The sequence below is a fragment of the Stenotrophomonas sp. BIGb0135 genome, assembly GCF_024810105.1.
GTDB classification, from domain to species: Bacteria; Pseudomonadota; Gammaproteobacteria; order Xanthomonadales; family Xanthomonadaceae; genus Stenotrophomonas; species Stenotrophomonas maltophilia_AB.
On sequence record NZ_JANUDX010000002.1, the window covers coordinates 1 to 222,215 of the forward strand.

At 68.4% G+C, this 222,215-nt stretch carries 211 protein-coding genes and 1 tRNA gene (1 of these 212 running past the window's edge); 101 read left to right on the forward strand and 111 right to left on the reverse strand.

Annotated features, from left to right (window positions below; genetic code table 11):
* The first annotated feature begins 268 nt into the window (after positions 1-268).
* The 20 genes from fabD (at position 269) to M2421_RS04470 (ending at position 16,529) form a co-directional block, all read left to right on the forward strand.
* The gene (gene fabD, locus M2421_RS04375) at positions 269-1,213 is read left to right on the forward strand and encodes an ACP S-malonyltransferase (RefSeq protein ID WP_259203562.1); all 945 of its coding nucleotides are present in this window, start codon (positions 269-271) and stop codon (positions 1,211-1,213) included.
* A 70-nt stretch (positions 1,214-1,283) separates the two neighbouring features.
* Entirely contained in the window at positions 1,284-2,027 is a 744-nt protein-coding gene (gene fabG, locus M2421_RS04380) for a 3-oxoacyl-ACP reductase FabG (RefSeq protein ID WP_259203563.1), read from the forward strand.
* A gap of 153 nt (positions 2,028-2,180) precedes the next feature.
* The gene (gene acpP / locus M2421_RS04385) at positions 2,181-2,420 is read left to right on the forward strand and encodes an acyl carrier protein (protein WP_017357544.1); all 240 of its coding nucleotides are present in this window, start codon (positions 2,181-2,183) and stop codon (positions 2,418-2,420) included.
* 136 nt (positions 2,421-2,556) lie between these two features.
* A complete protein-coding gene (fabF, locus tag M2421_RS04390; protein ID WP_259203566.1) occupies positions 2,557-3,819 on the forward strand; it encodes a beta-ketoacyl-ACP synthase II in 1,263 nt (420 codons plus the stop codon).
* Between the two features lie 85 nt (positions 3,820-3,904).
* On the forward strand, positions 3,905-5,260 hold the full coding sequence (locus M2421_RS04395; protein WP_259203568.1) for an aminodeoxychorismate synthase component I: 1,356 nt from the start codon (positions 3,905-3,907) through the stop codon (positions 5,258-5,260).
* A gap of 66 nt (positions 5,261-5,326) precedes the next feature.
* Positions 5,327-6,385: an endolytic transglycosylase MltG gene (gene mltG, locus M2421_RS04400; RefSeq protein WP_259203570.1), complete on the forward strand. Its 1,059-nt coding sequence runs from the start codon at positions 5,327-5,329 to the stop codon at positions 6,383-6,385.
* Positions 6,382-7,041, forward strand: a complete 660-nt coding sequence (tmk, locus tag M2421_RS04405) for a dTMP kinase (protein WP_259203572.1) — start codon at positions 6,382-6,384, stop codon at positions 7,039-7,041. Before mltG ends, tmk begins: the two co-directional genes overlap by 4 nt.
* Before the next feature lies 1 nt (position 7,042).
* Positions 7,043-8,002: a DNA polymerase III subunit delta' gene (locus M2421_RS04410; RefSeq protein ID WP_259203573.1), complete on the forward strand. Its 960-nt coding sequence runs from the start codon at positions 7,043-7,045 to the stop codon at positions 8,000-8,002.
* The gene (locus tag M2421_RS04415; RefSeq protein WP_259203574.1) at positions 7,999-8,352 is read left to right on the forward strand and encodes a PilZ domain-containing protein; all 354 of its coding nucleotides are present in this window, start codon (positions 7,999-8,001) and stop codon (positions 8,350-8,352) included. The genes M2421_RS04410 and M2421_RS04415 overlap by 4 nt, the downstream gene beginning before the upstream one ends.
* A gap of 65 nt (positions 8,353-8,417) precedes the next feature.
* Positions 8,418-8,492: transfer RNA gene (locus tag M2421_RS04420), tRNA-Val, on the forward strand.
* Positions 8,493-8,879: 387 nt separating this feature from the next.
* Positions 8,880-9,788, forward strand: a complete 909-nt coding sequence (locus M2421_RS04425; RefSeq protein WP_259203577.1) for a hypothetical protein — start codon at positions 8,880-8,882, stop codon at positions 9,786-9,788.
* Positions 9,769-10,095: an STAS-like domain-containing protein gene (locus M2421_RS04430; protein ID WP_259203579.1), complete on the forward strand. Its 327-nt coding sequence runs from the start codon at positions 9,769-9,771 to the stop codon at positions 10,093-10,095. Before M2421_RS04425 ends, M2421_RS04430 begins: the two co-directional genes overlap by 20 nt.
* Positions 10,095-10,613 (forward strand): hypothetical protein, encoded by a 519-nt coding sequence (locus M2421_RS04435; RefSeq protein WP_259203580.1) that lies wholly within the window; start codon positions 10,095-10,097, stop codon positions 10,611-10,613. The genes M2421_RS04430 and M2421_RS04435 overlap by 1 nt, the downstream gene beginning before the upstream one ends.
* 815 nt (positions 10,614-11,428) lie before the next feature.
* Complete coding sequence (locus M2421_RS04440; protein ID WP_259203582.1) at positions 11,429-11,908, forward strand: hypothetical protein; 480 nt, start codon at positions 11,429-11,431, stop codon at positions 11,906-11,908.
* Between the two features lie 123 nt (positions 11,909-12,031).
* Positions 12,032-12,328: a hypothetical protein gene (locus tag M2421_RS04445; RefSeq protein WP_259203583.1), complete on the forward strand. Its 297-nt coding sequence runs from the start codon at positions 12,032-12,034 to the stop codon at positions 12,326-12,328.
* Positions 12,329-12,407: 79 nt separating this feature from the next.
* Positions 12,408-12,770 carry a hypothetical protein gene (locus tag M2421_RS04450; protein WP_259203584.1) on the forward strand — a complete coding sequence of 121 codons (363 nt, stop codon included), beginning with the start codon at positions 12,408-12,410 and terminating at the stop codon, positions 12,768-12,770.
* Between the two features lie 14 nt (positions 12,771-12,784).
* Positions 12,785-13,168 carry a YbjQ family protein gene (locus M2421_RS04455; protein WP_259203585.1) on the forward strand — a complete coding sequence of 128 codons (384 nt, stop codon included), beginning with the start codon at positions 12,785-12,787 and terminating at the stop codon, positions 13,166-13,168.
* Entirely contained in the window at positions 13,131-14,630 is a 1,500-nt protein-coding gene (locus tag M2421_RS04460; protein WP_259203586.1) for a serine hydrolase domain-containing protein, read from the forward strand. The genes M2421_RS04455 and M2421_RS04460 overlap by 38 nt, the downstream gene beginning before the upstream one ends.
* 89 nt (positions 14,631-14,719) lie before the next feature.
* On the forward strand, positions 14,720-15,598 hold the full coding sequence (locus tag M2421_RS04465; protein WP_259203587.1) for an SDR family NAD(P)-dependent oxidoreductase: 879 nt from the start codon (positions 14,720-14,722) through the stop codon (positions 15,596-15,598).
* Between the two features lie 46 nt (positions 15,599-15,644).
* Positions 15,645-16,529, forward strand: a complete 885-nt coding sequence (locus M2421_RS04470) for a LysR family transcriptional regulator (protein WP_259203588.1) — start codon at positions 15,645-15,647, stop codon at positions 16,527-16,529.
* Between the two features lie 96 nt (positions 16,530-16,625).
* Here M2421_RS04470 and M2421_RS04475 read toward each other — a convergent pair whose 3' ends face one another.
* The 4 genes from M2421_RS04475 to M2421_RS04490 all read right to left on the reverse strand — a co-directional run bounded on the left by M2421_RS04475 (position 16,626) and on the right by M2421_RS04490 (position 19,849).
* Positions 16,626-17,447, reverse strand: a complete 822-nt coding sequence (locus M2421_RS04475; RefSeq protein ID WP_259203589.1) for a sugar phosphate isomerase/epimerase family protein — start codon at positions 17,445-17,447, stop codon at positions 16,626-16,628.
* Positions 17,448-17,557: 110 nt separating this feature from the next.
* Entirely contained in the window at positions 17,558-17,734 is a 177-nt protein-coding gene (locus tag M2421_RS04480; protein ID WP_259203590.1) for a hypothetical protein, read from the reverse strand.
* On the reverse strand, positions 17,731-18,867 hold the full coding sequence (locus M2421_RS04485) for a PepSY-associated TM helix domain-containing protein (RefSeq protein ID WP_259203591.1): 1,137 nt from the start codon (positions 18,865-18,867) through the stop codon (positions 17,731-17,733). Before M2421_RS04485 ends, M2421_RS04480 begins: the two co-directional genes overlap by 4 nt.
* Positions 18,868-18,925: 58 nt before the next feature.
* Positions 18,926-19,849 carry a LysR family transcriptional regulator gene (locus tag M2421_RS04490; protein ID WP_259203594.1) on the reverse strand — a complete coding sequence of 308 codons (924 nt, stop codon included), beginning with the start codon at positions 19,847-19,849 and terminating at the stop codon, positions 18,926-18,928.
* A 106-nt stretch (positions 19,850-19,955) separates the two neighbouring features.
* Between M2421_RS04490 and M2421_RS04495 the strand changes: the two genes are divergently transcribed.
* Positions 19,956-21,479, forward strand: a complete 1,524-nt coding sequence (locus tag M2421_RS04495) for an MFS transporter (protein WP_259203595.1) — start codon at positions 19,956-19,958, stop codon at positions 21,477-21,479.
* Between the two features lie 3 nt (positions 21,480-21,482).
* On the opposite strand, the gene M2421_RS04500 is transcribed toward M2421_RS04495, so the two are convergent.
* Positions 21,483-22,853 carry an ATP-binding protein gene (locus M2421_RS04500; protein ID WP_259203596.1) on the reverse strand — a complete coding sequence of 457 codons (1,371 nt, stop codon included), beginning with the start codon at positions 22,851-22,853 and terminating at the stop codon, positions 21,483-21,485.
* Complete coding sequence (locus M2421_RS04505; RefSeq protein ID WP_259203597.1) at positions 22,846-23,529, reverse strand: response regulator transcription factor; 684 nt, start codon at positions 23,527-23,529, stop codon at positions 22,846-22,848. The genes M2421_RS04500 and M2421_RS04505 overlap by 8 nt, the downstream gene beginning before the upstream one ends.
* Positions 23,530-23,681: 152 nt before the next feature.
* On the opposite strand from M2421_RS04505, the gene M2421_RS04510 reads away from it, so the two are divergent.
* Positions 23,682-24,863, forward strand: coding sequence for an efflux RND transporter periplasmic adaptor subunit (locus tag M2421_RS04510; protein WP_259203598.1), 1,182 nt, complete (start codon positions 23,682-23,684; stop codon positions 24,861-24,863).
* A gap of 4 nt (positions 24,864-24,867) precedes the next feature.
* Positions 24,868-27,969, forward strand: coding sequence for an efflux RND transporter permease subunit (locus M2421_RS04515; RefSeq protein ID WP_259203599.1), 3,102 nt, complete (start codon positions 24,868-24,870; stop codon positions 27,967-27,969).
* A 266-nt stretch (positions 27,970-28,235) separates the two neighbouring features.
* Here the strand turns inward: M2421_RS04515 and M2421_RS04520 are convergent, their stop codons facing one another.
* The gene (locus tag M2421_RS04520; RefSeq protein WP_259203601.1) at positions 28,236-28,649 is read right to left on the reverse strand and encodes a GFA family protein; all 414 of its coding nucleotides are present in this window, start codon (positions 28,647-28,649) and stop codon (positions 28,236-28,238) included.
* 161 nt (positions 28,650-28,810) lie between these two features.
* Between M2421_RS04520 and M2421_RS04525 the strand changes: the two genes are divergently transcribed.
* Both M2421_RS04525 and M2421_RS04530 read left to right on the forward strand, forming a co-directional pair.
* Positions 28,811-29,788 (forward strand): DUF4105 domain-containing protein, encoded by a 978-nt coding sequence (locus M2421_RS04525; protein WP_259204866.1) that lies wholly within the window; start codon positions 28,811-28,813, stop codon positions 29,786-29,788.
* A complete protein-coding gene (locus tag M2421_RS04530; protein ID WP_259203602.1) occupies positions 29,785-31,737 on the forward strand; it encodes an alpha/beta fold hydrolase in 1,953 nt (650 codons plus the stop codon). Before M2421_RS04525 ends, M2421_RS04530 begins: the two co-directional genes overlap by 4 nt.
* Before the next feature lie 23 nt (positions 31,738-31,760).
* Here the strand turns inward: M2421_RS04530 and M2421_RS04535 are convergent, their stop codons facing one another.
* Positions 31,761-33,134: an MFS transporter gene (locus tag M2421_RS04535; RefSeq protein ID WP_259203603.1), complete on the reverse strand. Its 1,374-nt coding sequence runs from the start codon at positions 33,132-33,134 to the stop codon at positions 31,761-31,763.
* A 96-nt stretch (positions 33,135-33,230) separates the two neighbouring features.
* On the opposite strand from M2421_RS04535, the gene soxR reads away from it, so the two are divergent.
* The gene (gene soxR, locus M2421_RS04540) at positions 33,231-33,665 is read left to right on the forward strand and encodes a redox-sensitive transcriptional activator SoxR (protein WP_259203606.1); all 435 of its coding nucleotides are present in this window, start codon (positions 33,231-33,233) and stop codon (positions 33,663-33,665) included.
* Between the two features lie 46 nt (positions 33,666-33,711).
* On the opposite strand, the gene M2421_RS04545 is transcribed toward soxR, so the two are convergent.
* Complete coding sequence (locus tag M2421_RS04545; RefSeq protein ID WP_259203607.1) at positions 33,712-34,314, reverse strand: short chain dehydrogenase; 603 nt, start codon at positions 34,312-34,314, stop codon at positions 33,712-33,714.
* Positions 34,315-34,412: 98 nt separating this feature from the next.
* Between M2421_RS04545 and M2421_RS04550 the strand changes: the two genes are divergently transcribed.
* Complete coding sequence (locus M2421_RS04550; protein ID WP_259203608.1) at positions 34,413-35,294, forward strand: LysR substrate-binding domain-containing protein; 882 nt, start codon at positions 34,413-34,415, stop codon at positions 35,292-35,294.
* Positions 35,295-36,201: 907 nt separating this feature from the next.
* On the opposite strand, the gene proC is transcribed toward M2421_RS04550, so the two are convergent.
* Both proC and M2421_RS04560 read right to left on the reverse strand, forming a co-directional pair.
* Positions 36,202-37,023 carry a pyrroline-5-carboxylate reductase gene (gene proC / locus M2421_RS04555; protein ID WP_259203610.1) on the reverse strand — a complete coding sequence of 274 codons (822 nt, stop codon included), beginning with the start codon at positions 37,021-37,023 and terminating at the stop codon, positions 36,202-36,204.
* A gap of 30 nt (positions 37,024-37,053) precedes the next feature.
* Positions 37,054-37,734, reverse strand: a complete 681-nt coding sequence (locus tag M2421_RS04560) for a YggS family pyridoxal phosphate-dependent enzyme (RefSeq protein ID WP_259203612.1) — start codon at positions 37,732-37,734, stop codon at positions 37,054-37,056.
* Between the two features lie 86 nt (positions 37,735-37,820).
* Here M2421_RS04560 and M2421_RS04565 point away from each other — a divergent pair, with 86 nt between their 5' ends.
* From M2421_RS04565 to M2421_RS04585, 5 genes are all read left to right on the forward strand, one after another.
* Positions 37,821-38,858, forward strand: a complete 1,038-nt coding sequence (locus M2421_RS04565; protein ID WP_256775698.1) for a type IV pilus twitching motility protein PilT — start codon at positions 37,821-37,823, stop codon at positions 38,856-38,858.
* Between the two features lie 93 nt (positions 38,859-38,951).
* Entirely contained in the window at positions 38,952-40,088 is a 1,137-nt protein-coding gene (locus M2421_RS04570) for a PilT/PilU family type 4a pilus ATPase (RefSeq protein WP_228886758.1), read from the forward strand.
* Between the two features lie 175 nt (positions 40,089-40,263).
* Positions 40,264-40,884, forward strand: a complete 621-nt coding sequence (locus M2421_RS04575; protein WP_259203618.1) for a hypothetical protein — start codon at positions 40,264-40,266, stop codon at positions 40,882-40,884.
* A gap of 114 nt (positions 40,885-40,998) precedes the next feature.
* Entirely contained in the window at positions 40,999-41,982 is a 984-nt protein-coding gene (locus M2421_RS04580; protein WP_259203621.1) for an aldo/keto reductase, read from the forward strand.
* A 562-nt stretch (positions 41,983-42,544) separates the two neighbouring features.
* Positions 42,545-43,345 carry a hypothetical protein gene (locus M2421_RS04585; protein ID WP_259203624.1) on the forward strand — a complete coding sequence of 267 codons (801 nt, stop codon included), beginning with the start codon at positions 42,545-42,547 and terminating at the stop codon, positions 43,343-43,345.
* Positions 43,346-43,390: 45 nt separating this feature from the next.
* Here M2421_RS04585 and M2421_RS04590 read toward each other — a convergent pair whose 3' ends face one another.
* Positions 43,391-44,212, reverse strand: coding sequence for an alpha/beta hydrolase (locus M2421_RS04590; RefSeq protein WP_259203626.1), 822 nt, complete (start codon positions 44,210-44,212; stop codon positions 43,391-43,393).
* Between the two features lie 167 nt (positions 44,213-44,379).
* On the opposite strand from M2421_RS04590, the gene M2421_RS04595 reads away from it, so the two are divergent.
* The 3 genes from M2421_RS04595 (at position 44,380) to M2421_RS04605 (ending at position 46,161) form a co-directional block, all read left to right on the forward strand.
* Positions 44,380-44,598, forward strand: a complete 219-nt coding sequence (locus M2421_RS04595) for a DUF4287 domain-containing protein (RefSeq protein WP_259203627.1) — start codon at positions 44,380-44,382, stop codon at positions 44,596-44,598.
* An 84-nt stretch (positions 44,599-44,682) separates the two neighbouring features.
* A complete protein-coding gene (locus M2421_RS04600; protein ID WP_259203630.1) occupies positions 44,683-45,384 on the forward strand; it encodes a hypothetical protein in 702 nt (233 codons plus the stop codon).
* 69 nt (positions 45,385-45,453) lie between these two features.
* Positions 45,454-46,161 (forward strand): YitT family protein, encoded by a 708-nt coding sequence (locus tag M2421_RS04605; RefSeq protein ID WP_259203633.1) that lies wholly within the window; start codon positions 45,454-45,456, stop codon positions 46,159-46,161.
* Positions 46,162-46,169: 8 nt separating this feature from the next.
* Here M2421_RS04605 and M2421_RS04610 read toward each other — a convergent pair whose 3' ends face one another.
* A complete protein-coding gene (locus M2421_RS04610; protein ID WP_259203635.1) occupies positions 46,170-46,703 on the reverse strand; it encodes a DNA-3-methyladenine glycosylase I in 534 nt (177 codons plus the stop codon).
* Positions 46,700-48,496, reverse strand: coding sequence for a DUF4153 domain-containing protein (locus M2421_RS04615; protein WP_259203637.1), 1,797 nt, complete (start codon positions 48,494-48,496; stop codon positions 46,700-46,702). The genes M2421_RS04610 and M2421_RS04615 overlap by 4 nt, the downstream gene beginning before the upstream one ends.
* A gap of 83 nt (positions 48,497-48,579) precedes the next feature.
* On the opposite strand from M2421_RS04615, the gene M2421_RS04620 reads away from it, so the two are divergent.
* The 3 genes from M2421_RS04620 to M2421_RS04630 are packed head-to-tail and all read left to right on the forward strand — an operon-like array spanning position 48,580 to position 50,604.
* Complete coding sequence (locus M2421_RS04620; RefSeq protein ID WP_259203640.1) at positions 48,580-49,146, forward strand: YqgE/AlgH family protein; 567 nt, start codon at positions 48,580-48,582, stop codon at positions 49,144-49,146.
* Positions 49,139-49,636 carry a Holliday junction resolvase RuvX gene (gene ruvX, locus M2421_RS04625; RefSeq protein ID WP_259203642.1) on the forward strand — a complete coding sequence of 166 codons (498 nt, stop codon included), beginning with the start codon at positions 49,139-49,141 and terminating at the stop codon, positions 49,634-49,636. Before M2421_RS04620 ends, ruvX begins: the two co-directional genes overlap by 8 nt.
* A gap of 17 nt (positions 49,637-49,653) precedes the next feature.
* Positions 49,654-50,604 carry an aspartate carbamoyltransferase catalytic subunit gene (locus M2421_RS04630; RefSeq protein ID WP_259203644.1) on the forward strand — a complete coding sequence of 317 codons (951 nt, stop codon included), beginning with the start codon at positions 49,654-49,656 and terminating at the stop codon, positions 50,602-50,604.
* Between the two features lie 475 nt (positions 50,605-51,079).
* On the opposite strand, the gene M2421_RS04635 is transcribed toward M2421_RS04630, so the two are convergent.
* The 17 genes from M2421_RS04635 to M2421_RS04715 all read right to left on the reverse strand — a co-directional run bounded on the left by M2421_RS04635 (position 51,080) and on the right by M2421_RS04715 (position 64,915).
* Positions 51,080-51,817, reverse strand: a complete 738-nt coding sequence (locus tag M2421_RS04635; RefSeq protein WP_259203646.1) for a hypothetical protein — start codon at positions 51,815-51,817, stop codon at positions 51,080-51,082.
* A 60-nt stretch (positions 51,818-51,877) separates the two neighbouring features.
* Positions 51,878-52,690 carry a prolyl oligopeptidase family serine peptidase gene (locus M2421_RS04640; RefSeq protein WP_259203648.1) on the reverse strand — a complete coding sequence of 271 codons (813 nt, stop codon included), beginning with the start codon at positions 52,688-52,690 and terminating at the stop codon, positions 51,878-51,880.
* A gap of 67 nt (positions 52,691-52,757) precedes the next feature.
* Complete coding sequence (locus tag M2421_RS04645; RefSeq protein WP_259203650.1) at positions 52,758-53,024, reverse strand: hypothetical protein; 267 nt, start codon at positions 53,022-53,024, stop codon at positions 52,758-52,760.
* A 14-nt stretch (positions 53,025-53,038) separates the two neighbouring features.
* Positions 53,039-54,400, reverse strand: a complete 1,362-nt coding sequence (gene mgtE, locus M2421_RS04650) for a magnesium transporter (RefSeq protein WP_259203652.1) — start codon at positions 54,398-54,400, stop codon at positions 53,039-53,041.
* Between the two features lie 225 nt (positions 54,401-54,625).
* Positions 54,626-56,404: a phosphoenolpyruvate--protein phosphotransferase gene (gene ptsP / locus M2421_RS04655; RefSeq protein WP_259203654.1), complete on the reverse strand. Its 1,779-nt coding sequence runs from the start codon at positions 56,402-56,404 to the stop codon at positions 54,626-54,628.
* Positions 56,405-56,406: 2 nt separating this feature from the next.
* A complete protein-coding gene (locus M2421_RS04660; protein ID WP_259203658.1) occupies positions 56,407-56,676 on the reverse strand; it encodes an HPr family phosphocarrier protein in 270 nt (89 codons plus the stop codon).
* On the reverse strand, positions 56,669-57,061 hold the full coding sequence (locus tag M2421_RS04665) for a PTS fructose IIA subunit family protein (protein ID WP_256775714.1): 393 nt from the start codon (positions 57,059-57,061) through the stop codon (positions 56,669-56,671). Before M2421_RS04665 ends, M2421_RS04660 begins: the two co-directional genes overlap by 8 nt.
* 117 nt (positions 57,062-57,178) lie before the next feature.
* Entirely contained in the window at positions 57,179-58,069 is an 891-nt protein-coding gene (rapZ, locus tag M2421_RS04670) for an RNase adapter RapZ (RefSeq protein WP_259203662.1), read from the reverse strand.
* Positions 58,066-59,016 carry an HPr(Ser) kinase/phosphatase gene (gene hprK / locus M2421_RS04675; protein ID WP_259203663.1) on the reverse strand — a complete coding sequence of 317 codons (951 nt, stop codon included), beginning with the start codon at positions 59,014-59,016 and terminating at the stop codon, positions 58,066-58,068. Before hprK ends, rapZ begins: the two co-directional genes overlap by 4 nt.
* Positions 59,013-59,465 (reverse strand): PTS sugar transporter subunit IIA, encoded by a 453-nt coding sequence (locus M2421_RS04680; protein WP_259203665.1) that lies wholly within the window; start codon positions 59,463-59,465, stop codon positions 59,013-59,015. Before M2421_RS04680 ends, hprK begins: the two co-directional genes overlap by 4 nt.
* A 21-nt stretch (positions 59,466-59,486) precedes the next feature.
* Complete coding sequence (raiA, locus tag M2421_RS04685; RefSeq protein ID WP_259203666.1) at positions 59,487-59,804, reverse strand: ribosome-associated translation inhibitor RaiA; 318 nt, start codon at positions 59,802-59,804, stop codon at positions 59,487-59,489.
* Positions 59,805-59,862: 58 nt separating this feature from the next.
* A complete protein-coding gene (locus M2421_RS04690; RefSeq protein WP_259203669.1) occupies positions 59,863-61,302 on the reverse strand; it encodes an RNA polymerase factor sigma-54 in 1,440 nt (479 codons plus the stop codon).
* A 41-nt stretch (positions 61,303-61,343) separates the two neighbouring features.
* Positions 61,344-62,063 carry an LPS export ABC transporter ATP-binding protein gene (gene lptB, locus M2421_RS04695; protein WP_259203671.1) on the reverse strand — a complete coding sequence of 240 codons (720 nt, stop codon included), beginning with the start codon at positions 62,061-62,063 and terminating at the stop codon, positions 61,344-61,346.
* Positions 62,063-62,617 carry a lipopolysaccharide transport periplasmic protein LptA gene (gene lptA, locus M2421_RS04700; protein ID WP_259203674.1) on the reverse strand — a complete coding sequence of 185 codons (555 nt, stop codon included), beginning with the start codon at positions 62,615-62,617 and terminating at the stop codon, positions 62,063-62,065. The genes lptB and lptA overlap by 1 nt, the downstream gene beginning before the upstream one ends.
* A 149-nt stretch (positions 62,618-62,766) precedes the next feature.
* Entirely contained in the window at positions 62,767-63,327 is a 561-nt protein-coding gene (lptC, locus tag M2421_RS04705) for an LPS export ABC transporter periplasmic protein LptC (RefSeq protein ID WP_259203675.1), read from the reverse strand.
* Positions 63,324-63,872: an HAD hydrolase family protein gene (locus tag M2421_RS04710; protein WP_259203680.1), complete on the reverse strand. Its 549-nt coding sequence runs from the start codon at positions 63,870-63,872 to the stop codon at positions 63,324-63,326. The genes lptC and M2421_RS04710 overlap by 4 nt, the downstream gene beginning before the upstream one ends.
* Positions 63,873-63,913: 41 nt before the next feature.
* The gene (locus M2421_RS04715) at positions 63,914-64,915 is read right to left on the reverse strand and encodes a KpsF/GutQ family sugar-phosphate isomerase (RefSeq protein WP_259203682.1); all 1,002 of its coding nucleotides are present in this window, start codon (positions 64,913-64,915) and stop codon (positions 63,914-63,916) included.
* 53 nt (positions 64,916-64,968) lie between these two features.
* On the opposite strand from M2421_RS04715, the gene M2421_RS04720 reads away from it, so the two are divergent.
* The 3 genes from M2421_RS04720 to M2421_RS04730 all read left to right on the forward strand — a co-directional run bounded on the left by M2421_RS04720 (position 64,969) and on the right by M2421_RS04730 (position 66,903).
* A complete protein-coding gene (locus tag M2421_RS04720; protein WP_259203684.1) occupies positions 64,969-65,202 on the forward strand; it encodes a BolA family protein in 234 nt (77 codons plus the stop codon).
* A 118-nt stretch (positions 65,203-65,320) separates the two neighbouring features.
* Positions 65,321-66,595: a UDP-N-acetylglucosamine 1-carboxyvinyltransferase gene (gene murA, locus M2421_RS04725; RefSeq protein ID WP_259203687.1), complete on the forward strand. Its 1,275-nt coding sequence runs from the start codon at positions 65,321-65,323 to the stop codon at positions 66,593-66,595.
* Complete coding sequence (locus M2421_RS04730; RefSeq protein ID WP_259203688.1) at positions 66,592-66,903, forward strand: EF-hand domain-containing protein; 312 nt, start codon at positions 66,592-66,594, stop codon at positions 66,901-66,903. The genes murA and M2421_RS04730 overlap by 4 nt, the downstream gene beginning before the upstream one ends.
* A gap of 66 nt (positions 66,904-66,969) precedes the next feature.
* Here M2421_RS04730 and M2421_RS04735 read toward each other — a convergent pair whose 3' ends face one another.
* The 6 genes from M2421_RS04735 to purM all read right to left on the reverse strand — a co-directional run bounded on the left by M2421_RS04735 (position 66,970) and on the right by purM (position 71,391).
* Entirely contained in the window at positions 66,970-67,653 is a 684-nt protein-coding gene (locus tag M2421_RS04735; RefSeq protein WP_259203690.1) for a DUF3108 domain-containing protein, read from the reverse strand.
* 2 nt (positions 67,654-67,655) lie between these two features.
* Positions 67,656-68,444 carry a DUF3108 domain-containing protein gene (locus tag M2421_RS04740; RefSeq protein WP_259203693.1) on the reverse strand — a complete coding sequence of 263 codons (789 nt, stop codon included), beginning with the start codon at positions 68,442-68,444 and terminating at the stop codon, positions 67,656-67,658.
* 67 nt (positions 68,445-68,511) lie between these two features.
* Positions 68,512-69,171, reverse strand: coding sequence for a phosphoribosylglycinamide formyltransferase (purN, locus tag M2421_RS04745; RefSeq protein ID WP_259203695.1), 660 nt, complete (start codon positions 69,169-69,171; stop codon positions 68,512-68,514).
* Positions 69,168-69,809: a DUF2238 domain-containing protein gene (locus M2421_RS04750; RefSeq protein ID WP_259203698.1), complete on the reverse strand. Its 642-nt coding sequence runs from the start codon at positions 69,807-69,809 to the stop codon at positions 69,168-69,170. Before M2421_RS04750 ends, purN begins: the two co-directional genes overlap by 4 nt.
* 17 nt (positions 69,810-69,826) lie before the next feature.
* Entirely contained in the window at positions 69,827-70,315 is a 489-nt protein-coding gene (locus M2421_RS04755) for a hypothetical protein (RefSeq protein WP_259203700.1), read from the reverse strand.
* Between the two features lie 20 nt (positions 70,316-70,335).
* The gene (purM, locus tag M2421_RS04760) at positions 70,336-71,391 is read right to left on the reverse strand and encodes a phosphoribosylformylglycinamidine cyclo-ligase (protein ID WP_259203701.1); all 1,056 of its coding nucleotides are present in this window, start codon (positions 71,389-71,391) and stop codon (positions 70,336-70,338) included.
* Positions 71,392-71,499: 108 nt separating this feature from the next.
* Between purM and M2421_RS04765 the strand changes: the two genes are divergently transcribed.
* The 3 genes from M2421_RS04765 to hda are packed head-to-tail and all read left to right on the forward strand — an operon-like array spanning position 71,500 to position 74,497.
* Positions 71,500-72,621 (forward strand): DUF2066 domain-containing protein, encoded by a 1,122-nt coding sequence (locus M2421_RS04765; protein ID WP_259203702.1) that lies wholly within the window; start codon positions 71,500-71,502, stop codon positions 72,619-72,621.
* Positions 72,618-73,790 (forward strand): AI-2E family transporter, encoded by a 1,173-nt coding sequence (locus M2421_RS04770; RefSeq protein ID WP_259203705.1) that lies wholly within the window; start codon positions 72,618-72,620, stop codon positions 73,788-73,790. Before M2421_RS04765 ends, M2421_RS04770 begins: the two co-directional genes overlap by 4 nt.
* The gene (hda, locus tag M2421_RS04775; RefSeq protein ID WP_259203707.1) at positions 73,787-74,497 is read left to right on the forward strand and encodes a DnaA regulatory inactivator Hda; all 711 of its coding nucleotides are present in this window, start codon (positions 73,787-73,789) and stop codon (positions 74,495-74,497) included. The genes M2421_RS04770 and hda overlap by 4 nt, the downstream gene beginning before the upstream one ends.
* A 553-nt stretch (positions 74,498-75,050) precedes the next feature.
* On the opposite strand, the gene murU is transcribed toward hda, so the two are convergent.
* From murU to M2421_RS04795, 4 genes are all read right to left on the reverse strand, one after another.
* On the reverse strand, positions 75,051-75,752 hold the full coding sequence (murU, locus tag M2421_RS04780) for an N-acetylmuramate alpha-1-phosphate uridylyltransferase MurU (RefSeq protein WP_259203708.1): 702 nt from the start codon (positions 75,750-75,752) through the stop codon (positions 75,051-75,053).
* Positions 75,749-76,774 (reverse strand): phosphotransferase, encoded by a 1,026-nt coding sequence (locus tag M2421_RS04785; RefSeq protein ID WP_259203709.1) that lies wholly within the window; start codon positions 76,772-76,774, stop codon positions 75,749-75,751. Before M2421_RS04785 ends, murU begins: the two co-directional genes overlap by 4 nt.
* Before the next feature lie 61 nt (positions 76,775-76,835).
* Positions 76,836-77,105 (reverse strand): GlsB/YeaQ/YmgE family stress response membrane protein, encoded by a 270-nt coding sequence (locus M2421_RS04790; protein ID WP_259203711.1) that lies wholly within the window; start codon positions 77,103-77,105, stop codon positions 76,836-76,838.
* A gap of 69 nt (positions 77,106-77,174) precedes the next feature.
* Positions 77,175-78,668 carry a M20 family metallopeptidase gene (locus M2421_RS04795; protein ID WP_259203713.1) on the reverse strand — a complete coding sequence of 498 codons (1,494 nt, stop codon included), beginning with the start codon at positions 78,666-78,668 and terminating at the stop codon, positions 77,175-77,177.
* Between the two features lie 199 nt (positions 78,669-78,867).
* On the opposite strand from M2421_RS04795, the gene M2421_RS04800 reads away from it, so the two are divergent.
* The 4 genes from M2421_RS04800 to M2421_RS04815 all read left to right on the forward strand — a co-directional run bounded on the left by M2421_RS04800 (position 78,868) and on the right by M2421_RS04815 (position 82,068).
* Positions 78,868-79,197 carry a helix-hairpin-helix domain-containing protein gene (locus M2421_RS04800; RefSeq protein WP_259204878.1) on the forward strand — a complete coding sequence of 110 codons (330 nt, stop codon included), beginning with the start codon at positions 78,868-78,870 and terminating at the stop codon, positions 79,195-79,197.
* Between the two features lie 390 nt (positions 79,198-79,587).
* On the forward strand, positions 79,588-80,655 hold the full coding sequence (locus M2421_RS04805) for a L,D-transpeptidase (RefSeq protein WP_259203715.1): 1,068 nt from the start codon (positions 79,588-79,590) through the stop codon (positions 80,653-80,655).
* Between the two features lie 182 nt (positions 80,656-80,837).
* Positions 80,838-81,443 carry a murein L,D-transpeptidase catalytic domain family protein gene (locus M2421_RS04810; protein ID WP_259204879.1) on the forward strand — a complete coding sequence of 202 codons (606 nt, stop codon included), beginning with the start codon at positions 80,838-80,840 and terminating at the stop codon, positions 81,441-81,443.
* Positions 81,444-81,468: 25 nt separating this feature from the next.
* Positions 81,469-82,068 carry a HutD family protein gene (locus M2421_RS04815; protein ID WP_259203716.1) on the forward strand — a complete coding sequence of 200 codons (600 nt, stop codon included), beginning with the start codon at positions 81,469-81,471 and terminating at the stop codon, positions 82,066-82,068.
* Positions 82,069-82,171: 103 nt separating this feature from the next.
* Here M2421_RS04815 and M2421_RS04820 read toward each other — a convergent pair whose 3' ends face one another.
* The 12 genes from M2421_RS04820 to M2421_RS04875 all read right to left on the reverse strand — a co-directional run bounded on the left by M2421_RS04820 (position 82,172) and on the right by M2421_RS04875 (position 96,520).
* Entirely contained in the window at positions 82,172-83,779 is a 1,608-nt protein-coding gene (locus tag M2421_RS04820) for a sulfite reductase subunit alpha (protein ID WP_259203717.1), read from the reverse strand.
* On the reverse strand, positions 83,776-84,756 hold the full coding sequence (locus M2421_RS04825; RefSeq protein ID WP_259203718.1) for an FAD:protein FMN transferase: 981 nt from the start codon (positions 84,754-84,756) through the stop codon (positions 83,776-83,778). Before M2421_RS04825 ends, M2421_RS04820 begins: the two co-directional genes overlap by 4 nt.
* Positions 84,757-84,885: 129 nt before the next feature.
* Positions 84,886-85,692, reverse strand: coding sequence for a DUF4198 domain-containing protein (locus M2421_RS04830; protein WP_259203719.1), 807 nt, complete (start codon positions 85,690-85,692; stop codon positions 84,886-84,888).
* 82 nt (positions 85,693-85,774) lie between these two features.
* Entirely contained in the window at positions 85,775-86,293 is a 519-nt protein-coding gene (locus tag M2421_RS04835; RefSeq protein WP_259203721.1) for a DUF2271 domain-containing protein, read from the reverse strand.
* Between the two features lie 38 nt (positions 86,294-86,331).
* Entirely contained in the window at positions 86,332-87,930 is a 1,599-nt protein-coding gene (locus M2421_RS04840; RefSeq protein ID WP_310439348.1) for a PepSY-associated TM helix domain-containing protein, read from the reverse strand.
* 30 nt (positions 87,931-87,960) lie between these two features.
* Entirely contained in the window at positions 87,961-90,381 is a 2,421-nt protein-coding gene (locus M2421_RS04845) for a TonB-dependent receptor (protein WP_259203724.1), read from the reverse strand.
* A gap of 136 nt (positions 90,382-90,517) precedes the next feature.
* The gene (locus M2421_RS04850; RefSeq protein WP_259203726.1) at positions 90,518-90,949 is read right to left on the reverse strand and encodes a hypothetical protein; all 432 of its coding nucleotides are present in this window, start codon (positions 90,947-90,949) and stop codon (positions 90,518-90,520) included.
* Between the two features lie 134 nt (positions 90,950-91,083).
* Positions 91,084-91,770 (reverse strand): Fe2+-dependent dioxygenase, encoded by a 687-nt coding sequence (locus tag M2421_RS04855; protein WP_259203729.1) that lies wholly within the window; start codon positions 91,768-91,770, stop codon positions 91,084-91,086.
* A gap of 47 nt (positions 91,771-91,817) precedes the next feature.
* On the reverse strand, positions 91,818-94,142 hold the full coding sequence (locus M2421_RS04860) for a catecholate siderophore receptor Fiu (protein ID WP_259203730.1): 2,325 nt from the start codon (positions 94,140-94,142) through the stop codon (positions 91,818-91,820).
* A gap of 630 nt (positions 94,143-94,772) precedes the next feature.
* Positions 94,773-95,105 (reverse strand): non-heme iron oxygenase ferredoxin subunit, encoded by a 333-nt coding sequence (locus M2421_RS04865; protein ID WP_259203732.1) that lies wholly within the window; start codon positions 95,103-95,105, stop codon positions 94,773-94,775.
* The gene (locus M2421_RS04870) at positions 95,102-95,638 is read right to left on the reverse strand and encodes a GNAT family N-acetyltransferase (RefSeq protein WP_259203733.1); all 537 of its coding nucleotides are present in this window, start codon (positions 95,636-95,638) and stop codon (positions 95,102-95,104) included. Before M2421_RS04870 ends, M2421_RS04865 begins: the two co-directional genes overlap by 4 nt.
* Positions 95,639-95,758: 120 nt before the next feature.
* A complete protein-coding gene (locus M2421_RS04875; protein WP_259203734.1) occupies positions 95,759-96,520 on the reverse strand; it encodes an energy transducer TonB in 762 nt (253 codons plus the stop codon).
* Positions 96,521-96,629: 109 nt separating this feature from the next.
* Between M2421_RS04875 and M2421_RS04880 the strand changes: the two genes are divergently transcribed.
* Entirely contained in the window at positions 96,630-97,046 is a 417-nt protein-coding gene (locus tag M2421_RS04880) for a hypothetical protein (RefSeq protein ID WP_259203735.1), read from the forward strand.
* Positions 97,047-97,119: 73 nt separating this feature from the next.
* Here M2421_RS04880 and M2421_RS04885 read toward each other — a convergent pair whose 3' ends face one another.
* From M2421_RS04885 to M2421_RS04905, 5 genes are all read right to left on the reverse strand, one after another.
* The gene (locus M2421_RS04885) at positions 97,120-98,376 is read right to left on the reverse strand and encodes a cysteine desulfurase (RefSeq protein ID WP_259203736.1); all 1,257 of its coding nucleotides are present in this window, start codon (positions 98,374-98,376) and stop codon (positions 97,120-97,122) included.
* The gene (gene sufD, locus M2421_RS04890) at positions 98,373-99,635 is read right to left on the reverse strand and encodes a Fe-S cluster assembly protein SufD (protein WP_259203737.1); all 1,263 of its coding nucleotides are present in this window, start codon (positions 99,633-99,635) and stop codon (positions 98,373-98,375) included. Before sufD ends, M2421_RS04885 begins: the two co-directional genes overlap by 4 nt.
* A complete protein-coding gene (gene sufC, locus M2421_RS04895; RefSeq protein ID WP_259203738.1) occupies positions 99,635-100,399 on the reverse strand; it encodes a Fe-S cluster assembly ATPase SufC in 765 nt (254 codons plus the stop codon). The genes sufD and sufC overlap by 1 nt, the downstream gene beginning before the upstream one ends.
* Before the next feature lie 66 nt (positions 100,400-100,465).
* Positions 100,466-101,941, reverse strand: a complete 1,476-nt coding sequence (gene sufB, locus M2421_RS04900) for a Fe-S cluster assembly protein SufB (protein WP_259203740.1) — start codon at positions 101,939-101,941, stop codon at positions 100,466-100,468.
* Between the two features lie 16 nt (positions 101,942-101,957).
* Positions 101,958-102,410, reverse strand: coding sequence for an SUF system Fe-S cluster assembly regulator (locus M2421_RS04905; RefSeq protein WP_259203742.1), 453 nt, complete (start codon positions 102,408-102,410; stop codon positions 101,958-101,960).
* 175 nt (positions 102,411-102,585) lie between these two features.
* Between M2421_RS04905 and M2421_RS04910 the strand changes: the two genes are divergently transcribed.
* Positions 102,586-103,053 carry an SET domain-containing protein-lysine N-methyltransferase gene (locus tag M2421_RS04910; protein ID WP_259203744.1) on the forward strand — a complete coding sequence of 156 codons (468 nt, stop codon included), beginning with the start codon at positions 102,586-102,588 and terminating at the stop codon, positions 103,051-103,053.
* Positions 103,054-103,189: 136 nt separating this feature from the next.
* Positions 103,190-103,732 carry a type 1 glutamine amidotransferase domain-containing protein gene (locus M2421_RS04915; RefSeq protein ID WP_259203745.1) on the forward strand — a complete coding sequence of 181 codons (543 nt, stop codon included), beginning with the start codon at positions 103,190-103,192 and terminating at the stop codon, positions 103,730-103,732.
* A gap of 73 nt (positions 103,733-103,805) precedes the next feature.
* Here the strand turns inward: M2421_RS04915 and M2421_RS04920 are convergent, their stop codons facing one another.
* The 4 genes from M2421_RS04920 to M2421_RS04935 form a co-directional block, all read right to left on the reverse strand.
* Positions 103,806-104,402, reverse strand: coding sequence for a DUF1439 domain-containing protein (locus M2421_RS04920; RefSeq protein WP_259203746.1), 597 nt, complete (start codon positions 104,400-104,402; stop codon positions 103,806-103,808).
* A 102-nt stretch (positions 104,403-104,504) separates the two neighbouring features.
* On the reverse strand, positions 104,505-105,005 hold the full coding sequence (locus M2421_RS04925; protein WP_259203747.1) for a hypothetical protein: 501 nt from the start codon (positions 105,003-105,005) through the stop codon (positions 104,505-104,507).
* A gap of 61 nt (positions 105,006-105,066) precedes the next feature.
* On the reverse strand, positions 105,067-105,375 hold the full coding sequence (locus M2421_RS04930; RefSeq protein ID WP_259203748.1) for a DUF3861 domain-containing protein: 309 nt from the start codon (positions 105,373-105,375) through the stop codon (positions 105,067-105,069).
* Between the two features lie 373 nt (positions 105,376-105,748).
* Positions 105,749-106,147 (reverse strand): HU family DNA-binding protein, encoded by a 399-nt coding sequence (locus tag M2421_RS04935; RefSeq protein WP_228886225.1) that lies wholly within the window; start codon positions 106,145-106,147, stop codon positions 105,749-105,751.
* A gap of 376 nt (positions 106,148-106,523) precedes the next feature.
* Here M2421_RS04935 and M2421_RS04940 point away from each other — a divergent pair, with 376 nt between their 5' ends.
* Together M2421_RS04940 and M2421_RS04945 are read left to right on the forward strand one after the other, a co-directional pair.
* Positions 106,524-106,958, forward strand: a complete 435-nt coding sequence (locus M2421_RS04940) for an OsmC family protein (RefSeq protein ID WP_259203749.1) — start codon at positions 106,524-106,526, stop codon at positions 106,956-106,958.
* Between the two features lie 75 nt (positions 106,959-107,033).
* Positions 107,034-108,707 carry an amidohydrolase gene (locus tag M2421_RS04945; RefSeq protein WP_259203751.1) on the forward strand — a complete coding sequence of 558 codons (1,674 nt, stop codon included), beginning with the start codon at positions 107,034-107,036 and terminating at the stop codon, positions 108,705-108,707.
* A 15-nt stretch (positions 108,708-108,722) separates the two neighbouring features.
* Here the strand turns inward: M2421_RS04945 and M2421_RS04950 are convergent, their stop codons facing one another.
* Positions 108,723-109,598: a PhzF family phenazine biosynthesis protein gene (locus tag M2421_RS04950; RefSeq protein WP_259203753.1), complete on the reverse strand. Its 876-nt coding sequence runs from the start codon at positions 109,596-109,598 to the stop codon at positions 108,723-108,725.
* 169 nt (positions 109,599-109,767) lie between these two features.
* Between M2421_RS04950 and M2421_RS04955 the strand changes: the two genes are divergently transcribed.
* The 3 genes from M2421_RS04955 (at position 109,768) to murD (ending at position 115,184) form a co-directional block, all read left to right on the forward strand.
* Positions 109,768-112,371, forward strand: coding sequence for a bifunctional aspartate kinase/diaminopimelate decarboxylase (locus M2421_RS04955; protein ID WP_259203756.1), 2,604 nt, complete (start codon positions 109,768-109,770; stop codon positions 112,369-112,371).
* Between the two features lie 70 nt (positions 112,372-112,441).
* Positions 112,442-113,794, forward strand: a complete 1,353-nt coding sequence (gene murL, locus M2421_RS04960) for a UDP-N-acetyl-alpha-D-muramoyl-L-alanyl-L-glutamate epimerase (protein ID WP_259203758.1) — start codon at positions 112,442-112,444, stop codon at positions 113,792-113,794.
* Complete coding sequence (murD, locus tag M2421_RS04965) at positions 113,775-115,184, forward strand: UDP-N-acetylmuramoyl-L-alanine--D-glutamate ligase (protein WP_259203759.1); 1,410 nt, start codon at positions 113,775-113,777, stop codon at positions 115,182-115,184. Before murL ends, murD begins: the two co-directional genes overlap by 20 nt.
* A 423-nt stretch (positions 115,185-115,607) precedes the next feature.
* Here the strand turns inward: murD and M2421_RS04970 are convergent, their stop codons facing one another.
* Positions 115,608-116,204 carry an SMI1/KNR4 family protein gene (locus M2421_RS04970; protein ID WP_259203760.1) on the reverse strand — a complete coding sequence of 199 codons (597 nt, stop codon included), beginning with the start codon at positions 116,202-116,204 and terminating at the stop codon, positions 115,608-115,610.
* A 225-nt stretch (positions 116,205-116,429) separates the two neighbouring features.
* Here M2421_RS04970 and M2421_RS04975 point away from each other — a divergent pair, with 225 nt between their 5' ends.
* Positions 116,430-117,230 carry a dienelactone hydrolase family protein gene (locus tag M2421_RS04975; RefSeq protein WP_259203761.1) on the forward strand — a complete coding sequence of 267 codons (801 nt, stop codon included), beginning with the start codon at positions 116,430-116,432 and terminating at the stop codon, positions 117,228-117,230.
* 959 nt (positions 117,231-118,189) lie between these two features.
* On the opposite strand, the gene M2421_RS04980 is transcribed toward M2421_RS04975, so the two are convergent.
* A complete protein-coding gene (locus M2421_RS04980; RefSeq protein ID WP_259203762.1) occupies positions 118,190-119,188 on the reverse strand; it encodes a polyprenyl synthetase family protein in 999 nt (332 codons plus the stop codon).
* Positions 119,189-119,390: 202 nt separating this feature from the next.
* Between M2421_RS04980 and M2421_RS04985 the strand changes: the two genes are divergently transcribed.
* The gene (locus tag M2421_RS04985; RefSeq protein WP_259203763.1) at positions 119,391-121,004 is read left to right on the forward strand and encodes an alpha-glucosidase; all 1,614 of its coding nucleotides are present in this window, start codon (positions 119,391-119,393) and stop codon (positions 121,002-121,004) included.
* A 477-nt stretch (positions 121,005-121,481) separates the two neighbouring features.
* Here the strand turns inward: M2421_RS04985 and M2421_RS04990 are convergent, their stop codons facing one another.
* Positions 121,482-124,232: a TonB-dependent receptor gene (locus M2421_RS04990; RefSeq protein ID WP_259203764.1), complete on the reverse strand. Its 2,751-nt coding sequence runs from the start codon at positions 124,230-124,232 to the stop codon at positions 121,482-121,484.
* Between the two features lie 333 nt (positions 124,233-124,565).
* A complete protein-coding gene (locus tag M2421_RS04995) occupies positions 124,566-126,632 on the reverse strand; it encodes a glycoside hydrolase family 97 protein (protein ID WP_259203765.1) in 2,067 nt (688 codons plus the stop codon).
* A 244-nt stretch (positions 126,633-126,876) separates the two neighbouring features.
* On the opposite strand from M2421_RS04995, the gene M2421_RS05000 reads away from it, so the two are divergent.
* The 6 genes from M2421_RS05000 (at position 126,877) to M2421_RS05025 (ending at position 136,492) form a co-directional block, all read left to right on the forward strand.
* Entirely contained in the window at positions 126,877-129,117 is a 2,241-nt protein-coding gene (locus tag M2421_RS05000; protein ID WP_259203767.1) for a Six-hairpin glycosidase-like protein, read from the forward strand.
* A complete protein-coding gene (locus M2421_RS05005; RefSeq protein ID WP_259203768.1) occupies positions 129,114-130,601 on the forward strand; it encodes an MFS transporter in 1,488 nt (495 codons plus the stop codon). Before M2421_RS05000 ends, M2421_RS05005 begins: the two co-directional genes overlap by 4 nt.
* A complete protein-coding gene (locus M2421_RS05010) occupies positions 130,601-132,322 on the forward strand; it encodes an alpha-amylase family glycosyl hydrolase (RefSeq protein ID WP_259203770.1) in 1,722 nt (573 codons plus the stop codon). Before M2421_RS05005 ends, M2421_RS05010 begins: the two co-directional genes overlap by 1 nt.
* A 107-nt stretch (positions 132,323-132,429) precedes the next feature.
* Positions 132,430-132,810, forward strand: a complete 381-nt coding sequence (locus M2421_RS05015) for an SseB family protein (protein WP_259203772.1) — start codon at positions 132,430-132,432, stop codon at positions 132,808-132,810.
* Between the two features lie 126 nt (positions 132,811-132,936).
* On the forward strand, positions 132,937-134,436 hold the full coding sequence (locus M2421_RS05020; protein ID WP_259203774.1) for an ATPase domain-containing protein: 1,500 nt from the start codon (positions 132,937-132,939) through the stop codon (positions 134,434-134,436).
* On the forward strand, positions 134,426-136,492 hold the full coding sequence (locus M2421_RS05025; RefSeq protein WP_259203775.1) for a PAS domain-containing sensor histidine kinase: 2,067 nt from the start codon (positions 134,426-134,428) through the stop codon (positions 136,490-136,492). Before M2421_RS05020 ends, M2421_RS05025 begins: the two co-directional genes overlap by 11 nt.
* Positions 136,493-136,571: 79 nt before the next feature.
* Here M2421_RS05025 and M2421_RS05030 read toward each other — a convergent pair whose 3' ends face one another.
* The 3 genes from M2421_RS05030 to M2421_RS05040 all read right to left on the reverse strand — a co-directional run bounded on the left by M2421_RS05030 (position 136,572) and on the right by M2421_RS05040 (position 142,159).
* Positions 136,572-137,591 carry an HNH endonuclease gene (locus tag M2421_RS05030; protein WP_259203777.1) on the reverse strand — a complete coding sequence of 340 codons (1,020 nt, stop codon included), beginning with the start codon at positions 137,589-137,591 and terminating at the stop codon, positions 136,572-136,574.
* Positions 137,592-137,673: 82 nt separating this feature from the next.
* Positions 137,674-141,252, reverse strand: coding sequence for a M1 family aminopeptidase (locus tag M2421_RS05035; protein ID WP_259203778.1), 3,579 nt, complete (start codon positions 141,250-141,252; stop codon positions 137,674-137,676).
* Positions 141,253-141,265: 13 nt separating this feature from the next.
* A complete protein-coding gene (locus M2421_RS05040; RefSeq protein WP_259203779.1) occupies positions 141,266-142,159 on the reverse strand; it encodes an ABC transporter ATP-binding protein in 894 nt (297 codons plus the stop codon).
* A 164-nt stretch (positions 142,160-142,323) separates the two neighbouring features.
* Between M2421_RS05040 and M2421_RS05045 the strand changes: the two genes are divergently transcribed.
* Positions 142,324-142,644 carry a hypothetical protein gene (locus M2421_RS05045; protein ID WP_259203780.1) on the forward strand — a complete coding sequence of 107 codons (321 nt, stop codon included), beginning with the start codon at positions 142,324-142,326 and terminating at the stop codon, positions 142,642-142,644.
* A 6-nt stretch (positions 142,645-142,650) separates the two neighbouring features.
* Here the strand turns inward: M2421_RS05045 and M2421_RS05050 are convergent, their stop codons facing one another.
* Entirely contained in the window at positions 142,651-143,682 is a 1,032-nt protein-coding gene (locus M2421_RS05050) for a LacI family DNA-binding transcriptional regulator (RefSeq protein WP_259203781.1), read from the reverse strand.
* Between the two features lie 414 nt (positions 143,683-144,096).
* Here M2421_RS05050 and M2421_RS05055 point away from each other — a divergent pair, with 414 nt between their 5' ends.
* From M2421_RS05055 to M2421_RS05080, 6 genes are all read left to right on the forward strand, one after another.
* Positions 144,097-144,495, forward strand: coding sequence for a hypothetical protein (locus M2421_RS05055; RefSeq protein ID WP_259203782.1), 399 nt, complete (start codon positions 144,097-144,099; stop codon positions 144,493-144,495).
* Positions 144,496-144,802: 307 nt separating this feature from the next.
* Entirely contained in the window at positions 144,803-145,357 is a 555-nt protein-coding gene (locus tag M2421_RS05060; RefSeq protein WP_259203783.1) for a single-stranded DNA-binding protein, read from the forward strand.
* A 235-nt stretch (positions 145,358-145,592) separates the two neighbouring features.
* Complete coding sequence (locus M2421_RS05065; protein WP_259203784.1) at positions 145,593-146,489, forward strand: TIM barrel protein; 897 nt, start codon at positions 145,593-145,595, stop codon at positions 146,487-146,489.
* Positions 146,490-146,519: 30 nt separating this feature from the next.
* Positions 146,520-148,205 (forward strand): GMC family oxidoreductase, encoded by a 1,686-nt coding sequence (locus M2421_RS05070; RefSeq protein WP_259203785.1) that lies wholly within the window; start codon positions 146,520-146,522, stop codon positions 148,203-148,205.
* On the forward strand, positions 148,205-148,780 hold the full coding sequence (locus tag M2421_RS05075; RefSeq protein ID WP_259203786.1) for a gluconate 2-dehydrogenase subunit 3 family protein: 576 nt from the start codon (positions 148,205-148,207) through the stop codon (positions 148,778-148,780). The genes M2421_RS05070 and M2421_RS05075 overlap by 1 nt, the downstream gene beginning before the upstream one ends.
* Positions 148,780-149,538 (forward strand): DUF1080 domain-containing protein, encoded by a 759-nt coding sequence (locus tag M2421_RS05080; RefSeq protein WP_259203787.1) that lies wholly within the window; start codon positions 148,780-148,782, stop codon positions 149,536-149,538. The genes M2421_RS05075 and M2421_RS05080 overlap by 1 nt, the downstream gene beginning before the upstream one ends.
* Before the next feature lie 30 nt (positions 149,539-149,568).
* Here the strand turns inward: M2421_RS05080 and M2421_RS05085 are convergent, their stop codons facing one another.
* From M2421_RS05085 to M2421_RS05105, 5 genes are read right to left on the reverse strand one after another with little or no spacing between them, the layout of a single operon-like run.
* Entirely contained in the window at positions 149,569-149,865 is a 297-nt protein-coding gene (locus M2421_RS05085; RefSeq protein ID WP_259204882.1) for a cytochrome c, read from the reverse strand.
* 30 nt (positions 149,866-149,895) lie between these two features.
* The gene (locus M2421_RS05090; RefSeq protein ID WP_259203788.1) at positions 149,896-150,762 is read right to left on the reverse strand and encodes a sugar phosphate isomerase/epimerase; all 867 of its coding nucleotides are present in this window, start codon (positions 150,760-150,762) and stop codon (positions 149,896-149,898) included.
* An 18-nt stretch (positions 150,763-150,780) separates the two neighbouring features.
* A complete protein-coding gene (locus M2421_RS05095) occupies positions 150,781-151,905 on the reverse strand; it encodes a Gfo/Idh/MocA family oxidoreductase (RefSeq protein ID WP_259203789.1) in 1,125 nt (374 codons plus the stop codon).
* Positions 151,906-151,918: 13 nt separating this feature from the next.
* Positions 151,919-153,136 (reverse strand): nucleoside permease, encoded by a 1,218-nt coding sequence (locus tag M2421_RS05100; RefSeq protein ID WP_259203790.1) that lies wholly within the window; start codon positions 153,134-153,136, stop codon positions 151,919-151,921.
* A gap of 26 nt (positions 153,137-153,162) precedes the next feature.
* Positions 153,163-154,215, reverse strand: a complete 1,053-nt coding sequence (locus M2421_RS05105; protein ID WP_259203791.1) for a sugar phosphate isomerase/epimerase family protein — start codon at positions 154,213-154,215, stop codon at positions 153,163-153,165.
* A 96-nt stretch (positions 154,216-154,311) separates the two neighbouring features.
* Between M2421_RS05105 and M2421_RS05110 the strand changes: the two genes are divergently transcribed.
* The 4 genes from M2421_RS05110 (at position 154,312) to M2421_RS05125 (ending at position 158,080) form a co-directional block, all read left to right on the forward strand.
* A complete protein-coding gene (locus tag M2421_RS05110) occupies positions 154,312-155,316 on the forward strand; it encodes a LacI family DNA-binding transcriptional regulator (protein WP_259203792.1) in 1,005 nt (334 codons plus the stop codon).
* A gap of 158 nt (positions 155,317-155,474) precedes the next feature.
* Positions 155,475-156,365, forward strand: coding sequence for a trypsin-like serine protease (locus M2421_RS05115; protein ID WP_259203793.1), 891 nt, complete (start codon positions 155,475-155,477; stop codon positions 156,363-156,365).
* Between the two features lie 58 nt (positions 156,366-156,423).
* On the forward strand, positions 156,424-156,825 hold the full coding sequence (locus M2421_RS05120) for a hypothetical protein (protein ID WP_259203794.1): 402 nt from the start codon (positions 156,424-156,426) through the stop codon (positions 156,823-156,825).
* A 229-nt stretch (positions 156,826-157,054) separates the two neighbouring features.
* The gene (locus tag M2421_RS05125) at positions 157,055-158,080 is read left to right on the forward strand and encodes an AI-2E family transporter (protein ID WP_259203795.1); all 1,026 of its coding nucleotides are present in this window, start codon (positions 157,055-157,057) and stop codon (positions 158,078-158,080) included.
* A gap of 75 nt (positions 158,081-158,155) precedes the next feature.
* On the opposite strand, the gene M2421_RS05130 is transcribed toward M2421_RS05125, so the two are convergent.
* From M2421_RS05130 to M2421_RS05145, 4 genes are all read right to left on the reverse strand, one after another.
* Positions 158,156-160,159: a hypothetical protein gene (locus tag M2421_RS05130; protein WP_259203796.1), complete on the reverse strand. Its 2,004-nt coding sequence runs from the start codon at positions 160,157-160,159 to the stop codon at positions 158,156-158,158.
* A 54-nt stretch (positions 160,160-160,213) separates the two neighbouring features.
* The gene (locus M2421_RS05135; RefSeq protein WP_259203798.1) at positions 160,214-160,627 is read right to left on the reverse strand and encodes a hypothetical protein; all 414 of its coding nucleotides are present in this window, start codon (positions 160,625-160,627) and stop codon (positions 160,214-160,216) included.
* A gap of 181 nt (positions 160,628-160,808) precedes the next feature.
* Positions 160,809-161,870 carry an MBL fold metallo-hydrolase gene (locus M2421_RS05140; protein WP_259204884.1) on the reverse strand — a complete coding sequence of 354 codons (1,062 nt, stop codon included), beginning with the start codon at positions 161,868-161,870 and terminating at the stop codon, positions 160,809-160,811.
* 112 nt (positions 161,871-161,982) lie between these two features.
* Positions 161,983-162,552, reverse strand: coding sequence for a TetR/AcrR family transcriptional regulator (locus tag M2421_RS05145; protein ID WP_259203800.1), 570 nt, complete (start codon positions 162,550-162,552; stop codon positions 161,983-161,985).
* Between the two features lie 205 nt (positions 162,553-162,757).
* Here M2421_RS05145 and M2421_RS05150 point away from each other — a divergent pair, with 205 nt between their 5' ends.
* The 7 genes from M2421_RS05150 to M2421_RS05180 all read left to right on the forward strand — a co-directional run bounded on the left by M2421_RS05150 (position 162,758) and on the right by M2421_RS05180 (position 170,687).
* Positions 162,758-163,201: a DUF1801 domain-containing protein gene (locus M2421_RS05150; protein WP_259203802.1), complete on the forward strand. Its 444-nt coding sequence runs from the start codon at positions 162,758-162,760 to the stop codon at positions 163,199-163,201.
* Between the two features lie 23 nt (positions 163,202-163,224).
* The gene (locus M2421_RS05155; RefSeq protein ID WP_259203803.1) at positions 163,225-163,707 is read left to right on the forward strand and encodes a DUF1801 domain-containing protein; all 483 of its coding nucleotides are present in this window, start codon (positions 163,225-163,227) and stop codon (positions 163,705-163,707) included.
* 51 nt (positions 163,708-163,758) lie between these two features.
* On the forward strand, positions 163,759-164,346 hold the full coding sequence (locus M2421_RS05160) for a hypothetical protein (RefSeq protein ID WP_259203804.1): 588 nt from the start codon (positions 163,759-163,761) through the stop codon (positions 164,344-164,346).
* A gap of 139 nt (positions 164,347-164,485) precedes the next feature.
* Positions 164,486-165,628 carry a metallophosphoesterase gene (locus M2421_RS05165; protein WP_259203805.1) on the forward strand — a complete coding sequence of 381 codons (1,143 nt, stop codon included), beginning with the start codon at positions 164,486-164,488 and terminating at the stop codon, positions 165,626-165,628.
* A 265-nt stretch (positions 165,629-165,893) separates the two neighbouring features.
* Positions 165,894-168,209, forward strand: a complete 2,316-nt coding sequence (locus tag M2421_RS05170; protein ID WP_259203806.1) for a TonB-dependent receptor — start codon at positions 165,894-165,896, stop codon at positions 168,207-168,209.
* Entirely contained in the window at positions 168,196-169,674 is a 1,479-nt protein-coding gene (locus M2421_RS05175) for an esterase-like activity of phytase family protein (protein WP_259203807.1), read from the forward strand. The genes M2421_RS05170 and M2421_RS05175 overlap by 14 nt, the downstream gene beginning before the upstream one ends.
* An 80-nt stretch (positions 169,675-169,754) precedes the next feature.
* On the forward strand, positions 169,755-170,687 hold the full coding sequence (locus M2421_RS05180) for an alpha/beta hydrolase-fold protein (protein WP_259203808.1): 933 nt from the start codon (positions 169,755-169,757) through the stop codon (positions 170,685-170,687).
* Positions 170,688-170,703: 16 nt separating this feature from the next.
* On the opposite strand, the gene M2421_RS05185 is transcribed toward M2421_RS05180, so the two are convergent.
* Positions 170,704-172,116 carry a DUF2867 domain-containing protein gene (locus M2421_RS05185; protein ID WP_259203809.1) on the reverse strand — a complete coding sequence of 471 codons (1,413 nt, stop codon included), beginning with the start codon at positions 172,114-172,116 and terminating at the stop codon, positions 170,704-170,706.
* A gap of 30 nt (positions 172,117-172,146) precedes the next feature.
* Positions 172,147-172,461: a metalloregulator ArsR/SmtB family transcription factor gene (locus M2421_RS05190; protein WP_259203811.1), complete on the reverse strand. Its 315-nt coding sequence runs from the start codon at positions 172,459-172,461 to the stop codon at positions 172,147-172,149.
* A gap of 145 nt (positions 172,462-172,606) precedes the next feature.
* On the opposite strand from M2421_RS05190, the gene M2421_RS05195 reads away from it, so the two are divergent.
* The 6 genes from M2421_RS05195 (at position 172,607) to M2421_RS05220 (ending at position 177,375) form a co-directional block, all read left to right on the forward strand.
* The gene (locus tag M2421_RS05195; protein WP_259203813.1) at positions 172,607-173,047 is read left to right on the forward strand and encodes a hypothetical protein; all 441 of its coding nucleotides are present in this window, start codon (positions 172,607-172,609) and stop codon (positions 173,045-173,047) included.
* A 150-nt stretch (positions 173,048-173,197) separates the two neighbouring features.
* Positions 173,198-173,632: a pyridoxamine 5'-phosphate oxidase family protein gene (locus M2421_RS05200; RefSeq protein ID WP_259203815.1), complete on the forward strand. Its 435-nt coding sequence runs from the start codon at positions 173,198-173,200 to the stop codon at positions 173,630-173,632.
* An 11-nt stretch (positions 173,633-173,643) separates the two neighbouring features.
* Complete coding sequence (locus M2421_RS05205) at positions 173,644-174,384, forward strand: DUF72 domain-containing protein (RefSeq protein WP_259203816.1); 741 nt, start codon at positions 173,644-173,646, stop codon at positions 174,382-174,384.
* The gene (locus tag M2421_RS05210; RefSeq protein ID WP_259203817.1) at positions 174,377-175,105 is read left to right on the forward strand and encodes a DNA-formamidopyrimidine glycosylase family protein; all 729 of its coding nucleotides are present in this window, start codon (positions 174,377-174,379) and stop codon (positions 175,103-175,105) included. The genes M2421_RS05205 and M2421_RS05210 overlap by 8 nt, the downstream gene beginning before the upstream one ends.
* A 170-nt stretch (positions 175,106-175,275) precedes the next feature.
* Positions 175,276-175,950 (forward strand): protein N-lysine methyltransferase family protein, encoded by a 675-nt coding sequence (locus M2421_RS05215; protein ID WP_259203818.1) that lies wholly within the window; start codon positions 175,276-175,278, stop codon positions 175,948-175,950.
* Positions 175,951-176,103: 153 nt separating this feature from the next.
* Entirely contained in the window at positions 176,104-177,375 is a 1,272-nt protein-coding gene (locus M2421_RS05220; RefSeq protein ID WP_259203819.1) for an MFS transporter, read from the forward strand.
* A 47-nt stretch (positions 177,376-177,422) separates the two neighbouring features.
* Here M2421_RS05220 and M2421_RS05225 read toward each other — a convergent pair whose 3' ends face one another.
* From M2421_RS05225 to mdcA, 9 genes are all read right to left on the reverse strand, one after another.
* Positions 177,423-178,142, reverse strand: coding sequence for a GntR family transcriptional regulator (locus M2421_RS05225; RefSeq protein WP_259203820.1), 720 nt, complete (start codon positions 178,140-178,142; stop codon positions 177,423-177,425).
* 69 nt (positions 178,143-178,211) lie between these two features.
* Positions 178,212-179,579, reverse strand: coding sequence for an SLC13 family permease (locus M2421_RS05230; RefSeq protein WP_259203821.1), 1,368 nt, complete (start codon positions 179,577-179,579; stop codon positions 178,212-178,214).
* Between the two features lie 87 nt (positions 179,580-179,666).
* A complete protein-coding gene (mdcH, locus tag M2421_RS05235) occupies positions 179,667-180,587 on the reverse strand; it encodes a malonate decarboxylase subunit epsilon (protein ID WP_259203822.1) in 921 nt (306 codons plus the stop codon).
* Positions 180,584-181,435, reverse strand: a complete 852-nt coding sequence (mdcB, locus tag M2421_RS05240; RefSeq protein ID WP_259204894.1) for a triphosphoribosyl-dephospho-CoA synthase MdcB — start codon at positions 181,433-181,435, stop codon at positions 180,584-180,586. Before mdcB ends, mdcH begins: the two co-directional genes overlap by 4 nt.
* A gap of 2 nt (positions 181,436-181,437) precedes the next feature.
* The gene (mdcG, locus tag M2421_RS05245; RefSeq protein ID WP_259203823.1) at positions 181,438-182,088 is read right to left on the reverse strand and encodes a malonate decarboxylase holo-[acyl-carrier-protein] synthase; all 651 of its coding nucleotides are present in this window, start codon (positions 182,086-182,088) and stop codon (positions 181,438-181,440) included.
* Positions 182,081-182,809: a biotin-independent malonate decarboxylase subunit gamma gene (gene mdcE, locus M2421_RS05250; RefSeq protein ID WP_259203824.1), complete on the reverse strand. Its 729-nt coding sequence runs from the start codon at positions 182,807-182,809 to the stop codon at positions 182,081-182,083. The genes mdcG and mdcE overlap by 8 nt, the downstream gene beginning before the upstream one ends.
* Positions 182,806-183,714, reverse strand: coding sequence for a biotin-independent malonate decarboxylase subunit beta (locus M2421_RS05255; protein WP_259203826.1), 909 nt, complete (start codon positions 183,712-183,714; stop codon positions 182,806-182,808). The genes mdcE and M2421_RS05255 overlap by 4 nt, the downstream gene beginning before the upstream one ends.
* The gene (gene mdcC, locus M2421_RS05260; RefSeq protein WP_259203828.1) at positions 183,711-184,031 is read right to left on the reverse strand and encodes a malonate decarboxylase acyl carrier protein; all 321 of its coding nucleotides are present in this window, start codon (positions 184,029-184,031) and stop codon (positions 183,711-183,713) included. Before mdcC ends, M2421_RS05255 begins: the two co-directional genes overlap by 4 nt.
* Before the next feature lie 10 nt (positions 184,032-184,041).
* Positions 184,042-185,685, reverse strand: a complete 1,644-nt coding sequence (gene mdcA / locus M2421_RS05265) for a malonate decarboxylase subunit alpha (RefSeq protein WP_259203829.1) — start codon at positions 185,683-185,685, stop codon at positions 184,042-184,044.
* Positions 185,686-185,894: 209 nt separating this feature from the next.
* On the opposite strand from mdcA, the gene M2421_RS05270 reads away from it, so the two are divergent.
* A complete protein-coding gene (locus M2421_RS05270; RefSeq protein WP_259203831.1) occupies positions 185,895-186,386 on the forward strand; it encodes a hypothetical protein in 492 nt (163 codons plus the stop codon).
* Between the two features lie 150 nt (positions 186,387-186,536).
* Here M2421_RS05270 and M2421_RS05275 read toward each other — a convergent pair whose 3' ends face one another.
* From M2421_RS05275 to M2421_RS05290, 4 genes are all read right to left on the reverse strand, one after another.
* Complete coding sequence (locus tag M2421_RS05275; protein WP_259203832.1) at positions 186,537-188,738, reverse strand: TonB-dependent siderophore receptor; 2,202 nt, start codon at positions 188,736-188,738, stop codon at positions 186,537-186,539.
* Positions 188,739-189,408: 670 nt separating this feature from the next.
* Positions 189,409-191,106, reverse strand: coding sequence for a malate dehydrogenase (quinone) (gene mqo / locus M2421_RS05280; protein WP_259203834.1), 1,698 nt, complete (start codon positions 191,104-191,106; stop codon positions 189,409-189,411).
* 150 nt (positions 191,107-191,256) lie between these two features.
* Positions 191,257-191,841 carry a hypothetical protein gene (locus M2421_RS05285; RefSeq protein WP_259203836.1) on the reverse strand — a complete coding sequence of 195 codons (585 nt, stop codon included), beginning with the start codon at positions 191,839-191,841 and terminating at the stop codon, positions 191,257-191,259.
* Between the two features lie 108 nt (positions 191,842-191,949).
* A complete protein-coding gene (locus M2421_RS05290) occupies positions 191,950-192,855 on the reverse strand; it encodes a LysR family transcriptional regulator ArgP (RefSeq protein WP_259203837.1) in 906 nt (301 codons plus the stop codon).
* Between the two features lie 135 nt (positions 192,856-192,990).
* Here M2421_RS05290 and M2421_RS05295 point away from each other — a divergent pair, with 135 nt between their 5' ends.
* The 3 genes from M2421_RS05295 (at position 192,991) to M2421_RS05305 (ending at position 197,866) form a co-directional block, all read left to right on the forward strand.
* Positions 192,991-193,626, forward strand: a complete 636-nt coding sequence (locus M2421_RS05295; RefSeq protein WP_259203838.1) for a LysE family transporter — start codon at positions 192,991-192,993, stop codon at positions 193,624-193,626.
* Between the two features lie 172 nt (positions 193,627-193,798).
* Positions 193,799-195,772 (forward strand): S9 family peptidase, encoded by a 1,974-nt coding sequence (locus M2421_RS05300; RefSeq protein ID WP_259203839.1) that lies wholly within the window; start codon positions 193,799-193,801, stop codon positions 195,770-195,772.
* A gap of 105 nt (positions 195,773-195,877) precedes the next feature.
* Positions 195,878-197,866 (forward strand): prolyl oligopeptidase family serine peptidase, encoded by a 1,989-nt coding sequence (locus M2421_RS05305; protein ID WP_259203840.1) that lies wholly within the window; start codon positions 195,878-195,880, stop codon positions 197,864-197,866.
* Positions 197,867-197,910: 44 nt separating this feature from the next.
* Here the strand turns inward: M2421_RS05305 and M2421_RS05310 are convergent, their stop codons facing one another.
* Positions 197,911-199,683 (reverse strand): oligopeptide:H+ symporter, encoded by a 1,773-nt coding sequence (locus M2421_RS05310; RefSeq protein ID WP_259203841.1) that lies wholly within the window; start codon positions 199,681-199,683, stop codon positions 197,911-197,913.
* A gap of 99 nt (positions 199,684-199,782) precedes the next feature.
* Entirely contained in the window at positions 199,783-200,931 is a 1,149-nt protein-coding gene (locus M2421_RS05315) for a heparan-alpha-glucosaminide N-acetyltransferase domain-containing protein (protein WP_259203842.1), read from the reverse strand.
* A 198-nt stretch (positions 200,932-201,129) separates the two neighbouring features.
* Between M2421_RS05315 and M2421_RS05320 the strand changes: the two genes are divergently transcribed.
* From M2421_RS05320 to M2421_RS05330, 3 genes are all read left to right on the forward strand, one after another.
* Entirely contained in the window at positions 201,130-203,100 is a 1,971-nt protein-coding gene (locus tag M2421_RS05320; RefSeq protein ID WP_259203843.1) for an oligopeptide transporter, OPT family, read from the forward strand.
* Positions 203,101-203,248: 148 nt separating this feature from the next.
* Positions 203,249-205,312, forward strand: a complete 2,064-nt coding sequence (locus tag M2421_RS05325) for a S9 family peptidase (RefSeq protein ID WP_259203844.1) — start codon at positions 203,249-203,251, stop codon at positions 205,310-205,312.
* Between the two features lie 562 nt (positions 205,313-205,874).
* Positions 205,875-207,116 (forward strand): DUF819 family protein, encoded by a 1,242-nt coding sequence (locus tag M2421_RS05330; RefSeq protein WP_259203845.1) that lies wholly within the window; start codon positions 205,875-205,877, stop codon positions 207,114-207,116.
* Positions 207,117-208,028: 912 nt separating this feature from the next.
* Here M2421_RS05330 and M2421_RS05335 read toward each other — a convergent pair.
* From M2421_RS05335 to M2421_RS05355, 5 genes are read right to left on the reverse strand one after another with little or no spacing between them, the layout of a single operon-like run.
* The gene (locus M2421_RS05335) at positions 208,029-208,514 is read right to left on the reverse strand and encodes a hypothetical protein (RefSeq protein ID WP_259203846.1); all 486 of its coding nucleotides are present in this window, start codon (positions 208,512-208,514) and stop codon (positions 208,029-208,031) included.
* A gap of 46 nt (positions 208,515-208,560) precedes the next feature.
* Complete coding sequence (minE, locus tag M2421_RS05340) at positions 208,561-208,821, reverse strand: cell division topological specificity factor MinE (protein ID WP_017355894.1); 261 nt, start codon at positions 208,819-208,821, stop codon at positions 208,561-208,563.
* Positions 208,822-208,823: 2 nt separating this feature from the next.
* Positions 208,824-209,633 carry a septum site-determining protein MinD gene (minD, locus tag M2421_RS05345; RefSeq protein WP_256776357.1) on the reverse strand — a complete coding sequence of 270 codons (810 nt, stop codon included), beginning with the start codon at positions 209,631-209,633 and terminating at the stop codon, positions 208,824-208,826.
* Between the two features lie 35 nt (positions 209,634-209,668).
* Positions 209,669-210,445 (reverse strand): septum site-determining protein MinC, encoded by a 777-nt coding sequence (minC, locus tag M2421_RS05350; protein WP_259203848.1) that lies wholly within the window; start codon positions 210,443-210,445, stop codon positions 209,669-209,671.
* Between the two features lie 13 nt (positions 210,446-210,458).
* Complete coding sequence (locus M2421_RS05355; RefSeq protein ID WP_259203849.1) at positions 210,459-211,055, reverse strand: GNAT family N-acetyltransferase; 597 nt, start codon at positions 211,053-211,055, stop codon at positions 210,459-210,461.
* Between the two features lie 137 nt (positions 211,056-211,192).
* On the opposite strand from M2421_RS05355, the gene M2421_RS05360 reads away from it, so the two are divergent.
* The 5 genes from M2421_RS05360 (at position 211,193) to M2421_RS05380 (ending at position 215,547) form a co-directional block, all read left to right on the forward strand.
* On the forward strand, positions 211,193-212,383 hold the full coding sequence (locus M2421_RS05360; RefSeq protein WP_259203850.1) for a histidine kinase: 1,191 nt from the start codon (positions 211,193-211,195) through the stop codon (positions 212,381-212,383).
* A 10-nt stretch (positions 212,384-212,393) separates the two neighbouring features.
* Positions 212,394-213,035, forward strand: a complete 642-nt coding sequence (locus M2421_RS05365; protein WP_259203851.1) for a response regulator transcription factor — start codon at positions 212,394-212,396, stop codon at positions 213,033-213,035.
* A gap of 282 nt (positions 213,036-213,317) precedes the next feature.
* Positions 213,318-214,397, forward strand: coding sequence for an SRPBCC family protein (locus M2421_RS05370; RefSeq protein ID WP_259203852.1), 1,080 nt, complete (start codon positions 213,318-213,320; stop codon positions 214,395-214,397).
* Between the two features lie 102 nt (positions 214,398-214,499).
* A complete protein-coding gene (locus M2421_RS05375) occupies positions 214,500-214,871 on the forward strand; it encodes a DUF423 domain-containing protein (RefSeq protein ID WP_259203853.1) in 372 nt (123 codons plus the stop codon).
* Between the two features lies 1 nt (position 214,872).
* On the forward strand, positions 214,873-215,547 hold the full coding sequence (locus M2421_RS05380; protein WP_259203854.1) for a DNA-3-methyladenine glycosylase: 675 nt from the start codon (positions 214,873-214,875) through the stop codon (positions 215,545-215,547).
* Here the strand turns inward: M2421_RS05380 and M2421_RS05385 are convergent.
* From M2421_RS05385 to M2421_RS05420, 8 genes are read right to left on the reverse strand one after another with little or no spacing between them, the layout of a single operon-like run.
* Positions 215,536-215,997 (reverse strand): hypothetical protein, encoded by a 462-nt coding sequence (locus M2421_RS05385; RefSeq protein WP_259203855.1) that lies wholly within the window; start codon positions 215,995-215,997, stop codon positions 215,536-215,538. The two genes, M2421_RS05380 and M2421_RS05385, sit on opposite strands and share 12 nt — an antisense overlap.
* Positions 215,998-216,005: 8 nt before the next feature.
* Entirely contained in the window at positions 216,006-216,542 is a 537-nt protein-coding gene (locus M2421_RS05390) for a hypothetical protein (protein ID WP_259203856.1), read from the reverse strand.
* A 28-nt stretch (positions 216,543-216,570) separates the two neighbouring features.
* Positions 216,571-217,380: a M15 family metallopeptidase gene (locus M2421_RS05395; RefSeq protein ID WP_259203857.1), complete on the reverse strand. Its 810-nt coding sequence runs from the start codon at positions 217,378-217,380 to the stop codon at positions 216,571-216,573.
* A 10-nt stretch (positions 217,381-217,390) separates the two neighbouring features.
* A complete protein-coding gene (locus M2421_RS05400) occupies positions 217,391-217,945 on the reverse strand; it encodes a PH domain-containing protein (protein ID WP_259203859.1) in 555 nt (184 codons plus the stop codon).
* The gene (locus M2421_RS05405) at positions 217,942-219,240 is read right to left on the reverse strand and encodes an alpha/beta fold hydrolase (protein WP_259203861.1); all 1,299 of its coding nucleotides are present in this window, start codon (positions 219,238-219,240) and stop codon (positions 217,942-217,944) included. The genes M2421_RS05400 and M2421_RS05405 overlap by 4 nt, the downstream gene beginning before the upstream one ends.
* A gap of 1 nt (position 219,241) precedes the next feature.
* Complete coding sequence (locus tag M2421_RS05410) at positions 219,242-219,418, reverse strand: DUF4177 domain-containing protein (RefSeq protein WP_259203863.1); 177 nt, start codon at positions 219,416-219,418, stop codon at positions 219,242-219,244.
* A complete protein-coding gene (locus tag M2421_RS05415) occupies positions 219,415-219,594 on the reverse strand; it encodes an Arc family DNA binding domain-containing protein (protein WP_259203864.1) in 180 nt (59 codons plus the stop codon). The genes M2421_RS05410 and M2421_RS05415 overlap by 4 nt, the downstream gene beginning before the upstream one ends.
* A gap of 3 nt (positions 219,595-219,597) precedes the next feature.
* A complete protein-coding gene (locus tag M2421_RS05420; RefSeq protein WP_259203865.1) occupies positions 219,598-220,467 on the reverse strand; it encodes an SPFH domain-containing protein in 870 nt (289 codons plus the stop codon).
* A 125-nt stretch (positions 220,468-220,592) separates the two neighbouring features.
* On the opposite strand from M2421_RS05420, the gene purT reads away from it, so the two are divergent.
* A complete protein-coding gene (gene purT / locus M2421_RS05425; RefSeq protein ID WP_259203866.1) occupies positions 220,593-221,780 on the forward strand; it encodes a formate-dependent phosphoribosylglycinamide formyltransferase in 1,188 nt (395 codons plus the stop codon).
* A gap of 87 nt (positions 221,781-221,867) precedes the next feature.
* Here the strand turns inward: purT and M2421_RS05430 are convergent, their stop codons facing one another.
* Positions 221,868-222,215 carry the final stretch of an endonuclease/exonuclease/phosphatase family protein gene (locus M2421_RS05430; RefSeq protein ID WP_259203867.1) on the reverse strand. The gene runs 858 nt beyond the window's last position, so only the last 348 of its 1,206 coding nucleotides appear in the window; its start codon lies beyond the right edge, outside the window; the stop codon is at positions 221,868-221,870.

The following is a 222,215-nucleotide window of genomic DNA, read 5'->3' on the forward strand; positions in this document are numbered from 1 at the left end:
GCGGGGCGCTGCTCCCCGCCGCGCGGCCCGTGGCCCCCCCCCCGCCCCCCCCCCCCCCCCCCCCCCCCCCCCCCGCCGCGGCGCCCCCCCCCCCCCCCCCCCCCCCCCCCCCCACCCCAGCTCTCTCCCCGACAGTACGGGCGCGCTTCTGGCCTTTGCTCCCGCTAGAACGCGGCCATAACTCCCTCCTCACATACGCGCCAGTACAGACGAAGGGCGCTGTTCGGCCTTATCATTCGCCGTTCGATTTTTGCAGGCGGATGACCGCGTGACCGATTCCAATCTCGCATTCGTGTTCCCCGGCCAAGGCTCGCAGTCGCTGGGCATGCTGGCCGAACTGGCCGAGCTGCACCCGCAGGTCCGCGAGGCCTTCACCGAGGCGTCCGATGGCGCCGGCGTCGACCTGTGGGCCCTCTCCCAGGGCGGCCCCGAGGAAATGCTCAACCGCACCGAATACACCCAGCCGGCCCTGCTCGCTGCCAGCATCGGCGTGTGGCGCGCCTGGAACGCCCTCGGCGGCGCCAAGCCGGCCGTGCTGGCCGGGCACAGCCTGGGCGAGTACACCGCCCTGGTCGCTGCCGGCGCGCTGACCCTGCACGATGGCGCCCACCTGGTGCGCCTGCGTGGCCAGCTGATGCAGGACGCCGCGCCCGCAGGCGTGGGCGCCATGGCCGCCGTGCTCGGCGCCGAAGACGCCCTGGTCCAGGAGGTCTGCGAACAGGCCGCCGGCAGCCAGGTCGTGGTGCCCGCCAATTTCAACTCACCCGGCCAGATCGTCATCGGTGGCGACGCCGCCGCCGTCGACCGCGCCCTGGCCCTGCTCGCCGAAAAGGGCGTGCGCAAGGCGGTCAAGCTGGCCGTCAGCGTGCCCTCGCACACCCCGCTGATGCGCGAAGCCGCCAACCGCCTGGCCGAGACCATGGCCGGCCTGGATTGGCGCGCCCCCGCCCTGCCGGTCGTGCAGAACGTGGACGCCCGCGTCCACGACGGCATCGACGCCATCCGCCAGGCCCTGGTCCAGCAGCTCTACCTGCCCGTCCAGTGGACCGGCTGCGTGCAGGCGCTGGCCGCCCGCGGCGTCACCCGCGTGGCCGAGTGCGGTCCGGGCAAGGTACTGAGCGGATTGATCAAGCGCATCGACAAATCGCTGGACGCGCGCACACTGTCCACGCCCGCCGATTTCGAAGCCGCCCGCGAGACCTGGGCTGCCTGATCCTTCGACTGGTCCTGCGTCGCCCGGCCCCGGCCTGGCGCGCGGGCCGGTCCCGTACGAGGAAACACAGATGAGCAAGCCCCTTCAGGGTGAAATCGCACTGGTGACCGGCGCCAGCCGTGGCATCGGCGCCGCCATCGCCGATGCACTGGCCGCGCAGGGCGCGACCGTGATCGGTACCGCCACCACCGACGCCGGTGCCGCCGCCATCGGCGAGCGCCTGGCGGCCGTCGGTGGCCATGGCCGCGCGTTGAACGTCACCGATGCCGCTGCGCTGGACGCCGTGCTGGACGGGATCGCCAAGGAATTCGGCGCCATCACCATCCTGGTCAACAATGCCGGCATCACCCGCGACAACCTGCTGCTGCGCATGAAGGACGAGGACTGGCAGGCCATCCTGGACACCAACCTGACCAGCGTGTTCCGCACCTCCAAGGCCGTCATCCGCGGCATGATGAAGGCCCGCAAGGGTCGCATCATCAACATCGCCTCGGTGATCGGCGTGACCGGCAATGCCGGCCAGGCCAACTATGCCGCCGCCAAGGCCGGCATCATTGCCTTCTCCAAGTCGCTGGCCAAGGAAATCGGCTCGCGCGGCATCACCGTCAACGTGGTCGCCCCGGGCTTCATCGACACCGACATGACCAAGGCGTTGCCGGAAGAGCAGCGCACCGGCCTGGTCAAGTCGATCGCCCTGGAGCGCCTCGGCGAACCGGGCGATATCGCCAACGCGGTGGCGTTCCTGGCCGGTCCCTCGGCCAGCTACATCACCGGCGAAACCCTCCATGTGAACGGCGGCATGTACATGCCGTAAGCATGTGGCGCATGGATTGCGCCGCAAGTGGTTGATCTGAATGATGTTTTGCAGCGATGCAAGGCGTCGCCGGTTTCCACTACACTATCCCACGGTCATCCATCTTCGGATGACGTCATTTTTGAACCACTACTCCATCTGGAGCGATATCCAATGAGCACCATCGAAGAACGCGTCAAGAAAATCGTCGTCGAACAGCTTGGCGTCAAGGAAGAAGAAGTCACCAACAGCGCATCGTTCGTCGATGACCTGGGCGCTGACTCGCTGGACACCGTTGAACTGGTGATGGCGCTGGAAGAAGAGTTCGAGTGCGAAATCCCGGACGAAGAAGCCGAGAAGATCAGCACCGTCCAGGCTGCGATCGACTACATCAACGCCCACGTCAAGGCTTGATGTCAGGCGGCTTGCGCGCGGTTGTGGCCTACGCCGCCACCGCGTGCGGCAAACCCATGGGGCCGCGCTTGCGGCCCCGTGCATTTGAGCGTTACACCGCGTCATACCCGCAACACCCGGGTCAGGAGAATCTGCAATGAAGCGTCGCGTCGTCGTTACCGGCATGGGCATGGTCTCGCCGTTGGGCAATGATATGGCCACCAGTTGGAAGGGCATCACCGAAGGCCGTTCCGGCATCGGTCCGCTGACCAACGTTTCGCAATCCTACCTGGACCGTTTCACCACCAAGATCGCAGGTGAGGTCAAGGACTTCGACATCACCGCCGACAACGAGCAGTTCGGCAAATTCAGGGTCACGGGCAAGGACGCCAAGAAGATGGACCCGTTCATCCATTACGGCCTCGGTGCCGCCTTCATGGCCTTGAATGATTCGGGCCTGGAGATCACCGATGGCAACGCCGAGCGCGTGGGTGCCATCGTCGGCGCCGGCATCGGCGGCCTGCTGGGCATCGAGGAACAGACCATCGAGTTCCACGAGGGCAAGAAGATCTCGCCCTTCTACGTGCCCAAGACCATCATCAACATGCTCCCGGGCCAGTTGAGCATCATCACCGGCTTGAAGGGCCCGTCGTTCTCGGCGGTGTCCGCCTGTGCCACCTCCAACCATTCCATCGGCACCGCCATGCGCATGATCCAGTACGGCGATGCGGACGTGATGGTGGTGGGCGGTGCCGAGCGCGGCTCCTCGCCGACCGCACTTGGCGGCTTCTGCGCCATGAAGGCCATGTCCACCCGCAACGACGCACCGGCGGAAGCCTCTCGCCCGTGGGACAAGGACCGCGACGGCTTCGTGCTGGGCGACGGCGCCGGCATCCTGATCCTCGAAGAATACGAGCACGCCAAGGCGCGTGGCGCGAAGATCTACTGCGAGCTGGCCGGCTTCGGCGCCAGTTCCGATGCGTACCACATGACCGCGCCCAGCGAGAACGGCGAAGGCGCTGCCCGCTGCATGACCATGGCGTTGAAGGACGCCGGCGTCACGCCGGACCAGGTCGGTTACCTCAACGCGCATGGCACCTCGACCCCGCTGGGCGACCTCGGCGAGACCATGGCGATGAAGACCGCCTTCGGCGAACACGCCTACACGATGATGGTCAGCTCGACCAAGTCGATGACCGGCCACCTGCTCGGCGCGGCCGGCGGCGTGGAAGCCATCTTCTCGGTGCTGGCGCTGCGTGACAACGTGATCCCGCCGACCATCAACCTGCACCAGCCGGGCGAAGGCTGCGACCTGGACTACGTGCCCAACGAAGCCCGCCAGGCCAAGGTAGACGTGGTGATGTCCAACGGCTTCGGCTTTGGCGGCACCAACGGCACGCTGGTGTTCAAGCGCATCTGATTCCACCGCTGCCGCAACCGCGCCCGGGCCGCCATCATGGCGGCCTTGGTGTATCTGGCCCCCGCGCACTCCCTGGTGTCCTGCCATGCTCCTGATCCATCCGTTGCCCGCCACCACCGACCTGCTCGCCCTGCAGCGGGTGGATCCCGCGCGTTATCCGCTGCTGATGGAGTCCACCGCCTCGGGCACCGCCCAGGGCCGCTGGGACCTGCTGCTGATGGGCAATGGCCAGGCGCTGGCGCTGCACGCCGATGGCGTGGTCCGCGATGCCGACGGCCACGCGCACGCCGGGCGTTTCCTGGACGTGCTGGACGCGCACTGGGCCGCGCTGCGCCTGCCGCGCGAAGAGACCCAGCTGCCGTTCCGTGGCGGCTGGGCGCTGATGCTGGACTACGAACTGGCCGGACAGATCGAGACCGTGTTGCAGCTGCCGCCGCGTGCCGATGGCCTGCCGTCCGCGCTGGCGCTGCGCTGCCCGGCGGCCGTGCTGCACGACCGCGTGCTCGGCCAGTACCACGCCGTGTGCGAGACCGACCACGCCGGGCTGCTGCCGGTGCTGCTGGCCGACCTGGACGCAGCCAGCGCGCTGCCGCCGCTGCCGGCCTGGCAGGCGCCGGTGGCGGTGGGCGAGGACGCACCGACGCGCTTCACCGATGGCGTCGGCAAGGTGATCGACTACCTGCGCGCCGGCGATGTGTTCCAGGTGAACCTGTCGCGGCGCTGGAACGCGCAGTTCGCTGCCACGCTGGCGCCGCAGGCGCTGTACGCGCAGCTGCGGGTGGCCAACCCCGCGCCGTTCGCCGGGCTGTTCATGGCGCAGGGCAGGGCGGTGGTGAGCTCCTCGCCGGAGCGGTTGGTCTCGGTGCATGGCGATGACGTGCAGACCCGCCCGATCGCCGGCACCCGCCCGCGCTTTGCCGGCGACGACGATGCCGCGCGCATCCAGGAGCTGGTCGGCCATCCCAAGGAGCGCGCCGAACACGTGATGCTGATCGACCTGGAACGCAACGACCTGGGCCGCATCTGCACGCCGGGCAGCGTGGAGGTGGATGAGCTGATGACAGTGGAAAGCTACGCCCACGTGCACCACATCGTGAGCAACGTGCGCGGCCGCCTGCGCGCGGGCGTCAGCCCCGGCCAGGTGATCGCCGCGACCTTCCCCGGGGGCACCATCACCGGTTGCCCCAAGGTGCGCTGCATGCAGATCATCGCCGAGCTGGAGCAGACCGCGCGCGGTGCCTATACCGGCGCGTTCGGCTGGCTGAACCGCGATGGCGACCTGGACCTGAACATCCTCATCCGCACCGCCGAGGTGGTCGCCGACAGCGCGGCCTTCCGTACCGGGGCGGGCATCGTGGTGGATTCGGACGCGGACAAGGAACTGGACGAAACCCGGGCCAAGGCACGCGGCCTGATGCGTGCGCTGGGCCGGCATGACTGAACCGTTTGGCCGCGTGCAGCGGCCGCGCGGTATGCTGCGCGGCGGCGAAAACCATTCGAGGTGACCATGGCGGGTGCGAAACGGGGATGTCTGGCCGTGCTGGCGGTGCTGCTGTTGGGGGCATTGCTGCTGGCTGCGGCAGGGGCGTGGTTCTGGCACAGCCAGAGCGGGTTCGCCGATGCGCCGTTGACCCCGGACCAGCCCAGCATGGTGATCGCCCCCGGCGATGGCCTGAACACGGTGCTCGGCAAGCTGCGCGCCGCCGGCGTGGACGAGGGCAGCGACACCCAGTGGCAGCTGCTGGCGCGCCAGCTGGATGCCGCCGGCAAGCTCAAGGTGGGCGAGTACGCGCTGGATGCCCGCCTGACCCCGCGCGAGCTGCTGCTGCGCATGCGCCAGGGCCGGGTGCTGCAGCACCGCGTGACCATCGTGGAGGGCTGGAACATCCGCCAGCTGCGCGCCGCGCTCAAGCGTGCCGAGCCGCTGGTGCACACCACCGACGCCCTGGACGACGCCGCGCTGATGAAGGCGATCGGTTTCCCCGGCGAGCATCCCGAAGGCCGTTTCCTGCCCGAGACCTATGTCTACCAGCGTGGCGACAGCGACGTGGACGTGCTCAAGCGCGCGCACGCGGCGATGGAAAAGGAACTGGCCGCGGCCTGGGACAGCCGCGCCGACAACCTGCCGTTGAATTCGCCGTATGAACTGCTGACGTTGGCCTCGATCATCGAGAAGGAAACCGCGTTGCCCAGCGAGCGCCCGCAGATTGCCGGCGTGTTCGTACGCCGGTTGAACATCGGCATGCGCCTGCAGACCGACCCGACCGTGATCTACGGCATCGGCAGCAGCTACGACGGCAACATCCGCAAGCGCGACCTCACCACCGATACGCCCTACAACACCTACACCCGCGCCGGCCTGACCCCGACCCCGATCGCCATGCCCGGCCGCGACGCGCTGCACGCCGCCGCGCAGCCGGCCGGCGGCGATGCGCTGTACTTCGTGGCGGTAGGCGATGGCAGTGGCGCGCACGTGTTTTCGGCCAATTACACCGAGCACAACGCCGCGGTGGCGCGCTACCTGCAGCAGCTGCGCCAGCAGCGCAGCCAGGCGGCACCGCAATGACCGCATCGTTGCTGCGCCACCCGCGTTTTGTCAGCCTGGAAGGCGGCGAGGGCGCGGGCAAGACCACGGCAATCAACGCGCTGCGCGATGCGCTGCGTGCGCGCGGCAATGACGTGGTGTTGACCCGCGAGCCGGGCGGCACGCCGCTGGCCGAGCGCATCCGCGCGCTGGTGCTCAAGCCGGATGCGGAGATTGCCGCCGAGCCGCTGTCGGCGGAGGCCGAGCTGCTGCTGGTGTTTGCCGCGCGCGCCCAGCACGTGCGCCAGGTCATCCAGCCGGCGCTGCGCCGCGGGGCGTACGTCATCAGCGACCGCTTCACCGATTCCAGCTATGCCTACCAGGGCGGTGGACGCGGCCTGGACCCGGCGTGGATCGCCGACCTGGAGCGCCGCGCCGTGGGCCTGCTGCCGGGCCTGACCCTGCTGCTGGACGTGGACGTGGCCGTGGGCCGGGCCCGCGCCAACGGCCGCGATATGTGGCCGGACCGCATCGAGAGCGAGCAGGACGATTTCTTCCAGCGGGTACGCGCGGTGTTCCGCCAGCGCGTTGGCGAAGACCCCGGCCGCTTCCGTCTCATCGACGCCAGCCAGGACCAGGCGGGCGTCGCCACGGCGGTGGTGGCGGCGGTGGACGCCTGGCTGGCACAGGAGAGCTGAGATGAGCGAGACCTTTTCCCCCTGGCAGCAGCGCGCCTACGACCAGACCGTTGCGGCGCTGGATGCCGGACGGCTGGGCCACGGCCTGCTGATCTGCGGCCCGGCCGGGCTGGGCAAGCGCGCGGTGGCGCTGCGCATGGCCCAGCACATTCTGTGCCGGGGCGAGCCGGCCGCGGCGCAGCGCAGTGCGCAGCTGATCGCGGCCGGGACCCATCCGGACCTGCAGCTGATCTCGTTCATCCCCAACAAGTCCGGCGACAAGCTGCGCACCGAGATCGTGATCGAGCAGGTCCGCGAGATCTCGCAGAAGCTCTCGCTGACCCCGCAATACGGCATCGCCCAGGTGGTGATCGTCGACCCGGCCGATGCGATCAACCGCGCCGCCTGCAACGCGCTGCTCAAGACCCTCGAAGAGCCGCAGCCGGGGCGTTACCTGTGGCTGATCAGCAGCGACCCGGCGCGCCTGCCGGCGACCGTGCGCAGCCGCTGCCAGCGCCTGGAATTCAAGCTGCCGCCGCGCGAGGAAGCGCTGGCCTGGCTGCAGGCCCAGGGCCACGCCGAAGCCGCTGCGCGCGAGGCGCTGGACGCCGCCCGCGGCCACCCGGGGCTGGCCGACGAGTGGCTGCGCGAGGATGGCCTGGCCCTGCGCAGGCAGGTGGCCACCGACCTGGAGGCGCTGGTCGCCGGGCGCGCCGGTGCGGTGGAGCTGGCCCAGCGCTGGGCCGGCGATGACAACACCGCGCTGCGCCTGCGCCACGCCGCCGACCTGGCGCTGGCCCAGGCCACCGGCGGTGGCTTGACCGATCCGGATCGATTGAACAAGCTGGCGGCGTGGTTCGACGCCGCCAACCGTACCCGCGATCTGCTGCGCACCACCGTGCGCGCCGACCTTGCGGTGGTGGAATTGTTGTTGGCCTGGAACAAGGTCAACGAGCGGCAAGCAAAGGGGAATAGAGCATGAGTGCCACCAACGCCCGCCAGGGCATCCTGTCGCTGGCGGTCAAGGACAAGGCCGCGCTGTACAGCGCGTACATGCCGTTCGTGAAGAACGGCGGGGTCTTCGTACCCACGCCCAAGCGTTACTTCCTGGGCGACGAGGTGTTCCTGCTGCTGACCCTGCCGGACTCCAGCGAGCGCCTGCCGGTGGCCGGCAAGGTGATCTGGGTGACCCCGGCCGGGGCGCAGGGCAACCGTGCGGCAGGCATCGGCGTACAGCTGGCGGAAGGCGCGGAAGGCGAGAACGTGCGCAACAAGATCGAGACGCTGCTGGCCGGCATCCTGAGCGCGGACAAGCCCACGCATACGATGTGAAGAAATTTACGGAAAACCGTTGACGTCGAAATTTGCCGCCCTATAATGAGCGGCTCAGCAGCATCGGGCGGTTAGCTCAGCGGTAGAGCATTGCCTTCACACGGCAAGGGTCGCAGGTTCGAACCCTGCACCGCCCACCAGTAAAATCATGAGCTTAGCATCAGCTTCGCTAATGACAGCAAAAGGGTAACTGCACAGTAACTGCATCGCGCTGGGACGAGGTTGTGAGGGGTGGCTTCGAGATGAGTCGCAAGTTCTCAGATCTGTATCCGCTTCGTTGCAAGAGCTGAGCAAGTGACCATGAGTAGAGACGAAGCCGGCCGGATGGTCGGCTTTTTCGTACGTGAGCGTTTGGTTCGCTGCCTACATGGATGGCTAGGATGAAGCGGTTACGCGATCAGCAGGCGTTTCTAAGATGGATGCACAATCGGGAACGCGCTCTTCTGCGACGGGCGGTTCGAACTCGTCGAGAAGCCTTGCGGGAGGCCGCAAAGACACTGCCTCTTCCTGGCGAGTGTCTGGTCGAGATGCCGAAGTACGTCGGTCTCGAAGGTGATTTCCATGACCAGCTTGTCGATGTGCTTCAGAAAATTCGTCGAGGAGTGGCGAACGGTCAGCCGCTGTGCCTTTGCTTCCGCTCGACCGAGTTGATGATAGCCAGCGGGACGCTCTTGCTGTTTTCTGAGATCAATCGACTCAAGGCCATTAACCCGGCGCTGATCCTCCGCTGCGTTCCGCCAAAGAGTGAGCGAGTCGCGCAAGTGCTGCAGCACTTGGGCATGTTCCAACTGATGAACTACCAGAGCTCTGTCATTCCGTCTCGTGCCGACGTAGTGAGCTGGCGCAAGGCCTCTTCATCTAAGGTTGATGGGGAGAGGGTAGGATCCGTCATCGGTGCGTATGAATCGCTTCAGGGACAGCGGGCCAAACAGCTCTTCCGAGGGGCGACAGAGGCAATGATGAATGCGATGAACCACGCCTATGAGGAGCCGAGAAACGACGGGCTCGCTGCACCTCCAGAGGAGCGGTGGTGGTTGTTTTGCCGAGAGCGCGAAGAGTCATTCCTCGTCGGCGTCTGCGACCTGGGCATCGGAATTCCACGGTCACTTCCTGCAAAGTACCCAGACGAGATCCTGAGAGCCGCGGTCAAAAGTTTGACCGGCGGCGCGCTACGTGATGACGCGAGGCTGATTCAAGCTGCAACGGAGATCGAGCGAACCAGGACTGATCGCCGAGGTCGAGGGAAGGGGTTGGCCGACCTGAAAAGAATCGTGGATGAGGTTCCCGGAGGAGTCCTTTCCATATTTAGTAACCGTGGTCTGCTGAGTTATGACGGTACGTCGACGAAGCGCCAGAATTTCGGTCGTTCCATCAAAGGAACGGTCGTCCTTTGGGAGATTCCCTTGAGTGCGCAAAATGTCCATGTCGAAAATTAATGTGGGCCGAGATTTCAGCCGCTACCCGGTCGGAAGATATCGAGCGGACGGCGAGAGCAATGGCGAAGCATTCCGAGAGGATCTGCTGCGCCCAGCTCTGGTAAAGGGTTCTGTTCAGATTTTCATGGATGATGCGTTCGGTTACGGGTCGTCGTTTCTTGAAGAGGTATTTGGCGGCCTAATTCGTACCGGATACACCCTCGCATCGCTTGAGCCAATCTTGAAGATTGAGAGTAGCGACGACTCTTTGTTGGAAGAGATCAAAGGCTACATGCGCGATGCAGAGGCGCTGAAGAGGAAGGCCTGATGAGCCAGGAGGCAAGTTGCGTGGCAGCTTTTTGGTCCTTCATTGTTCAAGTTCTCACTTGGGGACTTGTCATCCTAGGCTGGCTGGTCGTGGTCGACCAGACGGAGTACCGGGAGTTGACGAAAATTGCGCTTGCCAGAATCGCAGCTCTAAGGGACCAGTTGCGCGCTATCGAAGAGCTGGCCATTAAGTTTCATACCAGCCCTTATGACCAGGCAAGCTCGCGTGAACTCACTCGAAAGATTAAGAAGTTCAGTGAGGAAATAATGGATCTTAAGGCTGCTGGGCACGTGTCACATGCGTCGGCGAGCTGCAGTATTGATGTTCGTAAGGCGGTCACGCTGCAGAACTTTGATCAATCCTCGCACCAGGTTCTGGATCGGCGCGCTGACTTGGTTACAGACATTGAGGCGGTGGCTGACAGCACGGACACGCAGCTGATGAGGTGTGCTTCCAGCGCGAGCGCGAAGCCGCGTAAACTGCGAATGACCTTCCAGGGTCTGTGGAAACGAATCTAAGTTGCGAGGAGAGGGCTGTGACGCGCGATGAACTTGAAGCTGAGTTAAACGACGTTGAGTCAAAGTTGGCCACTTCTTCTTCCAGGATGTAGCAGCTTCTGCAGAGCTTCGCAACCTCAGTTGCACCTGATGTGTCCGCTTGGATCGAAGATGCTGCTGTGCGCGGCGTCGAAGAAAACCACGAAGCGACCATTGCTGGAGGGGTAAAGTTTGTTCGCGCAGTGAGGGCAGACGTAACGGACCTTACGCGAGATGCAGTTTCCATTTCGATAGCTGCGCTCGGAGCTCCGGAGCAATGGCCGCACAATAGAGAACTCACCGCATCGGATTTCTATTCGAAGAGGAACGATTTCTTCGGGGCAGTGCATCGACGTGCTGTATCTTCATTGGGTAAAGTTCTCTCTTGGCCGATTCCACGACGCTGGGATTGAGGCGCTTGGATTGCTTCATGGGCTCGTAACTGCCCGGTAACAGCAAAACCCAGTGTGCGGCCAAATTCAGCGGGACGCAATGACACTGTAAAACAAGGGCTTCAAGACGACTGCGTTGCGCCGCAAGGACATTTGCCATCCTTCACACGGCAAGGGTCGCAGGTTCGAACCCTGCACCGCCCACCACACTGCAACATGAAGAAGCCGGCCCTTGGGTCGGCTTTTTTGTTGCCTGCCGTTCCCCGAGCGGGTTCGGGTGCGCTGCCCGGTGCGTACGGCTCGCGCGCCCGCGGCCACGCCGGCTTGTTGCCGCCTTCCTGCCCGCATTAACATCGATGCGGACGGGCCGCTCGCGCCCTTGGCTGACAGGATGTTGGGCATCGCATGAAATGGCGTGAACCCTGGGGCGTCTCGCTCCGGCACCAGGCGCGATTCGATCCGCTGGGCAAACCGGTACGCACGACGTTCCTCGGGTTGTTCGGCGCGTTCGCTGTGGTGTTCATCATGGCCAGCTGGGGCAAGGATGCGGCCGGGTGGTGGGAGAACCTGACGACGGTGTCGTGGATCGTGCCGGTGTTCTCCGCCGTGCTGGCCCTGTTCGTGCGACTGGTGACCTGGCTGAGCCCACGCCGAATCGACTATGCACCCCACGGCATCATCGTGTTCAAAGCGGAAGACGTGTTGCTGATTCCCTGGGGGGCCATCGGCAGCCATCGCTTCACGACGGTCGAGGGCGATGCGGCGTTGGAGATCACCACCCTCGCGGGCGACGTGATTCCCTTGTTCCTGCCGTCCACGGTCAGCCGCGCCGCCATCGAGCGCGAGCTGGCCGAGCACATGCGCAAGGCGGCCGCGCACGCATAGCAGCGGGTGCCGGCCGTGCAGGGCGCGCATTGCCGATTTTGTGGATGCCCGGGCTCAGGGCCGGGCTATCGTGTGCATGCGGCCCTCTCCGCCGCCTTCCTGACACCGCCCCAGGAGCACCGCATGGACCCCGACGCAACCGATCCCACCCTGGGCACGCCCGCCGATTACAGCGATGCGCTGTACCCGGTCTACTTCGAAGTGGGCGAGTGGCAGCATGTGGCACGTGATGCGCTCGTCGCCTTCCTGGTGCAGCGCAGCGAGGATCATCCTGCGTTCGAGTTTGAACCGGCAGCGGTGCGCTGCAGCGCGCATGGCTATGAGGTGGACCTGCCGATGCAGTTGATCCCCGAGGTCGTGCGCGCGCTGGCCGAGCACAACGTGGCCGTCTACCAGGTGGTGCGGCTTGCGCGGGAATGACGTCGACCGGCTATGCTCGGCGCACGACAGGGAGGCGACGGGGACGGGCATGGAAACGCGTTTCAAGCGAAGGTGCTGGTTGCTGCCACTCCTGCTGCTGGCCCCCCCGCCGGCGATGGCCCGCGATTTCCCCGGCATGCTGACCGTGTTCGTCGGCTTGCCGCTGCTGGTGGTGGCCGCGGCGGTGATGGCGCTGCTACTGGTCTTCCGGCGCCGCGGCTGGGCGAGGGTGATGGGCATCCTCGTCGGCCTGCCGGTGCTGCTCACCGGGGTGTATGTCGCGTGCGTGGACACCTGGCGGTTCTGGCCGAGCCTGGAGAGTGGGGAGTTGGGGTTCCGGCTGGTCGTCATTCTCGGCTGCGCCGCGCTGTGGGCGTGCGTGTTGGCCATCACCTGGCGACTCTGGCGCGGCGCGCCGCGCGCTGCGTCTTCCCTCCACTGACCGCGAGGCCACCCATGGCAGACCCCTACAACAGCAGTCCCCGTGCCAGCACCGCCATCCGCCTCGACGATGCGATGGTTACCACCGCTTTCGAACTGCCCGGCTACCGGGTGGTGCGCAGCCTGGGCGTGGTGCGTGGCATCACCGTGCGCTCGCGTTCGATCGTCGGCAACCTGCTGGGCGGCCTGCAGACCCTCTTCGGCGGCAACATCACCATCTACACCGAGCTGTGCGAGCAGGCCCGCGAAGAGACCTACCGCGACATGGCCAAGCATGCGCGGCTGCTCGGCGCCAACGCGATCATCGGCATGCGTTACGACGCCACCGATGTCATGACCGGGCTGACCGAGGTGCTGTGCTATGGCACGGCCGTGGTGGTGGAGCCGGCGCGCCTCTAGGACGCTGCGGCGCGACCGGACCGTGGTCGGCCATGCGGCCACGCCCCCTTTCACACTGGCTACGGTGGATTGCATGCGTCATCTGACATTTTTTGTACTCGCATTGATGTGCTTCCCGGTCAATGCGCACGCCGCAACGCCACTGGCGCCGGATGCCGCCGAACAGGCCCTGAAGGCGTGGCTGGCTGCGTTCAATGACGCTGACCGTGACGCGCTGACGGCGTTCCGCGCGCAGTACGGAATGCGCCCGGACACGCAGGGCGATCTTGAGTTCCGCGAGGAGATGGGCCGCCTGGCGGTGCTGGAGGTCGTCGCGACCACCGCTGCCAAGGCGCAGGTGCTGGTGCTGCCTGCCACCAATGATCGCGCGATGCGGGTGACCACGACCCTGAACCCGGACACGGGCGCGGCCGAGTTTGTGTTCGAGGGCGCAGAAACGCCCGCGAAGTACCAGCCTGCACGCATGGCCTTGACCGATGTGCTCGTTGAAGCGCGCACGCGCCTGCAGGCATTGCAGGGCTCCAACGATCTGGGCGGCGCATTTCTGGTGGCCGAGGGCGGGGAGATCCGCATGGCATGGCACGGCGGGCTTGCCGATCGCGAGCACCGCGTGGCGGTGGACCGGAACACACGGTTCCGGCTGGCGTCGTTGAACAAGATGTTCACTGCCGTGGCCATTCTGCAGCTGCAGGACGCCGGCAGGTTGTCCCTGGACGATACGCTCGCCAAGCATCTGCCGGCGTACCCGAACCCGACCGTGGCCGCGTCGGTGACGCTCCGGCAGATGCTGACCCACACCAGCGGCCTTGGCGACATTTTTGGTGACAAGGCGACCGAACACGTCGACAGCCTGCGCACGCTCCAGGACTACTGGGCGGTATTCGGCGCAGAACCCCTGGCCTTCGCGCCGGGCGAGCGCGACCAGTATTCCAACTACGCGTTCGTGCTGCTGGGCAGCGTCATCGAGGCGATCTCGGGCCAGTCGTACTACGACTATGTCGATGAACATATCTACCGCGTGGCCGGCATGCGCTCGACCGGCTCGGCGCCGGAGTCCACGCCCGTTGCCGACCGGGCCAGGCCTTACACCCGCGTCGATGGCCGCTGGACGCTTGAGAAGGCATCGCTGCCCTGGCGTGGCACGTCGGCCGGTGGCGGCTATAGCACGGTCGACGACCTGCTGAAGTTCGGCGAAGCGCTGCGTACGGGCAAGCTGCTCTCGCCGGCATCGCTGGCCATGGCCACTTCGCCACAGAACCACAACGCTTGGTACGGCCATGGCTTCATGGTGCGCGGACAGGGCGATGCCCGGTTGTATGGGCATGAGGGTGGCGCTCCCGGTGCCAACGCGGTGTTCTACGTGATGCCGGAACAGGGCTATGTGCTGGTGGGCCTGAGCAACGTGGACCCGGATGCGATGGGGAACGTGGTCAATTTCGTGGCCAACCGGTTGCCGCTGTAGCGGCGGACGGCGCGCGATACCCGCAACGTATCGCAGCAGCACACCATCGGTATTGGCCCGGCGCGCAGCCTGCGCTGCATGCTGCCTGCATGGATCGACACGACCCCCTCTCTTTCACCGGCCAGGTCGGTCTGGTCACCGGCGCTGCCGGTGGCCTGGGCCTGGCTTACAGTCGCTTGCTGGCACGACGTGGCGCGCAGGTGGTGATGCACGACGTCGGTGCGGGCGTGGATGGCCGTGGCGGCGATCCACGGCGGATCGCGGGCGTCGTTGCCGACCTGGCTGCGCAGGGCCTGGCGGTGCATCCGGCGCACGGGCCGATCGACACGCGCACCCATTGCCGGTCACTGGTCGCCGATGTCCTGCAGCGCTTCGGTCGCCTGGACTTCATCATCCACAACGCCGGTTGGGTCGAGTACCAACCGATCGATGCGCTGGAAGAAGACCGCTTCGACGCGATGATGGCGATTGCCGCGAAGGCGCCGCTGTGGCTGGCGCAGGCTGCGTGGACGTCGATGCAGGATGCGCGCTACGGACGCATCGTGCTGACCACCTCCGATCGCGCGCTGTACCCGCAGTACGTGCAGAAGGGGCTGGCCGCGTATGCCGCCGCCAAGCTGGCGGCGGTGGGCATCGTCAACGTGCTCGCCGCCGAGGGGGCGCCACACGGGATCGTGGTCAATGCGGTGTCGCCGGTGGCCAAGACCCGCATGTGGGGCGTGGAAAGTGAGCCGGATGAGCTGCACCCGGACGCGGTGGCGCCGGGCGTCGCGTTCCTGGTGTCGGCCGCCTGCGTGGACGGCGGCTGGATCCTGCGCGCCAGCAATGGCCAGTTCCACGCCACGCGCAGCGAGGAAGCCGAGGGCGTGACGTATCCGCGTGACCTGCGCGCGGTGCAGGCGGCCAGCGTGGAGGAGGTCGCCGCGCAGTGGGCCCGCGTGGCCCAGGCGGCCGTCGAGCTGCGCTGAGCCGGAGCGGTTACGCTGGGCGCTGGTTTTTGCCGTGGCACCTTCGATGGTCGATCTCCGCCAACTTCGTCAGTTCGTCGCCGTCGCCGAGGAACTGCACTTCCATCGCGCCGCCGCACGCCTGCACATGTCACAGCCGCCGCTGACCGCGGCGATCCGCAAGCTGGAAGAACACATCGGCAGCGCATTGATCGAGCGCGGCAACCGCACGTTGGGGCTCACCGCTGCCGGCGCGGTGCTGTTGGCCGAGGCACGGCTCACCCTGCAGCAGGCCGACCACGCGCTGGCTGCGACCCGCGACGCCGCGACAGGACGCACCGGCAGCGTGCGGCTGGGGTACGTGGGCAGTGCGTTGTACGGGCGCCTGCCGCAGGTGATCCGCGCGTTCCGGGGCAGCCACCCGCAGGTGCGGCTGGAGCTGATCGAAGCGACCTCGTCAGCGCAGGTCACGATGCTGCGCGAGCAGCGCCTGGACGTGGGCGTGGTGATTCCGCCGGTGGTCGACGCCGGCGACATGCACCTGCAGGCGTTCGATGTCGACCATCTGGCCATCGCCCTGCCGCGTGCACACCGCCTTGCGCAGCGCGCGCCGATTGCGCTGTCCGCGCTGGCGGGCGAGCCCTTCGTGCTGTGGCCGGCACGCGAGGGGCAGGGCTTCCACGCCCAGGTGATGCGGCTGTGCGCCGTGGCCGGCGTTGTTCCGCGGGTGGTGCAGGAGGCACACGGCATGCATGCGGTGCTGTCGCTGGTGGCGGTGGAAGCGGGCATCGCGATCGTGCCGGCCAGCATGCAGGGTTTCCGCAGCGACGAGATCGTCTACCAGCCGCTGCAGGGCGAGGACAGCGGCTTCGCACTGCAGTTGTGCACCCGCAACGGGCCGATCACGCCGGCATTGCAGCAGTTCCTGCACACGGCGGTGGCGCCGGCCTGATCCACGGCGCAGCAGTCTGGCCCGCACGCCCAGGGTGGGGGCGGGGTGGCTGAGGTCGTCGTAGAACGCCGCGAGCGGGCACCCCCCCGTTCCGGCTCATGCCCGCCGCTCATCCAGGACGGCCTCCAACGCCGTCATCGCCTGCTCGGCCACGCCGACTGGATCGTGCGCGTTGAGCGTGTCATTGAATACTTCCAGCCCGATCGGGCCGGCATAGCCGATGCTGGCAAGCCGCTGCACCAGCGTCGCTAGTGGCCAGATGCCGGTGCCCGGCAGGCAACGTGCATGCCGCGCCTGCTGCTTCACTGCGCCCGGCTGCGGTTGCGCGGTGACGTCGGACAGCTGCACCAGGGCGATCCTGTCGGCGGGGATGCCCTGCAGGTCGTCCACCGACCGGCCGGCGGCGAACAGATGGAAGGCATCCACGACCAGGTCCAGGTTGTCGGCGGCCACCGCCTGGATCTGTTGCCAGGCCGACGGCACGGTGGAATGCAGGTGGCTCCACGCCATGCCTTCGTATGCGATGCGCAGGCCACGGTCGGCGGCCCGTGCGCAGAGCCAGCGCAGGTCCGCCGTCACCTGCTGCGTCTCGCAGGCCGGGTCGGTGCTGGCAGGCACCAGCACGGTGCCGGCGCCGACGGCGACGGCCATGTCGAGCAGCGCGCGTGCTTCGGTGCGCTTGGCCTCGCGGAGGGCGCCCGATGCGCCGTCGAAATCCAGCAGGACCTGCAGATCGGTCAGCTGCAGGCCCGTGGTGTCGAGCACGGTGCGCACGGCCTCCGGCGAGGCAGCCTGCACGTCCTCGCGCCACAGTTCCACCTGGGCGAAGCCCGCCGCGGCGGCGGCGCGCAATTTCTGCGCGGTGCCGCCACCGAGCAGCACGGTGTTGAGGAAACGCGGGCCTGGCAGTAGCGACATGGTCACGTCCTACGCGGAAACAGGCCCACGATGCTAGCGGTGGCGCGATGCACTGCATGTGCACGTGCATGTGCAGTGCAGGTGCGTGCAGTGCGCCGGCTGTTACCCGCTCAGCGCGTGCGCTTCACCCACGCGCGCAGCACCAGCCCGATCAAACCGGCGAACACCAGCCAGGACACCACATTGAACACGCCGTCGCCGACCAGGGCACTGACCAGGCCGAGCACGCTCGCTGCGGCGATCCAGGCCGGCGCGACGAACGGGCTGCGGGGAGCGGGTGCGCTCATGCGACGGCTCCGGTCTGCGCGGCACGCTCGATCTCGGATACGCGCGCCTCGGTGCTGCCGCGCTTGACCCACAGGTACAGGCCGCTGACCAGGACGGCGATGGTGAGCAGGTCGAGCAGTGCCCACAGGATCTTCAGCGGCAGCGCGCCGTAGTCGCCGAAATGCAGCGGCTGGCTGAGCAGCAGCACGCTCATGTAGAGCGGCAACTGCGGTTGCGCGGTGAGCGCGCCGGTCTGCGCGTCGATCAGCACCGGGCGATACAGGCGCTCGGTCAGCGCGGTAGTGCCCTGCATGAACACGCCATAGTGATGGTCGCCGCTGTAGCCGGTCCCCGGGAAGCTGACAAAGGCCGGGCGCATGCCCGGTTCGGCGGCTCGCGCGGTCTCCACCGCGGCCTGCAGCGACGCCAGCGTGGTGGGCCGCGGCTGGCCGGCGTAGCGGGCGGCGAACTCGCCCAGCTGCTGACCCTGCCACGCCTGTTCGAGCGGTTTGGCGATGGTGTTGATGGCGCCGGTGATGCCCACCACCAGCGCCCAGCCGAGGGTGACCACGCCGAGCACGTTGTGCAGGTCCAGCCATGCCAGCCGGCGGCTGCGCCCGGTGCGCAGCGTCCCGAACGGCTGCTTGCGCATGAAGGGGCCGTACAGCACCAGCCCGGAGATGATCGCCACGGCGAACAGCAGCCCCATCGCGCCCATGAACAGCATGCCGGGCAGCCCCAGGAACAGGTCGGTGTGCAGTCGGTACAGGAAGTACATCACCCCTTCGTTGAACTGCGCGGCCGGCACGACCTCACCGGTGATCGCATGCAGCAGCGCGGTCTGCATCTGCGGCGGCGGGGTGTCGGCGCGTGCGCCGGTATTGACGTATACCGTGGGCGCATCCGGGTCCCAGCCGACGAACAGCGGCACGTTGCCGGGGTACTGCGCCACGGCGGTGCGGACCTGCGCGTCGAGGTCGCGCGGTGGTGCATCGCTGGCCGCTGCATCCACGTGCGGTTCGGCCAGGTGGGCGATCTCTTCGCCGAACACCAGCGGCAGCCCGGTCAGGCACAACAGCAGCAGGAACAGGGTGCAGACCAGGCTGGTCCACTTGTGGACGAGGAACCAGGTTTTGAGGGTGGCACGTTGCATGGGGCTGGCGCAGGGCTGGCGGGGATGCGGGCGATGGTACGTGATGCGGCCGGAGCGGTCAGCGGCGGCTGCGGCGCTGCGCTGGCGCGGCAGGGGCGGCAAACAGCTGCTCGGCCATGAAATCGATGAATACCCGCAACCGTGCGTTTGGCTGGCGGTTGCCCGGCCACAGCAGCGAGAACTGGCCCGGCTGGCGTGGTTGGTCGGGCAGCAGTTCCTGCAGGCGACCGTCGGCCAGTGCTTCGGCGGCGAGGAAGTCGGGCATCCATGCCACGCCCATGCCGCCGATCGCCGCGGCCAGCAGTGCCTCCATGTTGTTGCAGGTCATCACCGTGTCCAACGCGGCGCCGGCGTCGCCGTCATGCCCGGGCAGCGACCAGGCCTGCAGCTTGCCGGTGGTGGGAAAACGGAAGCGCACCGCAGGTTGGGTGGCCAGCTGCGCCAGCGTGGCCGGTCGACCGTGCGCATGCAGATGCACGGGCGCTGCGCACAGCACGAAGTGGAACGGGCCGAGCCGGCGTGCCATCAGGCTGGAGTCGGCCAGCTCGCCGCTGCGGATCACCACGTCCAGCCCTTCGCTGACCACGTCGACCAGCCGGTCGTTGAAATCCAGCTCCAGTTGCACGCCGGGGTAGCGTTGCCGGAACAGCGGCAGCAGTGGCAGCAGGAAGCGGTAGCCGATGGTCGGCAGGCCCACCCGCAGCAAGCCGCTGGGCGACTGTTGGCGCTGGCTGAGGTCGGCGCGTGCTTCGGACAGTTCGTCCAGCGCGCGCTTGCACCGCTGCAGCAGCACTTCGCCCTCGTCGGTCAAGCGCACGCGCCGGGTGGTGCGCTGGAACAGGCGCACGCCCAGGTCCTGTTCGAGCCGGGCCACGCGCTTGCCAACGGTGGAGGGCGACAGGCCCAGGCTGCGGGCGGCACCTACGAAGCTGGCGGCCTCGGCGGTACGGACGAAGGCGAGCAGGGCGGTAATCGAGTCCATGCCGGGATCATTACGGAAGAAGTGTCCGTAATCAAACGCATCTGGCGCGGTTTATCGCAGATAGCCGCGCCTCTATCGTCAATGCTCGACTTCGTTGGACGATCCCATGTGCCTGTTTACCCTTGAGCCGTCCCGGCGCGATCCGCGTTGGGGCGTGCTGGCCGTCTGCCTGGCGGCGCTGGCCCTGCCGCTTTCTTTTTCCGCCGGTGCGGTGGCGGTGCCGGCATTGGGCGACCGCTTCCAGGGGTCACCCGCTGCGCTGGCGTGGGTGACCAATGCCTTCCTGCTCAGCTTTGGCAGCCTGCTGCTGGCCGCCGGTGGCCTGGCGGACCGGCTCGGGCGTCGTCGCCTGTTTCTGTGCGGCAGCGGTGGTTTCGTACTGGCCACGCTGGCGGTGTGCCTGGCGGTGGATCTGCGCGGGCTGGATCTTGCGCGTGGCGCGCAGGGCGTGGCGGCCGCCGCTGCGCTGTCGTCCGGCGGCGCGGCACTGGCGCAGCGCTTCGCTGGGCATGCGCGGACGCGGGTGTTTGCGCTGATGGGCACGATGTTTGGTGTCGGCCTGGCATTGGGGCCGCTGCTGGCCGGGATGCTGCTGCAGGCGCTGGGCTGGCGCAGCGTGTTCGCCTCGGGCGGGGTGCTCGCGTTGGCGGCGTGGGCGCTGGCATGGCGCCATCTGGACGAGAGCCGGGGCGAGTACGTGCGCCTGGATGTGGCCGGCATGATCAGTTTCAGCCTGATGCTGGCGGCGCTGACCGTGGCCCTGTTGTTGCTGGGCGAACATGGGCTGCGCTCGCCAGCCGTGGTGGGCGCGTTGCTGGCCACGGCGGTGCTGCTGGTCCTGTTCGTGCGGATCGAGCGCCGCCAGCGGCAACCGCTGCTGGACCTGTCGTTGTTCGCGCAACGCGGCTTCCTCGGCGTGCAGTTGCTGCCGGTGGCGACCTGCCTCGGTTACGTGGTGCTGCTGGTGGTAGTGCCGCTGCACCTGCTGGGCGTGCAGGCGCAGTCGCCGCTGCAGGTGGGCCTGCAGATGCTGGCGTTGTCCGCGCCGATGCTGGTGTTGCCCATGCTGGCGGCGGGATGGGCGCGACGCCTGGGTGCGGCACGGCTGTGTACGCTGGGTCTGGCGGTGTGCGCGGTGGGCCTGTATCTGTTGTCGCAACGCGCCCTGGATGTGGCCCCCACGCAGTGGTGGCCGGCACTGCTGCTGATCGGCGCCGGCACCGCGCTGCCATGGGGCTTGATGGACGGGTTGTCGGTGAGCGTGGTGCCGGTACAGCGCGCTGGCATGGCCGCCGGCATTTTCGGCACGGTGCGGGTGGCGGGCGAGGGGATCGCGTTGGCAGCGGTGACGGCATTGCTGGCGACGCTCGTCGCACAGCGGTTGGCGCCGGGCAGTAGTGCGTCGCCGGCGACGCTGGGCAAGGCCGGTGCCTACCTGGCCACCGGCTCGCTGGCGCAGGCCTCGGTGCTGCTGCCGGGATTGCCGGTGGAGGTATTGCAGCAGGCCAGTCGCGACGCGCTGGTCTGGCTGCTGCGGGGCTTGGCCGCGCTCACCGCCGGCAGTGCGTTGCTGATCCACGCGTTGCTGGGCCGGCAGCGGATGCCTGCGGCGGCGACACCCGATGAATGATGGTCAAGCCAGCGTGTCGGCGAGGCAACGAAGGCTCAGCCACGCGCCGCCGTCGGGCGCATCGCCGGTGCGCAGGCCGAAGCCGTGCAGGCCGGCGATGGCGGCGACGATCGACAGGCCCAAGCCGAACCCGTCGCCCGGTCCGGTCTCGTCGGTGCCACGGAAGAAGCGCTGGTAGACCAGGGCGCGGTCCTGCGGCGCAATGCCGGGGCCATCGTCGATGACATCGATGCGGGTAGCGCCCGCGTCCTCCACCGCGCGCAACAGGATGCGGCCGTGCTCGGGGGTGAAGCGCAGCGCGTTGGACAGCAGGTTGGCCAGGGCCTCGAACAGTAGTTCGCGGTCGCCGCTGACCGGCGGCAGGGGCGCGGCGATCTGCAGGTCCAGCACCTGCTGTTTTTCCTCGGCCAGTGGCAGGTAGAACTGGTGCAGTTCCTGCAGCAGGTCGGCCACGTCCACCTCGACGAAGGCCGAACGGCGCTGATGGCTTTCCAGTTCGGACACGCGCAGCAACGCGGTGAAGCGCGCCATCAGCAGATCGGCCTCGAGCAGCGCCTTGTCGATCTGATCGGCGTGCGGATCGTGTTCGCCAAGGGCGACGCGGGTCCGGTAGAGATGTGCGCGCAGCCGGGTGAGCGGGGTGCGCAGGTCGTGGGCGATGCTGTCGCACACGCCTTTGACCTCGGTCATCAACTGCTCGATGCGTTCGAGCATGGCGTTGACGATGCTGGAGAGCCGGTCGATCTCGTCCGGGCGCCCCGATACCGGCAAACGCTGGGCCAGGTCGCCGGCGATGATCCGTTTGGTCGCCGCCTCGATCTGCTGGATGCGTTTCAGCGGCCGGCGCCGCAGAAGGTGCCAGCCGGCCAGGCCGGGGATCACGCTGAGCCACACGCCCCACAGCAGCGCGTCGAGGATGATGCTGTTGATCGCGCTCAGCTTGCCGCTCTGGCGGACGAACACCAGCAGCCGGCCATCGTGGGTTTCCACCCCGAGCGCGCGGCCGGGCTCCTCGCGCGGGCCCGCGACGAGCGTCCAGGCGTCCACCGGATGCGAGCGGCCGTCGATGCGCAGTTCTTCGGGGATGGCCAGCAACGGGCCGGCCAGATGCTGGCCGCCGGTACTGAAGATGCCGTACGCGTAGGCACCGTGGATGTCGTAGCGCAGGCTGTCACGCAGCGCATCGTCCAGGGCCTGGCCTTCGAATTTCTCGAACAGGTGCGCGCGCTGCAGCAGGCCCGATTCGGACAGGTCGTTGAGGTAGTCCGACACCCGCCAGTACATCACGCCGAGCAGCACGCTGGACCAGGCCACGAACAGCACGCAGTACAGCCCGAGCAGCCGGCTGCTGGAAGAGCGCCACTGGTCAGACATGCGCGTCGAGGACATAGCCGGTGCCGCGCAGGGTGCGGATCGGTTGCGGCCGGCCGGGCTGGTCGATGCGCTTGCGCAGCCGCCCGATATGCACGTCGATGAGATTGGTGCCGGGGTCGAAGTGGTAGCCCCACACTTCCTGGAACAACATGCTGCGGGTGACTACCTGGCCGGCGTTGCGGACCAGGAATTCCAGCAGTTTGAATTCGGTGGGCAGCAGCGTGATCGCCTCATCGCCGCGGCGCACCGAGCGGGTCATCAGGTCCAGCTCCAGGTCGCCGGCCCGCAGCACGCTCTCGACCACGCCGGCCTGGCCGTGGCGGCGGATCAGGACTTCCACGCGGGCGGACATCTCATCGGAGGCGAACGGTTTGGTCAGGTAGTCATCGCCGCCGGCGCGCAGGCCGCGCACGCGTTCATCCACGTCCGACAGCGCGCTGATCATCAGCACCGGCGTGGTGATGCCTTCGCGACGCAAGGTGGTGACCAGGGCGAGGCCGTCGAGGCCGGGCAACATGCGGTCCAACGTGATGACCGCGTAGTCGCCCGCGCGCGCCAGGGCCAGCCCGGTGCCGCCGTCCGCGGCCAGGTCCACCTCGAAGCCGTGGCTGCGCAGTTCGGTGGCGATTTCCTCCGCGGTGACGAGGTCGTCCTCGATGGTGAGTACGCGCGGCATGGGCCATCTTGAATACTGGGACCTGCGCATCCTCGCAACAGCGGCCGGGCAGCGCAAATGAAAAATGTTTCATGCGTTTTTCGCAGGTTCCACGCGTCGCGTCTCCTATATTCAGGCCCCAGCGCTCCCCCACGCCTGGAACCCCGCACCCGATGATCCGCCCGATTCGCCCTGCCCGCGCCCGTCCCCGGCGGCTGCCCCGATCCTGCCGCGCGGCATTGCTGGTGGTCGCCGTGGCCAGCCTGCTGGCCGGCTGCGGCAAGGACGCCCCCAAGGCCGCGCCCGCCGCGCCGGAGGTGGGGGTGTTGACCCTGCAGACCCAGCCGCTGGCGCTGGACCAGGAATTGCCGGGGCGCAGCATCGCCTCGCAGGAATCGGACGTGCGCCCGCAGGTGGATGGGGTGCTGGTGGCGCGCCTGTTCGAGCAGGGCCAGATGGTGCAGGCCGGGCAGCCGCTGTTCCAGATCGAGCCGGCGCTGTACCAGGCCGCCCTGAACGAGGCGCAGGCGAACCTGAAGACGGCCGAGGCCAGCGCGGTGGCCGCGCGCCTGCGCGCGCAGCGCCTGCAGGCACTGGGCAAGGACCAGTTGGCCGCACGCCAGGACGTGGACGATGCGGTGGCCAATGGCCAGCAGGCCGCCGCCGCGGTGCAGGCGGCGCAGGCCGCCCGCGATACCGCGCGCACCCGGCTCGGCTTTGCCACGGTGACCGCGCCGATCGCCGGCCGCATCGGCCGCGCGCTGTTCACGCCGGGCGCGCTGGTTACCTCCGGCCAGGCCGAGCCGCTGGCGCGGATCCAGCAGGTGGATCCGATGAACGTGGATATCACCCAGTCCAGCAACGAGTACCTGGCGCTGCGCCGGGCGATCGCCGCGGGCGGCGTGCAGGCCAGCACCGCACCGGTGCGGCTGCAATTGTCCGACGGCACCGACTACGCGCTGCCCGGCACGCTGGAGTTCGCGGATATCGACGTGCAGCAGGACACCGGCAGCATCACCTTGCGCGCGCAGTTCCCGAACCCGGACGGGCAACTGCTGCCCGGCATGTACGTGCGCGCCCAGGTCGGGCAGGGCACCCGCCAGCAGGCACTGCTGGTGCCGCAGGTGGCGGTGGACCGCAGCCCCAAGGGCGAGGCCCAGGCCTGGGTGGTGGACAAGGACGGCAAGGCGCGGCAACGCACGTTCAGCACCGCGCGCGCGGTGGGCAACCAGTGGCTGGTGCTGGACGGCCTCAGCGCCGGCGAGCGGCTGGTGGTGGCCGGCAGGCAGGGGCTGGCCGATGGCATGCCGGTGCGGGTGAAGCCGGCGGCCGCGGCCGTCGCCGGCAAGGACTGAATACATGCTGCCGCGCTTTTTCATCCACCGCCCGGTGTTCGCCTGGGTCCTGGCGATCTGCATCATGGCGCTCGGCGCGATCGCGGTGACCCAGCTGCCGGTCGAGCAGTACCCGGACATCGCCCCGCCGCAGGTCAACATCACCGCCAACTACACCGGCGCGTCGGCGCAGACGGTGGAGGACAGCGTTACCCAGGTGATCGAACAGCAGATCAAGGGCATCGACCACCTGCTGTATTTCTCCTCGACCAGTTCTTCCTCGGGCCAGTCGCGCATTACCGTCACCTTCGACCAGCGCGCCAACCCGGACATCGCCCAGGTGCAGGTGCAGAACAGCGTGAACCAGGCGATCAACCGCCTGCCGCAGGAAGTGCAGCAGCAGGGCGTCACCGTGGCCAAGTCGCAGGGCGACGCGCTGATGGTGGTGTCGCTGTATGACACCAGCCGGCGCATGGAACGGGTGGACGTGTCCGATTTCCTGGTCAGCAACGTGCAGGACCCGATCAGCCGCATTCCCGGCGTGGGCGAGATCAACGTGTTCGGCGCGCAGTATGCGATGCGTATCTGGCTGGACCCGCACAAGCTGCGTGCCTTCGACCTGATGCCCTCGGATGTGCGCAGTGCCATCGAAGCGCAGAACACCCAGGTCACCGCCGGGGAGTTGGGGGCGCTGCCGGCCGCGCCCACCCAGAGCCTCAATGCCACGGTGACCGCGCAATCGCGGTTGCAGACCCCCGAACAGTTCCGCGCGATCATCCTGCGCACGCTGCCCAATGGCGCGGCGGTACACCTGTCCGACGTGGCGAGGGTGGAGATCGGTGCGGAGAACTACCAGACCAGCAGCTATCTCAACGGCTACCCGGCGGCGGGCTTCTCGGTGACCCTGGCCTCCGGCGCCAACGCACTGGACACCGCCGATGCGGTGCGCGCGGCGATCGAGAAGCTGCGTCCTGGTTTCCCGCCCGGCGTGCAGGTGGCCTATCCGCGCGACAGCACGCCGTTCGTGCGGGTCTCCATCGAGGGCGTGATCCACACGCTCATCGAGGCGATCGTGCTGGTGGTGATCGTGATGTTCCTGTTCCTGCAGAACGTGCGCGCCACGCTGATCCCGGCCATCACCGTGCCGGTGGTGCTGCTGGGCACGTTCGGCGTGCTGGCGGTGGCCGGCTTCACCATCAACACGCTCACCCTGTTTGCGATGGTGCTGGCGATCGGCCTGCTGGTGGACGATGCGATCGTGGTGGTGGAGAACGTGGAGCGCATCATCCACGAAGAACACCTGCCGCCGCGCGAGGCCACCGAAAAATCGATGGGCGAGATCACCGGCGCGCTGGTCGGCATCACCGTGGTGCTGGGCGCGGTGTTCCTGCCGATGGCGTTGTTCGGGGGCTCCACCGGCATCATCTACCGCCAGTTCTCGATCACCATCGCCTCGGCCATGGCGCTGTCGGCGCTGGTCGCGCTGACCCTGACCCCGGCGCTGTGCGCCACGCTGCTCAAGCCGTCCTCGGCGCAGAAGCCGCCGGGGCGCTTCTTCGCCGGGTTCAACCGTGGCGTGGAACGCAGCCAGGAAGGCTACCAGCGGCGGCTCGGCGGCGTGGTGGCCGCACCGAAACGCTGGATGGCGTTCTACCTGCTGGTGATCGTGGGCATGGTGGCGCTGTATGCGCGCATGCCCACCGGCTTCCTGCCGGTGGAGGACCAGGGCCAGGTGATGTTCCAGTTTTCCACCCCGGAAGGCACGCCGATGGCGCGCACCGAAGCGCTGGGCGCGGCGATCAGCCAGTACTTCATGGACAACGAAAAACAGAACCTGGACGTGGTGTTCGTGGTGGTGGGCCGCAACAACGCCGGCACCGGCCAGAACGCCGGCCAGGGCTTCCTCGCACTCAAACCATGGGGCGAACGCGACGGCGACAACACCGCCGCGGCGATCATCGCGCGCGCCAACGCGCACTTCCGTGGCCTGGCCGATGCCAAGGTCAACGTGCTGGCACCACCGGCGGTGCGTGGGCTGGGCCAGTCCAGCGGCTTCGAGCTGTGGCTGCAGGATGCCAGCGCCGCCGGGCGCGGCGCGCTGCAGGCCGCCCAGCAGCGGGTGGTGCAGGCGGCCAACCAGGACGACGGGCTGAGTTCGGTGCGCTTGAACGGACTCGGCGACAAGGCCGAACTGCACCTGGACATCGACCACGCCCAGGCCAGTGCGCTGGGGCTGGCGCAGGGCGACATCAACGCCACGCTGGCCGCGGCCTGGGGCGGCACCTACGTCAACGACTTCCTCGACCGCGGCCGGGTCAAGCGTGTGTACCTGCAGGGTGACCAGCCCTACCGCAGCGTGCCCGATGACATCGGCCAGTGGTACGTGCGTGGCAGCAATGGACAGATGGCGTCCTTCGCCAGTTTCGCCAGCAGCCACTGGGCGCGTGGGCCGCAGTTGCAGCAGCGCTTCAACGGGCTGCCGGCGATGGAGATCCAGGGCAGCGCCGCCGAAGGGCGCAGTTCCGGCGAGGCGATGCAGCGCATGCAGGCGCTGATCGCCGACCAACCCGGGTTCGAGCTGCAGTGGAGCGGGCTGTCCTACCAGGAGCAGCTATCCAGCAACCAGACGCTGTGGCTGTACGCGGCGTCCATCGCCTTCATCTTCCTGTGCCTGGCCGCGCTCTACGAGAGCTGGACGGTGCCGGTGGCGGTACTGCTGGTGATTCCACTGGGCGTGATCGGCACCGTGCTGGCGACCACCGCGGCCGGTTTCGTCAACGACATCTATTTCCAGGTGGGCCTGTTGACCACGATCGGGCTGTCGGCGAAGAACGCGATCCTTATCGTGGAGTTCGCCGAGGCCCGCTACCGTGCCGGCAGCAGCGCGGTGGAGGCGGCACTGCAGGGCGCTCGGCTGCGCCTGCGTCCGATCGTGATGACCTCGTTGGCGTTCATCGCCGGCGTGATTCCGCTGGCGCTGGCCACCGGCGCCGGCGCGGTCAGCCGGCGCGAGATCGGCATGAGCGTCATCGGCGGCATGCTCTCGGGCACCGTGCTGGCGGTGGTGCTGGTGCCGCTGTTCTTCGTGCTGGTGCGGCGCATGGGCAAGGCGCGACCGGTTGCGTAGCGGCCCCGGGCGATCGTCACATGGTTGTCGTGCCGGCCTCACCTGGCCTATGCCGGGGCGTCGGTAGCGTAAGGGTCCCGTCCCCCACGGAGACCTGCCATGTGGTTGCTCGACCGACTCTGGCCCACGCGTACCGCTGCCGCCGTCCCGCCTGCCCCGCCGGCGGAGGCCTCGCCACGGCGCGCGTTGTTCAAGCGCCCGTTACGCGCCGGGCGCACCCGGATGGCGCCGTGGCAGAAGGTGGCACCGCCGCCGCGGCGGCGTGGTCACTGAGGGGGCGTGCGGTCGGCGGGGTGGTTGACCCCGTCGTTGACCGGCACCTCACCCAGCGCATAGGGATTGATCCCATCCAGGCAGCCCAGGTTGTAGCCGTACTCGTCCGGTGAGGAGCGCCGTTGGTGGTGGGTGTAGATCCCACAGGTGCCGCAGAACCAGTGCTTGGCCACATGGGTGTTGAACTGGTACAGGCGCAGCACGTCCTGGCCCTGGATGACCTCCAGATCGGCCAGCTTGGCCGAGCCGACGATGGCGCCCCTGCGCCGGCACAGCGAGCAGTCGCAGCGCCGGGGCGAGAGCACCCCGTCCGGCAGATGCAGGCGCAGCACCACCGCGCCGCAGTGGCAGCGCGCCAGGTGCTCCCGTTGGATGGGCACGCCGCCGATCGAATGCAGACCCTGCATCAGACCCTCCTACCTTCGTCGCCATGGGCCCCGGAGTATGCCGTGTGCCCAAGCTGAACGCGCGGACATGTTCCCGATGCGCCGGTTATGGCTAACTAGCGCCCCGACCAACGATGGAACGACGCGTGAAGAAGGCAGGACGATGGGGGCTGGCGCTGCTGATGCTGCTTGCGGCGCTGTGGGTCACCGGCATGCTGGCCTACCAGTTGCCGGGTCCAGGCTGGCTGCGCGGGGTGGCGATCGTGGCGTGGGCCGGCGTCGCGCTGACCGCGCTGGTGGCGGTGGCGCGTGCACGTGGCGGACGTTGGCCGGGTGCGGTGTACGTGGCCGCGCTGGTGGCGTGCGGGGTGTGGTGGCTGCTGCTTACGCCGCGCCAGGACCGGGTCTGGGCCGACGACGTGGCGCAGCGGTTGAAGGTGGTGAGCTTCGACGGCCGCCACGTGGTGCTGGACAACGTGCGCGACTTCACCTGGCGCAGCGAGGACGACCACGACGTGCGCTGGGTGCGGCGCAGCTACGACCTGGACCAGCTGCGTTCGGCCGACCTTGTGATGTCGTACTGGATGGGCCCGATGATCGCGCACACGCTGGTGTCCTTCGGCTTCGCCGACGGCCGCCAACTGGTGTTCTCGCTGGAGATCCGCAAGGAACGCGGTGAATCGTTCTCCGCGCTGGGCGGCTTCTTCCGCAAGTTCGAGATGACACTGGTGGCGGCCGAGGAAACCGACATCATCCGCGTGCGCAGCAACGTGCGCGGCGAGGATGTGTACCTGTACCGCCTGCAGGGCATGACCCGGGAACAGCTCAAGGGCCTGTTCGTGTCCTACCTCGGCGAGGCGCGCAAGCTCGACGCCGCTCCGGCGTTCTACAACACGCTCAGCAGCAACTGCACCACCATCGTCTACGCGCTGGCCAAGCAGATCGCGCCGGGCCTGCCGCTGGACTATCGGCTGCTGGTCTCCGGCTATTTCGCCGAGTACGCGCGCGACCTTGGCGTACTGGTGCCGGGCGTGGATTTCGCCACGCTCAAGGCGCGGGGCCGCATCACCGACCGCGCACGCGCCGCCGGCGATGATCCCGCTTTCTCCCGACTGATCCGCCAGGGCCTGCCCGGCGTCGAGCAAGGACGCGTTCCATGATGGCTGTAACCGACGGCGTTCGGCGCCGGATGCTGCCGCTGCTGGCAGTGGCCCTGTCGCTGCTGCTGTCCAGCGGCTGCGCGATGGTGACCATGAAGCAGGTGGCACCCACCGACTACCTGGCCAACAAGCGCGGCGACGTGCTCACCTCCGGCAAGTTGAGTGCGGCCTCGCAGGAAACCCTGAGCGTGATCGGGCTGGACGAGGACCTGTGCGCCAAGGACGTGGTGAGCTGCCAGAAGACCCTGGAAGACACCGCGGTGTTGCCCGAGGAACAACGCCTGTCGGCACTGTCCGAACTGTGGGTCAAGACCGCCCTGGGGCTGAGCCCCAAGCCCAAGGACCGCGACAAGCATCCGATGAGCGATGCCGCGCTGGACGCCTGGCTGGAGGCCGCGCGCTATGCCTACGCCTACCTGTTCTTCAGTGGCCGCACCGCGTCCGATCGTGCGTTCGAAGACCGCCAGACCCAGGTCCGCGACTACTACAACTACGCTGCCGAACAGACCGCCGCGGTGGTGTTCAAGCGTGCGCGCGAGAGTGCGCTGGAAGGCGAGGACTACAACGCGCCGGTGGAAGGCGAGCGCTGGACGCTGACCTCGGACTTCGGCGAACTGCGCATGTCCAGCATCCCCACGCGGATGGTCCCGGCGTCGTCGCTGAGCTTTGCCGGCCTGCGCAGCACCTACCGCCGCGACGGCTTCGGCGCCGAGCTGGTGGTGGTGATGGACCCGCCCAAGCTGGTGGCGGCCGCCGACGGCAGCAAGGCCGAGATCCCGCAGTACAGCGAGATGTCGGCGATCAACGCGACCGCGCTGCTGCGCTTCAAGGGCGACAGCCTGCAGCAGGTCCTCGACACCACCCAGGTGCTGTTCGACGTGTACTCCCCGGAGTCCACCGAGAGCGTGGACCTGCACGGCGAGAAGGTGCCGCTGGCCGGCAATTTCACCGCCGCCTATGGCATGTGGCTGGCCCAGTCCGGCTTTGCCACGCAGTCGCTGCGCACGCTGTTCGGGCTCAGCGAGGGCATCGGCGAGCCGCACATGTACCTGATGCAGCCCTGGGACCCGAACCGCCGCATCATCTTCATGCTGCACGGCCTGGGCAGCAGCCCGGAGGCCTGGGTCAACGTGGCCAACGAGATCATGGGCGACCCGGAACTGCGCCGGCACTTCCAGGTCTGGCAGGTCTATTACCCGACCAACGCGCCGATCGCGCTGAACCGCTTCGAGATCAACGAAGCCTTCACCAACACCCTCAAGCACTTCGACCCCAGCGGCACCTCGCCGGCATCCAGGGACAGGGTGTTCATCGGCCACAGCATGGGCGGCGTGCTGGCCCGCCTGCTGGTCACCTCCTCCGGCGACGTGCTCTGGAACGACCTGCTGGCCAACTACGACCTCAAGGGCGAACGCCTGAAGCGGGTGCAGGCCAAGCTGGGCCCGTTGCTGCATTTCAATGCGGACGCCAACGTCGAGCGCGCCATCTTCATTGCCGCACCGCACAAGGGCACCGACATCGCCGGCAACCGGGTAGGGCGGCTGATCGGGCGCCTGGTGCGCCTGCCGATCACCCTGCTGGGCAAGTTCGAGGACGTGTTCCAGACCTTGCAGCAGGCCGAGGCGCAGTCCGCGCAGCCGACCAAGCTGCAGATCCCCAACAGCATCGACAACCTCAAGGCCAGCGATCCGTTCGTCAAGGCCGCAGGCGCGCTGCCGATCATGCCGGGCCTGAAGTACCACTCGATCATCGCCCAGCGCAAACCCGACGTGCCGCTGCAGCAGTCCGACGATGGCCTGGTGCCGTACTGGAGCGCGCACCTGGACGGGGCCGTGTCGGAGAAGGTGATCATCTCCGGGCACAGCGTGCAGGAAACGCCGCAGGCGGTGCTGGAGATCCGCCGCATCCTGCGCGAGGACCTGAAAGAGGTCGGCGATTCGCGGCGCTGACCTGCCGTGGCGCGGGGCCGGGCTCAGATGCGCCGCGCAACCACCACGCCTGCCACCGCCAGCACCAGCATGATCGCGTAGGTGAGCAGGTAGCCCAGCGCCACGTTGCCCTGCAGGAACAATGCGAACAGCGACCCGGAAACGGCCAGCGTGGTGGCCACGGCCAGCGCTTCGCTCAACTGCAGCGCGGAGGTGTTCGCGCCCTGCTGCGCCGGTGGTGACAGCGACAGTGTCAGCACCGACAGGCCGGGGTAGATCAGGCCCATGCCGAACCCGGTCACGCTCCAGCCGGCCAGCGCCAGCCACAGCGGTGTGCCGGGCTGGATCGCCGACGAGGTGGCGAAGATGCCCACGCACATCAGCAGCGCACCGCCCTGCAACAGCTGCCGGCGCGACCAGCCGCGCTGCTGGTGGCCCTGCAGCCACGAGCCGCTGAACCAGCCCAACGCGCCCAGGCTCAACGCCACCCCGGCCAGCAAGGGGCTCAGGCCACGCTCGCGTTGCAGCAGCAGGGGCAGGAAGGCTTCGCAGCCGAAGAACGCGGAGGCGGCGATCCCGCGCATCGCGATCACGCTGGGCAGGCCCCGGCGCAGGCGCAACGTGCCGGCGGGCAGCAGCTTCCAGCTGCACACGGCCAGCAGCCCCAGTGCCGGCAGCAGCAATGCCAGGGCCAGCGCGCCACGTTGCTGGCCGCCCACGTACAGCAGCAGGGCACCGGACGACGCGCCGACCGCCCAGCCGATCACGCTGGCCTTGCCTGCCGGCGGTGCCAGCGCCGCCTGCACATCGCGCAGTGCAGGCCGCAGCAGCAGCCCGGCCGGGATCGCCAGCAGCGGCACGATCAGGAACACCCAGCGCCAGCCCAGGTGCTGCACGATCCAGCCGCTGATGCTGGGCCCGATCAACGACGGCACCACCCAGCCGGCGGAAAACGCGGCGAACACGCGCGGCCGCATCGCTTCGGGAAAGGTGCGGCCCACCATCACGTACAGCGCCACCGACATGCCACCCGCGCCCAGTCCCTGCAGCAGTCGGCCGAGCAGCAGCACCGGCATGTGCCGGGCGAAACCGGCCACCAGCAGCCCGCCGATGAAGCAGCCCAGCCCCAGCCACAGTGGCCGCGCCGGCCCGCGCTGGTCGCTCCAGTAACCGGCCAGGGTCATCCCGATCACGCTGGTGGCCAGCGTGCCGCCAAAGGCCAGGGCATACAGGCGCAGTCCGTCCAGCTCCTGCGCCACGGTCGGCATGGCCGCGGCCACCGCCAGCGCCTCGAAGCCATACAGCGCCACCAGCGCGACCATGCCGATCGTGGTGGCGCGGTAGGCCGGCGACAGGATCGAGGGCACCGGCACGGCAGCGGACGCCGGCGGGGTGGGGGCTGCAACATCGGAGGACATGCGGGGATTCCAGGAGGGGCAAGGGCAGGGGAGCGCTTGCAGTGCACCCCGGCGTCGCGCAGGATGCCACCTTAACCATGGTTGAGGTCAAGGCTGGTGATCGCGCAGGAACTGAGTGTGGGTGAGGTGGCCAGGCGCAGTGGCGTGGCGGTATCGGCGCTGCATTTCTATGAGCGCAAAGGGCTGATCCGCAGCCTGCGCACGGCCGGCAACCAGCGCCGCTTCGCCCGCGACGTGCTGCGCCGGCTGGCGGTGATCCGCGTGGCGCAGCGGGTGGGGTTGCCACTGGAGGCGGTGGCCACCGCGTTCGCGGCGCTGCCGGAAAACAAGACGCCGACCAAGGCCGAGTGGGCGAAGATGTCCGCGCTGTGGCGCAGCGAGCTGGACCAGCGCATCGCCCAACTGCTGCTGTTGCGCGATCAGCTCACCGACTGCATTGGCTGCGGCTGCCTGTCGCTCAAGCGCTGCCGCCTGACCAATCCGGACGACGCGTTGGGCGACCAGGGCGATGGGGCGCAGCGGTGGGGGTAGGCTGGCCCGGTACTGCCGACCAACGGGCCGGCACTACCGGGGGACCTCACCACACGTTGAATACCTGCCCACTCTGCACGCCTTCCACGCTGCGCTGGTAAGCCAGCGACGCGCGTTGCGCGGTGACCGCCTCGAAGCCCGGGAAATACGCGCCGTAGTCGTCCAGCGATTCGACCAGCACGTTCGGGCTGACCACGTTGATGCGCAGTCCGCGCGGCAGCAGTTCGCAGGCCGCCCCGCGCACGAACCCCTCCAGTGCCGCGTTCACGGCGGTGGCATTGGCGCCATCGCGGATCGGCTGCGCGCCGACGATGCCGCTGGTCAGCGTGATCGACCCGCCGTTGTTGAGATGGTGCTGGGCGACCAGGGCAAGCCGCACCTGGCCCAGCAGTTTGTCCTGCAGGCCGAGATTGAACTGCGTCGGGCTCATGTCGGCCAGCGGGCCGAAATGCAGGCGGCCGGTGGTGGCGATCACCGCATCCACCGGCCCGATCCGCGCGAACAGGCCCTGCACGCTGGCGTCGTCGGTGAGATCGACCTGCGCATCACCGCCATGGCGGCCGGCACGGATCAACTGATGGTGGGTGCCCAGCGTGGCGGCGACGGCTTGGCCGAGGGTGCCGCTGGCGCCGACGAGAAGGATCTTCATGCGGGGTGCTCCAGGGAAGGACGTGTGGGCAGTCTGCGCGCACCGTGCCGGTTAGGTAACCGGCGTATGCTTTGCAGATTGCAAACCCGTGGTTATCAATGGACACCTTGCGCTGCATGCAGGCCTTCATGGCCGTGGTCGACCAGGGCAGTTTCGCCGCCGCTGCCGAGCGGCTGGCGGTGTCCTCGGTGATGGTCGGCAAATACATCCAGCAGCTGGAGGCGCACCTGGGCGTGCGCCTGCTGCAGCGGAACACCCGCCGCCAAAGCCTCACCGACGCCGGCCGTCACTACCTGGCCGGATGCCGCGCGGTGCTGGACCAGGTGCAGCAGGCCGAGGCCAGCGTGGCCGGCCTGCAGGCCCAGCCGCAGGGCGTGCTGCGGATCAGCGCGCCGGTCACCTGGGGCAGCTGCGTGCTGGCGCCGTTGGTGGCGCAGTACCTGGCCGCGTACCCGCAGGTGACCGTGGAACTGGACCTGAGCAATCGCCGCGTGGACCTGATCGAGGAGCAGTTCGACGCCGTGGTGCGGATGGGCGCGCTCGGTTCGGCCGAGTGGGTGGCGCGGCCGTTGCCGGCCTATGCCATGCAGATCTGCGCGGCCCCGGCCTACCTGCAGCGCAACGGGGTGCCGCGGCACCCGGCCGAGCTGCGCGACCACGACTGCCTCACCCACCTTGCCTGGCGCGGCGGCCATGGCTGGCGCCTGCGTGGCCATCCCGAACAGGACTGGTCCGAGCATTCGCGGTTGCTGTGCAATGACGGGGATGGCCTGCGCCGCGCCGCGCTGGCCGGGGCCGGGTTGATCCTGCAGCCGGCGGTGCTGCTGGCCGAGGACATCGCCGCCGGGCGCCTGCAGCCGGTATTGGCCGACTACCTGCCCGAGCCGCGCCCCCTTCACCTGGTGTACCTGCCGGACCACCGGCCGCGGCCGAAGCTGTCCAGCTTCGTGGAATTCCTGCTGGCCCGGCTGGCCCCGTAGCGCCACGCCATGCGTGGCTGCTCTTCGATCCGGCGCCGCGCGCAGCCACCCATGGGGTGGCTCTACGGGATGCACACGTGGCGCCATGCCATGCGTGGCTGTATGTCTATCCGGCGCCGCGTGCAGCCACCCATGGGGTGGCTCTACGGGATGCACGACGTGGCGCTTTGTCATGCGTGGCTGTATGTCGATCCGGCCTCGCGCGCAGCCACCCATGGGGTGGCTCTACGGGATGCACGACGTGGCGCCATGCCATGCGTGGCTGCTCTTCGATCCGGCCTCGCGTGCAGCCACCCATGGGGTGGCTCTACGGGATGCACATCGTAGAGCCACGCCATGCGTGGCTGTATGTCGATCCGGCCTCGCGTGCAGCCACCCATGGGGTGGCTCTACGGGACGCATATCGTAGAGCCACGCCATGCGTGGCTGTATGTCGATCCGGCCTCGGGTGCAGCCACCCATGGGGTGGCTCTACGGGATGCACGACGTGGCGCCATGCCATGCGTGGCTGTATGTCGATCCGGCCTCGCGTGCAGCCACCCATGGGGTGGCTCTACGGGATGCACGGCGTGGCGCCATGCCATGCGTGGCTGCTCTTCGATCCGGCCTCGCTTGCAGCCACCCATGGGGTGGCTCTACGGGATGCACGGCGTGGCGCCACGCCATGCGTGGCTGCTCTTCGATCCGGCGCCGCGTGCAGCCACCCATGGGTGGTTCTACGGGATGCGCACGTGGCGCCATGCCATGCGTGGCTGTATGTCGATCCGGCCTCGCGTGCAGCCACCCATGGGGTGGCTCTACAAGACGCATATCGTAGAGCCACGCCATGCGTGGCTGCTCTTCGATCCGGCGCCGCGCGCAGCCACCTATGGGGTGGCTCTACGGGAATCCGGGGGGCGTCCCTGCGTCAGTCGTTCGCCGCCGACAGCGCGTGGCCGCGCCGGGTTGCCGCGTCGATCGCGCGCGCCACGATGGCCTCGAAGCCGTCGGCCTGGAATGATTCGATCGCGGCCTGCGTGGTGCCGTTCGGCGAGGTCACCCGGCGGCGCAGTTCGACCGGGGCTTCGCCGGATTCGTCCAGCATGCGGCTGGCACCGAGCAGGGTCTGCACCACCAGCGTGCGCGCCGCGTCGGCCGGCAGGCCCTGTGCGATCGCCGCCGCTTCCATCGCCTCGGCCAGCAGGAACACATAGGCCGGCCCGCTGCCCGATACCGCGGTCACCGCATCCATGCGGGCCTCATCGTCGATCCATACCGTGCGCCCGGCACTGGCCAGCACCGCGTCGGCCTGGCGGCGCTGGGCCTCACTGACGCCTGCGGTGGCGAACAGCCCGGTCACGCCCGCGCCCAGCAACGCCGGCGTGTTGGGCATCGCCCGCACCACCGCCGGGTTGCCGCCCAGCCAGCGCTCGAGTTGGGTGCTGGTGATGCCGGCGGCGATCGACAGCACCAGCGGCTGCTGGCTGCGGGCCAATGCCGTGAGCGAGGCGCATACATCGCGCAGCACCTGCGGCTTCACCGCCAGCACCCAGACCGCGCCCTGCGCGGCAGCTTCGGTGGCGCTGGCGTAGGTCTTCACCCCGAAGTCGGCGGTCAGCTGTTCGCGCAGTGCAGTGACCGGTTCGGCCACGTGGATGTGCGCCGGCGCGGTGCCCTGGCGGATCAGCCCGGCGATCAGGCTGCGGGCCATGTTGCCGCCGCCGATGAAGGTAAGCGTGGATGCGCTCATGCGATCTCCTTGGAACGGGGGAAAAGAAAATCAGGCCGGGCGCGGGCGCGCACCGAACAGGGCCGTGCCGATCCGCACCATCGTCGCGCCGTGGGCGATCGCTTCCGGGTAGTCGCCGCTCATGCCCATCGACAACGTATCCACCTGCGGGTACTGCGCCGCCAGCGCCTGGAACAGGGTACGCATGGCCTCGAAGGCCCGCGCGCGCCGCTCGGCGTCCGGCCACGGCGCCGGGATCGCCATCAGGCCGCGCAGGCGCAGCCGCGGTTCGGCGGCGATGGCCGCAGCCAACGCCGGCACCGCATCCGGGCGGCAGCCATGCTTGCTGCCTTCATCATCGATATTGACCTGCACCAGCACCTCCAGCGGGGGCAGCCCGGCCGGCCGGTGGGCCGCCAGCGCCGCCACCAGCCTGGGCCGGTCCACGCTCTGCACCCAGTGGAAGTGGCGCGCGGCCAGCTCGGCCTTGTTCGACTGCAGGTGGCCGATCAGGTGCCACTCCAGGCCCAGCGCGGCCAGTGCGTCGATCTTGGCCACCGCTTCCTGCACGTAGTTCTCGCCGAACGCGCGCTGGCCTTGGGCGGCCAATGCCGCCACCGCGTCGGCCGGCTGGGTCTTGGACACCGCCAGCAGGCGGGGGGCTGGCCGGCCAGCGGCGGCGGCCGCGTTGTGCAGGTTCAGCAATATCGTCGGCAGGGGCAGCGCGGACACGGGCGTTTTCCGGTAGATCAGGAACGCTATACTGCCGCCCGGGGAAAGAACCTTCCAGTCGCAGCAGTCATGGGGAGTAGCAGCGCATGGATATCGCCGAACTGTTGGCGTTTTCCGTAAAGAACAAAGCGTCGGATCTTCATCTGTCGGCAGGCCTGCCGCCGATGATCCGCGTCGACGGCGATGTCCGTCGCATCAATATCCCGGCCCTGGACCACAAGCAGGTCCATGCGCTCGTCTACGACATCATGTCGGACAAGCAGCGCCGCGATTACGAGGAATTCCTCGAAGTCGACTTCTCGTTCGAGATTCCGTCGCTGGCGCGCTTCCGCGTCAACGCGTTCAACCAGAACCGTGGCGCGGGTGCGGTGTTCCGTACCATTCCCTCGGAAGTGTTGACGCTCGAAGACCTGAACACGCCGCCGATCTTCCGCGAACTGATCGACCAGCCGCAGGGCCTGATCCTGGTCACCGGCCCGACCGGTTCGGGCAAGTCGACCACGCTGGCGGCGATGATCGACTACATCAACAAGAACGAATACGGCCACATCCTCACCGTCGAGGATCCGATCGAATTCGTGCACACCTCGCAGAAGTGCCTGATCAACCAGCGCGAAGTGCACCGTGACACGCACGGCTTCAACGAAGCGCTGCGCTCGGCCCTGCGTGAAGACCCGGACATCATCCTGGTCGGCGAATTGCGCGACCTGGAAACCATCCGCCTGGCGCTGACCGCCGCGGAAACTGGCCACCTGGTGTTCGGCACGCTGCACACCAGTTCGGCGGCCAAGACCATCGACCGCATCATCGACGTGTTCCCCGCCGGCGAAAAACCGATGGTGCGCTCGATGTTGTCCGAGTCGCTGCGTGCGGTGATCTCCCAGGCCCTGTTGAAGAAGGTCGGTGGCGGGCGTACCGCCGCGTGGGAAATCATGGTTGGCACCCCGGCCATCCGCAACCTGATCCGCGAGGACAAGGTGGCGCAGATGTATTCGGCCATCCAGACCGGCCAGCAGATGGGCATGATGACCCTGGACCAGCACCTGCAGGACCTGGTCAAGCGCAGCCTGATCACCCGCAACCAGGCGCGCGAGTACGCCAAGGACAAGCGGATTTTCGAATAAGCAACGAGGCAGGGCAGGGCGCCCGGCATGGCCACCGTGGCCGCCGGGCGCCGGTTTTCTCCACCTACCGCTACGTTTCCGGAGTACACCGCGATGAGTACCACCACCATCGACTTCACCTCGTTCCTCAAGCTGATGGCGCACCAGAAGGCGTCGGACCTGTTCATCACCGCCGGCATGCCGCCGGCGATCAAGGTCAACGGCAAGATCTCGCCGATCACCCAGACCCCGCTGACGCCGCAGCAGAGCCGCGACATGGTGCTCAACGTGATGACGCCGGCGCAGCGCGAAGAGTTCGAAAAGACCCACGAGTGCAACTTCGCCATCGGCCTGTCCGGCGTTGGCCGTTTCCGCGTGAGCTGCTTCTACCAGCGCAACCAGGTCGGCATGGTGCTGCGCCGGATCGAGACGCGCATCCCCACCGTGGAAGAGCTGAACCTGCCGCCGATCATCAAGACGCTGGCGATGACCAAGCGCGGCATCATCCTGTTCGTGGGTGCCACCGGCACCGGTAAATCCACCTCGCTGGCGGCGATGATCGGCTACCGCAACCACAACTCGACCGGGCACATCATCACCATCGAAGACCCGATCGAATTCGTGCACAAGCACGAGGGCTGCATCATCACCCAGCGTGAAGTGGGCATCGACACCGACAGCTGGGAGGCGGCGCTGAAGAACACCCTGCGCCAGGCGCCGGACGTGATCATGATCGGCGAAGTGCGCACCCGCGAAGGCATGGACCACGCCATCGCATTTGCCGAAACCGGCCACCTGGTGCTGTGCACGCTGCACGCCAACAACGCCAACCAGGCGATGGACCGCATCATCAACTTCTTCCCCGAAGACCGTCGCAACCAGTTGTTGATGGATCTGTCGCTCAACCTCAAGGGCGTGGTCGCCCAGCAGCTGGTGCCCTCGCCGGACGGCAAGTCGCGCAAGGTCGCCATGGAGATCATGCTCGGCACGCCGCTGGTGCAGGATTACATCCGCGACGGCGAAATCCACAAGCTCAAGGAAGTGATGAAGGAGTCGGTGCAGCTGGGCATGCGCACCTTCGACCAGAGCCTGTTCGAGCTGTACCAGGCCGGTGAGATCAGTTACGAAGACGCGCTGCGCTACGCCGACTCGCAGAACGAAGTGCGCCTGCGCATCAAGCTGTCCCAGGGCGGCGATGCACGCACCCTGTCGCAGGGCCTGGACGGGGTGGAAATCTCCGAGATCCGCTGAGGCCTCCACCGCGCCACGCGGCCACCGGCAGGCCCACGAACCTGCCCGTGGCCGGCGCATGCCACCCCGCTGGCGCACCGGATTCTTCTTTGGCATAGTCGCGCCGCGCCCCGATCGCGGGCGCGGTACCGGCCGCCGCCGGGCCACACCCTTCCAGGCAAGACCGCATATGGACATGCACAACCCCTACAAGCCGCCGGGCCAGGCGCTGCCCTCGTCGGGCCAGCCGATGTCCGCGCCCCTGCCGCCGGACCAGCGTGCCGCGCTGCTGCAGGCGATCGACAAGCCGATGTACTTCGCGCCCTCCACGTTCAAGCTTGCCGCGATGTCGCTGGTGACGTTCGGCCTTTACACGATGTACTGGTTCTGGCGGAACTGGCAGGCCATCCAGCGCGAAACGGGCGAATCCCTGTGGCCGTGGGCACGTGCACTGTTCTGCCCGCTATGGTCCTTTTCCTGCTTTGCCCAGCTTGCCGACCTGGTACGCGGCCGCCGTCGTGAACTGGCCTTTCCAGTGGCGCTGCTGGGCATCGTGTTCCTCGTCCTCACCCTGGCCGGCCGGCTCGACAACGCCGCCTCCCTGCTTGCCTTCCTGAGCTTCGTCCCCTTGTTGCCGGTCAACGCGCTGCTGCGCCAGTACCATCGCGACGAACGCATCGACAGCACGCGACTGGACCGCCTGACGATCTGGCACGTCCTGATCCTCCTGGCAGGGGGCGGGTTGTTGCTGATGCTCCTGCTGGTGATCATCCTGGGCGAGGTGACGATCAACCTGCCTGAGGGCACGCTGAGCTGAATTGATGATCAGGGTTCATGACCGAGTGCGCCTGGACGCCTCCAATCCCGGTCAGGGCGGTCTGTATGGTGGCAGTCCATCCACCGCGCGCCTGCTGGGCGCAGGAGAGCTCCCATGCAATCACGAGAACTTGGCAACAGCGGCCTGCGCGTTTCCGCGCTCGGCCTGGGGTGCATGGGCCTGAGCTTCGGCTATGGCCCAGCCACCGAGACCCGCGCGGCCACCGCGCTGCTGCACGCGGCAGTGGAGCAGGGCGTCACCTTCTTCGACACCGCCGAGGCCTATGGCCCGTTCCGCAACGAGGAACTGCTTGGCCAGGCGCTGGCGCCGTACCGCGACCAGCTGGTGATCGCCACCAAGTTCGGGTTCAAGGACGGGCATTCGGATGCCGGCCTGGACAGCCGTCCCGAACGCATCCGCGCGGTGGCCGAGGCCAGCCTGCAGCGGCTGAAGACCGACCGCATCGATCTGTTCTACCAGCACCGGGTGGACCCGAACGTGCCGATGGAAGACGTCGCCGGCACCGTCCGGGACCTGATTGCCGAGGGCAAGGTGAAGCACTTCGGTTTGTCCGAAGCCGGCGTGGACAACATCCGTCGCGCACATGCGGTGCAGCCGGTGGCGGCGCTGCAGAGCGAATATTCGCTGTGGTGGCGCGAGCCGGAGCAGGACGTGCTGCCGGTGCTGGAGGAGCTGGGCATCGGCTTTGTGCCGTTCAGTCCGCTCGGCAAAGGCTTCCTGACCGGCGCGATCAACGTCGATACGCGGTTCGCCGCCGACGACTTCCGCAACAGCGTGCCACGCTTTGCCGCCGAGGCGCGCCAGGCCAACCAGGCCCTGGTCGAGCGCATCAGCGCGATCGCCACCGCCAAGGGCGCCACGCCGGCACAGGTCGCCCTGGCCTGGCTGCTGTCGCGCAAGCCGTGGATCGTGCCGATTCCCGGCACCACCAAGCTGCATCGACTGCAGGAGAACCTGGGCGCGGTGTCGCTGCAGCTCGATGCAGACGACCTGCAGCAGATCGGCGATGCGCTGGACAGCATCGCCATCGTCGGCGACCGCTACAACGCCGCGCGACAGAAGCTGGTGGCGCGCTGACGCACGGCGCGCCCGCACCAACGTATCGACTTTCAGCGTATCGCCGGAAAGTTCAATCGACCCGCATTCAACAATGAGTTCGGCGTCGGGTTTCCGAGCGGTGCATTTCCCTAAGGTGTTCTGGCGGAGTCGACCGCTGACGGGAGATGGAGATGAATCGGAGTGTTGCGGTGTCCTTGTCGTCACCGCTCGGCCTGTCCACGACGTCATGCGACTCGGTCGCGCCAGCAAGCACCAAGGCACGGTGTACGCTTGAAGCGGGCGGAGGCGGAGAGCACGCCAATGGCGCAGGGGCCGATTCCGTACGCTACGAGATCATTCCTTTCCGATCGAACGTCGGATCGGGTACCCAGACTATTGCGGGCATTTCGTCCTGCGAAGGGCGTGAGCTCAACCGGTTCTCCGTTGTCTTTGACGGAACGCCGGATTGCCCGGGGTATCCCACCGATACCGAGTGCAGGGAGTGAAACACACCAGGAGGCGCGCACGCGCGGGTCAGTGCGTCCTCCACGTCGCTCGAATTGCCGGCCGTACCTGCCAAGTATGCTTCGGCGCGCGCGGCATGATGCTCGTGGTTGCGTTGTCACTCGCGGGCTGTCGATCCTACTTTCCGGCCGAGGTGACGCGACAGGTCTCCGAAGCAGGTGCGATAGGTCTTTCCTACGGCGGTACCCGGCGCGTGTCGTATCTCATCACCACGCAATTCATTCCTGGACGATCCCTCCCGTCCCGGGCGTCGCAGCAACGCGTCCAATGCGGAGAGGACGTACCCCGGATCCACGTGCGTTGGCGCGATCCGCGTATCGAGCCGGATCAGGCCGAAGCGCTTTGCCGTCGGATCGCAGCAGCGGCGAGCTTTGTGGCTGGCTACAGCCAGGGGCGCAACGTCAGCACGATCCACGTGGATATCGTCGGCGTAGGCGAGAAGCAGGATGCACGCTGGCTGAGCGTTGCCGCGCCGGGAAAGCTGTCCATGCGCCTGGCAGTGCGCTGGTTGGCCGACGAGGAGCATCGTGCTACCGAGGCCGTTTCCCAGGTGGCCCATGAACTGACCCACGTCGATGCGTATTTCCTCATGCCGGGTCATACCCGTGATACGGAGGAGCTGGCGTATCTTGCCGGCGCTTGCGCGCAGTGGCGTGTCGTTGGCGTATTGGCCACGCGGGATCTGATCGCCGCCCCCCTGCAGGGGGTGGAGGACGTCTTTCGGCGATCCTCCCAGGTCGCGCATCGGATCTGGAGCCTGCTGCATCATTTCGTTGCGGCAGCGCCACTGACCGGCAGTTCGCCACAGGCGGCGGAGTTCTCGGCGCTGTGTGAACGTCGTCTTCGGGCAGGATTCGCAGCGCTGCGCGAGCACTGAGCGATCACGGCAGCGGCGCGTCCGCGCCGCTGCCGCGGGGGCCGGTCAGCCCCGGATGAAGGCCAGCAAGTCGGCATTGATCACCTCGGCATGCGTGGTGCACATGCCATGCGGGTAGCCCTTGTAGACCTTCAATGTGCCGTGTTTCAGCAGTTTGATCGACAGTTCAGCGGAGTCGGCGATCGGCACGATCTGGTCGTCGTCGCCGTGCAGCACCAGCACCGGCACGTCGATTTTCTTCAGGTCCTCGGTGAAGTCGGTTTCCGAGAACGCCTTGATGCAGTCGTAGTGCGCGTTGATCGCGCCGGCCATGCCCTGCCGCCACCAGTTGTCGACCACGCCCTGCTGGACCGGCGCGCCGGCGCGGTTGAAGCCGTAGAAGGGAATCGGCACCTCGCGGTAGAAGTTGGCGCGGCCGGCCGCCAGTTGCTGGCGGAACCCATCGAAGACCTCCTTCGGCGTACCGCCCGGGTTGGCCGCGCTCTTGATCATGATCGGCGGCACCGCACCGACCAGCACCGCCTTGGCCACGCGGCCGGGTTTGGCCTGGGCCACGTAATGGGCCACCTCGCCACCGCCGGTGGAGTGGCCGATATGGATCGCATCGCGCAGGTCCAGGTGGTCGGCCAACGCATTGACGTCGGCCACGTAGGTGTCCATGTCATGGCCCCCGCTGGTCTGCGAGGAACGGCCGTGGCCGCGGCGGTCGTGGGCGATTACGCGGTACCCCTGCAGCAGGAAGAACTGCAGCTGGGTGTCCCAGTCGTCGGCGCTGAGCGGCCAGCCATGGTGGAACACGATCGGCTGGCCGTTGCCCCAGTCCTTGTAGAAGATCTCGGTCTTGTCGGGGGTGGTGAGGTAGGGCATGTCGTGGACTCCGGGTGAGGGAAGGGAGGCGCGGGACGGGGTACCGTTTCATGCTGCGCAGCAGCGCGTTCAGCCGGCATGAAAGGCAGATGTCGATTCCGCGCCTGTCACGGCGTCATAGGTGCAGGACCGGCCATTCCGGCGGGTCGTCCAGCGAGGCAGCCAGCATGAGCGATACCCCGACAGTGAAGGGCCCGGCGTCCTATTTCCCCTCCATCGAGAAGACCTACGGCCAGCCGGTCGGGCACTGGTTGGCGCTGCTGGTGGCCCAGGGCGGCGCCCGGCACATGGAACTGGTGGGCTTCCTCAAGACCGAGCACGGGCTGGGCCACGGCCATGCCAATGCGCTGGTGGCACATCATCTGGCCGCGGCACGCGTGGGCTGAGCCGGGAAACGGGCCGTGCCGGGCGTGAAGCCCTGCGGCGATGGCATGCTGTGCGCCCTTGCCGCCGACAGGAGTCGACCCGCGATGTCGCGCCTCAACGAACTACGGGTGGATTCCAGTCCCGCGGTCAGCCGCCACGGGCGCGAGCCGGCGGGCCTGGCGTTCCGGGCCGACGCGTACCACGTCGCCGCGCTCTTCATGGCGGCCCTGGACCGCGATTACGTCCTCGATGGGGCAAGCCTGCTCACCCTGCAGTGCGGTCCGGCCGGCGACGAGCCGCGCTATGAGCGCTTCCCCGGTGCCAGCGTGGTCCGCGTGGACCCCTTCGATGTCGCCGCGCACGCCCGCGCCGATCCCGCCCAGCGTGAGCGCACCGTGCTGGCGCTGATCGAACAGCACGGCTTGGCCTTGATCGACCGCGTGGGGGCCGATCCGCAGCCGTGGCGGGCGGCGGCGGCCGGCGTCCGCGCCCAGGGCCTTCAGCTGGAGTCCGAGATGACGGGGCTGGGCCGGGCGCTGCCGGGCCGCGCCGGCCGGATCCGCGTTTATCGCTGCCTGGGGGCGGGCTTCGGCGAGCGATGGGAGGCGCGCGTGCTCGACCGCAGCGGGACCGTGATCGCCTGCCACCCGATGCGCGCGCCCGCCGCGCTGGACCAGCGCGACTGGTTCAAGCGCTCGGCCTGGGAAGCGGGGGTGTTCGTGGTGCGCCAGCGGCTGGGGCAGCGCGTGTTCTCGCTCGCGTTGCCCACTGACGAGGCGCCCGCGCACTGCTGGTCGGCCCTCTGAATCGATTTCACCTGCAACTGTCACGCTGATCGTGTCTAATACCGCTCCCCACGTACAGCCCCCACCCCCATGTCCCTTGATTCCCATGGCCCCGCGCCGTGCGACGACGCTGACGGCCACCTGGTCACCGCCGGTCCGCTGACCCCGCCGCCGGACAGTGCCGGTACCGTCGCCGACGACAAGGCCCTGCGCCATTCGGTCGCCGAGGACGTGCAAGGCATGATCCTGGCCACGCTGGTGGCCTCGCTGGGGCTGGCCATCTTCGCCAAGGGCGGGCTGATGATCGGCGGCATGGCCGGGCTGGCCTTCCTGGCCCATTACGCGTTCGGCTGGAACTTCGGGCTGGTGTTCGTGCTGGTCAACCTGCCGTTCTACTGGGTAGCGGTGCGCCGGATGGGCTGGGAGTTCACCCTGAAGACCTTCGCGGCGGTCACCGCCTGCGGCGTGCTCACCGACCTGCTGCCGCGCTGGGCCGACTTTGCCCACATCGCGCCGCTGTACTCGGCGCTGGTGGGCGGCGCGCTTGCCGGGCTGGGCATCCTGTTCTACATCCGCCACCGCGCCAGCCTGGGGGGCATCGGCATCCTGGCGGTGTACCTGCAGCGCACCCGCGGCTGGAGTGCCGGCAAGGTGCAGATGTCCTTCGATACCCTGCTGATGTGCGTGGCGTTCTTCGTGTTGTCCCCGTCGCAGGTGATGTACTCGGCGATCGGTGCGGTGGTGCTCAGCCTGGTGCTGATGTTCAACCACCGCCCGGGCCGCTACATGGGCGTCTGACCGGCCGGTTACCGGCCCGGGATGGCGCCCAGCGTCTGCAGGCGCGCATACACCGGGCAGTCCGGGCTGTGCGCGCCGGGCAGGTAACCCAGGCTCATCAGGAACTCGCCGGTGATCTCGCCGCCGGTGAAGCGGAACGTCTTCTTGAACAGTTTCACCCATGCCGCCTTGTCCTGCGGGTGGTGTGCATCCAGCCACGCCGCGAAACTGCCATGGCCGGCCCGCAACTGCTGGATCACCTGCGCGTTGTGGACCGCCGCGTGCACCTTGAGCCGGTTGCGGATGATCCGCGCGTCGCCCAGCAGGCGTTCGATGTCGCGTTCGCCGTAGGCGGCGACCGCATCCACATCGAAGCCCGAGTAGGCCGCGCGGAAGCCCTCGCGCTTCTTCAGGATGGTTTCCCAGCTGAGCCCGGCCTGGTTGATCTCCAGCAGCAGTCGCTCGAACAGTACGCGCTCCTCGCGCTGTGGAAAGCCGTATTCGTGCTCGTGGTAATGGCCGTGGACCGGATGGCCGGGGGCGATGAGGCAGTAACCACTCATGGGCGGGGTTCCTTGGGGACCGATTCGTTGAGGCTCTGCTGCGGGCCACCGTCGAGCGAGAGGCGGCCCCAGCGCGGCGGGCTCACCTCCAGCACGCCGTCCCGCACGCTCTGGTTGGCGCGCGCTGCGGTGTGCTTGCCCTGGACCGGGAACTCCACCTGGCCGGCATCGCTCCACGCCGCTCCCTGGCGTGCATGCACCTTGCAGCGCGGGCCCAGGTAGCTCTGCAACTCGCACAGCAGCATCTCGTCGACGCCATCGGCGTCGAGGTCGCGGCGCAGTGCCGCGCACGCCGTGTCCAACCGCAGGCACCTGCCCACGTCCACCTGCCGCGCCAGCAGCGCGCGCCACCAGTCCGGATCCGGCGTGGGCGTGTCCTTGGCGAGCGTGATGTGCTGCTGCAACACCACCGGGTCGGTGATGGTGAGTCGCTGTTTGTAATCCTGGTCGCAGAAATAGCGCGACTGCTTGGCCAATGCGGCCGCGATGATGCTGCGGGCACGGGCGTCCTGGCTGAAGGCGGGGTCGTGCTGGAGCGCCTCCAACGCACGTGCGCCACGTCGGCCGAGGCCGAAGCGCAGGGTTTCCGCATCCATCACGTCGATGGCCGGCGCACCTGCCTGGAGGCGTGCGACCTGGCTGTTCACGCTCAGCCGGATCGGGTCGAGCAGCGGTGAATTGGCCAGCAGGGCAACGCCCAGCACGCACAGGCACATCCAGCGGTTGACCGGCTCGATGCGCTGCAGCCAGTGGTCACGTGGGCGCAGCACGGCCAGCGCATAACCCACTGCGTACCCGGTCACCAGCAGCGCCACCAGCAGGGCCCAGGTGCGGTCCAGCGTCCAGCCGTATTGGCCGATGCGCAGGCCCATCGCGTACAGCGCCAGGCCCGCGTAGACCGGCAGCGCGAGCAGGCTGGCACCGATGAAACGACGCAGCCAGGCCGGGTACGGCGGGCTCGCGTTGTCGTGCTGGTAGACCGCGTTGACGAACACCACCAGCAGCAGCGACAGCGTCAGCAGCAGGCCGGCGGCCGAGCGGGTCCGCCACAGCGGCTCCAGGCCGGTGAACGGCAGGCTCAGTACGAAGGTCACCGCAATCAACGCCAGCAGCGGCAGCAAGCCGCGCCCGACCGCGAACACTACCGACCGGATCATCTGGATGGCGCGGTGCTGGGTACGCCCGATCAGCACGCCGAAGCCCATCAGGCTGCCGGTGGCCAACGCGATGAATGCGTCCTCGCGGAACAGGGAGCGGAAGAAGTGGATTTCCACCAGCACGAACAGCTCCGCCCACAGCCACAGCAGCAGCCAGGTCAGGCAGGTGAAGGCCACGGCCAATGCCAGGGTCAGCCCGTTCTGCCACGCCCGTTCGAACAGGGCCGCGTACGGGGCGTGCCAGTGCCCTTCCTGCAGGCGGAACTGCCACCACGGCAGGCTGACGAACGCGGCGATGGCCATGCTGATCGAGAACGGCATCAACAGCCCGTCGTGGTCCAGGCCCGGCGCGTCGCCGCCGACGTTCCAGCCGATCCAGCTGGCCAGGCCCAGCACCAGTACGGAGGCCAGCGCGGCATGCAGCCACAGGCGGCGATCGCGCAGTTCCACCAGGGTCAGCGCGATGGCGGTGGGCACGGTCAGCACCCAGCTATACCAGCGCACCCGGTTGCCGATATCGTCGAACGGCCAGCTGCCCGTCGCCGTGTCCGCGGCATACAGCATCAGGCCCTGCAGCAGGGCGATCAGCACGATCGCACTGCGCGTGGTGGTGGGGAGTGCCGGACTGGCATGCATGTGGGCGGATCCTTCCGGGAAAGCACGCATGCTAGCCGAGCGCTCACGCCCGTGTCCCGGGCGCAGCGGTTAGAATGGGACCCATGTCCGAGCTTTCCACCTCTCTCGCCCATCACCTGCTGGTCGCGTTGCCGTCGCTGACCGATCCGACGTTCGCGCGCAGCGTGGCGCTGATCTGCCAGCACGACGACAACGGTGCGATGGGCGTGCTGGTCAACCAGCCGTCCGAATACACGCTGGGTGACGTCCTCGCGCAGATGGAGATCGTCACCGACGACCCCGCGCTGCGCGGCCAGGTGGTGCTCAACGGCGGTCCGGTGCACCCCGAGCGCGGCTTTGTCATCCATGACGACGCGCGCGACTGGGATTCCAGCCTCGCGGTGGGCGAAGGCGTGTACCTGACCACCTCGCGCGACATCCTCGAGGCGATGGCCCGTGGCGAAGGCCCGCGCAATGCGCTGGTCACCCTGGGCTGTGCCGGTTGGAGCGAGGGCCAGCTGGAAAACGAGCTGGCCGAAAACAGCTGGCTGGCCGTGCCGGCCGATGCCGACCTGCTGTTCAGTACCCCGCTGGACCAGCGCTGGCAGGGGGCCGCCTCGCGGATCGGCGTGGACCTGTTCCGCCTCACCGATTACAGCGGCCATGTCTGAACCGGCCGCGCCAGCGCCCGCCGCAGGCACGCCCGCGACCATCCGCCGCGATGGCACGGTGCTTGGTTTCGATGTCGGTTCGCGCCGGATCGGCGTGGCGATCGGCAGTTCGTTCGGCACCCACGCACGCGCCATCGCCGTGGTGGACGTGCATGGCAACGGGCCGGACTGGCTCGCGGTCGAGCGCCTCATCAAAGAGTGGCGGCCCGACGGCCTGGTGGTCGGCGATCCGCTCACCCTGGATGGCCAGGACCAGCCCAACCGCAAGCGCGCGCAGGGGTTCGCCCGCCAGCTGCGGGAACGCTTCAAACTGCCGGTGGTGCTGGTCGACGAGCGTTCCAGCTCGGTCGAGGCGGCGCGCCGGTTCGCCGTCGAGCGCGCCGAAGGCCGCAAGCGTCGCCGCGATGCCGCCACCCTCGATGCCGTGGCCGCCGCGGTGATCATCGAGCGCTGGCTGTCCTGTCCCGACGACGCCACCCCCGTTTCCTGACTCCCCAGACCCTGCCCATGACCCCCTCGCAACTCGATTCCGATGGACGCCTGCGCCACCTGCTGACCCTGGAAGGCCTGCCCCGTGACACCCTGTTGCAGTTGCTGGATCGCGCCGGCCAGATCCGCGATGCGGCGGTCGGGCGGGTCGGCAACAAACGCCACGTGCTGGGGGGCTCGGCGGTCTGCACGCTGTTCTTTGAACCGTCCACGCGCACCCGCAGTTCGTTCCAGCTGGCTGCCCAGCGGCTGGGGGCGGACGTGCTCAACTTCGATGCGTCGACCTCGTCCACGCGCAAGGGCGAGACCGCCTGCGACACGCTGAAGAACCTGGAAGCGATGGGCGTACGCGGCTTCGTCGTGCGCCATCCCGATGACGGCGCCGTGGCCCAGCTGGCCGCCGCCGCAGGTGAGGGCACCGCGTTGATCAACGCCGGCGACGGCCGCAGCGCACACCCCACCCAGGGCCTGCTGGACATGCTTACCCTGCGCCAGGCCAAGGGCAGTGATTTCTCGAAGATGAAGGTGCTGATCGTCGGCGACGTGAAGCACTCCCGCGTGGCGCGCACCGACCTGCATGCCCTGCGTACGCTGGGCGTCGGCGAGATCCGCGTCTGCGGCCCGCAGTCGCTGCTGCCCGACGATGACACCCTCAAGGGCTGCATCGTCGGCCAGGACTTCGACGCCCTGCTGGAGGGCGCCGATGCGCTAATGATGCTGCGCCTGCAGCGCGAGCGCATGGAAGAAGGCCTGGTGCCCTCGATCGAGCAGTACCACGCGCAGTACGGCCTGGACGCCGCGCGCCTCAAGCGCGCCGGCACCGATGCCGCCGTGCTGCACCCGGGCCCGATCAACCGCGGCGTGGAAGTCACCGACGAAGTGGCCGACGGCCCGCAGTCGTGGGTCCTGCGCCAGGTCGCCAACGGCGTGGCCGTGCGCATGGCGGTGCTGGAAACGTTGCTGGGCTGACGCCCGCCAGCCGGCGCCGCGACGGCTCGCGGTGTGCTGGGCAACGGCCGGCTCCCCGTGCAGTCGGGTCGCGTGGAGCCGGCCAACGGCCGGCACGACCCGTCCATCGGCCCGCCGCACCCCACGCAGCGGGAGTCTGCGATCTGTGCGCACCTGCCCGACGCGACCGGATGACCCGGAATGCCGTCAGCGCGCCGCCGCAGCGACGCGTGGGTCCTGACCGCGTGGTCGTGGCTACCCGATTGCCATAACGCGCCGTGGCATCCCGCCCACTCATTCCACCCAGGTGTGCTGGACGTCGTGAAGCACCGTGCAACCCAACAGGGTGGCCGCCGCGTCCGGGTCCTCGCACCCGCGCCGCTGAGTGCGGCAGACCAGCGTCAGGACGTCGGCCGGCCCAGGCAGCGCGCAACGGCCGACGCGCAGTCGAGCGGCGCGCATGGCGCATCGTCGACGTCTGCTCCGTCGGCTGTCACTACCGACGCTGTTCCTGCTGCAACTGCTCGATATACGCCAGCTCATGCTTGGCCGTGGGGCTGTCCGGGTCGAGCTTCTGCGAGGCGATATAAGACGCGCGCGCGTTCTCCAGCTCGCCCAGCTCGATGTGCGCGAAGCCCACGCCGCGCAGGGCCAGGGCTTCCATGTGGCGATTCTCGGGCTGGCTGCGGGCCAGCATCAGGGCGCGGTCGTAACTGACCTTGGAACCCTGCCAGTCCTTGCGACGGGTGAGTGCCGCGCCTTTTTCGCACAGCGGCTCCACGTCGTAGGGCGCCACGGCGATGGCCTTGTCCAGCCAGCGCAGCGCCGCGTCGATGTCGCCGCGCTCGATCTCGATGTAGCCCAGGTGGGTGTAGGCGTTGGCGCAGGCCATGTCCAGCCATTCGGTGGGCGTGCCGCGGCCAGGGCCGTCCATGTACAGCGCGTACTGGCGGTGGCTCTGGAAGCTCAATGCCTTGCGCCCGGGCACCTGCTGCTGCGCGTCGCAGTAGCGCACCGCCTCGGTCAACACGGGAATGGCCGCCTCATGGTTGCCGGCCAGGCTGGCCTGGATGGCCTGCCTCACCGCGGCACGGTGCTGGGTGCCCAGTGCCGGCTCCCCGGCGGGCGACTGCAACGGCGTCGTGGTCAGGTAGCTCGCGCCGGGCCCCTCCTGCGCGAACCCGACACCCGGAACGGCCAACGCGGCCCACAGCAACAACGATCGAATACGCATCCTCGGCCTCCATGCAAAGCAGATGTGAGGGCCGACGATAGCGTGTTCGCGCGCGTTGCGTCAGTGCCGGCGCTGCGCCCACAGCCACGTCCACATCGTGGCATCGGCATAGGTCGCGTCCCAGGCGTTGTGGTTGCCGTCCGGGTACTCGGTGTAACGCACATCGGGCGCGCCCGCCTGTTGGAACGCGGCCTGCAGCCTGCGGTCGTCCGCCGGTGGCACCACGTCGTCGCGCGCGCCATGGAAGATCCAGATCGGGGTCTGGGTCAGGCGGGCGGCGATGGCGGCGTACGGGTCGCTTTCATGCGCCACCTCCTCCACGAACAGCGTGGGGCGCACCGCGCGTGGCGCCAGCACGGCGCCGCAGACCGGCACGATGGCGGCAAACCGCTGCGGGGACGCCAGCGCGATGTTCCAACTGCCATAGCCGCCCATCGACATACCGGTCAGGTACTGGCGTTGCGGATCGGCGCCGAACTCGGCCAACGTCGCATCCAGGGCGGCCAGCGCGGCACGGTTGTTGTCGCCCGACCACTCCTCATCGCCTGGCACCTGTGGCAGCACCACCAGTGCCGGGAAGGCATCCGCATGGCGGCGCAGGTAGGGGCCGAGGCCAGCCTCGGTCTGGGCCCGGTTGTCGTTGCCGCGCTCGCCGGAGCCGTGCAGGAACAGCACCACCGGCAGGGCGCCGGAGGCCGCACGCGCACCGCGTGGGATGAACACCTGGTAATAGCGGGTGCGCCCGTCGAGCTTGACCGCCCGGGCCTCGAAATGGCCGACGTCGCTCCGCGACGGCGCGCAGCCGGCCATGCTCAGCATCGCCAACACCAACACCAACGTCCATGACAGCCACCGCGCGTGTCGTCGTGCCATTGCCCATCCTCGACTGGAATCGTTTTCAGTCTAGGCCGCCTGCCAGCGCCGGGCATCTTGCAGTGCGTCAGTGCGGGCGCGGTGCCGAGGCCAGGATCGCCATCTGCTCGATCGCCTCGGGATGGCCCTCGGCAGCGGCCGCCTGCACCTGCGCCAGGCTGGGGTGGACCACCAGCAGCAGCGGGTTCTCGCACTGCGGGCAGTCGAACTGCGCCTCGTCTTCGTGCAGCTCCATGGGCATCTGCCGCGCCGTGCCCTGCCATTCGCACGCATCGCAGGTGTGGCGACGGTCGCGCCAGCCGGGGAGGAAATAGTTGTCGAGGGTCAGCGCCATGTCGAGGTCGTCCGTCAGTGCAGCAGGATCAGGGTGGCCAGGCCGAGGAAGCTGAAGAACCCCATCACGTCGGTGACGGCGGTGACCACCACGGTGCCGGCCACGGCCGGGTCCACGTTCATGCGCTTGAGCAGCAGCGGCAGCAGCACGCCGGCCAGGGCGGCGGCGCAGAAGTTGATGATCAACGCCAGGGTGATCACCAGCGACAGCAGGAAACTGTGGAACCACAGGTAGGCGATGATGCCGACCACGGTGCCGATCAACGTGCCGTTGATCAGCGCCACCCGCGACTCCTTCCACAGCAGGATGCGGGCGTTGCTCTGGCCGACCTGGCCCAGCGCGATGCCGCGCACCATCAGGGTCAGCACCTGCACCGCGGCGTTGCCGCCGACGCCGGCCACGATCGGCATCAGCACCGCCAGCGCGACCACCTTCTGCAGGGTCATCTCGAACTGGCCGATCACCGTGGCCGCCAGGAACGCGGTGCACAGGTTGATGCCCAGCCAGACCACGCGGCCGCGCACGGCGCGCTTGATCGGCGAGAACAGGTCTTCTTCCTCGTCCAGGCCGGCCGCGCCGAGGGCCTGGTGCTCGGCCTGCGAGCGGATGATGTCGACCACGTCATCGATGGTGATGCGGCCGAGCAGGATGTTGTTGTCGTCCACCACCGGGGCGGAGACCCAGTCATGGTCGGAGAACTGGCGGGCCACTTCGTCGGCGCTCTCGCCGACGTCGATCGCCGGCTGCTCGTCGTCGATCAGCCGGTTGATCGGCGTGTTGTCCTCGTGGGTCACCAGCGCGGCCAGCGACAGCCGGCCCAGGTACTGGTGGCGACGGCTGACCACGAACAGGTGGTCGGTGTGGTCGGGCAGCTCGCCCCGCAGGCGCAGGTAGCGCAGCACCACGTCCACGTTGACGTCGGCGCGCACGGTCACCACGTCCGGGTTCATCAGGCGGCCGGCGCTGTCCTCGGGATAGGACAGCACCTGCTCGAGCCGCTCGCGGTTCTCGCGGTCCATCGACTTGAGCACTTCATCGATGACCGTGTCCGGCAGGTCTTCGACCAGGTCGGCAAGGTCATCGATGTCCAGGTCTTCGACCGCGGCGATGATTTCGTCCGGGTCCATGTCGGCCAGCAGGCTTTCGCGCACTTCCTCGCCGACGTGGACCAGCACCTCGCCGTCGTCTTCCGGGTCGACCAGGCCCCACACCACCTCGCGCTTGCCCGGCGGCAGCGATTCCAGCAGGTTGCCGATCTCGGCCGGCGCCAGCGTATTGACCAGGCGGCGCACCGGACCCAGGCGCCCGCTGTCCAGTGCATCGGACAACAGCCGCAGCTGGCGTGCCGTCTTGTCGTGGCGTACGGCTTCGGCCATGGGCAGCTCCTGCGGAAAAGAAAAGGCCGCTATCCCGGGCAGGATGCGGCATCGGCGGTGGTCACCGCGTCATTATCGCGTGCTTGTGTGTCAATCGGGTAGCGGCGCACGCCGCAGCGCGGCGCGTGTGGACCCATGCATTGGATGAGCGGTAGTGCCGGCCGCTGGCCGGCGCTTGCGCCGGTCGATCCGAACGTTGATGCGGTTGCCGGACAACGACCGGCGCTACCGGTCGATGCCGGCCTTTTCGATCCAGCGTTCGATCCCGCGGCGGTCGCGCGCCTGCAGCAGCTTCGGCGCCATGGCCTGCAACACGGACAGGTCGCTGTCGCGGATCGCACGCCGCACTTCCAGCAACGTGCCCGGGTGCAGGCTGAACTCGGTCAAGCCCAGGGCCAGCAGCAGGCGGGTCATCAGCGGGTCGCCCGCGATCTCCCCGCACACCGCCACCGGGATGTCGTAGGCCTGGCCGGTGCGCAGGATATGCGCCAGCAGCCGGACCACCGCCGGATGCAGCGGCGAGTACAGTTCGCCGACCGCCTCGTTGTTGCGGTCCGCGGCCAGCAGGTACTGCACGAGGTCATTGGTGCCGATCGACAGGAAGTCGACCAGGTCGATGAAGCTCTCCAGCGCGATCGCCGCGGCCGGCACTTCGATCATCGCGCCGAACGGAATGTGTTCGGCCACCTCGTAGCCTTCGGCGCGCAGCAGCGCGGCCTGCTTGTGCAGGCGCCGGCGCACCGCGAGGATCTCCTCGCGGGTGCTGACCATCGGGATCAGGATGCGCAGCTTGCCGTACGCCGAGGCGCGCAGGATCGCGCGCAGCTGCGTGTCGGCGACCTTCGGCCGCGCCAGTGACAGGCGCACGCCGCGCAGGCCCAGCGCCGGGTTCTCTTCGTTGCTCAGGGTCAGCCCGGTGCGGTCGGCCTTGTCAGCGCCCAGGTCCAGGGTGCGGATGGTGACCGGCCGCCCGCTCATGCCGAGGGCGGCATCGCGGTAGGTCTCGAACTGCTCCTGCTCGTCGGGCAGTTCGTTGCGCTGCAGGAACAGGAATTCGGTGCGGTACAGGCCCAGACCATGCGCGCCCAGCGCATGCGCCTGGGTGACGTCCTCGCTGGATTCGGCGTTGGCCAGCAGGGCGATGTCGACGTTGTCGCGGGTGCGCGTCGGCTTGGTCCGCAGGCGGCCCAGTTCGCGCTGCTCGCGCGCGTGCTCGCGCAACCGCACGCGGTAGCCGCGCAGTTCCGGTGCCTGCGGGTTGACGGTGACCGTGCCGTCGCTGCCATCGATGATCAGCACGTCGCCATCGGCGACCTTCTGCAGCACGTTGGGCACGTTGACGATCAGCGGCAGGTGCAGGCTGCGCGCCAGGATCGCGCTGTGCGAGAGCGCACTGCCACCGGCGGTGACGATGCCGACGACGCCGTGGGCCTGCAGCTGGGCCAGCTCGGAGGGGGCGATGTTGTCGCAGACCAGGATCTCCCCGGCCATGCCTTTCACGTCCGGCGGGCGCTTCTGCAGGAAGGCATGGATGCGCCCGATCACATGGTCCAGGTCGTCCATGCGGCTCTTCAGGTAGGCATCGTCCATGCCGTCGAAGACCTTGGCCAGGCGGTCGCGCTGCACGCGCAGCGCATAGCCGGCGCTGTACGGGCCGCTGCGGATCAGCTCGTCCAGCCCGAACAGCAGCTCGGGGTCGTCCAGCAGCAGCGCATGCAGGTCGAGGAACTCACCGACTTCCTGGTTCAGGGCGCCGTGCAGGCGCTGGCGCAGGTCGTGCATTTCCGCACGCGCGGCATCCACCGCGACGTGCAGGCGCGCCAGTTCTGCGTCGATTTTGGCCGGCGGGATACGTTGTTCGGCCACTTCCAGCGCGTGCGGCAGGCGCACCCGGGCCCGGCCCAGGGCATTGCCGCGCGAGGCGCCGTGGCCGGCCAGCAGCAGGGCACCGGACGCCGTCCGTGCCGGTGTGCCGGAACCCGGTCGCGACGGCGGCGCCGGCATGCTCAGCTGTCCTCGTCGAAACGCCGCTCGAACAGCGCGACCACCGCCTCCATCGCGGCGGCTTCGTCTTCGCCGTCGATGCGCACGGTGACCGGGGTGCCCTGGCCGGCGGCCAGCAGCATCACGCCCATGATGCTCTTTGCGTTGATCTCGCGGCCCTTGGCGGCCATGGTCACGTTGCAGCGGAACGGGGCCAGCTCCTGCACCAGCTTTGCAGTGGCGCGGGCATGCAGCCCCAGGCGGTTGGATACGGTGAGTTCACGTTCAAGCATCGTCGACAATCGCTCCATTGCGAGTGCCTGCCGCAGCAGTGGCAGGTAGTTGATCCAGTCCCTGTTCCGGATAATTCATCACCCGCAACAACATCGGCAGGCTCAGCGCCGAAACCCGGCGAACCGGGGTGCCCAGACGAGCCAGTTGCCCGGCCAGATTGCTGGGGCTGGCGCCGTACAGGTCGGTCAGGATCAGCACGCCCTGGCCACTGTCCACCCGGCGCAAGGCGGCCGAGGCGAGCGGTAGCAGGACGTCCAGGTCTGCGTCGAACGGTACTTCGAAAGCGTCGGTCTTCAGCGGCAGGTGCCGCAGCAACCGGGTCGCCACCTCCAGCAGGGAGGTGCCAACGCCAGGATGAGTTACGAGGAGAATGCCACAGGTCATCTTCGAACGTTAACAGGTCAACATGAATTGGGGGTAGGGGGAGCCGCAGGGTCTGGCCCGGGAGCCCCCGGTCGTTACCCGGGTGACGGCCGGAGGATGCCGGCGACCGCCGTGCGATCAGTCCTGTTCGCGATGGAAGGTGGCCACCTCGGCCCAGCCCTGGTCGCGGGCGTGCCGGGCCATGCGCTCGGCCATGTACACCGAGCGGTGCTTGCCGCCGGTGCAGCCGAAGGCCACGGTCACGTAGCTGCGGGTGTCATTGCCCAGCCGCGGCAGCCAGGTGTCCAGGAAGTCGACCAGCTGGGCGGCATAGCGTTGGACGTCCGGCTGCGCGTCCAGGTGCTCGCGCACGCCGGCGTCGCGGCCGGTCATCGAGCGCAGCGCCGGGTCCCAATGCGGGTTGGGCAGCACCCGCACGTCGAACACGAAGTCGGCCTCGGCCGGCACGCCGCGCTTGTAGGCGAAGGATTCGAACAGCAGCGACAGCTTGTTGCCATGGGTGAGGGCGAACTCGGTCACCACCTTGCGGCGCAACTGGTGCACGTTGAGGCTGGTCGTGTCGATCACCGCATCGGCGGCGCGGCGCAGCGGCGCGGTCAGTTCGCGCTCGCGCGCGATGGCTTCCGGCAGCGACAGGCCCAGCTGGCTCAGCGGGTGCCGGCGGCGGGTGTCGGCGTAGCGCTTGAGCAGGGTCTCGTCGGTGGCATCGAAGAACAGCAACTGCGCGTCCAGGCCGGCGGCCTGGGCTTCTTCGCGCCAGTGCGAGAGTTGGCTCAGATCGCTCTGCCCGCGCACGTCGATGCCCACCGCCAGCCGTCGCGGGGCATCGGCATCGTGGCCGGCCAGCAGGCTGCGGACGAAGTCCGGCAGCAGGTTGATCGGCAGGTTGTCCGAGCAGTAGTAGTCGAGGTCTTCCAGGGTCTTCAGCGCGACCGTCTTGCCCGACCCGGACAGGCCGCTGACGATGATCAGGGTCGCGGCGGCTGGGGCGGAGGCGGGGGTACTCATGGCGTTCGTCGTTCCAACAGGTTGCTGTGGCGGGCGATGAACATCGCCGCGGGGTCGATACCCTTGGTACGCAGAATGTGCAGCCGGGTGGCCGCCTCGGTGAGTACCGACAGGTTGCGGCCGGGCATGACCGGCAGGGTGATCAGCGGCACGTCCAGGTCCAGCACGTGGCGGGTGCCGGAATCGCCGGTCAGGCGCTCGTAGCCGTGCGGGGTGGGTTCGGTCATGGGCTTGGTCAGGTGCACGATCAGGCGAAGGTACTTGTTCTTCTTTACCGCCGTATCACCGAACATCTCGCGCACGTTGAGCACGCCCAGCCCGCGCACTTCCAGCAGGTCCTGCAGCAGTTCCGGACAGGTGCCGTCGAGCACGTCCGGGGCGATCTGGGTGAATTCGGGGGCGTCGTCGGCCACCAGCCGGTGGCCGCGGCTGAGCAGCTCCAGCGCCAGCTCGCTTTTGCCCGACCCCGCCTCGCCGGTGATCAGCACCCCGATCGAGTAGATCTCCATGAACACGCCATGCAGGATCACCCGCGGCGCCAGGGTGCGGGCCAGGTGGTAGGAAAGGTGGTTGAGCAGTTCGTGGCCACGCTTGGGCGAGATCCACAGCGGGGTCTGCGATTCGTCGGCGGCCGCGCGCAGGTCTTCCGGGCAGGGCTGGTTGCGGGTGATCACCAGCGCCAGCGGGTGCGACTGCATGATCCGTTCGATGGTTTCCCAGCGCTGCCGCGAATCCAGCGAATCCAGCCAGGACAGTTCCTCGGTGCCCAGGATCTGCACCTTGTTGGGGTAGATCGCGTTGAGGTAGCCAGCCAGCGACGGGCGCCGCGACACGGTGTTGCCCGCTTCCAGTTCGCGGCGTTCGCCCTGCTGCCCGGCGATCCAGCGCAGGGCCAGGCGGTCGCGTTGCTGTTCGAACAGCTCACGCGCGGTGATGCTGGTATTCATGCGGCGCTCGCCGGCGGGGGAAATTCGATGACCCGACGCAGTGCCTCGCCGTCGCGCGCTTCGCGCAGCGCCTGGCGGATGGCCGGCTCGGAAAACAGCTCGGCCAGCTCGGACAGCAGCATCAGGTGTTGATGGGTGTAGTGGGCGGGAACGGCAATGGCGAACACCAGGTCCACCGGTTCGTCGCCGCCGAACGCGATCGGCGCTTCCAGCCGCAGCAGGGCGCCGCGGGGGCGCTCGAGCAACGGGGCGCGGCCGTGCGGAATGGCGATGCCATGCCCGATCGCGGTACTGCCCAGCAGTTCGCGCTGGCACAGGTTCTGGTAGATCTGCTCGGCGTTGGCTTCGCGGCAGGCCAGCAGCCGGGCGGCGGCGAGCAGGACGCTGTCGCGATCGGCGGCCGGCAACACTTGCGTGCGCACGGCCGCCAGAAGATCAGTCAAGGGCATGTCGGGGGAAGAGCGAGGACGTCAGTCGTCATTGTCGCCCACCGGCAGCGGTGCGTGCTGCTGTTTTTTCTCCTTGTGCTTGATGACAAGGCGGTCGAGCTTGTCGGCCAGGATGTCGATGGCGGCATACATGGTCTGGCCGCCGGCCTCGGCATGCAGGGTCTGGCCGGGGACGTTGGCGCTGGCGTCGACGTGGTGCTCGTTCTTGCGCAGGCCAAGGGTCACGCGCACCTCGCAGTGCTGGTCGAAGTGCTTGCCCAGGCGCTGCAACTTGGTCTCCACATACTCCTGCAGGGCCGGGGTCACTTCTACATCCTTACCAAACGTCTCGATGCGCATCGGGTTTCTCCTTTGTTCGGATTTGCCAATGAACCTTCCCGCCTGGCGCGGTGAAGCGTCAGACGATTCTTACCCTTTCGTGCGAGGCGGAAATGTTCATGGCCTCACGATACTTCGCCACGGTGCGGCGCGCCACCGGTATTCCCGAGGTTTTGAGCAGGTCAGCCAGCTTGGCGTCAGAAAGCGGTTTGCGCGGGTTCTCATCATCGATCAGGCGGCGGATCATGGCCTGGATGGCCGTGCTGGACGCTTCCCCGCCGCTGTCGGTGTCGATGCCCGAGGCGAAGAACGCGCGCAGCGCCAGGGTGCCGCGCGGGGTGCGCACGTACTTGCGGGCGATGGCGCGGGAAATGGTCGATTCGTGCAGGCCCAGTTCGCCGGCGACCTCGCGCAGGGTCAGCGGGCGCAGTGCCTGTTCGCCGAACTCCAGGAACGCGGCCTGCTGCTGCAGCAGGCTGCGCATGACCCGCAGCAGGGTCTCTCCGCGCGCCTCCAGCCCCTTGAGCAGCCAGCGTGCTTCCTGCAGGTGGGCGCGCAGGTAGCCGGCGTCGGCATCGCCGCAGCGGCGGATCATCTGTTCGTAGCCGCGGTGGATCACTACCTTGGGGCCGGCGTGGGCGGCCAGGGCGGCGCGCCAGACCCCGTTCTGGCGCCAGACCACGCAGTCGGGCACCACATAGCTGTCGTGGGCCAGTTCGCCGATCTGGGTGCCGGGGCGCGGGTCGAGCGAGCGCAGCAACTGGACGGCGGTGTCCACCTCGGCCAGCGGTTGGCGCAGTTCATGGGCCAGACCGGCGACGCCGCTGCGCGGCAGCCGCTCCAGCGGGCCGTCGGCGATGCGCCTGGCCAGGGCCAGGCCGGGGGTCTCCGGGGCGAGCACGTCCAGCTGCAGCTGCAGGCATTCGCCCAGGCTGCGCGCGCCCACCCCGATCGGGTCGAAGCGCTGGATCTGGTGCAGCACCGTGAGGATCTCGGCTTCATCGGCGTGAATGGCCGGCAGCAGGGTTTCGGCGATCGTGGACAGCGGCTCGCGCAGGTAGCCGTCGTCTTCGAACGCGTCGATCAGGGCCGCGCCGATGCTGCGGTCGCGGACGGACAGGTGCGACAGGTGCAGTTGCCACAGCAGGTGGTCGGCCAGGCTTTCGGTCTCGGCCACGCGCTCGGCGGCGCTGCCGTTGTCGTCATCGTCGAACGACCCGCCGCTGTTGCCGCTGCTCCAGTCGCCCTCGCCGGGCGCCCAGTCATCGCTGGCCGTGGCCTGGTGCTCGCCGTCGGTGTGGGTATCGGTGGGGGGGGCCGGGCGATCGTCGTCGCCGGGCGCCACCTCCAGGCCGGGCTCGGCGTTTTCCGCCCAGTCCAGCAGGGGGTTGGTTTCCACCGCCTCGGCGATTTCCAGCTCGAGTTCGGCGCTGGACATCTGCAACAGCTTGATCGCCTGACGCAGCTGCGGCGTCATGACCAGTTGTTGCCCCAGCGATGTCTGCAGCCGTGCTTTCATGCCTGTGCCGAACGAAGGGAAGGCGTTGCGACGGCCGCCGGTCAGAGCTTGAAGGTGTCTCCAAGGTAGACGCGACGGACATCGGCATTGTCCAGGATCGCGTCCGGTGACCCCTGCGCCAGTACGCTGCCTTCGTTGAGGATATACGCGCGGTCGCAGATTCCCAAGGTTTCGCGCACATTGTGGTCGGTGATCAGGACGCCGATGCCACGCTGCTTGAGGTGGGTGACGATGCGCTGGATCTCCCCGACCGAGATCGGATCGACGCCGGCGAAGGGTTCGTCGAGCAGGATCAGGCGCGGGCGCGCGGCCAGCGCGCGGGCGATCTCGCAGCGGCGGCGCTCGCCACCGGACAGGCTGGCGCCCAACTGGTCGGCCACGTGGCCGAGCTGCAGTTCATCCAGCAGCGAATTCAGCTCTTTCTCGCGCCCGGCCTTGTCCAGGTCCTCGCGCAACTCCAGCACCAGGCGCAGGTTGTCGGCCACGGTCAGCTTGCGGAACACCGACGGCTCCTGCGGGAGGTAGCCCACGCCCTGCTTGGCGCGGGTGTACATCGGGTCGGCGGTGATGTCCTTGCCGTCCAGCACGATGCTGCCGGCGTCGGCCTCGACCAGCCCGACGATCATGTAGAAGCAGGTGGTCTTGCCGGCACCGTTGGGGCCGAGCAGGCCCACCACTTCACCGGCTTCGAGGGTCAGGCCGAAATCCTTGACCACTTCGCGCTGCTTGTAGCGCTTGCGCAGGCCTTTGGCGACGAGCATTACTTCTTGCTCCCGGCGGTGGGGACGGTGGTCTTGGTGGCCGGCGTGGCCGCCGCCGGCGCGGCGGTCTTGTTCTTGGGCGGAATCACGGTGCGCACGCGGGTGCCGTCGCCACCGCTGTTCATTTCGCCGGTGCGGGTGTTGTAGGTCATCTTCTGGCCGGCATTGGTGCCGCGCGCGCTCTTGACGTGGTAATTGCCGGTCATGGTCAGCACTTCGGACTTGATGTCGTAGTCGATGCGGTCGGCGCTGGCATCCATCCAGGTGCCGTCATCGAGCTGCTGCTTGAGCTTGGCCTGCTTGCCGGTGAACACCGCGCGCACCGCCTCGCCGTCCTTCATGTAGATCTCCGCGTCCGAGGAGCGCAGGTCCAGGGTGCCCTGGGTGACGATCACGCCCTGGGAGAGCACGGTCTTGCCATCGCCGACCAGGGTGCCCGACTGGGCGCCGGCGTCGATGGCCATGTCTTCGTTGCGGTCGGTGGACTTCGCGCTGACGGCGAAGGCGGGGACCAGAAGGCTGATCGCACAGGCGGCTGCAAATAGGATCTTCATGGAGTTGGTTTGTCCTGCCAGTGTTGGGGGCGTGGCCGTGGGCGGCCGGGCATCGTCGGGGTCGTGGCCAGGCGGGGGCGCGGCCGGTGAATCGGGTGGTACTGTGCCGCCGGCGCCGGTCCTGAGGACGTCGCCCGGGCGGCACCGGCTCAGCGTTGGGGCGTGTAGCGGCCCTTGGACTGGCTCAGGAACTGGTAGGTCTTGCTCTTGGAATCCAGCTCGAAGCCGACCCCGGACTGGGTCATGCCCGGACGGGTCATGGTGACCAGGGCATCGGTTTTGGCTCGGTTTTCCTTGGGAAACACGTCCAGGTGGTCGGTGCGGAAGGTGGTGGGCGGCACGCTGGCGACCTTGGGGCTGTCGCCGCTGACGTTGCCGCTGAGCTTGAGCTGGTCGCCCTTGGCGCTCACCCAGCCCTTCTCGCTGCGCAGTTCCCAATGGTTGCCTTCGTTGTCGGGCAGCAGGAACAGCGGGGTGGCGATGCTCATGGTCTCATCGCTGCGCGAGCGCTCCAGCAGCGGCGCCTGCAGGGTGGTGGACTCCTTGCCCTGGTCGTCCAGCGCCACGATCTGGAAGTCGTGCAGCACGTAATCCTTGGTGCCGTCGTCGACCACCTCGGCCGCCGGTTTGTCGCGGTGGCGCAGCAGCGACCAGCCGCTCAGCAGCGCGGCGACCAGCAGCAGCCCGCCCAGGGCGGTGCGCCAGCTCATGCGCCGAACCTCGCCAGAACCGCATCCACCTGGCCCTGCGCGGCCAGCAGCACGTCGCACAGCTCGCGCGCGGCACCGCGGCCGCCGTCGGCACGGGTCTGCCAGTGCACACGCTCGGCGATCCAGGGGTGGGCATTGGCCGGGGCCACGGCCAGGCCGACGGCGCACAGCGGGGCCAGGTCGGGCAGGTCGTCGCCCATGAACGCCACCTGGTCCAGGCCGATCCCGTGGGTCTCGCACAGCGCGCGCACGCTGGCCAGCTTGTCGCCGACCGCGATCTGGGTGTCGATGCCCAGGTCCGCGCCGCGCTTCTGCGCCGAGAGGCTGTTGCGCGCGGTGATCAGCACCGGGTGGATGCCGTGCTGTTGCAGCAGTTTCAGGCCAAGTCCGTCCTGCACGTAATACGCCTTGCTCTCGTTGCCCTCACGGTCGTAGTAGAGCCGACCGTCGGTGAGCGTGCCGTCCACGTCGAAGCAGGCCAGCCGGATGCGGCCGGCGATGGCATGCAGGTGGGACGGGAAACCGGGCAGCGGGGAGTAGGGCATCGGCAGGGGGATCTGGCTGAATGGCGGAAGGGAACTGTGGTTTAAACCACCCGCGCCCGCAACAGGTCATGAATGTTGAGCGCGCCGACCAGCCGGCCGGCCGCGTCGACCACCATCAGGCCGGTGATCTTGTGGGTTTCCATCAGCCGGGCGGCTTCGGCGGCGAGCTGGTCGGCGCCGATGGTGCGCGGGTTGCGGGTCATCACCTCGGCGATCTTCGCGCTGCGCACGTCCAGTTCGGTATCCAGGGCGCGGCGCAGGTCGCCGTCGGTGAACAGGCCGATCAGGCGCTGGTCGGCGTCGACCACGGCGGTCATGCCCAGCCGCTTGCGGCTCATTTCCACCAGCGCCTCGCTCAGGCTGGCGTCGGCGCCGACCTGCGGCAGCTCCTCGCCGCTGTGCATCACATCGGTGATGTGCAGCAGCAGGCGCCGGCCCAGGCTGCCGGCCGGGTGCGAGCGGGCGAAGTCGTCGGCGGTGAAGCCGCGCGCGTCCAGCAGGGCCACCGCCAGCGCATCGCCCATCGCCAGCGAGGCGGTGGTGCTGGAGGTGGGGGCCAGCGCCAGCGGGCAGGCCTCGGCTGGCACGCTGACGTCCAGATGCACGTCGGCGGCCAGGGCCAGGCTGGACTGCGGGCGGCCGGTCATGGCGATCAGCCGGTTGCCCTGGCGCTTGAGCACCGGCAGCAGCATCAGCAGTTCGTCCGACTCGCCGGAATAGGACAGCGCCAGCACCACGTCGTCCTCGGTGATCATGCCCAGGTCGCCGTGGCCGGCTTCACCGGGATGCACGTAGAAGGCCGGGGTGCCGGTGGAGGCCAGGGTGGCGGCGATCTTGCGCGCCACGTGGCCGGACTTGCCCATCCCGGTGGCGACCACCCGGCCCTTGCCCTGCAGCACCAGCTGGCAGGCCTGGCTGAAGGCATCGCCGAGGCGGTCGGCCACCGCGGCCAGGGCATCGGCCTCGATCTGGAACACGCGGCGGCCGCTGGCGACCAGTGCCGCAGCGTCGGCCGGATGAGGGAGCAGGGGCGATACAGCCATGCGGGCGCCACGCGGAAGAGTAGAATGAGCGCTCATTTTATTAGGAAAGCCCGTTGGACGCCGAGACCATCCGCAATCTGATCGAAACCGGCCTGCCTGGCGCCCGCGCGGACGTGCAGGGCGACGATGGCGTGCACTTCGAGGCCACCGTGGTCTGCGACGCCTTTGCCGGCAAGCTGCCGCTGGCGCGCCACCGCATGGTCTATGCCACCCTCGGCGATCTGATGGGCGGGGCGATCCACGCGCTGGCGCTGAAGACCGTGACCACCGCCGAAGGCGCCGGTTGATTCCGGACGCCCCCTCGCGCGTTATTCAGCCGACCCACGGTCGGTTCTGCTCAGCCGACCAACGGTCGGCTCTACCTGCCGACCCACGGTCGGCTCTACCTGACCCCAAGTAGACTCCATGGCCAAGATCGTAGTGACCGGCGGCAAGCCGCTGCACGGTGAAGTGAACATTTCCGGCGCCAAGAACGCCGTCCTCCCCATCCTGTGCGCCACCCTGCTGGCCGACGCACCGGTGGAAATCACCAACGTGCCGCACCTGCACGACGTGGTCACCACCGTGAAGCTGCTGGGCGAACTGGGGGCCAAGGTCACCATCGACCAGGGCACGCTGTCGCGTGGCAGCGCGATCGTGGTCGATCCGCGCCCGGTCAACCAGCACGTGGCCCCGTATGAGCTGGTGCGCACCATGCGCGCCTCGATCCTGGTGCTGGGCCCGCTGCTGGCCCGCTTCGGCGCCGCGGAAGTGTCGCTGCCCGGCGGCTGCGCGATCGGCTCGCGTCCGGTGGACCAGCACATCAAGGGCCTGCAGGCCCTGGGTGCCGAGATCACCGTGGAGAACGGCTTCATCAAGGCGCAGGCCAAGCGCCTGAAGGGCGCCCATTTCACGTTCGACATGGTCAGCGTCACCGGCACCGAGAACGTGCTGATGGCCGCCGTGCTGGCCGAAGGCACCACCGTGCTGGACAACGCGGCGATGGAGCCGGAAGTCACCGACCTTGCGCACTGCCTGATCGCACTCGGCGCCAAGATCGAAGGCCTGGGCACCGCCCGCCTGGTCATCGAAGGCGTGGAGAAGCTGTCCGGCGGCCGTCATGAAGTGCTGCCCGACCGCATCGAAACCGGCACCTTCCTGGTGGCCGCGGCGATGACCGGCGGCAAGGTCACGGTCAACCGCGCCCGCCCCAACACCATGGACGCGGTGCTGTCCAAGCTGGTGGAAGCCGGCGCGAAGATCGAGACCACCGACGACAGCATCACCCTGGACATGGAAGGCAAGCGCCCGCGCGCGGTCAACCTGACCACCGCGCCGTACCCGGCCTTCCCGACCGACATGCAGGCCCAGTTCATGGCGCTCAACTGCGTGGCCGACGGCGTGGGCGTGATCAACGAAACGATCTTTGAAAACCGTTTCATGCACGTCAATGAACTGCTGCGCCTCGGCGCTGACATCCAGGTGGAAGGCCATACCGCGATCGTGCGCGGCAGCGAGCACCTGAGCGGTGCGCCGGTGATGGCCACCGACCTGCGCGCGTCGGCCTCGCTGATCCTGGCCGGCCTGATGGCCGAGGGTGACACCACCATCGACCGCATCTACCACCTGGACCGCGGCTACGAGAACATCGAAGAGAAGTTGTCCTCGCTCGGCGCCAGCATCCGGCGCGTGGCCGCATGATCCTGCGCGGGACGTTCACCCGCCGCCGCAAGGCGCTGCTGGTGCTGGTGCTGGTGGTGCTGGCGTGGCTGGGCTATGCCTGGTACGCCGACATCGCCATCACCCAGGGCATCGAGCAGCAGGACATGGACTGGAATGCGGACGGCACGGTCAGCCGCAACGAAGTGCTGCAGGCGTTCTATGCAGTGGGCATCAAGAGCACCCAGGAAGGCAACCGGCACTGCCGCACCTTCTACTGGCGCAGCAGCGGCGAGCAGATCCGCGTGGACTGCAAGACGGTGTTTGGCGAGGACGCCAGCAAGGAATGAAAAACGCCCGCGCAAGCGGGCGTTTTTCATCGGGCGGGCAGCCGACCCAGGGTCGGCGCCATGCCGTCAATTCATCCCTTTGATCGTCAGATCCAGCGCGTCCTTGCCGCTCTCACGCTGCAGCAGGCGGGCCGGCACCGGGAACTCCTTGACGATCCAGGCGATCAGTTCCTTGTTGCCATCGGTGCGCGAGACCTTGGTGGCGTCGTAGGACTTGCCAGCGACGTTGATCTTTTCCTGGCCGACCACCTTGTAGGTCATCGGCTTGATCCGGCCCTCGTCGACCATGCGGTAGGTGAGCGGCTTGCCGGCGGCCAGGTCGCGGGCGATCGCCAGGTTGATCAGCAGTGCGTCCATGTCGCCGGTCTTCAGCGCGACCGGGCCGCGGCGGTCCGGCTTCACGTCGCCGGTCCAGGTGGCCTGGTTGCTGCTCCAGTTGTAGGTGGCATCCACGTTGCGCTTCTTCACCAGCAGCACCGAGCGATCGTTGCTGCTCAGCGGGCGCAGGCGACCGTTGCTTTCGTCGAAGACCGTGCTCTGGCTGAGGTCGGCGAGCTGGTTCTTCACCTTCAGGCTGTAACGCCACTTGTTGGCGCCTTCGCTGGTGAGGGTCATCGTGCCGTTGGCCTGCATGCCCATGTAGCTGGCCAGGTAGTCGGCCTTGAACGGCTCCAGGGCCATGGCCGGCAGGCTCACCAGGGCCAGTGCGCCGGCGGCGATCCAGGTCAGCGGGCGGTTGATCAGGTTCATGCTCAGACTCCTTGGTATTCGATCAGGCGCAGATCAATCCGATCTTCGCCATCTTCGCGTTGCAGGATGCGCACCGGCGTGGGGACACCGTTGGCGATCCAGAGGATGGTTTCGTCATTGCCGCCGTTGGTCCGATGGACCCGCAGCGCGTTGTAGGAGAGGTCGCCGACCTGCACGTTCTCGGTATCCGCGGCGGCCTGGTAGTCGTGCTGGCGCACGCGGCCCACGTCGACGTAGCGGTAATGCATCTGCCCACCGGGGCGGGCGTCGCGCATGATCGCCAGGTTGATCAGCAGCGCGCTCTGGTCGCCCGGCTGCAGCGCGATCGGCTGGGTGCGCTCTTTCTTCAGGTCGCCCAGCCACTGCGCCGTGCCGGCCTGCCAGTTGTAGGTGCCGCTGACCTTCTTGCCCAGGAACAGGCCCTTGCGCACGGTGGCCTGGCTGATCGGCACGTAGGTGTCGCCGCGCTTCTCGAACACGGTGCTCTGTTCCAGGTTCAGCCCGAGCACGCTGGCGAAGCCGCGCCGGCCGACCACCTGCATGTCCACCCGCCACTGCGCGCCGCCGGTGTGGGTGACCCGCATGGTGGCATCGCCGGCGTCCTTGCCCTTGTACAGGGCCTGGTAGGTCGCGGTGAACGGTTCCAGCGCGGGCGCTTCCCAGCTGATCGCCGGCACGGCCGGCAGCGGCGGCGTTGCCGCTGGCGCCGGCGGTTCCTGCGCCTGTGCGATCGCCACGGTGCACAGCAGGGATGCGAGCAGCAGCACTGGCTTGGACGAAGTGATCTTCATGCGGACGGGAAAAGGGGGGAGGGGAGAGGATGCCAGCGCAAGGATCAGCGGCGCGTGTGCGCGCGGCTCACCCGTTCAGCTTGCCGGCGCAATCTAGGCGCAACGGGATAAACAGGGGGTGACCGTCCACCTCCAGATGTCCCTCGCGTTCAGCCACGCGGCCGGCCACCAGCCATTGCAGGCTCGCGATCAACAGCGGGTGTTCGACCGCCAGCACGCGCTGGGCAAGGGTTTCCGGGCTGTCGCCGGGCTCCACCGGTACCCGCGCCTGGGCCAGCACCGTGCCGGCATCCAATTCGGGCACCACGAAATGCACGCTCGCGCCATGCTCGGCATCGCCGGCCTCCAGCGCACGTGCGTGGGTGTGCAGGCCCTTGTACAGCGGCAGCAGCGAGGGGTGGATGTTGACCAGGCGGCCCGCGAAGCGCGCCACGAACGCCGGGCCAAGGATGCGCATGTAGCCGGCGCAGACCACCCAGTCGGGGCGGAAGCCGGCCAGCGCATCGCCCAGCGCCGCATCGAAGCTGTCACGGTCGGCGAACGCCTTGGGCGAGCGGGCCCAGCGGCGCTCGCTCGCCACGTGGTGCAGCGCCGGGGCGTCGGGTTTGTCGGACAGCACCGCGACCACCTCGGCGTCGAGCCGGCCGGCTTCGATCGCGGCCAGGATCGCCTGCAGGTTGCTGCCGCGCCCGGAGGCCAGCACCGCGATGCGGCTGCGCGTGCTCATCGGCCAGCCTCGCGGCGGGCCAGCGGCCACACCAGCACGCTGCCAACGGTGGCCAGCAGCATGTCCGCGTGCGCATCCCACATGTCGCCCTGCTGGCCGTTGTAGGCCTCAGCGGCTTCCGGCGAGAGCAGCAGTGCGATGCCCCATTCCAGCCATTCGTATACGAGGCTGGAACACATCACCGCCATCACGGCCAGGCTGAAGGCCTGGCCGATGCGCAGCGCCGGCCAGGCGTGCCGCGCCAGTTGCACCAGCGCCGGGGTGAAGCAGATTCCGTAAAGCAGGTGGATCAGCCGGTCGAAGTGATTGCGCTGCCAGCCGAACGCCGCATTCGGCGACCAGCCGGTGGCGGTCTGCAGCCAGGCGTCGTACGGCACGTTGGAGTACAGCCAGCGCGCGGCAATGCAGTGGATGGCGATGAAGCCGCAGATCGCCACGAACGCGCCGTTGCCCAGCGGCCAGCGCCGATTGACCCACCACAGCGCGGCGAGGCCGATCACCGCCAGCGAGCCGTGCAGCGCCTGTTCGGCCGGCCACAGCGGATGGATCCAGGTCGCCACGAACACGGCCAGTACGGCGGCGAAGGCAGCCTTCTGGGCCATCGAAAACGGGCGGGCGCTGCGGCCACGGTGGTTCATGCGCGTCAACCGGGAAGTCAGGGCGTGGAAGGCTGCGCGGTGTCGCCGTGCAGGAAGCGCTCCCGCACCGAGGAGCGCGACAGGATCACCACGGTGAAGATGCCGAGGATGGTGCCAAGGGGGATGGACATGCAGCACAGGCCGGCCGCGATCATGCACAGCGTGTGGCGTTGCTGGCGGGCCAGGCAGCGACCGGCGTAGCCGATCAGGCCGGCCGCGGCGAGCATCAGCGCGAAGAACGCAGCGCCCAGGCCGGTGAACACCCATCCCATCAGCCGGGCTTCGCCCGCCGAGGAGACGGTGTCGCTGTCCACCGGCAGGACCCCGCTGAGCACGGCAATACCGACCGCCAGGTAGATCGCCGGAAACACCGAGCCCAGCCCGATGAACCCGGCCATCACGTAGTGGAAGGCCGACAACAGGCGCAACTGGGCGAGGTCGTCGGGCGCGGCGCGCGCCGTCACCGGCGCGGAGGCCGGCAGCGGCGGCGGAGCGATGCCATCCATGCGGGGTTGCATCGACTGGATCAGCCGATCCTGACGCGCTCGGCACCGCTGGCGACGGTGACCTCGCCGATGCTCCAGTGATCCAGGCCCTGCGCGGTCACGGCGGCGGAGACCGCCTGGACCTGGTCGGCGGCCACGATCAGCACGAAGCCGATGCCGCAGTTGAAGGTGCGCCACATCTCGCTGTCGGCGACCGCGCCTTCCTTCTGCAGCCACTGGAACACCGGCGGCAGGGTCCAGGCGTCGGCCTTGATGTCCAGGCCCAGGCCCTCGGGCACCACGCGGATGATGTTCTCGGTGAGGCCGCCGCCGGTGATGTGGGCCATGCCGTGGATGGCCGGGCCGTGGCTCTTCAGCAGGGCCAGGATCGGCTTGACGTACAGGCGAGTCGGGGCCATCAGCGCATCGACCAGCTTGACCCCGCCGTCCAGCTCCAGGTCGGCCGGCTGGCCGGCGCGGTCATAGATGCGGCGCACCAGCGAGTAGCCGTTGGAGTGCGGGCCGGAGGAGGCGATGCCGATCAGCACGTCGCCGGCAGCCACGCTGGCGCCGTCCTTCAGTTCGCTCTTCTCGACACCGGCCACGGTGAAGCCGGCCAGGTCGTACTCGCCCGGGGCGTACATGTCCGGCATTTCCGCGGTCTCGCCGCCGATCAGCGCGCAGCCGGCCTCGGTGCAGCCGTTGGCGATGCCGCCCACGACCGCCGCGGCGGTGTCGATGTCCAGCTTGCCGGTGGCGAAGTAGTCCAGGAAGAACAGCGGCTCGGCGCCCTGCACCAGCACGTCGTTCACGCACATGGCGACCAGGTCGATGCCGATCGTGTCGTGCCGGCCCAGCTGTTGTGCCAGCTTCAGCTTGGTGCCCACGCCGTCCGTCCCCGACACCAGCACCGGCTCGCGGTACTTGTTGGACAGGTCGAACAGCGCGCCGAAGCCACCCAGCCCCCCCATGACCTCCGGGCGGAAGCTGCGCTTGACCAGCGGCTTGATGCGCTCGACCAGTTCGTTGCCCGCGTCGATGTCGACGCCGGCGTCGCGGTAGGTCAGGGGGGAGGGGTTGGACGGGGAATTGGTCACGGGCGTCGGCGCTGCGCTGGGGTGAAAGCGCGATTTTAACAGGCCACGTTGGCGCGCAGGCCCTATTCGGGCAACAATTCCCCCCGGATACGCTCAATGGAAGTCCTGATGCGCCGCAGCCTCTTTTTGATGATGCTCCTCACGCTATGCCTGCCGGTGGCCACGATGGCCCAGAGCGGACTGCGAACCGAAGGCGACGTGGCCACGGCCAGCGGTGCTTATGAAGCCGAAGTCCCGGTCAACAGCCAGGCCGACGGCGACCGCAATGGCGCCCTGGCACGTGCGCTCGGCGTGGTGCTGGGCAAGTTGTCCGGCGACCGCAGCGTGATGGGCCGCCCCGGGGTGGGCCAGGCGCTGCGTGGGGCCAAGGATTACGTGGCCAGCTACGACTACCGCCAGGACCAGAGCACCTCGGCCAGCGGTGCACCCAGCTTCCGCACCATGCTGGTGGCGCGCTTCCGCGAGGACGACGTGGATGGCCTGATCGCCGCGCTGGGCCTGCCGTTGTGGCCGCAGCCGCGGCCCAAGCCGGTGGTCTGGCTGGCCATCGACGATGGCTCCGGCCCGCGCCTGGTCAGCGTGCAGCAGGCCAATGCGGCCCGTCCGCTGCTGAACCGTGCGGTCGAGCGTGGCTACAAGCTGGGCCTGCCCGGCGGCAGCGCGGCCGAACAGGCCCTGGTCGGGGCAATCTGGCGCCAGGACACCGCCGCGGTCGCCCGCGCCTCCTCGCGCTATGCCCCGCCGATGCAGCTGGTGGGCAAGCTGTACCGCGCCAACGGCGGCTGGGTGGCCGACTGGGTGTTCGTGGACGGCGGCAAGGAACTGAACAAGTGGACCACCAAGGACAGCGACGCCCGCCGTGCCATGGCCGGCGGCGCCGATGGTGCCGCCGATGCGCTGGTGCGTCGCTATGCCAAGCCCGGCGTGGCCACCGGCGCGGCCGGCAGCTACACCATCGTGGTGGTGGGGCTGGACAGCGCCGAGGACTACCTGCGCCTGGCCGCCGGCCTGCGTGAGAACCCGGTGGTGCGCAACATCACCCCGCTGCGCGCCTCCGGCAACCGCCTGGAGCTGTCGCTGGACATGACCACCGGCCTGGCCGGCCTGAACCGCATGCTCGGCGACAACGGCGTGATCGCGCCGCTGGCCCCGCTGCCGGTGCCGGTCGATGCCAATGACCCGCCCGGCACCCCGCCGCCCCCGGCCAGCAACGAGTACCGCCTGCGATGATCCTGACACCCGAAGCAGAGATCGCGCAGTTCCTGCGCCGCCTCAAATACGTGTTGGCGGCGCTGGCGGTGGGCTGGGTGATCTGGCTGCTCGGCCCGATCCTCACCCCGTTCGTGCTGGCCCTGGCGCTGGCCTGGCTGGGCGATCCCCTGGTCGACCGGATCGAGGCCACCGGCCGTTCGCGCAATACCGGCGTGGTGCTGGTGTTCGTGGCGATGGTGCTGATGCTGACCGCCGCGCTGCTGATCCTGGTGCCGATGATCGAGCGCCAGATCGCCACCCTGATCGCGGCCATCCCGCAGGCCCAGCAGTGGCTGATGCAGACCGGCATCCCCTGGTTCGAGCAGAAGACCGGGCTGGAGATCATGCAGTGGATGGACCCGGACCGGCTGATCGAGTGGGTGCGCAGCCATTGGCAGCAGGCCGGCGGCTTCGCCAAGACCTTCTTCGGCTACGTCTCGCGCTCGGGCTTCACCATGGTGACCTGGGTCGTCAACCTGCTGCTGCTGCCCATCCTGGCGTTCTACTTCCTGCGCGACTGGGACAAGCTGGTGGAGCGGGTGGCCTCGATGATCCCGCGCAACCACATCGGCACCATCACCAAGCTGGCGCGCGAGTCCGATGAAGTGCTCGGCGCGTTCATCCGCGGCCAGTTCCTGGTGATGATCGCGCTGGGCGTGGTGTACGCCGCCGGCCTGTCGCTGGTCGGCCTGAAGCTGGGCCTGTTGATCGGCCTGGTGGCCGGCCTGATCAGCTTCATCCCGTACCTGGGCGCGACCACCGGCATCGTGATGGCGATCGCCGCCGCGCTGGTGCAGGCACAGGGCTTCGACCTGAAGCTGCTGATCCTGGTGGGCGTGGTGTTCACCGTGGGCCAGTTGCTGGAAAGCTACGTGCTGACCCCGCGCATCGTCGGCGACAAGATCGGCCTGCACCCGGTGGCGGTGATCTTCGCGGTGATGGCGGGCGGCCAGCTGTTCGGCTTCCTCGGCATGCTGCTGGCGCTGCCGGTGGCGGCGGTCAGCAACGTGCTGCTGCGCTATGCGCACCAGCGCTATCGCCAGAGCGATCTGTATGCCGGTGAGAAGTCGGCGATCGTGCTCGATGCCTACCTGGACAAGCCGACCATCATCGTGGATACCTCGCCGAAGGCGCCCGACCCGCAGTGAGCGTCGTTCCGCAGCTGCCGCTCGCCCTGCGCTACCCGCAGGACGAGCGGCTCGAGACCTTCATCGGTGCACCCGACGGTGCGCTGGCGCAGCTGCGTGCGATCGCGGTGGGGGCCGCGCATGACTGGGTGTACCTGGAAGGCGCGGCCGGCACCGGCAAGACCCACCAGGCGCTGGCGATGTGTTCGCTGGCCGAGCAGGCCGGGCGGCAGCCGACCTACCTGCCGTTGAAGGCGGTGGTGGGGCGCACCCGCGCCGCACTGGAGTCGCTGGAGGGGCGTGATCTGGTCGCGCTGGACGGGTTGGATGCCGTCGCCGGGCAGCGCGAGGACGAAGTGGCGCTGTTCGATTTCCACAACCGCGCGCGTAGTGCCGGTATCACCCTGCTGTACACCGCGCAGCATGCACCGGACCAGCTGGGCCTGGTGCTGCCGGACCTGCGCTCGCGTCTGCAGCAGTGCGTGCGCCTGCACCTGCAGCCACTGGACGACGAAGGCCGCGCAGCCGTGCTGCGCGAGCGCGCGCTGCGCCGCGGGCTGGCGATCGACGAAGCGGCGATCGAATGGTTGCTCACCCGCACCGGCCGTGAACTGGGCAGCCTGGTGAGCCTGCTGGACTGGCTGGACCGCGAATCGATGGCCGCGCAGCGGCGCATTACCGTGCCGTTTCTGCGCCAGGTCCTGGAAGACGGCCCACACCGCCTGTAGAGCCGACCGTTGGTCGGCTGCTCTTCTGGCCTTTTCACGGCAGCCGACCAACGGTCGGCTCTACGAGCGCCGGTTGGTGGGCTGCTGTTCTGCGCCAGGTCCTGGAAGACGGCCCACACCGCCCGTAGAGCCGACCGTTGGTCGGCTGCTCTTCTGGCCTTTTCAAGGCAGCCGACCAACGGTCGGCTCTACGAGCGCTGGTTGGCCGGCTGCTGTTCTGCGCAGGTCCTGGAAGACAGCCCACACCGCCTGTAGAGCCGACCGTTGGTCGGCTGCTTTTCTAGCCTTTTCAGGGCAGCCGACCAACGGTCGGCTCTACGAGCGCCGGTTGGTTGGCTGCTGTTCTGCGCCAGGTCCTGGAAGACGGCCCACACCGCCTGTAGAGCTGACCGTTGGTCGGCTGCCTTTCTGGCCTTTTCACGGCAGCCGACCAACGGTCGGCTCTACGAGCGCCGGTTGGTTGGCTGCTGTTTGCCTGGCCTTTTCACGGCAGCCGACCAACGGTCGGCTCTACGGGTGATCAGGCGTGGCGCCCGCTCTGGTACCCGTGCCGTCAGCGCAGCTGCGCATCCAGCTGCGCCAACCGCTCCGGGGTGCCGACGTCGGTCCATTGGCCGCGATGGTGCTGGCCGCTCACGCGTCCCTGTGCCATCGCGTGCCGCAACAACGGCGCCAGGCCGAACTGCGGCGGCTGCATCGCCGCACCGGCGGTGTCGCCGATCACCGTGCGCCAGCCGTCGAGGATGCCCGCCCGGTATACGCCGATACCGGCATAGGTCAGGCGCGTTGCCTCGCCCACGTCGTCGACCCGGCCATCGGCATGCAGGATGAAATCCCCGCGCGGGTGCTGGGCGGGATTGTCGACCAGCAACAGGTGGGCGTCGCCGGCCGGCGAGGCGGGCAGCGAGCCGAAATCCACGTCGGTCCACACATCGCCATTGACCACCAGGAACGGCGCATCGCCGAGCACCGGCAGTGCATTGAGGATGCCGCCGCCGGTTTCCAGCGGTTCGGCACCCTCGGCGATCAGGTGCAGGCGCAGGCCCCAGCGGCTGCCGTCACCCAGCGCTGGTGCGAACTGATCGCCCAGCCACGCGGTGTTGATCACCACGTCCTCGATGCCGGCGGCGGCCAGGCGCTCCAGGTGCCACACGATCAGCGGCTTGCCACCGGCCACCAGCAGTGGCTTGGGCGTATGCAGGGTCAGCGGGCGCATGCGCTCGCCCTTGCCCGCCGAGAAGATCAACGCCTTCATGGGCGCGCCGGGATCGGGCCGGCCAACTGCGCCAGCGCCGGCTTGATGCGCCGCTGCAGCAGGTCGTCCAGCGCGGCCAGTTCGGGGTGGCGCGGCAGCACTTCGTCCAGGTAGGCGATGAAGCGCGGCGCATCCTCGAAGTAGTGGCCCTTGCCGTCGCGATCGCGCAGACGCACGAACAGGCCGAGGATCTTCAGGTGGCGCTGCACGCCCATCCAGTCGGCATCGCGCAGGAACTGCGGCCAGGGCCGCACCGGCAGGCCGGCGGCCAATGCCAGGGCGTGGTAACGCGCCAGCCAGGCGTCCACTTTCTCCAGCGGCCAGCTCAGGAAGGCATCCTTGAACAGGCTGACCGGGTCGTAGGCGATCGGGCCGCGCACCAGGTCCTGGAAATCCAGCACCGCCGGGCCGCCGTCGACCGGCATCAGGTTGCGCGGCATGAAGTCGCGGTGGGTGAGCACCTGCGGCTGGTTCAGGGCGTTGTCCATCAAGCGGCGATGCGCCAGCTGCAACTGTTCCAGCTCGCCGCAGTCCAGCTGCAGGCCGAGGTGGCGCTGCAGGAACCATTCGTCGAACAGGCCGGCATCGCGTTGCAGCAGTGCCTCGCCGAAACTGCCCATGCCCTCGGGCACGGGAATCTGCTGCAGGCGGATCAGCTGCGCGAAGGCGGCGTCGAACCACGCATCGGCGTTGTCGGCATCGATGTGCCGGGCCAGCGTGGGGCCACCCAGGTCTTCCAGCAGCAGGAAGCCCTGCCCGACATCGCGTTCCAGCACGCGCGGCACGCGCACGCCGTTGGGCTCGAGCAGGTCATGCATGCGCAGCCACGGTCGCACATCTTCCAGCCCGGGCGGGGAGTCCATAACGATGTGGCTGCCGGCCGCGCTGGTGGTACGCCAGTAGCTGCGGAAACCGGCGTCGACCGAGGCGCGGTCCAGCGCCAGGTGCGGGTCGCCGAGCGCGGTGCTGGCCCACTGTCGGCGAAGCTCGGCGCGCAGGGGATCGGAAGCGGGATCGTTCATGGACGGGTACGTCGAAGCGGCACCGTGCAGGCGCCAGGGAAGGGGGAGGAGGCGGAGATGATCAGCGTTTGCCGCTGACCAGTCGCAACAGGGCCAGGATCGCCACGGCACCGAGTACCGCGCCGAGGAAACCGGCCGGTTCGCCGGCGGCATACCAGCCCATGTACTGGCCGAACCAACCGGCCAGCAGGGCGCCGACGATGCCCAGGCCGATGGTCAGCAGGCAGCCCATGCGGTTGTTGCCGGGCATGAAGAAGCGCCCGAGCAGGCCGACCACGAAGCCGACCAGGATGATGTAGAGCCAGCTGGTGCTGCCGAACAATCCGTTCATGCCATCTGCGCCTTCGGAGGGTGGACGCAGCCTAGCAAGGCCAGGCTGCGTCCGTCACGACGTGTGCGATCAGCAGCAGCCGTGGCCGCCGTGGCGGGTGCCGCTGTCGGCGGCGACCGGCGAGCCGCTGGTCTCGCCACGCAGGCTGGCCGCGTAGTGCTCGCTGATCACCTTGGACACGCAGGCAGTGACTTTCTTGCCCATCGGGATGTGCAGGAATTCGTTCGGACCGTGCGCGTTGGAATGCGGGCCGAGCACGCCGGTGATCATGAACTGCGCGCCCGGGAACTTCTCGCCGAGCATGCCCATGAACGGGATCGAGCCGCCTTCGCCCATGTACATCGCCGGCTTGCCGAAGAAGGTCTGGCTGGCGTCGTCGATCGCCTGGGTCAGCCACGGCGCCATCGCCGGCGCGTTCCAGCCGCTGGACGCCTTTTCCAGGTCCAGCTTCACTTCCGCGCCGTTGGGCGGATCGCGCAGCAGGGCTTCCTTGAGCAGCTCGCCGCAGGCCTTGCCATCGGCGGTCGGCGGCAGGCGCAGCGAAAGCTTCACTGCGGTATGCGGGCGCAGCACGTTGCCGGCCGAGGCCAGCGGCGGCATGCCGTCCACGCCGGTCACCGACAGCGCCGGGCGCCAGGTGCGGTTGAGCACCAGTTCGGCCAGGTCATCGTTCATCGGGCGCAGGCCGTCGACCATCGGGAATTTCTCGAAGATGGCGGTGTCCACCACCTCGGCAGCACGCTTGGCCTGCTCCTGGCGCTCGGCCGGGATCTCCACGTGCATGCCATCGATCAGGATGCGGCCGGTGTTCTCGTCCTCGATCCGCGACAGCAACTGGCGCAGCAGGCGGAAGCTGGACGGGATCACGCCGGAGGCATCGCCGGAGTGCACGCCTTCGTTGAGCACCTTGACCGAGAAGTTGCCGCCGGTCAGGCCGCGCAGCGAGGTGGTGCACCACAGCTGGTCGTAGTTGGCGCAGCCCGAATCCAGGCACACCACCAGCGACGGCTTGCCGATGCGGTCGGCCAGGTGGTCCACGTAGGCCGGCAGGTCGTAGCTGCCCGATTCTTCGCAGGCTTCGATCAGCACCACGCAGCGTGCATGCGGCAGGCCCTGTTCCTGCAGCGCCAGCACGGCGGCCAGCGAGCCGAACATGGCGTACCCATCATCGGCGCCGCCACGGCCGTACAGCTTGTCGCCGCGCAGCACCGGCAGCCACGGACCGAGATCGGCATCCCAGCCGGTCATTTCCGGCTGCTTGTCCAGGTGGCCGTAGAGCAGGATGGTGTCGTCGCCGGTCTCGGCGCCAGACGCCGGAATTTCCAGCAGCAGCAGCGGCGTGCGGCCTTCCAGGCGCACCACCTCCACGGTCAGGCCGGGCAGGTTCTGGGCCCGGGCCCAGGTTTCCATCAGGGTGACGGCCTGTTCCATGTAACCGTTGGCGACCCAATCTGCGTCGAACATCGGCGATTTGTTGGGAATGCGGATGTAATCGACCAATTGCGGGACGATCTCGCTGTCCCACTTTTCATTGACGAATTGGCCGAGTTTGGCGCTGTCCATCTGAAACTCCGGATGCATTGGCTAGTCCTCACATTCTACGCCGCTGGCAGGGGTAGGGATTTCCCTACACCACGTCAGGTATTTGGCTGGCTGTGTGAAGGGGCTGTGGACGATAGGCTGTGTGTATGTGGCGAGGGATGCTGGGGCCTCCGACGGGATAGCCGGCAGGACCCGGTTCCGAGCCACAAGGAGTTGCAAGGTGGGGTCTTGGTTTTCGTGGAAGGCGCTTGCGCTGGGACTGCTGTTGATCGGGGCTGCTCAGGCGGCCAACCGCATCGACATCAATACGGCTGATGCGTCGACGCTGCAGCAGGGATTGACGAACGTGGGGCCGCACAAGGCTGAAGCGATCGTTGCGTACCGGCGACAACACGGACCTTTCCTCCGGGTCGAGGACCTGGCACGGGTGAAGGGGATAGGGACGAGAACGGTCGAACGGAATCGACAACGGATGACGACGGGGGTCATGGAGAGCCCCGCCGCGGAACCGCCCAGGAGGGCGTTGCCGGCAGCCGTACCAAGACGCTGACCAACAGGACAGGTCGGAGACAGGCAGGAGCCCGTCATCGCCGGTCGCGCAGGATGCGCGGCGGCACCGGCACACGCAGGGAGGCGGTACGCAGGGATGCGGCGCGGAAGGATCGGCGCGGAACCACCAGGACGGTGGCGCCCAGGCTCGGGAAGGGCTGTCATGGCGGAGCGATATTCGGCCGAGTGCAGGGAGCATGGCCGGCACCCAAACTGGGCAGGATGCACAGGGGGAAGGCGGGAAGCCGACAAGGATGTGATGATTGCCCGGTACTGCGCAGGGATGCGTGGCCGGGCAATTTCTTTATGGGCGTCTGCCTGCGCGCGCCAACACCTGTTTCATGCAGTGCGTTGGTGTAGCGTCGTCGCATTACTGCATGGAATGAACCACATGGCACCACGCCGCGCATTGCTCACCCTGGCCCTGGCCACCTTGTTCGCCACCGGCGCCTGCGCTGCGACGGCCGCGACCCCGCCCGCCAGCAGTGCCACCGATACGGCCGTTGCCGCGCCGCGCGGTCCCACCGATCTCAAGCCCGGTGAATTCCTGTGGCATCCGGAAATCTCGCCGGCTGGCCCGATCGTGCTGGTGGTCAGCCTGGATGAGCAGCGCGCCTATGTGTATCGCAACGGCATCGCCATCGGCCTGAGCACGATCAGCTCGGGCAAGACCGGCCACGAAACCCCGACCGGCGTGTTCACCATTCTGCAGAAGGACAAGGACCACAAGTCCAACCTCTACAACAGCGCGCCGATGCCCTACATGCAGCGGCTTACCTGGGACGGCATCGCCCTGCACGGGGGCAATCTGCCGGGGCACCCGGCCTCGCACGGGTGCGTGCGGCTGCCGCAGGCGTTCGCGCAGAAGCTGTTCAGTGCGACCCAGCGCGGCGACACGGTGGTGGTGGCCGATGCCAAGAGCGCGCCGATGACGCTGGCCTATCCGGCGGTACTGGCGCCGGTCAACAGCACCGGCAAGCCGCTGCTGGAGACCACCGATGCGCCCGACCACTACTGGAACGACGCGGCTGCGCCGAGCGGGCAGGTCGGCATCCTGGTGAGCCTGCACGACCAGCGCCTGTACGTGCTGCGCGACGGCGTGCTGATCGGTGAATCGCGGCTGCAGGCCAAGGCATTGCCGGCCTTCGAAGGCACCACGCTGTTCGTGATGCAGCAGGGCTATTCGGACGTGCCCAGCCCGCTGGACGCGCACCAGCGCCTGCACAAGTGGACCGCCTATCCGCTGCTGGGGCAGAGCGCGGGCAACGCCAGTCCCGACCTGCTGGCCACCCCCAGCCTGCCGATGGCGCTGCCGCCGGCCTTTGCCGAGCAGCTGTACCAGGCGCTGGTGCCGGGTACCACGTTGCTGGTGACGAGCCTGCCGGCGGTTCGCCCGGTGGCCGATGAACAGAACCTGCAACCGGTGTTGGAATCGGACGCCGGCGGGTCCACCTTGTAGGGATTGGTCCTGCCGGTACGCCGTCGATGCCTGTGTCCCCGATCTCCCGAGTTGCCCTGTGTGCGTTGGCGTTGGCCGCGTCGGCGGGCGCCGCGCAGGCGGCCCATGCCGCCTCGGCGGCCGCCGCGCAGGCGGCCCATGCCGCCTCGGCGGCCGCGCCTGCGGCGCTGCCGGCGGCGCAGATGGCCGACATGCTCGCGCGCGCCGCCCCCGGTGCCGACCGCAAGGTGTTGCAGTTGGCGGCCAAGGCGATGACCTGCGCGCTGCGGCGGCCGGAGCTGGGCATCGACCCGACCCGGCTGAGCGTGATCGATTACTCGCGCCCGTCCACCGAACAGCGCATGTGGGTGTTCGACCTGGCCCGGCAGAAGCTGCTGTTCGAGGAGTGGGTGGCGCATGGCCGCAACAGCGGCGGCAACCAGACCGAACATTTCTCCAACCGCGATGGCAGCTTCATGTCCAGCCTGGGCGCGTTCACCGCCAGGGAAACCTACATGGGCGGCAACGGTTATTCGCTGCGCCTGGAAGGCCTGGAACCAGGGTTCAACGACCATGCCCGCGATCGCGCCATCGTGATCCACGGCGCGCCCTACGTGAACCCGACGATGGCCCGGCTGCAGGGCCGGCTGGGGCGCAGCCTGGGCTGCCCTGCGGTGCGCCTGACGGTGGCCAGGCCGCTCATCGACAGCCTGCGTGGCGGTGCGCTGGTATTTGCCTATTACCCCGACAAGGAGTGGCTGGCGCGTTCGCAGCTGCTCGGCGCGGACTGCGCCGCCAGCCCCGGCTGAGCGCGTACTGAGGCACACTGGCGGCATGTCGACTGATGCCATCCTGGGCGCGGCCACGCGCGTCATTCCGAGTGTCGAGTATCGCCGCGAGCGCTGGCGCAACGGGCTGGGCTGGACCCGCGAAATCCTGCGGGTGCCCGACACCGATGCCTGGCAGGTGCGGCTGTCGATTGCCGAGATCGAGCAGGACGCGGCGTTTTCCAGCTTCCCGGGGGTCGAGCGCGAACTGGTGCTGCTGCGTGGCGAAGGGCTGCGTCTGCGGTTTGCCGATGGCGCCGTGCACACACTGCTGCCACCGCACGACCGGCTGCGCTTTGCCGGCGAGGCGCAGGTCGGTGGCGAGCTGGTCGACGGCCTGACCCACGATTTCAACCTGATGTGGCGACGCGACCTGGTCGACGCCGAACTGCTGCACCGACCGTTGGTGGGCAGCATGTTCTTTTTCACCGAGCCGACGACGGCGTGGGCGATCCACCTGCTGGCTGGCCAGGCCGAATTCGAGGGTGACGCCGGCTTGCCGCCGTTGGAGGCGGGTGACACCGCCTGGTTGGCCGCCGGCGCGCGCACGCGATTCGCGTTGCGCGGCGGTGGCGAACTGCTCGCGATCCGGCTGAGCCCCCGGTAGCGTCGCCTCCCGATCGACTGCCGGTAGCCTGCACCTTGTTCGGTGGGGGCATGCCCGCGGTCGAAGGTTGCCCCGGTGCAGGGCAATGCGTTCGCCGTTGCCCTCAGTACACGTCGCGACGGTAGCGACCTGCGACGATCAACGCTTCCTTGCCGTCGCGTCCCAGTGCCTGCTCGATCACCGCATCCACCGCCGGGGCCATGCCCTGCAGGCTGCCGCAGACCAGGAGCGTGGCGCCTTGGCGCGACCATTCCCACAGGGTGTCGAGGTGGGCCTGCAGACGATCCTGCACGTAGCGGTGTTCGCCGCCGTCGCGGCTGAACACCGTATCCAGGCGCTCGATCCAGCCGGCCTGGTGCCAGGCGGTCAGCTCGTCGCCGAAGTAGAAATCGTGGGCGGCGGTGCGTTCCCCGAACAGCAGCCAGTTGCGTCGTGCGCCGGCCGCGATGCGTGCACGCAGGTGCGCGCGCAGTCCGGCGATGCCGGTGCCGTTGCCGATCAGGATCAGCGGGGCATCGTGGGCCGGCGCGTGGAAGTTGGGGTTGCTGCGGAAGCGCAGGTCGATCTGCCCACCCAGGGCGGCGTGGTCGCACAGCCACCCGCTGCCCAGCCCCGGGGTGCCGTCCGGACGCAGCTGGCGGCGCAGCAGCAATTGCACCTGGCCCTCATCGGGCATGCTGGCGATGGAGTATTCGCGATGCGGCAACGGACGCAATGCGGCCACCAGGGCGCCGGTGTCGGCGGCCCGCATTTCTTCGGCGGTGGGCAGGTGCGCGCGTGACAGATGCGCGTGCAAGGTGTCGCCGTCGATCACCTGCGCGCCGTCCAGCGCGGCGTCGGCCAGCCAGGCATCGACGGCACTCGGCGCATGCCGCGGGCCGATCTCGACCACGTCACCGGCCTGCCATGACGGCACGATGCCGTCGGCGGGGACCAGCGCCACCTGCCAGGTGGGCGCACCCGGGCTGCCGGCATTGACCAGCGCGCGGCTGCGCAGCCGCCACGGCAGGTAGTCGGCCGGGGTCCAGTCGGGCAGGTCGGTGGCGTCGCCGCCGAGCTGGCCCAGCAGTTGCTGCCAGTGGCGCAGTGCGGCCGGGTCGGCGTTGTCCACCTCGACCGTATCGAACAGCGGGTGCGCGCCCCGCTGGCGCAGCCAGGTATCGAGCTGGTGCCCGAACGCGCAGAAATGGCCGTAGCTGCGGTCGCCCAGCGCCAGCACGCCGTACTGCACGTGCGGCAACGCCAGGGGCTGCGCCATCGCGCCGCGCAGGAACGGCAGCGCGTGGTCGGGGGCGTCGCCTTCGCCGGTGGTGCTGGCGATCAACAACACCTGCGAGGCCCGCTGCAGCGTCGCGGCATCGACCTGGTGCAGGCCTCGGATGCGCACCGGCATGCCGGCCGCGCGCAGGGCCTCGGCGCTGCGGTCGCACAGGTGCCGCGCAAAGCCGGTCTGGCTGGCCCAGACCAGCAGCAATGGGGCCTGACCATCGCTGCCGCGACGGTCATCGCGTGCTCGCCCGCGCCACCAGATCATCCCGCATAGCCCGGCATACGCCAACACGCTGCCGAGCGCGATGCGCCAGTGCGAGGCCAGCGGCGCGCCCTGCCACCAGCGCTCCTGCAGGTGCAGGCGCAGCAGCAGCCCGGCCAGTACCGCCAGCAGGGCGATCACCAGCAGGTTGCCGAGGGTGGCGCGCGAGGGGCGGGTCATGCGGGCGACGCCGATGCGGCAGCGAGCAGGTGCTCGAAGGCCGGGCTCATGTGTTCGGTGATGCCGTCCGCGCCGCGGCTGACGAAGCGCGCCGCCAGCCCGTGCGTCCGGGCGAAGGCCAGGCCCTGCTCCAGGCCCATCACGGTCAGCGCGGTGGCCCAGCCGTCCGCCTGCATGGCGTGGCGCGCGACCACGCTGACCGCGGCGGCGGCATGGTCCACCGGGGCGCCGGTGCGCGGGTCCACGGTGTGGCTGAAGTGTGCGCCGTCCTGGTCGAAGTGGTGCCAGCGGTCACCGGAGGTGGCCACGGCCAGATCCTCCAGGGCCAGCACGCGCGGGGGATGGTCGGCCAAGGCGCTTTCTTCGGGGCCGGCTTCAACCAGCACCCGCCAGGGCTGGCCATCGGGCTTGCGGCCGTAGCCGTGCAGTTCGCCGCCCACTTCCACCAACGCGGCACGCACGCCCTGTGCGCGCAGCCACTGGCTGGCCTGGTCGACGCCGAAGCCCTTGGCGATCGCCGACAGGTCCAGCGCGACCGCGCCGGGTTGCTGCAGGTTGCCGTCCTGCCAGTGCAGGCGTTGCCAGCCGCAGCGGGCGCGGGTGGCGGACAGCGCGGCGGGGGTGGGAATGCGTTGGGCATGCGCATGCGCGCCGAAACCCCACAGTGCGACCAACGGGCCGACGGTGGGATCGAAGGCGCCACCGCTGCGGGCGGCGATGTCCAGCGCGGCGTCCAGGACCTGCGCGAACAGCGGCGGGACCGGCTGCATGCTGCCGGCCTCGGCGCGATTGAAGCGGGAGATATCGCTACCGGCTTCCCAGGTGCTCATCTGCGCCACGATGGCGTCGAGCCGGGCCTGGATGCCCGCGTGCAGCGGATGCAGGTCGCGCGTACGCGCGACCACCAGCTTTACCTGCCAGGTGGTGCCCATGGTGTGGCCACCGAGGCTGGCGATGTCGAGATCTGCGTTGTTCATGGGGTGGGCATAGGGGCCGGGTCGACCCGATTGCCGGCATCTCGGGGGTAAAAAGCCCCCTTCGCGTGGAAGGGGGCCGGTCAACGGCGTAGCGTTGTTGCGGGACTGCGCGGCAACCGCGGTGGGCGGTTACTGCGGCAGCACTTCCAGCGTGGCAACGTAGTTCAGGCGACGCTTCTTGGCCTGCTTGAGCGAGGCCTTCTTGTCTTCGCTGCTGGTTTCCAGCCAGTACATGCCGGCCTCCGGCCAGGTGATGCTGAACTCGCCCTTCTTGTCGCTGGTCACCTTGATCTCGTCCTGCGCGTTGCGGTAGCGGGTGCCGCCCCGGGTGATTTCGAATTCCAGGCCGGCGCGCGGCTTGCCATCGACCAGCACGCGGAAGCGGGCCGGTTCACCGGCGACCAGGTCGTTGGGATGGCCCAGGGCGATCATCTCGATGCCCTGCTTGGTCGGCTTGAGCGCAGTGGCGTTCGGGGTCCCGTTGGTGACGAAGGTTTCGATGCGGTTGACCGACTGCGCGACCTCCAGCTTCTTGGCCTTCTTCGGCACTTCGTTGGCGAAGGTGGCCGGGGTGCCGCGCCAGCGCTTGGGCGCGCCATTTTCTTCCCAGGTGGCCGACAGGCCGGTGCTGACCGACGCCAGGCGGTAGGTGCCCTGCTGGGTCAGCTCCACGTCGAACACGCTGCGGAACTTGCCGGTGGAGGCGTTCTGCGGCTGCACGATGGTGCCATCGGGTGCGGTGATGACCAGGCTGTCCAGGCGCAGCGGCACGTGGTTGAAGTAGAACAGGTCGTTGGACACGGCCGCATCCACGGTGATCCACGGCTTTTCACCGGCGATCACGGTCTGCGAGGGCTGCAACCAGGCCTTGTGGGCCAGGGCGGAGAACGGAAGTGCGGCGGCCAGGGCGGCGGCTAGGACGAGCGAGCGCTTCATCAACAACTCCATGTAAGGGACAACGTCAGTGGACAGGGGGCCGAGTGGCCGATGCTACCCGCCGTGGAGGGCGGGCGGTGGATCAGGGTTTGGCGGTCAGGGTAACCAGGCCCAGTTCGGTACTGCCCTGGGACTTGCCGTTCTGGATGCTGGTGGCCGGCCAGGTGAAGGGAATCTTGACCAGTTCACGCCCACCGACCTCGCGCACCGCTTCCACCACCAGCGTGTAATTGCCGGGCGCCAGTGCCTTCAGCGCGGGCTGCTTGTCGTTGAACGACAGCGCCTGCTTGCCGGCCGGGCGGGTGGGACCGGTGACGCCATCCACCGGCACGTCCAGGGTGCGGCCGCTCTTGCGCCACCACTGGCGCAGGTCGGGCAGCCACTTGGTGCCATGGCCTTCGCTGTTGCCGGTCTGCTGGTACCAGACCGAGAGGTTGGCGGCGACCTTCTGGTCGGCCCCTTCCAGCCACACCGCCACGTACGGGCGATGGTATTCGGCAACGGTGAGCTTGGGCACTTCGACGTTGATGTCGAGGGTGGCAGCGTAGGCCGGGGAGGTGGCCAGCAGGCCGCTCAGGGCGATGGTCAGGGTAACGCGCATGGTGCGGCTCCGTGGAGGACGAACGGTGGAAGTACGAATCAGTGGATCAGGATCAGCGCGATCAGCAGCGGCACCATCAGGCCCAGGCCGACCAGCGGCCAGGTCATGCGGCGCTGGCGGGCATGCAGGTGCAGCAGGAACAGGCCGGTGATGCAGAACACCAGGCAGGCGACGGCGAAGATGTCCAGGAACCAGCCCCAGGCCGGGCCTGCATTGCGGCCTTTGTGCAGGTCGTTGAAATACGACACCCAGCCGCGCGTGGTGGCCTCGTATTCGACGGCGCCGGTGTCGCGATCGATGCTCAACCAGGCGTCGCCACCGGGGCTGGGCATGGACAGGTAGACCTCGCCGTCGGACCACTCGGCGGGGCGGCGGCCGATGGAAATCACGAGCTGGTCGTCGAGCCAGCGGCTGGCGGAACGCGGCAGGGGCGCCTGGCCGTCGGTACGCTCGCCGAGCGAGGCCAGCACGGGCGCGGGCAGCGTGAGCTGCCGGTTGACGACCTGGGGCGTGGCTTCGATCCTGCTGGCGTGATTGAGGGTGATGCCGGTCGCGGCAAACAGGAGCATGCCGATCAGGCAGACGGCCGAGCTGATCCAGTGCCACTGGTGCAGGGTGCGCAGCCAGAAGCCGCGACTTTGTTGCTGCTGCACGCTGGAAAGGGGAGTGGCCACGGTCACGACATTGGGATTTGAATGGCGAATTACACCATTGATGAGAATGGTTCGCAATTTCTGGCGAACGACGGTGCCGTGGACCCATACCCGCCGTCTCCCGACGGTGGGACGGTGCGCGCGGGGAAGCAGGGGCCGTGTCGTTTTTTTCTTGAGGGCTGCCGAGCATGGCTCGGCACTACCGGTGATCCGCGCAGCACCCGCGGCGCGGCGCCGCCGCGGGCGGCGGTGCAATCGGTCGCATGCGTCCGATCCATCGCGAACGACGGTGCCGTGGACCCATGCCCGCCGTCTCCCGATCGTGGGACGGTGCGCGCGGGGAAGCAGGGGGCCGTGGCGTTTTTTTCTTGAGGGCTGCCGAGCATGGCTCGGCACTACCGGTGATCCGCGCAGCGCCCGAACGTCCGCTCGGCGGCGCGGCCCAGCCGGTCGTGCGCGCAGCCCTGGTAGAGCCGAGCCGCGCTCGGCTGCTCTTGCTCTTGCTGGTGCTGCAAGGCCCGCGGCGCGGCCCCGCCGCGGGCGGCGGTGCAATCGGTCGCGTGCGTCCGACCCTTTGCGAACGACGGTGCCGTGGACCCATGATCGCCGTCTCCCGATCGTGGGACGGTGCGCGCGGGCAAGTAGGGGGCCGTGCCGTTTTTTTCTTGAGGGCTGCCGAGCATGGCTCGGCACTACCGGTGATCCGCGCAGCGGTTGAACGCCTGCTCCGGGCGCGGCCCAGCCAGTCATGCGCGCAGCGGTTGAACGCTCGCTCTGCGGCGCGGCCCAGCCGGTCATGCGCGCAACGGTTGAACGCCCGCTCCGACGCGCGGCGCAGCCAGTCACCCGCGCAGCGGTTGAACGCCCGCTCCGGGGCGCGGCCCAGTCGGCCGTGCGCGCAGCCCTGGTAGAGCCGAGCCGCGCTCGGCTGCTCTTGCTCTTGCTCTTGCTCTCAATGCGGCGCCCCACCGCCCCGGCCGGCATTCCGCCGGCCCTCGGCGGTCGCCGTCGCCCTCAGAACGTCGCGTTCACCGAGATCCAGTAACTCCGGCGCTGGTCCTTGGTCGCGTAATCGTCCACGCAGTTGTAGTCGCTGTCGCTGATCAACACGCACGACTGTGACACGAAGTCCTTGTCGAACAGGTTGTTGACCCGCGCATTGACGGTCAGCCATGGGGTGATGTCCCAGCTGCCGCCGAGGTGGAAGATCGTGTAGTCCTCGTAATAGCGCGTCTGCGAGCTGCTGACGCCGCCGACGTTGCTGACCAGGGTGTCGCGGTAGCGGTCGTAGCGGCCTTCGCCGATCAGCGACAGGCTGACCGCTTCGCTGACCTGCCAGTTCAGGCTGGCATTGGCCATGTGCCTGGCCGGGTTGCCGGTGATCGGCAGGCCCTTGCCGCTGCCGCTGGTCTGTTCGCTCCTGGTCCAGGTGTAGTTGCCGCGCAGCTGCAGGGTGTCCAGCAGGTCGACTTGGGCGGCCGCTTCCACGCCACGGGTTTCGGCCTTGTCGATGTTCACGCTCTGGCCGAAGGTGCTGTAGCCCAGCTCGGCCCAGCCCGGCCCGATGTCCACGCAGTAGCTGCCATCGTTGGGGGCCACTTCGCAGTTGGCGAAGGTGCCGCCGCTGGCGATCTTGTCATCGAACCTGTTGAGGAAGCCGGTGACGTTGAAGCCCCAACGATCGCCTTCGTAGTACGCGGCGATTTCGTAGTTGGTGCTGGTTTCCGGCGTGAGGTTGGGCGAGCCGACCAGCGGCGTGACGCCCTGGCCACCGAAGCCGACGATGCCGGGGAACAGCTGGTCCGGGCGCGGGGTCTTGTAACCGGTGCTGACGCCGCCCTTGACGGTCCAGGCAGCGTTGGCGTTCCACACCAGGTAGGCGCGCGGGCTGACGTGGCTGCCGAAGATGTTGTGGTCGTCGTAGCGCACGCCGACGGTGGCGGTCAGGCTGTCGGTCAGCGACCAGTTGTCCTCGGCGAACAGCGCCCACATGCGGTGCTGCTGCTTCACGTTGTTCTTGTAGCCGGCGCCATCCATGCCGAACACGCCGTCGATCATGTCGGTGTCGTTGTACTGGCCGCCGACGGTGAGCTTGTGCGCGCCGAAGGTCAGGTCGAGCATCGTGTCCAGCACGTTGCCCTTGAGTTCCATGGTGCGCAGCGGACGCGGCAGGAAGGCCTGCAGGCGCGCCAGCTCGGCGGCGTTGAGTGCGCCCAGCCCGTTGCGTGCGCCGGCCGCGCAGTTGGCGGCGGCGCCGGTGCGACGGCAGACGTCGTTCCACAGGCCCTGCAGCTCGGCGCGTTCGTCCAGCGTCAGCGGCAGCGAGCGGCCGAGGTTGTTGCTGGTGATATGGGTGAGCGTGGTCTGCCAGGTGCCGAATCCATAACGGCCCTGGTGGGTCAGCGCCCACTGGTCGCGCTCATAGCGCTGGTAGGCGGTGTAGCCCACGCGCGGCTGCACCACGCGGCGGGTGATGTTGCCCGGGCCGTTGGGATTGCGGACCGTCGCATTGCCCACGCGCCACAGGCTGGCCAGGCTGTCCAACGTGCCGGTCTGGCCTTCGCTGTTGTCGTACTTCTGCCGCGACGCGTCGTAGTCCAGCCACAGTTCGTGGTCGTCGTTGACCATGAAGTTCAGGCGCATGCCTGCGTTCCAGTTGGTGTTGGCCACCGCCTTGCCGCCGGCACCGAAGCCGATCTCGCGCGACCACAGGGTGCCGTCCGGCAGCGGCAGGTCATCCCACGCCGGATTGGATGCCTTGGCGTCGTAATAGCTGCCGCGTACCGATACGCCGAGGCGGTCCTTGAGCAGCGGGCCGCTCAGGTAGACATCGGTGCTGCGCGCGTCACCGAACTGGTCGTCCTGCTGCACCGTGAACCCCTGGGTGACCGCGCCGCGCCACTCGGCCTGGTTGCGCCGGGTGATGATGTTGATCACCCCGCCCATGGCGTCCGAGCCGTACAGGGTGGACATCGGGCCGCGCACCACTTCGATCCGTTCGATCGCATCCAGCGGCGGCATGTACGAGAACTGGCCGCCGCCGAAGTTGTTGGGGTACAGGTTGCCGGCGTTGCTCTGGCGGCGTCCGTCGATCAGCACCAGGGTGTAGTCCGAGGGCATGCCACGCATGGAAATGGTGGCACGGCCGTTCTTGTCGGTCGGTTCCATGCCCACGTCGATGCCTTCCACGTCGCGCAGCGCATCCACCAGGCTGGTGTACGGGCGCTTGCTCAGTTCCTCGCGGCTGATCACGCTGATGCTGGCCGGTGCATCGGCGATCTTCTGCTCGAAGCCGGCGGCGGTGACCACCACCTTGTCCAGCGTGGTCGGCGCGGCGGCGCCGTTGGCGAAGGCGGGTGCACTGAGCGCACCGAGCAGGGCGATGCTCAGCGAGCACCGGGAAAGGGACGTGCGACGACGCTGGCGCTGGGCCATGGCAATAACCTCGAAGGAAAGCGAACGGACGCATGCAGGCACGGCCGGCAGGCCGTGACACGCGCAACAGATCAGGAGAGCGCCCGCGGGGCGGGCAGGCAGGCGGTGGGCGGCATCGACGAGGCGATGCCGGCGATCAGCCCTGCGGCGGCGCCTGGCCGCGTTGGACGCGCAACCCGGGGGCGGCAGGCAACGGCGTGGCCGGTGCCGAATCGATGGCGGGCGATACCCGCGGTGGCAGCGCCACCTGCATGGCCATCAACGCATCCAGCGACGCGAGGGGGTGCGGGTGCGGTGGCAGCGGGGCAGTGGCGGCACGGGTACCGGCCATGCGCCGCGGCTTGGCCGGACTTTCTTCCTGCACCGCGGTGTCGCCACCGCCGGCCGGGCGTTCTTCCGCCGGCAGGTGCAGCACCCGCGCGGCGCCGCCGGGCAGGGTCCGCTCCAGCACCGGCAGGCCGGTGAACAGCATCGACAGCAGTGCCAGCCAGGCCAGTACGCTCGCCAACGCCGGACGCTGCCCGCGCATGGCGGGGGCAAAGCTGCGGTGGCGGTGCGGGTGGCGCATGGACGTCCCTGTGAGCGGCCAACCTGCGGGCGGATGGCAATGCGGCGCGATTGTAATGAGATACGCCTACAGACGCAAATGGGAATGATTTGCGATTGAGCCGGCGCAGCCGTGGTGTCTCCCGACGGGCTGGCTCAGATCTCGCTCCAGCGCCGCAACAGGTTGTGGTAAACGCCGGTCAGCTGCAGGACCGCGGCGCCGTCCGCGCCGCTGGTGCGCAGGGTTTCGATGGCGCTATCCATGTCCAGCAGCATGCGTCGCGCGCTGTCGTCGCGGACCATGCTCTGCACCCAGAAGAACGAGGCCAGGCGCGCACCGCGGGTGACCGGGGCGACCCGGTGCAGGCTGCTGGAGGGGTACAGCACCAGGTCGCCGGCAGGCAGCTTCACTTCGTGCTCGCCGTAGGTGTCGCTGATCACCAGTTCGCCGCCGTCATATGCCTCCGGCGGCGTGAGGAACAAGGTGCAGGACACATCCGACCGCAGGTGGCTGCGCTGGCCTTCCGGGCCGGTGACCATCACCGCGCCGTCGACGTGGAAGCCGTATTGGCCCCCGCCCTGGTAACGGTTGAAGCGCGGCGGCAGGATTCGCAACGGCAGGGCAGCGGCGAAGAACAGCGGGTGCCGCTCCAGTGCCGCCAGCACGATCCGGCCCAGCTCACCCTTCAACGGCGATGCGTCGGGAAGCTGTTCGTTGCGCTTCACCCGTGCCCCCTGCGCACCCACGGTCTCGCGGCCATCGGCCCAGTCCGCCGCGTCCAGCATGCGCTGCAGGTAGGCCAGTTCATCGGCGGTCAGTACGTTGGGGACATGCAGCAGCATGGCAGGGTCCTTGTGCGGCGCGAGGGGTGCCCCCGCGCCGCCGTGCATCAGAAGCGGAAGTCCGCGCTGAACAGGAACGAACGCGGAGCGCCCGGGGTATAACGGTAGCCGCTCTTGTTGATCGCGGCCACGTACTGCTTGTCGGCCAGGTTGTAGGCGTTCAAACGCAGCACCAGGTGCTCGTTGACGGCATAGGAGGCGACCGCATCGAATACGGTGTACGCGCGGGTGAACGCCGGCGTGCCTACCGCGCCATCGGTGCCACGGTGCATGGAACCGGCGTAACGCGCGCCACCTCCGATGGTGAGGCCGAACGGGAACGTGTAGCTGGTCCAGCTGGTGAAGGTGTCGCCCGGGGTGTAGGTGAGGTTGCGGGTGCCATCGGCGGCGACGTTGGCGCCTTCCTCAACCTCGGTATCCAGGTGGCTGTAGCCGGCGCTCAGCGACCAGTTCTCGGTGATGCGGCCCACCGTGGACAACTCGATGCCCTGCACCGACTTCCTGCCGGTCTGGGTGGGGTTGCCGGCCTCATCCAGCACCTGGGCGTTGATCTCGTTGCTGACCTCGGTCTTGAACAGGGCCAGGTTCACGGCCAGGGCATCCTGCATGAAGCTCCACTTCGTGCCCACTTCGAACGTCTTGGCCTTCTGCGGGTCCAGGCGCGGGTTGTCGGCGCTGCTGGTGGAACTGCTCAGCTGGAAGTTGCTGCCGCCCGGGGGCTGCTGGGAAATGGCGTAGTTGGCGTACAGGCTGACGATGTCATCCACCTTGTACACCGCGCCCAGCTTCCAGTTGATGAGAGTGTCCGAATGCGCCAGCGTCGGATTGGTGATCACCGTGCCGACCGGGCTGGTGCCGCAGGCGGGACCGCGGCCACCGCAGACAGCGGCACTCTGGTACTCGGTCTTGTAGTGGTCGGCGCGCAGGCCGGCGGTGACCAGGAAACTCTCGCCGATGTTCAACGTATCGAACAGGTACACCGAGGACGTGGTGGTCTTGCCGCGGCTGTCGGCGCCATTGTGGGCCCAGGTCAGGCCGGTCGCGTTCCAATCCGGCGCGTACAGGTTGGCCGGCGACCAGGTGGTGCCGCCGGTGGCGGCCTGGCCGAAGCTCTCCAGCTCCTCGCGGGTGAACTCCAGTCCGGTGCTCAGGTTGTGTTCGATGGCGCCGGTGGCGAAATCCGCGCGCAGGTTGAGCTGGTCGGTGAGGATGGTGTTCCGCTGGTCCTTGAAGGTCGGCAGGCTGCGCGCGATCGTGTAGCTGCCAAGGTCGGCGGCATTGGCGTAGCGGATGTTGCCGGTCGGTGCGCCGTTGGCGCCGCGCGTGCCGGTGCCCATGAACGCGGTCAGCATGTAGTCCTGGTCGGTACGGCCCCAGCGTGCGGTGTTGGTCAGCCGCACGTTGTCGTTGATGTCGTGTTCGATGCGGAAGGTGGCCATCTTCGCGGTGACGTCGTCGTGGTCGGCGCGCGTGCCGTAGAAATTCTCCGGATCCACTGGATGGCCCGCCAACTGTTCGAGGGTCGGCTGCGCGGTCCAGCCCGGCAGGCCCAGGGTGGGGACGCCGCCGTCAGGCACGTTGCTCTGGTCCACGTACAGCAGGTTGAGGTAGTACCGGGTGCGGGTGCCCAGGCCGAAGGCCAGTGACGGCGCGATGCCCCAGCGCGTGTTGTTGACGTGGTCGCGGCCCGGCTGGTCGCTGTCCTGCCACATCGCGTTCAGGCGCAGCGCGCTGGTCGCGCCGAGGGTCTGGTTCCAGTCTGCGGTGCCGCGCTGTTGATCGTCGGTGCCGGCCGAGAGGGTACCCGACACGGCGTTGTGAAGGTTGGCCTGCTTGCTGACCATGTTGATCGAACCGGTCGGTGCCGAGCGCCCATTGTCCGTACCGGCCGGGCCCTTGGACACTTCCACCTGCTCGGTATTGAAGACATCGCGTGAGATGGAGCCCAGGTCGCGCACCCCATCCACGAAGATGCTGCTGGAGGTATCGAAGCCGCGCATGAAGATGCTGTCGCCAGTGTTCGTGTTGCCGTTCTCGCCCACGTAGAACGTGCCCACGCCTGGGCTGTTGCGCAGCGCATCGGTCAGCGTGGTGGCGCCCTGCTGGTTGAACAGGTCGCGCGTGATCACCTGGATGGTCTGCGGCGTGTCCTGCAGGGACTGGGTGAACTTCGGCGAGGCGATCCTGTCGGCCTTGAAGCCACGCACCCCCAGCACATGGATCTGGTCGAGCGTCTGCGCCGTGGCGGTGTCGCTGGATTGGGCGTGGGCGACGACCGGCAGGACCGCCAGGCCGAGGCCGGTGACCAGGCCGGCAGTGGCCAGGGTGGCTGCCGTGCGGGGGGAGGAGGAGTGCTTGCGACTCTTGATCATGTTGGCGATCCGGAAAGGCGGGTAGGTCGAAGGGCGCGGCGCCGCGCGGGGGCGGCGCAAGCACGGCATCGGGTTGCAGGCAGGACAGACACGGGTGGGCCGCACAGGGGGCGGCCGTGCACCGCGCAGGGGGTGGGCGAGCACCGCGCAGGGCACGGTGCCGGAATCAGGGGCGGGGAGGGGCGTGGCCGGGATTGAGCCTGAGCGCAGGTTCCATCCGCTGCCAGGCCAGCGCACCGGCCGGCCACCGCGGCACCACGGCTACCCAGGCGCTGCGGCGCAGGCGGGGGCTCACGGCGTCCGGGCTGGACTCGGGGTCTGCGCCTGCTTCGAGCACGGACGGCTCACCGGCGGGCGCTTCCGGCGCCGGGGCCGGCAGGGCAGGTCCCGAGCGACTGTCGGCCGCGTCCGCCAACAGCGCCAGGGCGTGGGATGCGGGGCCGGGCCGGGCGTCTGTCTGGCCACCGCTCAGCCAGCCGGCCGCCAGCAGCACCACGCAGAACGTGGCCCACAGGGCAGCAACACCGATGGCGGAACGGATGGCGGGCACGAAGGACCAGGCAGGCGCGGCCGGGTGGCCGCGGCGCACATGGTAATGCTAGCGATTCGCATTTTCAAAGCGCCCGGCGTTCAGTCGCGGTCGTCGCGGGTCCAGACCCCATCGAACTCACGCTTCACCGGGAACCGGGCTACCGGCGAGTAGGCCGGGGCGCACAGGGCACGCCCATCGCGGACGTCGAAACGCGCCCCGTGCAGCACGCATTCGATGCTGGCCTCGGCGGTGTCGAAGGTGCCCGAGGACAGGTCGAACTCATCGTGGGTGCACTGGTCTTCCAGGGCGTACAGCTCGCCGTCCAGGTTGAACACCACGATCGGGGTGCCGGTGACCTCGTCGAAGGTGCTTTTCATCTCGCCGGGCAGCAGCTCGGCGCTGGCGCAGACGAAGGTCCAGGTGTCGCTCACGGGCGGGCCGCCAGTGGCTTTTCCAGGATCTCGAAGCGCAGGTCGTCGCGCTTGGGGATGCCGAAGCGTTCGTCGCCGTAGGGGAACGGCTTCTTGATGCCGGTCCGCGCATAGCCGCGGCGCTCGTAAAAGGCGATCAGCTCGTCGCGGACGTCGATGACGGTCATCTGCATCACCGGCACGCCCCATTCGCGCGCGGCGTGCGCCTCGGCGGCGTCCATCAACTGCTTGCCGATGCCGCCGCCCTGCTGGGCGGGGTCGACCGAGAACATGCCGAAGTAGCCCTTGCCGCTGTCATCGGCCACGTGCGCGCAGGCCAGCAGGTGGCCATCGCGCTCGGCCAGCAGGATGGTCGAACGCGGCCTGGCCAGGTCGGCCTGCAGGCCCTGCGCATCGATGCGGGCGCCGTCCAGCAGGTCGGCTTCGGTGGTCCAGCCGGCGCGGCTGGCGTCGCCGCGGTAGGCCGAGGTGACCAGGGTGATCAGGGCGGGGATGTCGGCGGCGGTGGCCGATCGGAAGGTCAGGGTGCTCATGCCTACATTCTAGGCGGGGGCGCCCATGCAGGGGAGGGGCGGTAGTCATTCGGCGGCGGGTGGGCGACAGAACGCGCAGGCGAGCGAGCCGAGCGTCGACGGTCACGCGCGCTCGCCTGCTCAGCGCATGAAAAACTCCACCGGAAACGACAGCTCCACCGGCGCCGGGCGCTCATCGGGCACGTCGGGCAACGGTGCCGCGCGGCGGAAGGTGTCCAGCGCGGCCTGGTCGAGCAGCGCGAAGCCGGAGCTGCGTTCCAGCGAGAGGTGCAGCAGGCTGCCGTTGCGGGCCACGCTGACCCGGAGCTGGGCGATGCCCTCCTGGCGGCGTGCGCGCGCGGCAGCGGGATAGCGGCGGAAGCGCTCCAGGCGCGCCATCACCCGGCCTTCCCAACTGTCGCGCCCGGGCGTGGTCTCGCTGGGGCCGGTCGGCAGCGGCGGGCTGGGCGGGGCGGCGGCGACCGATGCCTCCTGTTGCTGCGGCGCCGTGGCGTCCACGCGCGGTTGCGGCGGGGTGGGGGGCGGGATGATCCAGTTGGCAGCGGCCCGCACGGGCGTGGGCGGCAGCGGGCGCGGTGGTTCCGGCGCTTGCCTGGTCGGCGTGGCGGCGGTGCTGGGGGTGGGGGCGACGATGTCTTCCAGTGGCACGTCCGGGGCCTGCGGCGGCAGCAGGATCAGCTGGGTACGTTCGGCTGGCGGTGGTGGCAGCGCGACAGGGGCGTAGGCCTGGGTCCAGAGCACCCCGACGAACACGCCGACATGGGCCAGCAGCGTGATGCCGGCCGCCACGGCCCGCGCAGGGCGTTCACCGATCGCGGGCAGGCGGGGCGACCACGTCGGATCCAGGCGGGGATGGCCCGTGGGAAGAAGGGGAGATAGCATTGCCAACCGCGCAAATGAGAAGTGTTCGCATTATCTCATTGTTGCATGCGGGTGCGGCGACCGTTTGGGCGACGCTGCGCGACGGGACGTTGGGCAACCAGGAGCGAGCATGGACGGCGTGCGTGCGGCGATGGCGGTGATGCTCGTGCTGCACGGGGCGAGCGCGCAGGCGGGCGTGGCGCCCCCGTTGGCGGGGATCTATTCGAATGTATGCATGCACCCGGAGAGCGGCGACCTGCTCGGCACCGAGCTCACCTTTGCCGGCCCCGCCGACCCGGGCCGCGTGCAGTTGCAGCGCTACGAAGGCGCTGCCGTGGCACCGGAGCAGTTGCGGATGACCGCGCGCGGCACGGCGTGGTACCTGGATGGCGGCGACGGTGCGGCAATGATGCTGCTGCAGCGGCAGGGGGCGGCGCTGCGGGTGATCTATCTGGATGGCCAGCAGGCCAGCGACGGCGGAACGAGCGAGACGCTGGTGGTCACCGCGCCGGGTCGCGCCGACCGCCAGCGCCCGATATGCCGGTAGCGGTGGAACGCGCCTGAACGCGGAACGCCGCGATCTCTCGCGGCGTTCCGGGGTAGGCGAGAATCGGTGGCCGTCAGCCCAGCAGCTTGCGCACCTTGTTCAACGCCACGATGAAGCGCTCGATCTCCTCGTGCGTGTTGTAGAAGGCCAGCGACGCGCGGCAGGTGGCGGCCACGCCGTAGTACTGCAGCAGCGGATGCGCGCAGTGCTGGCCCGAGCGCACAGCCACGCCTTCCAGGTCGAGCAGGGTCGCCAGGTCGTGCGAATGCGCGCCATCGACCAGGAAGGAGACCACGGCCGCCTTGTCCGGCGTGGTGCCGAAGATGCGCAGGCCGTCGATTTTGCCGAGCTCTTCGTTGAAGTGGGCCAGCAGCTCGGCTTCGCGTGCTTCCACGTGGTCCAGGCCCAGCGAGTCGAGGTAATCCACCGCCACGCCCAGCCCGATGAAACCGGCGATGTTGGGGGTGCCGGCCTCGAACTTGTGCGGGGCATCGTTGAACACCGTGCCCTCGAAGCTGACTTCCTTGATCATCTCGCCGCCGCCGATGAACGGGGGCATCGCCTCGAGGTGCTCGCGGCGCGCCCACAGCGCGCCGGTGCCGGTCGGGCCACACATCTTGTGGCCGGTGATGGCGTAGAAATCGCAGCCGATCGCGGCCACGTCGACCTTGCGGTGCGGCACCGCCTGGGAACCGTCGACCACGGTGATGATGCCGCGCTTGCGTGCTTCGCGGCAGATCTCGCGCACCGGGTTGACCGTGCCGAGCACGTTGGACACGTGGGCCACGGCCAGCAGCTTGACCTCGGCGGTCATGGCACGGCGCAGGGCATCCAGGTCGAGCGCACCGTCGGGGGTGATCTCGGCCACGCGGATCGTGGCGCCCGTGCGTTCGGCGACCAGCTGCCACGGCACGATGTTGGCGTGGTGCTCCATGCGCGAGACCAGGATGACATCGCCCGCCTTCAGCCGCGGCAGCGCCCACGAGTAGGCAACCAGGTTGAGCGCGAAGGTCGTGCCGCTGCACAGCACCAGTTCGCTGGGGCGCACGTTGAGGAAGCGTGCCAGCTTGTTGCGCGCGCCCTCATAGGCGTCGGTGGCCTCGGTGCCCAGCGCATGCACGGCGCGGCTGACGTTGGCGTTGTAGCGCCGGTAGAACTCGTCGACCGCGCCAATCACCTGCACCGGCTTCTGGCCGGTGTTGGCGTTGTCGAAATAGACCAGCGGCTTGCCGTGCACTTCCCGCATCAACAACGGGAAATCCAGGCGCACGCGGTCCCAGTCCGGGGCCACCGCGGTATCGGTGGCCGGGCGCGGGGTGGACAGGTTCATGCCACGCCCGCCCGGGCCAGGGCCAGGTCGAGCTGGCGGCGCAGCTGGTCGGTCAGGCGCGCATCGAGCGCGTTCAGCGGCTCATGGCAGAACGCGGCGCTGAGCAGCTGCTGCGCCTGCTCGGCGGCCAGGCCGCGCGAGCGCAGGTAGAACAGCGCGTTGGCATCGAGCTGGCCGACGGTGGCGCCGTGCGCGGCCTTCACTTCGTCGGCGTCGATCACCAGCGTCGGCTGGGTATCGATTTCGGCGTCGGCCGACAGCAGCAGGTTCTTGTTGGACAGGTTGGCATCGGTGCCGTCGGCGCCGGCGCGGATGTGGATGCCACCATGGAACACCACGCGGCTGCGGTTGGCGGCCACGCCGCGCCAGACCATTTCCGAGGACGTGTCGCGCGCGATGTGCTCGATGCCCAGGCGGGTATCGACATGGCGGCGGCCGTTGCCGAGCAGCACGCCGTTGGCGGTCAGCTGGGCGTTGTCGCCTTCCAGGCGCACGTTGAACTCGTGGCGGCTGAGCGCAGCGCCCAGTTCCAGGTCGATGCGGCGGTACTGCGCGTTGCGGGCCAGCACGGCGTCGGTGCGCAGCAGGCTGGTGGCGCGGGTACCGTCGGCCTGCACGCGGGCGTGCGAGAGCACGGCGTCCTGGGCCAGGTGCACGTGCACCAGGGTGTTGCCCAGGTGCGCGGCATCGCCGACATGCAGGTGGTGCTCGACCACGCCGAGGGCCGCGCCACTGCGCAGTTCGATCAGGTGGCGGTGGTGCCAGGCCAGGTCGGCGGCGCCGGCCACGCTGACGAACACCAGCTGCAGCGGCAGGTCGATCTGCGCATCGTCGTCCACCCGGACCAGCACGCCTTCATCGGCGAGGGCAGCGTTGAGGCGGGCGAAGACTTCGTCGCTGCGTTCGAAACGACGGCCGAGGAAGCGCAGGGCGTCATCGCCGGCGGCCAGCGCCGAGGACAGCGTCTGCAGCTGCACGCCGGCCGGCAGCGCGCCCAGGTCGCTCAGCGCGTCGGACGGCCGGCCGTTGACGAACACCAGGCGCGGCGACGGGATGTCGGCCAGCAGCGCGGCATCGACCTCGACGGCCGCCAGCGGCGCGGGGCTGAAGCTGCGGCGTTCGAGCTGACGCAGCGAGGTGTACTTCCAGGCTTCGGTGCGCGGGCCGGGCAGGCCGGCCTGCAGGGCGGCATCCAGTTCGGCGCGACGTGCGTCGCTGCCGCAGAAGCCGCTGGCGAGGGAATCCAGCAGGACGCTCATCAGACCGCTGCCTCGGGGACGACGCGGTCCTTGAGGAAGTGGTAGCCATGGGCTTCCAGTTCCAGGGCCAGTTCCGGGCCGCCGCTCTGCACGATCTTGCCGTCGGCCAGCACGTGCACCACGTCCGGCTTGATGTAATCGAGCAGGCGCTGGTAGTGGGTGATCACGATGAACGAACGGTCCGGCGAGCGCAGCGCGTTGACGCCGTCGGCCACGCTCTTGAGTGCGTCGATGTCCAGCCCGGAGTCGGTTTCATCCAGGATCGCCAGCTTCGGCTCGAGCACGGCGAGCTGGAAGATCTCGTTGCGCTTCTTCTCGCCACCGGAGAAGCCTTCGTTGACGCCACGGTGCAGCAGTTCGTCCTTCAGGTGCAGCACGGCCAGCTTCTGCCGTACCAGCTTGAGGAACTGCATCGAATCCAGCTCTTCCTCGCCACGTGCCTTGCGCTGGGCGTTGAGCGCGGCGCGCAGGAAGTAGGTGTTGTTCACGCCGGGGATTTCCACCGGGTACTGGAAGGCCAGGAACAGGCCGGCGGCCGCGCGTTCTTCCGGCGCCAGGTCCAGCAGGTCACGGCCGTCGAACTGCACGCTGCCTTCGCTGACGTCATAGCCGTCACGGCCGGCCAGAACGTTGCCCAGGGTGGACTTGCCGGCGCCGTTGGGGCCCATGATGGCGTGAACCTGGCCGGGCTTCACGTCCAGCGACAGGCCCTTGAGGATGTCTTTCCCGCCGATGCGGGCGTGGAGGTTGTCGATCTTCAGCATGATACGAATCCGGGGTAGCGCCACGCCGTGCGTGGCTGAAAAATTCAAACGAAGGCGGCTGTCGGGTTAACCGACAGACCCTTCCAGCGAGACTTCCAGCAGCTTCTTGGCTTCCACCGCGAACTCCATCGGCAGCTCGCGGAAGACCTGCTTGCAGAAGCCGTCGACGATCATCGACACCGCGTTTTCCTGGTCGATGCCGCGCGCGCGGCAATAGAACAGCTGGTCGTCGGAGATCTTGGAGGTGGTCGCCTCGTGCTCCACCGTCGCGCTCGGGTTCTTGACCTCGATGTACGGGAAGGTGTGCGCGCCGGACGTCTTGCCGATCAGCAGCGAATCGCACTGGGTGTAGTTGCGCGCGCCGTCGGCGTTGCGGTCCACCTTGACCAGGCCGCGGTAGGTGTTCTGGCCGCGCCCGGCGCTGATGCCCTTGCTGACGATCTTGCTCTTGGTGCGCTTGCCGATGTGGATCATCTTGGTGCCGGTGTCGGCCTGCTGGCGATGGTGGGTAAGCGCCACCGAGTGGAACTCGCCCACCGAGTCGTCCCCCAGCAGCACGCAGGACGGGTACTTCCAGGTGATCGCCGAACCGGTCTCGACCTGGGTCCAGGTGACCTTGCTGCGCGCGCCACGGCATTCGGCACGCTTGGTGACGAAGTTGTAGATGCCGCCCACGCCGTTCTCGTCGCCCGGGTACCAGTTCTGCACCGTGGAGTACTTGATCTCGGCATCGTCCAGCGCGACCAGCTCGACCACCGCGGCGTGCAGCTGGTTCTCATCGCGCATCGGCGCGGTGCAGCCTTCCAGGTAGGACACGTACGCCTTGTCCTCGCAGATGATCAGGGTGCGCTCGAACTGGCCGGTGTGGCCGGCGTTGATGCGGAAATAGGTGCTCAGTTCCATCGGGCAGCGCACGCCCCTGGGAATGAACACGAAGCTGCCATCGGAGAACACCGCCGAGTTGAGCGCGGCGAAGTAGTTGTCGCCGACCGGCACCACGCTGCCCAGGTACTGCTTGACCAGGTCCGGGTGTTCCTTGATGGCCTCGGACATCGAGCAGAAGATCACGCCCTTCTCGGCCAGTTCCTTGCGGAACGTGGTGCCGACCGAGACCGAGTCGAACACCGCGTCCACGGCGACGCCGGCCAGCCTGGCGCGCTCGTGCAGCGGCACGCCCAGCTTGTCGTAGGTGTCCAGCAGTTCCTTGGGCACGTCGTCCAGCGAGGCGTACTTCGGGCCCTTGGGCGCGGAGTAGTAGCTGAGCGCCTGCAGGTTGATCGCGGCGATCTGCAGCTTGGCCCAGTCCGGCATCGGCATGGTCAGGAAGTGGCGGTAGGCCTCGAGGCGCCACTGCGTCATCCATTCCGGCTCGTCCTTCTTGGCCGACAGGGCACGGATGGTGTCCTCGTCCAGGCCAGGCGGCAGCGAGTCCGATTCGATGTCCGTGATGAAGCCCGCCGCGTATTTGCGGCCGAGCTGCTCATGGATCTCGCGGTTGGGGGTATCGCCGGCGGCGACGGTGTCGAGGATATCGGTGGCCATGGGGGCTGCCTGTGGATCAGGAGACGACGTCCGCCGCGATCACGCGGCGGGGGGCGTCAACAAGGGGAAGAGGGGGCAGGATCTGCGCCAGGCTGACCGCACGCAGTGCTTCGGACACGACGTCGTTGATCAGCCGCCAGCTGCTGCGTGCGCCGCACTGCATCTCGCGCCCGCACTGGCTGTGCTCGTGGGCGCACTCGGTGAGGCCCAGCGGACCTTCCATGGCTTCCACGATCTCGAACAGGCTGATCTGGTCGGCCGCGCGGGTCAGGCGATAGCCGCCGCGCACGCCGCGCAGGCCTTCGACCAGGCCGGCCTGGGCCAGCGGCTTGAGCAGCTTGCTGACGGTGGGCGGTTCGAGGCTGGCGAACTCGGCCAGCTCGGTGGCGCTGAGCACCTCACCCGGGCGGGCGGCGAGCACGGTCAGCACGACGGTGGCGTAATCGGTGAGCTTGGTAACGCGGAGCATGGGGAGGGCAGAACCATAAAGCGGACTGAAATTGTACGCTTTTATCCCCGGGCATCCAACCCACCCCGTTCAGGCGCGTCGCGGCGGGGTGTCGCGGGGGCGGGCGCGCGCGTCGCTTTGGCAATCACAAAGATTAAGCGAGAATCGGTCCCTACCTCTCGCAACGGCCAGCCAGATGCCCAAGAAGATCCAAGCCCGCAAGTCCTCCATCCATGGCAATGGCGTGTTCGCGCTGGCGCCGATCAAGCAGGGCGAGCGGGTCATCCAGTACAAGGGTCTGCTGCGCAGCCACGCCGACGTGGATGCCGATGATACCGGGGACGTGGAGAGTGGTCACACCTTCCTGTTCACCCTGAACGACGATTACGTCATCGACGCCAACTACAAGGGCAACGACGCGCGCTGGTTGAACCACAGCTGCGAGCCGAACTGCGAGGCGGTGATCGAAGAGGCCGAGGGTGACAACCGCCGCGAGGACAAGGTGTTCATCGAGGCGATCAAGGACATCCAGCCGGGCGACGAGCTGACCTACAACTACGGCATCACCCTGGCCGAGCGCCACACCGCGCGCCTGAAGAAGATCTGGGAATGCCGTTGCGGGTCGAAGAAGTGCACCGGGACGATGCTGCAGCCCAAGCGCTGATAGCGTCGCGCGTACCGGCCCTTGGTCGGTACCGGCCGTGCATGGCGGTGGACACCGACACGCCGTGCACATGCCGGTCACTGTTGCCCAATGCGGCGCTGCGCACACTGGACGCTCCTTTTCAACGGAGCTTTCCATGGCACACGCACTCAACGGCAAGCAGGTGGCGGTCCTGGCCACCGACGGTTTCGAACAGTCCGAGCTGCAGGAGCCCAAGCGCCTGCTGGAATCTTGGGGCGCTACCGTCACGGTGATCGCGCCGGACGACGCCAAGCAGATCCGCGGCTGGAAGGACAAGGACTGGGGCGAGAGCGTCACGGTCGACCAGTCGCTGGCCGCCGCCAAGGCCGAGGCCTATGACGCGCTGGTGCTGCCGGGCGGGGTGATCAACCCGGACAAGCTGCGCATCGACAGCCAGGCGGTGGACTTCATCAAGGCCTTCGGCGCCAGCGGCAAGCCGGTCGCGGCGATCTGCCACGGACCGTGGCTGCTGGTGGAGTCGGGCCTGGCCAAGGGCCGCGAGGTCACCTCGTGGCCGTCGCTGAAAACCGATCTTGGCAATGCCGGCGCGCGCTGGCGCGACGCCGAGGTGGTGGTGGATGGCAACCTGATCACCAGCCGCAAGCCGGATGACATCCCCGCGTTTGCCGATGCGGTCGCCAAGGCGCTGGCCGCTTGATCATCGCGGTACCGACCGGCCCACGGTCGGTACCCGCCGCGGCCCCTGACGTGGGCCGCGGCCTGGTTCGAGGTTATCGGCCCAACACACCCGCCGGCACCAGCTTGCCGAGGTCCTGGTTGAAGGTGACCACCAGCTTGCCGTTCTGCACCTGCGCCGACTGCACCTGCAACGCGCCCAGCACGCTGGCCACGGTCGGGTCGATCTTGTAGATCGGCTCGCGCCGCGCGTAGTCGGTCAGCCAGGCGTTGAGCAGGCTGCGGGTGCGCGAGTCGAGGCGGCCGCCATTGTTGGCGGGGGTGAAATCGTCCACGGTCGGCTGGTCCAGGTGGAAGCCTTGGGTCTGCGCGTCATAGCGCAGGCCGCTGCTCAGCTTGACCTTGCCCAGCGGCGCAGGCGCACTGCCGGCGGTGGCCATCGCCACGTCGAAGCCGAGGTCCAGGCGATTGCCTTGCGGCAGGGTCAGCTGCGGGTGGCTCATGGTCATGGCGATCAGGCCGCCGAGGGCATCCTGCGTGCGCGGGAAGCTGCCGTCGAGGTACTGCTGGACGTCGCTGGCCCCGACCGACAGCTGGCGACCGGAGACGCTGGGGGCAGCCTGCGCGCCGACCGCAGCGGCGATCAAGACGGTGCAGGCGGCAAGGCGGGACAACAGCGGGCGTGCGTTCATGGTGTCAGGCCGTGGGAGGTGGGAGGAAGACGCCCACGATAGCGCCTTCGGCTGAATCCAGCTTGGATACGGGGCGCACGCAGCGCCGCGGTTGCCGGCGGCTCAGTCGAGCATCGGCTGCAGGGACGCGGCATGGATTTCCCAGCCGCTGCCATCGGGCTTGGGTCGCAGGCGGTACCAGCCTTTGTAGCGCTGCACGCCGTCGACGGTGGCGGCGCGGATCCGCACGGGTACTTCGCGCAGCCGCGAGGGCTGGTCCTCGTCGCGGGCGATCGGCGCATCGGTCTCCACCCGCAGCGTGCGCAGGCCGGGCAGGTCGCGCAGGGCGGCATCGTCGGCACCGAGGGACCGACCAGTGCTCCAGAACGCATCGGCGGCGGCGCGATCACCGCGCATCACCGCATTGAGGTAGTGGCGCACCACGCGGCCTTCGCTGTCCGCACCGGCAGCCACCGCGCTGAGCGCGGGGATAGGGATGTCGCCCAGGGCGTCGCCGCTGGCGGCGTCGTTCGGCTGCGCTGCAGCGGCTGCGTGCGCGCGGCTGGCGTCGCCGGCATCGCGTTGGCAGGAACAGCCGCCCAGCAGGAGCGGTAACAGGAACATGGCACGGCGCATGGCGGTCTCTCCCCGGAGAAGGGCAGAGTGTAACGGCCGGGCGGCGGGCTCAGGGGGCCTGCTGGATGTCCTGCAAGGCGTCCAGCACCTGCCCCAGCTGCGGCTGCAGGCGGGTCAGCGGGTGGTCCGGTTCCTGCGCATGGCGGCGGGCCAGGTCGTGCAGCAACTGGGTGGCCACGATGGCCGCGGCGCGCTCGTCGCCGCTCAAGCCGGCCTGACGGCGTGCCACCTCCAGCAGCCGCATCCAGTCCTGCTGGGCGCGGTGTTCCAGTTCGATCGTGCAGCGTCCGCTGCACTGCAGCCCGTCCTTCTCGATCGGAGTGACGGTAATGCGGTAACGCTGGGAGGGACTGGTCATGGCGGCCGGCGGTGTGGGGACAGGCCCACCATAGGCGTGCCCATCGCCAGCGGCGACCGGTGCGGTCGCACGCAGTGTTCCACCTTGTGCGTTCCAGGCCTGACCGAACGGACCGGGAAGGCCGTGGCAGCGGCGTTTGCGCGCGTGCCAGGCCTGCACGCCGGCGTGGGCAACGCTGTGTTGCGCGGTCTGCCCGGATGGCAGGGCCATGCCTGCTGGGCCCCGCCCTGGACAGACGATGGATAGCCAGGCGGGCGAGCTGCAACCGCCGCACGCGTACCCCACGCAGTGCGTGCCGGAGGCGCGCAGGACAGCCAAAAAAGAACGGGACGGCCAAGGCCGTCCCGTCCGGGTGCTGCAGGAAACGCGCTGATTACAGCGCAGCGTCCTTGAGCTTCTTGAGCGGACGCACCTTCAGCTTGGTGGAGGCCGGCTTGGCGGCGAACCACTGCTCTTCCTTGGTGAACGGGTTGATGCCCTTGCGCTTCGGCTTGGCCGGAACGCTGACGGTGGTGATCTTCAGCAGGCCCGGCAGGGTGAAGCTGCCCGCGCCCTTCTTGTGCACCGAAGCGGCGACGGCGCCTTCCAGCGAGGCGAGCACGGCGCGCACGTCCTTGGCGACAACGCCGGACGCTTCAACGATGTGTGCAACCAGACCAGACTTGCTCAGTACGTCCTTGATCGGCTTGGGAGCGGCCGGCTTGGCGGCTGCCTTGGTAGCGACTTTCTTTACTGCCTTCTTCGGGGCAGCCTTCTTAGCGGTCTTTGCCATGGTTTCCTGTTCCGTGAACGGTTGGTTGTTTGGTCGCGCCGAACCCCGTCGGCAAGCGAAATGTAGGGCAACAATGCGGCGCCGCCAATAGGCAATCGCATAAATATTCGCGATTTCCCGCGTGTCGGTTACCGCAGTGCATCAGTACATAGCCGAAAAACAGGGGTCGGCGCGACCTGGGCCTGGTCCGGGCAGGGCCCGGCGACGTGTGTCTGGAGGACGCAACCCCCTTGAAAACAGCGGTTTTTTTGCGTCGCCCGGGCGCCATCGGGTGGCCGCGGGAGCGGCACTGCCGGCGCCGACACACCGGCCCGACACGGTGCTAACGCCGCACGGCCCATGCTGGTCCTGCCATTCATCCGCAGGAGAACAACCGATGGGTATTTCGCGTCATGCCACCGCGCACTGGGAAGGTGACCTCAAGACAGGCAAGGGACAATTGAGCACGCCGCAGAGCGGCCTGCTGGACAAGACCCGCTATGCCTTCAGCAGCCGCTTCGGCGATGAGAAGGGCACCAACCCGGAAGAACTGATCGCCGCCGCGCACGCCGGCTGCTTCACCATGGCCCTGTCGGCCAAGCTCACCGAGGCCGGGTTCGTGCCGACCTCGCTGGACACCGAGGCCAAGGTCGACCTGTCGATGGAAGGCGGTCCGCAGCTTTCGCAGATCACCCTGACGGTCAAGGCCGTGGTGCCGAACATCGATGCGACGCAGTTCCGTGCGATCGCCGACGACGCCAAGCAGAACTGCCCGGTGTCCAAGGCGTTGAGCGCGGTGCCGATCAGCCTGGAGGCCGAGCTGGCCGGTTGAGCGTGCCGCAGCGCGCATTGAGTGAACCCGGCAGGGGCGGCATAGTCGCCCCTGTTTCGTTGCGGGGAGCATCATATGCGCGTTCGTGTTCTGGCTGTCCTGTTGTCCTGTCTGTGTGCCGCCCAGGCGCAGGCCGATGTGCGGCTGCTGACCGCCGCGACCATCCACACCGGTGAAACCGATGCGCCGGCCGCTACCGCGCTGGCTTGGGACGACGCCAGTGGCCGCGTGCTGGCGGTGGGCGAGCGCGACGCGCTGCGGGGGCGTTACCCGCTGGCGACGGTGACCGACCTGGGCGATGCAACCGTGGTGCCGGGCTTGATCGATGCGCATGCCCACCTGATGTTCCTGGGCGCCACGCTGATGCAGGCCGACCTGAGCGGTGCGACCAGCAAGGCCGAGATCATCGCGCGGCTGCAGCGCTTCGCCGCCGACAACCCGGACGGCTGGCTGCTGGGCAACGGCTGGGACCAGAACCAATGGGCGCAGACGGATTTCCCGACCGCGGTCGACCTCGATGCGGCGTTCCCGGCGCGTCCGGTCTGGCTCGGGCGCATCGACGGGCACGCCGGCTGGGCCAACAGCGCCGCCCTGCGCGCGCTGGCGCAGCAGCCCGGGCAGCGTGCCCTGGCCGGGCGCTGGCAGCCGGCGGGCGGGCGCATCGTCCGCGATGCGCGCCACCAGCCCAGCGGAGTCTTCATCGACGGCGCGATGGATCTGGTGCGTACGGCGATCCCGGCTCCGGGCGAGGCCGCGCGCGAGCAGATGCTGGCCCGCGCACTGCGCAAAGCGGTCAGCCAGGGGCTGACCGGCGTGCATGACATGGGCGTCTCACGCGAGGACCTGGCGCTGATGCGCCGTTTCGCCGATGCCGGTCGGCTGCCGCTGCGCATCGATGCCTACGCCGATGGCAACGCCGAGGCGCTGGCCGATCTGTGCGCACACGGGGCGTATCGCCACCCGGGCGGACGCCTGGAAATGCAGGGCGTGAAGCTGTTCATGGATGGCGCGCTGGGCAGCCGCGGGGCCGCGCTGTTGGCCGACTACAGCGACGACCCGCATAACCGCGGGCTGCTGGTGACCTCGCCCGATGCCTTCGACGTGGCGGTGCGCAAGGCCGATGGCTGCGGTCTGCAGGTAGCCACCCACGCGATCGGCGATCGCGGCAACCGGATCGCGCTGGACACCTATGCGCGGGTGCTGGGCGACGGCAAATCGCGTGACCATCGCTGGCGCATCGAACATGCGCAGGTGGTGGCGCCAGCCGACATCCCGCGCTTCGCCGCGCTGGGCGTGATCGCCTCGATGCAGCCCACCCACGCCACCTCGGACATGGGCTGGGCGCAGGACCGGGTGGGCCCGGAGCGCATCCAGGGCGCGTATGCATGGCGGCGGATGCTGGCCTCCGGCGCGCATCTCGCATTGGGCTCGGATTTCCCGGTGGAGCAGGTGGACCCGCGGCTGGGGCTGTACGCAGCGGTGACGCGGCAGGACCGCGCGGGGCAGCCGCCGGGCGGCTGGCTGCCGGACCAGCGCCTGAGCGCTGCCGAGGCGCTGCGTGGATTTACCGCCGACTCGGCCTGGGCCGGGCATGACGACGCCGAGGTGGGCCGCCTGCGGCCGGGGCTGCGCGCCGACTTCGTGGTGCTCGACCGCGACCCGCTGGCGGTGCCGGCGGCGCAATTGGCCGAGCTGCAGGTGCACTCGACCTGGGTGGATGGCCGCCCGGTCTACGAGGCCGCGCGCTGAACCGCTGCGGCGCGCTTACCAGTCCAGGGTGCCGCGGATGACGGTCTGCACCTGGCCACCGGACCAGACATCGCCGGCGGCGTCGATATGCAGGTGCAGCCGCGCGTCGTGGCCGACTTCGCGGCCCTGGCTGACCACGTAGTCGCGCGCGCCGCCCGGGAGGGCATCGCGGCTGTCCAGCCACGCCGCCAGCACGGCGTTGGCCGCGCCGGAGGCCGCATCTTCGAAGCGACGGCCATTGCCGACGAAGGCGCGCACGGCCAGGTCCCATGCCTGGCCCTCGCTGCGCGCGTAGGCGAACACGCCCATGCTGTCGGTGGCCTCGGCCAGCGCGGCAATCGCGTCCCAGTCCGGGCGCAGCGCACGCAGCGTGGCCTCCTCATCCAGTTCCACCACCCACCAGCTGCGCCCGCCGGCCATGCGCGCCGGCGGCAGCGCGCCCAACGCCCAGCCGACCAGTGCGGCCTGCAGGCGCGGGTCGGCGGCGGTGGTCACCTCGGCGACGCTGGCGCGCGGGGTGCGGATGGCGATGCTGCGCGCCGCGCCGTCACCGGCCACGCGCAGCGGCAACGCCCCGGCGATGCCGTCCTGCACCAGCACCCCCTCCAGCGGCGCGGCCAACCCGGCCTCGAGCACGGCGTGGGCCGTGCCAACGCTGGGATGGCCGGCAAAGGGCACTTCCTTCTGTGGGCTGAACATGCGGATGCGGTAGCTGGTGCCGGCCGTTTCCGGGGCAAACACGAAGGTGGTCTCCGGCAGCCGGGTCCAGCGCGCGATGGCCTGCATGCTGGCCTCGTCCAGGCCCTCGGCGTCGAGCACCACCGCCAGCGGGTTGCCGGCGCCGGGGCGGGGGGAAAACACGTCCAACTGCAGGAAACGGCGGGAAGTCATGGCGGCGGGGGTCTGCGAAACGGTCGGGCAGCTTACCAACCCGGGCCGGTTCCGGGGCCGCGCGGGTGCGCTGGCTGGCCCTGCCGGGGCCGGGCTTGGCATAGAATCGGGAGTTCGGCCGGTGTGCCGGGCGAATCCCCCCTCCCACTACGAAACCCCCTTTACCTCCATGTCAGCTTCCCCCCTTGTCGATCGCTGGATCGTACTGAAGTTCGGCGGCACCTCCGTGTCGCGTCGTCACCGCTGGGACACGATCGGGAAGCTGGCGAAAAAACGTGCGGAAGAGACCGGTGCGCGCGTGCTGGTGGTGGTCTCGGCGTTGTCCGGGGTGACCAACGAACTGACCGCCATCGCCGATGGTGCCGCCGACAGCCGTGCCCGCATGGATGCGCTGGTGGCGCGCCACCGTGCGTTCCTGGTGGACCTGGCGCTCGACGCCGGCGCGCTGGATGAGCGCCTGGCGGGGTTGTCCGGGCTGCTGGATGACCCGCGCGCGGCCAGCCGCCCGCTGGACTGGCAGGCCGACGTGCTGGGCCAGGGCGAGCTGCTGTCCTCCACCGTCGGCGCGGCCTACCTGCGCGCCAGTGGCCTGGACTTCGGCTGGATGGATGCACGCCAGTGGCTGGATGCGCTGCCGCCGCAGCCCAACCAGAGCGACTGGTCGCAGCGCCTGTCGGTGAACTGCCAGTGGCGTGCCGATGCCGAGTGGGCCGCACGCTTCCGCGCGCAGCCCACGCGCATGCTGATCACCCAGGGCTTCATTTCGCGGCACGCCGATGGCGGCACCGCCATCCTCGGCCGCGGCGGCTCGGATACCTCGGCGGCGTACTTCGGCGCGCTGCTCGGCGCCAGCCGCGTGGAAATCTGGACCGACGTGCCGGGCATGTTCAGCGCCAACCCGCGCGACGTGCCCGACGCCCGCCTGCTGACCCGCCTGGATTATTACGAAGCGCAGGAAATCGCCACCACCGGCGCCAAGGTGCTGCATCCGCGCTCGATCAAGCCGTGCCGCGACGCCGGCGTGCCGATGGCGATCCTGGATACCGAGCGCCCGGAACTGCCGGGCACCAGCATCGACGGAAACGCCGCGCCGGTGCCGGGGGTCAAGGCGATCAGCCGGCGCAACGGCATCGTGCTGGTGTCGATGGAAGGCATCGGCATGTGGCAGCAGGTCGGCTTCCTGGCCGACGTGTTCGGGCTGTTCAAGAAGCACGGGCTGTCGGTGGACCTGATCGGCTCGGCGGAAACCAACGTGACCGTGTCGCTGGACCCGTCCGAGAACCTGGTCAACACCGACGTGCTGGCCGCCCTGTCGGCCGACCTGTCGCAGATCTGCAAGGTGAAGATCATCGTGCCGTGCGCGGCGATCACCCTGGTCGGGCGAGGCATGCGCTCGCTGCTGCACAAGCTGTCGGACGTGTGGGCCACGTTCGGCCGCGAACGCGTGCACATGATTTCGCAGTCCTCCAACGACCTCAACCTGACCTTCGTCATCGACGAAGCCGACGCCGACGGCCTGCTGCCGATCCTGCATGCCGAGCTGATCGACAGCGGCGCGATGCCGGTCGAAGAGGGCGAGGTGTTCGGCCCGCGCTGGCGCGAGATCGCCGGCACCGTGCGTCCGCGCGAAACCGCCTGGTGGCGTGGCCAGCGCGAGCACCTGCTGACCCTGGCGCAGGCCGGTACGCCGCGCTATGTGTACAACCTGCCCACGGTGCGCGCCCGCGCCCGCGCGCTGACGGCCATCAAAGCCATCGACCAGCGCTACTACGCGATCAAGGCCAACTCGCACCCGGCCATCCTGGAGGTGCTGGAGCAGGAAGGCTTTGGCCTGGAATGCGTGTCGCATGGCGAGCTCAAGCATGTGTTCAACACGCTGCCGACGCTGTCGCCGCGCCGCGTGCTGTTCACCCCGAGCTTCGCCCCGCGTGCCGAGTACGACGCAGCCTTCGCGCTGGGCGTGACCGTCACCGTGGACAACGTTGAAGCGCTGCAGCGCTGGCCAGAGCTGTTCCGCAACCGCGAACTGTGGCTGCGCGTGGACCTGGGCCGTGGTGAAGGCCACCACGCCAAGGTGCGCACCGGCGGCAAGGACTCCAAGTTCGGCCTGCCGATCGCCCGCGTGGACGAGTTCGTGCGCCTGGCCACCGAGCTGGGCACGCGCGTGGTGGGCCTGCATGCGCACCTGGGCAGTGGCGTGGAAACCGCGCAGCACTGGCGCCTGATGTGCGATGAGCTGGCCGGTTTCGCGCGCCGCATCGGCAGCGTGGAAACCATCGACATCGGCGGTGGCTTGCCCATCCCCTACAGTGCCGACGACGAGCCGTTCGACCTGGAGGCCTGGGCCGCCGGCCTGGCCGAGGTCAAGGCGGTGCACCCGGCGTTCCGCTTGGCGATCGAACCCGGTCGCTATCTGGTGGCCGAGGCCGGCGTACTGCTGACCACGGCCACGCAGGTGATCGAGAAGGATGGCGTGCGCCGCGTGGGCCTGGACGCGGGCATGAACACGCTGATGCGTCCGGCCCTGTACGACGCCTGGCACGACATCGAGAACCTCAGCCGGCTGGGCGGGTATGCCGAGGCCGTGTTCGACGTGGTCGGCCCGATCTGCGAGTCCAGCGACGTGTTCGGCAAGCGCCGCAAGCTGCCGGTGTCGACCGCGCCGGACGATGTGATGCTGATCGCCGATGCCGGTGCGTACGGCTACGTCATGGCCAACACCTACAACCAGCGCGAGCTGCCGCGCGAGGACGTCATCGATGACGTGCCGTGACCGCTGCCTGCCGCCCACCCTTGAAGACGCGCCGTGCAAACGCACGGCCGCTCTCTGAACCGGATACACCATGACTGCTTTCGATAAACACCAGGTTGCCGTTTTCCGCTTCGTGCGCTGCGATTTCGCTGCCGACACCGGCGTGGCGCGCCTGGTCTACGCCTTCGACGACGGCCCCGAGCTGGTCGAGACGGTGACCATCCCCGGCGCGCCGTTCGTCCTCGACGGTGCCCGCGCCGAGGCGGTGCAGCACGCGCTGCGCCTGCTGCACCTGATTGCCGGCGTCAGCTACTACAAGGCCGGCGTACCGGACCAGGTGCGCATCGACAGCTATGCCATCGACGCGGCGACCGCCGCGCTGGTGGAAACGATCTACCTCAACGGGCTGGGCGAGTTCGCCTACCGCAACGGGCTGAACCTGCGCGGCCGCTTCCGCCTGCCGGTGGATGGCGCGGCGTTTGCCGCCCCCGCGGTGGGCCTGCGCGAGCACGCGCTGGTGGCGATCGGCGGCGGCAAGGATTCGCTGGTCAGCATCGAAGCCCTGCGCGGGCTGGGCATCGCCGAAACGGTGACATGGATCGGCGGCTCGCAGTTGATCCGCGCCTGCGCCGAACGCACCGGGCTGCCCACGCTGAACATCGGCCGCGCGCTGGCCCCGGAACTGTTCGAGTTGAACCGCCAGGGCGCCTGGAACGGCCACATCCCGGTGACGGCGGTGAATTCGGCGATCATGGTGCTGGCCGCGCTGCTGCAGGGCGTGGACCAGGTGGTCTTCTCCAATGAGCGCTCGGCCAGCTACGGCAGCCAGATTCCCGGTACCGGCGAGGTCAACCACCAGTGGTCGAAGGGCTGGGCGTTCGAGCAGGCCTTTGGCGAGCACCTGGAACAGCACGTCGCCGCCGACCTGCATTACTACTCGCTGCTGCGCCCGTTGTCGGAGCTCGCGGTGGCGCGCCAGTTCGCCAGGAGCGATGCGTACGACGCGCATTTTTCCAGCTGCAACCGCAATTTCCACATTCTTGGCGAACGCCCGGTCAACCGCTGGTGCGGGGTGTGCCCGAAGTGCCATTTCGTGTTCCTGGCGCTGGCCCCGTTCATGCCCAAGACGCGCCTGGTGGGCATCTTCGGCCGCAACCTGCTGGATGATCCGGAACAGGCCGGTGGCTTCGATGCGCTGCTCGAGTTCCAGGACCACAAGCCGTTCGAATGCGTGGGCGAAGGCCGCGAATCGCGCGCGGCGATGGCCACCCTGGCCGCGCGCCCGGAGTGGGCCGAAGACGCGTTGGTGAAGCGTTTCGTGGCGCAGATCCAGCCGCAGCTGGATGCCGCCGAGCTGGGCATCGCGCCGCTGCTGGTGCTCGAGGGCGAACACCGTATCCCGGCGCCGATCTGGGAGCGCCTGCGTGCGAATTTCGCAGCTTGAAGGCAAGCGCGTTGCGTTGTGGGGCTGGGGGCGCGAGGGCCGTGCCGCCTGGCGCGTGCTGCAACAGCGGCTGCCCGCGCTGCCGCTGACCCTGTTCTGCCCGGCGGCCGAAGCGGCCGCTGCGCGCGAGGAAACCGCCGGTAGCCTGGACGTGCGCGCCGATGTGGACGGCGCCGCGCTGGCCGCCTTCGAGGTGGTGATCAAATCGCCGGGGATCAGCCCGTATGGCGAGGCGGCGCTGCATGCGGCGGCGCAGGGCACGCAGTTCATCGGCGGCACCTCGCTGTGGTTCGCCGAGCATGCCGATGCACAGGGCACCGTGCGCGATACCGTGTGCGTGACCGGCACCAAGGGCAAGAGCACCACCACCTCGCTGCTGGCGCACCTGCTGCGTGCCTCGGGCGCGCGCACCGCGCTGGTGGGCAATATCGGCCTGCCGCTGCTGGAAGTGCTGGCGCCCGATCCGGCACCGGACTACTGGGCGGTGGAGCTGTCCAGTTACCAGACCGGCGAGGTCGCGCGCAGCGGCGCGCACCCGCAGGTGGCGATCGTGCTCAACCTGTTTCCCGAGCACCTGGACTGGCACGGCAGCGAAGCGCGTTACATCCAGGACAAGTTGCGCCTGGTGACCGACGCGCAGCCGCGCATCGCCGTGCTCAATGCCGCCGACCCGCACCTGGCGGCGCTGTCGCTGCCAGGCAGCGAGGTGGTCTGGTTCAACCAGGCCGAGGGCTGGCACATGCGGGGCGATGTCGTGCATCGGGGGGCGCAGGCGGTGTTCGACACCGCGCATACGCCGCTGCCCGGCCGGCACAACCGCGGCAACCTGTGCGCGGTACTGGCCGCGCTGGAAGCGCTGGGCCTGGACGCGGTGGCGTTGGCCGCGGCGGTGCAGGATTTCCGTCCGTTGCCCAATCGCCTGCAGACCATCGGCACGTGCGATGGCATCACCTTCGTCAACGACTCGATCAGCACCACCCCGCATGCCAGCCTGGCCGCACTCGACTGCTTTGCGGGGCAGCGCATCGCGCTGCTGGTGGGCGGGCACGACCGCGGCCTGGATTGGCACGATTTCGTGCAGCACATGGCCCACGACGTGCCGCCGGTGGAGATCGTCACCCTGGGCGCCAACGGCCCGCGCATCCATGCGTTGTTGCAGCCGTTGGCCGACGCGGGCCGTTTCGGCCTGCATGCCGCCGCCGACCTGGCCGAGGCGATGCAGGTGGCGCGCACCGCGCTGGGTGGGCAAGGTGGGGTGGTGCTGCTTTCCCCCGGCGCGCCCAGTTATGGCGTGTACCGCGACTACGTCGCGCGTGGGCGGCATTTCGCCGAACTGGCCGGATTCGATCCGGAGGCGATCACCGCGATCCCGGGGATCGGAATCGCGTAGAGCCGACCGTTGCTCGGCTGCCCTTGCGGGTAGAGCCACGCCATGCGTGGCTGCGCGGTCTGCGCCGAGAGCAGCCACGCATGGCGTGGCTCTACGGGGGCGTGGCATTGACCATGGCCATCGATACGATGGTCAGGCGTCTTCATCGATGAAGACGGTCGCCGCTGACGCGAACCCGGTAGAGCCACGCCATGCGTGGCTGCGCGGTCTGCGCCGAGAGTAGCCACGCATGGCGGGATGCGCGGGGTCGACCATGGCCATCGATGCGATGGTCAGGCGTCTTCATCGATGAAGGCGGTCGCCGCTGATGCGAACGTGGTAGAGCCACGCCATGCGTGGCTGTGCGGTCTGCGCCGAGAAGCAGCCACGCATGGCGCGGCTCTACGGGATGCGCGGGGTTGACCATGGCCATCGATGCGATGGTCAGGCGTCTTTGTCGATGAAGGCGTAACCGCCGTCGATGAGCTGTTGCAGGTACGCATCGAAACTGGGGGCGATCACGGCGTAGCTGTCCGGGTCGTGCAGGTAGCGCACCACCTGGCCAACGCGGCCGCCGGGTGCGGGATCGAAATCCAGGTACAGCACCGAGGTGCCGCCGTTGTTGGCGCAGTGCGCGAAGCACAGTCGCCGGCCCATGGGCAGGTCGGCATCGATGCCCGCGCCGAGGATCGCGGGGTCTTCCTCCAGCCATTCTTCATAGATCGAACGGATGCTCTCTCCCCAGCCGTCCCACTGGACGCTGTCCTCGAACATCTGCTCGACCGAGCGTAGGTAGTAGGGGTAGCTGCCGAGGTCCGAGCCGAGCATCAGCAGGTTGACCTCGCCCTGGGGATAGGGACGGTAGTGCGTGCCATCGACCCGGCCGAGCAGGGCGAGCAGGCTGTCGGGAACCTGCGGCCAGCGTTCGCGCAGGCGCTGCAGGTCGGTGCTGCTGGCGCCTTCGATCCAGCCCCACATCGGCGCGTCGTCTGCCGGCAGGCGCGGTGCGAGGCCGGAGAGGAAGCGATCGACAAGGGTCATGCGGGGCGTTCCTTACGCGGGGGCGGCCAGCCTGCCAGATCGGGGACGCGTCCGTCGAGCCGTTGAGGGCGGCCTCTGCGATCCGTTTCGAGGCGCGGGGCGATTTCCGTGCCAGATGTGGCGAAACAGTCACCGAACGAACGGCAGCCGACCCACGGTCGGCTCTACACGGTGTCGTCAGGCGGCCGGCATACACTCGGGGTTCTTTCTGTCGGGAGCAGACGCATGAAAAGGCAATGGCGATGGGGTGCGGCGGTGCTGTTGGGGATGACGGCGTTGCCAGCCCTGGCGGCGATGCAGGCCAAGCCGGTGGAGTGGACGCTGGACGGCACCACGTTCAGCGGCGTCCTGGTCTACGACGACAGCGACAGCGACAAGCGGCCCGGGCTGGTGATGGTGCCCAACTGGAAGGGCGTGAACGACTCCGCGATTGCCAAGGCCAAGCAGCTGGCCGGCGATGACTACGTGGTGCTGGTGGCCGATGTGTACGGCAAGGGCGTGCGCCCGAAGACCGATGCCGAGGCCGGCCCGGTGGCGACCAAGCTGCGCAACGACCGGCCCGTCCTGCGTGCGCGGGCGCTGAAGGCGATCGAGGTGCTGAAGGCGCAGGCGGGCAAGGCGCCGCTGGATGCAGGCAGGATCGGGGCGGTCGGGTTCTGCTTCGGCGGTACCACCGTGCTGGAGATGGCGCGTGCCGGGGCGCCGCTGGCGGGCGTGGTGAGCCTGCATGGCGGGCTGGGTTCACCGCTGCCGGCCAAGGCCGGTGGCAGCCATCCGTCGGTGCTGGTGCTCAATGGCGCCGACGACAAGGGCGTGAGCAAGGACGACATCGCCAGCTTCGAGCAGGAAATGAACACGGCCAAGGTCGACTGGGAGTTCACCAATTACAGCGGCGCGGTGCACTGCTTCGCCGAATCGGACGCCAACAGTCCGCCGGGATGCCTGTACAACGAACGCGCGGCCAAGCGCGCGTGGAAGGCGCTGGACGCGTTCTTCGAGGAGCGCTTCGAGACGAAACGCCGGTAGAGCCGACCGTTGGTCGGCTGCACCGCGCAGGGCGCGGTGCATTCATCGGCGATCGTGGTGCCGGAACGAAGAGCAGCCGACCAACGGTCGGCTCTACGAATGCGGGACCACGTCGCCCCGGCGGTCGGCCTGTACGAATGAGGGACCATGTTGCCCCGACGGTCGGCCCGTACGAATTACGGACCACGTCGCCCGGCGGTCGGCCCGTGCGAACCATCCGGTAGAGCCGACCGTTGGTCGGCTGCACCGCGCACGGCGCGGTGCATTCATCGGTGATCGTGGTGCCGGAACGAAGAGCAGCCGACCAACGGTCGGCTCTACGAATCAGGACCACGTTGCCCCGGCGGTCGGCCCGTACGAATGCGGGACCACGTTGCCCCGGCGGTCGGCCCGTACGAATGCGGGATCACGTTGCCCGGCGGTCGGTCCGTGCGAACGATCCGGTAGAGCCGACCGTTGGTCGGCTGCACCGCGCAGGGCGCGGTGCATTTATCGGTGATCGTGGTGCCGGGACGAAGAGCAGCCGACCAACGGTCGGCTCTACGAATGCGGGACCACCTTGCCCGGCGGTCGGCCCGTACGAATGAGGGACCACGTCGCCCCGGCGGTCGGCCCGTGCGAATGGGGGACCACGTTGCCCGGCGGTCGGCCGTGCGAACCATCCGGTAGAGCCGACCGTTGGTCGGCTGCACCGCGCACGGCGCGGTGCATTCATCGGCGATCGTGGTGCCGGAACGAAGAGCAGCCGACCAACGGTCGGCTCTACGAATGAGGGACCACGCCGCCCCGGCGGTCGGCCCGTACGAATGCGGGACCCCGTCGCCCCGGCGGTCGACCCGTGCGAATCAGGGAGCACGTGGCCCCAACGGTCGGCCCGTGCGAATGCGGGACCACATCGCCCAGCGGTCGGCCTGTATGAACGATCCGGTAGAGCCGACCGTCGGCCGGCACATCCTCCGTCAGTGCGAGCGCTGCACCGCGTAGCGGGCCAGGCCGCGCAGGGCGGCGACGGCGTCGTTGTCGGCCAGGCCGTCCAGCGCGCGCTCGGCGGCGTCGGCGTACTCCACCGCGCGGGCACGGCTGTATTCCAGGCCGCCGGTGGCGTGGATGGCGGCCAATACTTCCGGCATCGCCTCGGCATCGCCGTTCTGCACGATCTCGCGCAGGCGCTCGCGGGTGGTCGCGTCGGTATGCGCCATGGCGTGGATCAGCGGCAGGGTGGCCTTGCCTTCGGCCAGGTCGTCGCCGAGGTTCTTGCCCAGTTCGTCGGCGTTGGCCGAGTAGTCCAACACGTCGTCGGCGATCTGGAACGCGTAGCCCAGGGCCATGCCGTAGTCATACAGCGCCTGCTGGGTGGCCTCGTCCACGCCGCTGGCCAGCGCGCCCAGGCGGGTGCCGGCGGCGAACAGCACCGCGGTCTTGCGCTCGATCACGCGCAGGTAGGCGGCTTCGTCGGTGTCGGGGTTGTGCACGTGCAGCAGCTGCAGCACCTCGCCTTCGGCGATGCGGTTGGTGGTGTCGGCGAGGATGCGCATGACCGGCATGCGGTCCAGCTCGACCATCAGCTGGAAGCTGCGCGAGTACAGGAAGTCGCCGACCAGCACGCTCGGGGCGTTGCCCCACAGCGCGTTGGCGGTGCTGCGGCCGCGCCGCAGGCTCGATTCGTCCACCACGTCGTCGTGCAGCAGGGTGGAGGTGTGGATGAACTCGATGATCGCCGCCAGCTGGTGGTGCTCCGGGCCGGCCTGGCCGACCGCGTGGCCGGCCAGCATCACCAGCATCGGGCGCAGGCGCTTGCCGCCGGCCGAAATGATGTGGTCGGCGATCTGGTTGATCAGCACGACATCCGAGGACAGTCGGCGGCGAATCAGGGCATCGACGGCGGCCATGTCGGGCGCGGCGAGCGTCTGGATCTGGGGCAGGCCCAGCGCGGGGCGGGTGTCTTCGGTGATGGTCATGCGGTCTGACTTTCAGGCTTGAGCTGAATTATAGGCGGTGCGGTGGTTTTCCGCCCGCGAAGGCCATCCGGGGCGGTCCGGGCCGGCCGCGGGCGTGAATACGTATGCATGCGGCGCCATCGCCGGAGGCGCGCGGATAAGCTTGTCGCTACGTTCTGGCACCCCGATGCGGGTGCCGTGGAAGCCCGGAGGGGGCCCTGAAATGTCGCAGACTCCATGGTGGCGTGGCGCCGTCATCTACCAGATCTACCCGCGCAGTTTCCTGGACGCCAACGGCGACGGCGTGGGCGACCTGCCCGGCATCATCGAACGCCTGGATTATGTGGCGGCGCTGGGCGTGGACGCGATCTGGATTTCGCCGTTCTTCACCTCGCCGATGGCCGACTTCGGCTACGACATCGCCGACCACCGCGACGTGGACCCGCTGTTCGGCCGCCTGGAGGACTTCGACCGCCTGCTGGCCAAGGCGCACGCGCTGGGGCTGAAGGTGATGATCGACCAGGTGTTCAGCCACACCTCGATCGAGCACGCCTGGTTCCGCGAGAGCCGCCAGGACCGCACCAATCCCAAGGCCGACTGGTACGTGTGGGCCGACCCTCGCGAGGACGGCACGCCGCCCAACAACTGGATGTCGATCTTTGGCGGGGTGGCCTGGCAGTGGGAGCCGCGGCGCGAGCAGTATTTCCTGCACAACTTCCTGGCCGACCAGCCGGACCTGGATTTCCACAACCCGGCCGTGCAGCAGGCCACGCTGGACTACGTGCGCTTCTGGCTGGACCGCGGCGTGGATGGCTTCCGCCTGGATTCGATCAACTTCTGCTTCCATGACGCGCAGCTGCGCGACAACCCGGCCAAGCCGCTGGAGAAGCGGGTGGGGCGCGGTTTCAGTGCGGACAATCCGTACGCCTACCAGTACCACTATTACAACAATACCCAGCCGGAGAACCTCGGGTTCATCGAACGCCTGCGCGGGCTGCTGGACGAGTACCCGGGCACGGTGAGCCTGGGCGAGATCTCGGCCGAGGATTCGCTGGCCACCACCGCCGAGTACACGGCGCCAGGCCGCCTGCACATGGGCTACAGCTTCGAGCTGCTGGTGAAGGATTTCAGCGCCGGCTACATCCGCGACACGGTGTCGCGGCTGGAGGCGACGATGACCGAAGGCTGGCCGTGCTGGGCGATTTCCAACCACGATGTGGAGCGTGCGGTGACGCGCTGGGGTGGGTATCCGGCGCAGCCGCGGCTGGCGCGGCTGCTGGTGGCCGTGCTGTGCTCGCTGCGCGGGTCGATCTGCCTGTACCAGGGCGAGGAGCTGGGGCTGGGCGAGGCGGACGTGCCGTTCGAGGCGCTGCAGGACCCCTACGGGATCACGTTCTGGCCGAATTTCAAGGGCCGCGACGGGTGCCGGACGCCGATGCCGTGGCTGGACGCGCCGCTGGCGGGCTTCAGCACGGGCGAGCCGTGGCTGCCGATCCCGGCCGAGCATCGGGCGGCGGCGGTGGCGGTGCAGGAGCACGATCCGCACTCGGTGTTGAGCGCCTTCCGCGCGTTCCTGGGCTGGCGGCGGACGATGCCGACGCTGCTGGTGGGCGACATCGTGTTCCTGGCCACGGCCGAGCCGGTGCTGATGTTCGAGCGGCGGCACGCGGGCGAGACGCTGCTGCTGGCCTTCAATCTGTCGGCCGATGCGGTGCGCGTGGCGTTGCCGGCGGGGCCATGGCAGGCGCTGCACGTGCCGGGCCCGGACGTGGGCCACGCCGACGCCGGCGAGCTGGTGCTTCCAGCGCAATCGATGTACTGCGCGCGTCGCGGCTGAACGTTTTCCGGTGGTATTGAGAGGGCGAGGCTTTTGGCCTCGCCCTTTTTTTGTTCCTGTCCCAGGGAGGGGAGTGTCTCGCTGCGATGGCGTTGGTGGACGGTGGACGGTGGACGGTGAACGACGATATGCATGTGGTCTCGGGGCGTCCCGGCGCTGCGCGGATCGGGTGGTGTCTCCGCTTGGGTCGGTCGCGAGCGTGAGGGCCCCGTAGCAGCCGGTAGGCCCCTGGCGTAGTGTCCCCCGGCCGCGGGGCGGCCTCCTCATTTACTTTGCCCATGGGCCTAGCGGCTGCCACGAGGCTCGGCTTGCGGTGCGCAGGAGGAAGCCAGGCGTTTCTGGCTTTGGTCGGTGGGTCGGGCATGGGGACCCAGCGCCCGATCCGCCGACCTGCGCGCTGCAACCTTCGATTGCCCAACAAAAAACCCGCTGCCGAAGCAGCGGGTTCTCTGTTGATGCAGCTATGGCACTACCGCATCAGAACTTGTAGTTCACGCCCAGCATGTAAGTGCGGCCCCATTCCACGTATTCCAGCGGACGGTCCTTGGTGCCGGCGTAGGTGCGGTACGGCTCGTTGGTCAGGTTGCTTCCCTGCAGCAGCAGGGTCAGCCCGTGCAGACTGCTGCTGTCGGCGAAGGTGTAGCTGACCTGCGCATCGGTGACATTCTCGCCGACCACATAGCGCAGCGTGCGGTTACCGTTGAAGTTGCCGATCTCACCGATGAAATCCGAGCGCCGACGCTGGCTGATGCGGGCTTCGAAACCGCTGCGCTCGTAGTAGGCGGTGAAGTTGTACACCCGCTTGGACAGGCCCGGCAGGCTGATCGGATCGCTGCCCACGCTGGACGCGCTTTCCGGGTCCAGGATCTTGATGTCGCTGTCGTTGAACGTCGCGCTGGCCTGCACGCCGAAGCCACGCAGGCTCTCGGTCAGCATCTCCAGCGGGAACGATGCGGTCAGCTCCAGGCCCTTCAGCGTGCCACCCTCACCGTTCTGCGGTGCCGAGAACGTGCCGGTCTGCTGCACCGGCACGATCATGCCCGGCGGCGGCACGTAGCTGGCCAGCAGGTCGCTGAAGTCGTAATCATCGCGCGACTGCGTGTACACGTAGGACTTGAGGTCCTTGTAGAAGATCGCCGCGGCCACGTAGGCCTTCTCGCCGAAATACTTCTCGTACGACAGATCGATGGCATTGGCGCGCCACGGATCCAGCAGCGGGTTGCCGCCGCTGCCGCCCGGCTTGCCCGTGGACGTGTCCACGCCGAACTCCAGGCCGGCGCGCATCTGGTCCACGCGCGGGCGTGCCACCTGCTTGGCCGCCGCGAACCGCAGCGTCTGCTGGTGCGGGAACATGAAGACCAGGTTCAAGCTGGGCAGCCAGTCTGTGTAGGTCTTGCCGGCATCGATCGGCAGCACTTCCTGGCCTGCCGGGCGCGAACGATCGAAGTAGTTGGACTGCGAGCTCTGGTCGGTGCGCACCATCTGCACGCCGATGTTGCCACGCACGCCCACGTCGCCGATATCGGTGTTGATGTTGGCGCGCACCCAGGCGGTACTGGTCTTTTCCTGCACCGTCCACGCCTTGGGAATCAGGTAGTCCAGGTTGGTGACCGGGTTGAACACCATGTAGCGGTCCACCGCCGCCGGCACGTTCCAGGACGGAATGCGGCCGATGCCGGCGAAGCCCAGGTTGACCGGGGCGTACTGCAGGTCGCTGGCGATGTTGGCATCGCCCTGGTCACCGAGCAGGATGTTGCCCTCGGCCTGGGTCTTCTCCTTGCGGCGGTCGGCGTAGTTCACGCCCACGTCCACGTCGGCGAACCACTTCATCGCCTCGGGCAGGGCGAAGGTGGCCTGCAGGCGCGCGCCCTTCAGCCGGTCTTCCACCATCGGCACCTTGCCGTAGCCGGAGCCGTAGATGGTGTTGGTCAGGAACAGCGCATCGGGATTGGAATAGTCCAGGCCCGGGCTGATCTGCGAGAAACCATCCGGCTTGACCACCACGCCCACCGAATCCAGCTGCGGCATCGGGGTGAGCTGCAGGTTGTTCTCCAGGTTCAGCTCATCGCGCGTGGCCTTTGAGTAGTTCACGTCGGCAACGACCTTCACCCGCTCGAAGTTGAACTCGTTGTTCCAGCCGAACGCGTCGATCTTGTCCTTGCGCGTGTTGTACATGCCACGCACCAGCGGATACACGCCGGTGGCCACGCCGCCGGTGAAGGTGCCATCGGCGTTGACCTGCGGGTTGGTGATCAGCAGGCCCGGGGTGTAGCCGCCGTTGTAGTTGCTGAGGTTGAGCTCGAACTGGTTGGCGGTGTCGATCTGCTCGGCTTCGGTGTGGAATGCATCCAGGGTGCTGGTCCACACGTTCGACGGGCGGAACTGCACCGTGGCCATCAGCCCGTCGCGCTTGTTGTTGCCGGTGCGGCGCAGCGCCTTGATGCCGTCGGAGAACACCGTGCCCGGGGCCAGACCGGGGCGGTTGCCCTGGTCGGTCTGTTCGGTGGTCCACGGTTCGTACAGGCCCACCTGGTTTTCCTGGATCGGCATGTCGCTGTGCGCGTAGCCGATCGCCACGCCCCAGGTGTTGTCCAGGAACTGGTCGATGTAGCTGGCGCTGAAACGGTTGCCGTACGGGTCGACGTTGGCGGCCTTGCCCAGCGAGCTCTTCTGGTAGCGACCGCTGATGGCGATCACGCGCTCGGCGAAGCTGAGCGGGCGCACGGTCTGCATGTCGATCGTGCCCGACAGGCCCTGGCCGACCAGTGCCGCATCGGGGGTTTTGTACACGGTGACGCCGTTGACCAGTTCCGAGGGGTACTGGTCGAACTCGACGCTGCGGTTGTCGCCGGTGCTGACCACTTCACGCCCGTTGAGCAGGGTGGTGGCGAAGTCCGGCGACAGGCCGCGCACGCTGATCACCTGGGCGCGGCCGGCCACGCGCTGGGCGGCCAGGCCGGGCAGTCGGCCCAGCGATTCGGCGATGCTCACATCGGGCAGCTTGCCGATGTCTTCGGCCGAGATCGCCTCGACCACCGAAGTGGCGTCCTGCTTGATCGCGATCGCGTTCTCGATGCCCCGGCGGATGCCGGTGACCTGCACGGTGTCCAGGTTGGTGGCCGCGGTCCCTGTCGGCGTAGTGGGTTCGGCGGTCTGCGCCGACGCCACCAACGGCGTCAGGGCGACGGCCAGCGCGATACTCAGCGCGCTGCGCTTGCAGTTCAACATTTTCCCCTCCCAGGCAATGTTGCCAATCGATTTTGTGGTTGCCCGGAAGACCCGGGAGCGTCATGGCGCGGTGGCCGTTGACTGCGTGGCTATGGTAGGCAGCGCGCCATCGGCGTGAATCACCCTGCATACGTATTCAATGGCGTTTACCGCGTTGGAACCGGTTACAGGTGCGTCATCGCAGTCGCGCTGCCGCGCCACGGTTTGCGTCGCACACCGCGAAGCCCTGTCTCACATACACCCGAATCCGCGTGCCTTCGGCAGCGCCCCCTGACTCAGGGGGCCCTCCTCCAGACGCGCCGACGGCCGGCATTCCGCAGGGCGCCGGGACCCTTACAACGGCGTGAAGCGGATCGCCTGGCCGCCGCCGGGTGCCAGCACCAGCGTCAGCGCGTCGGCACTGGTGACCTCGCGGGTGTCGCGGACGAAGGCGAACGGATTGCGGCGGAAATCCGCACCGTCGCCATCGCGGTAGATCTCCGCGCGGTAGCGCACGCCCGGTTCCAGGAAGCCCAGCGACACCGGCAGCACGCGGCCGTGTTCGTCGGTGATGCTGCCGAGGAACCAGTCGCGGCTGTGGCGGTCCTTGCGCACGATCGTCACGTAGTCGCCCACCTCGCCGTTGAGCACGCGCGAGTCGTCCCAGTCCACCGCCACGTCCTCGATGAAGCGGAACGCCTCGCGATGCTGCAGGTAGTGCTCGGGCAGGTCGGCGGCCATCTGGATCGGGCTGTAGATCGCCACGTACAGCGCCAGCTGGCGGGCCAGCGTGCTGGGGATGGCCTGGCCGCCACGGCCCTTGAGGCTGAGGATGCCGGGGGTGTAGTCCATCGGTCCGGCCAGCAGGCGGGTGAAGACCAGGTTGACCTCGTGGTCGGGCGGATTCGGCGGCTGCCCCCAGGCGTTGTACTCCATGCCACGGGCGCCTTCGCGCGAGATCCAGTTGGGGTAGGTGCGGCGCAGCCCGGTGTCCTTGATCGGCTCGTGCGGGTTGACCGCGATGTGGCGCCTGGCCGCTTCCTGCACCACCTTGAGGTGATGGCGGGCCATGAACTGGCCGTCGTGCCACTCGCGCCACAGCGGGCCGCCAGCCGGGTTGCGCCGGTCCACCTGGCCGTCGTCGCACACGTAGCCGCTTTTGAAGGAATCCACGCCCAGCCGTGCATACAGGTCCAGCGCGGCCCCGAGCTGGTCTTCGTAGTGCTCCACCGCGCAGCCGGTTTCGTGGTGGCCGATCAGGCGCACGCCTTTCTTCGCGCCATACGCCGACAGCGCCTCGATGTCGAAGTCGGAGGTGGGGCGGGTGAAATCGAAGGCGTCGCCGTTGCCCACCCAGTTGCCGTCCCAGCCGGGATTCCAGCCTTCCACCAGCACGCCGCGGAAGCCGTGCGCGGCGGCGAAGTCGATCACCTTCTTCGTTTTCGCCGTGGTCGCGGCATGTTTCGGGCCGGTCGCCCAGCTTTCCTGGTCCAGGTGCATCGACCACCACACGCCCAGGTACTTGGACGGCTTGACCCAGCTCACATCACCCAGCGCGTTGGGCTCGTTGAGGTTGAGGATCAGGTCCGATTCGACCAGGCCGCCGGCGCGGTCGCTGATCTGCAGCGTGCGCCACGGGGTGGCGAAGGGCAGGGTGCGCCGCACCTTCCAGCCTTCGGCCGAGGGCGACAGGTGCGCGCGCAGGCGCTGGCCGTCGATGCGGCGCAGCCACATGCCGGCGTAGTCGACCAACGCCGCCTCGTGGATCGCCACGTGCAGGCCATCGCGGCTGCGCAGGGTAATGGGGGTGTGCACCAGCGGCACCTGGTCGAGCGGCGTGCGCTGGTACAGGTATTCGTAGTGGATCGGTTCGCCGGCCGGGATCCACCACGCGGTGGCGTCGGGCGCGATCGCGAACTCGGTCAGCTCGTCATCGATGATCGCCTCGCGCATGCCGGCCTGCTCGGGGAAGCGGTAACGGAAGCCGAGGCCGTCGTCGTAGACGCGGAACACCACCTCGAACCGGCGCCCGGCACCGCCGCGCTCGCCGAGCTGGACGGCCACTTCGTTGTAGTGGTTGCGTACCCGACGGCGCTCGCCCCACGGCTGCTCCCAGGTCTCGTCGAACGAACGCGTGGCCTGGCCCAGTACGGTCAGATCGCGATCGAGCCGCCCATCGCGCAGCTGGAAGCCGAGCCGCGAGTCGGCCACCACGGTCTCGCCCAGGCGTTCGACGCGGTAGCTGGGCGTGCCGCCGTCCAGTTGCAGCGATACCGTCAACACGTTGCCGGGGGACGCGACGCTGGCCACCGTGACCGGTTCGGCGCGGGCGATGAAGGCCAGCAGGGACAACCCGGGCGCCAGCCAGGGCAGGCGGCCAGGCGCGTGCCATCCACGCACGTGATGCGGTTTCGTCGGCATTTCCCCTCCCAAGGCGGCCGGAACATGGCTCGGACTATAGCCACGCAAGCGCGGTGGTCCCGCCGCATCGCCATGAATACGTATGCAAAGGGGCGCGCATCCGGGCGTGCCGTCTACCATGGGGCCAGGCACCCTGGGAGGGGGCCGCGAGCGCAACCGTTGCCCATCGTCGTGGCGGTCTGCGTAACCACAACGCGTGCAAAGAGGGAGGGAGGCACCGGGTGCAAGCCGGGATGCCGCTTCGATGCTGAAGATGATCTGCCTGACCGCTGCCCTCGGGCTGGCGCTGGGTTCGACCGCAACCGCGGCGGACCTCACTTTCGATGGCCGCACCGCGCGCGCCACCCCTGCTGCCGACGGCGGCTTCCAGCTGCATGCGTCCGGGCACGACGTGGCGATCGCCGCGCAGCCGATGCGCAGCCGCACCGACAGCGTGCTGTTCGATGCGCTGTTCGCCCTGGCCCAGCAGGAGCTGGACGCCGACCGCGTCGACGCGATCCGCGATCCGGCCTTCAACCAGGGCAACCCGGTGCCGTGCGACTGCTTCCAGACCGGCGAACGCTGGCCGTACGTCTGGACCCGTGATGTCAGCTTCGCCGCCGACCTGGCGCTGTCGCGGCTGGACCCGGTGCGGACCCGGCAGTCGCTGCAGTTCAAGCTCTCGGCCGCGCGCGACGGGAAGACGCCGGGGCTGTTCGTGGCCCAGGACACAGGCTCGGGCGGCAGTTGGCCGATCAGCAGCGACCGCGTGGTGTGGTTCCTGGCCGCGCGCGGCCTGCTCGCCGACCCCGCGTTTGCCGACCAGGTCTGGCAGGCGTTGCAGGCCACCCTGGCGCAGGACCGCGCCGCGGTGTTCGATCCGCGCGTGGGCCTGTACCGCGGCGAGACCTCGTTCCTGGACTGGCGCGAACAGACCTACCCGGACTGGACCCGCCAGGACGTGCGTTTCATCGGCGAGTCGTTCGCGCTGTCCACCAACGTGCTGCACTACCAGGCGCTGCGCCTGGCCGAGCGGCTCGCACGCGACCGTGGCGACGACCGCGCCAGCCAGTACGCCGGCTGGGCCGATGCGCTGGCCACGCAGATCGACGCGCGCTTCTGGCGCGAGGACGCCGGCCTTTACATGAGCTACATCGGCGAAGCGGCGCACCCGGTGCCGTACGCCAAGTACGACCTGCTGGCGATCTCGCTGGGCGTGCTGGCCGATGTGTTCCCCGCCGACCGCGCGCGTCGCGCGCTGGCCAACTACCCGGCAGTGGAAGGGGGCAGCCCGGTGGTGTGGCCACAGGAGGCACGGCAGCCGATCTACCACAATCGCGCGGTCTGGCCGTTCGTCAGTGCGTACTCGCTGCGCGCCGCACGCCGTCTCGATGACGCCGCCCGCATCCAGCTGGAGATCGAATCGCTGATGCGCGGCACCGCGTTGGCCGGGTCCAACATGGAAAACTACGAGATGCGCCGCCTGGCGGTGCATGTCGACGAAGGGGCGTTGAGCGGCCCGGTGGTCAACTCGCCGCGCCAGTTGTGGTCGGTGGCCGGCTACCTGTCGATGGTGCTGGAGGGCGTGTTCGGCGTGGACGCCGACGGCAACGTCGCCCCGAAACTGCCGACCGCGCTGGTGCCGCAGTTGTTCGGCAAGCGCAGCAGCATCGAGCTGGACGACGGCACGACCCGCTACGTGCTCAAGCGCCCGCGCAAGCTGGAGGGCGCGTTGCTGGTGGCAAAGAACATCGTGCGCAAGAACAACACCGTCACCGTGCAACTGATGGCGCAGCCACAAACCGCAGCAACCGGCCCCGGTAGAGCCGAGCCACGCTCGGCTGCTCCTGCTCCTGCTCCCGCTTCCGTAGCCGCAGCCGCAGCCGCCTATGCCCCCACCACCCCCACCGCACCCGAACCGGTCAAACGCGGCAAGACCTGGTCGATTCCAGTTCCCGCCAACCACGTGCTGTGGCTGGACGGCCGCGAGGTCACCACCGCCTCGCCGCTCACCGTCCGCGACGACGGCCACCAGCACTGCCTCAGCCTCACCCGCCGCGACGGTGCGCTGGAATCCCTGCACAGCCCGACGACCTGCGTCGGCCCGCAGCAGCGCCTCAACGGGGCCACGGCCTGGGCCTGGAGCGCCGCCGCTCCCACCCGCGTGCGCGTTCGCCTGCGCTACGACAATCCCAACGGCCCGATCAACACCGGCGTCACCGCGGCGGTGAAGCAGGTGGTCGCGCAGTGCCCGGGCCAGCCGGCGCAGCGCGCCAGCGTGGTGATGCCGCACAGCGTGGGTCCGCAGGCCTCCACCGCGGTCGAATTCGACCTTCCCCGGGGCCGCTGCCGCTTCACGCTGGAAGAGGGCTTCAACATGAGCGCACTGGCGCACTTTGCCAGCTACAACGGCGGCAAGGGCGGCCGCGATGGCGTGCTCAACCAGGCCACGGTCAGCGCGTTGCTGATCGCCCCGATCGCCGCCACGGCGGAGGCAGCCCGATGAACCGCCCGGCCAAGCCCACGCTGTCGTTCTGGCAGATCTGGAACATGTGCTTCGGCTTCCTCGGCATCCAGTTCGGGTTCGCCCTGCAGAACGCCAATGCCAGCCGCATCTTCGAGACCCTCGGCGCACCGATGGATGCGGTGCCGGGGCTGTGGATCGCCGCGCCGCTGACCGGGCTGCTGGTGCAGCCGGTGATCGGTTACTGGTCCGACCGCACCTGGACCCGCTGGGGCCGGCGCCGGCCGTACTTCATGGTGGGCGCGGTGCTGACCACGCTGGCGCTGCTGGTGATGCCCAATTCGCCCACGTTGTGGATCGCCGCCGGCACGCTGTGGGTGCTGGACGCGTCGATCAACGTGTCGATGGAGCCGTTCCGCGCGTTCGTCGGCGACCAGCTCGCACCGCGCCAGCGGCCCACCGGCTATGCGATGCAGAGCTTCTTCATCGGCATCGGCGCGATCGTGGCCAGCTTCCTGCCCTTCATCCTGGCCCATGTTGGCGTGGCCAATACCGCCGGGGCAGGGCAGGTGCCGGACACGGTGCGCTACGCGTTCTACGTGGGAGCAGCGGTGCTGCTGGGCGCGATCTGCTGGACGGTGTTCAGCACCCGCGAATATGCGCCGGCCGAGCTGGCGGGCTTCGCCGATGCCGAACCGCCCGCCGCGCAACAGTCGTCGCGCAGGGCCGGCCCGCCGCCGTGGGCCCAGAGTGCGCTGTGGCTGCTGATCGGTGCGGGCTTGGCCGTGGCCATCGCCTCGCAGCGCGGCGACAAGATGCTGTACGTGCTGGCCGGGCTGTGTGCGGCCTACGGCCTGCTGCTGGCCGCCTCGCGGCTGCTGCCCGGCACGCACATGCTGGCGCAGATCGTCGATGACCTGCGCGCGATGCCGCCGACCATGCGGCGCCTGGCATGGGTGCAGTTCTTCTCGTGGTTCGCGCTGTTCGCGATGTGGATCTACACGACCGCTGCCGTGGCGGGCACCCACTTCGGCTCCACCGATCCGGCGTCGGCGGCGTACAACGAGGGCGCCAACTGGGTGGGCGTGCTGTTCGGCGCGTACAACGGCTTCGCCGCGCTGGCCGCGCTGTTGATCCCGCCGATGGTGCGCCTGCTCGGGCTGCGCTGGAGCCACCTGGTCAACCTGTGGCTGGGCGGGTTGGGGTTGATCTCGCTGGCGGTGATCGATGATCCCACCTGGCTGCTGCTGTCGATGGTCGGCGTCGGTTTCGCCTGGGCCTCGATCCTGTCGCTGCCGTATGCGCTGCTGTCCGACAGCGTGCCCGCGGCCAAGATGGGCATCTACATGGGCCTGTTCAATTTCTTCATCGTCATCCCGCAGTTGATCGCCGCCAGCGCGCTGGGCTTCATGCTGCGCACCTGGCTGGGCGGCGATCCGATGCACGTGCTCGCCCTGGGCGGCGCCAGCCTGTTCGTGGCCGGTGTGTGCGTGCTGCGCGTGCCTTCCACACAGGAGCTTGCCTGATGCATGGTTTTTCCCGGTTGTCGCTGGGCCTGTCCTTCGCGCTGCTGTCGGCGCAGGCCATCGCCGCGCCGCGCCCCGAATACGTGGGCACCACCGAGCCGTTCGCCAGCGACGCGGTGTACTTCGTGGTCACCGACCGCTTCGTCAACGGCGACCCGTCCAACGACCACCGCGACCAGGGCGGCAAACACCGTACCTTCGACATCCCGGTGCCGTGCCCGGACAAGGTCGATGGCAACATCGGCTACCTCGGCGGTGACTTCAAGGGCGTGCTCGACAACGCCGACTACATCCGCAACCTGGGCTTTGGCGCGGTCTGGATCACCCCGATCGTGGACAACCCCGACGAGGCCTTCACCGGCAGCAAGCCGATCAGTTGCAGCAGCACGCTGACCGATCGCGGCAAGACCGGCTACCACGGCTACTGGGGCATCAACTTCTACAGGCTCGATGAACACCTGCCCAGTGCCGACCTCGATTTTGCCGGGCTTACCCGTGGCCTGCATGCGGCCAACCTGAAAGTGGTGCTGGACATCGTCGGCAACCACGGCTCGCCGGCCTGGACCATGCCCACCCGCCAGCCGCAGTTCGGGCAGATCTTCGGCAAGGACGGCACGCTGATCGCCGACCACCAGAACCTGCCGCCGCAGCAGCTCGACCCGGCGCACACCCCGCTGCACGCCTTCTACAACAACATCGGCCCGGTGGATGGCAAGGACGGCTCGATCTTCGATGGCAACCTGGCCGAGTTGTCGGATTTCAACGAGCACAACCCGGCGGTGATGGACTACCTGGTCGGGGCTTACCTGCAGTGGACCGCGCAGGGCGTGGACGCCTTGCGCATCGATACCATCGGCTGGTTGCCGCACCCGTGGTGGCACGAATTCGTCGGCCGCATCCGCGCCGCGCATCCGGGCATGTTCATGTTTGGCGAGGCCTTCGACTACGACGCCGGCAAGATCGCCGAACACACCTGGCCGGCCAATGCCAACGTCAGCGTGCTCGATTTCCCGTTGCGCGGCGCGTTGTCGTCGGTGTTCGGCAAGGAGCAGAAGGGGTTTGAGTCCTTGGCCGAGCCCCTGCACCTGGTCGGCGGCCCGTACGCCAACCCGTACGAGCTGATGAGCTTCTACGACAACCACGACATGGCCCGCCTGGACGCCACCGACAGCGGTTTCATCGACGCGCACAACTGGCTGTTCACCGCGCGTGGCATCCCGGTGCTGTACTACGGCTCGGAGACCGGCTTCATGCGCAGCCGCGCCGAACATGCCGGCAACCGCGCCTATTTCGGCCAGGCGAGCGTCGACGCTGCCGCGCAGAGCCCGATCTACGGCCCGCTGCAGCGCATCGCCCAGCTGCGTGCGGCCACGCCGGCCCTGCAACGCGGCCTGCAGGTCAACGAGCGGCTGCAGGGCGATGAAGCGGTGTTCTTCCGGGTGCTCCAGCAGGGCGACACGCACCAGACGGCGCTGGTGCTGCTCAACAAGGGCGATGCCGCCCGCAACATCGAGGTGCGCCGCTATGTGCAGGCAGGCACCTGGCGCGATGCGCTGGGCGGCGGCAGCCAGCAGGTCAAGGACCGCCTGACCGCCGAGGTGCCGGCGCACGGCGTGCGGGTGTTCCTGCTGGACGCGCCGGTGGCCCAGGCCGCCCTGCAGGCCGAGTTGCAGCGCGCCGCCGCCGACCAGCAGGCGCGCAGCGCCCGCCTGGCACGGTAGCGCCAGCCACTGGCCGGCCAGCCGATCGGGGCAGGGTATGCCTCCGGCCGGCCGGCAGCCGGCACTCCCGGTACAATCCGGGGCCGCCACGCCCCGGAATAGTGCCCGTGACCGAACTGCCTCCGCAGAATCCGCTTGAAACCCTGCTGCAGTCGGCGATGGACGGCCAGTTGCCGATCGCGCTGTTCATGAAGGCCTTCGTCGCGGCCGAGGTGGTGTTGCTGACCGGTAGCCTGGTCACCCCCGATGGCAGCGGCTTCGACCCGCTGCTGTTCGACAAGCAGGGCGTGCTGCACGTGGCGGTGTTCACCGACATCGCGCGGGTCGGGTTCCACAGCCAGCAGGCGCCGCATACGATCCGCATGCAGATGATCGAGGTGCTCAGGCGCGTGCCGGGGGGCTACGGTGTCGTGGTCAACCCGGGCACCCGGTTGGGCATGGAGCTGTCGCCGGCCGGCATCGGCGAGATCCTCAAGGACTTTGCCTGAGGGCGGCCGAGAGGGCGTTTTACGCCGTTTACACATTGCTTAATCTGCTTCTAGCAAGACAGGCAGGTCACACAATATCTACACAATGCCCGTTGCTAGACTCGCCGCGTCGAAAATGGCGAACCTATGCAGACACAATCCTCCCGCATCACCACCGGCATCCAGGGCCTGGATCAGATTCTCCGCGGCGGTTTCCCGCAGGGGCGCCTGTATCTGCTGGAAGGTCCCCCAGGGTCGGGCAAGACCACCCTGTCGCTGCAGTTCCTGTTGGAAGGCCTGCGCAGGGGCGAGCGCTGCCTCTACATCACCCTGTCCGAGACCGCCGAGGAGCTGCGCGAGGTCGCCACCGCGCATGGCTGGTCGCTGGACGGGCTGCACCTGTTCGAGCTGGGCTCGGCCGAGGACGCGCTGGGCAATGGCCGCCTGCAGTCGGTGCTGCACTCCTGGGAGGTGGAGCTGGATGAAACGGTCAACCTGATCCTGGGCGAAGTGGAGCGCATCCGGCCCAGCCGCGTGGTGTTCGACTCGCTCTCCGAGCTGCGCCTGTTGTCGCAGGATTCGCTGCGCTATCGGCGCCAGATCCTGGCGCTCAAGCAGTTTTTCGCGCCCAAGAGCGCCACCGTTTTCCTGGTCGACGACCTCACCTCCACCAGCGAGGATCGCGACGGCCAGCTGCACAGCCTTTGCCACGGCGTGCTCTCGCTGGAACGGCTGACCTTGGACTTCGGCCCGGCGCGGCGCCGCCTGCAGGTGCAGAAGCTGCGGGGCGTGGACTTCATCGCCGGTTACCACGACATGGTGATCCGTGCCGGCGGCCTGGAGGTGTTCCCGCGCCTGATCGCCAACCAGCACCACGAGCAGTTCGACGGAACGGCGGTCGGCAGCGGCGTGGCCGAGATCGACAACCTGCTTGGCGGCGGCCCACTGCGCGGCACCTGCACGCTGTTGACCGGCCCGGCCGGCAGCGGCAAGACCAACGTCGCGCTGCAGTACATCTGGGCCGCCTGCGAACGCGGCGAGCAGTGCTGCATCTTCGAGTTCGACGAGCGCGTGGGCACCCTGCTGGCCCGTGCCAAGTCGCTGGACATCGACCTGCACCAGCACCTGGCATCGGGCCGGCTGGAAATCATGCAGATGGACCCGGCCGACATCTCCCCGGGCGAGTTTTCCTGGAACATCCAGAAGGCCGTCGAGGGGCGCGGCTGCAGCGTGTTGATGATCGACAGCCTCAACGGTTACGTCGCCGCCATGCCGCAGGAAAAGCAGCTCATGCTGCAGCTGCACGAGATGCTCTCCTACCTCAACCAGAAGGGCGTGGTCACCTTCCTGGTCAACCCGCAGCATGGCCTGGTGGGCTCGATGTCCACCGGCAACCTCAACGTGTCCTACATCGCCGATGCGGTCATCCTGTTCCGCTTCTTCGAGGCGCAGGGGCGGATCCGCAAGGCGATTTCGGTGATCAAGAACCGCGGCGGGGCGCACGAAGACACCATCCGCGAGCTCAAGATCGACGGTAGGGGCCTGGCGCTGAGCGGCCCGCTGAAGGAATTCCGGGGCATCCTCACCGGCACGCCGGAATTCGTGGGCGACAGTGCCGCGCTGCTGGGCCACTCGCATGCCGGATGACGACGGGGCCGGCATCGTCCATATCGTCGCACCGTTCGGCCGCGACGCCGACAGCATCGCCACCGTCCTGCATACCGCCGGGCTCAGTACGCGCATCCTGCCCACCCTGGCGGCCCTGAGCGACTCGCTCGACGAACAGGCCGGCGTGGCCCTGGTGACCGAGGAAGCCGTCGCCGGCGGAGTCGACGCGCTGGTGGCCGCGTTGGCCGCGCAGCCGGCCTGGTCGGACCTGCCGTTCATCCTGCTGCGTTCGCCGCGCGCGCACCGGCGTGCGCCGGCCGACGGACTGTTGCCGCGTTCGGTCAACGTCATCGAGCTCGATCGTCCGTTGGGTAGCCTCTCCCTGCTCAGCGCCGTGCAGGGCGCGCTGCGCGCGCGCGAGAAGCAGTACCTGGTCCGCGACCAGATGCAGGCGCTGGCCGACAGCCGCGTGGCCCTGGTGCGCAGCGAGTCCGAGCTGCGCCTGATTGCCGATGCGATGCCGGTGCTGATCGCCTTCGTCGACCGCAGCCTGCACTACCGGTTCGCCAACAAGGCCTACGAAGCGTGGTTCGACCTGCCGATCGGGCAGGTCATCGGCAAGCACGTGGGCGAGGTCGTGGGTGTCGATGTGTGGCAGGCCCGGCTGCCGGCCATGCAGCGCGCGCTCGCCGGCGAGGAAGTGCAGTATGAGGTGAGCTGGCCACGCGCCGATGGTGGGCGGCGTGACAGCGAAGTGCGCTACTCGCCACGCGTGGCCGCAGACGGCAGTATCGACGGCTTCCATGTCTTCGTCACCGATATCACCGTGGCCAAGCTCGCACTGGAAAGCAGCCAGCGCCACGCGCATGAGCTGGAGGCCATGGTCGCCGAGCGTACCCGTGAGCTGGAGGCGCAGATGGCCGCGCGCGAGGCCAGCGAGGCGGCGTTGCGGCAGTCGCAGAAGATGGAGGCGATCGGCCAGCTCACCGGTGGCATCGCACACGACTTCAACAACATGCTGACCGGCATCCTGTCGGCGCTGGACATCGTGCGGATGCGCCTGGAGATGGGCCGCGTCGACGACCTCGAACGTTTCCTGGACACCGCCACCGCCTCCAGCCAGCGCGCCGCCGGCCTGACCCAGCGCCTGCTCGCGTTCTCGCGCCGGCAGTCGCTGGACGCCAAGCCGGTGGAGCTCAACCAGCTGGTCGGCTCCATCCAGCACCTGCTGCGCAGCACCCTGGGTGAGAGCATCGTCGTGCGCACCCGGCTGGCCAGCGATCCCCTGCATGCCGTACTGGATACCAACCAGTTCGAAAGCGCGCTGCTGAACCTGGCCATCAACGCCCGCGATGCGATGCCCGGCGGTGGCGAGCTGGAACTGAGCACCACCGCGGTGCAGCTCGGCGAGGACGAGGTCGCCACCATCCCGGCTGGACGCTACACCGTGGTGGCCGTGGCCGACACCGGCACCGGCATGCCCCCCGAGGTGGTCGAGCGCGCGTTCGAACCGTTCTTCACCACCAAGCCGATCGGCAAGGGCACCGGCCTGGGCATGTCGATGGTGTATGGCTTCATGCAGCAGTCCGGCGGCCACATCGCCATCGATTCGACGCCGGGGCAGGGCACCGCCGTTTCGCTGTACATCCCGTTGGTCGAACCCGCTGCCGAGCCAGACAAGGCGCCGGGCGCGGCCACCGTCGCGCTGGGGGCGGGCCAGTCCATCCTGGTGGTCGAAGATGACGAGCAGGTGCGCATGCTGGTCACCGTGGTGCTCGAAGACCTGGGTTACCAGGTACAGGTGGTGGGCGATGCCAATGGCGCGATCCCGATCCTGCAGTCCGCGCGCGGCATCGACCTGCTCATCACCGACGTCGGCCTGCCGGGGCTCAACGGCCGCCAGCTGGCCGAGATCGCGCGGCAGTCACGCCCGCAGTTGCCGGTGCTGTTCATGACCGGCTATGCGGAAAAAGCCCAGGAGCGCGCGGCGTTCCTCGAGGAGGGCATGGCGATGATCGCCAAGCCCTTCCCCCTGGATGCATTCAGCGCCGCCGTGCGCCAGTCGATGGGCGAGGCGGTCAGCATCCAGGCATGAACCGAGGAGGTATCCGACGTTGCTGTTGCGAGAAGACTACGTCGAGGACTGCTCGACGCAGCCACCCGATCAGGATGCATCACGCTTGGAAGACTGTCTCTCGATGCAGTTGAAGATATCGGCGCTGACGCTCTGAAGGCCTTCGCCTCAGTCCTTTTGGAGGAAGAAGCTGCGCTGCGCTTTCAGGTGCCAGTATCGATGAAGTGATCAAGTGCCCCGATTCATCGAAGGTAATCAAACCTCTGTCGAAAAGTGCGTCAAGATTTGCAGTTAGCAGAAGGCCATTTTCTGGATCAAGTCGCTCCTCATCGTTTGCATCTCGCCATGGCAGGATGTGCGAAGCCCGCAATATGGAAAGGACTGTGCAGCCACTTGCGGCACATTGCTCTTCCCAGTGGCGCATGAGGGCTGTACGGAATGCGCCTTGACCCAGTCGCGCGTCTACGAGTGCCGCTCGGGTTGTTTGTGAGATCTCTCGCTGCGCGAGATCTTCCAAGTCTTCCACAACACTGTTGGTTCGCCAGTCGTCAACTGGGTCGGCAAGAGGAGCGGGCGCTGACACTGCTTGCGTAGCGCCCTTGTCAAACTTGACGCCGCGCCTGATCGTGAACGTCCCATCCGTATGGTTGAAGTCAGTGACCATCCATTCGGCGTGGTCAAGCTCCCGATAGTCGGCCTTGGAGGAATCGCCTTCGGATCCAGCACGCATACGTCCTGCGACCAAGGCAACCCGAACGGGTATTTTTTTTGCGAACGCGCGCTGCAGCCCGTTATCCAGTCGGTCGGCGCGTTTTGCCCCCGCATGATTCTTCTGGCTCTCCATGGACTTTATGGTCGGCCATAGGGAGTAAGACTGAAACACTCCCAAGGCGTCGGACTGGAGGCTTTCGAACCACAGGCAGAGCAGCGGTTGATTGTCGCCCTGTTCGAAGTACCACTCGTAGCAGTACTTGGGGTTCGTGTCTGGATTACCTGTCGTGCTGGATGCCCAATCTTCCACGTTTTGCCCGGCTTCCTTCACCACGTCAATGATCTTTCGCTTCGACGTCGGACGAAGGGCTTCGATGTCTGCGTGGACGGTATCAATGCTGATGGTCAATCTGACATTCCTTATGTCTTATCTCACTGGGGTGATGTGCGTTGCCAGCTCCGCATAACGTGCTGGACGAGCGATTGCATGTTTACAGGCTCACCTTGCGCCGGTTGTCATCGCTCACCCGGTCGATCAGCTTGTTGTACGGATCGAACCCGGCTTCATCCGGGTTGCCGTCCACCACCACCGTGATCGTCGGTGCCGCCTCGGTGATGTGGTGGCGCTGCAGGTACAGCACCTTCTGGTCGCGCTCCTTGCCCGAGGCGGCATTGGCGAACACGCCTACCTCGATCCAGTCGTCCATCTTCCCGGCCGCTTCCTTGCCGCCGCCGTCGGCGTAGCGCTTCTCGGCATGCAGGGCGAGGGTGACCTCGTACTTGCCATCGGCCCGCCTGCGCGCCTTGGCCTCCAGCAGCCGGTTGTCGTACAGGGTGATCTTCTCGAACAGGTCGGTGACCACCTGCTGGCGGTCGGCCGGGGTCTCGGCGCGGATGTAGGCCAACAGCTCGCGCGAGGTGGTGTACGGCGGTTGCTGGTAGCCCTTGTCCTCCAGGAAGCGCTTGAGCGCGCGGTTGAGCGCGGCCTCGCCGATCTCCTCGCGCAGGCGGTAGAACACCAGTGAGCCCTTCTCGTAGTGGATGTACTGCTGGTTCTCCACCCGCTCCAGCGGCAGCTCCTCGATGCGCTCGCCGCCACGTCCGGCCAGGTAACGGTCCAGTTCGGTCTTCAGGAACTGGCGCATGTGGGCGCGGCCATACGTCTTCTCCATCACCATCAACGCCGAGTACTGCGACAGCGACTCGGAGAGCACCGTGGCGCCCTGCACGTTGGCACCGATCACCTGGTGCGCCCACCACTGGTGTGCGATCTCGTGCGCGGTGACGTAGAACACGTAGTCGATCTTGTCCGGGTCGCGCAGATCGGCGATGAAGCCGATCGACTCGGAGTAGGGGATCGTGTTGGCGAAGGACTGCGCGAAACTCTGGTAGCCGGGGAACTCGATGATGCGCACCTGGCGGTGCTGGTACGGGGTGAAGTTGGCCTCGTAGTAGGCCATCGACTTCTGCACCGCCTCGATCATCCGGTCCACGTTGTAGCTGTGGCGCGCATCGAAGTACACCTCGATCGGGATGTCCTTGTACATGCCGCGCTTGACCTGCCAGCGCGCCGACAGGTACGCGTAGAAGTTCAGCATCGGCCGGTCCATGGCATAGCGGAAGCAGCGTCGGCCATCCACCGTCTTTTCCTCCTGCAGGTAGCCCGGGGCGAGGGCGATCTGGTCCGGCGCGGTGCAGATGGTGGTGCGGAAATCGAGCCAGTCGGCATCGTCGGAGATGTAGGTGTTGGCGCGTGCGGCCTCATCCTCCAGTTTCGGCATGCGGGTCGGCTCGCCCAGCCCGCGCTTGCGGCGCTCGTTGCGGTCTTCCAGCTGCGCGCGCTCGTCGTAGCCGAACGAGGGCAGCATGCGGCTGTTGAAGAAGCTGCCGTTTTCGACCACATCGGTGGGGGCCTGCCCGGCGGTGATGCCATCGGGATGCTGGTCCACGCGGAAGTGCACGCGGCGCTCCTCGCCCGGCTGCAATGGTGTATTCAAGTGGTAGATGCGGTAGCCCAGGTCGACATCATGGAAACGTAGGGTCTGCCCGCCCAGGTCCACGGCCACCAGCTGGCGGTCGTCGTCCATCGCGATATGGATGTCGGTGATGGGCGTGGCATGGCTGTTGCGCACGGTCCAGTCGGCATCGATGGTGACCGACTGGGTTTCCGGATGCAGGTCGACCCGGTTGTCCACCGCGGTGATGCGTGGCTGGGGCAGGTTGCGGTACTTGGACAGCTCACGCTCGTAACGCGCCTGCAGGTCGCGCTGCTGGTCCGGCGACAGGAATTCATTGCGGATGTTGGTGTTCCAGTACAGCCAGCCGCCGACCGCCACGAAGCCCACCATGGCCAGCGCCGCACCCACACCAGCGGGGCCGCGCAGGCGATGGCCGGCAAGAGTGATGCGCTGGCGCAGGCCCATTCCGACCCCGCGTACCCAGAATGCCGACGCCAGGCACAGCAACGCGGCCAGCAGCAGCGCCCAGTAGCTCTGGAACGCCAGCTGCCCGACCAGGAAGTGGCCGAAGCCGTTCATGTCCGAATACGGCGCGTTGGGCCAGTTGCCGAAGTTGTAGAGGTTCTGGGTGTAGTCCAGCAGGCCGAGCGCGACCTGGCCGATCATCACCACGATCAGCAGCGCATAGCCGGCGAACTTGTTGTTGGTCAGCACCTGCAGCACCAGCGCCATGCCGCCCATCAGCACATAGAACACCGAGCCCAGCGCCAGCGTCTGCAGGTACACCAGCGGCTCCAGCCGGGTGTAGCCCTGGCCCAGCTGCAGCAGCATCGACACCGCCGCGCCCACCGCCTGGAAGCAGGCGATCACCACCACCAGCACGGTGAACTTGGCCAGCAGCGGCACCCAGTTCGGCACCGGCATCGCATCGTTGACTTCATTGAGCCGCGCGGTGCGTTCCTTCCACACCAGCTCGCCGGCGTAGAACAGCACGATGATCACCAGCAGCCAGCTGTACGCGCCCTGCAGCGAGGCCAGCATCTCGGCGGTGACCGGGTAGATCGGCGTGCCGTACAACGATTCCTGCGTCAGCGCGCCGGGAATGAAGTTGGCCAGGCCCAGTACCAGCAGCACCAGGAACGGCACGCTGCGCAGCACGCCGGCGGTATCGAAGCGGACCTGGCGCAGGTACTGCTGCCAGCCCGTGGCCGCGCCGAACGCAGGGCGGATGCGCGGCACCCCCCACTGCGCGGGACGCGATGCGGCAGGTGCCGGCGCGGCGGCCTTCCGGCCCCAACGACGTCGCCCGCTGCCACTGCGCTCGGTGCGGAACAGCGCGAAGGTCGCCGCGAACAAGGCAGCGGCAACGCCCAGCCACAGCGCGCGGTTGGCCAACAGGTAACCGGCCACCTGCGGCAGCTGGGTGTTGCTCTGTTCGGCCGCCCAATAGCGCACGGTGCGCCCGAGCGCGCGCATGCCCATCGGCTCGCCCAGCGTGGCGATCCAGGTGTTGTCGATGTCGCGCAGCAACGAGGCGCTCACCCCGTACAGCACGAAGTAGCCGACCAGGCCGATGTATACCCACAGAATCGAGCGGGTGAGCGCGGCCAGCATCGCCAGCAACGCGGTGGTGAACACCAGATTGGGCAGCACGATGAAGGCGAACGTCCACGCGTAGCCACGCAGCGAGATTGGCCCCATCCGCGCCGGGTCCACCCAGGGCATGAACGGGGCCAGGAACAGGCCCACGGCGATGATCACGTAGAACAGCAGCCCGGCGCACAACGCCGCCAGGATGCGCCCGGCCAGGTAATCGCGGCGCTTGATCGGGCTGGCGAAGATCAGCTCGGCAGTCCCCAGTTCGAAATCGCGCAGCAATGCATTGCTGACGAACAGGGTGGATACCAGCATGCCCATTATGGTGAACACGCCCATGAAGCGGGCGATCACAATCGGCGCGTTGCTGTGCACGTTGCCGGCGCCGCCGCCGATCTGCACCGCATCGCTGGAGGCCGCGGCGAAGGCCAGCGCGGCGAACAGCAGCGACAACAGCCAGAACAGGGGGGAGCGGAGCTGCTCGCGCAGCTCGAAGCGGAAGAAGGCGGTGATCATGGGCGCGCTCCGGTCAGGCGGCCCGCGACTGCAGGCGCAGTCGCTGGAAGTACACATCCTCGAGGTCGGGGGCGACCGCCTGGAACCCATCGCCCGGATCGCTGGCGCTGTGCACGTGGATGACCGGGCGCCCGCCCACCAGGCGGGTGGACAGCACCACGTGGTTGGCTTCATAGCTGGCCAGTTCGGCGGCCTCCACCTGCTTGCGCCAGACCTGCTGCTGCAGGGCCTCGATCGCATCGCTGGGCTTTCCGGTCAGCAGCACCTGGCCCTTGTTCATGATGGCCATGCTCGGGCACAGGTCGGTGACATCCTCGACGATGTGGGTGGACAGGATCACCGCCACGTTCTCGCCGATGGCGGCCAGCAGGTTGAGGAAGCGGTTGCGTTCCTCCGGGTCCAGGCCGGCGGTGGGCTCGTCCACGATCACCAGGCGCGGATCGCCGAGCAGTGCCTGGGCGATGCCGAAGCGTTGGCGCATGCCGCCCGAATAGGTGCCCAGCTTGCGCTTGCGCGCGTCCCACAGGTTCACCTGCTGCAGCAGCCCGTCCACCACCTCGCGGCGCTGGGCCTTGCGGGTGATGCCCTTGAGCACGGCGAAATGGTCCAGCAGGTCCAGTGCGCTCACCTTGGGATACACCCCGAAGTCCTGCGGCAGGTAGCCCAGCCGGCGCCGCACCGCATCCTTGTCGCGCAGCACGTCGATGACCGGCTCGCCGGGAATCTCCAGGGTCACGCTGCCGCTGTCGGCTTCCTGCAGGGTGGACAGGGTACGCATCAGCGAGGATTTGCCCGCGCCGTTGGGGCCCAGCAGGCCGAACATGCCGCGCGGGATATCGAGCGTCACTCCGTTGAGCGCGTGCACGCCGTTGGCGTAGGTCTTGGACAGCGAGCGGATCTGCAGCATGGGGCGGACACCTTTCCCTGTGTTGAAGAGCGAGTTATGGGCGCAAAGCGGGGACGCTGCATCCGCCGTAAGTCATGGATCGGTGGGCGAGTGGGGGGCGGTATGGCGCAGAGCGACAATCCCGGGCTACGATCGGCGCGGACTGCCCAGCCAACGCCCATCCCATGATCGACCCCGCATCCGCGTCGCTCGGCAAGCGCCACCTCGATATCGCGGCGGTCATGTGGTTTCTGGGCGTATTGGGAGGTGCCGCCGTAGGCGTGGCGCTTTCCCATATGGGCTACGACGGCGAAGGGCTCGCCCTTGCGTTGACATGGCTGGTGAACCTGGGCGTGGCCTGGCACCTTGCGAACGCCGCACACGCTCAAGGCAGACGACGCTGGCTATGGGGGATGCTTGCTGCGATCTGGCCGGCTGCTTCGATGGGGGTATGCAGCTTTCTTAACTTCAGCCGCTGGTTTGGCTGGAGCAAACCACCTGCTTGAACGGTCTCACCCGCGCCGTGACGATTCCCGCAGCACCTGCTTCACGGCGATCGTCTGGCCGTCCACCGCCTCGCCGTTGATCAGCGCCAGCAGCTTCTCCACCAGCAGCTGCCCGGCCTGCTTGGTGTCCTGCTGCACGGTGGTGAGCGTGGGCGAGACCGAGGCGGCCAGCGGGATGTCGTCGAAGCCAGCCAGCGCCACGTCCTGCGGGATGCGCAGCCCGTGCTCGCGCAGTGCGCGCATCGCCCCGATCGCGATCAGGTCGCTGGCCGCGAATACCCCGTCGAGGGTTTCGCCGCGTGCCAGCAGCGCCTGACAGGCATCGAACCCATCCTGCTCGGTGGTGATCGCATCGTGCTGCAGGGCGGGCTCGGCGCTGATGCCACGCGCCGCCATCGCCGCGACGTGGCCGCGGTAGCGTTCCTCGAATTCCGGGTAGTGGCTGGAGGCATGGCCGATGAAAGCGATGCGCCGGCAGCCCTGGTCCAGCAGGTGCGCGGTGATGTCGAACCCGCCCTGGAAGTTGTCGCTGCCGATCGAGACCCCGGGCTGGTCGGGCAGCGCCGCGCCCCAGCGCACGAAATGGGTGCCTTGCTCAACCAGTCGCTGCAGGCGCTCGCGCGACTCGTGGTAATCCCCGTAGCCGAGCAGGATGATGCCGTCGGCCTTGTTGCTGTCCTCGTAGTCGGCCTGCCAGTCGGTGGACAGCTGCTGGAAGGACACCAGCAGGTCGTAGCCACGCAGCGCGCAGGCGCGGGTGATCGAGCCGAGCATGGCGTGGAAGAACGGGTTGATCAGCGAGTCGTCGTTGGTCGGGTCTTCGAAGAACAGCAGGGCCAGCGTGCCGGCATTGCGCAGGCGCAGGCTGGAGGCGTTCTTGTCCACCTTGTAGTTCAGCTCCCGGGCGATGCGCAGGATGCGCTCGCGGGTTTCCGGGTTGACCATCGGGCTGCCGCGCAGGGCGCGCGAGACGGTCGGCTGCGACACCCCGGCCAGGTGGGCGATGTCCAGGGAAGTGGCTTTGCCTCGGATGGTCATTGCGGGGGTACGGCGGGGACGACGACCTGCATGATGCCATGGCGCTCGGCGCCTCGGCGCCTGCCCGGACCTGGTGGCGAGGCGCCGGGCAGGCGTGGCGGTGGACGCAGTGTCCGGGCCGGCGATACAGTCGCCACGCAGGGGCCGACAGGACAGGGCAGTGGCAGGCGACCGACCAGCAAGGGATATGTGGGGCGCGTGGCGCCGCGATGCCAGGGCGGGCATCGCGTCCATTGTGGTGTGCGTGCTGGTCGCGGCGCATCCCGGTACTGCAGTCGCAGCGGGCAGCGGCCGCCACCCCACGCGCGCCACCGCCGTCAGTGCCGATGAACTCAGCCGGCAGATCATTACGCTGCTCGCCAACGAGCCGGCGGGCGTGGCTTCAAGGGGGTACCCGCGTCGCGCTGGAACCGCTTGTCCGCCACGGCGATGGCCCCATCACCGGTTCGCCCGGGCGTTATCCGGTCGCACGCGCGGGTCGCCGAGGGCTGGGGATACTGGATCGAGTCCCGGCCCAAGCCGGCGGGGCATCATGTGGTGGAATTCTATATTGTCGGCGAGCCGCCGGGCGCTGCGCCGGCCCATTGCACGTTCCCGTTCGACACATTTGCCAAGCGTCTTGTACGCCGCGGCTTCAAGTATGCGGGACGGCAATGGCCGCCGTTGTCGCCGCGCGTCAACTTTTTCTCCAGGCCCTACCTGCCGGTCACCGTGATCACTTACGTGCCAAGCGCCGCGCCCGGCAATGCGGCATGCGTGCAGAGCGTCCAGGTCCAGACGCCGGAGCAGGGCTGGACTGAACCCGGTGGATAGGCAGGGACGTGGCCTGCTCCGGGGCGGCCTCGCCGACGCGAGAGGTGCCAGGAGCGGTCGGCCATCGGCGCTGGCCCGGCCGATCCCGGGCGTTCCGGGATGATCCGGTGCGCCCCTTGCGCTACAAAGCTCGAGGCGGATTCCGGTTCGCGCCGGCGGGAATCCCGACAGGGCCGGGGACGGCGGCAATGGTAAGATGGTGCCTTCTGGACCCCCCAATTTCACCTGGGGCAGCCCGCGTATCTGCACCCCGCCCGGGGCTGTGATATGACTGCGGCCTGCCCTCGGACAACGGAAGAGCAACCCTATGGCGCGCGGCATCAATAAAGTCATCCTGGTCGGCAACCTCGGCAACGACCCGGACGTGAAGTACACCCAGGGCGGCATGGCGATCACCCGCATCAGCCTGGCCACCACCAGTGTCCGCAAGGACAAGGATGGCAACCAGCAGGAGCGCACCGAATGGCACCGGGTGGTGTTCTTCGGCAAGCTCGGCGAAATCGCCGGCGAATACCTGCGCAAGGGCAGCTCGGTCTACGTCGAAGGCAGCCTGCGCTACGACAAGTACACCGGCCAGGACGGCGTGGAGAAGTACTCCACCGACATCATTGCCGATGAAATGCAGATGCTGGGCGGCCGCGGTGAAGGCGGCGGCGGCGGTGGTGGTGGTGGCAACTATGGCGGCGGCGAGCGTCCGCAGCGCCAGCAGGCTCCGCGCCAGGAGTACGGTGGCGGTGGCGGTGGCGGCGGTCAGCGCCAGGGTGGCCAGGGTGGCGGTTATGGCCAGCAGCGTCCGCAGCAGCAGCCGCAGCAGTCGGCGCCGCCGATGGATGACTTCGCGGACGACGATATTCCGTTCTAAGCCACCGTCGCTACCTGCACACGCAAAAGGCCCGCTTCGCAGCGGGCCTTTTGCTTTTTCCTGCCTCCATCGCGGAGTGACACGCCACGCGTGTCGCGTTCGGCAGTGTTGTGCCCTGCAGCATCCATTTTCGTGCACTGCGTCTTGCATTGGCTGGATTTACTCCTCTATGGTGCAATCGATTGCATTGCGGTGAATGGTTGCGTTTGATGCCGGTTGGGAGGCCGGAAGGTGGATGTCCATCCCTTTGATCGAACCGGTCCCGGCCCAGGGGCTCACGCGGAGAGAGGCGCTGCGCATGGCGGTCGCCGGGGGCCTTGGCCTGGGCGCTTGGGGCGTCCTGCCTGCGCCCGCCGCCGCTGCGCCGCTCAAGGGCAACCTCAAGCACTCCGTCGCCCGCTGGACCTTTCCGCAGTTATCGGTGGCCCAGCTCTGCCAGACGGTGCAGGGCATCGGTTTCGCCGCCATCGATCTGGTCGGCCCGGAGGACTGGCCCACGCTGAAAGCCAGCGGCGTGTACAGCGCCATGTGCAACGGCGCGGAGCTGGGCCTGGACAAGGGCTTTGCCGGTCGCCAGTTCCATGATCAGCTGGTCGCGCGCTACCTGCGGCACATCGACCTGGTGGCCGATGCCGGCTACCGCAACCTCATCTGCTTTTCCGGCAACCGCAACGGCATGGACCCCCAAGAAGGCATGGCCCATGCCGAGGCCGGGCTCAAACGCATCCTTGGGCATGCCGAAAAGCGGGGCGTCGTGCTGGTGATGGAGCTGCTGAACTCCAGGGTCGATCATCCCGACTACCTGTGCGACCACTCCGCATGGGGTGTGGAGCTGTGCCAACGGCTCGGCTCGGATCATTTTGGCCTGCTGTACGACATCTACCACATGCAGATCATGGAGGGCGACATCATCGCCACCATTGGCAGGCATCACGCGTGCTTCAAGCACTACCACACCGCAGGCGTGCCTGGCCGGCACGAGATCGGAGATCAACAGGAGCTCCACTATCCCGCCATCTGTCGCGCGATCCGCGACACCGGTTTCGATGGCTATCTGGCGCAGGAGTTCATGCCTGCGGCGCCGGATCCCGTCGGCTCGCTGCGCGAGGCGATCCGCCTCTGCGATGTCTGAAACGCACTCTACCCAGGTGAAGCAGAACCCATGGCAGACAATCATTACGACGCCATCGTCGTTGGCTCCGGCATCAGTGGCGGCTGGGCGGCGAAGGAACTGACCGAGAAAGGCCTCAAGGTCCTGATGCTGGAACGCGGACGCAACATCGAGCACGTCAAGGACTACGTCAACGCGATGAAGGAGCCGTGGGATTTCCCACACCGCAACCGGCCCACCCAGGCGATGAAGGCCGAGTACCCGGTGTTGATGCGCGACTACGGCCTTGCCGAGAACCTGGAGGGAATGTGGGCCAACGAAAAGGAATCGCCGTACATCGAAACCAAGCGGTTCGACTGGTTCCGCGGTTATCACGTGGGCGGTCGCTCGCTGATGTGGGGGCGGCAGAGTTATCGCCTGTCGGACCTGGATTTCGAGGCGAATCTCAGGGAGGGCATCGCCACCGATTGGCCGATCCGTTACGCCGACATCGCCCCCTGGTATGACCACGTGGAGAAGTTCGCCGGCATCGCCGGCACGCGCGAGGGGCTGGACGTGTTGCCGGACGGCGAGTTCCTGCCGCCGATCCCGCTGAACATCGTTGAGAAGGACGTGGCCGCGCGGATCAAGAAGGCCTTTGGCGGCACCCGGCACCTGATCCATTCGCGCACCGCGAACATCACCCAGCCCAAGCCCGAGCAGGGTCGCGTCAACTGCCAGTACCGCAACAAGTGCATCCTGGGCTGTCCCTTCGGCGCCTACTTCTCCACCCAGGCGGCGACGCTGCCGGCGGCCATGAAGACCGGAAACCTGACCCTGCGGCCGTTCTCGATCGTCAAGGAAGTGCTCTACCACAAGGACCGCAAGCGCGCGCGCGGCGTGGAAATCATCGATGCAGAAAGCGGGCAGACCTACCAGTACACGGCCAAGGTCATCTTCCTCAACGCGTCCTCCTTCAATTCAAGCTGGCTGCTGATGAACTCGGCCACCGATGTATGGGAAGGCGGGTTGGGCTCTTCGTCCGGCGAGCTTGGGCACAACGTGATGGACCATCATTTCGGCGCCGGTGCCTCCGGCCGGGTCGAGGGCTACGACGACAAGTACTACTTCGGCCGTCGACCGTGCGGCTTCTACATTCCGCGTTTCCGCAACGTCGCCGCCGATAAGCGCGGCTACACGCGCGGGTTTGGCTATCAGGGCGGTGCCAGCCGCAACGGGTGGTCGCGCGAGATCGCCGAGTTGAACATCGGCGCCGACCTGAAGGAGGCGCTGACCGTGCCGGGCGACTGGCGCATCGGCATGACCGGCTTCGGCGAAATGCTGCCGCACCACGACAACACGATCCGCCTGGACAGGGACCGCAAGGACAAGTGGGGACTGCCGGTGCTGGCGATGGATGTCTCCATGCGCGCCAACGAACTGGCCATGCGCAAGGACATGGCCGCCGATGCCGCCGAGATGCTCGAGGCCGCCGGGGTCAAGGACGTGGAAATGCACGACCACGACTATGCGCCGGGCAAGGGCATCCACGAAATGGGGACGGCCCGCATGGGCCGTGACCGCCGCAACTCGGTGCTCAACAAGCACAATCAGGTCTGGGATGCACCCAACGTGTATGTGACAGACGGGGCCTGCATGACCTCCAGCGCGTGCGTGAATCCCTCGCTGACCTACATGGCGCTGACGGCGCGGGCAGCCGATCATGCCGTGCGCGAACTGAAAGCGGGGAACCTGTGATGGAACGTCGCGACCTGTTGAAGATGATCGTCGCCGCCACCGGCGCGGCCATGATCGGTTTGCCCGCGCTCGTCCAGGGACAGGCGCCCGCCGCAGGGGCGAAGACACCTTTCTCCGACGCCGATGTTGGCACGTTGGATGAAATCGCCGAGACCATCCTGCCGCGCACTGCAACGCCGGGGGCGAAGGACGCCGGTGCCGGTCTGTTCATGGCGCGGTTCGTTGCCGACTGCTACACGCCCCGGCAGCAGGCGACGTTCCGCGCAGGCCTGGTCGACATCGACAAGCGCGCTGGCGGCCGGTTCGCGTCGCTCGCGCCGCAGTCCCGCACCGATCTCCTGCGCGCGCTGGATGCAGAGGCCAGGAAACACGCGGTCGACGTGACCGAGACCGGCACCGCCGCGGAGGGAGAAGCGATGCCGCATTACTTCACCATGATCAAGCAGCTCACCATCTTCGGCTTCTTCACCTCGAAGGTCGGCGCGACCGACGTGCTGCGCTACGTCGCAGTACCGGGCCGCTACGACGGCGACCTGGCCTATGTTCCTGGCACGCCCGCCTGGGGGACCAGCTGATGAACCGCAACACGTTGATCAGGCCTCTCCAGGTTGCAACCGGCCTGCTGGCCACGGCATCTGTGTTTGCACAGGCCGATACCGATCCCGCGCGCGATCCAACGAAGACCGAGGTGTGGACCCCCGTGCCTGCGGTCGTGTCCACGCCTCAAGGGGGGGCGCCCTCCGACGCGATCGTGCTGTTCGATGGCAAGGATGTGGCCGCCTGGGAGTCGGAGCTGGGCGGGCGCGTACCTTGGCGCGTGGCCGATGGCGCACTCACAGTGGTTCCGGGCAGCAAGGGCATCCGCACCCGGCAACGCTTCTGCGACATCCAACTGCATGTCGAGTGGCGCACGCCTACCGACACGAAAGGATTCGACGGTCAGAACCGGGGTAACAGCGGCATCTTCCTGCAGGAGTTGTACGAGCTGCAGGTGCTGGACAGCTACAACAACCCGACCTACGCCAACGGCCAGGCCGGCTCGATCTACAAGCAGGCGATGCCACGGGTGAATGCCTCGCGTGCGCCGGGGCAGTGGCAGGCTTACGACATCGTCTGGAGGGCGCCGCGATTCTCGGCAGGCGGCGGGCTCACCTCACCCGCCCGCATCACCGTGCTGCACAACGGCGTGCTGGTGCAGGACGACACCGTTGTGTCGGGCAGGACCGAGTACATCGGCGCACCGTCGTACGCGCCGCATGGGTGCGCGCCGCTCTACCTGCAGGAACACGATTCCAGGGTGAGTTACCGCAACATCTGGGTGCGGGAACTGTAACGCCGGCCCGCATGGGCCGGCACTGGACCGTCAGTGCGAGAGATAGCTGGCGAGGTCGTCGATCTCCTGCTCGGAGAGCTGCGAAAAGGGCGGCATCAACCCGCCGCCTTTCTTGATCTTCTCCTTGATCTGCGCCGGCTGCAGCCGCTTGGCGACATCGGTGAGCGCCGGGAACGTGGGCGGAACGCCGGCGCGATCTGCACCGTGGCAGGCCGTGCAGTGGGTGGCGTAAAGCGCTGCCCCGGCCGCAGGCGCATCCTTGGACCAAGCCGTCGTCGCAAGCGTCGCACCCGATAGCAGTACGGCCAGGGTCGTGATCAGGGTCAAACGAGTGTTCAAGGGCAACTCCTTGGCTGGCTAGCGCGTTGCGCGGGCGGGCAGGTTGGCGGGCAGGTGGGCGCGCAGGTAGTCCGCCGACGCCTGGATGACCTTGGCCGGATCACGCGGATGGTCGTGCTCGACGATGTACCACTGCACGCCGGCATCGGCGGCGGCAGGCAGGATGGCGTTCCAGTCCAGGACGCCCTGGCCCACGGCAGCGAAACCCCCTTCGTCGTCGGCCTGGCCTTTGGGCGCATTGTCCTTGGCGTGCACCGCGAACAGGCGACCACGGAATTTTCCCAGCGTCACCGCCGGGTCATGGCCCGCACGCGCGACCCAGGCCAGGTCCAGCTCGGTCAGGAGGTCGGGGCCGGCCGCGGCGAACAGCAGTTCCAGGCCGGTCCTGCCATTGAACTGGACCAGCTCGAAGTCGTGGTTGTGGTAGGCCAGCCGCATGCCACCGGCCCGCGCCCGCGTGGCGATGCGGCCCAGTTCCTGGCCCAACGCGGTCCAGCCTGCCGCATCGGTCGGCCGCGCCTTCTCATCCAGGTACGGCACCACCAGCACCGTGTTGCCGATCGACCGGTTGAAGGCCACGACCCCGTCCAGGTCCCTGCGCAGTTCGGCCAGTTGGACGTGGGAGGAAATCGCCTTGATCGAATACCTGTCCAGCAGCTGCTTGAGTTCCACCGCGCTGACGTTCTGCGTGCCAACGGTTTCGACCGCGCCCACGCCGGCGTCGTGGACAATCTTCAACTGCTGGTCGAGCGAGCCGGCATCGCGCAGCGTGTACATCTGCACCGCGATGGGCGGTTGCGGTGCGGCGGCGTCGCGCGCGAAGGCGGGCAGGGCAACGAGGAACAGCAGTGCGAGCGTCGCGGTCGTGCGTACTGGGGTGTTCATCAGGCAGTCTCCCGGGATTCAGTCGATGGCGGTCCAGGCGCGTGTCCTGGCCGAAGCGATGACGCGATCAACGATCAGCGCCGAGCGCAATCCGTCGGCGAAGGTGGGCAGGCCCTGGGGCTGCTCGCCGTCGATGGCGCGATAGGTGTCGGCGACAAACGCCTCGAAGCACGTGGCGTAGCCCTGCGCGTGGCCGGCCGGCAACACCGACAGCCGGCGTTGTTCGGCACTGCCTGCGCCGGGCCCGCGCACGAAGATTTCCTCGCGCTGGTCGGGCAGGCCGACCCACAGCCGTTCGGCGTCCTCCTGGTCGAACGCCACGCTGGCCTTGGCGCCATCGATCTCGAACCAGAGGCGATTGCGGCGTCCCGCCGACACCTGGCTGACCGTCAATGACGCCAGCGTCCCCGCGCCGGTCCTGAACATCGCCGCCGCCACATCCTCGCTGGCTACGGCCTGCATCGCCCCGCCCGCCGCGGGCGCGGTGAAGCTCTGCCCGGCAAGCGAGCCGCGCTCGGCAATCACGGTGGCGAACGCTGCGCTGACGTCGACGAAACGCTCGCCGCCCACCCATTCCACCAGGTCGCACCAGTGCGAGCCGATGTCGGCGAACACGCGTGACGCGCCGCCCAGGGCCGGGTCCACGCGCCAGTTGTTGCTGGCCGGGTCCAGCAGCCAGTCCTGCAGGTAGCTGCCGTGGATCAGGCGCAGCGGGCCCAGTTCGCCCTGCGCGATGCGGGCGCGCGCTTCGCGGATCACCGGGTGGTAGCGGTAGACGAAGGGCACCGTGGCGACCAGCCCGGTCGAGGCGGCCAAGGACGCCAATGCCTGGGCGTCTTCCAGTGTCGTGGCCAGCGGCTTCTCGCAGACCACGTGCTTGCCGGCTTGCAGCGCCGCCTGCGCCATGGCGCGGTGCAGGTGGTTGGGCGTACAGACGTGCACGACCTGGACCTGCGGATCGGCGAGCACGTCGTCGATGTCGCGATAGGCGCGCGGCAGATTCCACGACTGCGCCACGTCGTGCGCGCGTTGCGGGGACGAGGCGGCGACACCGCGGACCTCGGCACCGGCCAGCAGGGCGGCGCGACGATGCACGGCCCCGATCATGCCGGTGCCGACGATGGCGATTCCAAGTTTGCGCATCGGGGGGAGGTCCTCAGGGCGTGGTGGGGGCAACCGCGACCACCGGCCGGTCGCGGAACAGCAGGAGGAAGGCGATCAACACGAGCAGCGCGACGCCGGCCGGGAACAGCCAGATCTGCTGCCAGTCCGGACCGGTCGCGGTGGTGTAGTGCTCCACCACCGCGCCGGACAGGAACGTGCCGATCAACATGCCCACGCCGTAGGTGGCCAGGGTGATGAAGCCCTGCGCGCTGCTGCGCGCGGCGGGGCCGGCATGCGCGTCGGTGTAGATCTGGCCGGTGACGAAGAAGAAGTCGTAGCAGATGCCGTGCAGCACGATGCCGATCACGATCAGCGAGAAGCCGCCGCCCGCATCGCCGAAGGCGAACAGGGCGTAGCGCACCACCCAGGCGGCCATGCCCACCGCCAGCATGGTCTTGACCCCCAGCCGCACGAACAGGAACGGCATGGCCAGCATCAGCAGCACTTCGGACACCTGGCCCAGCGATTGCAGCCCGGCGGCGCCGCGCACGCCCAGGTCGTTGAGATACGGGTTGGTGAAGTTGTAGTAGAACGCCAGCGGGATGCAGATGGCGATGGACGCCAGGAAAAACACCAGGTAGGAGCGCGACTTCAGGAGCCGAAGCGAGTCCAGCCCCAGGATCTGCCCCATCCCGGCGTCGCGCTGTTGCGCCAGCGGCGGCGTGTGCGGCAGGGTGAAGGCGTAGAGGCCCAGGGCCAGCGACGCCATCGCGGCCATCCGGAAGGTCAGCTCGAGCCGATGTGCCTGTTCCCAGCCGAGCCAGCCGATCAGCACGCCGGCCACGATCCAGCCGATGCTGCCGGCCACGCGCACCAGCGGAAACTGCTTCTCCGGCGACTGCATGTGCCGCATCGCCACGCTGTTGGCCAGTGCCAACGTCGGCATGAACAGCAGCATGTACCCCATCACGCAGGCCGAGAACGTACCGAAGTCCGTCGCCGTGGACGCCAGCCACATCAGTACCGCGCCGGCCAGGTGCAGTATCGCGAGGATGCGCTGCGCCGCGAAGTAGCGATCGGCGACCAGGCCAACCAGGAACGGCGCCACGATGGCGCCGATGGACTGGCTGAGGAAGGCCGTCGCCACCTGGCTCGCGCTGGCCTGGAGCGGGCCCTGCACCAGGTACGTCCCCAAGGTGACGAACCATGCCCCCCAGATGAAGAACTGCAGAAACATCATCGCGCCCAAGCGCGACATGGTATGCGTCATGGCTTGCCCTCCCAGGCGGTCGTGGCTCAGATCCCCAGCATGCGGCGCAGTGTTTCCGGATCGGCGCCGCTGTCGGCGAAGTCGTCGAAGGCGCGCCCGGTGACGCGGATGATGTGGTCGCGGATGAAGGCTGCGCCCTCACGCGCGCCGTCTTCCGGGTGCTTCAGGCAGCACTCCCACTCCAGCACCGCCCAGCCGGGAAAATCGTATTGCGCGAATCTGGAGAAGATCGCCTTGAAGTCGATCTGGCCGTCTCCCAGCGAACGGAACCGTCCCGGGCGATCGATCCAGTCCTGGTACCCGCCGTAGACGCCACTGCGCGCACTGGCGCGATACTCCGCATCCTTGACGTGGAAGATGCCGATGCGCTCGTGGTACCGGTCGATGAAGCCCAGGTAGTCGATCTGCTGCAGCAGCAGGTGGCTGGGGTCGTACAGCATCCTGGCGCGAGGGTGGTGGTCCACCACGTCGAGGAAGCGCTCGAAGGTCGCGCCGTCGTGCAGGTCCTCGCCCGGGTGGATCTCGAAGCACAGGTCCACGCCGCAGGCGTCGAAGGCGTCCAGAATGGGGCGCCAGCGCCGGCCGAGTTCGGCGAAGGCTTCGTCCACCAGCCCCGGCGGGCGTTGCGGCCAGGGATAGAAGTAAGGCCAGGCCAGCGCGCCGGAGAAGGTGGCATGCGCGGCCAGCCCAAGACGCTCGCTGGCCTTGGCCGCGAGCATCAGCTGTTCCACCGCCCAGGCTTGGCGGGCGGCCGGATCGCCGCGCTTGTCCGGCGGCGCGAATCCGTCGAACAGGCTGTCGTAGGCGGGATGGACCGCGACCAGCTGCCCTTGCAGGTGGGTGGACAGCTCCGTGATCTGCAGGCCATGACCGGCGAGCATGCCGGTGATGTCGTCGCAGTACGCCTGGCTGCGCGCGGCCTCGGCCAGGTCGAACACCTGGGGCGCGCTGGTAGGCACTTGTACGCCAGAATATCCCAGGCCCGCGGCCCACCTGGCCAGCGTGTCCAGCCGATCAAAAGGAGGTGTGTCGCCGATGAACTGCGCCAGGAACAGCGCCGGACCCTTGAGCGTCTTCAACGTGATTCGCCCCAATGCAATCGATTGCATTTATCCTAGCATGGGCCTCCCGCAAGACCTGTTGTGCACTGCACAGTGCGGATAAGAACTGAAACCATGGCAACCATCTACGACATTGCAAAGCACGTTGGCGTCTCCGCAGGCACGGTGTCGCGGGCGCTGTCCCGGCCGGAAAAAGTCCTGCCGGCCACGCGCACGCGCATCGAGCAGGCCGCCGCCGCGCTGGGCTATGTCCCCAACACGGTGGCCAGGACGCTCAAGACCCAGCGCAGCGGCAAGCTGCTGGTCACCGTGCCGGACATCGCCAATCCATTCTTCGCCCAGATCCTGCAGGGTGCCGAGGACGCGGCGCAGGCCGTCGGTTATGCCGTCCTGCTGGGCGATACCCAACATCGACCCGACCGCGAGGAGCGCTACGCGCAGATGCTCCGGCGCAACGAGGCCGACGGCCTGATCGTGCTCGGGCATCGCCTTCCACCGACGGCGCGCGAGATCGTCCAGCAGCTGGGCGCCGCCGCGCCGGTGGTCAACGGATGCGAGTTCGATCCCGCGCTGGGCCTGCCCAGCGTCCACATCGACAACGCGGCCGCCGCGCGCGCCGTGATGGAACACCTGTATGGGCTGGGACACGAGCGCATCGCCGTGGTGGGCGGGCCGCCCGACAATCCCCTGCACCTGCAACGGTTGGAAGGGGTGCGGGCCGTCGGCAAGGCGCGCGGCCGCCTGCGCAGCCTGGTCATCGCGCCGGGCGACTTCTCCGTGGAATCCGGGCATGCGGCGGGGGTGGCGCTGCTGAGCAGCGCGACGGCGCCGACCGCCGTGTTCTGCTTCAGCGACCAGATGGCGCTGGGCGTGCTGGCGGCCTGCCGGGACAGGGGCATCCGCGTCCCCGAGGACCTGTCCATCGTCGGCTTCGACGATCTGGCGTCCTCCCGGTACCTCACGCCGCCGTTGACGACCATCCGGCAACCCATGCGGGAGATCGGCGAGCGTTCGGTCAACCTGCTGCTCGCCATCATCGAACGGGTCGACGTGCCGCGCCAGCAAACGCTGGATTTCAGCTTGATGGTGCGGGGGTCGACCGCCGCGCCCCGGGGCTAGGGGACGGCAGGCCAAAACGCGTCATGCATGCGTCGAGGTACGCGCCGCCTACCGCGGGGACCTGCATCGGCATGCGGGTTGCCGCTGGCGGGGTGGCGGGCGCTGCCCATCCACCGCAATCTCGGCTACCGTATCCCACGCTTACACAGGGATGCCGTATGCGCCACCGTTCTTCTTTCCGCTCGCGCCAGCCCAATCCGCTGCGCCGCACCCTCACGACCCGCTGCCTGGCCCTGGTACTGCTCGCGGCGTCGGCGAGCGCCGGTGCCGTGGTCATTCGCGATGATGTCGATGACGCCCGCTACCGGGTGGATGCGTCCACGATCCCCGCGCTGGTTGACATGCCGGGCGAAGGGCATGGCGTGCTCATCGCGCCGCGATGGGTGGTGACCGCCGCACACGCGGCCCCCATGCAGGGCATGGACGCGGACGTCACCATCAACGGGATCGCGCGCCGGGTTGAACGCGTGATCGTGCATCCCGGCTACAAGCGGATGCCGGCGGCCTTGGGCGAGGCGGCGCTGGCAAGCGGAAACCCCTCCCGGATACACGCCTTCCTGGCCGGCTCGGACGACATCGCGCTGGTCCAGCTTGCGCAACCCGTGGACGACGTTGCACCGCTCCCGCTCTACCGCGGCAGTGGCGAGGTCACCCGGGTCGCCACGTTGTTCGGCAAGGGCGCGACCGGCAACGGTATCGACGGGCAGCGTGCAGGGGGCGCGCACCGCATCGACCTGCGGCGCGCCGTCAACGCCATCACCGGCGCCAACGATCGCTATCTCTGGTACCGGTTTGATCCGCCGCCGCGCGCGTTGCCGCTCGAGGGCGTGCTTGGGGGAGGTGACAGTGGCGGGCCGCTGTTGATCGACGTCGAGGGCGCGGCGCAGCTTGCCGGCCTGGGCTCGTGGATCACCGGTACGCCTGAGCACGCGCTGGCGGCCGGGTTCTACGGCCAGGTCGTGCACAACGTGCGTATCTCCCGCTACGTCGACTGGATCGATGGCGTGACGTGCGAAGCGAGCGACGGGAACTGCCCGCCGCGACCGTAGCTGCCCACGACCCAGGCGAGGGTCTGCACGCGTCACTTTCCTTTTGCCGGGAGGCCGAATGCGATACCTGTGCGACGTTGATGTGCTGTCGAACCTGCGCAATGGCAGAACCGTGGAACAACTGCTGCCGGGCAGGGTCGAGGATGCGTCGTCGATCGTCCGCTACATCAGCCTGGAGCGCGCTGGCGTGGATCGTTGGGCCGTGCGGCTTTGCGAAGTGCTGGATATCGGGAACACGGACTTCATCGATGTGTACGTTTTCCCCGCGCTGGATCCGGATGAACCGTTCGGTGCGGTGGCACTGTTTCCCACGCCAGAGGCGGCGCTGACGCACGCGCGGGTGGCGTTGTCGGCCGATCCGCGAAAGTTCGTCAACGTCGGCATGGTCCAGAGCGAGTATCAGGATGCCTGCCGCACCGGCCCGGATGGTGGGCCGCTTGATCGCGGCCCCAACCGCTGATACTGGAGCGATCTACCAGGCCCGTTCGATGCGCATGGAGGGCGGGATGCTGTCGCGCCCGCCATCGGCGTTGGACCGGGGAAGCGGTGGCAGGGTGGTGTACTCCCCGAACGCCCCGGTGGGCGAGGAGCGGGCTGGCTTCTTTGCGCCGGGTGAACGCGCTCAACACGGCCGCGGCGCGGGCAGCGTCGCATCCTCTACCATGGGCCACCTGCCAGGAAGCGCCGCCATGTCCCTCGTGATTCCCACCTTGCCCAAGCCCCCCGTCGCCCGCATCGCGGCCTGGCTGCTGATGCTGCTGGGCATGTGGCTGGCGTTGAAGCTGGGCCTGGTGGTGACGCTGCTGTCGGGGCTGCTGGTGTTCCACCTGACCCATCTGCTGGCCTCCACCGTTGAAGGCAAGCTGCCGCCGGGGCGCGCACGTGCCTACTCGGTGATCGTGCTGTCGGCGCTGATCATCGGCGTGCTCACCCTGGCCGCGATCGGCATCGCCTCGTTCTTCCGCACCGAAACCGGCGGGCCTGATGCATTGCTGATGCGCCTCATGGATATCCTCAATTCGTCCCGCCACCAGGTGCCGGCGCTGCTGCAGCCCTACATCCCCGAGGACCTGCAGGCGCTGCGCACGGCGGTGAACGACTGGGCCGCCACCCACCGCCAGCAGCTCGGCATCGCCGGCACGTCGGTCGTGCAGATCAGCGTGCGGGTGCTGATCGGCATGGTGCTGGGCGCGATGATCGCGCTGTACGACGAACTGCCGCTGCCGAAGATGGGGCCGCTGGCGCAGGAGCTGATCGGACGCACCTCGCGGCTGGCCACCGCGTTCCGCCAGGTGGTATTCGCGCAGGTGAAGATCTCGCTGCTCAACACGTTGTTCACCGCGATCTTCCTGCTGGTGGTGCTGCCGCTGTTCGGCGTGCATGTGCCGCTGTCCAAGACGCTAGTGCTGATTACGTTCCTGGCCGGCCTGCTACCGGTGGTGGGCAACATCATCTCCAACACCGTGATCACCATCGTCGCGCTGTCGGTGTCGTTCTACGTGGCGATGGCCGCGCTGCTGTACCTGGTGGTCATCCACAAGCTGGAGTATTTCCTCAACGCGCGCATCGTGGGCGGTGAGATCCAGGCACGCGCGTGGGAGCTGCTGTTGGCGATGCTGGTGATGGAGGCCGCGTTCGGTCTGCCGGGGTTGGTGGCCGCGCCGGTGTTCTATGCGTACATCAAGCGCGAGCTGCTGGACCAGCGCTGGATCTGAGATGGCGCAGCCACGCATGGCGTGGCTCTACGGGCGGGGGGCGCAGCGACGCGTGGCGTGGCTCTACGTTGCGGGTCAGCGCGGTGCGGTCCACGCCGGCTTGGCGAGCTTGCTGCGGCGCTGCTCGGTGCGGTTGGCGTGGTAACGCGCAATGCTCTGTCCCAGCTCGTCCAGCGCGCCGGCCGGCATCCACAGCTGCTGCGTGCCACGGGTCATCGCGGTGTACGCCGCGCGTACCGGGTTGTGCGCGTAGCCACGACCGAAGCCGGTGCGGAAGCAGCACATCGACATCGCGACCTGGGCGAACTCGGTGTTCTTGGCGTGCTCGACCAGCATCAACTGCAGCGGTGCCTCGTGGAAGGCGGTCAGGCGCTGGGTCAGTTCGATGAACCGATCGCGGTTGTAGCCGCGCATGAACATGCGCGGGATCTGCGGCATGTCCTGTTCGTTGCACTCGGCCAGCAGGGCCTCCCAGCGCTGGCTGCTGCCGCCGTGCGAGGTCATCTCGCGGTAGGCCTCTTCGCCGCGGTTCACCTCGCGGCCCACGCTGGACAGCGTGTCCGGATGCACGCCGAAGCTTGCCCCCGCCGCCGACAGCCGCTGCGCTTCTTCCAGCAGCCGCCACGGGTTGCCGTACACGCGTGCGCCGCGGCCGGGCACCTCGTCCCACGCGGCATAGGTGCGGGCCAGCGTCGGCTGGTCGGGGGAACCGGCGAACGGTCCGTCGAAGTAGCCGGTGGCATCCAGCGCCACGGTCTGGTTGACCAGTTGCTCGACCATCGGGCCCTGGCGCACCGACTGCACGATCTCCAGTTTCATGCCGGTGGCAAAACGCGGTGAGCGCCCGACCAGGCGCTGGTTGGGATCGCCCAGGCTGATCACCGAGCCCTCGTAGCCGGACAGCAGTGCCTTCCACGCCGGGCTCATGTCGTGGCCTTCATCGATGAGCAGGGTGCCCCAGCTGGCCGGGATCCTGGCACCGTGCAGCGCCAGCCATTTGCCGATGTGGTCGACGTTGAGGCTGAGCAGCGTGGCTTTCTGCAGCACCGGGTCAAACATGCAGCGCCACACATGCTCGGCGGCGGCGATGTAGGGGGCCGCATCGATCATCGCCCACGGCACCGCGCGCACGAAGTGGCGGGGCGCCAGGCGTTCGTCCCGCGAGCGGCACCAGGTGGCGATGCCTTCGAAGGCCACGCGCAGCACGCTGGCCGGCGGCTGGTTGCCGATCGGTTGCAGGCCGATGCGCTGGGCGATGTCGCGGAAGGACGCCTTGCTGATCTGGAAGGTCGGGCGGTAGGCGGTGCCGAGGATGCCGAGGCGGAACGCGCTGCCGGCCACCTGGTTGGCGAAGCTGATCTGCGACAGGATTTCCACCGGCAACGCCCCGCTCAGCCGACGCCGGAAGGCCTGTACCTGGCTGGGGCGCGGGGCGATGTAGGTGTAGCGCCGGGTCGCGCTGTCCAGCAGTTGCAGGATGAGGTGGGTCTTGCCGGCGCCCGCATAGGCGTCCAGGTCGATGTGCTCGTCGTCGTTGGCCACGATCGCGCGCAGTGCGCGGGCCTGTTCGGCGGTGTAATCGTGGGTGCGCTCGACGTAGGCGGGCGCCTGCAGGGCTTCGCCGCCGGTTGCATCCTGCGCGTCCGGGTCCACCGCCGCATCGGTGTAGAAGCGGATCGTGTGCGGCTCCAGCGTGGTGCGGCAGGCGGCCTGGAACGGGTCCACCGGGTAGTCCTCCGGCGACAGCTGGCAGAACTGCTGCACCACCGCCTCCGGGCCCAGCACCACGCCCTGCAGGGCCAGCGCTTCCAGCCAGTCGTTCAGGCGCGTCGGCAGGCGGGGCGCCAGCGCATGGAACTGCGCGGCGGCATCGTCCGGGTGCGCGGCGAACAGCCCGCAGGCCTGCTCGATCAGCCGGGTCAGCGCAGCGCTGTGATGGGGCTTGCCCTGGCAGAGCGCGGCGGCGAACAGCCCGGCTCGCTCCAGCGCGGCGGCCGGGATCTGCGCACCTTCAAGGAACGCGGCCAGCGCTGACGGGCTCAGCGGCAGGAAATACACAGGTTGGGTCGGCAGGGGCATTGCAGGGGGGATCGGACGGCTGCCGGCAAGGTAGCAGATGCACCCCTGCTGCGCTCAGAACGGGTGCGCCTTGGCGCAGGCCAGTGCGTGGTTGTAGTCGCTGGACATGCAGCGGTAGAACGCGCGCTTGTTGCCGGCGGCGGCCTCGCAGTCGGCCAGGCTGAGCTGGGGCAGCAACGCCCGCAGGGGCACGGCGGCGCGCTCGAAATCGGCAGCGGGCAGGTAGCCGCCCTGCACGTTCTTTTGGCCCACCTCCAGCATGGTCTCCACGCTGTAGCGGGCGTTCTCCACCGCCTTGGGACAGGCCAGCGGCGCATCGCCGTCGCGTACCTCCAGCAGCGCGGCGGCGAGCTGGTCGACATCGGCGAGGGCCTGCTCGCGCGGGCCCGCTGCGCCGGCCACGGGCGAGGCCGGCGCGGCAGGCGGCGCGGCGGCGGCCAGGCCGATGATCAACAGTGTCGCCAACATGCCCATCGGGCGCTCCTTGCCAAGATGTCCCGCACCGGCGGCGCCGCGTGCATCCGGCGCCGATCATAGCGTGGCGGCAGGCAGCCGGGTCATCGACCCGATGACCGCGCAGCAGGCGCGCCTGCGCGCGGCGTATCGGGTGCATCGCAGGCGCCGCATCGCAACGGTTGGCCTGCGCCGCTCACATTGCGCTGCCCACCGGCGTGATCCGGCGCGCGTCCTGCGCCGCCTTCACCTTGCGCCACCACGGCGACCCCGGCTGCGGTGCATCCAGGTCCAGGCGCTCGCCCATGCCCGGGGTGGCCAGGGCGATGGCGCGCTGCGCAGCCAGCGCACTCACCCGTTCAAAGGGTTCGTCCCACCGGTGCAGGGCCAGGTCGAAGGTGCCGTTGTGGATCGGCACCAGCCAGCGGCCGCGCAGGTCCTGGTGGGCCTGCACCGTCTGCTCGGGCTGCATGTGCACGAACGGCCACTTCGCGTCGTAGGCGCCGGTTTCGATGAAGGTGACATCGAACGGCCCATAGCGCTCGCCGATCTGGCGGAAACCATCGAAGTAGCCGGTGTCGCCGCTGAAGAACAGGCGCAGGCCGTCATCGAGGATCACCCAGGACGCCCACAGCGTGCGATCGCGGTCACGCAGGCCGCGCCCGGAAAAGTGCTGCGCCGGCGTGGCGGCAAAGCGCACCCCGTCCACCTCGGTTTCCTGCCACCAGTCCAGCTGGCGCACCCGCTCGCGCGGCACGCCCCAGGCGATCAGGCGGTCGCCCACGCCCAGCGGGGTGAGGAACACGTCGGCACGGCTGGCCAGGTACTTGATGGTGGCGCGGTCGAGGTGGTCGTAGTGGTCGTGCGAGAGCAGCACGCCGCGGATGGGCGGCAGGTCGTGCAGGGCGATCGGCGGGGCGTGGAAGCGCTTGGGGCCCATCCACTGCACCGGCGAGGCGCGCTTGGAAAACACCGGGTCGGTCAGCCACCAGCCGCCGCGCAATTTCACCAACAGCGTGGAATGGCCCAGCCGGTACAGGCTGTGGTCCGGCGCGCTGGCGAGCTCGGCGGCGCTGACCGCGCGGACCGGCGGGGCCTGCGGCGGGGTGGTGCCGGCCGGGCGGTCGAACAGGAATTCCCATAGCAGCTTGAGGGTGCCGGTGACGGTCTCCTTGGGCTTGGGGGCAACGTTGGTGAAGTGGCCGCCCTGCATCTGCGGCGATTGGTCGTGGTTGGCGATAGGCACGGTCAGGGTCATCCCGAGTAGTACGGTGAGGGAGAAGGCGGCAACAAGCAGGGGGAGGGCTCTCATGGCGCACCTTCGGTGAAGTGAGTGTGTACGCACTCATTTAATGGGTGAAAAAAGGGGCTCATCGCTGGATGCCTTTCCAGAACAGGTCGAAGCCGGCCTGCTGCAGCGCCTGCCGGCGCTCCGGCTCGGCCGCCATCGCCTCCAGGGTGGTTTCCAGCAGGTTGACCAGCACCCGGCCCAGGTAGAACGGCAGGCGCTCGCCATCGATGTGGTCGGCCAGGCTGGATTCCAGCCGCTGCAGCATGCTGCCGAACAGGCCGGCGCATTCGCTGCGGGTCTGCTCGCTGATGCGCTCGGATACCTTGAGCTGGCGCAGCGCCATGCGATCGACCGGGTAGGTCGACCCCCAGTCGATCAACGCATTCCAGGCGTGCAGCAGCAGCCCGTGCGCATCGGCCTCGGCGGGGAAATGGGTGCCGAGCGCCATCGACAGCCGGGTTTCCAGGCGCACGAACAGCGCGTTGAGCAGCGCATCCTTGGTCGGAAAGTAGGTGAACACCGTGCCTTCGGCGACCTTGGCCGCGCGCGCGATCTGCGCCGTCGACGCGCCGATCCCCTGTGCCGCCACCAGTCGGGCAGCCGCATCGAGGATGGCATCGTGTTTCTGTTCGCTGAGCGGGCGGGCCATGACAATGAGTAAGTGAGTGCTTGCTCATTTATAGCCCTGCGCGAGGGGCAGTGCAAGGGCCGCCCACGAGGCCGCAGGGGATCGTTCAGCCAGCGGGGCATCGGCCGCCGGACACCGCCGCCGTGCCCCGGTCCCCGGGGCAGATTGTCACCGCACGGGGCGAGGGCTATAACGCGGTTCTGGACTGCCCGCTGGAGCGCCGCACATGCCGTCTCGAACGCCCGGCACTTCCCCGCCCGACCCGCCTGCGGTGCGCCTGCTGGCCGGCGGCAACCCGCAGATCGCCAAGGGCCAGGGCGACACCCCGGTGCAGGCGTATATCGCGGCGATGCCCGGCTGGAAGCGTGCGGTGGGCACGCGCCTGGATGCACTCATCCGCGATGCCGTGCCCGGTGTGCGCACGGCGGTGAAGTGGAATTTGCCCCTGTACGGCGCGGGCGGGCAGGGTTGGTTCCTGAGCCTGCATTGCTTCCGCGGCTACATCAAGGTGGCGTTCTTCCGCGGCGCGGCGCTGACCCCGCCACCGCCGGAGCCGTCGCGGAGCGGCGATACCCGCTACCTGCACATCCGCGAAGACGCGGCGCTGGATGAAGCGCGCTTCGTGGCCTGGGTCGTGCAGGCGAGCGGGTTGCCAGGCGAGCGCATGTAGTCCACTGCCACGAGGAAAATGCGATGACCAAGCCAACCCCCGGCACCGCGCGCGCGGCCGCATCGGCCGCCGACACCGGCGCCTCCGCGGCGCAGCAGATCGACGCGACGATCGCCCGCCTGGACGACTGGCGCGGCGCGACCCTGGCGCATCTGCGCCGCATCATCCGGGCGGCGGATCCCGAGGTGGTCGAGACGGTGAAATGGCGCGGCGTGCCGGTCTGGGAACATGACGGCATCCTGTGCACCGGCGAGACCTACAAGGCCGCGGTGAAAATGACCTTCGCCCGGGGCGCCGCGCTCGAGGATCCCACCGGCCTGTTCAATGCCAGCCTGGACGGCAACGTGCGGCGCGCGATCGACGTGCATGAAGGCGAGACGATCGACGAAGCGGCGTTGAAGGCGCTGATTCGCGCCGCGGTGGCCGCGAACATTGCCGCCAGGGCGGCAGCGCCCGGCAAACGCAGGGCGACGTCGCCGCGGCGTGGTACGCACGACGCGCCCTGATCCGGTAGCCTGTGGCCAGCATTGGACGCCACTACCACGACAAGGAGCAGCATGCGTCATCTTTCCTGGGCCCTCGCGGGCCTGCTGCTGTCGCCGCTGGCGGCGGCACAACCGGCATCGCCCGCAACGCAGGCGGACACGTTCAACCAGTTGTTCGGCACCACCTGCATGACCCACCTGAACTCGGTGGACGGCCTGACCGCCTGGATGGCCGCGCGCAACCTGGCGCCGCTGGATGACACGGTCGCGCAGAGCTTCCTGCATGGCACGCCGGGACGGGCGTGGGCCATCACGCTCGATGGCGACCAGTACGCGGTGTCACGCACCGATGCGGGCCTGTGCGCCGTGTACGCCCGGCGCATGGACGGCGAGCAGCTGCAGTCGCGCTTCGCCGCGCTGGTGAGCAAGGCGCCGGCACCGATGACCGCACGGCCGACCCCGAGCCCGGCGTCGAGCACGGCGACGCGGCGTTCGGTGTCCTATCTCTGGTCGTGGCCGGACGAGACAACCTCGGGGCTGCTGTTCACCTTGACCACCTCCAGCGATCCGGATGCGCCGCTGCAGGCGATGATGTCACTGGCGCGTACCCGACTCGACGACGACGCGGCGGCGAAGGCTGCGCCGCCCTCCGCGCGCTAGCCCTCGCGGGGCGGCTGCGCGACGCAGTGTGTCGCGCATGTGGCAGGTGCGCGGTGGCACGGACGGGCGGATTCGGCAAAGATGGTGCACTGCATGATCGCCCCTGGCGACCGTGCAGGTCTCCCCCATTGAAACTGGAATGCCTGTGCTGAGTGTTGTTGGTGTGCTGCTTGCGCTGTACGTGGTGTGGCGTGTGGTCTGGCCGTTGCAGGTGTCGTTGTCCCTGCGCGGGCCGCTTGGATTGCTGGTGGTGGCGTTGGCGCTGCACCACCGCATCGTGGCCCGTTTCGCCGGCACGATGGCCTCGCCGGAGATTCCCAAGGCCGCCATCGCGGTGCTGGCCACCGGCTTCACCACGCTGCTGCTGGGCGCGGTGATGCTGCTGCTGCTGGACCTGCTGCTGCTCGGTGCACGCCTGCTGCGCTGCCCACGCGCCACCGCGGCGCTGCGCGGGGCTGCCTTGCGTCCCGCGGCCTTCGGCGTTGCCCTGCTGCTGTCCGTCTACGGCATCTGGCAGGGCATGGCGGTACCGCAGACACGCCAGGTCGAGGTGGTCATCGACGACCTGCCCGCTGCGTTCGATGGCTACCGCGTGCTGCAGTTGACCGATATCCACGCCAGCCGCCTGCTCACCGGCAGCTGGGTGGCCAAGGTGGTGGCCAACAGCAACGCGTTGAAGCCGGACCTGGTGGTGATCACCGGCGACCTGATCGATGGCAGCGTGGCCGCGCGTGCGGCCGACGTTGCGCCGCTGGGCGCGCTGCGTGCGCCGGACGGGGTGATCGCGATCACCGGCAACCACGAGTACTACGCGCAGTACGCCGCCTGGATGCAGGCCTTCCGCTCGCAGGGCATGCAGGTGCTGGAGAACAGCCATGTGCAGGTCCAGCGCGGCGGCGCGGCGCTGACCATCGCCGGAGTCACCGACCCGGTGGCCAGCAACTACGGGCTGCCGCCGCCGGACCTGGGCGCCGCGCTGGCCGGTGCCGATCCCAAGGCGCCGGTGATCCTGCTCGACCACCGGCCGATCGCGGCACCCGCCAATGCGGCACGCGGGGTGGCGTTGCAGCTGTCCGGGCATACCCACGGTGGCCACATCCTGGGCATGGACCAACTGGTGAAACGGGCCAACGGTGGTTACGTGTCCGGTCGCTACGACGTGGATGGCATGACCTTGTACGTCAGCAACGGCGCTGGCCTGTGGCCGGGCTTTGCCGCGCGCATCGGCGTGCCGTCGGAGATCACCCTGATCACGTTGCGGCGGGCGGCCTCGGCACGCTGAGCCGGCCGCAGGGAACGCGCGCAGCGCCAGTGGTGGTGACGCGTCGCGCGTGGCGTGCAGACATCGGCGCGCGCCGCAATACGGGCGTGTGGCGGGCACGCGCGATGTCATAAGACGGTCATCGCGCGGGCGCACCATTTTCACGTGAGGTCGGCAGCGCCCGTGCGCATGCGACCCCGTGGTCTGCGCCCGTCATTTCCCCTTGTCTGCATGACTGCCTGGCCCTGGCCGGGCGGAGCGTGCCTGCCCGAGTACGTTGAACACCATGAAAAAGAACCTCTTGGCCGTTGCCGTGATGCTGGCCACGGCGCCTGCCGCCTGGGCGCAGGACGCCACCACGCCCGGCACCGACAGCGCCACCGACCTCGACGCGGTCTCGGTGATCGGCAGCGGCGAGGCACGCCAGGTACAGCGCATCACCGCGCAGAACCTCGACATCCTGCCGCCGGGCACCAGCCTGCAGAAGGCGATCAACATTCTGCCCGGCGTCAATGCGCAGTCGGCCGACGCGCTGGGCACCAACGAGCAGTCGATGACCCTGAGCCTGCGCGGCTTCAATGCCACCCGGCTGGGTTACACGCTGGACGGCGTGCCGCTCGGCGACGGTGCCTACAACAACTACAACGGCCTCACCATCAACCGCGCGCTGATCAGCGAGAACATGGCCGGTGCCGAACTGGCGGTGGGCATCGGCAGCCTGGGCACGCCGTCCACCAGCAACCTCGGCGGCACGCTCAGTTACACCTCCAACAACCCACTGGCTGCGATGGGCGGCCGCCTGGTGCAGACCTTCGGGAGCGACAGCAACCGCCGTACCTTCGTCCGCGCCGATACCGGTGAACACAACGGGTTCTCGGCGTATGTGTCGGGCATGAATGCGGCCTCGGACCTGTGGAACGACCAGAGCGCCTACAACCAGTCGATCACCAAGCAGTTCAATGCCAAGGGCGTCTGGAATATTGGCAACGGCCGCATCGCCGCCTTCGTCGATACCTCGCGCACCTCGCAGGCCGACTATTTCTATCTGTCCAAGAACGAAATGGCGCGCGGGCTGGGCTGGGACTGGGGCGGCTATGCGCCGGACTGGAACAAGGCCGTGGCCAAGGCGTACTGCAACACCGCCACCTACGTGAAGGCCAAGTGCGATGCATCCGGCCCCGACCGCGATGCGGACGGTGCGTTCACCGCCGGGCAGATCCTGCGCGACGACAACCTGTACTCCCTGTCCGGTGACTTCTTCCTGGCCGATGGCGTCAGCCTTCACGCGCTGGCTTACCACCATGATGACCACGGAGAGGGCCACAACTGGAACAGCGGTGCATGGTCGAACAAGGGCACCACGCAGGAAGTGCCGATCATCTTCCGCAACACCGTCTACGAGATCGACCGCAACGGGGCCACGCTGTCCGTCGACTGGGACCTGGGCGCGCACCACATCGAAGGTGGCCTCTGGTACGAGCGCAACGAAAGCAGCGCTGAGCGCTACCAGACCGCGGTCACCGGCCCGCGCGACCTCAGTGGCATGAACAGCACCCAGACCGATGTTGGCGTGTTCGCCCAGCGCACCCGCTGGGAAACCAGGCAGGCCTACCTCAAGGACACCTGGCGCCTGCTCGACGACCGGCTCACGCTCGAATTCGGGGTCAAGAGCCCGCATGTCACCTCCGACGCGCAGGCGCTGCCGGGGACGGCCAGGACGCCGATCGCGGCCAGCTCCAACAACCAGTTCGCCAGCGGTCGGTTGAAGATGCGCAAGTCCGCGCTGCCCAGCGTGGGTGCCAATGTCCGCCTGACCGACAGCCAGGAACTGTTCGCCAGCTATGCCGAAAACATGGCGATGTTCCAGGGCGGCTTCAAGCTGGGCCCGCAGGCGGTGAGCCAGGCCACGTGGAATGCGCAGGGCGACCTGGAGCCGGAGCAGTCGCGCTCCTTCGAGGCCGGCTACCGTTACGTCGGCGCTTCCCTGCAGGCTTCGCTGGCCGCCTACACGGTGCGCTTCGACAACCGCCTGCTGCAGTACAACCCCTGCGACTCGCGCCAGCCGGTGGGACCGACCTGCGGCAACCGCTTCTACAACGCCGGCGGCGTGGATAGCCGAGGCGCGGAACTGACCGTGGTGTGGACGCCCAGCGAGCACCTCACCTGGTACAACTCGGCCTCGCTGAACCGCTCCACCTACCGGTCGGATTATGTCCAGGCCGGCGTGATGCAGCCGATCGAGGGCAAGATCCAGACCGATACGCCCAAGCAGATGTTCGCCAGCGAAATCACCTGGCGCGACCACGGCTGGTTCGCCACGCTGCGCGGCAAGTACACCGGCGAGCGCTTCTACACCTACACCAACGACCAGGGCTTTGGTGGGTTCACCGTGTTCGACGCGTCCGGCGGCTACGACTTCGGCCGGGTCGGCGTCGCCCAGGGCGTGCGATTGTGGGTCAACGTGACCAACCTGACCGACAAGCGCTACGCCAGCAACCTGGATTCCAGCGTATTCGCCCCGAGCGACCCGACCGGCACGATCTACGTGTTCCACGCCTCCGCACCGCGCCAGGTGTTCGGAACGGTCGATGTCCGTTTCTGACCGCCGGCCCGGGCCGCGCGAGGTGGTGTTCGCCGCGCTGCTTGCGCTGATGGCGGCGCCGGTAGTCGCCGCGGCCCCGGCCCGTCCCGCCGCGGCGTCGGACACGCCGGTACTCGTCGCCGCCGGCGCGCTGCCGGCCGGCACCGTGGATTTTCTCGGCGACACGCTGGGCTCGTTCTCGTCGCTGGCCGTGGATGTCGGGCAATGGACGCGCACCGCCGACGGCTACCGCGGCGTGCTGTGGACGCTGCCCGATCGCGGCCGCAACGATCCCGATGCCGGCCTGTTCTACGACTACGCCGGGCGGCTGGAACGCCTGCAGCTGCGGATCGAGATCGGCGCCGGCCAGCGCGCCGGCCAGGTTACGCTGACGCCCGACGGCGGGCTGCTGCTGCGCGACTTCAACGGCGAGCCCTTCACCGGTGCCGATCCGGGCGAGCATACCGTCGTGCAGAACGGCATCCTGCTGCCGTCGCCCGCGCAGGGCGTGGGCGCGGGCAAGATATCGCTGGATGCCGAAGCGCTGCAGTTCACCGCCGATGGGCACTTCTACATCGGCGACGAGTACGCCGCGCACGTGTACTACTTCGCCCCCGATGGTCGCCTGCTGGGGGTCATCGTGCCGCCACCCGCGGTGCAGCCCCGGCGCGACGGACGGGTGATGTTCGATTCGCGCCGTGCCCCGGACAGTGGCCGGCGCAACAACCAGGGCGTGGAGGGCATGGGTCTGTCGCCCGACGGCCGCCGCCTGTTCGTCGCGCTGCAGAGCGCGCTGGTGCAGGACACCGCCACGGGCGACGCCAGCGGCCGCATCAACACCCGGGTGATGGTCTATGACGTCAGCCGCGATCCGCTGCCCACCCGGCCGATCGGCCACTACGTGGTGCAGCTGCCCACCTATGCGCAGGATGGCAAGGGCACGCCGGACCGCACCGCCGCACAGAGCGAGCTGCGCGCCTTGGACGACCACCGCTTCCTGCTGCTGGCCCGCGACGGCAACGGGCTGGGCAGCGACACGCGCGATCCCATCGTCTACAAGTCGGTCCTGCTGGTCGATACCCGCGGCGCCAGCAACCTGGCGGGCAGTGACTACGAGCAGGGCATCGCCTCAGTCCTCGCGGAGCGCGACGGCACCGCGTTGAAGCCCGGCATCGTGCCGGCGCGCAGCCACGTGCTGCTGGACCTGCTCGACCCGGTACACCTGGCCCGCGCCGGGCTGGACACCGCGACCGCCAAGGGGGCGCACGCCGGGCTGCTGTCGGAGAAGTGGGAGGCGATGGATCTGCTGCCAACACTTGACGCGACGCGCCCGGACGAGCGGCTGCTGCTGGTGGGCAACGACAACGACTTCATCGCGCGCCACTGTGTCATGCAGGGCATGCGCTGCGACAGCGCCTACGACAACGACAACCGGGTGCTGGTGTATCGACTGACGGTGCCGGCGCAGACGGCGGATACGCACTGAACCGGCAGGCCGGCTTGGCAACCGGGCCCGGAATTGCGAGGCTGGTCCTTTCAGGTGAGCGGCGGGTGCCGATGAAAGCGATGTACACAGGCCTGGGGGCGATGATGGTGCTGGCCACGGCCAGCGGCTGCGCGACGCAGGGCGATGCGGTGCGGCGTGCGCCTGCGGCGATCCAGCCGGTGAGCGGTGTGGTGCTGCCGGATACCGAAAGCTGGCGCGTGCACGATCCGGCCGGGCGCGATTACCCGATCTGGGTGGCGTTGCCCGCCAGCTATGCGGCCCACCCCGAGCGGCGCTACCCGGTGCTGTACGTGACCGACGCGCTGTACAGCTTTCCGCTGGTGCGCAGCATCCGCAACCTGGTCGGGCAGGGCGGCGCCAACCTGGAGGACTTCATCCTGGTCGGGCTGCCGCCGCAGGAGGGCCTGACCTCGAAACAGAGTCGCTCGCGCGATTACACCCCGACCCGGCCGGTACGCCACAGCGGGGACGACTACAGCGATGACGTGGTCTACGGCGGCGCGGCGCACTACCGTGACTTCCTCGCCGCGCACGTGCTGCCAGCGGTGGACGCGCGCTACCGCACCGACCCGGCACGGAGAAGTTTTGCCGGTCATTCGTATGGCGGCCTGTTCGGCAGCTTCGTGCTGGTCACGCGCCCGGAGATGTTCCAGACCTATATCCTGTCCAGTCCGTCGTTGTGGTTCGACAACCACGTGGTCGACCCGCTGGAGCAGGCCTACGCGCAGCAGCACCGCGCGCTGCCGGCGCGGGTACTGCTGGCGATCGGCAGCTTTGAAACGATCAAGCCAGAGTCGCGCTACCTGACCCGCAACGACATGCTCAAGGACAACCAGGCCTTCGCCGACCGCCTGCGCCAGCGCGGGTATGAAGGGCTGCAGGTGGAGACGTCGATCATCGACGGCGAAGACCATCTCACCGTCTATCCCACCACGTTGACACGCGCCCTGCTGCAGGTGTTCCCCGGCAGTGAGCCGTACGACGGCGGCTGAGCGTCGGGGCGCCGGGTCAGGCCGCGCCGGTGGCCGGCTGCAGCGCGGTCGCCTGCACCAGCTCCGGTGCCAGTGCGTGGGCGACGGCCATGCGCAGCATCGCGGGGCTGACATGGCGGCGGTGAACCCGGTTGATGGCCGCCATGTAGAGCCGCCCGAAGTGATTGTGGGTACGCACCCGGGTGCCCAGCGCGACCACGGCGGCACCGTCGTCGAGCAACTGCACGCGCACGCAGGAGCGGAAGCGCAGGTGGCGGTCATCGGCACCCAGCAGCACCTCGGCACTGCGGTCGTCGGGGGACCGCGACTGCGCATGCACCGGGAAGCGCTGCGCGAACCGTTCGCCCGGCGCGTCGGACAGCAATGACGACACCGGGCACCCCAGCGGCGAGGTGCGCAACTGCAGCGGCGCGACCAGCACGTTGCGCAGCGCCATCAAGCGCCCGACGCTTGGCGGCGGATTGTGCACGAAGCCGTCCAGCACCGATTCCAGCACGGCCGCGGCGGAATGGCTGCCGATACTGCGTGGCGGCAGGGTCAGCGTGGTGTAGTCCTCGTGGTCGACGTCGCCTGCCAGGGCCTGCTGCAACAGGGAATCGGCGGGCGCGGCCGATGCACTGTGGATGGGATGGGCGGCGGCGCTGCGGCCGACGTAGCCGTGCGCCGGCCGCAGCCGGGCCAGGCCGCTGCGTACACGCCCGACCAGATCACGGCTGCGCGCGCACAGACCCGCCAACGCCGATCGTGCCGGCGCGTGCAGCGACAGGCTTACCACCGGCAACCGCGTCAGATCGGTCTGCGCCAGCACCTGTTGCACCACCGGTGGCAGTGTCTCGGTGAGGGTGGGGATGTCGGCCGCGCCGGCATCGACGCGTGCCCGTTGCGCCCCGGTCAGCGCACCACTGCGCTCGTTGGCGTGGCAGGACAGCGCGAACAGCGCCGGATGGCGCGGGTGCCGGGAGACGAACTGGTGCCAGGTGCCGCTGCCGAAGCGCACGGTGAACAGGCAGTCCGGCGGGATGTCCACGCAGCGCAGGGCGTGCAGGAAGGCGGCGGGGTCCTCCTGCAGCTGCGCGTCCGATGCGGTGGAAAAGCGCAGCTGCGCGCCGCCACTGCCGGCAATCGCGGTGAACATGCGTGGCCCGGCGTGGCGATGGAAGGGATGCCCGTGCTGGCCCACCGAGAAGGAATACAACGAGGAGGCGTCGTCGTGCGCCAGGTGCATGCCGCCCAGGCGCGCGGAGGGCTCGTCCAGCGCATCGACGAAGCGCGGGTGCGCTGCCTGGCGGATGCCGGCATCGCGAACCAGCTGGTCACCGGCACCGATCCCGAGCTGGGCGATCAAGGCCACTTCCACCGGGCTGCCTTCGCCGCAGGAGGGCAGGCTGACGCTGGGGAAGGAACGACTGACACGGGTGGTATCCAGCATGACGAGCTCCTTGTCGTGGGACGATGCGGTTCAGGTCGCCGGCTTGCGCCGCGCCCGGGCGCGGCTTTCGCGCTGCAGCGGGCCACCGACCGGACAGACCTCGGCCGCCCACGCGAACAGCGTGTTGGCCAGTGTGTCCGGCACCTGGCGGAAGTACACGAACTGGCCCCGCTTCTCGCGCTCGATCAGCCCGGCATCCTCGAGGATGCGCAGGTGGCTGGACAGCGCCGGCTTGCTGAAATCGAAGCGCTCGCCCAGCTCGCCCGCGCTGAGTTCGCCGCCGTTGAGGTAGGCCAGGATCTGCCGGCGGGCGGTGGAGGCGAGGGCGTCGAAGATGCGGTCCATGGGTGGTAGTTAACTAATTCGTTAACTGATAGTTACCCCGTGGCGTCGCGGTGTCAAGTCGCATACGACGTCTCGACGAGCTGCGCAGTATGCGAGTGGGACCGGTTCGGCGCATACTCGGCACGGACCAACCACGGAACGGTTTATGCGCACGCTGCCCTTGTCATGCGCCGTAGTCCTCGGCACGGCGCTGTGCGCCGGGTGCACGGGGGACGTCATGCATGCCGCCTACCCTGACAGGGCCGCCGCGATCCGCGACGATGCGGTAGGACGTGGCTGGGTTCCAGCGTGGGTTCCTGCCAGCGCCACCGATCTGCGCGAAGTGCATGATCTGGACAACAACCAAAGTGCATTGAGCTTTGCGACGGGCAGCGAGCGCTGGCTTCCGCCTGGAGACTGTCGCTCGGTGGCGGCGGATCTCGTGATCCCGAGTGCCCTCCAACTGCACCCTTGGCCGTCGCTGGAGGTCGTGCTTGCCCACTATGACGTGCGCCGCTGCGACGAGCCGGAGTCAGCGACCGAGAGCTTCCTTGCCATACCGCGCGACCGTGGGAGATCACTGTTCTGGCGGGTGCATCGCCGTTGAGGATGGCGCCGTGGCCGGCGTCCCACGGGGGGGATGAGCAGGCCCGGCGACCTCGCGACCCGCAGGCGTGAAGGGCACGACAGCATCCCTGCACGGCGCGGTCACCGTCGCGCGCCGACGCTGGCGGCCTGTTCCCTGCCTGGATGCGCCATGACCACCCTGACCCTGCACGACCTGGCCAAGAAGATGGCCCACATCGACTTCACCATGCTGCAGACCCACGCCGCCAGCGGCGATATCGCGGCACGCCCGATGAGCAACAACGGCGACGTGGACTACGACGGCGACAGCTGGTTCTTCACTACCGAAGACACCGACATGGTCCGCGAGATCCAGCAGGATCCGAAGGTCGCGCTGAGCTTCACCGGCAGCAAGTCCTTGCTCGGCAAGCCGCCGCTGTTCGTGGCGGTGCAGGGCAGGGCCACGCTGATCCGCGACAAGGCGATCATGCAGCAGCACTGGGTGAAGGACCTGGAGCGCTGGTTCGAACAGGGCGTGGACAGCCCCGGGCTAGTGCTGATCCACGTGGCCGCCGTGCGCATCCACTATTGGGATGGCGAGGACCAGGGCGAGATCCTGCGCTGAGGAAGCCGGGCATGGCCGCTCCCGTCACGCCGAAGGTCGGCTGTGCCGGCTGGTCGATTCCCAGCCGCTACGCCGCGCTGTTCGGTCCCGGCGACAGCGCGCTGGCGCGCTACGCCACGCGCCTGGATGTGGTGGAGATCAACTCGTCCTTCTATCGGCCGCACCAGCGCAGCACCTACGCGCGCTGGGCGGCCGCGGTCCCGCCCGGCTTCCGTTTCTCGGTGAAGCTGCCGCGCACGCTGTCGCATGATTCCGGGCTGGTCGGTGTGGGTCCATTGCTGGACCGCTTCCTGGACGAGGTGGATGGACTGGGCGCGAAACTGGGCGGCCTGCTGCTGCAGTTGCCGCCCTCGCTGGCCCTGGATACGCGCCGGGCCGGCGGATTCTTCCGCGGGCTGCGCCGGCGCAGCGCGGTGGCGCTGGTCTGCGAGCCGCGCCATCCCAGCTGGTTCGAGGCACGGGCCGATGCCCTGCTTGAAGAGCATGGGGTGTCCCGTGCTGCGGTCGACCCGCCGCGCGTGGCCGCTGCCGCTGTCCCGGGCGGCGCGTCGTCGTGGCGCTACTGGCGCTGGCACGGCGCCCCGCGCATGTATTACAGCGACTACCCGGACCCCGCGCTGGCCGACCTTGCCCGGCAGGTCCACGCGCACCGCGTCGGCCGGGACGCGCCGTGGGTGATCTTCGACAACACTGCGCATGGCTTCGCCATTGCCAATGCCCTGCGCCTGAAGGAGATCGCCGCGCATGCCTGAAGGTCCTTCCATCGTCATCCTGCGCGAGGCGGCGGCCAAGTTCCGCGGCAAGACCGTGCGTCGCGCGCTCGGCAACAGCAGCCTGGACCTCACCCGCATGGAGGGGCGGCGGGTGCTGGCGCTGCGCAGCTGGGGCAAGCACTTCCTGGTCCAGTTCAGCGGCTTCAGCCTGCGCGTGCACATGCTGATGTTCGGCAGCTACCGCATCGATGAACGCAAACCGTCGCCGCCGCGGGTGTCGCTGCAGTTCGACAACGGCGAGCTGAACATCTACGCCTCCTCGCTGAAATACATCGAAGGGCCGCTCGAGGACACTTACGACTGGCGCGGCGACGTGATGGACGACGCCTGGGACCCGCGCCTGGCCCGGCGCCGGCTGAAGCTGCAGCCGGACACGCTGGTCTGCGATGCGCTGCTGGACCAGGACCTGTTCGCCGGGGTGGGCAACATCATCAAGAACGAGGTGCTGTTCCGGACCCGCGTGCACCCGGAGTCGACGATCGGCGACCTGCCGCCGCGCGTGCTGGGCAAGGTCATCGCCGATGCACGCGCCTACAGTTTCAACTTCCTGGCGTGGAAGAAGGCCGGGGTATTGCGCAAGCACTGGCAGGTACACACCCAGCGCACCTGCCCGCAGTGTGGCGGCCCACTGTCCAAGACCTACCCGGGCAAGAGCCGCCGGCGCACGTTCTTCTGCCCCAACTGCCAGGTCCGGTACTGACCGCTCCTGCCTGGCGGTGAGCGTGCGCCGCCGGCGCTGCGGTAGGATGGGGCCGTCCCACGCCGTTACGCGCGTCCTGCGCGGTCTGTTGCCGACCGCCCGCTTCGCTCCACTTTCCGAGTCGCGCTTCCCGTCGGGAGGGCGCACTCCCCGTGTCCCACGGAGCGCACATGCCGGGCTATAGCACCCGCATCCTCACCATCCCGGTTGCCGGCCGCGACTATCGCATTCGCGCGTTGAGCGACCTGCAGCAGTTCGCCGACCCGACCGGCCGCGCCCAGCGCGCCGGCATCCATTCGTCGTTGTGGAGCCTGTTCGGCCAGGTCTGGCCTGCGGGCCGCGTACTGGCCGAGACCATGAGCAGTGTCGACGTGGCCGGCAAGCGCATCCTGGAGCTGGGCTGCGGCCTGGGTCTGGCCAGCCTGGTATTGGCCAAGCGCGGCGCCGACGTGGTGGCCAGCGACCACCACCCGCTGGCCGAATCGTTCCTGGCCTACAACGCCGGCCTCAACGACCTGCCGGCGATCCACTACCGCGATCTGCCATGGGAGTTGCCGGATACGACACTGGGCCGGTTCGACCTGATCATCGGCAGCGACGTGCTCTACGAGCGCGGCCACGCCCTGCAGATCGCCAGCATGATGGAGCGCCATGCACGGCCCCGCGCCGAGCTGCTGCTGACCGATCCGGGGCGCGGCAATGTTGGCGCGTTCTCACGCGCCATGGCGGCGCAGGGGTATGCGGTGGACGAAGCCTACGGTCTGTTCGATGACGAGGGCGATGCCCCCGGGCGCGGCCGGCTGCTGCGCTACACCCGCGAGGCGCTGCCGGCCCTGGCCGGGTAACCCCGCGCAGCGGCGATGTGGTGGCGGCGTGAGTCCGACGGCGCGGCGGGTGAAGTAGGCTCGGCGCATCCTGCCGCCGATGTCCTTGCCGATGCGTGTTCTTCGTCCCACCTGTCTCCCGCGCGTTGCTGCCGCCCTGCCGGTGGGCGGCGCATGAGCGTGTCCACGCCGCTCGATGCGTCACGCCGCACGCGTTCGATGATCGTCGCCGGCCTCTCCACCGTGGTGGAGTGGTACGACTTCACCCTGTATCTGTACCTGGCCACGGTGCTGTCGCGGGTGTTCTTCGGCGGCGGCGAAAACGCCTTGTTGGCAACGCTGGCCGGCTTTGCCGTCTCCTACCTGATGCGCCCGCTGGGCGCGTTGTGCTTCGGCCATCTCGGCGACCGCTTCGGGAGGCGCTACATGCTGCTGGCCTCGATGTTGCTGATGACCGTGGCGATGCTGGCCACCGCGCTGCTGCCCACCTTCGACCGCATCGGCGCCAGTGCGGGCGTGCTGTTGCTGTTGCTGCGCTGCCTGATGGCGTTTTCGGTGGGCGGTGAGTACACCGGGGTGGTGGCCTACCTGCTGGAGACCGCACCCCCGCGCCGGCGTGGCCTGATCACGTCGCTGGCCTCGGCGGCCAGTGAAGTGGGCGCGCTGCTGGCGGTCGCGTTGTCGGCGCTGACGGTGGCGGTGCTGAGCACCGCGCAACTGGATGGCTGGGGCTGGCGGATTCCGTTCTTCGTCGGCGCGGCACTGGCCGCTGCGATCCTGCTGGCACGCTCCACCATGCACGAGTCGCCCGAGTTCGAGCGCCAGCAGGCCGCGGGCACCGTGCCGGTCGCGCCGATCCGCGACACGTGGCGCTTCCATCGAGGTGCGGTGGCGCGCACGTTCGCGATTTCCGCGTTGGGGTCGATCACCTATTACGTCGGCATCACCTACGTGCCCGCGTTCCTGGGCTCGGTGGGCGAGGTGGGCGAATCCGAGGCGCTGTGGCTGTCCACGCTGGCGGCGGTGGCCGTGATCGTGGTGACGCCGCTGGCCGGGGCGTTGTCCGACCGGCTCGGGCGACGCCCGTTGCTGATCGTGTTGGCCATGCTCTGCGCCTTGCTGCCGCTGGGCATGTTCACCCTGATGGCCGGCGGCAATACGCTGCTGATCGGGGTCGGCGCGGTAGTGCTGGCCTGCCTGGCCGGCGGCGTGAGCGCGGTGGCGGCACCGGCGACGGCCGAGCAGTTCCCCGGCGAAGGCCGGCTCAGTGGTCTCGCGCTTGGCGTGACCATGGCCACCGCCTTTTTCGGCGGTGCCACGCCGTTGCTGGCCGAACTGCTGGTGCGGCATACCGGCTGGGCCTCGGCACCGGGCGCGATGATCGCTGCCGTTGCCGTGGTGGTCCTGCCGGTCATGTGGACCCTGCGCGAGACCCGCCCGCGGTAGTGCCGGCGGTTGGCCGGCGTCAGGCGCGCGCGGTCAGCGCCGCGCGCTCAGCTGCCGCCCTCGGTCGGCAGCGGCGCGGGCACGTTCAACAGACCGCCCGCGGTCACGTACGCGGCCAGGGCCTGGCCCTGGCTGAGCAGATGCCGTTCCATGGTGCGCTCGGCCGCGACCGGATCGCGCCGGCGGAAACAGTCCATCAGCTCGCGGTGCTCGGCCAGTGACTGCGCGGTGCGGCCCGGCGCCAGCAGCTGGCGGCCACGATGCATCTTCAGGATGCGGTGCAGGTCGTGGGTGATGCGGATCAACCACGGGTTGCCGGCGTAATGCTGCACGGTTTCGTGGATGAGGTAGTTGTTGCGGTAGTACTCGGCGATGTTGCCCGCCGTGGCCGCAGCCTCCATCGCCGCGTGCAGGTCCTCGAGCAGCTGCACCCCGGCGTCGTCGATATGCCGCACCGCCTCGTGCGCGCAACGGCCCTCCAGCATCGCCATCACCGGGAACAGCTGGTTCAGGTCTTCCAGGGTGAGCCGGGTCACCCGGCAGCCACGCCCGGCGTCGATCTGCACCAGGCCTTCGGCGGCCAGCAGCTTCAACGCTTCGCGCAACGGCGTGCGGCTGATGGCCAATGCTTCGCACAGCGCGGGTTCGTCGATCCACTCGCCCGGCGGCAGGCGGTAATCGTAGATCCGCTCGCGCACGTGCTCGGCCACCTCTTCATACAGAGGGGCGCGCTTCTTGGTGGATCGCGGGGCAGGAGCAAGGGCCATGCCCAATTGTAATCCCTCCATCCAGCGGGGGCGGGGCCGAGCATTGCCCGGCCCCGCCGATACCAGGCGTTACATCCAGCCCGGCACCACGAAGACCAGCCACGCCAGCAGCGGTCCAAAGGCCACGACCAGCCCGCTGTAGACCAGGAACTGGCGGAACAGCGACTCGCGCTCTTCCTTGGCTGCCGAGGCCACCACCAGCGCGCCGTTGGTCGAGAACGGGCTGACGTCCACGATCGTGGAAGACACTGCCAGTGCGCAGATCACCCCGGCCGCGCCCAGGTGGCCCTGCATCAGGAACGGCACCGCCAGCGGGATCGTGGCGCCGAGCACTGCCGCCGACGACGCGAAGGCGGACACGATGCCGCCGACGTAACAGACCAGCAGCGCGCCCAGCAGCGGAATGCCGATCTCCGATACGCCATTGCCGATGAAGTCCACCGCACCGGCTTTCTCCAGCACGCCCACGTAGGTGACCACGCCGCAGATCAGCAGCACCGTGGACCAGCTGATCCCGTCCACTGCGCCCTTCTGGCTTTTCGGCGACAACAGCGCCAATGCCACCGCCACCGTGATCGAGACCAGGCCGACGTTGAGGTTGTAGATCAAGGCGGCGATGCCCAGCCCGAGCAGGCCGACCAGGGTGAACAGCCGCTCGCGGGTGATGCCCACCGCCTCCAGTGCGTCGGGATCGTTGGACAGCGTGCCACCGCCGGCGGCGACCAGTGCGCCGTGGCCCTCGATCGCGAACTGCCGCGACGAGGCCTGCGGCCCACCGGCCACTGCCAGCTCGGCGTTGCCCACGCCACCGGCCACCGCCACCGCCCCACGGCGCAGCAGCGCCACGCCGCCGAAGGCGAAGAAGCAGATCGTGGCCATCATCAGGTTGAAGCCCAGGCTGGTCAGGAATACCGCCATCTCGGTCACCTCCAGCCCGGCCTTCTGCACCACCCCGTTGGTGATGCTGCCGTACACGCTGATCGGCGAGAAGCCGCCGGCCTGGGCGCCATGGATGACCAGCAGGCCCATCAACAACGGGTTGATCCGGTACTGCTTGGCAAACCGCAGCGCCACCGGCCCGATGATCGCCACCGCTGCCGGGCCGAGCGCACCGAAGGCGGTGAGCACCGCGGTCACCACGAACATCACCCACGGAATGGCCACGATGCGGCCACGCACCGCACGGACCGCCCAGTGCACCAGCAGGTCGATGGTGCCGTTCTTCTGCGCGATGGCGAACAGGTAGGTGATGCCCACCAGGGTCAGGAACAGGTCGCCGGGGAAACCGGCCAACACCTCCTTGCCCTCCATGCTGACGAACACGCCACCGATGATGAACGCCAGCGCGAAGGCCACCGCGCCCATGTTGATCGGCAGTGCGGTGGCGACGATGAACATGATCACCAGACCGATGATCGTTGCGACTTGTGGACTCATGCGCCCTCCCAGACACTTGACTCGCGTACAGCACGGATGGAAGCCCGCCATCCCGGGGTACGACGTGCTACGGCACCACGACAGCACTCACGCCAGCCGGCCCAGGGCGGCATCGACCCACGCGGCCGCACCGTCCAGGCCCTGGAATTCTTCGACCGCACGCACCTCGCAGCACGGGTAGTCGCTGGCCACCATGCGCGCCAGCGCGGTACCCGGGCCGAGCTGCAGGAACACCCGCGCGCCGCGCTCGAACGCCTGGCGCATGACCTGCGACCACTCGATGGTCTGCGCCAACTGCGCGGCCAGGGTGTGCTCCACGCCCGCGCGGTCGCGCACGGCGCGTGCATCGATGCCGGCCAGCACGGTCGAGCGCGGGGCCTGCAGCGCGGCCTGCGCCAGCGCGCCGGCGAAGCCCTCGGCGGCGCGCGCCAGCAAGGGGGTATGCGCAGGCACGTGGACCGGCAGCGGGCGGATCTCGGCGCCACGCGAGTGGGCGGCCTGCGCCAGCGCCTGCAGGGCCGCGCGCGCGCCGCCCACGATGAAGTGGTCGGCGCCGTTGGCGATGGCGATATGCACGCCGTGCGCGCTGCACAGCGCCTGCAGCGGTGCACGCGCCAGCCCCAGCACGGCCTGCATGCCCGCGGCGGGCGGGCTGGCCGCATCCATCAGGCGGGCGCGCTGCCCGGCCAGGGCCAGGCAGGTGGCCGCATCCAGGCTGCCGGCGATGGACTGCGCGGCCAGTTCGCCGATGCTGTAGCCGGCCACCACGGTGGGCGGCGGCAACCGCTCGCGCAGCCCCTGCCAGTGCGCCAGGCTGGCTGCGCACAGCAGCGGCTGCGCCTGCACGTTGTCGAACCGATCATCCGCTGCTGCCGCGTCGCAAGCCGTACGCCCGAGGACGCGCGCTGCTGCGTCCAGGACGCCCTGGGCGGGCGCCAGCCCGCGCACCCGGTCGAACATCGCCGGATGCTGCGCGCCCTGGCCGGGGCAGAGCAGGGCCAGGCTCATGCGGCCTCCTGCTGCAGCAGGAACCAGCTGCAGGCGAGCAGGTCGGCGCTGCCACCGGGGCTCAGCCGGCGGGCGACGAAGCCATCGCCGATGGCCGCCAGGTGCACGCGCCACTGCGGTGCGAAGGCACCACCGGCGGCGATGAAGTCGCGCGCCTGCAGGCGTGCCCAGGCCAGGCCTGCAGCGCCGCCCCGGTGCAGCAGGTTGAGATCGTCCACGTGTGCCACCAGCCGCATCAGGGTGTGGCACAGCGCCGCCTCGCGCGGCAATCCCGCGGCCAGCGCGTGGCGCAGGGTGGGCACGCCCAGCTCGCGCAGGATCGGATAGCCGGCGATGGCCTGCTCGCGTACGCCGGCGACGCCATGGGCGACGCGCATGCGCTGGCCGGGGCTGTTGGCATCCAGCGGCGCGCTGGCCACTGCCGGGGCCCAGCGCTGCACGGCCAGGCACACCTGTTCGGCAGCGGGTGTGCGGCCCGTATCGCGGCGCAAGGCCGCGGCAGCCGCCACCAGCAGGCCCAGGCTGAAGATCGCGCCGCGATGGGTATTGATGCCACCGGTCGCGCGCAGCATCGCCGCCTCGGCGGCGATGCCGTGGCGCCGCAACTGCGCGAAGGGAGCGGCGGACGCGCCGGCACGGGCGGCGTCGCGGAAATAGTGGCGCAGCGCGAACAGGCTGCGCAGGAAGGTGCCCGCATCCATGTCGGCGTGGCTGCCGCTATCGAACGGGGTGACCAGGCCGGGCTTGGGCGCGCAGGCCAGCTCTGCGTGCAGGCTGGCGATGGCCAGCCGCCCCAGCCGTGCGCTGTCCACGTGCGCACGGGGATGCGGGTGGGCGAGGGCGGGCATGCTCATGCCGGAACGCCCGCCGCGTCAAACAGGGCCTCGCGCGGCGCCAGCGCTGCGCCATCGCTGCATTTGAGCAGCACCTGGCGCGTGGTGCCGGCGTACTCGCGCCAGTTCACGGCCGCGCCACTGGCCAGCAGCAGCTCGCCATCCACACGTCGGCCGAAACGCACTTCCCACGCGTGCAGGCGGGTGACCAGCCGGTTGGCCACATCCGGCGAATGCACGCGCCACAGCAGGTCGATGTCCGAGCCGGCGTGCACGTAGGCCAGGCCGGTCAGGGCCTGCCACGCGAATGCGCCGAACACGCGCGCCGGCGCGATGGCATCCAGCGCCTGCAGCGCAGGCGCCCATGCAGGTGGGTGGGCGAGGCCGGGCGCGGCGATCAGCTCGGCCAGCGTCGGCGGCGCCTGCTGGCGCGTGATGTCCAGCAGCGGCACGCGCAGCGCCAGCCGTTGCTTGCCCTCGCCGGGCGGCAACGGCACGCCCAGGCGCAGGCGCGGGTCGGGATCATCGGCGGCGCGCCGCGCCACCACGGCGGGCCAGCCGCGCGCGAACCATGCGGCCAGGCGCGCCTCCTGCGCGGGCAGGTCGGCTTGCCAGTCGGCCTGCGCCGCCAGCCAGACCAGCGTGTGGCGGGCGGGCTGCTCAGGCATCGCCGGCGGCCACCCGGGCGGCAACCGATGCGGCCAGGCCGCGGCCGCCGCGTTCGGCACCGCGCACGGCGCGCCGGTCGCCGTCGACCGGCGCGGCCAGTGACTGCAGCAGCGCCGCCGCGAGGTCGCCGTCCCACACCGATTGCACCGCGCCCATCGCGACGTAGTTCTCCACGCCGGGAGCGAACACCGGCGAGCTCTGGCTGAGTGCCTGCAGCTTCTCCAGCGGCTGCTTGGTCACCCGGGCCATCGCGCGCAGGTCCATGACCCGCACCTGGGCACTGGGCAGGGCGTGGATGTGGTCGGCCATCAGCCCGAAGGAGAGGAAGCCGCCGCTGACCGATTCGCCGTACACCAGCGTCACCAGTCGTGCGCCGCGGCGGCGGGCCAGGTCCAGGCTCTGGGCCAGGTGCGCGAAATAGCCGTTGATGCCCAGCAGTTCGTCGCGGCGCGCCAGCCGCTGGCCGGCGGTGTCCACCAGCATCACGATCGGGCGTTGCGGATCGGCCGCCGTGCTGGCCAATACCGTCTCGGCCAGGCGCAGGGCGTGGTCCACGCCGACCTCGATCTTGTCGGTGGTGCCGATGACGGTGACCTCGCCGGCGGCGATGCTGGCGGTGCCGGTCAACACCGCATCGTGCACGGCGATGGCATGGCCGGCGGGAAACAGGGCGTCCAACAGCGGCGCCAGCGCGGGTGACGAGGCAGGCTGCGCGGTCATGGCAGGCTCCGGTTGGCCGTGGCGGCAAGGAAGTCGTCGGTGTCCAGCAAGGGCAGGCGTTCCGGTGCGGCGATGCCCTGCAGCGCCCAGATCTCCAGGCCGTCGCGGCAGCCACCCCACGCCTGCGCACGCGCGCTCAGCGCGGCATGCCGCGCCTGCAGGGCGACCAGGGCGGCATCGGTGTCGCTGCTGGCGGTGTCCGGCTGCAGCGCGTCGAACGCCGCCTGCGCGAACGCGTCGATCGCATCGGGTACCAGCACCTGGGCCTGGTCGATCAGGTAGCGGTGCTTGCCACCGGTCACCCGCCACACCAGTGCGCGATCGCGCGAATCGAACTCCTCCACGCCGCGTACCGTTTCGATCACTTCCGGGCCGGACAGCGACAGGCGACCTTCCTCGGACATGATCACGCGCGTGCAGCAGCGGGCGACGATGCCCATGCCGCCGAATGCGCCGTTGCCGCTGCCGATCAACGCCAGCACCGGCACCCCGGCGGCGCGCGCGTCGAGCGTGGCGCGCATGATTTCGGAAATGGCGATCAGCCCGGCGTTGGCCTCATGCAGGCGCACGCCGCCGGTATCGAGCAACAACAGCACGCCGGCCGGTCGGGTCCGGGCGGCGCGCTGCAGCAGCCCGGTGAGCTTGGCGCCATGCACCTCGCCCACGCCGCCGCCCATGAACTGCCCCTGCTGCGCGGCGACCAGCACGCGCGTGCCGCGCAATCGGCCTTCGCCCACCACGATGCCGTCGTCGAACGCGGCCGGCTGGTCGAGCTGGGCCAGGTGCGGGCTGGTCACGCGCTGCGCCGGGCCCAGCAGTTCCTGGAAGGAACCCGGGTCCAGCAACCCGGCGATGCGCTCGCGCGCGTCGGCCTCGTAATAGCTGTGGCGGTGCACGATGCTCATGCGCCGCCTCCGCTGCCCAGCGACTGCACCGCCTGGTCCAGGCGCAGGCTGACCACCGCCGGGGTGGCGCCGGCGTCGTTGATCGACACGCGCACGTCGCGCAGCGGGTGGCGCTGCGCGAAATCGCCTATCACCGCTTGCCAGATGCTGCCGAACCCTTGCGCGGCGGTGATGATGCGCACCGCCATCGCGCCCTCCAGCGCGGCCGGCTCCAGCAGGATTTCCAGGTTGCCCGAGGCCAGCACGCCCACCAGCACGGCCCCGCTGGGGAAGTGCACATCGGTGCTGCCGTTGAAGCGATAGTCGAGGGTTTCCATGTGCCGTCCCTTACCAGTTGCGGAAGCGCTTGGGCGGGTCGTACAGCCCGCCCGACCAGCGCACCAGGTCTTTGACCGAACGCGCCGCCAGCAGGTCGCGGCTGGCATCGCGTACGTTGATGCCGAGGTCGGCGGGGCGTTTGATCACGCCGCGGTCGCGCAGGTTCTCGACCATGGCGCGGTCGCGGCCCAGGCCCACCGCGGTGTAGCCGGCCACGCCGCGGATCGCCTGTTCGCGCTCCTCCGGCGTGCGGCACAGCAGCAGGTTGGCGATGCCTTCCTCGGTGAGCACATGGCTGACGTCGTCGCCGTAGATCATGACCGGTGGCAGTGGCATGGCCGCGCGTTCGGCCAGTTCCCAGGCATCCAGGCGCTCGACGAATGCCGGCGCCATGTGTTCGCGGAAGGTCTCCACCATCTGCACCACCAGCTTGCGCCCGCGCGGCATCTCGCCCGCGCGCGCGGCCTGCTGGCCGGCCTTGAGCCAGGCATCGCTGGCATGGCGGCGGCCGCGCGCATCCGACCCCATGTTGGGCGCGCCGCCGAAGCCGGCGATGCGGTCGCGGGTGGCCGTGGAGCTGTTGCCCTGCAGGTCGATCTGCAGGGTGGAGCCGATGAACATGTCGCAGGCGTACAGCCCGGCGGTCTGCGAAAACGCGCGGTTGGAGCGCATCGAACCATCGGCGCCGGTGAAGAACACATCGCCGCGGGCAGCGATGTACTTCTCCATGCCCAGCTCCGAGCCGAACGAATGCACCGATTTGACGAAGCCCGACTCGATGGCCGGGATCAGCGCCGGGTGCGGATTGAGCGCCCAGTGCTGGCAGATCCTGCCCTTCAGCCCCAGCGATTCGGCATAGGTGGGCAGCAGCAGTTCGATCGCCGCGGTGTCGAAGCCGATGCCATGGTTGAGCCGGTTGACCCCGTATTCGGCGTAGATGCCCTTGATCGCCATCATCGCCATCAGCACCTGGATCTCGGAGATCTGTGCCGGGTCGCGGGTGAACAGTGGTTCGATATGGTTCGGGCGCGGCGCCTGCACCACGAAGTTGACCCAGTCGGCGGGGATGTCGACGCGGGGCAGGCTATCGACGATCTCGTTGACCTGCGCGATGACGATGCCGCCTCCGAAGGCGGTGGCTTCGACGATCACCGGGGTGTCTTCGGTATTCGGGCCGGTGTAGAGATTGCCGTGCCGGTCCGCCGCCTGCGCGGCCACCAGTGCCACCCGCGGGGTGAGGTCGATGAAGTAGCGGCCGAACAGTTCCAGGTAGGTATGGATGGCCCCGATCCGGATGCGGCCTTCGGCGACCAGGTTGGCCAGCCGTACCGACTGCGGCCCGGAGAAGGAGAAGTCCAGTGTCGAGGCGATGCCCCGCTCGAACACATCCAGGTGGGCGGGCAGCGACAGCACCGACTGCACCATGTGCAGGTCGTGCACGCGCGCCGGATCGAGGTCGGCCAGGGCCTGGGCGAGGAAGTCGGCCTGCTTCTGGTTGTTGCCCTCCAGGCAGACCTTGTCGCCCGGTTCGAGCAGGGCGTGCAGCAACCCGGCGATATCGCCGGCCGCCACCTCCCGGCCGCGGGCCCAGGGCGCTGCGCGGTCCAGCCGCGCCTGGCGGCCTCGCTCCAGTGTGTCCCAGCTCGGGTTCATCGACGGACTTCCGCATGACGTTGGGATAATTACGCCATAATTACGGCGGGGTGTGCAAGTCGCAGCGCAGCGAATCGGTCGGGTTCGCCCATTCAGCCAGATCGGCGCGTCCGCGCAGGGGGGAGGCGCGCCTCCATTCCCCGTGACGCTTCCCACCTGTACTGTCAGCAGACCGCGGGGCGGCCTCCCGCGTTGGGGAAGAACGTGCCATGGCGGTGGGGAAGCTGTTGGAAAACCTGGGGCGCTTCAGTCGAGGCCTGCGCGCGCTGGGATTCGGGTTGTTGTTGCTGGTGGCGCTGGGAGCGCTGGGGCACGAGGTCATCCAACGGGGCAGGCCATCCCCGGGCACCGCGGCACTGGCCGCAGTGCTGGCCCTGATAGTGTGGTGGGACGTCCGCAGCCTTCTTGCCCGCCGCGATGCACAGCGGCTGACGCACCGTATCGCCCACGCCCGGCAGACGCTCGCCTCGCTGGATGCGGACAGCCGCATCGCCCACCTGCGTCGCTTGAAGCGCAGGGCGATCATCGCCGGCGTTTCGCTGTTGGCCAGCGTCGGCACCCTGCTGGTCTGCGGGGACAACCAACGCGTGGTGGCGTGGGTCCTGCTGTGGGTGGCGCTGAGCGCCTGGTTTACGTTCGTCTGTTCCGCCGGGCTGCTGCTGGCACGACGCTGGTGCAACCAGGTCCAGCCGCCGCGTTGACGGTGCGCCGCCTGGGGGCGATGCGTACGTCCCCGACCGGTCGCTGCGCCGCGGACATCGCATGAGCCCGCGCCGGCGCCATCGCCTGGGGTACGTCCGGCACTGGCCCGTGCGTTCGCCGGACGGTGGCCGGCGAACGCACAGGGGGGCTTAGAACTTCCAGCGCAGGCTGGCCGCCACGAAGCGCGGCTCGCCGTAGTTGTTGTAGTCCAGGTTGGCCCAGTAGGTCTTGTCCAGCGCGTTGCGCACGCTCAACGTGGCGGTCCAGTTGTCGCTGATGCGGTAGTTGGCGTTGAACTGCACCAACGCGTACGCCGGCTGGTTCACCGTGACCGTGCCGCCCAGCGGGTAGGGGATGTTGTAGCCCTGCACCTTGCTTTGCCACTGCACGCCGCCGCCCACGCTCAGGCGCGCCAGCGCGCCGCGCAGCTGCACCTGGGTGTTGAGCTGCAGCAGGTCCTCGGCCGGGTTGGCGTACAGCAGGTCGGTGGCGGCGCGGGTCATCTTGACGTGGGTAAAGCCGGCGTTGACCGTCCAGCCCGGCAGGATCTCGCCGTTGATGTCCATTTCCCAGCCGCGCACCTTGGTGCCATTGACACCGATGTAGGCCGAGCTGCCGTCGCTGAGCGAGCCATCCGGCACGCTCATGTCGCGCACCGCGTAGTTGTCCTGCTTGGCCTCGAACACGGCGGCATTGGCGGTCAGGCGGCCGTCGAACCACTGGGTCTTGATCCCGGCTTCCAGGTTCGAGCCCTGCACCGGTGCCAGCAGGTTCTCGTTCCTGTCCTTGTAGTTCTGCGGATTGAAGATCTCGGTGTAGCTGGCGTAAGCCGACACGTTGGGGGTGATGTCGTACACCAGGCCCACGTAGGGCGTGACTTCATCGCTGACCTTGTAGGCACCGCTGGTGGCGGTGTAGCTGCCGGCGGCGTTGTAGGCACGGGTCAGGGTCTGCCAGCGGCTCAGGCGTGCACCGGCGATCAGCGACAGCGGATCGGCCAGGCGCAGGCGGGTGGCCAGGTAGACGCCACTCTGGGTGGTCTTGGCCACGCGACGCGCACCGGTACGGGTGTAGGTGACCTCGGAGATGTCGCCATCCCAGTTGTAGATGTTGGGAATGTAATAGCAGCGCTCGGTGCCGCAGCGCGCCCAGTCGGTGGGATAGTTCAGCGCCAGCGTGTTGGTGGTGCTTTCCAGGTCGGCCCACTGCGCGCCCACGGTCACATCGTGCTCGCGGCCGAACAGGTTGAAGGTGCCGGTGAGGTAGGCATCGACGTTGCGGCGGGTGTCTTCCGAATCGCCCGCGGCGGTGCGCAGGTAGATGCCCGAGCCGGTGGCCGGGTCCGGGTAGCCGGTGCCGTACAGGCGGATGTTCTGCACGTTGCCGCGGGTGTAGGCGGTGTTGATCTTCAGCAGCCAGTCGTCGCCGAAGCGCTGCTCGAGGTTGGCGAAGACGGTGCTGGTTTCGCGCTGCCAGTAGCTCCACTTGGGGGCCAGGTTGGTCGAGCGCGGCAGGTGCACGAAATTGCCCTGGCTGTCGAAGAACGGCACGGTGCCCCAGGTCGAGCCGACCGGGTTGTTGTCCTGGGTCTGGTAGCCGACGGTGACGGTGGTGCTGTCGGTGACGTCACCTTCGAGCACGGCCATGCCGGCCATCTTGTTTTCCTTGTAGCGGTCGTAATAGAAGTCGCGGTCGGTGTAGGCAGCGACCACGCGGCTGCGGTAGCGGCCGTCGGCGGTGAGCGGTGCGGTCACGTCCGCTTCCATGCGCTGGTAGTCCCAGCTGCCGGCACTCACCGAGAAGGACGCATCGAATTCCTTGCCCGGGCGCTTGCGCAGCAGGTTGACCGTGGCCGACGGCACGCCGGCGCCGCTGAGCAGGCCGTTGGCGCCGCGGATGACTTCGATGCGGTCGTAGAAGGCGGTGTCGTATTCCTGGTTGGTCGAGCCGCTGTAGGTGGGGATGCCGTCGACCTGGAAGTCGGTGATCGCAAAGCCGCGCGCGTAGTACAGCGGGCGCTGGGTATCGTAGAAGGACACGCTGACGCCGGTGACGGTGCGCATCACGTCGTTGATGCTGAACAGCGACTCGTCCTGCAGGCGCTGCAGGCTGATCGAGGTGGCCGACTGCGGGGTTTCCTGCAGGGTCATGGGCAGGCGGGTGGTGCTGGCCGGCGCGACGCGATCGCCGACGACGCTGACCTTGTCCAGGGTCTTGGCATCGGCATTGCCGCCGGCATCGGCAAGCGCGTCGGCCAGGGCCAGTGGGGAGGCCAGCGACAGCACGGAGAGCAGGGCCAGGCTCAGCGGGGCGCGGCGGAAGGTGCGGGGCGGAAGATCGCGGAAGGTCATGCGCAGGTCTCGAATCGGTCTCGGAGGGGGAAGCAGCAGGCAGCGGGCACGGCAGGCCGGGCACCGGAAGCGCCTGGCGTTTAGGTCCTTCTGAGGGAGGGGGTGGAACCCGACGCGGGGTCGGCACCGTAGCGGCCGTGGGTGGTGAGCAGGGCCCGGCGGCCGTCCATGGGTTCCGGCCAGGCCCGCACCGGCAGCGCAGGATGCGTAAATGTAAAGCGTTCTCATTCGCTTTACAATTCCTTAATGCGGCCTGGGAGGCCTGACGCGGGGCGGAACCGCGATGGTGCGATAGCCGGAGCCGGTGGGTCTCCGTTCGGCATTGCCGGGAGCGTGGGGCCCGTAGCGGCCGGTAAGCCCCTGGCCAGTGTCCCCCGGGCCTGGCGGCCTCCTCCTTGATTTGCCCAGGAGCCTACCGGCCGCTACGGGGCTCGGCTTGCGGAAACAAGCGGGAACGCTGGCTTTTGACTCTGGTCGGTGGGTCGGGCGCTGGGCCCCATGCCCTTTCCGGCGAATGTCCCCCGGCCGCTGCGCGGCCTCCTCCTTTATTTCGCCTCCAAGGGCATGGGGCCCAGCGCCCGGCCCACCGACCGCCGCGCAAAAAAAATCCGGCCCACGCCGGGGCCGGATCTCGTTTTCCACCGCGCGGCCAACGCCGCAGCAGGCAGGCTTATAGCGCCTGCAGTTCTTCGTTGGCGTTGCGCTTCTTCTGCGCCGGGGCGGTGGCCGGTGGCGGGGTCAGCATCACCGCCGGGGTGGTCGCGTTCTCCACCGGCACGTCCAGGTAGGGTAGCTTCAGCGTCTCGCTGGTCTGGCGGCGGATCTCGTTGGTCAGCACCGGGCTCTCGTTGAGCTTGCGGCCGTAGGACGGCACGATCTGCTTCAACTGCGCTTCCCAGCCGGCCGCCATCTGTTGCGGGAAGGCCTTCTTCAGCAGGTCCAGCATGATCGGCGGCGAAGTCGACGCGCCCGGCGAGGCGCCCAGGAGCGCGGCCAGGGTGTGGTCCTTGTCGGTCACGATCTCGGTGCCGAACTGCAGCACCGGGCCCTTTTCGGGGTCGCGCTTGATGATCTGCACGCGCTGCCCGGCGGTGACCAGTGTCCAGTCCTCGCGCTTGGCGTTGGGGAAATACTTGACCAGTTCGGCCTGGCGGTCAGCGTCGTTCAGACGCGCCTGGCCCATCAGGTACTTCACCAGGTCCAGGTTCTCCATGCCCACGTCGAGCATGCCTGCCACGTTGTTGTGGTTGACCGAGGAGTACAGGTCGAACCACGAACCGTGCTTGAGGAACTTGGTGCTGTACAACGCGAACGGCCCGAACAGCACCACCGGCTTGCCGTCCAGCTTGCGTGCGTCCAGGTGCGGGACGGACATCGGCGGCGAGCCGGTTTCAGCCATGCCGTAGGCCTTGACCGAATGACGGCCGGCGATCGCCGGAGACTGGAAGGCCAGGAACTGACCGCCCACCGGGAAGCCGGCGTAGTCCTTCGACTCGGGGATGCCCGACAGCTGCAGCAGCTTGAGCGCGGCGCCACCGGCACCGATGAACACGAAGCGCGACTTGATCGTGGACTCGTTGCCGGACTTCAGGTCCTTCACGGTCACGTTCCAGGTCTTGTCCTCGTTCTGGCGCAGCGCGCCCACTTCGTGCTGCAGGTGCAGCTGGAAGTTGGGGCTGCGCTGCAGGCCGGCCGTCAGCTGGCGGGTGATCACGCCGAAGTTGACGTCGGTGCCCAGCGGCATCCAGGTGGCGGCCACCTTCTGCTGCGGGTCGCGGCCCTCCATCAGCAGCGGTGCCCACTGCCGGATCTGCGCGGCATCCTCGGAATACTGCATGCCGTAGAACAGCGGGTTCTTGACCAGCGCCTGCTGGCGCTTGTGCAGGTAGGCGATGTTGTCATCGCCCCACACAAAGCTCATGTGCGGGGTGGGGTTGATGAAGTCCGAGGGCTGGCTGAGCCGACCTTCGCGCACCTGGTGCGACCAGAACTGGCGCGAGATCTCGAACTGCTCGGCGATCCCGACCGCACGCTTGGTCTCGATGCTGCCGTCCGGCAGTTCGGGGGTGTAGTTGAGTTCGGCGAAGGCCGAGTGCCCGGTGCCGGCATTGTTCCAGCCGTCCGAACTCTCCAGCGCCACGCCGTCCAGGCGCTCGTACACCTGGATGTTCCAGTCCGGCTGCAGCTCCTGCAGGAACGTGGCCAGGGTGATGCTCATGATGCCGCCGCCGACCAGGACCACGTCGACCGGCTTGTCGTTGCCGGCGGCCGGGACCGAGCGCTGATGCAGGGGCCAGTACAGGAATATCGCGGCTGTCAGCAACAACAGCACGAGCAGGCCGAGGACGACCTTGGCAAATTTTTTCATAGGGATCTCGGGAGGGGGAGATGTGAACAGGATGCCCACGCCATGGGGAAGAGGCGTGAAGAAACAAGTGCTTGGGCGATCCTCATGGCGATTTTATCGCCTTTCGACGGGCTTCTGGTGCAACGCAGCATCCGACCCGGGGTGATCGCCTCAATCGCTGGCCAGGGTGAAGTACTCGGCGAGGAAGTAGCCCGCCTGGTAAACCAGCGCGGCCACGGCCAGTCCCAATTGCGCCCGCCGGTCCCGGCAGGCGGCGCCCAGCGCCGCGATGGCCAGCATCAGCACCGTATGCAGCGGATAGGCCGGGCCCAGCATCTGCCAGCGGCTGTGGCCCTTGATCGCGGTGTCCCCCAAGTCCAGCAGGGTGAGCAGCGCCAGCATCCCGAAGAACCAGCCCCGGCGCTGCAGCAGGTAGTTTTCATAGCTGCCGAAGCTGCGCAGGTCGTCGGGGAACAGCAGCACGCACAGCATGAACCACGCCGCGCAGTAGGCGATCACGAACAGGTACAGCCCGAACGTCCACTGCCGCACCTCGCCCAGGCGGAACTCCCACCACCAGAACGTCACCACCGAGATCAGCGCCCACAGCACCCAGCACAGGTGAATCCACGACCAGCCGCGGCGCTCGGGGTGCTCGATGATCGAGGCCAGCCCGCGCAGCAGGGTGGTGATGCTCAGGCCGAGGATGATGCTCAGCACCACCCGGATGTGCAGGTAGACCGGATCGCTGTCCATCGATGCCCCCACCCTTGGAATGCGCCGATGCTGCGCCGGGCGGGGTTGACGGCCCGTGTAGGGCGACGGCGGGGCAGCCGGGCAGCGGTACCCGTTACGCCGCGGTGGTCAGCGCTTCTTCCGCACCAGCGTGGCCGACGCGTCCAGCACCGCCCGGGTCAGCAGCGCCATGGTCTGCACATCGCCCTTCCAGTGCTGCCAGTACAGCGGCACGTCTTCCCACGCGCGCTGCTTCATCAATACCAGCCGCCCGGCCTCCAGGTGGCGGCGCACCAGCGGCAGGGGGTTCATCGTCCAGCCCAGCCCGCCGAGGTTGGCCTGCACGAAGGCGCGGGTGGAGGGAATCCACCAGGTCGGCGCAGTCAACGGCAGGTCCTCGCCGGCCAGCCGCCGCGCGAACCGCGCCTGCATGTCGTCCTTGCGGTTGAACACCAGCACCGGCGCCTGCGCCAGCGACTGCGCGTTGACCCCCTTGGCGAAGTGCTGCGCATGGAAGGCCGGGGTGCAGGTGGCCGCGTAACGGATGCTGCCCAGTGCGTGGATCTGGCAGCCCTGCACGGGCTCGTCCAGGGTGGTCACCGCGCCCAGCACCGCGCCCTGGCGCAGCAGCGCCACCGTGTGGTCCTGGTCTTCCAGGCGCAGGTCCAGGGTGGTGCCGGTCTGCTGCGAGAAGCTGCGCGCCGCATCGGGAAACCAGGTCTCCAGGCTGTCGTGGTTCACCGCCACCGGGATGCTGGCGTGGGGCAGGTCTTCGTCGGCGATGCCCATCCGGTGCAGTGCATCGTGCTCCAGCAACGCGGTCTGCTCGGCCAGCTGCACCAGTACCTGGCCTTCCGGGGTCGCCACCGCCGGCGAGGAACGCTTGATCAGCAGGCGTCCCACGCGGTCCTCCAAGGCCTTGATCCGCTGCGATACCGCCGAGGCCGTGACGTTGAGCGATTGCGCGGCGCGCTCGAAACTGCCTTCGCGGACCACCGCGGCGAGCGCGCGAAGCTGGGCATGATCGATCCGCATGTTCTTAAGCCTGGCTAATGTGGGTTAAGCAAGTTTAGCTCTACTTTTTCATGTTGCGGCGCGACAATGTGCGCCATCCGGTGCTGTACGCCTTGGCGAGGCACCGCCCCCAGTAGCAAGACAAGGCGGTAACCCATGTTCTCCATCATCTCCGGCGGCCCCGGTCTGGCCGCGTGGTTCAGTGGTGCTGCGACCGGCATCGGCCTGTTCGCGGTGGTCGGTGCACAGAGCGCCTTCATCCTGCGCCAGGGCATCCTGCGCAAGCACATCGTGCCGGTCGTGGCGACCTGTGCGGCCATCGATGGCATCTTCATCTTCGCCAGCGTGGCCGGCCTGCGCACGCTCACCCAGGCGCTGCCGTGGCTCACCACCGTGGTGCTGTGGGGCGGCGTGGCCTTCCTGGCCTGGTATGCGTGGCAGTCGGCGCGGCGCGCGCTGGCCGGTGGCGGTGGCATGCACGTGGACGACGGCGATAGCACCTCGCGCCGCGCGGTGCTGATGTCGGCGGTCGGCTTCTCGCTGATCAATCCGCACTTCTGGCTGGACATGATGGTCATCGGCGGCATCGCCGAGAACTTCGGCAATGCACGCATGGCCTTCGCCGCCGGGGTGTTCACCGCCAGCTGCCTGTGGCTGACCGCGCAGGGCCTGGGCGCGCGCCTGCTGGCCCCGCTGTTCACCAAGCCGAAAACCTGGCGCATCCTCGACGGCACCATCGCGGTGATCCTGTCGATCCTGGCGCTGACCCTCGCGTTCCGCGGCATGCATTGAACTCTCTCCTCGATGCGTTCCTTCAATGGCACCGCTTGCGGTGCCATTTTTTATGGGCGACACCTCGGAAACCGCCTACCCCACGGCGCGCCTTCCCCCACTGGTCTGGGTGTTCAGGTTACGTCTAGAATCTGGCACCCGGACAGGGTGTCCGGAAGACAGGGGGATAAGGATGCGCAAGTCAGGTTGGGTGGCCTTGGCCATGTGGGGAGCGCTGGTGGGGCAGGCCGGCGCGGTGGATCTGGACCGCTACCTCAAGCGCGATGATTTCGCCGATATCAAGCTTTCCCCGGATGGCGCCTATTTCGCCGCGACGGTGCCGATGGAGGACCGCACCGCGTTGGCGATCCTGCGGACCAGCGACAACAAAGTGGTCGGCTCGTTCGTGCCGCCGCCGAAGAACCACGCCGAAGACTTCAACTGGGTCAACAACAACCGCGTCCTGATCAGCCTGGCGGAGAAGTGGGGCGCCCTCGACGAGCCGAGCCTGACCGGTGAGTTGTACGCCATCAACGCCGACGGCGGCCGCGGCGAGCTGCTGGTCGGCTACCGGGTCGAGAGCAATGGGCCCGGCACCCGCATCCAGCCCAAGAAAGTGGAGGACGTGGCGGCCTTCCTCATCGACCCGCTGCCCCAGGACGACCGCAACGTGCTGGTGTCGATCATGCCGTTCACCAGTGATCCGTTCAGCCGCGTGGACAGGCTGGATGTGCAGAGCGGCCGTCGCCAGACCGTGGCCCGCTCGCCGGTGCGCAATACGCGGTTCGTCAGCGACCATGACGGCCAGGTCCGGTTCGCGCATGGGGCCGGCACCGACAACGTCAACAAGCTCTACTACCGCGAAGGGTCCGGCGACACCTGGAAACTGGTCAACGACGAGGCCGCCACGCACCGCATCGAGCGCGCGCTGGGTTTCTCGGCGGACGGCTCGCTGGCCTACCTGCGCAGCGAGCAGGCACAGGGCCCCGATGCCATCGTCTCCTGGGACCCGAAGACCGGCAAGCGCGCCACCGTGCTGCGCGACCCGCAGGTGGATCCGAGCGCGGTGATCGTCCGTCCCGGCACCGCGATCCCGGTCGGGGCGCTGTTCCTGGGCGATACCCCGCGGACCCGCTTCTTCGATGAAACCTCGGCCGATGCGCGGCTGTATCGCAGCCTCGAAGCCGCGTTCGGCGGGGATGCGGTGTACATCACCTCCAGTTCCCGTGACGGCAAGCTGCTGCTGATCCAGGCCTGGTCCGGGCAGAACCCCGGCGATTTCTACCTCTTCAACAACGAGACCAAGAAGGCCGACCACCTCATCAGCCGCAGCAGCTGGGTGGAGCCGGCCAAGGCGGCCAAGGTCACGCCGATCGTGGTGAAGGCGCGCGATGGACTGGAGCTGCATGGCTTCCTGACCGTTCCGGCGGGCAAGAGCGGCAGCCGCCTGCCGATGGTGGTGCTGCCGCATGGTGGCCCCTACCACGTGTTTGATTCGGGCAGCTACGACAGTGAAAGCCAGCTGCTCGCCGCGGCGGGGTATGCCGTGCTGCAGGTCAATTTCCGCGGCTCCAGCAACTATGGCCGCAGCTTCGAGCAGGCCGGCGCCGGGCAGTGGGGGCGCAGCATGCAGGACGACGTCACCGACGCCACCCGCTGGGCCATTGCCCAGGGCCACGCCGATCCCGCGAAGATCTGCATCTATGGCGCCAGTTATGGTGCCTATGCGGCCCTGATGGGCGCGGCGAAAGAGGACGCGCTCTACAGGTGCGCGGCGGGCTACGTCGGCGTGTACGACCTGCCGATGATGTTCACCCGGGGCGATACGCAACAGAGCAAATCCGGCGAAACCTTCCTGAAGGACTGGCTGGGCGACCCGCAGAAGCTGGCCGCGGTATCGCCGGTCAATCTCGCCGCGCAGATCAAGGTGCCGGTCTTCCTGGCCGCCGGCGGGGAAGACCAGCGTGCCCCGATCCAGCACACCAAGCGCATGGAAGCGGCGCTGAAGAAGGCTGGCGTACCGGTGGAGTCGCTGTACTACGCCACCGAGGGCCATGGCTTCTACACCGACCCGCATCGCCGCGAGTACTACACCAAGCTGCTGGCCTTCCTGTCACGCAGCCTCGGCGGAGAAACCGCCAACGCCGCCACGGCGGCGCAGCCGTGACCGGTTGAGCGCGGCCCCGGCAATGGCGCGCTCACGCGCCGCTGCCGGGGACCGCGGTCGTGTACTCGGCGCGGGCAGGGGCCCGCACCACCAAGGGGAAAAACAATGCACAACCGTGTACTGGCCGCGCTGCTGTGCGTGGCGGGCGGCTGGCTGCCGAATGCCGCCAGCGCCGTGGACCTGGACGCCTTCCTGCGCGAAGAAGCCTTCGCCGACATCACCCTCTCGCCGGACGGCGCCTATGTGGCGGCGACCATTCCGCTGGAGGACTCCACGGCGGTGGCCATCCTCGGCAGCAAGGACATGAAGATGGTCGGCTCCTTCCGGCCACCGCGCAACAACCACGCCATCAGCGTGGACTGGGTCAGCAACACGCGGCTGCTGGTCGGGCTGGGCGAGAAGTTCGGTCGCCGGGAGGAGCCCATGGCCACCGGTGAGTTGTACGGCGTCAACGCCGATGGCAAGGACGGCGAACTGCTGATCGGTTACCGCGCGCGTACCCAGCGGGTGACCACGGCCACCGGCACCGAGCGCGGCGGGCCGGTGGTGGCATTCCTGACCGACGAACTGGCCGACGACGACCGCACTGCCCTGGTCGCGGTGACGCCGGTCGTGGGCACGGCATTCACCCAGATCGAGCGCCTGGACGTGGTCACCGGCAAGCGCCTGCTGGTGGCCCGCTCACCGGTGGCGGCGGCCAGCTTCAGCACCGACAACACCGGTGCCGTGCGCTTCGCCCGCGGTGCCGGCAATGACAACGTGCACAAGCTGTACTACCGCGCCGACGCCGCGGCGGACTGGGTGTTGATCAACGACCAGGCCGCCAGCAAACGCATCGAGATACCGGTCGGGTTCTCCGCCGACAACACGCTCGCCTACCTGTGGGTGGAACAGCCGACCGGGCCGGATGCGATCGTCAGCTGGAATCCGCAGACCGACGAGCGCCGCATGCTGCTGCGCGACGAGGTGGTGGACCCGGGGCAGATCATCGTCCAGCCGGGCACGCGGGTTCCGGTGGGCGTGTTGTACTTCGGCGACGCGCCGCGTGCGCGTTTCTTCGACGAGGGCTCGGCGACCGCGCGCCTGTACCGCACCCTGCAGGCGGCGCTGGGCGGGCCGGTGCACGTCACCTCCAGTACCCGCGACGGCAGCCGCGTGCTGGTGGCCACCTGGTCCGGGCGCAATCCCGGCGATTTCTATATCTACGACACCGCCACCAGGAATGCGCGGCACCTGGCCAGCCGCAGTGAGTGGATCGATCCGGACAAAAGCGCGGAGGTCCGCCCGTTCGCGCTGACCGCGCGCGATGGCCTGCCGTTGCATGGCTTCCTCACCGTTCCCAGTGGCAGCAGCGGGCGCAACCTGCCGATGGTGGTGGTGCCACACGGCGGCCCGATCGGGGTGTTCGACAGCGGCCGCTACGACATGGAAGCGCAGCTGCTGGCGGCGGCGGGCTACGCCGTGCTGCAGGTCAACTTCCGCGGCTCGGCCAACTACGGGCGCGCCCATACCGAGGCCGGCAAGCAGCAGTGGGGCGCGGCCATGCAGGACGACGTCACCGACGCCACGCACTGGGCGATCGGGCAGGGCGTGGCCGACAAGGCGCGCATCTGCATCTATGGCGCCAGCTACGGTGCCTACGCGGCGATGATGGGCGCCGCGCGCGAGCCCGGCCTGTACCAGTGCGCGGCCGGTTACGTGGGCATCTATGACCTGCCATTGATGTACAACCGCGGCGACATCAGCGACTACAAGTCCGGAGTGACCTACCTGCGCGAATGGCTGGGCAGCCCCAAGGACCTGGAGGAGCGCTCGCCGGTCCGGCTGGCCGCGCAGATCCGCGTACCGGTGTTCCTGGCCGCTGGCGGGCGGGACGCGCGTGCGCCGATGGTCCACTCGCGCCGGTTGGAAGCGGCCCTCAAGCGCGCCGGCAGTCCGGTGGAGAGCCTGTATTACTTCAACGAAGGCCATGGCTTCTACGCGCCCGAGCACCAGCGCGAGTTCTACCGGCGCCTGCTCGCCTTCCTCTCGCGCAGCCTCGGTGGCCAGGTCGCCAGTGCCAGCGAGGACACGGGCACGCGCAAGGCCCCCTGAGATGAGCGGCGGCAACCGCGGCGGTTGCCGCCGCAGCACGGGGCTTACTTCACCCCGTGCATCATCTTCCGCAGCAGCGGCGAGCACGCCAGGGCAACGGTCGCGCAGCCGAGGCCGATCCACATCAGCAGCCAGAACAGGTGTTCATAGCTGGCCGCGGCAGCGGCGATGTTCATCGTTTCACCTTCCGGCACCTCGATCGCGGCGAGCTTGCCGAACAGCGCGGCCAGGGTTTCCGAGAACGCCGTGGCCAGGAACCAGGTACCCATCATCAGGCTCACCACGCGCGGCGCGGCCAACTGGGTGACCGCCGACAGGCCCACCGGCGACAGGCACATTTCGCCGATCTCCAGGATCAGGTAGGCCAGCACCAGCCACCACACGCTGGCCATCTGACCGGTCGCGCCCACCTGCTGCGCGGCCAGCGCCAGCGGCACGAACGACAGCGCGGCGAAGATCAGCCCGAACGACGACTTGACCGGCTTGGACGGGTCCAGCCGGCGCCGGTCCAGCCACGCCCACAGGATCGCGAACAATGGCGCCAGCACCACCAGGAACAGGCCGCCCAGGTAGGTCAGCGAGCCGGCGGTCTGCGGGATCACCAGGCAGTCGCGCACCAGCATCACCAGCATCAGCGCGACGATGGCGATGAACAGGTTGCGTGGCGCGGTCGAGCCGGGGCGGCGCTCGGACAGGCGCGCGGCCACCACGAAGCCCAGTGGCGCCAGCAGCAGCGAGGCGATCGACCACGGCAACGGGGTGCCGCCCTGGATCACCAGCGACGGCACCAGGTCCTTGGTCAGCAGGCGATCGGTGAAGGTCACCCAGGAGCCGTAGGTCTGCTCGTACAGGGTGAAGAACACCAGCGCCATGAAGATCAACGCCATCAGCGCGATCATCTGCTGGCGCTGCACCGGGGTGCAGCGTGTGCCGGTGAACCAGGCGAACCACAGCAGCACGCCACCGAGCACCACGATCATCAGCATCAGCGCCAGGCTGATTTCGCCGCCGAGCGCGAACGCGCCATTGGCGGCGGCCCACATCAGCGCCGCCACCGGCACCACGCCGATCACCGCCACCGCGTAGATCAGCCATTCGCGGCGGAGGCCGAGCACGCGCTGGCGCAGGGCCACGTGGTCGGTCGGCTCGGCGTGCCCCTGCAGGTACTTCTGCCCCCACAGGAACATGCCCAGCCCGATCACCATGCCGATCCCCGCCGCACCGAAGCCGTACTTCCAGCCGTAGGCCTCGCCGAGGAAGCCGCAGACCAGCGAGGCGAACAGCGCGCCCAGGTTGATGCCGGCATAGAACAGGGAGAACCCCGAGTCGCGGCGCGGATCGTTTTCCGGGTACAGCTTGCCGACGATGGTGGAAATGTTGGGCTTGAGGAAGCCCACGCCCATGATGATCAGGGCCAGCGACAGGTAGGTGATGCCGAGCGCGGCATCATCGCGCACCACCTGGCCATCGATGCGGGTGGCCGCGTGGCCTTCGAAGGCCATGCCCAGGTGGCCCAGCACCAGCAGCACGCCGCCGAACACCACCGCCTTGCGCATGCCCAGCCAGCGGTCGGCCAGCAGCCCGCCGAACACCGGGATGCAGTACACCAGTCCACCGTAGGCGCCCAGCAGGTCCAGCCCGGCCTTGTCGCCGAACAGGTGGTACTTGGTGAGGTACAGCAGCAGCAGCGCCTTCATCCCGTAGAAGGAGAAGCGCTCCCACATCTCGGTGAAGAAGCAGACGTAGACCCCCTTGGGGTGGCCCAGGAAATCGTCGGAGGCGGTCGAGGCAGAAGCGGGCAGGGCGGCTGCGGTCATCGAAGTGGCAACGGCAAAGAGGCGGTGATTATAGGGTCATGCGCGGTAGTGCCGGCCCATGCCCGGGGCACACGCCAGCGCTCGCGCGCTGCGTGCGCCTCACAGGTAGCGCAGCCATGCGATGTCGCGCCGGCGTGCCTTCAACCGGGCAAACGCCCGGGTCGGCCAGTACAGGGCGAGCGCCAGCACCGCGGTGATCGCCCACAGCGCGGCCACGTGGTCCACCCCGACATAGGCGCCGTGGGTCGGCCCCCAGCAGGCCTCTGCCAGCACATACAGCAGCTTGAGCACGTACAGGTGCACAAGGTAGAAGAACATCGGTGCCGCGCCGATGTCGGCCAGCGGTCGCAGCGCCCGCGCCACCGCGGGGTGCTCGTACAGGCGCAGCAGCAACAGCCCGAGGCCCAGGGTCAGCAGCAGGAACAGCAGCGACGGCGGGTACTTGGTGACATTCAGTACGCTCATGAGGGTCTGCCCCGCCGTGCCCAGTACCTGCCAGGGCGCATCGCCGTAGACGTTGCTCGCGCGCAACGCGGCGAAGCCCAGCAGCGCGCCGGCACCGGCCCACAGCAGGCGGCGTTGGCGCAGCGCCGGGTCGCCACCGCGGGCGAACCATGGCCCGATCACCCAGCCCAGCGCGATCACCCCGATCCACGGCAGCACCGGATAGGACGTGCGCAGGCGCAACTGCCCGCCGAGCTCGATCCAGTCGCGCTGGTGCAGCACCTTCCACAGCACCGCCCACGCGCCATCGCCCTGCACCTGCACGCCATCGAGCAGGTTGTGCCCGCCGATCAGCACCAGCGCGAGCACCCCCAGCACGCCACGCGGCAGCCACAGCAGGCCGGCCAGCGCCAGCATGCTCAGCCCGATCGCCCAGATCACCTGCAGGTAGACCACGCCCGGTGGGAACGCCAGGGTCCAGGCGAAATTGACCACCAGCAGTTCCAGCACCACCAGGAACAGCCCGCGCTTGAGCAGGAACGCGGCGGCCGCATGCCTGCCGTGCGGCTGCCCACTGGCATACAGCCACGCCGACAGGCCGGTCAGCAGCACGAACACCGGGGCGCACAGGTGCGCGAGCAGGCGGCTGGCGAACAGCGCCGGTTCGATCTGCTCCACCGCCATCGGATCGGTCACCTGGGCATGCAGGTAGAACGTCTCGCGCACGTGGTCCAGCAGCATCAGCACGATCACCGTGCCGCGCAGCTGGTCGATGGACGTCAGGCGGGGGGAGGCGGGGGCCACGGGCACTCCGGTGCTGGCGTGACAGGATATAACATAACAACACGGGGCGGTCGGTGCTCCGTGGGGTTTGCCGAGTGCGGCGGTTGGTGGTCCGGGCCGGCGCCGTGCCGCGCCGCCAGCCCGCCAGGGTCACAAGCGCTGGACTTGCCCGGACATGAACGCTAGCGTGGACCAGATTTTTTGCCAGCAGGGGCTTCCATGAACAACGACGCTGCGCCACGCCAGCTCACTCTCCGCGCGGTGGTGCTTGCCATCGTGCTGGCGGTGGTGCTGTCGGCCGCCAACGCCTACCTGGGTCTGTTCGCAGGCCTGACCATCGCCACCGCGATTCCCGCCGCCGTCATCTCCATGGGCGTGCTGCGCCTGCTGGGCGGTGGCACCATCCTTGAAAACAACATCGTCCAGACCGGCGCCTCGGCCGGCTCGTCGATCGCCGCCGGCGTCATCTTCACCATCCCCGCGCTGGTGATCATGGGCTACTGGCCGGACTTCAAGTACTGGTGGGTGCTGGGCATCGCCGGCCTCGGTGGCCTGCTGGGCGTGCTGTTCTCGGTGCCGCTGCGGCGCTCGATGATCGTCGAAGACCCGCTGCCGTTCCCGGAAGGCAAGGCGGCCGCCGAAGTGCTCAAGGCCGGTGAAAACCCGGGCCCGGGCCTGAAGATCCTCGCCGTGTCCGCGGTGATCGGTGCGTTCGTGAAGCTGGCGGCCGAGAGCGGCCTGCGCCTGATCCCCGATGCCTGGGCCACCTCGGCCTACGTGGGCAGCTCGAAGATCACCGCCTTCATCGGCACCAACCTGTCGCCGGCGCTGCTCGGCGTGGGCTACATCGTCGGCCTGAATGTCGGCATCGTGGTGGTGTCCGGCTCGATCCTGACCTGGCACATCGCCATTCCGCTGTACCAGGCGTTCTTCCTGAACAGCGATCCGGCGCTGGCCGCCTCGATCGCCACGGTCACCTCCACCGAGGCGGCGTTCGCCATCTGGGGCGCGAAGATGCGTTACCTCGGCGTCGGCGCAATGCTGATCGGCGGCGTCTGGACCCTGATCTCGCTGCGCAAGTCGCTGCTCAACGGCGTCAAGAGCGGCTTCGCCGCGGCCCGCAAGAGCGGTGGCCCGGCGCTGGCGCACACCGAGCGCGACCTGCCGATGAAGTGGATGCTGGTGGCCCTGGTGGTGTTCACCCTGCCGCTGCTGGCGCTGTACCAGGCCATCGTGGGCCAGTGGCACGTCTCGATCCCGATGACCCTCATCATGATCGTCGCCGGCTTCCTGTTCGTCTCGGTCTCGGCCTACCTGGCCGGCCTGATCGGTTCGTCCAACAATCCGGTCTCGGGCATCACCATTTCCACCATCCTGTTCGCCTCGGCGGTGCTGGTGCTGCTGCTGGGCAAGGACGGCCTGACCCCGGTCGGCGTCGGCGGTGCACCGCTGGGTGCGGTGGCCGCGATCATGATCGGTGCGGTGGTGTGCTGCGCTGCCGCGGTCGGTGGCGACAACCTGCAGGACCTCAAGGCCGGCTACATCGTCGGTGCGACCCCGTGGAAGCAGCAGCTGATGCTGGGCATCGGCGCGTTCTCGTGCGCGCTGATCATGGCCCCGGTGCTGAACCTGCTGGCCACCGCCTACGGCATCGGCGTCAAGTCCGAGCTGCATCCCAACGCGCTGGCCGCGCCGCAGGCCAACCTCATGGCCTCGGTGGCCAAGGGCCTGTTCGGTGGCGAGCTGCCGTGGACCTTCATCGGCATCGGCGCGGTGGTCGGTGCGGCGATCATCGCCTTCGACAGCTGGCTGAAGTCGCGCAACGCCCGTTTCCGCGTGCCGGTGCTGGCCGCGGCGATCGGTATCTACCTGCCGCTGGAGCTGATGGTGCCGATCTTCCTCGGTGGCCTGATCGCCTACCTGGTGGAGCGTTTCCACAAGATCCGTGGCGACGATGAAGAAGGCCGCGACCGCGTGCACAAGCCGGGTGTGCTGTTCGCTGCCGGCCTGATCACCGGTGAGGCCCTGATGGGTATCGCCATCGCGGTGCCGATCGTGCTGAGCAGCCGTGCCGACGTGCTGGCGCTGCCGTTCCACCTGCCGGGTGCGCAGTGGATCGGGCTGGCCGTGCTGTTCCTGGTGGGCTGGCTGATCTACCGCACCGGCAAGCGCGCGGTGGGTTCGGTCTAAACACCCCCGACCGGTTTCAAGGCAAACCCCGCCCCGGCGGGGTTTGTTGTTTCTGACGGTGGCAAGGGCATCGGCATGACCGATGGCCTTTGCATGGGCGGGCCCTCCGGCCCTACCATCGGCGTTTTGCCGTTCCGCGGAGACCCCGATGAAACTTCGTTACGCCCTGCTGCCGTTGTGCCTGCTGACTGCGATGCCGTCGCTGGCCGCCACGCGTGGCCTGGATGTGCGCGACATGATCGCGCTGGATCGTGTCTCGGCCCCGCTGCTGACCGCCGATGGCGGCAACGTGGTGTTCGCCAAGCGCGTGGTCGGCAGTGACAGCAAGGCCAGCACCGGCCTGTTCATCCGCAACCTGCGCACGCGTGACCTGGCGCCGCCCAAGCCGCTGACCCCGGCCGGCTGGAACGTCAACTCGGCGGCACTGTCGGCCGACGGCGGCACCGTGTATTTCCTCAGCGCCAAGGGCGGCAGCCAGCAGCTGTATTCGCAGCCGATCGCCGGCGGCGCCCCGCGCCAGCTGACCGACTTCGCGGTGGAGGTGGACAGCTTCCACGTGTCCCCGCAGGGCGACCGTGTGGTCTTCAGCAGCGGCGTGTTCCAGGCCTGCGGCTCGGACCTGGCCTGCACCAGCAAGAAGCTGGACGCGCACAAGGCGCGCAAGAACACCGGTGAAGTCTTCGACACGCTGTTCGTGCGCCATTGGGACACCTGGGCCGATGGCCGCCGCAACACCCTGTTCGTGGCGCCGTTGCCGGCGGCCAAGGCCGCTGCGGTGAAGGGCGCCTCGGCGATCAGCGCCACCCTCGACGGCGACGCGCCGTCCAAGCCGTTCGGCGGCAACGACGACTTCGCCTGGGCGCCGGACGGCAAGAGCGTGGTCGCCTCCATCCGCGTGGCCGGCAAGCAGGAACCGTGGTCGACCAACTTCGACCTGTACCGCCTCGACGTGGACGGCAAGCAGGCCCCGGTCAACCTTACCGCGTCCAACCCGGCCTGGGATGCCGGCCCGGTGTTCAGCGCCGACGGCAAGACCCTGTACTACCGCGCGATGAAGCGCCCGGGCTTCGAGGCGGACCGCTTCGGGGTGATGGCGCTGGACCTGGCCTCGGGCAAGACCCGCGAGATCGCGCCCAAGTGGGACCGCTCGGCCGGTGAAATCGTCCTGGCCGCCGACGGCAACAGCTTCTACGCCGGTGCCGACGACCTGGGCGAACACCGCCTGTTCAACATCGACATCGCCACCGGCAAGGCCACCGTCGTCGCCGAAGGCGGCAGCATCGGTTCGCCGGTGATCGCCGGTCCCACGCTGGCGTACACGAAGAACAGCCTCAAGAGTGGCGACCAGATCGTGGTGGCCGCCGCCGATGGCAGCAGCCCGCGCGAGATCACCCCGAGCGCCTCGCAGATGCTGCCCGACGTGGCCTTCGGCGATTACGAGCAGTTCCAGTTCAAGGGCTGGAACAACGACACCGTGCACGGGTATGTGGTCAAGCCGTACAACTACCAGGAAGGCAAGACCTACCCGGTCGCGTTCCTGATCCACGGCGGCCCGCAGGGCAGCTTCGGCAATGGCTGGAGCTACCGGTGGAACCCGCAGACCTACGCCGGCCAGGGCTACGCGGTGGTGATGATCGACTTCCACGGGTCCACCGGCTACGGCCAGGAATTCACCGATGCGATCAGCCAGCACTGGGGCGATCGCCCGCTGGAAGACCTGCAGAAGGGCTGGGCCGCGGCGCAGAAGCAGTACCCGTTCCTCAACGGCGACAAGGCCTGCGCGCTGGGTGCCAGCTATGGCGGCTTCATGGTCAACTGGATCGCCGGCAACTGGAACGAGCCGTGGAAGTGCCTGGTCAACCATGACGGCGTGTTCGACCAGCGCATGATGGGCTACGCCACCGAAGAGCTGTGGTTCACCGAGTGGGAGCAGGGCGGCACGCCGTACCAGAAGGCCGCCAGCTACGAGAAGTTCAACCCGGTCAACCACGTGTCGGACTGGAAGAAGCCGATCCTGATCGTGCATGGCCAGCTCGACTACCGCATTCCGGTGGAGCAGGGCCTGGCCGCGTTCACCGCGGCGCAGCGCCAGGGCATCGAGTCCAAGTTCCTGTACTTCCCGGACGAGAACCACTGGGTGCTCAAGCCGCAGAACAGCGTGCAGTGGCACGACACCGTCAACGGCTGGTTGAAGCAGCACATCGGCGAGTAAGCCCGTCCGTAGAGCCGACCGTTGGTCGGCTGCAACAGGCAGCAGCGGCCCATCCGTAACGCCGACCGTTGGTCGGCCGCAACAGGTAGCAGCGGCCCATCCGTAGAGCCGACCGTTGGTCGGCTGCCACAGGCCGCAGCGGCCCGTCCGTAAAGCCGCCCATTGGTCGGCTGCAACAGGCCGCAGCGGCCCATCCGTAGAGCCGACCGTTGGTCGGCTGCAACAGGCAGCAGCGGCCCATTCGTAGAGCCGACCGTTGGTCGGCTGCAACAGGCAGCAGCGGCCCATTCGTAGAGCCGACCGTTGGTCGGCTGCCACAGGTAGCAGCGGCCCGTCCGTAAAGCCGCCCGTTGGTCGGCTTTAACAGGTCGCAGCGGCCCATCCGTAAAGCCGCCCGTTGGTCGGCTGCAACAGGTCGCAGTACGGTCTCGGTCGGCTGCACTGGATTGCTTGTCCCCATCGGGACCAGTGCAACGGTCCCGCCCCAGGCCGCCGCAGCCGACTTACGCTCAGCGCTACGTCTCCTCCGTGCAACTGTTTACCCACCAGGCACCCCGCACCCGTGAAAGCACCCGCCCTCATCCAGAACGACATCGTCGTCTTCGGCCTGATCGCCGCCACCCTCGGCGCGGTGTTCTGGACCGCCTCGCGCGAGCAGGGCCTGTGGAAGCGCTTCTACACGGTCGTGCCGGCGCTGCTGCTGTGTTACCTGCTGCCCGGCATCTACAACACGGTCGGGCTGATCGATGGGCAGAACACGCACCTGTACAACCCGGTGGCCCGCGACATCCTGCTGCCGGCCGCGCTGGTGCTGCTCACCCTGGCGGTGGACATCAAGGGCATCCTGCGGCTGGGGCCGAAGCTGATCGTGATGTACCTGGGCGCCTCCTTCAGCATCATGCTGGGCGCGGTGGTGGCCTTCCAGCTGATGAAGTGGCTGCACCCGGCCACCGTGGCGGGCGATACCTGGGCGGGCATGGCCGCCCTGGCCGGCAGCTGGATTGGGGGCGGTGCCAACATGCTGGCCATGCGCGAGGTGTTCGACGTCAATGCGACCACCTTCGGCCAGTTCGCCGTGGTCGACGTGGGCGTGGGCTATGTGTGGATGGCGGCGTTGATCTTCCTGGCCGGACGCGCGGCGAGGATCGATGCACGCAGTGGCGCCGATACCTCCGGTATCGACGAACTGAAGCTGCGCATCGAGAAGTTCCGCAGCGAACACGAGCGCGTGGCCAGCCTTACCGACCTGATGCTGATCGTCGCGGTCGCCTTTGGCACGGTCGGTCTCTCGCACGCGATCGCCGGACCGGTCTCGGCGTGGTTCAAGGGCCACGTCAGCTGGGCCCCGCAGTTCAGCCTGGACGCACCGTTCGTGTGGGTGGTGGTGATTTCCACCACCTGCGGCCTGGCGCTGAGCTTCACCCGCGCGCGCAACCTGGAAGGGGCAGGGGCCTCCAAGCTGGGGTCGCTGCTGCTGTATTTCCTGATCGCCTGCATCGGCATGCAGATGGACCTGCTGGCATTGCTGGACCGCCCGTGGCTGTTCCTGCTGGGCATCATCTGGATCGCGGTGCACATCGTGCTGCTGTGGGCGTTGGCGCGGGTGTTGAAGGTGCCGTTCTTCTATTTCGCGATCGGCTCGCAGTCCAACATCGGCGGCCCGGCCTCGGCACCGGTGGTCGCCGCCGCCTTCCACCCGTCACTGGCCCCGGTCGGCGTGCTGCTGGGCACGATGGGGTATGCCACCGGCACCTACCTGGCCTACATCGTCGGCATCACGCTGCGCGCCATGGCCGGGCAATAGAACCATACGCGCGCAGCGCAGCACCATCAGGGGTTCATGCGCTCGGAACGGAGAGCATCCACGCATGGCGTGGATCTACGGGAGCCGGTGCGCCGGTTTGAACGCGAGCCCACCCGCGCACCGATTGAAACGCAGCCCACGCGCACACCGATTGAAATGCCCGACCATGCGATAGCAACGCCCGTAGATCCACGCCATGCGTGGATACCGCGCGCAGCGCGGCACCATCAGGGGTTCATGAGCATCGGAACGGAGAGCATCCACGCATGGCGTGGATCTACGGAAACCGGTGCGTCGGTTTGAACGCGGGCCCCACCCGCGCACCGATTGAAACGCGGCCCACGCGCACACCGATTGAAATGCCCGACCATGCGATAGCAACACCCGTAGATCCACGCCATGCGTGGATACCGCGCGCAGCGCGGCACCGTCAGGGGTTCATGCGCATCGGAACGGAGAGCATCCACGCATGGCGTGGATCTACGCAAACCGGTGCGTCGGTTTGAACACGGGCCCCACCCGCGCACCGATTGAAACGCGGCCGACGCGCACACCGATTGAAATGCCCGACCACCCGATAACAATCCCCGTAGATCCACGCCGTGCGTGGATACCGCGCGCAGCGCGGCACCGTCAGGGGTTCATGAGCATCGGAACGGAGCGCATCCACGCATGGCGTGGATCTACGGGAGCCGGTGCGCCGGTTTGAACGCGAGCCCACCCGCGCACCGATTGAAACGCGGCCCACGCGCACACCGATGGAAATGCCCGACCACGCGCACACCGATTGAAATGCCCGACCACCCGATAACAAATCCCGTAGATCCACGCCATGCGTGAATACCGCGCGCAGCGCGGCACCATCAGGCGTTCATGACCGCGGAACGAAGCGCATCCACGCATGGCGTGGATCTACGCCGTGAGCAGGCCGCGCTCGATCAGCCACGCCCTGGCGTCTTCCGCATCCTGCTCGAACCAGGCCCGCGTCGACCCCAGGCGATACGTGTACCCCCACGTATCCATGTCGCGCATCAACCGGTCGCTGCCCACGCCGGGCAGCTGCGCGGCCAGCACGATCTGCAGGTAACAGGTGGCGTCTTCCTCGGGGACCGAGTCGGTGGCATCGGTATGCACCAGCGCGCGTCGCTCCGGCGGCAGCACGATCAGGTGGCAGGCCTCGTGCAGCATCGAATGCACCGGCGTGTCGTCACGCACGTAGACATCGCTGCCGATGATCCCGGCTTCCGGCTCGCCCCAGTAACTGCCCGGAATCGGCGCAGCGTCGTCCACCCTGTGCAGGCGCAGCTGGTGCGCGGCAAGCAGGGCGACGGCATCGTCGAAACGAATATCGCCGACGCAGGTCACCTGGGCGTCGGCGGCGATAACTTCAGTCGTCATGGTGTCTGCGTTGATCGCCCCTCCCGGTGGGAAGGGGCGACCAGGCTCAGGGCTGCTGCGGGCCTTCGGGCAAGGCGACGGAGATGTCGAGCACGTCGTGCTCGCCGTCCTTGACCAGGTCCACCTTGACCGCGTCAGCATCGATGTTGACGTACTTCTTGATCACTTCCAGCAGCTCGCGCTGCAGAAGGGGCAGGTAATCCGGGCCGCCACGGTGGCTGCGCTCCTGCGCGATGATGATCTGCAGGCGGTTCTTGGCCGTTTCGGCGGTGGTCTTCTTCCGGTTCAGGAAATCGAACAGTCCCATGCTTACCCTCCGAACAGCTTGCTGAAGAAGCCTTTCTTCTCCACGGTGGTGAAGCGCATCGGACGCTCTTCGCCAAGGATGCGGCCCACCGCATCTTCGTATGCCTGGCCCGCCGCCGATTCGGGGTCCAGGATGACCGGCTCGCCCTTGTTGGACGCATTGAGCACGTCACCCGACTCGGGCACCACGCCAATCGCCTTCAGGCCCAGCACTTCTTCCACGTCGGTGATGCTCAGCATCTCGCCACTTTCCACCCGCGCCGGGCTGTAGCGCGTGAGCAGCAGGAACGCAGGCACGTCCTGGCCCGACTCGGCCTTGTGCGTCTTCGAATCGAGCAGGCCGATGATGCGGTCCGAGTCGCGGACCGACGACACTTCCGGGTTCACCACCACGACGGCGCGGTCGGCGTAATACATCGCCAGGAACGCGCCCTTTTCGATGCCGGCCGGCGAATCGCAGATGATGTAGTCGAAGCCATCGGCAGCCAGGTCCTTGAGCACCTTGCCCACGCCTTCCTGGGTCAGCGCATCCTTGTCGCGCGTCTGCGACGCCGCCAGCACGTACAGGTTGTCGAAGCGCTTGTCCTTGATCAGCGATTGCTTGAGGGTCGCTTCACCGTGCACGACATTGACGAAGTCGTACACCACGCGGCGCTCGCAGCCCATGATCAGGTCCAGGTTGCGCAGGCCGACGTCGAAGTCGATCACGGCCACCTTCTTGCCACGGCGTGCCAGTCCGCATGCCAGGCTGGCGCTGCTGGTGGTCTTGCCGACGCCGCCCTTGCCGGAAGTGACTACGATGATTTCAGCCAAAGGACTTCTCCTGATTCATTTGTTTGGGCGCCGGATCAGTCCAGCGCCGCGATCTTGATCTGGTCCTGTTCCAGCCACACCTGCACGGCCTTGCCGCGCAGGGTGTCCGGGACATCGTCCAGTACCTTGTAATGGCCGGCGATTGCGACCAGTTCAGCATGGAATTCACGGCAGAAGATGCGCGCCGTGGTGTTGCCTTGGGCACCTGCCAGGGCACGGCCCCGCAGCGTACCGTAGATATGGATGCTGCCGTCGGCGATCACTTCGGCACCGGCGCCGACCGTGGCCATGACCGTCAGGTCGCAGTTCTCGGCGTACAGCTGCTGGCCCGAACGCACGTTGCTGGTCTGCATCCGGCCGGGCTGCGGTGCCTTGGCCGGATCGGCCGGGGCGGCCGGCGGTGCAGCCGCGCGGGTGCGGCGCGCCGGTTCCGGCGCGGGCGCGGGCGGCGGCGGGGCCGACGGCACCGCTTCCAGGTCGGCGCGTTCGTACTGCGCACGGAACTTGGCCAGCAGTGGCAGCCCCAGCTGCTGGGAAAGCCGTTCGGTCTCGGGGGTGCCGTAGGCCAGCGCCACCGGCAGCACGCCGGCGCTGCGCAGGCCGTCAAGCAGCGCCTGTGCGGTGGCCACCTCGGGCACCTGGCTGAGGCCACCGAAGTCCAGGATCACCGCCGCGCGCCCGAACAGCTTCGGCGCCCGCGCCACGCGGTCGTGCATTTCGCGGGTGAGGCGTTCCACATCCAGGGTGCGGATGCGCAGGTTGGCGATGCCGACCTGGCCGATCTTCAGTTCACCGGCCTGTTCAAAATCCATGTTCGCCGCCACCTCAGGTCCCCGTCGGTCGATGCGCGCGCAGCGGCTCGCGACGATGGCCCACCCAGGGCACGTCGGGCAGCTGGTCGCCGTAGGTGTCGTGCACCCACTGGTAACTGCACAGGTCCTTGAGCAGCATGCTGGCGCGTACGTCGACGTGCTCCATGGTGTTCTGCCCGACCTCGCGGAAGCCGAAACTGCCATGGAACAGCAGCGCCGCGTCGGCGCCGTGGTCCAGGAACACCTCGCAGGTCATCTGCGGGTAGCGCAGCTCGGCATAGCTCTGCGCATCGGCATAGAACGCACGACCGACGCCGCCGCCGCGACGGCGGCTGGCGACCACGATGCGGTCGATATAGAAGAATTTGCTGTCCAGCTGCTGCTGGAACCAGGCGAAGTTGCTGCTGTCGTGCTGGCTGTCGCTGCCGAAGCCGATCAGGAAGCCGGCCAGGTTGCCGTCGCGCTCGGCGACGCGGAAATATTCAGCGGTTTCATAGAACAGACGCAGGCGGGCGGCATCCAGCGGCAGGATGGCCAGGCCGGCATTGTTGTTCAGGGCCAGGACGGAATCGAGCTCGTGCTCGCGCACGTCGCGGATGACAATCGACATTGTGACTCCGTGGGGTAACGCGGTTGGCCCATCAAGGGGCCCTCGTCGGATTATTGCACGGGTCGCCGGCCCTCGCGAATCGGGGGGCATGACTTATGTGGGGGTGCAGGGGCGCAGGTTCAGCCTAAGATGCGTCCATGCTGGGATACCTGAGCCAAACCCGAGTACTGCGACTGGCCGGCCTGTTCACCTGGGTCATGGTCGGCCTGCCGGTGGTCTATTCCCAGTACGAATCGCTGCTGCGCCACCGCGGTGACGGCCTGGACAACTGGGCGGTGTGGCTGTTCACCGCCTACCTGGCGTTCGGCGCGTGCTACTTCTGGTTGACCCGTGGCCTGCGCGACGGCGGCGGGCATTCGGCCTGGTATGACCGGGTGGTGCTGCTGCTGCTCACGACCTCGGCGCTGGGGGTGAGCTACCTGAGCGGATCGGGCCTGGGCAGCATCCTGATGATGGTCGCCGCCGGGGTGATTCCCTGGATGCTGCAGGTGCGCGGCGGAGTGCTGTGGCTGCTGCTGAGCCAGCTGGCGGTGCTGCCGGTGTACTACCTGATACTGCGCATGCCGCTGTTCGAAGCGCTGATGCAGTCCCTGCTGTATGGCGGCTTTTCCATGTTCATCTTCGTGACCAGCCTGGTCGCGCGGCAGCAGACCGACGCCCGCGAAGAGCAGCGCCGGCTCAATACGGAACTGCGCGCCACCCGCGTACTGCTGGCCGAAAGTGCCCGGGTCAACGAGCGCACGCGCATCTCGCGCGAGCTGCACGACCTGCTGGGCCACCACCTCACCGCGCTCAGCCTGAACCTGGAAGTGGCCGGCCACCTCACCGACGGGCAGGCCCAGGAACACGTGCACCAGGCCCACACCCTGGCCAAGCTGCTGCTCACCGACGTGCGCGAGGCGGTCAGCCAGATCCGCGACAGCGGCGCCATCGACCTGGCCGCCGCGTTGCGTCCGCTCACCGAGCAGGTGCCCTCGCTGGACATCCACCTGGACATTGCCGAACCGCTCAGCGTCGAAGACCCGGAGCGCGCGCACGTGCTGCTGCGCTGTACCCAGGAAATCATCACCAACGCGGTCCGCCATGCGCGGGCGCGCAACCTGTGGATCCAGGTCCGGCGCGACAGTGAAGGCCAGGTGGTCATCCAGGCGCATGATGACGGGGTGGGGGCCGACGGCATCGTGGTCGGCAACGGCCTGCGCGGCATGCGCGAGCGCCTGTACCAATGCGGTGGCGAGTTGCAGATTGAAACCCGCCGGGGTCAGGGCTTCCGCCTGCGCGCCTCGGTTCCCGGCGCGCCAGTGCTGCTGCTGGCCCCCGTTCCTTGAGGAGTGCTCGATGATTCGCGTCTGCCTGGTCGACGACCAAACCCTGGTGCGGCAGGGAATCCGCTCGCTGCTGGCGCTGGATGCCGGTATCGAGGTGGTGGCCGAGGCCGCCGATGGCCGCCAGGCGGTCGAGCTGGTGCCGCAGGTGCGCCCGGACGTGGTGCTGATGGACATGCGCATGCCGGTGATGTCCGGCCTGGAGGCGCTGCAGATGCTGTCGCGGCTGGGCCAGCTGCCGCCCACCATCATCCTGACCACCTTCGACGACGACCAGCTGGTGCTGGCCGGGCTCAAGGCCGGGGCCAAGGGCTACCTGCTCAAGGATGTGACCCTGGACCAGCTGGTCGGTGCGATCCGCACCGTGGCCGACGGCGGCTCGCTGGTGCAGCCGGCGGTGACCCAGCGCCTGCTCTCCGGGCTGGAGCACATGCGCAACGAGTTCGTCAGCCTGGACCGGCCGGACCCGCTGACCGACCGCGAAACCGAGATCCTGCGCCTGATGGCCAGCGGTTTCTCCAACAAGGAGATCGCCAACTCGCTGGGCGTGGCCGAAGGCACGATCAAGAACCACGTGTCCAACATCCTGTCCAAACTGGGCGTGCGCGACCGGACCCGGGCGGTGCTGAAGGCCTTCGAGCTGCAACTGGTCTGAGCGGCCGCCGGACACGATCCTGAACATCCGCCGCAGCCCTTGTGCAGCAAGGGCTGCGGGATGGTTCCGGGGCCCGTCGGCCGAATCCGGCAAAGAAATATTCCGCATCCGCTACGTGCTGACACGCGCGATGCGTTATCTTTCCGCTCCTTGTCTATGCAAAACCGCTGCCGGCATGGAAACCGGTGCGCCAATCCTGATCTACAACACCCGCGAAGCCTGCTAGGATTGGCGCTTCGCTTCAATCAACCCGGCCGTGGGATCGGCCCCGGAGACTCCTGAATGACCCGTATTATCGAGTTCCTGATCGCCTTGGGGATCGTGGCTGGCCTGTTCGTCATCATTGGCGTATGTCTGCCGGGCGAGCGCCATATTTCCGAAAGCATCGAGACCAACCGCAAGATGACGATCGTGTACGACACGGTCAACAGCCTGCGCCGCTTCAAGGACTGGAACCCGCTCTTGCTGCGCGATCCCGCCGTTGAACTGAAGCTGTCCGGCCCCGCGGCCGGCGTTGGTGCACGCCTGGACTACGTCTCCAAGGATAGTTCCCTGGGCGAAGGTAGCTGGGAGATCACCGGTTCTGAGAAGAACAAGCTGGTGTCGATCAACATCGAGGATGCCACCAAGGGCCACGACAAGAAGACCAGCTTCACCCTCGAGCCGACCGGCAAGGGTGGCCGCAACGTCAAGATCACCCAGGACTACAGCGTCAAGTACGGCTTCAACCTGTTTGGTCGTTACGCCGGCCTGTACGTCAGCCGCCACATCGGTGACGACCTGAAGCTGGGCCTGTCGCGCATGGCCAACATGCTGGCCACCGTGCCGAACATCGACTACCGCACCGCGGAAGCCCCGCTGACCGACCTGGCCATCGTGGACGTCCCGGCCGAAGACCTGCTGGTGGTCACCGCCGGCAACGTCGACCGCGGCCAGGAGACCATCACCAAGTCGATCCATGACAACCAGGAATGGATCAAGCGCGTGATGGAGGCCAACAACCTCGAAGCCGCCGGCCCGTTCCGGATCATCACCACCGACTTCGGCCAGGAGAAGTACGCCTTCGACGTGGCCCAGCCGGTGAAGAAGAAGGGTGCTGAAGGCGCGACTGCCGAAGCCCTGACCGTGAAGATCGACGGTGGTGCCCCGGTCAAGTACGTGCACGTTGCCCCGCACCGTTCGGCGCATGCGGCCTACACCGGCCACATGGCTGGCCTGGACATCGCCCGTAACGCCCTGCGTGCGTGGTCGGTGACCAACGGCAACGAAGTGATCGACCGTCCGTACGAGTCCTGGAAGGACGGCGTGGACAAGTCGTTCACCGCCGACGGCACGTACGACATCTACTGGGCCGTCAAGTAAACCGACGGTTGACGTGATGTAACGCACGACGAAAAACGCGCCGCTCCCTGCGGCGCGTTTTTTTTTGGCTCCGATCGCGGAGCGCCCTGGAAGGAAGTCCGCATGCTCAACCTGGAACGACGTGCACGCAAACCCTCACTGCTGGCGTGCCTGGGCGGGCTGCTGGCGGCCACCGCCGTGGGCCTGTCCGCCTATGCCTCGCACGGCATCGCCGAGCCATTGGCCCAGTCACACGTGAACACCGCCGCGCTGTATGCATTCGGCCACGGCATCGCACTGGCCGTGCTGGGCCCGACCCAGCAGAACAGCGTCGGCAAGCTGGCCTTGTACGTGCTGCTGCTGGGCACGCTGCTGTTCTCCGGCAGCCTGGTGGCCGGCGCGCTCTGGCAGCTGAGCACCGGGCTGGCGCCGGTGGGGGGCAGTGCGCTGATGCTGGGCTGGGTCGTGTACGGCCTGAACGCACTGCGCCGCTGACATGCCCCGCTTCCGGCGTGGCTTCGATGTAGAGCAGGCGCACGACTGGCTCAGTCGTCGCGACCGCCGGCTGGGGACGTGGATGAAGCGGCTGGGCCCGATCGCGGCGCAGCCCGGCTGGTCGACGTCGTTTGATCCGGTCGATGCACTGGCGCGCGCGATCCTGTTCCAGCAGCTCAGCGGCAAGGCCGCCTCGACCATCGTTGGCCGGGTGGAGGTCGCGATCGGCAGCGCGCGCCTGCACGCCGACACGCTGGCCCGCGTCGATGACGCCGCGTTGCGCGTCTGCGGGGTATCGGGCAACAAGACGCTGGCACTGCGCGATCTGGCCCGGCGCGAGGCCGCCGGGGAGATCCCCGACCTGCGCCGGATGTCGGTGATGGAGCACGATGCCATCATCGACGCACTGGTGCCGATCCGCGGCATCGGCCGCTGGACGGTGGAGATGATGTTGATGTTCCGGCTGGGGCGGCCGGACATCCTGCCGGTGGATGACCTCGGTATCCGCAAGGGCGCCCAGCGCGTGGACAAGGCCGAGACCCTGCCCACGCCCAAGGCGCTGCTGGCGCGTGGCGAGCGCTGGGGGCCGTACCGCACTTACGCCAGCCTGTATCTGTGGCGGATCGCCGATTTCAGCGTGGCCGCGAAAGAAGCCACCCGGCGCTCACAGGAGTGAGCGGGCGCGGGTGTGGCGATGATGGGCGAAGATTGCCCAGGTGCCGTGCAGGCAGACCAGCGTGCCAACCGCGATGACGGCCAGCAGGGTCCGGTCGGGACGGCCGGGCATGCTCAGCTGGACCATCAGGTACCCCGCGCAGAACACCAGGGCCAGGCAGGCGGCGATGCGGCTGCGACGATGGATGCCATAGCCCAGCCCCAGGTAAAGCGCGGCGATCACCAGCGTGATGCCGGCAAACAGGCCGGCCTTGGCCACGCCGTCCGCCGGGGAGGTCACCCCGCCCATGCCCACGCCCGCGGCCATGAAGGCATGGAACACCGCCAGGCACGCGGCAAGCGCCCACATCCGCGTGATCGGACTGGCCAGCGCGCGCAGCGTCAGCCGGCGCCGGCGCTGGAGGCCCGGCAGCGGTGCCGGTAGGCCGGCCTGGTAGGGGTTGTCGTCCATGACCCGGTTCACTCGGTCGGCGCCGGCCTGGCGGCGAACGCCGGGTCATCACTCAGGCGCGGACGCGGCGGCAAGTGCCTGGCCCGGGCGATGTAGCGATGCGCGGTGAATGTCTCCATGGTCCCGCGGATCATCACGAACGTGACGATGATGGTCATGAACAGGCCGGTGGTCGGCGCGCGCTGCCCGGTGACGAAAGTCAGCACCTGTCCAAAGAGGTAGTAGGCCAGAAGCACGCATGCGGCAGCGCGGCTGCGCTTGCGCAGGCCCCAGGCCGTGCCCAGATACAGGCCCAGATCGAACAGCAGTCCACCGCCCATCAAAGCGGCCGATAACGGTGGGGGGGCGATGCCCGCGGGCTTCAGGAGTTGCATCACCGCATACACAAGCCCGGCCAGCGAAATCGCCGCCAGGATCAGGGCGACGACCCACATGGCCGTGATCGGGCGGCTGATCTCCGCCGGCAGCCTGACCGGCGGGGCAGCGCTCGATGCCGGTGCGGGCGGTGCGCTGCCGGGGGCCTGGTAGGGACTGGAATCTTCCATGATTGCGGATCCTGTTGGAGGTGGGGCGTCAGCCGGCGCCTGCGCGCCAGCACCAGTGCCACGGCTCGTAGACGATGCCGTGCGGGTTGTCGCGCGGGTAGCTCAGCTGCAGGCCAAACCTGCCCGCGTGCTGCAGCAGCCAGGCGAAGGCGGCCGTGTGTTCGAAGCGCTCTTCGGCCGGTGGCTCGCCGGGCGTGCCGATGTCCAGCGCGAAGCCGCTGTGGTGCTCGCTGTAGCCCGGTGCTGCGTTGACCTTGAGGATGTCGGCCACCTGCAGGCCACGCGCGCGCTTGCGCTCGAAAATGCCCAGCTGGTAGGCGTGGCTGCGGTAGCCGGAGATCGCATCCAGTGCGATGCCGTCCATTGCCGCGGCACGTTGCATGCGTTGCCAGCTGCGCGCGGCGTCACGCCGCAGCCACAGCGGTCGCCGGTAGCGGTCGAAACCGGCCAGGCTGAGCTGGGTCGGCTCGGCTTCCAGCGCCAGGCCGGTGGCGTCTTCATAGGCCGCGGCGTCGATGCCCAGCTGGCCCAGGCGCTGCTGCAGCCCGTTCAGCGGAAGCAGGCTTTCACGGGTCTCGCTGCGACCGTGTCGTGCCCAGTGTTGATCCAGCGCGTCCAAGGCGGCTTCGATGCCTTCCTCGCGCATCAGGCGCGGCACCAGCGGCAGCACGCCGTGCGCGGTGGCCACCGCGAGATAGCGGCCATCACGCTTGCGCCGCAACACCCACTGCGCCTGGGCGAGGGCGCGCGCATCGGCGTTGCTGCGCGCGCGCAGCACGCCGCCGGGCCACAGCTCGATGTCGGCGGTGTTGATCAGCAGGGCAGGGGCGCGGCGCATGGGCCCCAGCTTAGTGCCTGCCGGCGGGCGCGGCCAGCGCCCGCAGTGCATCCAGCAGGACGCGCGGCTGCTCCGGACTGATCAGCAGCGCGCTGCCATCGCGCAGCGGCAGATACAGCACGCGGCTGCGGTCGGTGAGCAGGCAGAACGCCTTGCTGCGGTCGCGCAGGCGGTAGTGCCCGGACTTGAAGCCGGGCATGGCATAGCCGTTGGTCTTGATGCCGGGGTCGAGGCTGCCGTGTTCGGCCAGGTCCACTACCCGTGCGCGCTCCAGGTGCATGTCCTGCACCGCTACCCGCTTGCGGTAGAAGGTGGACACCACCTCCAGCGTATCGCCCTGCAGGTGGATGCGGCGGCGGAAGAACCCCCAGCTCAGCACCGCGGTGACCAGCGCCAGGAACGGCAGGGTGAGGCCGAGTTCGTGCGGCGTGCGCTGGTTCGATTGCAGCGTGGTGGCGGCGATCAGCGCCGCCGCACCGAGCATCGGCACCCACAGCCAGAGCAGGCGCCAGACCGGGGCGGGCGCGACGGCAACGTCCCTGGCGGTCTCCTTCGCGGTGCTCATGGCTGCGCTCCGATCCACGCGGCAACGTCATCGATCAGTGCCGGCAGCACGTGCCCGGGCTGGCTGTATTCCTGCAATGAGCCGGGACCGTCGCCGGCAATGCCCAGGTGGTTCAGCGCCGGATAGTGCTGGAAGCTGGCGTTGCGGCGACCCGACAGCCCGCGCTGCCATAGCTGCCAGTCGGTCTCGGTCACCTGGAAATCGCGGCCGCCCTGCAGCAGCAGCATCGGCAGCGGGGATGCCCGGGCATCGGCCACCGGATCGATCGCGTCGAAGGCGCGCCAGTAGCTGGCCGGCTGGCGCAGGGGCAGGTCGGCCGGCGCCACCGGGGCATCGCTGCGTGCGGCGGCGATCTGGCGGTCCAGTGTGTCCAGGAAGGCCTGTTCGTCGGGGGTGATGCGGCCATCCAGGCCCAGCAGGTAGCGGTTCTGCTCGGGCAGCAGGGTCAGCAGCGATCGTGCCGGTGCCGCCCACAGCACCAGGCCGGCCACCTTGCCGGACTGCCGGGCGATACGCGGCGCCAGCATGCCCCCCTGGCTGTGCCCCATGACATAGACGTGGCGAGGGTCGATGCCCGCCTGTGCCGCGAGCGTGGCCACGGCGGCGACGGCATCGTGGGTGGTTTCGTCGTCCATGGTGTAGGCGTCGCCGCTGAACGCCTGGGGCCGCACGCGGGTGCGCTTGTCGTAGCGCAGCACCGCGATGCCATGCGCGGCCAGGCCGCGCGCCACGTCCAGGAACGGGCGGTTGGCGCCGATGGTCTCATCGCGGTCCTGCGGCCCCGAGCCGTGCACCAGGACCACCGCGCGCAGCGGGGCGGTGCCGCCGTGCGGCCGCGCCAGCAGGCCGGGCAGCGGGCCACCGGCGGTCACGATGTCCAGCGGCACTTCGCGATAGCGCGCGTCGGCGGGTACCGGCGGCGCCGCGGGCTCGGCCGGCTTGAAGAACAGCCCGGCGATCCGGCCCTGCGCGTCCACCACCACGGTGGCCGCGACGGTGCCCGCGGCGAACTGCAGCGGCTGCGTCACCACGTGGGGGCGTTCGCTGGTGGAGATGACCTCGGCCGCACCGCGGCCACGTGGTTCGCCGAACGACCGCCACAAGGCCAGCAGGCCCGGGGCGGGCGCGGCGCTGGCCATTTCCGGGGTGAACATCGCCACCGCGGCGGCACCGTCACCGGCCTGCAGGTGGTCCAGCAGTTGCGTGGCGACCTGTGCGGGTGGCGTGGCGGCCGAGGCGGCCAGCGCCAGCGTGGACAGCAGCAGCGCTGCGCTGCGCCGGAGCAGGTTGGCCATCCTAGATCTCCTTCTTGAAGATCAGCACCGCCACGCCCATCGGCTGGGTCTGCAGCACGTTCACCAGTTCCCAGCCGAGCTGGCCGTGGCGATTGAGTTCGGTCTGCATGTCGTCGGACTTCAGCCCCGTCCAGGACGGTTTCACCTCGACGGTGAGGTAGCTCCAGCGTTTGCTCATTGCTTGCTCTCCTTGCTCGAATCGGGTTTGGGAAGGCGGCCGGCCTTGCGCAGGGCATCGCGCAGCACGTACTCGATCTGCGCATTGGCGCTGCGCAGTTCGTCATCGGCCCAGCGCTGCAACGCCGCGAGGATGTCGGCGTTGATCCGCAGCGGGTAGGCTTTCTTCTCGCTCATGGCTCAGTACAGCGACCCGGCATTGACCACCGGCTGGGTGCCGCGGTCCGAACACAGCACCACCAGCAGGTTGCTGACCATGTTGGCCTTGCGTTCTTCATCCAGCTGCACCACGCCGCTCTTCTGCAGCTCGGCCAGCGCCATTTCGACCATGCCCACCGCGCCGGCGACGATCCGCGTGCGGGCGGCGATCACCGCGTTGGCCTGCTGGCGCTGCAGCATCGCCTGGGCGATTTCAGGGGCATAGGCGAGGTGGCTGATGCGTGCATCGATCACCTGCACGCCGGCATCGGCCAGGCGTTCGGCCAGTTCGTCCTTGAGGTGTTGGGAGATCTCCGCTGCGTGGCTGCGCAGTGACAGCTGGCCGTCCTCGTGCTGGTCGTAGGGGTAGCTGGTGGCCATCGCACGCAGCGCGGACTCGGACTGGATGTGCACGAAGCTTTCGTAGTCGTCCACGTTGTAGACGGCCTCGGAGGCATCCACCACCTGCCACACGATCACCGCGGCGATCTCGATCGGGCTGCCGTCCAGCTCGTTGACCTTGAGCTTGCCGCTTTCGAAGTTGCGCACGCGCTGGCTGACCTTCTTCTTGTTGAAGAACGGGTTGTTCCAGCGCAGGCCGTTGTCCTTGACCGTGCCCACGTACTTGCCGAACAGGCTGAGTACGGCGGCCTGGTTGGGCTGCACGGTGTACAGGCCGGTCAGGCTGAGCAGGGCCACCGCCGCCAGCAGCAGGCCGCCCAGGATCAGCGCCAGGTTGGGGTCGCCGCGCTGCACCCCGGCCACGAACAGCCAGATCGCCAGCGCGGTCAGGGCTAGCACCAGCAGCAGGAACGGCAGGCCGGACAGCGAGCGGATGGGCTTCTCTTTCATGGCGGGGCGTCCTTGGGGTTATGTCATCGAAAGATATCAAATTGATATCAGGTTGCAAGCGGATGGCCGGGCGGGGGCCGGCAGGCCGTAAAATGCCCTCCCGCCCCTGACGCCCCGGAATCCCCATGACCACGCTCGGCACGCCGCTGTCTCCCTCCGCCACCCGCGTCCTGCTGCTGGGCTCGGGCGAACTGGGCAAGGAGGTCGCCATCGAGCTGCAGCGCCTGGGCGTGGAGGTCATCGCCGCCGACCGCTATGCCGACGCGCCGGCCATGCAGGTCGCGCATCGCGCGCACGTGGTCGACATGCTCGATGCGATGGCGCTGCGTGCGCTGATCGCCCAGGAGCAGCCGCATCTGGTGGTGCCGGAGATCGAGGCCATCCACACCGAGACCCTGGTCCAGCTGGAGCAGGAAACCGGCCTGCGCGTGGTGCCTACCGCGCGCGCGGCGCGGCTGACCATGGACCGCGAAGGCATCCGCCGCCTGGCCGCCGAAACCTTGGGCCTGCCCACCTCGCCGTACCGCTTCGTGGACACCGAGGCGGAGTACCGCGCCGCCGTGGCCGCCATCGGCCTGCCGTGCGTGGTCAAGCCGGTGATGTCCTCCTCGGGCAAGGGCCAGAGCACGCTGCGCAGCGAGGACGACATCGCCCCGGCCTGGGCATACGCGCAGACCGGCGGGCGCGCCGGGGCCGGCCGCTGCATCGTCGAAGGCTTCATCGACTTCGAGTACGAAATCACCCTGCTGACCGTGCGCCACGCCGCCGGCACGTCGTTCTGCGCGCCGATCGGGCATTGGCAGAAGGACGGGGACTACCGCGAGAGCTGGCAGCCGCAGCCGATGTCGCCGCGTGCGCTGGCGCGGGCCGAGGAGATCTCGCAGGCGATCACCGACGACCTCGGCGGCTGGGGCCTGTTCGGCGTGGAGCTGTTCGTGAAGGGCGACGAGGTGTGGTTCAGCGAAGTCTCGCCGCGTCCGCACGATACCGGCCTGGTCACGCTGGCCTCGCAGGAGCTGAGCGAATTCGCGCTGCATGCGCGGGCCATCCTCGGCCTGCCGATCCCGTTGATCCGCCAGAACGGCCCGTCGGCCTCGTGCGCGATGCTCGCGCATGGCGAAGGCGTCCCGTTCTTCAGCAACATCGCCGACGCGCTGGTGCACCCGGACTCGGCGTTGCGCCTGTTCGGCAAGCCGAGCGTGCATGGGCATCGCCGCGTCGGCGTCACCCTGGCGCGCGGCGCCGACATCGCGCAGGCGCGGACCATCGCACGTGAGGCGGCCGAGGCGATCGGGATCGAATTGCGCGCCTGATCCGGGCGCCTCGCCGGGTCGGCGACACCGCGCAGACATGGAAACGGCGGGCAGTGCCCGCCGTTTCCTTGACCACGGTCGCGTGGCTTACTTCACGTCCACCCACACCAGGTGATGGTCGCTGCCGTCGGCGATCTTCGCTTCCGGGCTGGTGTTGTCGGGCCAGAACACACCGCTGCCGACATAGCTGAAACCGACCGACGGCAACACGTAGTCCAGCCGCATCGTGCCGGCCTTCGGGCCGAAGTCGCCGGTGGCATGGAAGGGGGCGCCCTTGCGCACGATGCCTTTTTCCGCGTACGCCAGGCTGCTCTGCTCGGCGCCGACGCTGCGCGGGGTGGGGTAGCGCAGCACGCGCGGGTTTTCGAGCAATTCCACGATCGCTTCATGGCGGCCGTCGCCATCGGCCGGATCGTTGTTGAGGTCACCCAGGAT

What these genes read in the sequence shown, in the direction of transcription:
- fabG (WP_259203563.1), top strand. Translation starts at nt 1,284, where the DNA reads ATGAGCAAGCCCCTTCAGGGTGAAATCGCACTGGTGACCGGCGCCAGC.
- acpP (WP_017357544.1), top strand. Translation starts at nt 2,181, where the DNA reads ATGAGCACCATCGAAGAACGCGTCAAGAAAATCGTCGTCGAACAGCTT.
- fabF (WP_259203566.1), top strand. Translation starts at nt 2,557, where the DNA reads ATGAAGCGTCGCGTCGTCGTTACCGGCATGGGCATGGTCTCGCCGTTG.
- M2421_RS04395 (WP_259203568.1), top strand. Translation starts at nt 3,905, where the DNA reads ATGCTCCTGATCCATCCGTTGCCCGCCACCACCGACCTGCTCGCCCTG.
- mltG (WP_259203570.1), top strand. Translation starts at nt 5,327, where the DNA reads ATGGCGGGTGCGAAACGGGGATGTCTGGCCGTGCTGGCGGTGCTGCTG.
- tmk (WP_259203572.1), top strand. Translation starts at nt 6,382, where the DNA reads ATGACCGCATCGTTGCTGCGCCACCCGCGTTTTGTCAGCCTGGAAGGC.
- M2421_RS04410 (WP_259203573.1), top strand. Translation starts at nt 7,043, where the DNA reads ATGAGCGAGACCTTTTCCCCCTGGCAGCAGCGCGCCTACGACCAGACC.
- M2421_RS04415 (WP_259203574.1), top strand. Translation starts at nt 7,999, where the DNA reads ATGAGTGCCACCAACGCCCGCCAGGGCATCCTGTCGCTGGCGGTCAAG.
- M2421_RS04425 (WP_259203577.1), top strand. Translation starts at nt 8,880, where the DNA reads ATGCCGAAGTACGTCGGTCTCGAAGGTGATTTCCATGACCAGCTTGTC.
- M2421_RS04430 (WP_259203579.1), top strand. Translation starts at nt 9,769, where the DNA reads ATGTCCATGTCGAAAATTAATGTGGGCCGAGATTTCAGCCGCTACCCG.
- M2421_RS04435 (WP_259203580.1), top strand. Translation starts at nt 10,095, where the DNA reads ATGAGCCAGGAGGCAAGTTGCGTGGCAGCTTTTTGGTCCTTCATTGTT.
- M2421_RS04440 (WP_259203582.1), top strand. Translation starts at nt 11,429, where the DNA reads ATGAAATGGCGTGAACCCTGGGGCGTCTCGCTCCGGCACCAGGCGCGA.
- M2421_RS04445 (WP_259203583.1), top strand. Translation starts at nt 12,032, where the DNA reads ATGGACCCCGACGCAACCGATCCCACCCTGGGCACGCCCGCCGATTAC.
- M2421_RS04455 (WP_259203585.1), top strand. Translation starts at nt 12,785, where the DNA reads ATGGCAGACCCCTACAACAGCAGTCCCCGTGCCAGCACCGCCATCCGC.
- M2421_RS04460 (WP_259203586.1), top strand. Translation starts at nt 13,131, where the DNA reads ATGGCACGGCCGTGGTGGTGGAGCCGGCGCGCCTCTAGGACGCTGCGG.
- M2421_RS04465 (WP_259203587.1), top strand. Translation starts at nt 14,720, where the DNA reads ATGGATCGACACGACCCCCTCTCTTTCACCGGCCAGGTCGGTCTGGTC.
- M2421_RS04470 (WP_259203588.1), top strand. Translation starts at nt 15,645, where the DNA reads ATGGTCGATCTCCGCCAACTTCGTCAGTTCGTCGCCGTCGCCGAGGAA.
- M2421_RS04475 (WP_259203589.1), bottom strand. Translation starts at nt 17,447, where the DNA reads ATGTCGCTACTGCCAGGCCCGCGTTTCCTCAACACCGTGCTGCTCGGT.
- M2421_RS04480 (WP_259203590.1), bottom strand. Translation starts at nt 17,734, where the DNA reads ATGAGCGCACCCGCTCCCCGCAGCCCGTTCGTCGCGCCGGCCTGGATC.
- M2421_RS04485 (WP_259203591.1), bottom strand. Translation starts at nt 18,867, where the DNA reads ATGCAACGTGCCACCCTCAAAACCTGGTTCCTCGTCCACAAGTGGACC.
- M2421_RS04490 (WP_259203594.1), bottom strand. Translation starts at nt 19,849, where the DNA reads ATGGACTCGATTACCGCCCTGCTCGCCTTCGTCCGTACCGCCGAGGCC.
- M2421_RS04495 (WP_259203595.1), top strand. Translation starts at nt 19,956, where the DNA reads ATGTGCCTGTTTACCCTTGAGCCGTCCCGGCGCGATCCGCGTTGGGGC.
- M2421_RS04500 (WP_259203596.1), bottom strand. Translation starts at nt 22,853, where the DNA reads ATGTCTGACCAGTGGCGCTCTTCCAGCAGCCGGCTGCTCGGGCTGTAC.
- M2421_RS04505 (WP_259203597.1), bottom strand. Translation starts at nt 23,529, where the DNA reads ATGCCGCGCGTACTCACCATCGAGGACGACCTCGTCACCGCGGAGGAA.
- M2421_RS04510 (WP_259203598.1), top strand. Translation starts at nt 23,682, where the DNA reads ATGATCCGCCCGATTCGCCCTGCCCGCGCCCGTCCCCGGCGGCTGCCC.
- M2421_RS04515 (WP_259203599.1), top strand. Translation starts at nt 24,868, where the DNA reads ATGCTGCCGCGCTTTTTCATCCACCGCCCGGTGTTCGCCTGGGTCCTG.
- M2421_RS04520 (WP_259203601.1), bottom strand. Translation starts at nt 28,649, where the DNA reads ATGCAGGGTCTGCATTCGATCGGCGGCGTGCCCATCCAACGGGAGCAC.
- M2421_RS04525 (WP_259204866.1), top strand. Translation starts at nt 28,811, where the DNA reads ATGCTGCTTGCGGCGCTGTGGGTCACCGGCATGCTGGCCTACCAGTTG.
- M2421_RS04530 (WP_259203602.1), top strand. Translation starts at nt 29,785, where the DNA reads ATGATGGCTGTAACCGACGGCGTTCGGCGCCGGATGCTGCCGCTGCTG.
- M2421_RS04535 (WP_259203603.1), bottom strand. Translation starts at nt 33,134, where the DNA reads ATGTCCTCCGATGTTGCAGCCCCCACCCCGCCGGCGTCCGCTGCCGTG.
- M2421_RS04545 (WP_259203607.1), bottom strand. Translation starts at nt 34,314, where the DNA reads ATGAAGATCCTTCTCGTCGGCGCCAGCGGCACCCTCGGCCAAGCCGTC.
- M2421_RS04550 (WP_259203608.1), top strand. Translation starts at nt 34,413, where the DNA reads ATGGACACCTTGCGCTGCATGCAGGCCTTCATGGCCGTGGTCGACCAG.
- proC (WP_259203610.1), bottom strand. Translation starts at nt 37,023, where the DNA reads ATGAGCGCATCCACGCTTACCTTCATCGGCGGCGGCAACATGGCCCGC.
- M2421_RS04565 (WP_256775698.1), top strand. Translation starts at nt 37,821, where the DNA reads ATGGATATCGCCGAACTGTTGGCGTTTTCCGTAAAGAACAAAGCGTCG.
- M2421_RS04570 (WP_228886758.1), top strand. Translation starts at nt 38,952, where the DNA reads ATGAGTACCACCACCATCGACTTCACCTCGTTCCTCAAGCTGATGGCG.
- M2421_RS04575 (WP_259203618.1), top strand. Translation starts at nt 40,264, where the DNA reads ATGCACAACCCCTACAAGCCGCCGGGCCAGGCGCTGCCCTCGTCGGGC.
- M2421_RS04580 (WP_259203621.1), top strand. Translation starts at nt 40,999, where the DNA reads ATGCAATCACGAGAACTTGGCAACAGCGGCCTGCGCGTTTCCGCGCTC.
- M2421_RS04585 (WP_259203624.1), top strand. Translation starts at nt 42,545, where the DNA reads ATGATGCTCGTGGTTGCGTTGTCACTCGCGGGCTGTCGATCCTACTTT.
- M2421_RS04590 (WP_259203626.1), bottom strand. Translation starts at nt 44,212, where the DNA reads ATGCCCTACCTCACCACCCCCGACAAGACCGAGATCTTCTACAAGGAC.
- M2421_RS04595 (WP_259203627.1), top strand. Translation starts at nt 44,380, where the DNA reads ATGAGCGATACCCCGACAGTGAAGGGCCCGGCGTCCTATTTCCCCTCC.
- M2421_RS04600 (WP_259203630.1), top strand. Translation starts at nt 44,683, where the DNA reads ATGTCGCGCCTCAACGAACTACGGGTGGATTCCAGTCCCGCGGTCAGC.
- M2421_RS04605 (WP_259203633.1), top strand. Translation starts at nt 45,454, where the DNA reads ATGTCCCTTGATTCCCATGGCCCCGCGCCGTGCGACGACGCTGACGGC.
- M2421_RS04610 (WP_259203635.1), bottom strand. Translation starts at nt 46,703, where the DNA reads ATGAGTGGTTACTGCCTCATCGCCCCCGGCCATCCGGTCCACGGCCAT.
- M2421_RS04615 (WP_259203637.1), bottom strand. Translation starts at nt 48,496, where the DNA reads ATGCATGCCAGTCCGGCACTCCCCACCACCACGCGCAGTGCGATCGTG.
- M2421_RS04620 (WP_259203640.1), top strand. Translation starts at nt 48,580, where the DNA reads ATGTCCGAGCTTTCCACCTCTCTCGCCCATCACCTGCTGGTCGCGTTG.
- ruvX (WP_259203642.1), top strand. Translation starts at nt 49,139, where the DNA reads ATGTCTGAACCGGCCGCGCCAGCGCCCGCCGCAGGCACGCCCGCGACC.
- M2421_RS04630 (WP_259203644.1), top strand. Translation starts at nt 49,654, where the DNA reads ATGACCCCCTCGCAACTCGATTCCGATGGACGCCTGCGCCACCTGCTG.
- M2421_RS04635 (WP_259203646.1), bottom strand. Translation starts at nt 51,817, where the DNA reads ATGCGTATTCGATCGTTGTTGCTGTGGGCCGCGTTGGCCGTTCCGGGT.
- M2421_RS04640 (WP_259203648.1), bottom strand. Translation starts at nt 52,690, where the DNA reads ATGGCACGACGACACGCGCGGTGGCTGTCATGGACGTTGGTGTTGGTG.
- M2421_RS04645 (WP_259203650.1), bottom strand. Translation starts at nt 53,024, where the DNA reads ATGGCGCTGACCCTCGACAACTATTTCCTCCCCGGCTGGCGCGACCGT.
- mgtE (WP_259203652.1), bottom strand. Translation starts at nt 54,400, where the DNA reads ATGGCCGAAGCCGTACGCCACGACAAGACGGCACGCCAGCTGCGGCTG.
- ptsP (WP_259203654.1), bottom strand. Translation starts at nt 56,404, where the DNA reads ATGCCGGCGCCGCCGTCGCGACCGGGTTCCGGCACACCGGCACGGACG.
- M2421_RS04660 (WP_259203658.1), bottom strand. Translation starts at nt 56,676, where the DNA reads ATGCTTGAACGTGAACTCACCGTATCCAACCGCCTGGGGCTGCATGCC.
- M2421_RS04665 (WP_256775714.1), bottom strand. Translation starts at nt 57,061, where the DNA reads ATGACCTGTGGCATTCTCCTCGTAACTCATCCTGGCGTTGGCACCTCC.
- rapZ (WP_259203662.1), bottom strand. Translation starts at nt 58,069, where the DNA reads ATGAGTACCCCCGCCTCCGCCCCAGCCGCCGCGACCCTGATCATCGTC.
- hprK (WP_259203663.1), bottom strand. Translation starts at nt 59,016, where the DNA reads ATGAATACCAGCATCACCGCGCGTGAGCTGTTCGAACAGCAACGCGAC.
- M2421_RS04680 (WP_259203665.1), bottom strand. Translation starts at nt 59,465, where the DNA reads ATGCCCTTGACTGATCTTCTGGCGGCCGTGCGCACGCAAGTGTTGCCG.
- raiA (WP_259203666.1), bottom strand. Translation starts at nt 59,804, where the DNA reads ATGCGCATCGAGACGTTTGGTAAGGATGTAGAAGTGACCCCGGCCCTG.
- M2421_RS04690 (WP_259203669.1), bottom strand. Translation starts at nt 61,302, where the DNA reads ATGAAAGCACGGCTGCAGACATCGCTGGGGCAACAACTGGTCATGACG.
- lptB (WP_259203671.1), bottom strand. Translation starts at nt 62,063, where the DNA reads ATGCTCGTCGCCAAAGGCCTGCGCAAGCGCTACAAGCAGCGCGAAGTG.
- lptA (WP_259203674.1), bottom strand. Translation starts at nt 62,617, where the DNA reads ATGAAGATCCTATTTGCAGCCGCCTGTGCGATCAGCCTTCTGGTCCCC.
- lptC (WP_259203675.1), bottom strand. Translation starts at nt 63,327, where the DNA reads ATGAGCTGGCGCACCGCCCTGGGCGGGCTGCTGCTGGTCGCCGCGCTG.
- M2421_RS04710 (WP_259203680.1), bottom strand. Translation starts at nt 63,872, where the DNA reads ATGCCCTACTCCCCGCTGCCCGGTTTCCCGTCCCACCTGCATGCCATC.
- M2421_RS04715 (WP_259203682.1), bottom strand. Translation starts at nt 64,915, where the DNA reads ATGGCTGTATCGCCCCTGCTCCCTCATCCGGCCGACGCTGCGGCACTG.
- murA (WP_259203687.1), top strand. Translation starts at nt 65,321, where the DNA reads ATGGCCAAGATCGTAGTGACCGGCGGCAAGCCGCTGCACGGTGAAGTG.
- M2421_RS04730 (WP_259203688.1), top strand. Translation starts at nt 66,592, where the DNA reads ATGATCCTGCGCGGGACGTTCACCCGCCGCCGCAAGGCGCTGCTGGTG.
- M2421_RS04735 (WP_259203690.1), bottom strand. Translation starts at nt 67,653, where the DNA reads ATGAACCTGATCAACCGCCCGCTGACCTGGATCGCCGCCGGCGCACTG.
- M2421_RS04740 (WP_259203693.1), bottom strand. Translation starts at nt 68,444, where the DNA reads ATGAAGATCACTTCGTCCAAGCCAGTGCTGCTGCTCGCATCCCTGCTG.
- purN (WP_259203695.1), bottom strand. Translation starts at nt 69,171, where the DNA reads ATGAGCACGCGCAGCCGCATCGCGGTGCTGGCCTCCGGGCGCGGCAGC.
- M2421_RS04750 (WP_259203698.1), bottom strand. Translation starts at nt 69,809, where the DNA reads ATGAACCACCGTGGCCGCAGCGCCCGCCCGTTTTCGATGGCCCAGAAG.
- M2421_RS04755 (WP_259203700.1), bottom strand. Translation starts at nt 70,315, where the DNA reads ATGGATGGCATCGCTCCGCCGCCGCTGCCGGCCTCCGCGCCGGTGACG.
- M2421_RS04765 (WP_259203702.1), top strand. Translation starts at nt 71,500, where the DNA reads ATGCGCCGCAGCCTCTTTTTGATGATGCTCCTCACGCTATGCCTGCCG.
- M2421_RS04770 (WP_259203705.1), top strand. Translation starts at nt 72,618, where the DNA reads ATGATCCTGACACCCGAAGCAGAGATCGCGCAGTTCCTGCGCCGCCTC.
- murU (WP_259203708.1), bottom strand. Translation starts at nt 75,752, where the DNA reads ATGAAGGCGTTGATCTTCTCGGCGGGCAAGGGCGAGCGCATGCGCCCG.
- M2421_RS04785 (WP_259203709.1), bottom strand. Translation starts at nt 76,774, where the DNA reads ATGAACGATCCCGCTTCCGATCCCCTGCGCGCCGAGCTTCGCCGACAG.
- M2421_RS04790 (WP_259203711.1), bottom strand. Translation starts at nt 77,105, where the DNA reads ATGAACGGATTGTTCGGCAGCACCAGCTGGCTCTACATCATCCTGGTC.
- M2421_RS04795 (WP_259203713.1), bottom strand. Translation starts at nt 78,668, where the DNA reads ATGGACAGCGCCAAACTCGGCCAATTCGTCAATGAAAAGTGGGACAGC.
- M2421_RS04805 (WP_259203715.1), top strand. Translation starts at nt 79,588, where the DNA reads ATGGCACCACGCCGCGCATTGCTCACCCTGGCCCTGGCCACCTTGTTC.
- M2421_RS04810 (WP_259204879.1), top strand. Translation starts at nt 80,838, where the DNA reads ATGGCCGACATGCTCGCGCGCGCCGCCCCCGGTGCCGACCGCAAGGTG.
- M2421_RS04815 (WP_259203716.1), top strand. Translation starts at nt 81,469, where the DNA reads ATGTCGACTGATGCCATCCTGGGCGCGGCCACGCGCGTCATTCCGAGT.
- M2421_RS04820 (WP_259203717.1), bottom strand. Translation starts at nt 83,779, where the DNA reads ATGACCCGCCCCTCGCGCGCCACCCTCGGCAACCTGCTGGTGATCGCC.
- M2421_RS04825 (WP_259203718.1), bottom strand. Translation starts at nt 84,756, where the DNA reads ATGAACAACGCAGATCTCGACATCGCCAGCCTCGGTGGCCACACCATG.
- M2421_RS04830 (WP_259203719.1), bottom strand. Translation starts at nt 85,692, where the DNA reads ATGAAGCGCTCGCTCGTCCTAGCCGCCGCCCTGGCCGCCGCACTTCCG.
- M2421_RS04835 (WP_259203721.1), bottom strand. Translation starts at nt 86,293, where the DNA reads ATGCGCGTTACCCTGACCATCGCCCTGAGCGGCCTGCTGGCCACCTCC.
- M2421_RS04840 (WP_310439348.1), bottom strand. Translation starts at nt 87,930, where the DNA reads ATGCCGGCCGGGGCGGTGGGGCGCCGCATTGAGAGCAAGAGCAAGAGC.
- M2421_RS04845 (WP_259203724.1), bottom strand. Translation starts at nt 90,381, where the DNA reads ATGGCCCAGCGCCAGCGTCGTCGCACGTCCCTTTCCCGGTGCTCGCTG.
- M2421_RS04850 (WP_259203726.1), bottom strand. Translation starts at nt 90,949, where the DNA reads ATGCGCCACCCGCACCGCCACCGCAGCTTTGCCCCCGCCATGCGCGGG.
- M2421_RS04855 (WP_259203729.1), bottom strand. Translation starts at nt 91,770, where the DNA reads ATGCTGCTGCATGTCCCCAACGTACTGACCGCCGATGAACTGGCCTAC.
- M2421_RS04860 (WP_259203730.1), bottom strand. Translation starts at nt 94,142, where the DNA reads ATGATCAAGAGTCGCAAGCACTCCTCCTCCCCCCGCACGGCAGCCACC.
- M2421_RS04870 (WP_259203733.1), bottom strand. Translation starts at nt 95,638, where the DNA reads ATGAGCACCCTGACCTTCCGATCGGCCACCGCCGCCGACATCCCCGCC.
- M2421_RS04875 (WP_259203734.1), bottom strand. Translation starts at nt 96,520, where the DNA reads ATGCTATCTCCCCTTCTTCCCACGGGCCATCCCCGCCTGGATCCGACG.
- M2421_RS04880 (WP_259203735.1), top strand. Translation starts at nt 96,630, where the DNA reads ATGGACGGCGTGCGTGCGGCGATGGCGGTGATGCTCGTGCTGCACGGG.
- M2421_RS04885 (WP_259203736.1), bottom strand. Translation starts at nt 98,376, where the DNA reads ATGAACCTGTCCACCCCGCGCCCGGCCACCGATACCGCGGTGGCCCCG.
- sufD (WP_259203737.1), bottom strand. Translation starts at nt 99,635, where the DNA reads ATGAGCGTCCTGCTGGATTCCCTCGCCAGCGGCTTCTGCGGCAGCGAC.
- sufC (WP_259203738.1), bottom strand. Translation starts at nt 100,399, where the DNA reads ATGCTGAAGATCGACAACCTCCACGCCCGCATCGGCGGGAAAGACATC.
- sufB (WP_259203740.1), bottom strand. Translation starts at nt 101,941, where the DNA reads ATGGCCACCGATATCCTCGACACCGTCGCCGCCGGCGATACCCCCAAC.
- M2421_RS04905 (WP_259203742.1), bottom strand. Translation starts at nt 102,410, where the DNA reads ATGCTCCGCGTTACCAAGCTCACCGATTACGCCACCGTCGTGCTGACC.
- M2421_RS04910 (WP_259203744.1), top strand. Translation starts at nt 102,586, where the DNA reads ATGCCCAAGAAGATCCAAGCCCGCAAGTCCTCCATCCATGGCAATGGC.
- M2421_RS04915 (WP_259203745.1), top strand. Translation starts at nt 103,190, where the DNA reads ATGGCACACGCACTCAACGGCAAGCAGGTGGCGGTCCTGGCCACCGAC.
- M2421_RS04920 (WP_259203746.1), bottom strand. Translation starts at nt 104,402, where the DNA reads ATGAACGCACGCCCGCTGTTGTCCCGCCTTGCCGCCTGCACCGTCTTG.
- M2421_RS04925 (WP_259203747.1), bottom strand. Translation starts at nt 105,005, where the DNA reads ATGTTCCTGTTACCGCTCCTGCTGGGCGGCTGTTCCTGCCAACGCGAT.
- M2421_RS04930 (WP_259203748.1), bottom strand. Translation starts at nt 105,375, where the DNA reads ATGACCAGTCCCTCCCAGCGTTACCGCATTACCGTCACTCCGATCGAG.
- M2421_RS04935 (WP_228886225.1), bottom strand. Translation starts at nt 106,147, where the DNA reads ATGGCAAAGACCGCTAAGAAGGCTGCCCCGAAGAAGGCAGTAAAGAAA.
- M2421_RS04940 (WP_259203749.1), top strand. Translation starts at nt 106,524, where the DNA reads ATGGGTATTTCGCGTCATGCCACCGCGCACTGGGAAGGTGACCTCAAG.
- M2421_RS04945 (WP_259203751.1), top strand. Translation starts at nt 107,034, where the DNA reads ATGCGCGTTCGTGTTCTGGCTGTCCTGTTGTCCTGTCTGTGTGCCGCC.
- M2421_RS04950 (WP_259203753.1), bottom strand. Translation starts at nt 109,598, where the DNA reads ATGACTTCCCGCCGTTTCCTGCAGTTGGACGTGTTTTCCCCCCGCCCC.
- M2421_RS04955 (WP_259203756.1), top strand. Translation starts at nt 109,768, where the DNA reads ATGTCAGCTTCCCCCCTTGTCGATCGCTGGATCGTACTGAAGTTCGGC.
- murL (WP_259203758.1), top strand. Translation starts at nt 112,442, where the DNA reads ATGACTGCTTTCGATAAACACCAGGTTGCCGTTTTCCGCTTCGTGCGC.
- M2421_RS04970 (WP_259203760.1), bottom strand. Translation starts at nt 116,204, where the DNA reads ATGACCCTTGTCGATCGCTTCCTCTCCGGCCTCGCACCGCGCCTGCCG.
- M2421_RS04975 (WP_259203761.1), top strand. Translation starts at nt 116,430, where the DNA reads ATGAAAAGGCAATGGCGATGGGGTGCGGCGGTGCTGTTGGGGATGACG.
- M2421_RS04980 (WP_259203762.1), bottom strand. Translation starts at nt 119,188, where the DNA reads ATGACCATCACCGAAGACACCCGCCCCGCGCTGGGCCTGCCCCAGATC.
- M2421_RS04985 (WP_259203763.1), top strand. Translation starts at nt 119,391, where the DNA reads ATGTCGCAGACTCCATGGTGGCGTGGCGCCGTCATCTACCAGATCTAC.
- M2421_RS04990 (WP_259203764.1), bottom strand. Translation starts at nt 124,232, where the DNA reads ATGTTGAACTGCAAGCGCAGCGCGCTGAGTATCGCGCTGGCCGTCGCC.
- M2421_RS04995 (WP_259203765.1), bottom strand. Translation starts at nt 126,632, where the DNA reads ATGCCGACGAAACCGCATCACGTGCGTGGATGGCACGCGCCTGGCCGC.
- M2421_RS05000 (WP_259203767.1), top strand. Translation starts at nt 126,877, where the DNA reads ATGCTGAAGATGATCTGCCTGACCGCTGCCCTCGGGCTGGCGCTGGGT.
- M2421_RS05005 (WP_259203768.1), top strand. Translation starts at nt 129,114, where the DNA reads ATGAACCGCCCGGCCAAGCCCACGCTGTCGTTCTGGCAGATCTGGAAC.
- M2421_RS05010 (WP_259203770.1), top strand. Translation starts at nt 130,601, where the DNA reads ATGCATGGTTTTTCCCGGTTGTCGCTGGGCCTGTCCTTCGCGCTGCTG.
- M2421_RS05020 (WP_259203774.1), top strand. Translation starts at nt 132,937, where the DNA reads ATGCAGACACAATCCTCCCGCATCACCACCGGCATCCAGGGCCTGGAT.
- M2421_RS05025 (WP_259203775.1), top strand. Translation starts at nt 134,426, where the DNA reads ATGCCGGATGACGACGGGGCCGGCATCGTCCATATCGTCGCACCGTTC.
- M2421_RS05035 (WP_259203778.1), bottom strand. Translation starts at nt 141,252, where the DNA reads ATGATCACCGCCTTCTTCCGCTTCGAGCTGCGCGAGCAGCTCCGCTCC.
- M2421_RS05040 (WP_259203779.1), bottom strand. Translation starts at nt 142,159, where the DNA reads ATGCTGCAGATCCGCTCGCTGTCCAAGACCTACGCCAACGGCGTGCAC.
- M2421_RS05045 (WP_259203780.1), top strand. Translation starts at nt 142,324, where the DNA reads ATGATCGACCCCGCATCCGCGTCGCTCGGCAAGCGCCACCTCGATATC.
- M2421_RS05050 (WP_259203781.1), bottom strand. Translation starts at nt 143,682, where the DNA reads ATGACCATCCGAGGCAAAGCCACTTCCCTGGACATCGCCCACCTGGCC.
- M2421_RS05060 (WP_259203783.1), top strand. Translation starts at nt 144,803, where the DNA reads ATGGCGCGCGGCATCAATAAAGTCATCCTGGTCGGCAACCTCGGCAAC.
- M2421_RS05065 (WP_259203784.1), top strand. Translation starts at nt 145,593, where the DNA reads ATGTCCATCCCTTTGATCGAACCGGTCCCGGCCCAGGGGCTCACGCGG.
- M2421_RS05070 (WP_259203785.1), top strand. Translation starts at nt 146,520, where the DNA reads ATGGCAGACAATCATTACGACGCCATCGTCGTTGGCTCCGGCATCAGT.
- M2421_RS05075 (WP_259203786.1), top strand. Translation starts at nt 148,205, where the DNA reads ATGGAACGTCGCGACCTGTTGAAGATGATCGTCGCCGCCACCGGCGCG.
- M2421_RS05080 (WP_259203787.1), top strand. Translation starts at nt 148,780, where the DNA reads ATGAACCGCAACACGTTGATCAGGCCTCTCCAGGTTGCAACCGGCCTG.
- M2421_RS05090 (WP_259203788.1), bottom strand. Translation starts at nt 150,762, where the DNA reads ATGAACACCCCAGTACGCACGACCGCGACGCTCGCACTGCTGTTCCTC.
- M2421_RS05095 (WP_259203789.1), bottom strand. Translation starts at nt 151,905, where the DNA reads ATGCGCAAACTTGGAATCGCCATCGTCGGCACCGGCATGATCGGGGCC.
- M2421_RS05100 (WP_259203790.1), bottom strand. Translation starts at nt 153,136, where the DNA reads ATGACGCATACCATGTCGCGCTTGGGCGCGATGATGTTTCTGCAGTTC.
- M2421_RS05110 (WP_259203792.1), top strand. Translation starts at nt 154,312, where the DNA reads ATGGCAACCATCTACGACATTGCAAAGCACGTTGGCGTCTCCGCAGGC.
- M2421_RS05115 (WP_259203793.1), top strand. Translation starts at nt 155,475, where the DNA reads ATGCGCCACCGTTCTTCTTTCCGCTCGCGCCAGCCCAATCCGCTGCGC.
- M2421_RS05120 (WP_259203794.1), top strand. Translation starts at nt 156,424, where the DNA reads ATGCGATACCTGTGCGACGTTGATGTGCTGTCGAACCTGCGCAATGGC.
- M2421_RS05125 (WP_259203795.1), top strand. Translation starts at nt 157,055, where the DNA reads ATGTCCCTCGTGATTCCCACCTTGCCCAAGCCCCCCGTCGCCCGCATC.
- M2421_RS05130 (WP_259203796.1), bottom strand. Translation starts at nt 160,159, where the DNA reads ATGCCCCTGCCGACCCAACCTGTGTATTTCCTGCCGCTGAGCCCGTCA.
- M2421_RS05135 (WP_259203798.1), bottom strand. Translation starts at nt 160,627, where the DNA reads ATGTTGGCGACACTGTTGATCATCGGCCTGGCCGCCGCCGCGCCGCCT.
- M2421_RS05140 (WP_259204884.1), bottom strand. Translation starts at nt 161,870, where the DNA reads ATGACCCTGACCGTGCCTATCGCCAACCACGACCAATCGCCGCAGATG.
- M2421_RS05145 (WP_259203800.1), bottom strand. Translation starts at nt 162,552, where the DNA reads ATGGCCCGCCCGCTCAGCGAACAGAAACACGATGCCATCCTCGATGCG.
- M2421_RS05150 (WP_259203802.1), top strand. Translation starts at nt 162,758, where the DNA reads ATGCCGTCTCGAACGCCCGGCACTTCCCCGCCCGACCCGCCTGCGGTG.
- M2421_RS05155 (WP_259203803.1), top strand. Translation starts at nt 163,225, where the DNA reads ATGACCAAGCCAACCCCCGGCACCGCGCGCGCGGCCGCATCGGCCGCC.
- M2421_RS05160 (WP_259203804.1), top strand. Translation starts at nt 163,759, where the DNA reads ATGCGTCATCTTTCCTGGGCCCTCGCGGGCCTGCTGCTGTCGCCGCTG.
- M2421_RS05165 (WP_259203805.1), top strand. Translation starts at nt 164,486, where the DNA reads ATGCCTGTGCTGAGTGTTGTTGGTGTGCTGCTTGCGCTGTACGTGGTG.
- M2421_RS05170 (WP_259203806.1), top strand. Translation starts at nt 165,894, where the DNA reads ATGAAAAAGAACCTCTTGGCCGTTGCCGTGATGCTGGCCACGGCGCCT.
- M2421_RS05175 (WP_259203807.1), top strand. Translation starts at nt 168,196, where the DNA reads ATGTCCGTTTCTGACCGCCGGCCCGGGCCGCGCGAGGTGGTGTTCGCC.
- M2421_RS05180 (WP_259203808.1), top strand. Translation starts at nt 169,755, where the DNA reads ATGTACACAGGCCTGGGGGCGATGATGGTGCTGGCCACGGCCAGCGGC.
- M2421_RS05185 (WP_259203809.1), bottom strand. Translation starts at nt 172,116, where the DNA reads ATGCTGGATACCACCCGTGTCAGTCGTTCCTTCCCCAGCGTCAGCCTG.
- M2421_RS05190 (WP_259203811.1), bottom strand. Translation starts at nt 172,461, where the DNA reads ATGGACCGCATCTTCGACGCCCTCGCCTCCACCGCCCGCCGGCAGATC.
- M2421_RS05195 (WP_259203813.1), top strand. Translation starts at nt 172,607, where the DNA reads ATGCGCACGCTGCCCTTGTCATGCGCCGTAGTCCTCGGCACGGCGCTG.
- M2421_RS05200 (WP_259203815.1), top strand. Translation starts at nt 173,198, where the DNA reads ATGACCACCCTGACCCTGCACGACCTGGCCAAGAAGATGGCCCACATC.
- M2421_RS05205 (WP_259203816.1), top strand. Translation starts at nt 173,644, where the DNA reads ATGGCCGCTCCCGTCACGCCGAAGGTCGGCTGTGCCGGCTGGTCGATT.
- M2421_RS05210 (WP_259203817.1), top strand. Translation starts at nt 174,377, where the DNA reads ATGCCTGAAGGTCCTTCCATCGTCATCCTGCGCGAGGCGGCGGCCAAG.
- M2421_RS05215 (WP_259203818.1), top strand. Translation starts at nt 175,276, where the DNA reads ATGCCGGGCTATAGCACCCGCATCCTCACCATCCCGGTTGCCGGCCGC.
- M2421_RS05220 (WP_259203819.1), top strand. Translation starts at nt 176,104, where the DNA reads ATGAGCGTGTCCACGCCGCTCGATGCGTCACGCCGCACGCGTTCGATG.
- M2421_RS05225 (WP_259203820.1), bottom strand. Translation starts at nt 178,142, where the DNA reads ATGGCCCTTGCTCCTGCCCCGCGATCCACCAAGAAGCGCGCCCCTCTG.
- M2421_RS05230 (WP_259203821.1), bottom strand. Translation starts at nt 179,579, where the DNA reads ATGAGTCCACAAGTCGCAACGATCATCGGTCTGGTGATCATGTTCATC.
- mdcH (WP_259203822.1), bottom strand. Translation starts at nt 180,587, where the DNA reads ATGAGCCTGGCCCTGCTCTGCCCCGGCCAGGGCGCGCAGCATCCGGCG.
- mdcB (WP_259204894.1), bottom strand. Translation starts at nt 181,435, where the DNA reads ATGCCCGCCCTCGCCCACCCGCATCCCCGTGCGCACGTGGACAGCGCA.
- mdcG (WP_259203823.1), bottom strand. Translation starts at nt 182,088, where the DNA reads ATGCCTGAGCAGCCCGCCCGCCACACGCTGGTCTGGCTGGCGGCGCAG.
- mdcE (WP_259203824.1), bottom strand. Translation starts at nt 182,809, where the DNA reads ATGACCGCGCAGCCTGCCTCGTCACCCGCGCTGGCGCCGCTGTTGGAC.
- M2421_RS05255 (WP_259203826.1), bottom strand. Translation starts at nt 183,714, where the DNA reads ATGAGCATCGTGCACCGCCACAGCTATTACGAGGCCGACGCGCGCGAG.
- mdcC (WP_259203828.1), bottom strand. Translation starts at nt 184,031, where the DNA reads ATGGAAACCCTCGACTATCGCTTCAACGGCAGCACCGATGTGCACTTC.
- mdcA (WP_259203829.1), bottom strand. Translation starts at nt 185,685, where the DNA reads ATGAACCCGAGCTGGGACACACTGGAGCGAGGCCGCCAGGCGCGGCTG.
- M2421_RS05270 (WP_259203831.1), top strand. Translation starts at nt 185,895, where the DNA reads ATGGCGGTGGGGAAGCTGTTGGAAAACCTGGGGCGCTTCAGTCGAGGC.
- M2421_RS05275 (WP_259203832.1), bottom strand. Translation starts at nt 188,738, where the DNA reads ATGACCTTCCGCGATCTTCCGCCCCGCACCTTCCGCCGCGCCCCGCTG.
- mqo (WP_259203834.1), bottom strand. Translation starts at nt 191,106, where the DNA reads ATGAAAAAATTTGCCAAGGTCGTCCTCGGCCTGCTCGTGCTGTTGTTG.
- M2421_RS05285 (WP_259203836.1), bottom strand. Translation starts at nt 191,841, where the DNA reads ATGGACAGCGATCCGGTCTACCTGCACATCCGGGTGGTGCTGAGCATC.
- M2421_RS05290 (WP_259203837.1), bottom strand. Translation starts at nt 192,855, where the DNA reads ATGCGGATCGATCATGCCCAGCTTCGCGCGCTCGCCGCGGTGGTCCGC.
- M2421_RS05295 (WP_259203838.1), top strand. Translation starts at nt 192,991, where the DNA reads ATGTTCTCCATCATCTCCGGCGGCCCCGGTCTGGCCGCGTGGTTCAGT.
- M2421_RS05300 (WP_259203839.1), top strand. Translation starts at nt 193,799, where the DNA reads ATGCGCAAGTCAGGTTGGGTGGCCTTGGCCATGTGGGGAGCGCTGGTG.
- M2421_RS05305 (WP_259203840.1), top strand. Translation starts at nt 195,878, where the DNA reads ATGCACAACCGTGTACTGGCCGCGCTGCTGTGCGTGGCGGGCGGCTGG.
- M2421_RS05310 (WP_259203841.1), bottom strand. Translation starts at nt 199,683, where the DNA reads ATGACCGCAGCCGCCCTGCCCGCTTCTGCCTCGACCGCCTCCGACGAT.
- M2421_RS05320 (WP_259203843.1), top strand. Translation starts at nt 201,130, where the DNA reads ATGAACAACGACGCTGCGCCACGCCAGCTCACTCTCCGCGCGGTGGTG.
- M2421_RS05325 (WP_259203844.1), top strand. Translation starts at nt 203,249, where the DNA reads ATGAAACTTCGTTACGCCCTGCTGCCGTTGTGCCTGCTGACTGCGATG.
- M2421_RS05335 (WP_259203846.1), bottom strand. Translation starts at nt 208,514, where the DNA reads ATGACGACTGAAGTTATCGCCGCCGACGCCCAGGTGACCTGCGTCGGC.
- minE (WP_017355894.1), bottom strand. Translation starts at nt 208,821, where the DNA reads ATGGGACTGTTCGATTTCCTGAACCGGAAGAAGACCACCGCCGAAACG.
- minC (WP_259203848.1), bottom strand. Translation starts at nt 210,445, where the DNA reads ATGGATTTTGAACAGGCCGGTGAACTGAAGATCGGCCAGGTCGGCATC.
- M2421_RS05355 (WP_259203849.1), bottom strand. Translation starts at nt 211,055, where the DNA reads ATGTCGATTGTCATCCGCGACGTGCGCGAGCACGAGCTCGATTCCGTC.
- M2421_RS05360 (WP_259203850.1), top strand. Translation starts at nt 211,193, where the DNA reads ATGCTGGGATACCTGAGCCAAACCCGAGTACTGCGACTGGCCGGCCTG.
- M2421_RS05365 (WP_259203851.1), top strand. Translation starts at nt 212,394, where the DNA reads ATGATTCGCGTCTGCCTGGTCGACGACCAAACCCTGGTGCGGCAGGGA.
- M2421_RS05370 (WP_259203852.1), top strand. Translation starts at nt 213,318, where the DNA reads ATGACCCGTATTATCGAGTTCCTGATCGCCTTGGGGATCGTGGCTGGC.
- M2421_RS05375 (WP_259203853.1), top strand. Translation starts at nt 214,500, where the DNA reads ATGCTCAACCTGGAACGACGTGCACGCAAACCCTCACTGCTGGCGTGC.
- M2421_RS05380 (WP_259203854.1), top strand. Translation starts at nt 214,873, where the DNA reads ATGCCCCGCTTCCGGCGTGGCTTCGATGTAGAGCAGGCGCACGACTGG.
- M2421_RS05385 (WP_259203855.1), bottom strand. Translation starts at nt 215,997, where the DNA reads ATGGACGACAACCCCTACCAGGCCGGCCTACCGGCACCGCTGCCGGGC.
- M2421_RS05390 (WP_259203856.1), bottom strand. Translation starts at nt 216,542, where the DNA reads ATGGAAGATTCCAGTCCCTACCAGGCCCCCGGCAGCGCACCGCCCGCA.
- M2421_RS05395 (WP_259203857.1), bottom strand. Translation starts at nt 217,380, where the DNA reads ATGCGCCGCGCCCCTGCCCTGCTGATCAACACCGCCGACATCGAGCTG.
- M2421_RS05400 (WP_259203859.1), bottom strand. Translation starts at nt 217,945, where the DNA reads ATGAGCACCGCGAAGGAGACCGCCAGGGACGTTGCCGTCGCGCCCGCC.
- M2421_RS05405 (WP_259203861.1), bottom strand. Translation starts at nt 219,240, where the DNA reads ATGGCCAACCTGCTCCGGCGCAGCGCAGCGCTGCTGCTGTCCACGCTG.
- M2421_RS05410 (WP_259203863.1), bottom strand. Translation starts at nt 219,418, where the DNA reads ATGAGCAAACGCTGGAGCTACCTCACCGTCGAGGTGAAACCGTCCTGG.
- M2421_RS05415 (WP_259203864.1), bottom strand. Translation starts at nt 219,594, where the DNA reads ATGAGCGAGAAGAAAGCCTACCCGCTGCGGATCAACGCCGACATCCTC.
- M2421_RS05420 (WP_259203865.1), bottom strand. Translation starts at nt 220,467, where the DNA reads ATGAAAGAGAAGCCCATCCGCTCGCTGTCCGGCCTGCCGTTCCTGCTG.
- purT (WP_259203866.1), top strand. Translation starts at nt 220,593, where the DNA reads ATGACCACGCTCGGCACGCCGCTGTCTCCCTCCGCCACCCGCGTCCTG.